General features: G+C 67.9%; 223 protein-coding genes, 2 tRNA genes and 2 pseudogenes (2 of these 227 running past the window's edge). 115 read left to right on the plus strand and 112 right to left on the minus strand.

The window, feature by feature from the left end:
- On the minus strand, positions 1-200 hold the 5' portion of the coding sequence (locus tag ACIQC9_RS10785; RefSeq protein WP_400615600.1) for a peptidase S1. The gene continues 271 nt to the left of window position 1, outside the view; the window shows 200 of its 471 coding nt (coding positions 1-200); its start codon is at positions 198-200; its stop codon lies off the left edge, out of view.
- A 260-nt stretch (positions 201-460) separates the two neighbouring features.
- On the opposite strand from ACIQC9_RS10785, the gene ACIQC9_RS10790 reads away from it, so the two are divergent.
- The 7 genes from ACIQC9_RS10790 to ACIQC9_RS10820 all read left to right on the plus strand — a co-directional run bounded on the left by ACIQC9_RS10790 (position 461) and on the right by ACIQC9_RS10820 (position 6,769).
- Positions 461-2,260, plus strand: a complete 1,800-nt coding sequence (locus ACIQC9_RS10790) for a long-chain-acyl-CoA synthetase (protein ID WP_400615602.1) — start codon at positions 461-463, stop codon at positions 2,258-2,260.
- A gap of 80 nt (positions 2,261-2,340) precedes the next feature.
- Entirely contained in the window at positions 2,341-3,210 is an 870-nt protein-coding gene (gene motA, locus ACIQC9_RS10795) for a flagellar motor stator protein MotA (RefSeq protein ID WP_400615605.1), read from the plus strand.
- Positions 3,211-3,284: 74 nt separating this feature from the next.
- Complete coding sequence (locus ACIQC9_RS10800; protein ID WP_400615607.1) at positions 3,285-3,695, plus strand: hypothetical protein; 411 nt, start codon at positions 3,285-3,287, stop codon at positions 3,693-3,695.
- A 139-nt stretch (positions 3,696-3,834) separates the two neighbouring features.
- A complete protein-coding gene (locus ACIQC9_RS10805) occupies positions 3,835-4,107 on the plus strand; it encodes a hypothetical protein (protein ID WP_400615609.1) in 273 nt (90 codons plus the stop codon).
- A 140-nt stretch (positions 4,108-4,247) separates the two neighbouring features.
- Entirely contained in the window at positions 4,248-4,538 is a 291-nt protein-coding gene (locus ACIQC9_RS10810) for a hypothetical protein (RefSeq protein WP_400615611.1), read from the plus strand.
- 20 nt (positions 4,539-4,558) lie between these two features.
- Positions 4,559-6,325: a tRNA (5-methylaminomethyl-2-thiouridine)(34)-methyltransferase MnmD gene (gene mnmD / locus ACIQC9_RS10815; RefSeq protein WP_400617331.1), complete on the plus strand. Its 1,767-nt coding sequence runs from the start codon at positions 4,559-4,561 to the stop codon at positions 6,323-6,325.
- Positions 6,326-6,358: 33 nt separating this feature from the next.
- Positions 6,359-6,769, plus strand: a complete 411-nt coding sequence (locus ACIQC9_RS10820) for a DUF6491 family protein (protein ID WP_400615613.1) — start codon at positions 6,359-6,361, stop codon at positions 6,767-6,769.
- On the opposite strand, the gene scpA is transcribed toward ACIQC9_RS10820, so the two are convergent.
- Complete coding sequence (scpA, locus tag ACIQC9_RS10825) at positions 6,766-8,910, minus strand: methylmalonyl-CoA mutase (RefSeq protein ID WP_400615615.1); 2,145 nt, start codon at positions 8,908-8,910, stop codon at positions 6,766-6,768. The two genes, ACIQC9_RS10820 and scpA, sit on opposite strands and share 4 nt — an antisense overlap.
- A complete protein-coding gene (locus ACIQC9_RS10830) occupies positions 8,907-10,295 on the minus strand; it encodes a methylmalonyl-CoA mutase family protein (protein WP_400615618.1) in 1,389 nt (462 codons plus the stop codon). The genes scpA and ACIQC9_RS10830 overlap by 4 nt, the downstream gene beginning before the upstream one ends.
- 121 nt (positions 10,296-10,416) lie before the next feature.
- Here ACIQC9_RS10830 and ACIQC9_RS10835 point away from each other — a divergent pair, with 121 nt between their 5' ends.
- Positions 10,417-11,130 carry a glutathione S-transferase N-terminal domain-containing protein gene (locus ACIQC9_RS10835; RefSeq protein WP_400615621.1) on the plus strand — a complete coding sequence of 238 codons (714 nt, stop codon included), beginning with the start codon at positions 10,417-10,419 and terminating at the stop codon, positions 11,128-11,130.
- 16 nt (positions 11,131-11,146) lie between these two features.
- Here the strand turns inward: ACIQC9_RS10835 and ACIQC9_RS10840 are convergent, their stop codons facing one another.
- The 8 genes from ACIQC9_RS10840 to cpdR form a co-directional block, all read right to left on the minus strand.
- Positions 11,147-11,947 carry a LytR/AlgR family response regulator transcription factor gene (locus ACIQC9_RS10840; protein WP_400615623.1) on the minus strand — a complete coding sequence of 267 codons (801 nt, stop codon included), beginning with the start codon at positions 11,945-11,947 and terminating at the stop codon, positions 11,147-11,149.
- Complete coding sequence (locus ACIQC9_RS10845) at positions 11,944-13,029, minus strand: sensor histidine kinase (protein WP_400615625.1); 1,086 nt, start codon at positions 13,027-13,029, stop codon at positions 11,944-11,946. The genes ACIQC9_RS10840 and ACIQC9_RS10845 overlap by 4 nt, the downstream gene beginning before the upstream one ends.
- Before the next feature lie 160 nt (positions 13,030-13,189).
- The gene (locus tag ACIQC9_RS10850; RefSeq protein WP_400615627.1) at positions 13,190-13,960 is read right to left on the minus strand and encodes a response regulator transcription factor; all 771 of its coding nucleotides are present in this window, start codon (positions 13,958-13,960) and stop codon (positions 13,190-13,192) included.
- Positions 13,961-14,170: 210 nt separating this feature from the next.
- A complete protein-coding gene (locus ACIQC9_RS10855) occupies positions 14,171-14,713 on the minus strand; it encodes a hypothetical protein (protein WP_400615629.1) in 543 nt (180 codons plus the stop codon).
- 66 nt (positions 14,714-14,779) lie between these two features.
- Positions 14,780-15,223, minus strand: a complete 444-nt coding sequence (locus tag ACIQC9_RS10860) for an NUDIX hydrolase (RefSeq protein WP_400615632.1) — start codon at positions 15,221-15,223, stop codon at positions 14,780-14,782.
- A gap of 1 nt (position 15,224) precedes the next feature.
- The gene (locus ACIQC9_RS10865; RefSeq protein ID WP_400615633.1) at positions 15,225-15,359 is read right to left on the minus strand and encodes a hypothetical protein; all 135 of its coding nucleotides are present in this window, start codon (positions 15,357-15,359) and stop codon (positions 15,225-15,227) included.
- A 225-nt stretch (positions 15,360-15,584) separates the two neighbouring features.
- Positions 15,585-15,659 (minus strand) — tRNA-Val (locus ACIQC9_RS10870).
- Positions 15,660-15,826: 167 nt separating this feature from the next.
- On the minus strand, positions 15,827-16,183 hold the full coding sequence (cpdR, locus tag ACIQC9_RS10875; RefSeq protein WP_400615635.1) for a cell cycle two-component system response regulator CpdR: 357 nt from the start codon (positions 16,181-16,183) through the stop codon (positions 15,827-15,829).
- Between the two features lie 142 nt (positions 16,184-16,325).
- Between cpdR and ACIQC9_RS10880 the strand changes: the two genes are divergently transcribed.
- A complete protein-coding gene (locus tag ACIQC9_RS10880; protein ID WP_400615637.1) occupies positions 16,326-17,162 on the plus strand; it encodes an N-formylglutamate amidohydrolase in 837 nt (278 codons plus the stop codon).
- Positions 17,163-17,427: 265 nt separating this feature from the next.
- Here ACIQC9_RS10880 and ACIQC9_RS10885 read toward each other — a convergent pair whose 3' ends face one another.
- Positions 17,428-18,111, minus strand: a complete 684-nt coding sequence (locus ACIQC9_RS10885; RefSeq protein WP_400615639.1) for a DUF599 domain-containing protein — start codon at positions 18,109-18,111, stop codon at positions 17,428-17,430.
- A gap of 132 nt (positions 18,112-18,243) precedes the next feature.
- Between ACIQC9_RS10885 and ppa the strand changes: the two genes are divergently transcribed.
- The 3 genes from ppa to ACIQC9_RS10900 are packed head-to-tail and all read left to right on the plus strand — an operon-like array spanning position 18,244 to position 20,696.
- Positions 18,244-18,807 (plus strand): inorganic diphosphatase, encoded by a 564-nt coding sequence (ppa, locus tag ACIQC9_RS10890; RefSeq protein WP_400615641.1) that lies wholly within the window; start codon positions 18,244-18,246, stop codon positions 18,805-18,807.
- Positions 18,808-18,858: 51 nt separating this feature from the next.
- Positions 18,859-19,860 carry a UbiA family prenyltransferase gene (locus ACIQC9_RS10895; protein ID WP_400615643.1) on the plus strand — a complete coding sequence of 334 codons (1,002 nt, stop codon included), beginning with the start codon at positions 18,859-18,861 and terminating at the stop codon, positions 19,858-19,860.
- Between the two features lie 11 nt (positions 19,861-19,871).
- On the plus strand, positions 19,872-20,696 hold the full coding sequence (locus ACIQC9_RS10900; protein ID WP_400615646.1) for a DUF3298 domain-containing protein: 825 nt from the start codon (positions 19,872-19,874) through the stop codon (positions 20,694-20,696).
- A gap of 2 nt (positions 20,697-20,698) precedes the next feature.
- Here the strand turns inward: ACIQC9_RS10900 and ACIQC9_RS10905 are convergent, their stop codons facing one another.
- The 3 genes from ACIQC9_RS10905 to ACIQC9_RS10915 are packed head-to-tail and all read right to left on the minus strand — an operon-like array spanning position 20,699 to position 22,273.
- Complete coding sequence (locus ACIQC9_RS10905) at positions 20,699-21,637, minus strand: alpha/beta fold hydrolase (protein ID WP_400615649.1); 939 nt, start codon at positions 21,635-21,637, stop codon at positions 20,699-20,701.
- A gap of 34 nt (positions 21,638-21,671) precedes the next feature.
- Positions 21,672-21,869, minus strand: coding sequence for a helix-turn-helix transcriptional regulator (locus tag ACIQC9_RS10910; protein WP_400615652.1), 198 nt, complete (start codon positions 21,867-21,869; stop codon positions 21,672-21,674).
- Entirely contained in the window at positions 21,866-22,273 is a 408-nt protein-coding gene (locus ACIQC9_RS10915) for a hypothetical protein (protein WP_400615654.1), read from the minus strand. Before ACIQC9_RS10915 ends, ACIQC9_RS10910 begins: the two co-directional genes overlap by 4 nt.
- A gap of 221 nt (positions 22,274-22,494) precedes the next feature.
- Between ACIQC9_RS10915 and ACIQC9_RS10920 the strand changes: the two genes are divergently transcribed.
- From ACIQC9_RS10920 to ACIQC9_RS10945, 6 genes are all read left to right on the plus strand, one after another.
- Complete coding sequence (locus ACIQC9_RS10920; RefSeq protein ID WP_400615656.1) at positions 22,495-23,352, plus strand: fatty acid desaturase family protein; 858 nt, start codon at positions 22,495-22,497, stop codon at positions 23,350-23,352.
- Positions 23,352-23,993 carry a class I SAM-dependent methyltransferase gene (locus ACIQC9_RS10925; protein WP_400617333.1) on the plus strand — a complete coding sequence of 214 codons (642 nt, stop codon included), beginning with the start codon at positions 23,352-23,354 and terminating at the stop codon, positions 23,991-23,993. Before ACIQC9_RS10920 ends, ACIQC9_RS10925 begins: the two co-directional genes overlap by 1 nt.
- Before the next feature lie 67 nt (positions 23,994-24,060).
- Positions 24,061-24,447 carry a hypothetical protein gene (locus tag ACIQC9_RS10930; protein WP_400615658.1) on the plus strand — a complete coding sequence of 129 codons (387 nt, stop codon included), beginning with the start codon at positions 24,061-24,063 and terminating at the stop codon, positions 24,445-24,447.
- 71 nt (positions 24,448-24,518) lie between these two features.
- Positions 24,519-25,367, plus strand: a complete 849-nt coding sequence (locus ACIQC9_RS10935) for a neutral zinc metallopeptidase (protein ID WP_400615661.1) — start codon at positions 24,519-24,521, stop codon at positions 25,365-25,367.
- A 52-nt stretch (positions 25,368-25,419) separates the two neighbouring features.
- Positions 25,420-26,553 carry a glutamate 5-kinase gene (proB, locus tag ACIQC9_RS10940; protein ID WP_400615664.1) on the plus strand — a complete coding sequence of 378 codons (1,134 nt, stop codon included), beginning with the start codon at positions 25,420-25,422 and terminating at the stop codon, positions 26,551-26,553.
- Positions 26,550-27,812, plus strand: coding sequence for a glutamate-5-semialdehyde dehydrogenase (locus ACIQC9_RS10945; protein WP_400615667.1), 1,263 nt, complete (start codon positions 26,550-26,552; stop codon positions 27,810-27,812). The genes proB and ACIQC9_RS10945 overlap by 4 nt, the downstream gene beginning before the upstream one ends.
- Here the strand turns inward: ACIQC9_RS10945 and ACIQC9_RS10950 are convergent.
- Together ACIQC9_RS10950 and ACIQC9_RS10955 are read right to left on the minus strand one after the other, a co-directional pair.
- The gene (locus ACIQC9_RS10950) at positions 27,809-28,771 is read right to left on the minus strand and encodes an aspartyl protease family protein (protein ID WP_400615670.1); all 963 of its coding nucleotides are present in this window, start codon (positions 28,769-28,771) and stop codon (positions 27,809-27,811) included. The two genes, ACIQC9_RS10945 and ACIQC9_RS10950, sit on opposite strands and share 4 nt — an antisense overlap.
- A gap of 52 nt (positions 28,772-28,823) precedes the next feature.
- On the minus strand, positions 28,824-29,675 hold the full coding sequence (locus tag ACIQC9_RS10955) for an LD-carboxypeptidase (protein WP_400615672.1): 852 nt from the start codon (positions 29,673-29,675) through the stop codon (positions 28,824-28,826).
- A 64-nt stretch (positions 29,676-29,739) separates the two neighbouring features.
- On the opposite strand from ACIQC9_RS10955, the gene murC reads away from it, so the two are divergent.
- From murC to ACIQC9_RS10990, 7 genes are all read left to right on the plus strand, one after another.
- A complete protein-coding gene (murC, locus tag ACIQC9_RS10960) occupies positions 29,740-31,263 on the plus strand; it encodes a UDP-N-acetylmuramate--L-alanine ligase (RefSeq protein ID WP_400615674.1) in 1,524 nt (507 codons plus the stop codon).
- Positions 31,264-31,368: 105 nt separating this feature from the next.
- Positions 31,369-32,973, plus strand: a complete 1,605-nt coding sequence (locus ACIQC9_RS10965; protein ID WP_400615676.1) for an ATP-binding protein — start codon at positions 31,369-31,371, stop codon at positions 32,971-32,973.
- A gap of 35 nt (positions 32,974-33,008) precedes the next feature.
- Positions 33,009-35,033: a TonB-dependent receptor gene (locus ACIQC9_RS10970; RefSeq protein ID WP_400615678.1), complete on the plus strand. Its 2,025-nt coding sequence runs from the start codon at positions 33,009-33,011 to the stop codon at positions 35,031-35,033.
- 52 nt (positions 35,034-35,085) lie between these two features.
- Entirely contained in the window at positions 35,086-35,745 is a 660-nt protein-coding gene (locus tag ACIQC9_RS10975; RefSeq protein WP_400615680.1) for a PepSY-associated TM helix domain-containing protein, read from the plus strand.
- 17 nt (positions 35,746-35,762) lie between these two features.
- Positions 35,763-36,275 (plus strand): DUF2271 domain-containing protein, encoded by a 513-nt coding sequence (locus ACIQC9_RS10980; protein ID WP_400615682.1) that lies wholly within the window; start codon positions 35,763-35,765, stop codon positions 36,273-36,275.
- Between the two features lie 10 nt (positions 36,276-36,285).
- Positions 36,286-37,098 (plus strand): DUF4198 domain-containing protein, encoded by an 813-nt coding sequence (locus tag ACIQC9_RS10985; protein WP_400615685.1) that lies wholly within the window; start codon positions 36,286-36,288, stop codon positions 37,096-37,098.
- 161 nt (positions 37,099-37,259) lie between these two features.
- Entirely contained in the window at positions 37,260-38,198 is a 939-nt protein-coding gene (locus tag ACIQC9_RS10990) for an FAD:protein FMN transferase (RefSeq protein ID WP_400615687.1), read from the plus strand.
- On the opposite strand, the gene ACIQC9_RS10995 is transcribed toward ACIQC9_RS10990, so the two are convergent.
- The 3 genes from ACIQC9_RS10995 to ACIQC9_RS11005 form a co-directional block, all read right to left on the minus strand.
- Complete coding sequence (locus tag ACIQC9_RS10995) at positions 38,195-38,872, minus strand: Fe2+-dependent dioxygenase (RefSeq protein ID WP_400615689.1); 678 nt, start codon at positions 38,870-38,872, stop codon at positions 38,195-38,197. The genes ACIQC9_RS10990 and ACIQC9_RS10995 overlap by 4 nt on opposite strands.
- Positions 38,873-38,981: 109 nt before the next feature.
- Complete coding sequence (locus ACIQC9_RS11000) at positions 38,982-41,294, minus strand: TonB-dependent receptor (RefSeq protein WP_400615692.1); 2,313 nt, start codon at positions 41,292-41,294, stop codon at positions 38,982-38,984.
- 108 nt (positions 41,295-41,402) lie between these two features.
- Complete coding sequence (locus ACIQC9_RS11005) at positions 41,403-42,608, minus strand: NAD(P)/FAD-dependent oxidoreductase (protein ID WP_400615695.1); 1,206 nt, start codon at positions 42,606-42,608, stop codon at positions 41,403-41,405.
- Positions 42,609-42,689: 81 nt separating this feature from the next.
- Between ACIQC9_RS11005 and ACIQC9_RS11010 the strand changes: the two genes are divergently transcribed.
- From ACIQC9_RS11010 to ACIQC9_RS11070, 13 genes are all read left to right on the plus strand, one after another.
- Positions 42,690-42,974: a YerC/YecD family TrpR-related protein gene (locus ACIQC9_RS11010; RefSeq protein WP_400615696.1), complete on the plus strand. Its 285-nt coding sequence runs from the start codon at positions 42,690-42,692 to the stop codon at positions 42,972-42,974.
- Between the two features lie 11 nt (positions 42,975-42,985).
- Entirely contained in the window at positions 42,986-43,867 is an 882-nt protein-coding gene (gene hisG / locus ACIQC9_RS11015; RefSeq protein ID WP_400615698.1) for an ATP phosphoribosyltransferase, read from the plus strand.
- Complete coding sequence (gene hisD / locus ACIQC9_RS11020) at positions 43,867-45,174, plus strand: histidinol dehydrogenase (protein WP_400615700.1); 1,308 nt, start codon at positions 43,867-43,869, stop codon at positions 45,172-45,174. Before hisG ends, hisD begins: the two co-directional genes overlap by 1 nt.
- On the plus strand, positions 45,171-46,607 hold the full coding sequence (gene hisB, locus ACIQC9_RS11025) for an imidazoleglycerol-phosphate dehydratase HisB (RefSeq protein WP_400615702.1): 1,437 nt from the start codon (positions 45,171-45,173) through the stop codon (positions 46,605-46,607). Before hisD ends, hisB begins: the two co-directional genes overlap by 4 nt.
- Positions 46,608-46,638: 31 nt before the next feature.
- The gene (gene hisH / locus ACIQC9_RS11030; RefSeq protein WP_400615704.1) at positions 46,639-47,235 is read left to right on the plus strand and encodes an imidazole glycerol phosphate synthase subunit HisH; all 597 of its coding nucleotides are present in this window, start codon (positions 46,639-46,641) and stop codon (positions 47,233-47,235) included.
- Positions 47,232-47,966, plus strand: a complete 735-nt coding sequence (locus ACIQC9_RS11035; protein WP_400615707.1) for a 1-(5-phosphoribosyl)-5-[(5-phosphoribosylamino)methylideneamino] imidazole-4-carboxamide isomerase — start codon at positions 47,232-47,234, stop codon at positions 47,964-47,966. Before hisH ends, ACIQC9_RS11035 begins: the two co-directional genes overlap by 4 nt.
- Positions 47,963-48,730, plus strand: coding sequence for an imidazole glycerol phosphate synthase subunit HisF (hisF, locus tag ACIQC9_RS11040; RefSeq protein ID WP_400615709.1), 768 nt, complete (start codon positions 47,963-47,965; stop codon positions 48,728-48,730). Before ACIQC9_RS11035 ends, hisF begins: the two co-directional genes overlap by 4 nt.
- Positions 48,727-49,389, plus strand: coding sequence for a bifunctional phosphoribosyl-AMP cyclohydrolase/phosphoribosyl-ATP diphosphatase HisIE (gene hisIE, locus ACIQC9_RS11045; protein ID WP_400615711.1), 663 nt, complete (start codon positions 48,727-48,729; stop codon positions 49,387-49,389). The genes hisF and hisIE overlap by 4 nt, the downstream gene beginning before the upstream one ends.
- A 23-nt stretch (positions 49,390-49,412) precedes the next feature.
- On the plus strand, positions 49,413-50,870 hold the full coding sequence (gene zwf / locus ACIQC9_RS11050; protein ID WP_400615713.1) for a glucose-6-phosphate dehydrogenase: 1,458 nt from the start codon (positions 49,413-49,415) through the stop codon (positions 50,868-50,870).
- On the plus strand, positions 50,863-51,579 hold the full coding sequence (gene pgl, locus ACIQC9_RS11055; protein WP_400615715.1) for a 6-phosphogluconolactonase: 717 nt from the start codon (positions 50,863-50,865) through the stop codon (positions 51,577-51,579). The genes zwf and pgl overlap by 8 nt, the downstream gene beginning before the upstream one ends.
- On the plus strand, positions 51,579-53,471 hold the full coding sequence (gene edd / locus ACIQC9_RS11060; protein WP_400615717.1) for a phosphogluconate dehydratase: 1,893 nt from the start codon (positions 51,579-51,581) through the stop codon (positions 53,469-53,471). Before pgl ends, edd begins: the two co-directional genes overlap by 1 nt.
- A 64-nt stretch (positions 53,472-53,535) precedes the next feature.
- Complete coding sequence (gene glk, locus ACIQC9_RS11065) at positions 53,536-54,513, plus strand: glucokinase (protein WP_400615719.1); 978 nt, start codon at positions 53,536-53,538, stop codon at positions 54,511-54,513.
- 85 nt (positions 54,514-54,598) lie between these two features.
- Positions 54,599-54,883, plus strand: coding sequence for a hypothetical protein (locus tag ACIQC9_RS11070; protein WP_400615721.1), 285 nt, complete (start codon positions 54,599-54,601; stop codon positions 54,881-54,883).
- A 19-nt stretch (positions 54,884-54,902) separates the two neighbouring features.
- Here ACIQC9_RS11070 and ACIQC9_RS11075 read toward each other — a convergent pair whose 3' ends face one another.
- From ACIQC9_RS11075 to ACIQC9_RS11090, 4 genes are all read right to left on the minus strand, one after another.
- Positions 54,903-55,877, minus strand: coding sequence for a DUF1295 domain-containing protein (locus ACIQC9_RS11075; RefSeq protein ID WP_400615724.1), 975 nt, complete (start codon positions 55,875-55,877; stop codon positions 54,903-54,905).
- A 41-nt stretch (positions 55,878-55,918) separates the two neighbouring features.
- Positions 55,919-56,302 (minus strand): hypothetical protein, encoded by a 384-nt coding sequence (locus tag ACIQC9_RS11080; protein WP_400615727.1) that lies wholly within the window; start codon positions 56,300-56,302, stop codon positions 55,919-55,921.
- Positions 56,299-57,594, minus strand: a complete 1,296-nt coding sequence (gene hmgA / locus ACIQC9_RS11085; protein WP_400615730.1) for a homogentisate 1,2-dioxygenase — start codon at positions 57,592-57,594, stop codon at positions 56,299-56,301. The genes ACIQC9_RS11080 and hmgA overlap by 4 nt, the downstream gene beginning before the upstream one ends.
- A gap of 64 nt (positions 57,595-57,658) precedes the next feature.
- Positions 57,659-58,573, minus strand: coding sequence for a hypothetical protein (locus ACIQC9_RS11090; RefSeq protein ID WP_400615732.1), 915 nt, complete (start codon positions 58,571-58,573; stop codon positions 57,659-57,661).
- Between the two features lie 365 nt (positions 58,574-58,938).
- Between ACIQC9_RS11090 and ACIQC9_RS11095 the strand changes: the two genes are divergently transcribed.
- The 3 genes from ACIQC9_RS11095 (at position 58,939) to ACIQC9_RS11105 (ending at position 62,565) form a co-directional block, all read left to right on the plus strand.
- On the plus strand, positions 58,939-60,954 hold the full coding sequence (locus tag ACIQC9_RS11095) for an AAA family ATPase (protein ID WP_400615734.1): 2,016 nt from the start codon (positions 58,939-58,941) through the stop codon (positions 60,952-60,954).
- Between the two features lie 84 nt (positions 60,955-61,038).
- Positions 61,039-61,884, plus strand: coding sequence for a TIR domain-containing protein (locus tag ACIQC9_RS11100; RefSeq protein ID WP_400615737.1), 846 nt, complete (start codon positions 61,039-61,041; stop codon positions 61,882-61,884).
- A gap of 159 nt (positions 61,885-62,043) precedes the next feature.
- Entirely contained in the window at positions 62,044-62,565 is a 522-nt protein-coding gene (locus ACIQC9_RS11105) for a hypothetical protein (protein WP_400615739.1), read from the plus strand.
- Between the two features lie 6 nt (positions 62,566-62,571).
- Here ACIQC9_RS11105 and ACIQC9_RS11110 read toward each other — a convergent pair.
- Positions 62,572-62,738 (minus strand): annotated as a pseudogene (locus ACIQC9_RS11110) (DNA polymerase); the annotation flags it as partial.
- 59 nt (positions 62,739-62,797) lie between these two features.
- Here ACIQC9_RS11110 and ACIQC9_RS11115 point away from each other — a divergent pair.
- The gene (locus ACIQC9_RS11115; RefSeq protein ID WP_400615740.1) at positions 62,798-63,151 is read left to right on the plus strand and encodes an AraC family ligand binding domain-containing protein; all 354 of its coding nucleotides are present in this window, start codon (positions 62,798-62,800) and stop codon (positions 63,149-63,151) included.
- A 110-nt stretch (positions 63,152-63,261) separates the two neighbouring features.
- On the opposite strand, the gene polA is transcribed toward ACIQC9_RS11115, so the two are convergent.
- Genes polA through ACIQC9_RS11130 form a run of 3 tightly spaced genes read right to left on the minus strand, consistent with a single transcriptional unit; the run spans position 63,262 to position 68,345 of the window.
- Positions 63,262-66,168 (minus strand): DNA polymerase I, encoded by a 2,907-nt coding sequence (polA, locus tag ACIQC9_RS11120; RefSeq protein WP_400615742.1) that lies wholly within the window; start codon positions 66,166-66,168, stop codon positions 63,262-63,264.
- A 45-nt stretch (positions 66,169-66,213) separates the two neighbouring features.
- Positions 66,214-66,666, minus strand: a complete 453-nt coding sequence (locus ACIQC9_RS11125; protein WP_400615743.1) for a hypothetical protein — start codon at positions 66,664-66,666, stop codon at positions 66,214-66,216.
- Between the two features lie 8 nt (positions 66,667-66,674).
- Positions 66,675-68,345, minus strand: coding sequence for a thiamine pyrophosphate-binding protein (locus tag ACIQC9_RS11130; protein WP_400615746.1), 1,671 nt, complete (start codon positions 68,343-68,345; stop codon positions 66,675-66,677).
- 100 nt (positions 68,346-68,445) lie between these two features.
- Here ACIQC9_RS11130 and ACIQC9_RS11135 point away from each other — a divergent pair, with 100 nt between their 5' ends.
- A complete protein-coding gene (locus ACIQC9_RS11135; RefSeq protein ID WP_400615748.1) occupies positions 68,446-68,583 on the plus strand; it encodes an entericidin A/B family lipoprotein in 138 nt (45 codons plus the stop codon).
- A 124-nt stretch (positions 68,584-68,707) separates the two neighbouring features.
- Entirely contained in the window at positions 68,708-69,100 is a 393-nt protein-coding gene (locus tag ACIQC9_RS11140) for a YidB family protein (protein ID WP_400615750.1), read from the plus strand.
- On the opposite strand, the gene truA is transcribed toward ACIQC9_RS11140, so the two are convergent.
- From truA to ACIQC9_RS11170, 6 genes are read right to left on the minus strand one after another with little or no spacing between them, the layout of a single operon-like run.
- Positions 69,097-69,834 carry a tRNA pseudouridine(38-40) synthase TruA gene (gene truA, locus ACIQC9_RS11145; protein ID WP_400615753.1) on the minus strand — a complete coding sequence of 246 codons (738 nt, stop codon included), beginning with the start codon at positions 69,832-69,834 and terminating at the stop codon, positions 69,097-69,099. The two genes, ACIQC9_RS11140 and truA, sit on opposite strands and share 4 nt — an antisense overlap.
- The gene (gene fmt / locus ACIQC9_RS11150) at positions 69,834-70,760 is read right to left on the minus strand and encodes a methionyl-tRNA formyltransferase (protein WP_400615755.1); all 927 of its coding nucleotides are present in this window, start codon (positions 70,758-70,760) and stop codon (positions 69,834-69,836) included. The genes truA and fmt overlap by 1 nt, the downstream gene beginning before the upstream one ends.
- 26 nt (positions 70,761-70,786) lie before the next feature.
- Positions 70,787-71,014 carry a hypothetical protein gene (locus ACIQC9_RS11155; RefSeq protein WP_400615756.1) on the minus strand — a complete coding sequence of 76 codons (228 nt, stop codon included), beginning with the start codon at positions 71,012-71,014 and terminating at the stop codon, positions 70,787-70,789.
- Positions 71,014-71,604: a peptide deformylase gene (locus tag ACIQC9_RS11160; RefSeq protein WP_400615758.1), complete on the minus strand. Its 591-nt coding sequence runs from the start codon at positions 71,602-71,604 to the stop codon at positions 71,014-71,016. Before ACIQC9_RS11160 ends, ACIQC9_RS11155 begins: the two co-directional genes overlap by 1 nt.
- Positions 71,605-71,661: 57 nt before the next feature.
- Entirely contained in the window at positions 71,662-72,051 is a 390-nt protein-coding gene (locus ACIQC9_RS11165) for an acyl-CoA thioesterase (protein ID WP_400615761.1), read from the minus strand.
- Positions 72,051-73,241, minus strand: a complete 1,191-nt coding sequence (locus ACIQC9_RS11170) for an acyl-CoA dehydrogenase (RefSeq protein WP_400615763.1) — start codon at positions 73,239-73,241, stop codon at positions 72,051-72,053. Before ACIQC9_RS11170 ends, ACIQC9_RS11165 begins: the two co-directional genes overlap by 1 nt.
- A gap of 141 nt (positions 73,242-73,382) precedes the next feature.
- Here ACIQC9_RS11170 and ACIQC9_RS11175 point away from each other — a divergent pair, with 141 nt between their 5' ends.
- Positions 73,383-73,649, plus strand: coding sequence for a DUF6356 family protein (locus ACIQC9_RS11175; protein WP_400615765.1), 267 nt, complete (start codon positions 73,383-73,385; stop codon positions 73,647-73,649).
- A gap of 3 nt (positions 73,650-73,652) precedes the next feature.
- On the opposite strand, the gene ACIQC9_RS11180 is transcribed toward ACIQC9_RS11175, so the two are convergent.
- Entirely contained in the window at positions 73,653-74,207 is a 555-nt protein-coding gene (locus ACIQC9_RS11180; RefSeq protein ID WP_400615768.1) for an ActR/PrrA/RegA family redox response regulator transcription factor, read from the minus strand.
- Positions 74,208-74,291: 84 nt separating this feature from the next.
- Positions 74,292-75,782 (minus strand): ActS/PrrB/RegB family redox-sensitive histidine kinase, encoded by a 1,491-nt coding sequence (locus ACIQC9_RS11185; protein ID WP_400615770.1) that lies wholly within the window; start codon positions 75,780-75,782, stop codon positions 74,292-74,294.
- A gap of 53 nt (positions 75,783-75,835) precedes the next feature.
- Here ACIQC9_RS11185 and ACIQC9_RS11190 point away from each other — a divergent pair, with 53 nt between their 5' ends.
- From ACIQC9_RS11190 to ACIQC9_RS11200, 3 genes are all read left to right on the plus strand, one after another.
- Complete coding sequence (locus ACIQC9_RS11190; protein ID WP_400615773.1) at positions 75,836-76,459, plus strand: SCO family protein; 624 nt, start codon at positions 75,836-75,838, stop codon at positions 76,457-76,459.
- 109 nt (positions 76,460-76,568) lie between these two features.
- Positions 76,569-77,849 (plus strand): polyhydroxyalkanoate depolymerase, encoded by a 1,281-nt coding sequence (locus tag ACIQC9_RS11195; protein ID WP_400615776.1) that lies wholly within the window; start codon positions 76,569-76,571, stop codon positions 77,847-77,849.
- Positions 77,815-78,525, plus strand: coding sequence for a M48 family metallopeptidase (locus tag ACIQC9_RS11200; RefSeq protein ID WP_400615778.1), 711 nt, complete (start codon positions 77,815-77,817; stop codon positions 78,523-78,525). The genes ACIQC9_RS11195 and ACIQC9_RS11200 overlap by 35 nt, the downstream gene beginning before the upstream one ends.
- Here ACIQC9_RS11200 and ACIQC9_RS11205 read toward each other — a convergent pair.
- Both ACIQC9_RS11205 and ACIQC9_RS11210 read right to left on the minus strand, forming a co-directional pair.
- Positions 78,522-80,636: a PBP1A family penicillin-binding protein gene (locus ACIQC9_RS11205; protein ID WP_400615781.1), complete on the minus strand. Its 2,115-nt coding sequence runs from the start codon at positions 80,634-80,636 to the stop codon at positions 78,522-78,524. The genes ACIQC9_RS11200 and ACIQC9_RS11205 overlap by 4 nt on opposite strands.
- Before the next feature lie 115 nt (positions 80,637-80,751).
- On the minus strand, positions 80,752-81,693 hold the full coding sequence (locus ACIQC9_RS11210; RefSeq protein ID WP_400615783.1) for an alpha/beta fold hydrolase: 942 nt from the start codon (positions 81,691-81,693) through the stop codon (positions 80,752-80,754).
- 111 nt (positions 81,694-81,804) lie between these two features.
- On the opposite strand from ACIQC9_RS11210, the gene ACIQC9_RS11215 reads away from it, so the two are divergent.
- Positions 81,805-82,926, plus strand: coding sequence for a Rieske 2Fe-2S domain-containing protein (locus ACIQC9_RS11215; protein WP_400615785.1), 1,122 nt, complete (start codon positions 81,805-81,807; stop codon positions 82,924-82,926).
- Positions 82,927-82,962: 36 nt separating this feature from the next.
- Here the strand turns inward: ACIQC9_RS11215 and ACIQC9_RS11220 are convergent, their stop codons facing one another.
- Together ACIQC9_RS11220 and ACIQC9_RS11225 are read right to left on the minus strand one after the other, a co-directional pair.
- Positions 82,963-83,619 carry a TetR/AcrR family transcriptional regulator gene (locus ACIQC9_RS11220; RefSeq protein WP_400615787.1) on the minus strand — a complete coding sequence of 219 codons (657 nt, stop codon included), beginning with the start codon at positions 83,617-83,619 and terminating at the stop codon, positions 82,963-82,965.
- A gap of 192 nt (positions 83,620-83,811) precedes the next feature.
- Positions 83,812-85,647: a cation:proton antiporter gene (locus ACIQC9_RS11225; protein WP_400615789.1), complete on the minus strand. Its 1,836-nt coding sequence runs from the start codon at positions 85,645-85,647 to the stop codon at positions 83,812-83,814.
- A gap of 173 nt (positions 85,648-85,820) precedes the next feature.
- Between ACIQC9_RS11225 and ACIQC9_RS11230 the strand changes: the two genes are divergently transcribed.
- A complete protein-coding gene (locus ACIQC9_RS11230; RefSeq protein ID WP_400615792.1) occupies positions 85,821-87,194 on the plus strand; it encodes a serine hydrolase domain-containing protein in 1,374 nt (457 codons plus the stop codon).
- A 147-nt stretch (positions 87,195-87,341) separates the two neighbouring features.
- Positions 87,342-89,480 (plus strand): M13 family metallopeptidase, encoded by a 2,139-nt coding sequence (locus ACIQC9_RS11235; RefSeq protein WP_400615794.1) that lies wholly within the window; start codon positions 87,342-87,344, stop codon positions 89,478-89,480.
- A 54-nt stretch (positions 89,481-89,534) separates the two neighbouring features.
- Here the strand turns inward: ACIQC9_RS11235 and recF are convergent, their stop codons facing one another.
- The 9 genes from recF to mutM all read right to left on the minus strand — a co-directional run bounded on the left by recF (position 89,535) and on the right by mutM (position 97,270).
- Complete coding sequence (recF, locus tag ACIQC9_RS11240; RefSeq protein WP_400615796.1) at positions 89,535-90,665, minus strand: DNA replication/repair protein RecF; 1,131 nt, start codon at positions 90,663-90,665, stop codon at positions 89,535-89,537.
- 32 nt (positions 90,666-90,697) lie between these two features.
- Positions 90,698-91,816, minus strand: a complete 1,119-nt coding sequence (gene dnaN, locus ACIQC9_RS11245; RefSeq protein ID WP_400615798.1) for a DNA polymerase III subunit beta — start codon at positions 91,814-91,816, stop codon at positions 90,698-90,700.
- Between the two features lie 126 nt (positions 91,817-91,942).
- Positions 91,943-93,346 carry a chromosomal replication initiator protein DnaA gene (gene dnaA, locus ACIQC9_RS11250; protein WP_400615800.1) on the minus strand — a complete coding sequence of 468 codons (1,404 nt, stop codon included), beginning with the start codon at positions 93,344-93,346 and terminating at the stop codon, positions 91,943-91,945.
- A 528-nt stretch (positions 93,347-93,874) separates the two neighbouring features.
- Complete coding sequence (gene rpsT / locus ACIQC9_RS11255; protein ID WP_400615802.1) at positions 93,875-94,144, minus strand: 30S ribosomal protein S20; 270 nt, start codon at positions 94,142-94,144, stop codon at positions 93,875-93,877.
- Positions 94,145-94,241: 97 nt separating this feature from the next.
- Entirely contained in the window at positions 94,242-94,409 is a 168-nt protein-coding gene (locus ACIQC9_RS11260) for a hypothetical protein (protein WP_400615804.1), read from the minus strand.
- Between the two features lie 27 nt (positions 94,410-94,436).
- Positions 94,437-95,225: an enoyl-CoA hydratase-related protein gene (locus ACIQC9_RS11265; protein ID WP_400615806.1), complete on the minus strand. Its 789-nt coding sequence runs from the start codon at positions 95,223-95,225 to the stop codon at positions 94,437-94,439.
- A 181-nt stretch (positions 95,226-95,406) separates the two neighbouring features.
- The gene (locus ACIQC9_RS11270; protein ID WP_400615808.1) at positions 95,407-95,850 is read right to left on the minus strand and encodes a hypothetical protein; all 444 of its coding nucleotides are present in this window, start codon (positions 95,848-95,850) and stop codon (positions 95,407-95,409) included.
- On the minus strand, positions 95,850-96,389 hold the full coding sequence (locus ACIQC9_RS11275; RefSeq protein ID WP_400615809.1) for a DUF1697 domain-containing protein: 540 nt from the start codon (positions 96,387-96,389) through the stop codon (positions 95,850-95,852). The genes ACIQC9_RS11270 and ACIQC9_RS11275 overlap by 1 nt, the downstream gene beginning before the upstream one ends.
- 2 nt (positions 96,390-96,391) lie before the next feature.
- Complete coding sequence (mutM, locus tag ACIQC9_RS11280) at positions 96,392-97,270, minus strand: bifunctional DNA-formamidopyrimidine glycosylase/DNA-(apurinic or apyrimidinic site) lyase (RefSeq protein WP_400615811.1); 879 nt, start codon at positions 97,268-97,270, stop codon at positions 96,392-96,394.
- Between the two features lie 96 nt (positions 97,271-97,366).
- On the opposite strand from mutM, the gene ACIQC9_RS11285 reads away from it, so the two are divergent.
- Both ACIQC9_RS11285 and typA read left to right on the plus strand, forming a co-directional pair.
- Positions 97,367-99,424, plus strand: coding sequence for an OPT family oligopeptide transporter (locus tag ACIQC9_RS11285; protein WP_400615813.1), 2,058 nt, complete (start codon positions 97,367-97,369; stop codon positions 99,422-99,424).
- A 172-nt stretch (positions 99,425-99,596) separates the two neighbouring features.
- Complete coding sequence (gene typA, locus ACIQC9_RS11290; RefSeq protein WP_400615815.1) at positions 99,597-101,429, plus strand: translational GTPase TypA; 1,833 nt, start codon at positions 99,597-99,599, stop codon at positions 101,427-101,429.
- 163 nt (positions 101,430-101,592) lie between these two features.
- On the opposite strand, the gene ACIQC9_RS11295 is transcribed toward typA, so the two are convergent.
- Entirely contained in the window at positions 101,593-103,245 is a 1,653-nt protein-coding gene (locus tag ACIQC9_RS11295; RefSeq protein WP_400615818.1) for a GNAT family N-acetyltransferase, read from the minus strand.
- 132 nt (positions 103,246-103,377) lie between these two features.
- On the opposite strand from ACIQC9_RS11295, the gene ACIQC9_RS11300 reads away from it, so the two are divergent.
- Complete coding sequence (locus tag ACIQC9_RS11300; protein WP_400615821.1) at positions 103,378-103,881, plus strand: superoxide dismutase; 504 nt, start codon at positions 103,378-103,380, stop codon at positions 103,879-103,881.
- A 69-nt stretch (positions 103,882-103,950) separates the two neighbouring features.
- Here ACIQC9_RS11300 and ACIQC9_RS11305 read toward each other — a convergent pair whose 3' ends face one another.
- The gene (locus ACIQC9_RS11305; RefSeq protein ID WP_400615824.1) at positions 103,951-104,205 is read right to left on the minus strand and encodes a GlsB/YeaQ/YmgE family stress response membrane protein; all 255 of its coding nucleotides are present in this window, start codon (positions 104,203-104,205) and stop codon (positions 103,951-103,953) included.
- A 168-nt stretch (positions 104,206-104,373) separates the two neighbouring features.
- Here ACIQC9_RS11305 and ACIQC9_RS11310 point away from each other — a divergent pair, with 168 nt between their 5' ends.
- Complete coding sequence (locus ACIQC9_RS11310) at positions 104,374-104,751, plus strand: helix-turn-helix domain-containing protein (protein ID WP_400615825.1); 378 nt, start codon at positions 104,374-104,376, stop codon at positions 104,749-104,751.
- Positions 104,752-104,761: 10 nt separating this feature from the next.
- Positions 104,762-105,571, plus strand: coding sequence for a histidinol-phosphatase (hisN, locus tag ACIQC9_RS11315; protein ID WP_400615827.1), 810 nt, complete (start codon positions 104,762-104,764; stop codon positions 105,569-105,571).
- Here hisN and ACIQC9_RS11320 read toward each other — a convergent pair.
- The 3 genes from ACIQC9_RS11320 to ACIQC9_RS11330 all read right to left on the minus strand — a co-directional run bounded on the left by ACIQC9_RS11320 (position 105,568) and on the right by ACIQC9_RS11330 (position 108,380).
- Positions 105,568-106,563: an alpha/beta fold hydrolase gene (locus ACIQC9_RS11320; protein ID WP_400615829.1), complete on the minus strand. Its 996-nt coding sequence runs from the start codon at positions 106,561-106,563 to the stop codon at positions 105,568-105,570. The two genes, hisN and ACIQC9_RS11320, sit on opposite strands and share 4 nt — an antisense overlap.
- Positions 106,560-107,474: a class I SAM-dependent methyltransferase gene (locus ACIQC9_RS11325; RefSeq protein ID WP_400615831.1), complete on the minus strand. Its 915-nt coding sequence runs from the start codon at positions 107,472-107,474 to the stop codon at positions 106,560-106,562. The genes ACIQC9_RS11320 and ACIQC9_RS11325 overlap by 4 nt, the downstream gene beginning before the upstream one ends.
- 81 nt (positions 107,475-107,555) lie before the next feature.
- On the minus strand, positions 107,556-108,380 hold the full coding sequence (locus ACIQC9_RS11330) for a class I SAM-dependent methyltransferase (RefSeq protein ID WP_400615833.1): 825 nt from the start codon (positions 108,378-108,380) through the stop codon (positions 107,556-107,558).
- A gap of 287 nt (positions 108,381-108,667) precedes the next feature.
- Between ACIQC9_RS11330 and ACIQC9_RS11335 the strand changes: the two genes are divergently transcribed.
- Positions 108,668-109,135 (plus strand): Hsp20 family protein, encoded by a 468-nt coding sequence (locus ACIQC9_RS11335; RefSeq protein ID WP_400615835.1) that lies wholly within the window; start codon positions 108,668-108,670, stop codon positions 109,133-109,135.
- A 51-nt stretch (positions 109,136-109,186) separates the two neighbouring features.
- Here the strand turns inward: ACIQC9_RS11335 and ACIQC9_RS11340 are convergent, their stop codons facing one another.
- The 4 genes from ACIQC9_RS11340 to gpmA all read right to left on the minus strand — a co-directional run bounded on the left by ACIQC9_RS11340 (position 109,187) and on the right by gpmA (position 113,096).
- Positions 109,187-110,422, minus strand: a complete 1,236-nt coding sequence (locus ACIQC9_RS11340; RefSeq protein WP_400615838.1) for a pentapeptide repeat-containing protein — start codon at positions 110,420-110,422, stop codon at positions 109,187-109,189.
- A complete protein-coding gene (locus tag ACIQC9_RS11345; protein ID WP_400615840.1) occupies positions 110,419-111,693 on the minus strand; it encodes a pentapeptide repeat-containing protein in 1,275 nt (424 codons plus the stop codon). The genes ACIQC9_RS11340 and ACIQC9_RS11345 overlap by 4 nt, the downstream gene beginning before the upstream one ends.
- Positions 111,694-111,756: 63 nt before the next feature.
- On the minus strand, positions 111,757-112,383 hold the full coding sequence (gene ribD / locus ACIQC9_RS11350) for a bifunctional diaminohydroxyphosphoribosylaminopyrimidine deaminase/5-amino-6-(5-phosphoribosylamino)uracil reductase RibD (RefSeq protein ID WP_400615842.1): 627 nt from the start codon (positions 112,381-112,383) through the stop codon (positions 111,757-111,759).
- On the minus strand, positions 112,380-113,096 hold the full coding sequence (gene gpmA / locus ACIQC9_RS11355) for a 2,3-diphosphoglycerate-dependent phosphoglycerate mutase (protein WP_400615843.1): 717 nt from the start codon (positions 113,094-113,096) through the stop codon (positions 112,380-112,382). Before gpmA ends, ribD begins: the two co-directional genes overlap by 4 nt.
- A 149-nt stretch (positions 113,097-113,245) precedes the next feature.
- Between gpmA and ACIQC9_RS11360 the strand changes: the two genes are divergently transcribed.
- From ACIQC9_RS11360 to ACIQC9_RS11375, 4 genes are read left to right on the plus strand one after another with little or no spacing between them, the layout of a single operon-like run.
- The gene (locus tag ACIQC9_RS11360; protein ID WP_400615846.1) at positions 113,246-114,745 is read left to right on the plus strand and encodes a phosphomannomutase/phosphoglucomutase; all 1,500 of its coding nucleotides are present in this window, start codon (positions 113,246-113,248) and stop codon (positions 114,743-114,745) included.
- Positions 114,746-114,772: 27 nt separating this feature from the next.
- The gene (locus ACIQC9_RS11365) at positions 114,773-116,086 is read left to right on the plus strand and encodes an FAD/NAD(P)-binding protein (protein ID WP_400615848.1); all 1,314 of its coding nucleotides are present in this window, start codon (positions 114,773-114,775) and stop codon (positions 116,084-116,086) included.
- Positions 116,086-116,838, plus strand: a complete 753-nt coding sequence (locus tag ACIQC9_RS11370) for a ribonuclease T (protein WP_400615850.1) — start codon at positions 116,086-116,088, stop codon at positions 116,836-116,838. The genes ACIQC9_RS11365 and ACIQC9_RS11370 overlap by 1 nt, the downstream gene beginning before the upstream one ends.
- On the plus strand, positions 116,838-117,428 hold the full coding sequence (locus ACIQC9_RS11375; RefSeq protein ID WP_400615851.1) for a DUF805 domain-containing protein: 591 nt from the start codon (positions 116,838-116,840) through the stop codon (positions 117,426-117,428). Before ACIQC9_RS11370 ends, ACIQC9_RS11375 begins: the two co-directional genes overlap by 1 nt.
- On the opposite strand, the gene glmM is transcribed toward ACIQC9_RS11375, so the two are convergent.
- The gene (gene glmM, locus ACIQC9_RS11380) at positions 117,425-118,774 is read right to left on the minus strand and encodes a phosphoglucosamine mutase (protein ID WP_400615853.1); all 1,350 of its coding nucleotides are present in this window, start codon (positions 118,772-118,774) and stop codon (positions 117,425-117,427) included. The two genes, ACIQC9_RS11375 and glmM, sit on opposite strands and share 4 nt — an antisense overlap.
- Before the next feature lie 163 nt (positions 118,775-118,937).
- Between glmM and glmS the strand changes: the two genes are divergently transcribed.
- Together glmS and galU are read left to right on the plus strand one after the other, a co-directional pair.
- Positions 118,938-120,752, plus strand: a complete 1,815-nt coding sequence (glmS, locus tag ACIQC9_RS11385) for a glutamine--fructose-6-phosphate transaminase (isomerizing) (RefSeq protein WP_400615855.1) — start codon at positions 118,938-118,940, stop codon at positions 120,750-120,752.
- A gap of 55 nt (positions 120,753-120,807) precedes the next feature.
- The gene (gene galU / locus ACIQC9_RS11390) at positions 120,808-121,686 is read left to right on the plus strand and encodes a UTP--glucose-1-phosphate uridylyltransferase GalU (RefSeq protein ID WP_400615857.1); all 879 of its coding nucleotides are present in this window, start codon (positions 120,808-120,810) and stop codon (positions 121,684-121,686) included.
- Positions 121,687-121,690: 4 nt separating this feature from the next.
- Here the strand turns inward: galU and ACIQC9_RS11395 are convergent, their stop codons facing one another.
- Complete coding sequence (locus ACIQC9_RS11395; RefSeq protein WP_400615860.1) at positions 121,691-121,912, minus strand: hypothetical protein; 222 nt, start codon at positions 121,910-121,912, stop codon at positions 121,691-121,693.
- A 25-nt stretch (positions 121,913-121,937) separates the two neighbouring features.
- Entirely contained in the window at positions 121,938-122,687 is a 750-nt protein-coding gene (locus ACIQC9_RS11400; protein WP_400615862.1) for an alpha/beta fold hydrolase, read from the minus strand.
- Positions 122,688-122,753: 66 nt separating this feature from the next.
- On the opposite strand from ACIQC9_RS11400, the gene ACIQC9_RS11405 reads away from it, so the two are divergent.
- From ACIQC9_RS11405 to ACIQC9_RS11415, 3 genes are all read left to right on the plus strand, one after another.
- Positions 122,754-123,716, plus strand: coding sequence for a glycosyltransferase family 9 protein (locus ACIQC9_RS11405; protein WP_400615865.1), 963 nt, complete (start codon positions 122,754-122,756; stop codon positions 123,714-123,716).
- Between the two features lie 125 nt (positions 123,717-123,841).
- Positions 123,842-124,363, plus strand: coding sequence for a translation initiation factor IF-3 (infC, locus tag ACIQC9_RS11410; RefSeq protein WP_400615868.1), 522 nt, complete (start codon positions 123,842-123,844; stop codon positions 124,361-124,363).
- 85 nt (positions 124,364-124,448) lie between these two features.
- Positions 124,449-125,726 carry an MFS transporter gene (locus ACIQC9_RS11415; RefSeq protein ID WP_400615871.1) on the plus strand — a complete coding sequence of 426 codons (1,278 nt, stop codon included), beginning with the start codon at positions 124,449-124,451 and terminating at the stop codon, positions 125,724-125,726.
- On the opposite strand, the gene prfA is transcribed toward ACIQC9_RS11415, so the two are convergent.
- Positions 125,723-126,790, minus strand: coding sequence for a peptide chain release factor 1 (gene prfA, locus ACIQC9_RS11420; protein WP_400615873.1), 1,068 nt, complete (start codon positions 126,788-126,790; stop codon positions 125,723-125,725). The genes ACIQC9_RS11415 and prfA overlap by 4 nt on opposite strands.
- 173 nt (positions 126,791-126,963) lie before the next feature.
- Here prfA and ACIQC9_RS11425 point away from each other — a divergent pair, with 173 nt between their 5' ends.
- The gene (locus ACIQC9_RS11425; protein ID WP_400615875.1) at positions 126,964-127,545 is read left to right on the plus strand and encodes a response regulator; all 582 of its coding nucleotides are present in this window, start codon (positions 126,964-126,966) and stop codon (positions 127,543-127,545) included.
- A 75-nt stretch (positions 127,546-127,620) separates the two neighbouring features.
- Positions 127,621-128,403, plus strand: coding sequence for a sulfite exporter TauE/SafE family protein (locus ACIQC9_RS11430; protein WP_400615877.1), 783 nt, complete (start codon positions 127,621-127,623; stop codon positions 128,401-128,403).
- Here ACIQC9_RS11430 and ACIQC9_RS11435 read toward each other — a convergent pair.
- The 5 genes from ACIQC9_RS11435 to ACIQC9_RS11455 all read right to left on the minus strand — a co-directional run bounded on the left by ACIQC9_RS11435 (position 128,400) and on the right by ACIQC9_RS11455 (position 134,943).
- The gene (locus ACIQC9_RS11435; protein WP_400615879.1) at positions 128,400-128,984 is read right to left on the minus strand and encodes a glutathione S-transferase N-terminal domain-containing protein; all 585 of its coding nucleotides are present in this window, start codon (positions 128,982-128,984) and stop codon (positions 128,400-128,402) included. The genes ACIQC9_RS11430 and ACIQC9_RS11435 overlap by 4 nt on opposite strands.
- 8 nt (positions 128,985-128,992) lie before the next feature.
- Complete coding sequence (gene ispG, locus ACIQC9_RS11440; protein WP_400615881.1) at positions 128,993-130,132, minus strand: flavodoxin-dependent (E)-4-hydroxy-3-methylbut-2-enyl-diphosphate synthase; 1,140 nt, start codon at positions 130,130-130,132, stop codon at positions 128,993-128,995.
- A gap of 49 nt (positions 130,133-130,181) precedes the next feature.
- Positions 130,182-131,252, minus strand: a complete 1,071-nt coding sequence (locus tag ACIQC9_RS11445; protein WP_400615884.1) for a helix-turn-helix domain-containing protein — start codon at positions 131,250-131,252, stop codon at positions 130,182-130,184.
- A gap of 99 nt (positions 131,253-131,351) precedes the next feature.
- On the minus strand, positions 131,352-133,556 hold the full coding sequence (gene ptsP, locus ACIQC9_RS11450) for a phosphoenolpyruvate--protein phosphotransferase (protein WP_400615886.1): 2,205 nt from the start codon (positions 133,554-133,556) through the stop codon (positions 131,352-131,354).
- Between the two features lie 112 nt (positions 133,557-133,668).
- On the minus strand, positions 133,669-134,943 hold the full coding sequence (locus tag ACIQC9_RS11455; protein ID WP_400615888.1) for an aspartate kinase: 1,275 nt from the start codon (positions 134,941-134,943) through the stop codon (positions 133,669-133,671).
- A gap of 57 nt (positions 134,944-135,000) precedes the next feature.
- Between ACIQC9_RS11455 and ubiG the strand changes: the two genes are divergently transcribed.
- The gene (gene ubiG / locus ACIQC9_RS11460) at positions 135,001-135,804 is read left to right on the plus strand and encodes a bifunctional 2-polyprenyl-6-hydroxyphenol methylase/3-demethylubiquinol 3-O-methyltransferase UbiG (protein WP_400615890.1); all 804 of its coding nucleotides are present in this window, start codon (positions 135,001-135,003) and stop codon (positions 135,802-135,804) included.
- Between the two features lie 96 nt (positions 135,805-135,900).
- A complete protein-coding gene (locus ACIQC9_RS11465) occupies positions 135,901-136,125 on the plus strand; it encodes a hypothetical protein (RefSeq protein ID WP_400615893.1) in 225 nt (74 codons plus the stop codon).
- Here ACIQC9_RS11465 and ACIQC9_RS11470 read toward each other — a convergent pair.
- The 7 genes from ACIQC9_RS11470 to ACIQC9_RS11500 are packed head-to-tail and all read right to left on the minus strand — an operon-like array spanning position 136,122 to position 140,253.
- On the minus strand, positions 136,122-136,652 hold the full coding sequence (locus ACIQC9_RS11470; protein ID WP_400615895.1) for a GNAT family N-acetyltransferase: 531 nt from the start codon (positions 136,650-136,652) through the stop codon (positions 136,122-136,124). The two genes, ACIQC9_RS11465 and ACIQC9_RS11470, sit on opposite strands and share 4 nt — an antisense overlap.
- A complete protein-coding gene (locus ACIQC9_RS11475) occupies positions 136,607-137,053 on the minus strand; it encodes a DUF6265 family protein (RefSeq protein WP_400615897.1) in 447 nt (148 codons plus the stop codon). The genes ACIQC9_RS11470 and ACIQC9_RS11475 overlap by 46 nt, the downstream gene beginning before the upstream one ends.
- Before the next feature lie 32 nt (positions 137,054-137,085).
- Entirely contained in the window at positions 137,086-137,913 is an 828-nt protein-coding gene (locus ACIQC9_RS11480) for a DUF6597 domain-containing transcriptional factor (protein WP_400615899.1), read from the minus strand.
- Positions 137,914-137,915: 2 nt separating this feature from the next.
- The gene (locus ACIQC9_RS11485) at positions 137,916-138,347 is read right to left on the minus strand and encodes a DUF1178 family protein (RefSeq protein WP_400615901.1); all 432 of its coding nucleotides are present in this window, start codon (positions 138,345-138,347) and stop codon (positions 137,916-137,918) included.
- Complete coding sequence (locus ACIQC9_RS11490; protein WP_400615904.1) at positions 138,344-139,180, minus strand: carbon-nitrogen hydrolase family protein; 837 nt, start codon at positions 139,178-139,180, stop codon at positions 138,344-138,346. The genes ACIQC9_RS11485 and ACIQC9_RS11490 overlap by 4 nt, the downstream gene beginning before the upstream one ends.
- The gene (grxC, locus tag ACIQC9_RS11495; protein WP_400615906.1) at positions 139,177-139,437 is read right to left on the minus strand and encodes a glutaredoxin 3; all 261 of its coding nucleotides are present in this window, start codon (positions 139,435-139,437) and stop codon (positions 139,177-139,179) included. The genes ACIQC9_RS11490 and grxC overlap by 4 nt, the downstream gene beginning before the upstream one ends.
- A gap of 24 nt (positions 139,438-139,461) precedes the next feature.
- Entirely contained in the window at positions 139,462-140,253 is a 792-nt protein-coding gene (locus ACIQC9_RS11500; RefSeq protein WP_400615908.1) for a ComF family protein, read from the minus strand.
- On the opposite strand from ACIQC9_RS11500, the gene ACIQC9_RS11505 reads away from it, so the two are divergent.
- A complete protein-coding gene (locus ACIQC9_RS11505; RefSeq protein ID WP_400615911.1) occupies positions 140,252-141,133 on the plus strand; it encodes a methyltransferase domain-containing protein in 882 nt (293 codons plus the stop codon). The two genes, ACIQC9_RS11500 and ACIQC9_RS11505, sit on opposite strands and share 2 nt — an antisense overlap.
- Here the strand turns inward: ACIQC9_RS11505 and ACIQC9_RS11510 are convergent.
- The 4 genes from ACIQC9_RS11510 to ACIQC9_RS11525 are packed head-to-tail and all read right to left on the minus strand — an operon-like array spanning position 141,130 to position 144,006.
- The gene (locus tag ACIQC9_RS11510; protein ID WP_400615914.1) at positions 141,130-141,312 is read right to left on the minus strand and encodes a Flp family type IVb pilin; all 183 of its coding nucleotides are present in this window, start codon (positions 141,310-141,312) and stop codon (positions 141,130-141,132) included. The two genes, ACIQC9_RS11505 and ACIQC9_RS11510, sit on opposite strands and share 4 nt — an antisense overlap.
- 14 nt (positions 141,313-141,326) lie before the next feature.
- The gene (gene mutT, locus ACIQC9_RS11515) at positions 141,327-141,725 is read right to left on the minus strand and encodes an 8-oxo-dGTP diphosphatase MutT (RefSeq protein ID WP_400617335.1); all 399 of its coding nucleotides are present in this window, start codon (positions 141,723-141,725) and stop codon (positions 141,327-141,329) included.
- Between the two features lie 8 nt (positions 141,726-141,733).
- Positions 141,734-143,116, minus strand: coding sequence for a bifunctional glutamate N-acetyltransferase/amino-acid acetyltransferase ArgJ (gene argJ, locus ACIQC9_RS11520; protein ID WP_400615916.1), 1,383 nt, complete (start codon positions 143,114-143,116; stop codon positions 141,734-141,736).
- Positions 143,113-144,006 (minus strand): peptidyl-prolyl cis-trans isomerase, encoded by an 894-nt coding sequence (locus ACIQC9_RS11525; protein WP_400615918.1) that lies wholly within the window; start codon positions 144,004-144,006, stop codon positions 143,113-143,115. The genes argJ and ACIQC9_RS11525 overlap by 4 nt, the downstream gene beginning before the upstream one ends.
- A gap of 235 nt (positions 144,007-144,241) precedes the next feature.
- On the opposite strand from ACIQC9_RS11525, the gene secA reads away from it, so the two are divergent.
- Both secA and ACIQC9_RS11535 read left to right on the plus strand, forming a co-directional pair.
- A complete protein-coding gene (gene secA, locus ACIQC9_RS11530) occupies positions 144,242-147,136 on the plus strand; it encodes a preprotein translocase subunit SecA (protein WP_400615920.1) in 2,895 nt (964 codons plus the stop codon).
- Between the two features lie 68 nt (positions 147,137-147,204).
- Entirely contained in the window at positions 147,205-148,368 is a 1,164-nt protein-coding gene (locus ACIQC9_RS11535) for a class V aminotransferase (protein ID WP_400615922.1), read from the plus strand.
- Positions 148,369-148,371: 3 nt separating this feature from the next.
- Here ACIQC9_RS11535 and ACIQC9_RS11540 read toward each other — a convergent pair whose 3' ends face one another.
- The 4 genes from ACIQC9_RS11540 to ACIQC9_RS11555 form a co-directional block, all read right to left on the minus strand.
- The gene (locus ACIQC9_RS11540; protein WP_400615924.1) at positions 148,372-149,361 is read right to left on the minus strand and encodes a hypothetical protein; all 990 of its coding nucleotides are present in this window, start codon (positions 149,359-149,361) and stop codon (positions 148,372-148,374) included.
- Positions 149,362-149,448: 87 nt separating this feature from the next.
- Positions 149,449-150,951: a CoA-acylating methylmalonate-semialdehyde dehydrogenase gene (locus tag ACIQC9_RS11545; RefSeq protein ID WP_400615927.1), complete on the minus strand. Its 1,503-nt coding sequence runs from the start codon at positions 150,949-150,951 to the stop codon at positions 149,449-149,451.
- 88 nt (positions 150,952-151,039) lie between these two features.
- Positions 151,040-151,930 (minus strand): alpha/beta fold hydrolase, encoded by an 891-nt coding sequence (locus ACIQC9_RS11550; RefSeq protein WP_400615929.1) that lies wholly within the window; start codon positions 151,928-151,930, stop codon positions 151,040-151,042.
- 45 nt (positions 151,931-151,975) lie between these two features.
- Entirely contained in the window at positions 151,976-152,452 is a 477-nt protein-coding gene (locus ACIQC9_RS11555) for a Fur family transcriptional regulator (RefSeq protein WP_400615931.1), read from the minus strand.
- A 103-nt stretch (positions 152,453-152,555) separates the two neighbouring features.
- Here ACIQC9_RS11555 and ACIQC9_RS11560 point away from each other — a divergent pair, with 103 nt between their 5' ends.
- Positions 152,556-154,586, plus strand: a complete 2,031-nt coding sequence (locus tag ACIQC9_RS11560; RefSeq protein ID WP_400615934.1) for a TonB-dependent receptor — start codon at positions 152,556-152,558, stop codon at positions 154,584-154,586.
- Positions 154,587-154,674: 88 nt separating this feature from the next.
- On the plus strand, positions 154,675-155,463 hold the full coding sequence (locus ACIQC9_RS11565) for a SapC family protein (RefSeq protein ID WP_400615936.1): 789 nt from the start codon (positions 154,675-154,677) through the stop codon (positions 155,461-155,463).
- Positions 155,464-155,518: 55 nt separating this feature from the next.
- On the opposite strand, the gene ACIQC9_RS11570 is transcribed toward ACIQC9_RS11565, so the two are convergent.
- Together ACIQC9_RS11570 and ACIQC9_RS11575 are read right to left on the minus strand one after the other, a co-directional pair.
- On the minus strand, positions 155,519-155,926 hold the full coding sequence (locus tag ACIQC9_RS11570) for an acyl dehydratase (RefSeq protein WP_400615938.1): 408 nt from the start codon (positions 155,924-155,926) through the stop codon (positions 155,519-155,521).
- 11 nt (positions 155,927-155,937) lie between these two features.
- Positions 155,938-156,960, minus strand: a complete 1,023-nt coding sequence (locus ACIQC9_RS11575; protein WP_400615940.1) for an NADP-dependent oxidoreductase — start codon at positions 156,958-156,960, stop codon at positions 155,938-155,940.
- Positions 156,961-157,187: 227 nt separating this feature from the next.
- Between ACIQC9_RS11575 and ACIQC9_RS11580 the strand changes: the two genes are divergently transcribed.
- Both ACIQC9_RS11580 and ACIQC9_RS11585 read left to right on the plus strand, forming a co-directional pair.
- Positions 157,188-157,541 (plus strand): hypothetical protein, encoded by a 354-nt coding sequence (locus ACIQC9_RS11580; protein ID WP_400615942.1) that lies wholly within the window; start codon positions 157,188-157,190, stop codon positions 157,539-157,541.
- Positions 157,542-157,804: 263 nt separating this feature from the next.
- Positions 157,805-158,149 (plus strand): hypothetical protein, encoded by a 345-nt coding sequence (locus ACIQC9_RS11585; protein WP_400615945.1) that lies wholly within the window; start codon positions 157,805-157,807, stop codon positions 158,147-158,149.
- 64 nt (positions 158,150-158,213) lie between these two features.
- Here ACIQC9_RS11585 and ACIQC9_RS11590 read toward each other — a convergent pair whose 3' ends face one another.
- Complete coding sequence (locus ACIQC9_RS11590) at positions 158,214-159,008, minus strand: response regulator (protein ID WP_400615948.1); 795 nt, start codon at positions 159,006-159,008, stop codon at positions 158,214-158,216.
- Between the two features lie 185 nt (positions 159,009-159,193).
- On the opposite strand from ACIQC9_RS11590, the gene ACIQC9_RS11595 reads away from it, so the two are divergent.
- The 6 genes from ACIQC9_RS11595 (at position 159,194) to ACIQC9_RS11620 (ending at position 165,274) form a co-directional block, all read left to right on the plus strand.
- The gene (locus tag ACIQC9_RS11595; RefSeq protein ID WP_400615950.1) at positions 159,194-159,388 is read left to right on the plus strand and encodes a NepR family anti-sigma factor; all 195 of its coding nucleotides are present in this window, start codon (positions 159,194-159,196) and stop codon (positions 159,386-159,388) included.
- Positions 159,385-159,990 (plus strand): sigma-70 family RNA polymerase sigma factor, encoded by a 606-nt coding sequence (locus tag ACIQC9_RS11600; RefSeq protein ID WP_400615953.1) that lies wholly within the window; start codon positions 159,385-159,387, stop codon positions 159,988-159,990. Before ACIQC9_RS11595 ends, ACIQC9_RS11600 begins: the two co-directional genes overlap by 4 nt.
- A 4-nt stretch (positions 159,991-159,994) precedes the next feature.
- Positions 159,995-161,761 carry a sensor histidine kinase gene (locus tag ACIQC9_RS11605; protein ID WP_400615956.1) on the plus strand — a complete coding sequence of 589 codons (1,767 nt, stop codon included), beginning with the start codon at positions 159,995-159,997 and terminating at the stop codon, positions 161,759-161,761.
- A 46-nt stretch (positions 161,762-161,807) separates the two neighbouring features.
- The gene (locus tag ACIQC9_RS11610) at positions 161,808-161,945 is read left to right on the plus strand and encodes an entericidin A/B family lipoprotein (protein ID WP_400615959.1); all 138 of its coding nucleotides are present in this window, start codon (positions 161,808-161,810) and stop codon (positions 161,943-161,945) included.
- Between the two features lie 169 nt (positions 161,946-162,114).
- Positions 162,115-163,782: an MFS transporter gene (locus ACIQC9_RS11615; protein WP_400615961.1), complete on the plus strand. Its 1,668-nt coding sequence runs from the start codon at positions 162,115-162,117 to the stop codon at positions 163,780-163,782.
- A gap of 37 nt (positions 163,783-163,819) precedes the next feature.
- Positions 163,820-165,274 carry an NAD-dependent succinate-semialdehyde dehydrogenase gene (locus ACIQC9_RS11620; RefSeq protein WP_400615963.1) on the plus strand — a complete coding sequence of 485 codons (1,455 nt, stop codon included), beginning with the start codon at positions 163,820-163,822 and terminating at the stop codon, positions 165,272-165,274.
- A 3-nt stretch (positions 165,275-165,277) separates the two neighbouring features.
- On the opposite strand, the gene ACIQC9_RS11625 is transcribed toward ACIQC9_RS11620, so the two are convergent.
- Positions 165,278-165,607 (minus strand): ArsR/SmtB family transcription factor, encoded by a 330-nt coding sequence (locus ACIQC9_RS11625; protein ID WP_400615965.1) that lies wholly within the window; start codon positions 165,605-165,607, stop codon positions 165,278-165,280.
- Positions 165,608-165,653: 46 nt separating this feature from the next.
- Here ACIQC9_RS11625 and ACIQC9_RS11630 point away from each other — a divergent pair, with 46 nt between their 5' ends.
- A complete protein-coding gene (locus ACIQC9_RS11630) occupies positions 165,654-166,130 on the plus strand; it encodes an SRPBCC family protein (RefSeq protein ID WP_400615967.1) in 477 nt (158 codons plus the stop codon).
- A 3-nt stretch (positions 166,131-166,133) separates the two neighbouring features.
- Here ACIQC9_RS11630 and ACIQC9_RS11635 read toward each other — a convergent pair whose 3' ends face one another.
- Together ACIQC9_RS11635 and ACIQC9_RS11640 are read right to left on the minus strand one after the other, a co-directional pair.
- Entirely contained in the window at positions 166,134-166,538 is a 405-nt protein-coding gene (locus tag ACIQC9_RS11635; RefSeq protein WP_400615970.1) for a hypothetical protein, read from the minus strand.
- Positions 166,539-166,679: 141 nt separating this feature from the next.
- Positions 166,680-167,147 (minus strand): Lrp/AsnC family transcriptional regulator, encoded by a 468-nt coding sequence (locus ACIQC9_RS11640; protein WP_400617337.1) that lies wholly within the window; start codon positions 167,145-167,147, stop codon positions 166,680-166,682.
- A gap of 157 nt (positions 167,148-167,304) precedes the next feature.
- Here ACIQC9_RS11640 and ald point away from each other — a divergent pair, with 157 nt between their 5' ends.
- From ald to ACIQC9_RS11685, 9 genes are all read left to right on the plus strand, one after another.
- A complete protein-coding gene (gene ald, locus ACIQC9_RS11645) occupies positions 167,305-168,423 on the plus strand; it encodes an alanine dehydrogenase (protein WP_400615972.1) in 1,119 nt (372 codons plus the stop codon).
- 122 nt (positions 168,424-168,545) lie between these two features.
- Complete coding sequence (gene obgE, locus ACIQC9_RS11650; RefSeq protein WP_400615974.1) at positions 168,546-169,604, plus strand: GTPase ObgE; 1,059 nt, start codon at positions 168,546-168,548, stop codon at positions 169,602-169,604.
- Positions 169,605-169,730: 126 nt separating this feature from the next.
- On the plus strand, positions 169,731-170,321 hold the full coding sequence (locus ACIQC9_RS11655; RefSeq protein ID WP_400617344.1) for a nicotinate-nucleotide adenylyltransferase: 591 nt from the start codon (positions 169,731-169,733) through the stop codon (positions 170,319-170,321).
- Positions 170,322-170,438: 117 nt separating this feature from the next.
- Positions 170,439-170,840 carry a ribosome silencing factor gene (gene rsfS, locus ACIQC9_RS11660; protein ID WP_400615977.1) on the plus strand — a complete coding sequence of 134 codons (402 nt, stop codon included), beginning with the start codon at positions 170,439-170,441 and terminating at the stop codon, positions 170,838-170,840.
- Between the two features lie 9 nt (positions 170,841-170,849).
- The gene (rlmH, locus tag ACIQC9_RS11665) at positions 170,850-171,314 is read left to right on the plus strand and encodes a 23S rRNA (pseudouridine(1915)-N(3))-methyltransferase RlmH (protein ID WP_400615979.1); all 465 of its coding nucleotides are present in this window, start codon (positions 170,850-170,852) and stop codon (positions 171,312-171,314) included.
- Positions 171,314-172,390 (plus strand): murein hydrolase activator EnvC family protein, encoded by a 1,077-nt coding sequence (locus ACIQC9_RS11670; RefSeq protein ID WP_400615981.1) that lies wholly within the window; start codon positions 171,314-171,316, stop codon positions 172,388-172,390. Before rlmH ends, ACIQC9_RS11670 begins: the two co-directional genes overlap by 1 nt.
- Positions 172,391-172,519: 129 nt before the next feature.
- Positions 172,520-173,890 (plus strand): S41 family peptidase, encoded by a 1,371-nt coding sequence (locus ACIQC9_RS11675; protein ID WP_400615983.1) that lies wholly within the window; start codon positions 172,520-172,522, stop codon positions 173,888-173,890.
- 105 nt (positions 173,891-173,995) lie between these two features.
- Complete coding sequence (locus ACIQC9_RS11680; RefSeq protein WP_400615986.1) at positions 173,996-175,177, plus strand: divergent polysaccharide deacetylase family protein; 1,182 nt, start codon at positions 173,996-173,998, stop codon at positions 175,175-175,177.
- A gap of 176 nt (positions 175,178-175,353) precedes the next feature.
- Positions 175,354-175,830 carry an RNA pyrophosphohydrolase gene (locus ACIQC9_RS11685; RefSeq protein ID WP_400615988.1) on the plus strand — a complete coding sequence of 159 codons (477 nt, stop codon included), beginning with the start codon at positions 175,354-175,356 and terminating at the stop codon, positions 175,828-175,830.
- Here the strand turns inward: ACIQC9_RS11685 and ACIQC9_RS11690 are convergent.
- From ACIQC9_RS11690 to ACIQC9_RS11720, 7 genes are all read right to left on the minus strand, one after another.
- Complete coding sequence (locus ACIQC9_RS11690) at positions 175,827-176,276, minus strand: hypothetical protein (protein WP_400615990.1); 450 nt, start codon at positions 176,274-176,276, stop codon at positions 175,827-175,829. The two genes, ACIQC9_RS11685 and ACIQC9_RS11690, sit on opposite strands and share 4 nt — an antisense overlap.
- Positions 176,277-176,424: 148 nt before the next feature.
- The gene (locus ACIQC9_RS11695) at positions 176,425-176,751 is read right to left on the minus strand and encodes a DMT family transporter (RefSeq protein WP_400615993.1); all 327 of its coding nucleotides are present in this window, start codon (positions 176,749-176,751) and stop codon (positions 176,425-176,427) included.
- 189 nt (positions 176,752-176,940) lie between these two features.
- Positions 176,941-177,210, minus strand: a complete 270-nt coding sequence (locus ACIQC9_RS11700; RefSeq protein ID WP_400615995.1) for an ATP synthase F1 subunit epsilon — start codon at positions 177,208-177,210, stop codon at positions 176,941-176,943.
- A gap of 2 nt (positions 177,211-177,212) precedes the next feature.
- A complete protein-coding gene (atpD, locus tag ACIQC9_RS11705) occupies positions 177,213-178,769 on the minus strand; it encodes a F0F1 ATP synthase subunit beta (protein WP_400615998.1) in 1,557 nt (518 codons plus the stop codon).
- Positions 178,770-178,812: 43 nt separating this feature from the next.
- On the minus strand, positions 178,813-179,691 hold the full coding sequence (locus ACIQC9_RS11710) for a F0F1 ATP synthase subunit gamma (protein ID WP_400616001.1): 879 nt from the start codon (positions 179,689-179,691) through the stop codon (positions 178,813-178,815).
- A gap of 33 nt (positions 179,692-179,724) precedes the next feature.
- Positions 179,725-181,257, minus strand: a complete 1,533-nt coding sequence (gene atpA / locus ACIQC9_RS11715; RefSeq protein ID WP_400616007.1) for a F0F1 ATP synthase subunit alpha — start codon at positions 181,255-181,257, stop codon at positions 179,725-179,727.
- A gap of 68 nt (positions 181,258-181,325) precedes the next feature.
- A complete protein-coding gene (locus ACIQC9_RS11720) occupies positions 181,326-181,880 on the minus strand; it encodes a F0F1 ATP synthase subunit delta (protein ID WP_400616009.1) in 555 nt (184 codons plus the stop codon).
- 253 nt (positions 181,881-182,133) lie between these two features.
- On the opposite strand from ACIQC9_RS11720, the gene ACIQC9_RS11725 reads away from it, so the two are divergent.
- Positions 182,134-182,970, plus strand: a complete 837-nt coding sequence (locus tag ACIQC9_RS11725; RefSeq protein WP_400616011.1) for an endonuclease/exonuclease/phosphatase family protein — start codon at positions 182,134-182,136, stop codon at positions 182,968-182,970.
- Here ACIQC9_RS11725 and ACIQC9_RS11730 read toward each other — a convergent pair.
- The gene (locus tag ACIQC9_RS11730; RefSeq protein ID WP_400616013.1) at positions 182,967-183,692 is read right to left on the minus strand and encodes a TerC family protein; all 726 of its coding nucleotides are present in this window, start codon (positions 183,690-183,692) and stop codon (positions 182,967-182,969) included. The genes ACIQC9_RS11725 and ACIQC9_RS11730 overlap by 4 nt on opposite strands.
- A gap of 141 nt (positions 183,693-183,833) precedes the next feature.
- On the opposite strand from ACIQC9_RS11730, the gene ACIQC9_RS11735 reads away from it, so the two are divergent.
- Positions 183,834-184,661 carry a TerC family protein gene (locus ACIQC9_RS11735; RefSeq protein WP_400616015.1) on the plus strand — a complete coding sequence of 276 codons (828 nt, stop codon included), beginning with the start codon at positions 183,834-183,836 and terminating at the stop codon, positions 184,659-184,661.
- Here ACIQC9_RS11735 and ACIQC9_RS11740 read toward each other — a convergent pair.
- From ACIQC9_RS11740 to fsa, 4 genes are all read right to left on the minus strand, one after another.
- Positions 184,658-185,614, minus strand: coding sequence for a hypothetical protein (locus ACIQC9_RS11740; protein WP_400616017.1), 957 nt, complete (start codon positions 185,612-185,614; stop codon positions 184,658-184,660). The two genes, ACIQC9_RS11735 and ACIQC9_RS11740, sit on opposite strands and share 4 nt — an antisense overlap.
- 90 nt (positions 185,615-185,704) lie before the next feature.
- Complete coding sequence (locus ACIQC9_RS11745; RefSeq protein ID WP_400616019.1) at positions 185,705-186,649, minus strand: tyrosine recombinase XerC; 945 nt, start codon at positions 186,647-186,649, stop codon at positions 185,705-185,707.
- The gene (locus tag ACIQC9_RS11750; protein WP_400616021.1) at positions 186,631-187,332 is read right to left on the minus strand and encodes a DUF484 family protein; all 702 of its coding nucleotides are present in this window, start codon (positions 187,330-187,332) and stop codon (positions 186,631-186,633) included. Before ACIQC9_RS11750 ends, ACIQC9_RS11745 begins: the two co-directional genes overlap by 19 nt.
- A gap of 43 nt (positions 187,333-187,375) precedes the next feature.
- On the minus strand, positions 187,376-188,029 hold the full coding sequence (gene fsa / locus ACIQC9_RS11755) for a fructose-6-phosphate aldolase (RefSeq protein ID WP_400617346.1): 654 nt from the start codon (positions 188,027-188,029) through the stop codon (positions 187,376-187,378).
- A 27-nt stretch (positions 188,030-188,056) separates the two neighbouring features.
- On the opposite strand from fsa, the pseudogene ACIQC9_RS11760 reads away from it, so the two are divergent.
- Positions 188,057-190,222, plus strand: a pseudogene (locus ACIQC9_RS11760) (primosomal protein N'); the annotation flags it as partial.
- On the opposite strand, the gene ACIQC9_RS11765 reads toward ACIQC9_RS11760, so the two are convergent.
- The 3 genes from ACIQC9_RS11765 to tsaD are packed head-to-tail and all read right to left on the minus strand — an operon-like array spanning position 190,219 to position 192,714.
- Entirely contained in the window at positions 190,219-190,596 is a 378-nt protein-coding gene (locus tag ACIQC9_RS11765) for a Rieske (2Fe-2S) protein (RefSeq protein ID WP_400616023.1), read from the minus strand. The pseudogene ACIQC9_RS11760 and the gene ACIQC9_RS11765 overlap by 4 nt on opposite strands.
- Positions 190,589-191,590 (minus strand): NAD(P)H-dependent glycerol-3-phosphate dehydrogenase, encoded by a 1,002-nt coding sequence (locus tag ACIQC9_RS11770; RefSeq protein ID WP_400616025.1) that lies wholly within the window; start codon positions 191,588-191,590, stop codon positions 190,589-190,591. Before ACIQC9_RS11770 ends, ACIQC9_RS11765 begins: the two co-directional genes overlap by 8 nt.
- Complete coding sequence (gene tsaD / locus ACIQC9_RS11775; RefSeq protein WP_400616027.1) at positions 191,590-192,714, minus strand: tRNA (adenosine(37)-N6)-threonylcarbamoyltransferase complex transferase subunit TsaD; 1,125 nt, start codon at positions 192,712-192,714, stop codon at positions 191,590-191,592. Before tsaD ends, ACIQC9_RS11770 begins: the two co-directional genes overlap by 1 nt.
- Positions 192,715-192,755: 41 nt before the next feature.
- Here tsaD and hemC point away from each other — a divergent pair, with 41 nt between their 5' ends.
- From hemC to trmB, 5 genes are all read left to right on the plus strand, one after another.
- Positions 192,756-193,706 carry a hydroxymethylbilane synthase gene (gene hemC, locus ACIQC9_RS11780; RefSeq protein WP_400616029.1) on the plus strand — a complete coding sequence of 317 codons (951 nt, stop codon included), beginning with the start codon at positions 192,756-192,758 and terminating at the stop codon, positions 193,704-193,706.
- Positions 193,703-194,377, plus strand: coding sequence for a uroporphyrinogen-III synthase (locus ACIQC9_RS11785; protein WP_400617348.1), 675 nt, complete (start codon positions 193,703-193,705; stop codon positions 194,375-194,377). The genes hemC and ACIQC9_RS11785 overlap by 4 nt, the downstream gene beginning before the upstream one ends.
- Positions 194,378-194,416: 39 nt before the next feature.
- Positions 194,417-194,492: transfer RNA gene (locus ACIQC9_RS11790), tRNA-Thr, on the plus strand.
- Between the two features lie 132 nt (positions 194,493-194,624).
- Positions 194,625-195,818 carry a methionine adenosyltransferase gene (metK, locus tag ACIQC9_RS11795; RefSeq protein ID WP_400616031.1) on the plus strand — a complete coding sequence of 398 codons (1,194 nt, stop codon included), beginning with the start codon at positions 194,625-194,627 and terminating at the stop codon, positions 195,816-195,818.
- A 41-nt stretch (positions 195,819-195,859) separates the two neighbouring features.
- Positions 195,860-196,558: a tRNA (guanosine(46)-N7)-methyltransferase TrmB gene (gene trmB / locus ACIQC9_RS11800; protein ID WP_400616033.1), complete on the plus strand. Its 699-nt coding sequence runs from the start codon at positions 195,860-195,862 to the stop codon at positions 196,556-196,558.
- A 501-nt stretch (positions 196,559-197,059) separates the two neighbouring features.
- Here the strand turns inward: trmB and ACIQC9_RS11805 are convergent.
- Complete coding sequence (locus tag ACIQC9_RS11805) at positions 197,060-197,575, minus strand: biotin transporter BioY (protein WP_400616035.1); 516 nt, start codon at positions 197,573-197,575, stop codon at positions 197,060-197,062.
- Between the two features lie 173 nt (positions 197,576-197,748).
- Between ACIQC9_RS11805 and rimP the strand changes: the two genes are divergently transcribed.
- The 8 genes from rimP to rbfA all read left to right on the plus strand — a co-directional run bounded on the left by rimP (position 197,749) and on the right by rbfA (position 206,270).
- On the plus strand, positions 197,749-198,291 hold the full coding sequence (gene rimP, locus ACIQC9_RS11810; RefSeq protein WP_400616037.1) for a ribosome maturation factor RimP: 543 nt from the start codon (positions 197,749-197,751) through the stop codon (positions 198,289-198,291).
- Positions 198,292-198,293: 2 nt separating this feature from the next.
- The gene (gene nusA, locus ACIQC9_RS11815) at positions 198,294-200,036 is read left to right on the plus strand and encodes a transcription termination factor NusA (protein WP_400616038.1); all 1,743 of its coding nucleotides are present in this window, start codon (positions 198,294-198,296) and stop codon (positions 200,034-200,036) included.
- A gap of 18 nt (positions 200,037-200,054) precedes the next feature.
- The gene (locus tag ACIQC9_RS11820; protein WP_400616039.1) at positions 200,055-200,723 is read left to right on the plus strand and encodes an RNA-binding protein; all 669 of its coding nucleotides are present in this window, start codon (positions 200,055-200,057) and stop codon (positions 200,721-200,723) included.
- A 73-nt stretch (positions 200,724-200,796) separates the two neighbouring features.
- Positions 200,797-203,802, plus strand: a complete 3,006-nt coding sequence (infB, locus tag ACIQC9_RS11825) for a translation initiation factor IF-2 (RefSeq protein WP_400616041.1) — start codon at positions 200,797-200,799, stop codon at positions 203,800-203,802.
- A gap of 67 nt (positions 203,803-203,869) precedes the next feature.
- Complete coding sequence (locus ACIQC9_RS11830) at positions 203,870-204,370, plus strand: hypothetical protein (protein WP_400616044.1); 501 nt, start codon at positions 203,870-203,872, stop codon at positions 204,368-204,370.
- A gap of 41 nt (positions 204,371-204,411) precedes the next feature.
- Positions 204,412-205,017, plus strand: a complete 606-nt coding sequence (locus ACIQC9_RS11835; RefSeq protein WP_400616046.1) for a hypothetical protein — start codon at positions 204,412-204,414, stop codon at positions 205,015-205,017.
- Positions 205,014-205,718 (plus strand): DUF2459 domain-containing protein, encoded by a 705-nt coding sequence (locus ACIQC9_RS11840; RefSeq protein WP_400616049.1) that lies wholly within the window; start codon positions 205,014-205,016, stop codon positions 205,716-205,718. The genes ACIQC9_RS11835 and ACIQC9_RS11840 overlap by 4 nt, the downstream gene beginning before the upstream one ends.
- 102 nt (positions 205,719-205,820) lie before the next feature.
- The gene (rbfA, locus tag ACIQC9_RS11845) at positions 205,821-206,270 is read left to right on the plus strand and encodes a 30S ribosome-binding factor RbfA (RefSeq protein WP_400616051.1); all 450 of its coding nucleotides are present in this window, start codon (positions 205,821-205,823) and stop codon (positions 206,268-206,270) included.
- A 5-nt stretch (positions 206,271-206,275) separates the two neighbouring features.
- On the opposite strand, the gene ACIQC9_RS11850 is transcribed toward rbfA, so the two are convergent.
- Positions 206,276-206,863, minus strand: coding sequence for a hypothetical protein (locus tag ACIQC9_RS11850; protein WP_400616053.1), 588 nt, complete (start codon positions 206,861-206,863; stop codon positions 206,276-206,278).
- 53 nt (positions 206,864-206,916) lie between these two features.
- On the opposite strand from ACIQC9_RS11850, the gene truB reads away from it, so the two are divergent.
- The 6 genes from truB to ACIQC9_RS11880 all read left to right on the plus strand — a co-directional run bounded on the left by truB (position 206,917) and on the right by ACIQC9_RS11880 (position 215,850).
- Positions 206,917-207,849: a tRNA pseudouridine(55) synthase TruB gene (gene truB, locus ACIQC9_RS11855; RefSeq protein ID WP_400616055.1), complete on the plus strand. Its 933-nt coding sequence runs from the start codon at positions 206,917-206,919 to the stop codon at positions 207,847-207,849.
- A 32-nt stretch (positions 207,850-207,881) separates the two neighbouring features.
- On the plus strand, positions 207,882-208,151 hold the full coding sequence (gene rpsO / locus ACIQC9_RS11860; protein ID WP_400616057.1) for a 30S ribosomal protein S15: 270 nt from the start codon (positions 207,882-207,884) through the stop codon (positions 208,149-208,151).
- A gap of 239 nt (positions 208,152-208,390) precedes the next feature.
- Entirely contained in the window at positions 208,391-210,634 is a 2,244-nt protein-coding gene (gene pnp, locus ACIQC9_RS11865; protein WP_400616059.1) for a polyribonucleotide nucleotidyltransferase, read from the plus strand.
- A gap of 196 nt (positions 210,635-210,830) precedes the next feature.
- Positions 210,831-213,854, plus strand: a complete 3,024-nt coding sequence (locus ACIQC9_RS11870; RefSeq protein WP_400616061.1) for a 2-oxoglutarate dehydrogenase E1 component — start codon at positions 210,831-210,833, stop codon at positions 213,852-213,854.
- 48 nt (positions 213,855-213,902) lie between these two features.
- Positions 213,903-215,435 carry a 2-oxoglutarate dehydrogenase complex dihydrolipoyllysine-residue succinyltransferase gene (gene odhB, locus ACIQC9_RS11875; RefSeq protein WP_400616063.1) on the plus strand — a complete coding sequence of 511 codons (1,533 nt, stop codon included), beginning with the start codon at positions 213,903-213,905 and terminating at the stop codon, positions 215,433-215,435.
- 13 nt (positions 215,436-215,448) lie between these two features.
- Positions 215,449-215,850, plus strand: coding sequence for a hypothetical protein (locus tag ACIQC9_RS11880; protein ID WP_400616065.1), 402 nt, complete (start codon positions 215,449-215,451; stop codon positions 215,848-215,850).
- Here the strand turns inward: ACIQC9_RS11880 and ACIQC9_RS11885 are convergent.
- The 7 genes from ACIQC9_RS11885 to ACIQC9_RS11915 form a co-directional block, all read right to left on the minus strand.
- On the minus strand, positions 215,831-217,030 hold the full coding sequence (locus ACIQC9_RS11885) for a CaiB/BaiF CoA transferase family protein (protein ID WP_400616068.1): 1,200 nt from the start codon (positions 217,028-217,030) through the stop codon (positions 215,831-215,833). The two genes, ACIQC9_RS11880 and ACIQC9_RS11885, sit on opposite strands and share 20 nt — an antisense overlap.
- A gap of 46 nt (positions 217,031-217,076) precedes the next feature.
- Positions 217,077-217,979 (minus strand): succinate--CoA ligase subunit alpha, encoded by a 903-nt coding sequence (gene sucD / locus ACIQC9_RS11890; RefSeq protein ID WP_400616070.1) that lies wholly within the window; start codon positions 217,977-217,979, stop codon positions 217,077-217,079.
- A 42-nt stretch (positions 217,980-218,021) separates the two neighbouring features.
- Positions 218,022-218,609 carry a hypothetical protein gene (locus tag ACIQC9_RS11895; protein WP_400616072.1) on the minus strand — a complete coding sequence of 196 codons (588 nt, stop codon included), beginning with the start codon at positions 218,607-218,609 and terminating at the stop codon, positions 218,022-218,024.
- 5 nt (positions 218,610-218,614) lie between these two features.
- A complete protein-coding gene (gene sucC / locus ACIQC9_RS11900) occupies positions 218,615-219,805 on the minus strand; it encodes an ADP-forming succinate--CoA ligase subunit beta (protein WP_400616074.1) in 1,191 nt (396 codons plus the stop codon).
- An 88-nt stretch (positions 219,806-219,893) separates the two neighbouring features.
- Positions 219,894-220,352, minus strand: a complete 459-nt coding sequence (locus ACIQC9_RS11905; protein ID WP_400616077.1) for a hypothetical protein — start codon at positions 220,350-220,352, stop codon at positions 219,894-219,896.
- Between the two features lie 137 nt (positions 220,353-220,489).
- Positions 220,490-221,857, minus strand: coding sequence for a spinster family MFS transporter (locus ACIQC9_RS11910; RefSeq protein WP_400616079.1), 1,368 nt, complete (start codon positions 221,855-221,857; stop codon positions 220,490-220,492).
- 117 nt (positions 221,858-221,974) lie between these two features.
- Positions 221,975-222,243: the 3' end of a TonB-dependent receptor gene (locus tag ACIQC9_RS11915; RefSeq protein WP_400616082.1), read on the minus strand. 1,999 nt of this gene lie beyond the right edge of the window; 269 of the gene's 2,268 nt are visible here — the last part of the coding sequence; its start codon lies beyond the right edge, outside the window — the gene reads right to left on this strand; its stop codon occupies positions 221,975-221,977.

Raw genomic sequence — 222,243 nt, forward strand, 5'->3', positions numbered from 1 at the left:
CCCGAGCAGCTGGCCCCGCTGATGTTCGAGGCGTTGATGTCGCCGCCGGCTCGCAGGCTGACCAGATGCGGATCAGGCTGAAAACCCGGCGACAGGTCGATCGAGCCGTAGTTCGGCTCGGCGCTGATGTCCTGGGCCGCGGCGGGCGCGGCGATGGCGGCGAGCGCCAGCGCGCTGGCGACGGCGAGAATGGTCTTCATGGTTTGGCCCCTTCGGCGTCAGCGAACCCCACGTCGCCAACCACCGTTCGGGAATAAAGCGCGCCTGCCCGTCTGACCGCAAGAGCCGTCTGGCCTGATGGAAAGTGACGTCGCGTCACCGCCGCTTCGGCGCCACGCCTCCACGCAAACGCCGAACGGGCCCCTAAAAATCGTCCCGGGTCTTTACGTCCGGTTGACCCGGCGCAGGGCCTTGTTCATCACCGAACTCTTGGGAGGCGGCAAACGGAGACGAGACGATCATGGGCCTGATCGCCAACATCCGACGGGACCTGCGGTTCGCCGGCAGCCTGCGTCGCCTGCTCAAGCGCATCAAGCCGATCGACATGGACAGCCCCGTGCTGGTCTGTGACGACTGGGAAGAGGCCGCCGACCGCTTCGCCGATCACATCGCCATCGAGGACGACCGGCGCCCGCTGACCTATCGCGAGCTCGACGCCATGGCCAACCGGTTCGGCCACTGGGCCCAGAGCCGTCGGCTGAAACGCGGCGACACCGTCGCCTTGGTCATGCTGAACCGCGCCGAATATCTCGCCGCCTGGCTGGGCTTCTCCAAGGTCGGCGTGGCTGCGGCCCTGATCAACACCAACCTGACCGGCCACGCGCTGGCCCACTCCCTGACCATCTCGAACGCCTCGCAGGTCGTGGTGGACGAGGACTGCTGGCGCAAGGTCGAGGACGCCCGGCCGCTGGTGACGCGCAATCTGATGCTGTGGGTTCTGGGGCTGGCCGACGCCGACGAGGCCGACGACCGGCGGGGATTGGACAAGCCGATGCGCAGCGGGTCTTCGGTTCGTCCCGCGCGATCCGCCCGCATGGGCCTGACCAACCGCGACACCGCCCTCTACATCTACACCTCGGGCACCACCGGCCTTCCCAAGGCGGCGAAGATCACCCACGCCCGGGCCCGCACCTATATGCGCGCTTTCGCCGGCATGACGGCGGCGACTGACAAGGATGTGACCTTCAACGTCCTGCCGCTCTACCACTCGACCGGCGGCCTCGTCGGCATCGGTCCGGCGCTGCTGAACGGCGGCAAGCTGGTGCTGAGAAAGCGCTTCTCGGCCTCGACCTTCTGGGGCGACGTGAAGAGTTCGGGCGCGACCCTGTTTGTCTACATCGGCGAGCTGTGCCGCTATCTGGTCAACTGCCCCGAGCATGCCGACGAGCGCGCGCACAAGCTGCGTCTCGCCTTTGGCAACGGCTTGCGGCCCGACGTCTGGACCGACTTCCAGCAGCGCTTCCGCATCCCCAACATCCTTGAGTTCTACGGCTCCACCGAGGGCAACGTCTCGGTCTTCAACTTCGACGGCAAACCGGGCGCCATCGGCCGCGTGCCGGCCTTCCTGAAGAAGCAGGTCAACTTCCGCCTAGTGCGCTTCGACATCGACACGGAACTGCCGGTGCGCGGCTCCGACGGACTGTGCCAGCCGGCCAAGGCAGGCGAGGTCGGGGAGGCCATCGGGCAGATCGGCGACGACACCCGACACGCCTTCTCGGGCTACGCCGACAAGGCCGCATCGGAGAAGAAAATCCTTCGTGACGTCTTCGTACGCGGCGACCGCTGGTTCCGGACCGGTGATCTGATGAAGCAGGACAGCGAGGGCTATATCTATTTCATCGACCGGATCGGCGACACCTACCGCTGGAAGGGCGAGAACGTCTCCACCGCCGAGGTCGAACAACGGCTGGCCGATGCGCCGGGCGTGAAGGAAGTCATCGCCTATGGCGTCCCAGTGCCGGGACACGAGGGCAAGGCCGGCATGGTCGCCCTGGTGATCGACGGCCGGTTCTCGGCAAAGGCCTTCGCCGAATGGGTCGAGCAGGAGCTGCCCTCCTACGCCCGCCCCGCCTTCGTCCGTCTGATCAAATCCGCTGAAACCACCGGGACGTTCAAATACCGCAAGGTCGATCTGGTCGCCGACGGCTTCGATCCCGACAAGGTCGACGGTCCGCTGTACGTTCGGGGCGGCAAGAGCGGCTACACCAAGCTCAGCGAAGCGGCGCGCGAAGCCATTCTCAGCGGTGAAACGCGGCTCTGAGAGCGGCGATTTCGCAACCGCCCCTTAATGATTAACGGCGATAACCGGCGTCTCATCCCGACGCAGGCGAACCGCATTCCATGTTCCAGATCATCGGCATCGTCCTGCTGTTCGGCATGGTGTTCGGCAGCTATCTGCTGGCGGGCGGCAAGATGGCGGTCATCCTGCACTCCTTGCCGTTCGAGCTGATGGGCATCGGCGGCTCGGGTATTGCAGCCTTCATCATCGCCAACTCTATGGGAACCATAAAGGCCACCCTGGGCGGGTTCGGCCGCATCTTCGGCGGCAACAAGTGGAAGAAGCAAGACTACAAGGACCTGCTGTCGCTGCTGTTCCTGCTGACCAAGACGATGAAATCCAAGGGCGTGATCGCGCTGGAAAGCCACATCGAGAAGCCGGCCGAGAGCACCATCTTCCAGAAGTACCCGAAGGTGCTGAAGGACCACTTCGCCGTCGATTTCATCTGCGACACCCTGCGCATGATGACCATGAACCTCGAGGATCCTCACCAGATCGAGGACGCCATGGAAAAGCAGCTGGAGAAGCACCACCACGAGGCCCAGGCCGGCGCCCATGCGCTGCAGAACCTCGCCGACGCCCTTCCCGCGCTCGGCATCGTCATCGCCGTGCTGGGCGTGATCAAGACCATGGGCTCGATCACAGAGCCGCCGGAAGTTCTGGGCGGCATGATCGGCGGGGCCCTCGTCGGCACCTTCCTCGGCGTGTTCCTCGCCTATGGCATGATCGGCCCGTTCGCCACGCGCCTGAAGGACATCATCGAAAGCGACGGCGCCTATTACAAGATCATCCAGTCGGTGCTGGTCGCCCACCTGCACGGCAACGCAGCCCAGATCTCGGTCGAGATCGGACGCGGCGACATCCCCACCAGCGCCCAGCCGTCCTTTACCGAGATGGAAGAAGCCCTGTCGGCTGCGCCGACCGAGGCCTGACTCCCGGAACGTTGATCTTTATCAGGGGTTAGCCCTCCACCGACCGCCCCGCGGTCACGCTATGGAGGACTGAAGTGACCCCACGCATTCTGGCTATTGCGACAGCAAGCGTCGCCGCCTTGACCCTCGCCGCCTGCAACCGTCCGGCTGAAGAGCCAACGACTCCGATGTCGGAAGACGCGGTCGACGCCGCATCCTCGGCTGAGCCGACGACAGGCTCTGCGCCTGCCGCTTCCGGCGCAATGGCCGCAGGCGAAAGCAGCAACTCCGGTTCGACAGCCTCAGGCGAATCCATGTCCGGCGCCGGCTCGGCGTCCGCCGGTTCGTCGATGAGCAGCGCGCCGACGGTCAACAGCGACATTCCCGCCGACGCGCCCTCGCGCAACACGCGTGAAACCGCCGCTGCGGCGGGCTCCGCCAACCCGGGGCAGCCCGCGCCCTACGCCTATTCGCCGACCAACCCGGCCGTGCAGGCCAAGAAATAGGGGTCACGGACGCGGCATGAGGCTGCACACATGGCTTCACGAACGCGTGAGGAATTCACTTGCGCTTCCTTTCACGCGGGCGTTACCTCCCCGTGTGGGGCGTAAGACCCCGCAACATATCCTTGGGAAGGAAATACTCATGCGCATCGTTGCTCTGATCGCCGCCTCGGCCGCCGCTCTGGCCCTCGCCGCCTGCCAACCCGCTGCTGAAGACAAGGCTGCTGAAGCCGCCGGTGAAGCCACCGCCGCCGCCGACACCGCCCAGGACGCCGCCGCTACGGCCGCGACCGCCGCTGGCGACGCGACCGCCGCTGCCGGCGACGCCACGGCCGCCGCCGCCGCGACCCCGGCTCCGGCCGAAGGCGCCGCCATGGCTCCGGCTCCGGCCGCCGAAGAGAAGGCCGCTCACTAAGCGATCTCGACATCGAACGGTCCCTGACCGTTCCGGAAAGGGCCGTCCGAAAGGGCGGCCCTTTTTTCGTATCCCGATTTCACTTGCCGGTCCGCCTGTCCGGCCGGTACTCGAACCGAAGTCACATCACGGAGATACCCATGCGCCGTCTCGCCCTCGTGCTGTCCACCACCGCCGTTCTGGCGCTCATCGGCTGCAACAAGCCCGCTGAACACGCCGAGGAGCCGCATGGCGAGGAAGTCGCCGCCAGCGCCGTCGCTGATCCCAACGAAGCCACGGTGACCATGGATCAAGCCGCCGCCGACGCGGCCGCAGCGGCCGCAGCGGTCCAGTCCACGGAAGCCCAGCCGGAAGCGCCGGTTGCTGAGGCTGCCGATGCGCAGGCCGTGCCCTCTGCGCCTGCCGCTCCGCCTGCGGCGCCCGCCCACTGACCGACGACAGATCCCCCCGGCTGCTCTGGGCCGACGACGGCGCGCCTCGCTCGGGCCGCTTCGATGACGTCTATTTCTCCAGGGAGGACGGGCTGGCGGAAACGCGAGCCGTCTTTCTCGAGGGTTGCGGTCTCCCGGAAGCATGGGCCGGCCGCTCCCGCTTCGTCGTCGCAGAGCTGGGGTTCGGCACCGGCCTGAACATCGCCGCCCTGCTGGACCTCTGGCGACGCACCCGACCGCGCGGCGGACGTCTGCATGTTTTCTCGATCGAGGGCTTTCCGCTGTCCCGCGAGGACGCCGCCCGCGCCCTGTCCGCCTGGCCAGAGCTGGCTGACGCGGCCAAGGCCCTGCTCGACGCATGGCCGCCCGCCGCCCCGGGCTTCCATCGGCTCGACCTACCCGGCTTCGACGCGACGCTCGATCTCGCCATCGGGGACGTCGAGTGGGCGCTGGGCCAGTGGTCCGGACGCGCCGACGCCTGGTTCCTCGACGGCTTCGCCCCGTCGACCAACCCCGGCATGTGGTCGGAGACGGTCTTCCAGCGGATCGCGGCCCTCAGCGCACCCGGAGCACGGGTCGCCACCTTCACCGTCGCGGGCGCTGTCCGGCGCGGTCTGGCCGCCCAAGGGTTCAACATCGAGAAACGCCCGGGCCACGGCCGCAAGCGCGAGCGGCTCGAGGCCCGGCTGCCGACCGAGCCCGCGCCCGAAGTCCGACCCTTGGTCGCTGTCATCGGCGCGGGCATAGCCGGCGCCGCTCTCGCCCGGGCCTTCACCCGGCTCGGCGTGGGTGTGACGGTGATTGAGGCCGATGGCCCGGGTGCGGGCGCGTCCGGCTTTCCCGCCGCCCTCGTCACACCGCGGTTCGATCTCGGCGATGCGGATATCGCCGGCCTGTTCGCCGCCGCGCTCGAACGCGCCGGATCGCTCTACGCGGCCACGCCCGACGCGGTTGTTCATCAGGGCGTTCTCCAGCTCGAACACTCAGCGCGTGACGGCGCCCGCTTCCCCCGTCTCGCCGAACAGGATCTCTGGCCCGAAAGTGCGATGACGGCCGTTTCCGCTGGAGAAGCCTCCGCCCGGCTCGGTGAGCCGGTCCGTCGCGCGGGCCTGATGATGAACACCGCGCTGGCGATCCGCCCGGAGGCCGTTCTCAACGTCTGGCTCGACGGCAGCGCACGCCTCCGCGCTCACGTGGCCAGGATCGACCGGGTTGATGACCGCTTCCGGCTCGTCGACCCGAGCGGCGAGATGATCCTTGAGGCCGACGCCGTTATCCTCGCCGCCGGCCACGGTTCGACGGCGTTGTGTGACGCGCAGCTCGGCGCTGTCCGCGGGCAGGCGGACTGGGTGGAAGGTGCAACCGTCGCTCCCGTCGCCTGGGGCGGCTATGCGGTTCCTACCGGGGAGGGCTTCCTGTTCGGCGCCACCCACGACCGGGATGATGTCTCGACCGAGGCCCGCGCTGACGACACCGCCCGCAATCGCGCGACGCTGGCCGCCGCCCTGCCGGCCCTCGCCGAGACGATCGCGGACCTGCCCGTCCAGTCCCGCGCAGCCGTCCGCGCCACGACCCGCGACCGTCTTCCGCTCGCCGGGGCAATCCCCGGCCATCCGGGCCTGTTCATCCTTGGCGGTCTGGGCTCGCGGGGCTTCTGCGCCGCCCCCTTGCTGGCCGAGCATGTGGCCGCGCTCGTGGCGGTTGCGCCGTCGCCCATCACCGCTGCACAGGCCGCGCTAGTCGATCCTGCTCGTTTCCAGTCTTGCGCCGAACCGGAAGTTGGCTGAAGCTGTGCAGGACGGGGGCGTCAGGAGACCACCATGCGCACCATGACTCTCGCCACAGCCGCCATCGCCAGCCTCGCCGCCGGCTGTGCGCCGACCGCCGACACTCCCGCCGTCCAGACCGCCGCGTCGGAGCGTCAGTGCTTCAACGTCGACTTCATCCGCAACTTCCGCCAGTCGCCGCCGAGCATCGTCTACGTCCGCGCAGGCCGGGACGACGTGTTTCAGCTGAACGCCAGCGGCGGCTGCTTCGATCTGGATTACGCCAACAGCCTGGCCATCACGCCAGACATCGGCGCTGTGGGCGGCAGCCGCCTGTGCACCGGCGACTGGGCGCGGATCGCTGTGCCGGGCCGCCCGGACGTGCCCAACGTCTGCCGCGCCCGCATCGAGAAGAAGCTGACGGCCGAGGAAATCGCGGCCCTGCCGTCTCGCGAGAGACCCTAACCCTTCTGGGCGTAGCCGAGCCGCTGGTTCAGCTTCTCGATCATGTCCACGGCCGTGTCGGCGATCGTCGAACCGGGCGGATAGACCGCGGCCGCGCCCATTTCGAGCAGCGGCTGGATGTCTGACGGCGGGATCACCCCGCCGACGACGATCATGATATCCGGCCGTCCCAGCCGCTCCAGCTCGGCCTTCAATTCGGGGACGAGCGTCAGATGGCCCGCCGCAAGAGATGAGGCTCCGACCACGTGCATGCCCTTGTCGACCGCATCCCGCGCCGCCTCGGCCGGCGTCTGGAACAGGCTGCCCGCCGTGACGTCGAACCCCAGATCGCCATAGCCGGTGGCCACGACCTTCTGGCCCCGGTCGTGCCCGTCCTGACCCAGTTTGGCGATCAGCACGCGCGGCGGCCCGCCGTCGTTCTCGATGAAGGTCGCCACCATGTCGCGGGCGCGGGCGAAACGGGCGTCCTTGCCGGCCTCCTTCGCATAGACGCCGGACACGGTCTTGACCGTGGCCACGTGTCGGCCGAACGCCGCTTCCAGCGCGTCCGAGATCTCGCCCACGGTCGCCTTGGCCCGCGCGGCCTGCACCGCCAGCTCCAGCAGGTTGGCGTTCCCGCGCGCGCCGTTGGTCAGGGCCTCCAGCGCCGCATCGGTCGCCGCCTGATCCCGCTCGGCCCGCAGCCGCTGCAACTTCTCGATCTGCCGGGCGCGAACCTCGGCGTTGTCGACCTTCAGCATCGGAATGTCGTCGACGACGGGATTGGGATAGCTGTTCACGCCGACTACAGTCTGCTGGCCGGTGTCGATCCGCGCCTGGGTCTTCGCCGCCGACTCCTCGATTCTCAGCTTGGGAATGCCGGCCTCGATGGCCTTCGCCATCCCGCCGAGTGTCTCCACTTCCACCATGTGGGCGCGTGCGCGTTCGGCCAGTTCGTGGGTAAGTCGCTCGACGTAGTAGCTGCCGCCCCACGGATCGATGACCCGGGTCAGGCCGGTCTCCTGCTGCAGCAGGATCTGGGTGTTGCGCGCGATCCGGGCCGAGAAGTCGGTCGGCAGGGCCAGCGCCTCATCCAGGGCATTGGTGTGCAGGCTCTGCGTCTGCCCGCCCGCCGCCGCCATGGCCTCGACCATCGTCCGCGACACGTTGTTGAACACATCCTGCGCCGCCAGCGACCAGCCCGAGGTCTGACAGTGCGCCCGCAGGCTCAGCGACTTGGGATCGACGCCACCCTCACGTCGCACGGCCTCGGCCCACAGCAGGCGGCCGGCGCGCATCTTGGCCACCTCCATGAAGTAGTTCATGCCGATGGCCCAGAAGAAGCTCAGGCGCGGCGCGAACCGGTCGATCGACATCCCCGCCGCCTTGCCCGCACGCAGGTATTCGATCCCGTCCGCCAGCGTGTAGGCCAGCTCGATGTCCGCCGACGCCCCCGCCTCCTGCATGTGATAGCCGGAGATGGAGATGGAGTTGAACTTCGGCGCCTCCTGCGCTGTCCAGGCGAAGATGTCCGCGATGATCCGCATCGAGGGCCCGGGCGGATAGATGTAGGTGTTGCGGACCATGAACTCCTTGAGGATGTCGTTCTGGATGGTCCCGGTCAGGGCTGCGTGCGGGACGCCCTGCTCCTCGGCTGCGACGACGTAGAGCGCCAGGATCGGCAGCACCGCGCCATTCATCGTCATCGACACCGACATCTGGTTCAGCGGAATGCCGTCGAACAGGGTCCGCATGTCGTAGATGCTGTCGATGGCCACGCCGGCCATACCGACGTCGCCCTTCACCCGCGGGTGGTCGCTGTCGTACCCCCGGTGCGTCGCCAGATCGAAGGCGATCGACAGGCCCTTCTGACCCGCCGCTAGATTTCGCCGATAGAAGGCGTTGGACTCTTCGGCCGTAGAGAAGCCCGCGTACTGGCGGATCGTCCACGGATTGCCGGCGTACATCGTCGGATAGGGGCCGCGGTGGAACGGCGCGATGCCCGGCAGGCCGTTGATGAAGTCCAACCCGTCCAGCGCCGAGGCGTCATAGGCGGTCTGCACCGTCAGACCTTCGGGCGTCAGCCACGGCTCGCGCATCGGCCCTGTGCCGGTCGAGCCGAAGTCGGGGGCGATCTTCGAGAAGTCGGGAAAGCCCATCATGCCTCTCCCGCTTCAAAATCCGCGGCCCAGCGAATGGGCGTCAGCGGCTCGCAGACGTCTCCGCCCCCGGCGGTCACCGTCTCCACCTCCACGTCGGTGTGGGTAGATCGGGGTTCGGGATCGACGAATTTGGTCACCCCGACCAGATGTACAGTCCCCGCCGCCAGCGCATGCTCGCGCGCCTGACGCGCCCGGCCGATGCGGGGCTGGATCAGGCCGCCGCGCAGGGCGTCCAGTATCCCGCCCTCGGCCTCGATGATGCGAAACTCCTCCCAGCCGGCCTCGGCCAGTTCGCGCGTCCGCTGATCCAGATACCAGCTGCCCGCCGCCGGATCGTCGACCCGGCCCAGACTGGCCTCTTCCATCAGCACCAGCTGGGTGTTGCGCGCCTGCCGTCGGGCGAAGGCGTCCGGCGTGCCCTCGGCCCGGGTAAAGCCCTCCAGCACCACCGCGTCCGCGCCCCCGACGGCGCCTGCGAACCCGGCCGCCGTCAGCCTCAGCAGGTTCGGCCACGGGTCGCGCGCCGCCAGCATCCGCCGCGACGATCGGGCCTCGATCACCGCCGGGACCCCGACCCCGAACGCCCGCGAGATCGATCGCCACATCAGCCGCAGCGCCCGGACCTTGGCCAGCCCGTCGAAATATTCCTGATCCACCGCCACGCCCAACACCGTGCCGCGCAGGGCCTGCTCGACGCTCATCCCGGCCCCCACGGCCGCCTTGATCAGGGCGACGGCGTTGGCCGCCGCGAAGGCCAGCTCCTGTCCGATCGACCCGCCGGCTTCGTGCGCGACCCGGCCCGAGGCGAGAAAGAATCTTGCGTCCGGATAGGCTCCCGCATGCCGCGCCGCCGTGTTGGCCGCCAGCATCAGGTGCTCTTCCATCGACCGGGGCGCCGCGCCTGACGCTGCGAAGGCCGACACGGGGTCCATGTGGAACAGCAGCTTCGCGCGCGGCGACCCTTTCGCCGCCACCGCCAGCGCATTGGCCGCGTCCGGTCCCTCCAGCCCGGCGTCCAGCGCCACGGCCGCCAGTTCCAGCGCCACGCCTTCCAGAGCTTGGGCCAGCGGTTCGCTGTCCTTCAGGATCGCGCCCCTCAGGACAACCGAAGCCGCGCCGCCTTCCAGTTCGGTCAGGACCTCCGCATTGACGACCGCCGGGCTGTCGCCCTCGATAGTCGCCCGCAAATCCCACGCCCGGCCTTCCGCCTCCGAAGGCCGCGGCGCGAACAGGGGCTCGACGCCTGTGGCGGCGGCGTACAGTGGCCGCACCGCCAGACCGTCCGCATCCAGATGGACCAGACTCTCCAGCGGACGGTCTTTCAGCGCCTTCTCGGCGAGCGCTCGCCAGTCTGCGGGCGAAGGCGTGGGAAAGGTCTCGGACATGCGCTTCCCATGCCCCGCCCGCGTGCATCGGTCCAGAGGTCGGTGGTTTCGTCACCGTCGGGGTTGCGAATGGCGAAGCCGCTTCCGACATCCGCTCCATCGCAAGCTCAGGAGCCCTCCGATGGCCGACCTCTCCGCCTTCCCGATCACCCGCCGCTGGCCTGCGCAGCATCCGGACCGGCTGCAGCTCTACTCCCTGCCGACTCCCAACGGCGTGAAGGTGTCGATCATGCTGGAGGAACTGGGCCTGCCCTATGAGCCTCACCTGATCGACATCACGAAGAACGAGACCTGGGGACCGGAATATCTGTCACTGAATCCGAACGGAAAAATCCCCGCCATCATCGATCCCGATGGTCCCGGCGGCCAGCCTCTGGCCCTGTGGGAATCCGGCGCCATTCTCGTCTATCTCGCCGACAAGACCGGCCGTTTCCTGTCGACCGATCCGGCCCTGCGGTACGAGACCCTGCAGTGGGTCTTCTTCCAGATGGCGGCGATCGGCCCGATGTTCGGCCAGCTGGGCTTCTTCCATAAATTCGCGGGCCGGGAATACGAGGACAAGCGTCCGCGCGACCGATATGCGGCCGAGTCCCGCCGCCTGCTGGGCGTGCTGAACGACCGCTTGGCCGAGCGCGACTGGCTGGTTGGGCCGGGCCGGGGCGACTATTCGATCGCTGACATCGCCAGCCTCGGCTGGGTGCGGAATCTGGTCGGCTTCTACGAGGCCGGGGACATCGTCGGCTTCAAGGACTTTCCGCACGTCGCGGCCTGGCTTGAACGCGGTCTCGCCCGCCCTGCGGTCCAGCGTGGTCTCGACAGTCCGAAGCGCGACTAACCAGCCGCCGACTGCTTCAGGACAGCTCCGGATCGCCCTTCAGCGCCGCCAGCACCCGCCGGGTGTAGTTCGGCCCCACCGCGATCATGTGCCCGTTCTGAAGCAGCACGGCGATCAGACCCTTGCCCAGCCTCTGGATCTCGGTCACCGCCGCCGGATTGACGAAGGCCGACCGGTGCACGCGGATCGCATGCCGGGGATCCAGTCGCGCCTCCAGCCGCCCCATCGTCTCGCGCAGGATCAGGCTGCGCGCGGCGGTATGCAGCATGACGTAGTCACGCGCGGCCTCGACCCAGATCAGCGACGCTACCGGCACCCGCGTCGCGCCCCGCGCGCCCGGCACCCACAGCTCGCTCTCGTACCGTTTGGGCGTCTCCGGGTCCGGACGGCCGTCGTTCCTCAGGGCATGGACGACGGTCTCCAGCTCCTCGATCCGCGCGCCGGCCTCGCGCGCCTCGCGCCGCTTGCGCGCTCGATCCACGGCCAGCCGCAAGCGATCGAACCGGATCGGCTTGAGCAGATAGTCCGCCGCATCGATGTCGAAAGCACTGGGCGCATATTTGTCGTAGGCGGTGACGAAGACGACCTCGGGCGCGCCCTCGTCGGTCAGGCTGCGCGCCACCTCGATGCCGTCCCGCGCCGGCATCTTGACGTCGAGGATGACCAGATCCGGCCGTAGCTCCGCGATCCTTTCGACGGCTTCATCACCGTCCTGCGCGGTGCCGACGATGATCGTGTCAGGGATTTCGCGAAACCCGACCTCAAGGCGCGTCAGCGCCAGCGGTTCGTCGTCCACCAGAAGAACTCGCAATGTCATTCCCCGCGCCTCCCTTCCGCCCCAGGCGGTCGGCTGAGCGGCAGACGGGCCGCCGCGCCATATTCGTTCCGGTTCGATGTGTTCTGTACGGCCGCCGCCTCGCCATAGACCGCCTTGAGCCTTGACCGCGCCTGCGACAGCTCGGGGCGCGGCGGACCGGCGGGCTCTTCGCCTTCCGAGCGGGTCTCGACCGACAGCTTGATCATATCGTCTTTCTCGGCGACCACGCTAATGCGCACCACGACAGGGCGGACAGGCGGCGACATCGCATGTTCCACGGCCTGTTCCGCGAGCGGCTGAAGCAGGAAGGTCGGCACGATCGCTTCCCGAAGGGTGTCGGCGCACACGATCTCGGCTTTTAGCCTCCCGTCAAACCGCTGACTCTCGATGTCCAGATAGGCCCCGACCGCCCGAAGTTCCTCGGTCAGCGTGACCCGCTCTTCCTGACTAGCGCCCAAGGATGCGCGCAGGAAATCGGACAGCCGGTTCACCATCCGCTCGGCTTCCGCATTCCGGTTGGTCAGCACAAGGCTGGAAATGGCGTTCAGGCTATTGAACAGAAAGTGCGGGCTCAGCTGCAGGCGGATGGTTTCCAGCCGCGCCTGCTTGGCCGCCGCAAGCGCCTCGGACTTGTTCAGCTCCAAACGCCGCATACGCCAGTTGAGCCGGTTCATCGTCACCAGCGCCATGACGCCAGCATGAATCCAGATCAGGTACACGAGCGCGTGCATCAACAAGTAGATATACGGCGGTCGGATCAGCTCCCCGTTGTCGCCCATGAACATAATGCCCGGGGCTTCCGGATCGAATGTCACGCGGATTTTTTCGTACAGAGCGACGTCGAAGGCAGCGTTGAGCAGGCCCACCAGCAGGACCGCAGCGCACAGCAAAAGCACACGCAAAGCGCGGTTGCCGATCTTCTCGCTTAGCCGCGAGGCCACCACGGAAATCGGCGTCAGAAGGAAGCCCGCGAGCGCCACCAGGACGACCCCGGCATAGTCCCACCACGGCAACGGCTCAGGCGCACCGATTGCCGGAGCGAGCGCCACGGGGGTCGTCAGCGCCCACACTGCGGCGGCCATCAGGCAGGTCTGACGTGTGTCAGGCTCACAAAGAGCCTTGAAAAGCCGCATCGGCAGTCACCAGGGTCGCGCGTTGAGAACCTGTCATAAGGCTCATCAGACCGCCACGCGTCCTTGTTCGTCGACGAACTGACGACATTGGTCGCAGAACCGGGGTTGCTCAGCCCTCGGTGACCGGCGTGTCCATGATATAGCCGACCGACCGCACCGTCCGGATAATGTCGAACCCCGCGCCGTCCGAGCCCAGCTTTCGTCGCAGACGGAAGACGCTGACCAGCACGCTGCGCTCGTTCCGCGCCCGGTTGTGCGACGAGGACGACAGGATCTCGTCCCGGGTGAGCACCCGCCCGAGATTGCGCATGAACAGGTTCAGCAGGTCGAACTCCGCCGTCGACAGGACCGTGCGAACGCCGTCCTCGCGCCGCAGCTCCCGCGTGATGCGATCGAGCTGCCAGTTCGCGAACCGGACGGTGTTGGGGTTCGGGGCCGTGCGGGAGACCCGAGCCCGCCGCCGGGTCAGGGCCCGCACCTTGGCCAACAGCTCGCGCTCGCCGCAGACCGGCGAGGCCCAGTCGTCCGCCCCCAGTTCCAGGGCGAGGATACGGTCCGTCTCGTCGTCCCGCTCGGCCATCACGAGGATCGGGGCCATGCGAAGCGCCGCCAGTTGATGACAGGCGGTGAAATCCACATGGCCGCCCGGCAGGGTTTCCATGATGATCAGATCGATGTCGTCGCGATCAGGGTTCAGATCGGCCTCGGCCAGACTGACCGCCCGCCGGACATCGAAACCGGCGGTCCGGACCACGGCTTCCAGACGACGGTCGCCCGCGCCCGCGCCGATGAAAAGCGTGGTTCCGGCGACCTCGCCGACGTCCCGGCCGGAGGCTTTCACGGCCGGCGAACAGGTCTTCGTCTGAAAGGTATCGAACATGATCCTCATCCCCGCGGGACGTTTCGAACCCGACGAAAACCGGTCGAAATCATTTCCCCTGGATTTCAGAAGAGCATCACCCGCGTACGACATCAGCCGCCCTGAGACGGAGAGGTTTGTCCCTGCGACAAGCTCTCCCGGCGCCGGCGAAACCAGCCATTTGCGCGACGAAGACGCCAGCGGCGCAATGTACTGCCCGGCATCAGGGTTTCAGAGAACGAATTCCGCCGTCACGAGATAGTCGAAGCCATACACCCCGCTGGAGGCATTGGCGGCCATCAGCACATCCATTCCAAGATGAAAGGTTGCGGTTCCAAACAGGCCAAGCGGCTGGAGGTCGAAGCTGATGGACGACGCATCCGCCGGCGCCGAACCGCTGCGGTAACTCGCGCCCGATAGCGTCCCCATCCGGAACCGCGTGATGCTGGCTGGCCCCGCCCCGGTAACCGGCGTGATGGTTATCCTGACGTGCCGCAGGGCGCAGAGTCCCGAAATATTCAGCAGGCCACAGCTCACTGTCACCGTCGGCGTGGTGACCCCGGCGTTCGACAACCGGATTGCGTTTCCGGACACACGCGTCACCGCCCCGGCTGTCGAGATGGAAAAGGTCGTCGCGCTGGAGCCCCGGATCGTGGTCCCCAGCGTGGGCGCTGTGGCGGGCGACCGGCTGACCTGCAACTGCGCCCGTGCGGCGCCCGGCGCGGCGGTTACGGCCAGCAGTACGGCGGCGAGAAAGGCGAGCAGCAGCCTCATGCCCGCAGCCTACACCCCTATGGTTGTCGCTCTGTGAACTTTGTTCGACCTTCGACCGTGGTCCATTCAATCGCCGACCGGCGACCGTCCGAACGCCCGGATCAGATCGGCGAGATCCTGTTCATCCACCGACCGGGCCGCCTCTTCCGGCGTCATCCAGCGGCGCTCGCGCTGGTTCATCTCTCGCCAGGCGCCCAGCTGGACGAACACCAGCAGCGGATACACCGCCACTACACAGAGCTGATCGACCTTGTCGACGAACCGTTTGGCGTAACGGAAGGAGCCTATCGGCCGCTGTGAGATGGCGCCCTGAACCCCGGCCTCCTCCACCGCCTCTTCGGCCGCCGCTTCAGGATCGGTGCGACCCGCCATCCGGCCGCCCTTGGGAATCACCCAGCGACGAGTCTCGCGCGAGGTAATCAGAAGAATGCGACGCTCGCCGTCCTGCAGTCGCCACGGCAGGGCGGCGACCTGACGATTGGCCGAGCGACCGGAACGTTTGACGGTCATGTCAGGCGCAAAAGCCGACGACCGGCAGCGACCGCCTCCGTGTCCGGTTGATCAGGATGGCGGCGTGCGGATCGAACAGCTTGAAGACGCCATCGTCCTTGGGCAGCAGCGACTGAAACCCGTTCAGCATCGTCATCCGTCCGATCGTAACAATCGTTCAGCGCACTGACGGTTTAAGGGGTTCCGGTCAAGGTGCTCCGGCTCACACGGGCGTGTTTGACGGTGCGGTCATACGACGAGAGCAGAGAGCTTTTATGCGCGATCGCATCCAAGGCGGCGATTTGGATTCCGTCTTCGCAGGATCGCGCCCGTGGTCGAGTCCGCCCGGGCGACCGATAAACACTGGATATGTCAGGGAAGATGGTGGACGCGACAGGGATTGAACCTGTGACCCCTACGATGTCAACGTAGTGCTCTCCCGCTGAGCTACGCGTCCGCCTTGACGGCCCGGAAACGAAAGCCCCCGGGCGGGAAGGCGCGGTCTATAACCCTGTAGGGTCCGCCGCCGCAAGAGGGAATACGCTCAGGTCGCTGGTGAAGACGGCTCACCCGCTGCGCTCAAGCAGCGAGCGACCGCGTCGCGTGCGTTGGCGCCCAAAGCGATCAAGCCGCCACCATCCGCTCCACCTCGCCGACGAGGTCGCGCAGGTGGATGGGCTTGGCCAGCACCTTGGCCTGCGGGCTGGCCTGCGCGGCGGACAGCGCGACTGCGGCGAAACCGGTAATGAACATGATGCGGATGCCCGGCTGACGGGCGGCGGCGACGCGGGCCACCTCGATCCCGTCGGCGCCCGGCATGACGATGTCGGTCAGCAGCAGATCCCACGGGCCGAGATCCAGGGCGTCGATCGCGTCGTCGCCATTCTCGCACTCGACCACCGAGTGGCCGGCCCGCTCCAGCGCCCGTGTCAGGAAGCCGCGCAGGGAGTGATCGTCTTCGGCAAGAAGGATACGCGCCATGAGTCTCTTTGGAATCCGCCCCGGTGTCGCAGGGAATCTAGGCGTCCAATGGTGAATTCGCGATGAAAACGCGTCGGCTCCCTGACCTTCTGACCCAAGGACCTGTGGACGGAAGGCGGAAACCCGCTATGCGGGGCTGATGATGGCCGGGGACGAAACGGAAAACGACGAGGCGACCTTTGCGGTCGTGCCGGCGAGCACGCCCGGTCCCTTTGTTTTCGCCTCGCCTCACTCGGGCGACCTTTACCCCGCGGACATGGACGCCGACCCCGACCTGCCCACTGCCAGCCTGCGCAGCGCCGAGGATGCGCTGGTCGACCGGCTGATCGCGTCCGGACCCGACCTTGGCGCGCCGCTGGTGATTGGCCGGGTCGGCCGCGCCTATCTGGATCTCAACCGCGGCCCCGCAGACCTCGACCCCTCCCTGATAGGGGGGCTGGACACGCCAGCGAGCGCCCGGGCCCAGGCCGGCTATGGCGTCATTCCACGGCTGTCCGGCGACGGCCGCGCCCTCTACGCCCGCCGGATGGATCAGGCCGAGGCTCGGCGAAGGATCGAGACCGTGCATGCGCCGTATCACGCGGCGCTGGCCGAACGCCTGCAGGACGCTCGCCGGCTCCATGGCCGGGCCGTGCTGGTCGACTGGCATTCCATGCCATCGCAAGCCGCCGGCGGGGCGCGGGGCGTCGATGTGGTTCTGGGCGACAGGCATGGCGGTGCGTGCGACGCCCGGATCGTCAGGCGACTGCGAACACTGTTTGAATTTCTGGGCTGGCGGGTCGCGCTGAACCAGCCCTACGCCGGCGGCTGGACGACCGAGCGCTGGGGCCGACCGGACGAGGGCTTTCACGCCATCCAGATTGAACTGAGCCGGGCGCTCTATTTCGATGAGTCCGCCCGCGTTCCGGGTCCGGGCTGGTCCCGCTGCCTCAGGGGCGTCGAGCGCGTCATCGCCGACCTGCTCGCCGCCCCGGCCTGAGGCAAAAAAAAAGCCGCGCCCGAAGGCGCGGCATGAAAAGTCTATAGGGAGGAAACGCCCAGGAAGGGCATGACGCCGCGAGGCGTCGAAAATCAAGCTAGTGTGCGGTGCACAAACCGTCAACCGGTTATTTCGCACCTGCGTTCACGCAATGTAACCGAATACAGGCCGCTTTGAGGCACGTAGACACCGGTTACCGTAGAATAATTTTTCCCCAACCGTGCGCATATGCGAACAAGCGAGGCCTTAAGGCGGCCCCATGGGTTCAGGATTCCAGCAAACGCCGCGCGGACCGCAAGGCGCGCGCCGCCGGCGAGCCCGCCTGACGCCAGACCAGCAGACAGAATGACAGGGTCACCCCGATCGCCAGCCACAAAGGTCCGAACAGCCAGGCCGCCGACGCCAGCGCGAAATAGTATCCCCGCACCCCTTGGCTGAAGGCGTTCAGCGCCGGGTTCAGCAGATTGGTCGCCGCGTCGCCCAAGGCAACCCGGTCCGACTCCGTATGGATCTCCGGCGCCGCCCCGATCAACGCCAGCGAATAGTTGAGCTGACGGATCGACCAGATGAAATCCAGAAACCCGCGGGCCAGACACAGGACCACGAGCGCCAGCTTGGCCTCCAGCAACGGTGTCGGCTCCGCCTCGGCGCCGAGTGCAGCCACGCCTCTCAGCGCGTCGCCCCCACCAAACAGCACCCCCGCCACCGCCGCGATCAACAGCAGGTTGGTCGAGGCGAAGAAACTGGCGGAGTTGATCGAATGGCCCAGAAGCTGGCTGTCGACCAGCCGGATTTCCCGATGCGTCATCGCCGTCATCCAGACCCGTCGGATCACCGCCATGTCGTCGTTCAGCGTTCCGCTCTTCTTAGCCAGCACGCCAAGCAGCGGCCCGTAGCCCAGCCAGCACACCAGAAACAGGCCGAGGGCCAGATAGTCGAACAGGGTCATTTCCGCCTCGTCTGGAGCCGTGTGAAGTGGTGACGCGTTCGGTCCCGTGGGGCAAGCCCGCCTTGCTTCGGCCCCGTCACGGGACTATGACGCCCGACCTCTCCGTATTGCATCGCACAATAGAGCTTGGCCATGAACCTCGACGCCATCCCCGTCGGCCCGAACCCGCCCTGGGACGTCAACGTCGTCATCGAGATCCCGCAAGGCGGTCTGCCGGTGAAGTACGAGATGGACAAGGCCTCCGGCGCCCTGTTCGTCGACCGCTTCCTGCACACGGCCATGTACTATCCGGGCAACTACGGCTTTATCCCGCACACCCTGTCGGATGACGGCGACCCCTGCGACGTGATCGTGCTGAACCCGACCCCGGTCGTGCCCGGCTGCATCATCCGCTCGCGCCCGATCGGCGTGCTGAAGATGGTCGATGAGGCCGGCGGCGACGAAAAGATCCTCGCCGTCCCGGTCGACAAGCTGAATCCCTACTACACCGACATCGCCAGCTACCGTCAGCTGCCGGCCATTCTGGTCGAGCAGATCGAGCACTTCTTCACCCGCTACAAGGATCTGGAAAAGGGCAAGTCGGTCACGGTCAAGGGCTGGGGCGACGCCGGCGAGGCCGCCGAGCTCATCGCCAACGGCATGCGCGCCCATCAGGAAAAGCTGAAAGCCTCCGGCAAGGCCGCCAACGCGGCGTGATCCGGGCGTCGCCGCCCTCGCCCTTTCGCCGGAACGCGCTAGAAGAGCCCCATGAGCTCCGCCCCGCTTCCCGACGCCGGATCGAACTGGGTGGACCGGCATGCGCCGGAGGGGCTGAAGCCATGGCTGAAGCTCGGGCGGTTCGACCGGCCGATCGGCATCTGGCTGCTGCTGCTTCCCGGCTGGCAGGGGATCGCGCTGGCGCTGGGCCAGTTCCGGCGCGCGCCCGGCCTCTATGAGCTCTGGCTGGTCATCGGGTTCGCGCTCGGCGCCTGTCTGATGCGCGCCGCCGGTTGCGCCTTCAACGACATCGTCGACCGCGATTTCGACGCCCGCGTCGCCCGCACCGCGATGCGGCCCATCCCGTCCGGCCGGATCAGCGTCAAACAGGCGTGGGCCTTTGTAGTTTTGTGCAGCCTGCTTAGCCTGCTGATCCTGCTGACCCTGAACCTGACCGCCATCCTGCTCGGCGTCGGCTCGCTCGCGCTCGTGGCCGCCTATCCCTTCATGAAGCGCATCACCTGGTGGCCGCAGGCGTGGTTGGGCCTGACCTTCAACTGGGGCGCGCTGATGGGCTTTGTCGCGGCGCTCGGCGCTCCACGCCTCTTCGAGATCGCCAGCGGCAGCGTGCCGCCGGACTTGATCATTGGAGCGTTTCTCGTCGGCTGGCCCGATATCAGCGCCTTCCTGCTCTACCTCGGCGGGGTTTTCTGGACGCTCGGCTACGACACGATTTACGCCCTGCAGGACATCGAGGATGACGCCATGATCGGGGTGAAGTCGTCCGCCCGTCGGCTGGGCGCGGGCGTCCGTCGCGGCGTCGCGGTCTTTTACGGGGTCGCCGTCATTTTCGCCGCACTCGCAGGCCTGACCGCCAGCCTCGGACTCCTGTTCTGGGTCGGCCTCGCCGCCTGCGCCGCCCATCTGGTCTGGCAGGTCGTCCGCCTGCGTACCGACGACGGCGCGGCCGCCCTCACCCTGTTCAAGTCCAACCGCGAAGCCGGACTAATCCTGCTTTCCGCCATCATCCTCGGCTCGGTTCCGTTCGTCTGAAGGAGTTCCGCATGACCACCGCCCGCCTGCTGACCGTCGCCGTCGCCGCGACCGCCCTGCTCGCCGCCTGCAACCGCGATCGCGAGCCCGCGGCTCCAAAAGCCGGGACGCCCGCGCCCGCCGCGCAACCAGCATCGACGACGCCCACAGCCTATGAGTCCAAGACCCCGTGGGCCGAGGTCAAGCTGGCCATGCCGGCTGTGCTGAAAACCCAGCCGGATCTGCACTCCCAGCTTTACGCCGAAGAGATGCGCACCCTTCGCCAGTTCATGGAGGGCGCCCAGGGCGAGCGCACCGAGGCCGGCGGGCCCGAGGACATGCCGCCCTACGCCAAGGAGATCACCCTGACCGGCGCGGCCGAGACCGGGACCCTGCTCAGCCTCAAGCGCGTCGACTTCGACTATTCCGGCGGCGCCCACCCCAACACGCTGACCTCGGGCATCCTCTGGGACAAGACAACCAAACGCCGCCTGACCGGCGCCGACCTGTTCGCCAAAGGCGCTGATCTGACGGTGCTGGATCAGGCGCTCTGCAGCGCGCTGAACACCGCCAAGAAGGTGCGCTCGCCCGATTCCGCCTCCGTCACCCTGACGGGGTCCGACTGGTCCTGCCCGCGCGTCACCGACACGCCGTTCGTGCTGACGCCGGGCAACACGCCGGGCAAGGCGGGGGGGCTGACCTTCCTCGTCGGGCCTTACCAGATCGGCCCCTACGCCGAGGGCGCCTATGAGATCGCCATCCCCCTCAGCATCTTCCGCCAGTTGCTGGCCCCCGCCTATGCGCCGGAGTTCGCGGGCCTGCCGGTCAAGACGGGCGACATCACGCCGACCCGCTGACCTCAATCGGCCAGAAAGGCGTCCATGATCCCGGCGAACTTCGCCGGCTGATCGCTCATGATGAAGTGGCGGCTGCCGTCGACACGGATCAGGCGGACGTTCGGCAGGGCGGCGTACTCGCGGGTCCACAGGGCGTCGGCCATCGCCGCGGGCGCACCGCCGTCGGCGTCAGAGGCGTAGGGCGCCCAGACTGGCGTGGTCATGGCCGTCAGCCCCGGCCGGGCGTCGGTGGTCATCACGTCCCGGATCGCCGCCGCCAACGCGTGACGATCGCCCGCCGTGGTCCATTCGACCATGGCCGCCTGCGTCGTCGTATCGCGCGAAAGCCCGACCGCCGTCGCCACCTGCCCGGCGCGGAAGTCGGCGTCGCTGGCGTTCAGGATTCCCGCCGCCGCCTGATCGGCGAACGGCCTGGCGCTCTCCACCGTCGCGGTCGGCCCGAACATGGCGCTGAAGAAGGGCAGGCTGTCGACCGTCATCGCGCGCCCGACCAGCTCCGGATGCTGCTGCGCCAGAAGAACGGCGCTTAGCCCACCCATCGAATGGCCGACCACCGCCGGCCGCTCCAGCCCTTGCTCGCGAACATATCTCGCCAACTCATCGACCACCGGCTGCAAGAACGGCCCATCGCCATGCGTCCACGGCTCACCCGCAAAGCCCGCCAGCTGAACCAGATGCACCCGATGCGTCGCCATCAGCCGCTCCGCCTCGGCCCGCCAGACCTCGCGGGAACAGCCGAAGCCGGGGATCAGGATCAGGTCGGGCCCCTGCCCGACAATCTCGACCGACAGACGATCGGATACGAAGGGCGCGGCGGCCTCCGCGACCGGCTGCGCGAACGCCCGGCCGGCCATCAGGCCGCAGCCCATCGTCAGGCCGATCGCGGAGGCGAACATCAGGGCGCGCAGGGGCGAGCGCCGGGAAAGGCGGGAGTGCATCATCTCGGTTTTCCTTGTCAGCTTATCCTGACATCGGTCAGGCGTGAGGGTTCTCGAACACGTCTTCGACAGGTCGCGCGAACAACGCGGCGATACGGTAGGCCAGATCCAGCGACGGATCGTGTTTCTCGGTCTCGAGCGCATTCACCGCCTGTCGCGAGACGCCCAGCGCCTGACCCAGCTGTTCCTGCGTCCAGCCGCGCTCGACGCGCAGCAGCTTCAGCCGGTTCTTCATTTCGTACTCCGGACAAAGGGCGCCACCACGCCGAAACAGGCCCAGAACAGCGGATAAATGACCCAGAGCGGAATGTGCGGCGCACCGGCGAAGCTCTCGCCGAAGCCCCACAGGGTGGCGATCGCCATGGTGAAGAAGGTGGCCAGGATGAACTGTTTGGCGGTCAGTGCGCGCATGAACTCGTCGGAGTCGTTCATCAGCGCCAGCGTCGCCCACAGTTGGCCAATCACCGGTGCTGTCACGACCGCCGCGAGCACCCACGCGGTCGGCGTCCCCTGAATGCCGTCGAACGCGCGGGTGATGGTGGCGATCTGCACCGCCACATAGCCGCCCATGAACGCCATGGTGCGGACGACATAGCGTTTGTGGGCGGACGCCGGACTCTTGCCCCAGATCGAAAGCATGGCGGAAGCTCCTCTTGGTGTAAGGCCTACCTTACATCGCCCTCATGTCATGTCAACCTGACTTTTTGTCAGGCGCGCACGACTTCACCTCTGCGCTTTGCCCGGGCACGGCGTCAGCCTATTCTGCCCTCATGCCCGTCGCGCCGCGTGTCAGACCTTCAGAGCTGTTCACGCCCGACGAATGGGCGCCTTTCCAGACGCGCTCTCGCTGGATCGGCCCGATGCTGGTCGGTCATTGCTGGGTGGTCATCGCGCTGGCGGTCGCCGCCGGCGTCCTCTGGCCCATCCTTATCCCGGTCTGCGTGGCCATCATCGGCACGCGCCAGCTTGGTCTCGCCATCCTGATGCATGAGGCGGCGCACGGCGGCCTGTCGCCGAACGGGCGGGCGAACGACGCCCTCGGCCACTGGTTATGCGCCGTGCCGATCGGCGCGTCGCTGAACGCCTACCGTCCCTATCACCTGTCCCATCACAAGTTCGCCCAGCAGGCCGAGGACCCCGACCTGGTTCTGTCCGCGCCCTTCCCGGTCAGCCGCGCCTCCCTGCGCCGCAAGATCGTGCGCGACCTGACCGGCCAGACCTTTTTCAAGCAGCGCATCCTGCTGCCGCTCGCCGCCCTGCGCGGCCGGACGGCGGCCCGCCCGACCGAGGACCACGACTACGAGGCCATCGTCACCGGCCGGTCTGTCCTGCCGTTCGTGCTGGTCAATCTGGCCTTGCTCGCCGGCTTCACGGTCGCGGGCGTCTGGTGGGCCTTCTTCGCCCTCTGGCTTCTGCCGATGGCGACGTGGTTCGCGATGGTGACCCGCCTGCGCAACATCGCCGAACACGCCTGCGTCGAGGGGTCGGCCGCCGACCCGTTTCGCGCCGCCCGGACTACACGCGCGAGCTGGTGGGAGCGCGCCTTCATCGCCCCCTACTGGGTCAACTTCCACGCCGAGCATCATCTGTTCATGCACGTGCCCTGCTGGAAGCTGCCGGGCCTGCACAGGGCGGTCCATGCCCGGCCGCAGGGCGAGCGGATGGAAGTCGCCGGCGGCTATGTCGAGGTGCTCAGGACGGCATCGTCGCGCGCGTGATCCCGGACGCCCCCGCCTTCATCCGGGACAACACCCGTCTCCAGCCCGTGCCGCACGCGCCGGAAATTTCGCTATGGCTGGCCGACGAGATCACCCCGATCTGGCGGCTGACCGAGGAGGAGCTGGGCGAGCTTGGCCTTCCGCCGCCGTTCTGGGCTTTCGCCTGGGCGGGCGGACAGGCGCTGGCGCGGTGGCTGCTGGACAACCCGGGCGAGGTCGCCGGTCAGCGCGTGCTCGACTTCGCCACCGGCTCGGGTCTGGTCGGGGTGGCGGCGATGAAGGCGGGCGCAGCGTCGGCCCTGTGCGCGGACATCGATCCATTCTGTGAGGCGGCGGTGACCCTGAACGCAGGGGCCAACGCCGTCGACCTGACCTTCACCGGCCTGAACCTGCTCGACACGCCGCCGCCGGACGTGGACGTCATCTGCGCCGGTGACGTCTGTTACGAAAAGCCCATGACCGAGCGTGTCCTTGCCTGGCTTCAGGCGGCGAAGGCGCACGGGACAAGAGTTTTGATCGGCGATCCCGGACGAACCTACTTTCCGCGCGAGGGCCTGACGTTTCTCGCGGAGTATCGCGTGCCGACAACACGCGAGCTGGAGGATCAGGAGATCAAGCGCGCGGCGGTGTGGGCGCTGTAGTCGCGCTAAAGGTCTTCGGGGCGCGGCTACGCTTGGGAAACGGACGGATCGGGACCATGTTCCGGACATGCGCAAGGTTCTGTCCCTCGCCCTGATCCTCTCCACCCTGCCAACTGTTGCGGGTGCGCAGGCATGGACGCCCGCCCCCGGACAGTCGGTGGATCCGCATCGCTACCAGGCCGACCAGCACCGTCAGGCCATGCAGCAGCTTCGCAATCAGGCCGACCAGCGGGAGGCCATGGCGCGTCAACTCGACACCGAAACCCGCCTCAACCGGCTGAAGATCGAGGCCGCCCGCCAGCCCGCGCCCTTCGTCTCCGCGCCCCGCACCCTGGACACGCCCGAGCAGGAGCGCATTCGCCGTGAGGCGGCCACCGCCCGACGGCAATCGACAGCGGCCGGGGTGGGGGAGATCGACGGCTGGCTGGATCGCCGCCCGAACCCTGTTCCCTGATTTCCCTGCATCCCTTACCGTGCCACGGCGTTACGGCCTGGCTTGGGGCGATCCGGACGGAGGGACGTGCGATGGAATGGCGTGGCGGACGGCGGGGCGGCAATATCGAGGACCGGCGCGGAATGGGCCCGGTGGGCATGGCCGGCGGCGGCATCGGCGCGTTGGTCGTAGGCGCGGTCCTCTATTTCGTCTTCGGCATCGATCCCCAGACGACGCAGCAGATCACCAGCCAGCTCGGCGGCGTCGGCGGCGAACAGCAGGCCGGGCAGGTCGGCTCTCCACAGGATGACGCCGGCCAGTTCGTCGATGTGATCGGCGCCAATATCGACGACGTCTGGAAGACCAAGCTCTCCGGCTACACCCCGCCCCGCGTGGTCCTGTACGAACAGGGCACCGGCACCGGCTGCGGCATGGGTCAGGCGGCCATGGGGCCGTTCTACTGTCCCAGCGACCAGCGCGTGTACCTCGACCTCAGCTTCTGGGACCAGATGCGCCAGCTGGGAGGATCGGACGCCGACTTCGCCAAGGCCTATGTCATCGCCCACGAGTTCGGCCATCACGTCCAGACCCTGACCGGCGCCTCGCAGCAGGTGCGTCAGGCCCAGCAGCGCGCCGCCGGCGAGGCTGAAGCCAACCGCTATTCGGTGGCGCTGGAGCTGCAGGCCGACTGCTACGCCGGCGTCTGGGCCGCCAATGCGGCGGGCGTCTCCAACGGCGCGGTCAGTCTGCAGTCCGGCGATCTGGAGCAGGGCATGCAGACCGCCAACGCCATCGGCGACGACACCCTGCAACGCCGCTCGCAAGGCCGCGTCGTGCCCGAGGGCTTCACCCACGGCACCTCGGCACAGCGCATGGAGTGGCTCAAGCGCGGATACCAGAGCGGCGATCCCGCCGTCTGCGACACCTTCCAGTCGCTCTGAGTCCCCGCCGCGACGGCTTGTTGCACCGCAAACCGGCTGGCAGGGTGACGACGTGACCCAGTCCGCCGCCACAGCCCTCGCCGCCGCCCGCCGGGTGGTCGTCAAGATCGGCTCCGCCCTGATCGTTCGGGACGGCCGGCCGAACGCCGCCTGGCTGTCGGCGCTCGCCGTTGATATCGCCGAGATGAAGGCGCGGGGCGTCGAGGTGATCGTCGTCTCCTCCGGCGCTGTCGCGCTGGGCCGCGGCCGGCTCGGCCTGCCGAAGTCGGTCCGACTGGATGAAACCCAGGCCGCCGCCGCCGCTGGCCAGTCCTCCCTGATGCAGGCGTGGGAGGGCGCGCTCGAACCGCACGGCCTGCATCCGGCCCAGGTGCTGCTGACCCGCGAGGACACCGAACGCCGCCGCCGCTGGCTGAACGCCCGCTCAACGCTGGAGGCTCTGTTGCGGTTCGGCGCGGTGCCGGTGGTCAACGAGAACGACACCGTCGCCACGGAAGAGATCCGCTACGGCGACAACGACCGGCTGGCTGCCCGCACGGCGCAACTGGCCCGGGCGGATCTGCTGATCCTGCTGTCGGATGTCGATGGCCTTTACGACGCCGACCCCCGACAGGTCGCCAACGCCCGGCACATCCCGGTCGTGGACAGCCTGACGCCACAGATCGTGGCCATGGCCGGAGACGCCAACGCCGAGACTGCTTTGGGCACCGGCGGCATGCGCACCAAGCTGGAGGCCGCCCGCATCGCCCGCTCGGCCGGCTGCGTCACCGTCATCGCCTCCGGCCTCGTCGAGCGACCGCTCAGCGCCGTGGCCGAAGGGGCGCGGGCGACGGTGATCACCGCGCCGGGCGGACCAATAGCCGCGTGGAAGGCGTGGATCGCCGGCAGCGTCGAACCCGCCGGCCGTCTGATCATCGATGAGGGCGCGGTCGCCGCGCTCAGGGCCGGCAAGAGCCTGCTGCCATCCGGCGTGCGCGCCGTAGAGGGTCGTTTCGACAAGGGCGACAGCGTGATCGTCTCCACGCCCGACGGCCGCCGCGCCGCCATCGGTCTGGCCGCCTACGCCGCCGACGAGATGACACGGATACAGGGTCGGCAGACCTCCGAGATCGAGGGGCTGGTAGGCTATCGGGGACCGCAGGCCGCCGTTCACCGCGACGACCTCGTGCTCGAGGACGACCGATGACCGGGCTGGACGCCCGCATGCTGGAGATGGGCCGCCGCGCCCGCGTCGCCGCCGAAGGCCTGCGCACCGCCGTGCCCGAAACCCGCACCGCTGCGCTGGACGCCTGCGCCCTTTCGCTGCGGACCCATGCCGGCGCCATCCTCGCCGCCAATGCCGAGGACATCGCCCGGGCCCGCGCCAACGGCCTGTCCGAGGCCCTGATCGACCGCCTGTCCCTGACCCCCGCGCGCGTCGAGGCCATCGCCGCCGCCGTGGCCGAGGTGGCCGCTTTGCCCGATCCGCTCGACCGGGAGCTGGCGCGCTCGTCGCGACCTAACGGTCTGGACATCGCCCGTGTCTCCACCCCCATCGGCGTACTGGCCATCATCTACGAGAGCCGGCCGAACGTGACGGCCGACGCCGCCGCCCTGTGCCTGCGATCCGGCAATGTCGCAGTGCTGAGATGCGGCTCGGACTGCCTGTCCTCCTCGCTGGCGATCCACGCCGCCATGATGGAGGGCCTGACCGAGGCGGGCCTTTCCGCCGACGCGGTCCAGCTGGTCGACACGCCGGATCGGGCCGCCGTGGGCGCGCTGCTCACCGGACTGAACGGAACCATCGATCTGCTGGTGCCGCGCGGCGGCAAGAGTCTGGTGGCGCGGGTGCAGGCGGAGGCGAGGGTCCCGGTTCTGGGACATCTTGAAGGCCTCTGCCACACCTACCTCCACGCCTCGGCCGATCCGGGCATGGCGGAAGCGATCGTTCTGAACGCCAAGATGCGCCGCGTCTCCGTCTGTGGGGCGACAGAAACCCTTCTGGTCGACCGCTCCATCGCCCCGACGCTGCTGCCCCGTGTCGCCGACGCGCTTCAGGCCGCCGGCTGCACCCTGCGTGGAGACGCCGCCAGCCGGGCCCTCGTCCCGTCGATCGAGGCCGCCGACGACGCCGACTGGACCACCGAATATCTGGCCCCCATCCTCGCCGTCCGGATCGTCGACGGCGTTGACGAGGCCGTCGATCACATCCGCCGCTACGGCTCCGGCCACACCGAGGCGATCGTCACCGAAGACGCCAAGGCGGCCGCGGCCTTCCTCAACGCCGTCGACAGCGCCATCGTCATGTGGAACGCCTCGACCCAGTTCGCCGACGGCGGCGAGTTCGGTTTCGGCGGAGAGATCGGCATCTCGACCTCCCGCCTGCACGCGCGCGGGCCCGTCGGGGCCGAGCAGCTGACGAGCTACAAATACGTCGTACGCGGCACGGGCCAGACCCGCCCCTAGGGCTCCGCCGGCCCGCCGATCGTCAGATCCAGTCGGCGCGAGACGTGCAGCGCGCCCTGGCCGATGTCGAAGGCGACCCGACGTCCGACGAACGCCTCCATGCCGATCAGGGCGGCCGGAAAGGTCGGCAGCGACGACTGGTCGAAAACCCCCACCCGGACCCGCTCGTACAGTTGTTCGGCGAAGGTGACGGTCCGCGCCGTCACGACCTCCGCATCCATGGCTCCGCCCAGCACCAGACTCGATCCGGTCACGCTCGGGCGACCGTCCATCAGGCCGGCGGCCCGGGCCGAAGCCATATCCAGCGCCAGCATGGACGAGGCGCCGGTGTCGATCACCGCCTCCAGCACGGCGCCCTCGACCGAGATTTCCGCGACCAGCGCGCTGCCGTCCCGACGCACCGCCGTCGTCGCCAGATCCGGCGGCGGAACGAAGGACGCCCGTTCGATCAGCCGCACATGCTTCCGGCCCGGATCGATCGCCAGCACCGCCTGCCCCAGCACATCGCGGCCTATGATCAGCGGCGCATCCAGCCCCTCCGCCGTGGCCAGAGGGCCGAGATCCAGAATGGCGGCGCGCAGGCCCGAGATCGCCAGACCGGCCAGTTCGATCACCAGCGTCGTGCCCCGGCCCATCTGCGTCCCGCCGCCCACGCCGTAGGCGACCAGCGGCATCTCGAACATCTTGCGGTCGTTCGCGGGCAGGGCGGCCACAAGCCGGCGGTCGATGACGGAATACTGCGCGCCCGTGTCGACCAGCGCGACAACGTCCCGACCTCCGATGCGGGCCCTGATCGTCGGCACATTGGCGCGGCGGGCGTAGGGCATCCACGCCGACGCCTTGCCGTCCGCGAACGCCAGCTTCGGATCGGGCCACAGAAGATGCTCGCGCGCCCACCACGCGCCGCCCACGACGGCGACAAGGGTTCCGGCCCGGATCAGGAGGTTGCGACGGTTCACGCCTCGAACATGGCCGCTGCCGGTCCCGTGCGCCAGCGCCATGCCGTCGCGGTCAGCGCGGACCGAACGGCACCACCTTGTTGTCCCGGTCGTGTCCGATGTCGGCCGCGCCCAGATAGGGAATGCCCGACCGCGCGCACCAGTTGCGGACGATCTCCTCCGGCGTCTGGCCGAAGTCCGGATCGTTCTCGACGATCTCCGACACTCGCCCCAGCCGCAGCCCTGCGATGCGCTTCATGCCGGGCTGGGCGGTCAGGTGAAACATCATCCGATCGAAGCGGTACAGCGGCTCCGACACTTCCTCGATCATCACCACATGGCCGGTCAGGTCCGGCTCCAGATGCGTCCCCATCAGGGCGTCGAGGATGGCCAGATTGAACGCGACCGCAGGACGCGGATCATCGCGTAGCGAGGGCTCGAGCGAAGCGGCGTCTCCGGACTTCAGCCAGTTGATCGCCCGCCACGCCGTCTCGTCATGCCGCACTGCGTCCGACGCCATCGGCCCGTGCGCCACATGCGGAAAGCCGGCCTTGTAAAGCATGGCCAGCAGGCTGCCCGCGTCCGAATAGCCCAGATACCGCTTCTTGCGCGCCGTCGCGTTCAGCCGCGGCAGGATCGCATCCGCCACCCGACACGCGCCGTAGCCGCCACGCGCGAACCAGATCGCGTCCAGCCGCGGATCGTTGGCGAACTCGACGAAAGCGTTGGCGCGGCTGGCGTCATCGCCGCCGAAGTGGCCGTGCTTTCCGTAGGTCGCCGGGTGGAAGACGATCTTGACCTCGCCGCCCGGGATGTTGGCCGCGAACCAGGCCTCCACCGCCTCGCCCCGCTCGGGGCTGAAGCGCGAACTGGCGTTGACGATGCCGATCTTCACAGGCGTTCCCCGAACTTCACCCGCCTTCATAGTCTGCGCCGCCCGCGTGAACCAAGCCTTCCCCTCGGCGTCGGCTGCCTCTACTCAGCCGGTCATGGCGAAAGACTACTTCTTCTGCGGCGTCGGCGGCTCGGGCATGCTGCCGCTGGCGATGATCGTGCAGGCGCGAGGCAACCGCATCCAGGGCTCGGACCGGTCCCGCGATCAGGGCCGAACGCCCGAGAAGTTCGCCTGGCTCGAAGCGCATGACGTGACCCTGCATCCCCAGGATGGATCGGGCGTCACCTCGCCCGACCAGATCGTCGTCGCCACCGGCGCCGTCGAGGACACGGTCCCGGACATCGGCGCGGCCAAGGCTGTCGGCGCCCGCATCGTCACCCGCCCCGAATTGCTCAGCCAGATCTTCAACGCCGCCCCGACCTCGATCGGCGTGGCCGGCACCTCGGGCAAGTCGACCATCACCGGTATGATCGCCTGGATCCTTCACCAGACCGGCCGCGCCCCCACCGTCATGAATGGCGCGGTGATGAAGAATTTCGTCGACGCCGACCATCCCTTCGCCAGCGCCCTGATCGGGGGCCCTGACCTGTTCGTGTCCGAGGTCGACGAGAGCGACGGCTCCATCGCCCGCTACGAGCCAACCGTGGCGGTCGTTTCCAACATCTCGCTGGACCACAAGTCGATGGAAGAACTCCGCGACCTGTTCGGCGGCTTCACCGGCCGGGCGCGGACGGCGGTCCTGAACCTCGACAACCCCGAGACGGCGGCGCTGGCGCAAACCCTCCCGGCGGACCGCGTGGTCAGCTTCGGCCTCGGCGAGGAGGCCGCGACCCTTTCGGCTCATGACCTCGAGCCGCTGCCGACGGGCATCAAGTTCCGTCTAATCAACAACCCTTCCCCCACCTCGGGGGAAGGTGGCTCGCGGAGCGAGACGGATGGGGGCTCGTTCCGCATCTCATCGTTTGAAAGCGATACCCCCTTAGACAGCCCCCATCCGAGCGGCTCCGCCGCCCACCTTCCCCCGAAACGGGGGAGGGATCATTCAGTCACGCTAAGCGTACCGGGCGCCCATAATGTCGCGAACGCCCTTGCCGCTCTTGGCGCGGTACATGCGATCGGCGTCCCTCTCGATCAGGCCGTCGAAGCCCTCGAAACCTTCTCCGGCATCCGTCGCCGGATGGAGGTCGTCGGCACGGCCAACGGCGTCACCGTCATCGACGACTTCGCCCACAACCCGGACAAGATCGCCGCCACGCTCAAGACCCTGCACGCCTTCGACGGTCGTCTGCTGATCCTGTTCCAGCCGCACGGGTTCGGCCCGCTGAAGCTGATGCGTGACGAGTTCATAGACGGCTTCGCCGGCCTGATGCGTGAGGACGACGTCCTGCTGATGCCGGAGCCCGTCTATTACGGTGGCACCACCGACCGCTCGGTGGGTTCGGAAGACATCGCCTCGGGCATCCGCGCCGCCGGTCGCAGGGCCGAGGCCTTGCCGACGCGCGAGGCTTGCGGCGCCCGCCTGATCGAACTGGCCCGCCCCGGCGACCGCATAATCATCATGGGCGCCCGCGACGACACCCTGTCCACCTTCGCCGCCGGACTGCTCAGCGAACTCTAGTCCGCCAACGGAGCAAGTTTCGGAAACTGCTCGCAAAAATTTCACAAACGGCAAAGCTGGCGTTAAGCGCCGGAGACTAACAGGCCTGCGTTCCGTGGAGCGCGTATGGCCAGAATCGGCGACTTCGTAAGCTTGATCACCCCCGTGTCGCCCGACACCCCGGGCGCCGTGATTGTCGACCGCTTTCAGGTGGAGCCGGACACTCTGGCGATCGCGGTCATCGACTCCGGGCGGCGCCCCATCGGCGTCATCGAGCGCAACGCCTTCACCCTGAAGATGGCGGCCGAGTTCGGGCGCGCCCTCTACGCCCGCCGCCCCGCGTCCAGCTTCATGGACGCCGCACCCCGCGTGCTGGACGCGGACACGGACGCCGAGAGCCTGTTTCAGGATCTGGACGCCACGAACCTCAGCGGCCTGCTGAACGGCTTCGTCGTCACCTCGGGCGGGCGCTATGCGGGCGTGGGGGCCGGGGTGAACGTCCTTCAGGCGGGCAGCGCCATCCACCGCCGTCGCGCCGAGGCGATGAGCACCCTCGCCCGCGAACTGGCCCGCGCCGAGCAGGAGGCCCGAGCCTCCAGCCGCGCCAAGTCCGAGTTCCTCGCGGTGATGAGCCACGAGATCCGCACCCCTCTCAACGGAGTACTGGGCGTTGCCGCCTTGATGGAACGCGAGCTGACGCAGGACGGCATGCGTCCCTATGTCCGCGCCATCCTCGACAGCGGCCAGAGCCTGCTCCGCCTGCTGACCGACGCGCTGGACATGTCGCGCGCCGAGGCCGGGCTGATGAGCTTCGAGACCGCGCCCGTTGATCTGACCGCCCTCGCCGCCGACCTGAACGCCCTGTGGGGGCCGCGCGCGCAGGAGAAGTCCCTGTCGCTGCGCATTGATTGCGAGACCTCGGACGAGGCCGACTGGGTGATGGGCGACGAGATGCGCCTGAAACAGCTGCTCAACAATCTGATCGGCAACGCGCTGAAGTTCACTCGCGCCGGCGAGGTCGTGGTGCACGTAGCCGCCGGACGTCGGGACGGCGCCATCGCCCTGGTCGGCACCGTCGACGACAGCGGCCCCGGCGTCAGCGACGAAGCGGCCCGCACCATCTTCGATCCCTTCAACACCGGTCAGGCCGGCCGCGAGGGCGCCGGCGCCGGTCTGGGCCTGTCGATCTGCCGCCAGATCGTCGAACGCATGGATGGCCGCATTCAGGTCGGCCGCTCGCCACAGGGCGGCGCACGCTTCCGCTTCGCTCTCGCCCTGCCGGAGGCGCCGGCGGACCAGCGCGCACCCGCCCCCGCCATCGCGGAGCCGACGTCCCATGACACCCTTCACGTGCTGGTGGTCGACGACAACGCGACCAACCGCTTCGTCGCCACACAGGTCCTGACCCTGTTCGGCTGCACCTCCGAAACGGCCGAGAACGGACAGGAGGCGGTCGAGCGGGTTCAGGCGGGCGGCTTCGATCTGGTGCTGATGGACATCAAGATGCCGGTCATGGACGGCGTGACCGCCGCCCGCGCCATCCGCGCCCTGCCGACGCCGGTCGCGGCGGTCCCGATTCTCGCGCTCACCGCCAATGCCGATCCGCGCGATGAGGTGGAATATCTCGCCGCCGGCATGGACGGCGTCGCCCAGAAGCCGATCCAGCCCGACGCCCTGCTGAACGCCATCCGCCTTGTCATGGCCCGCGACGGTCTGTCCGAGGCCGCATAGGCAACCGCCCCGGGGCCTGCGTATTGTAGCGCTCGATGTTCCAGACGCCTCCGCCGCCCGAACCCGTCCAGTTGTCAGAGGTGGTGGTCACGGGCGCACGCCTGCCCCCCGCCGCCGGCGAGGCGGCCTTCTCCGTCATCCGGCTGGATCGCGACGATCTGGGTCCACAGCAGCGACTCGACGAGGCGCTGGCCACCGTGCCCGCCGTCTCCCTGTTCCGGCGCACCTCCAGCCTGTCGGCCAATCCGACAACGCAGGGCATATCCCTGCGCGCCATCGCGCCGTCGGGTGCGGGCCGGACGCTTGTCACTCTGGACGGCGTGCCCCTGAACGATCCGTTCGGCGGCTGGGTGATCTGGTCGCAGGTCCCTACCGAAAGCCTCGACGGCCTCGACATCGTTCGCGGCTCGGGCGCCGGGCCCTACGGCGCGGGCGCGCTGACCGGCGTGATCCAGCTACGCGAGCGGGATACGGGTTACGCCGTCGACGCCTCGATCGCCGAACGCGGCGGCGCCCGCGCCTCGGCCTCCGGCGGGTTCGATCTCGGCCCGGCGCGGCTGGTCGGCTCGGCGCTCTATGAAACCAGCGACGGCTACGTCCCCGTCCGCGGCGCGGCGCAGGGCGCGGCCGACACGCCGCTCGACCTCGAGGTCCGCAGCGCCGCCCTTCGTGCGGATATCCCGGTTTCGACCGCCGTCGTCTCTCTCCGCGCTTCAGCCTTCGAGGAAGAGCGGGGCTCCGGCCTGTCCGGCGCCCGGGTGACCGCCAGCGGCAACGCCCTGTCCGCCACCGTGGCCGCCCGTCCTGTAAACGAGAGCCCCGGCTGGCGGCTACAGGTCTGGCGGCGCGAAAGCGATCTGGCCAACACCTCGGTCGCCGTCGCCGCTGACCGCGCCACGACCACCCCCGCCAACGACCAGTTCGAGACCCCCGCCGTCGGCTGGGGCGTCAACGCCGCTCTGCGAGCCAGCCGCCCGCTGGGCGACGGCCGCATCGAGGGCGAGGTCGGCGCCGACGCCCGCTTCAATGAAGGAGAGACGCGCGAGCTGTTCCGCTACATGGCCGGCGCCTTCACCCGTGACCGTGTGGCGGGCGGCGAGACGTCCGTTGCGGGACTTTATGCCGAGGGCTCATGGACCGGCGGCCCATGGCTGATCGCCGGCGGCCTGCGTCTTGACCAGTGGCGCAACGAGAACGGCCGTCGCCTTGAACGCGATCTGGCGACCGGTCTGCCGACGCTGGACGAGACCGACCCTGACCGGTCCGGCGAGGTCGTCAGCGCCCGTGTCGCCGCCCGTCGCGACATCGGCGCCGGCCAGTCCTTGCGCGCCGGCGCCTACACCGGCTTTCGCCCCGCCACCCTGAACGAGCTCCACCGTCCCTTCCGCGTCGGCAACGATCTGACCGAGGCCAACGCCGCGCTGGAGCCGGAAGTCCTGTCAGGCCTCGAAGCCGGCTGGGCGTGGACCGGCGCCCGGGGCAGCCTGACAGCCACCGCATTCCGGACCCGCATCGAGGACGCCATCGTCAACGTCACGATCGGCGAAGGCCCCGCGAACTTCCCCCGCGCCGGCTTCGTCCCCGCGGGCGGCGTGCTGCGCCAGCGCCAGAACGCCGGGACCATCGAGGCGACGGGGCTGGAGATCGACGGCCGCCTCGACCTGACCGACGCCCTGTCCCTGCGCGCCGCCCTGTCCGGCACCGACGCCCGCGTAGACGGCGGATCGTCCGCGGCCCAGCTGACCGGCCTGCGCCCCGCCCAGGCTCCGATCTGGAGCGCCACTGCGGGCGTGGAGTGGCGCACGACCGACCGCCTTTCGCTCGCGACCGACCTCCGCTGGGAAAGCCGTCGCTTCGAGGATGATCTGAACAGGCGCGTGCTCGACGCCGGCCTGACCGTCGATCTTCGCGCCGACTGGCGGCTGACCGACACCGCCGCCGTCTGGGTCGCCGCGGACAATCTGCTCGACGAGGACATCGAGGTTTCGGAGACCGGAACCGGCGTCACCGGCTTCGGTCCGCCGCGAACCGTCAGCGTCGGCGTCAGACTGTCGCGCTGATCTTCTCAGACTCACTATTGAAAATCGTTCGCAAGTTCGGCACAAGCCGACCGTGACCGATGCCGCCGCTCCCGCCAAACCCAAGCCGAAGAAGAAGCCCCCCGTTCCGGCCAAGGCCTTCTGGCTGCGCCAGATGCAGACCTGGCACTGGATCTCGGCCGCCGTCAGCCTGATCGGCCTGATGCTGTTCGCCATCACCGGCATCACCCTGAACCACGCCTCGCAGATCCCGGCCGAGCCGGTTGTGCGCGAACAGACGGCGCAACTGCCCGCGCCATTGCTGGAACGCCTGTCGGCCTTCCCGGACGAGACGACCGATCCCGCGCCCGACGCCATCGCCCGCTGGGCTTCGGAGTCGCTCAAGATCAGGATCGCCGGCCGGCCCACCGAGACCACAGCTGACGAACTCTACGTCTCCCTGCCCGAACCGGGCGGCGACGGCTGGCTGACCATCGACCGCGCCACGGGCGAGGCGGTGCACGAGCGCACGACGCGCGGCTGGGTCGCCTATCTCAACGACCTGCACAAGGGCCGCAACACCGGTCCGGTCTGGTACTGGTTCATCGACATCTTCGCCCTGGCCTGCGTCGTCTTCGCGGTCACCGGTTTCGCTCTCACCTGGCTGCACGCGTGGCGGCGCCCCCTGACCTGGCCGATGCTGGGTCTGGGCGTGCTGATCCCGGTCGTCATCGCCCTGTTCTTCATCCACTGACCTCAACCGGAACGCCCATGCGCAAGTCCCACATCGCCCTCGCCAGCGCCGGCCTCGTCGCCGTCGCCACGCCCGCGCTGGCGGCCGATCTGACGGTTTCTGTGACGGTGCCCCGCCTGAACACAGCGAGCTATCACCGTCCCTATGTCGCCGTCTGGATCGAGCGGCCCGACAACGTCGCCGTACGGACCCTTGCCGTCTGGTATCAGCAGACCGCCAACAATGAGGGCGACGGCAAGGACTGGCTCAAGGACATGCGCACCTGGTGGCGGCGCGGGGGCCGGGGCATGACCCTGCCGGCCGATGGCGTCTCCAGCGCCACCAAGGCGCCCGGCGCCCATCAGGTCCGCGTCTCCGGGGCCCGTCTGTCCGGCCTCGCCGCCGGCGACTATGTGATGGTCGTCGAGGCGGCCCGCGAGCTGGGCGGTCGTGAGGTCGTTCGCGTTCCCTTCCGTTGGGGAGCGCCCAACACCGCCCGCGCCACGGGCTCCACCGAACTGGGCGCCGTCAGCGTCGCCGTCACCCGCTAAGGAACCACAGATGAAAAAGTCGATCGCCCGCACTTTCGCTCTTGGAGTCGCCGTCGCCACTCTCGCCCTGCCGATGTCGGCCCAGGCCCACCGCGCCTGGCTGGCCCCCACCGCGACCGTACTGAGCGGGACCGACGCCTGGGTCGGCTTCGACGCCGGCATGTCGAACGGCGTCTTCATCCCGGACCACGCCGCCATGCGTCTGGACGGCCTGACCATCACCGCACCCGACGGCTCGACCGTCGAGGCCGAGAACCGCAATCAGGCCCGCTACCGCTCGTCCTTCGACCTGCACCTGACGCAGCAGGGGACGTACCGCGTCGCCAACGTCATGAGCGGCGTCATGGTCAGCTACAAGCAGGCCGGCGAACAGAAGCGCTGGCGCGGCGCCGAGGCCGACATGGCCGCCAACATTCCGGCCGACGCGACCGACGTTTCCGCCACCCGCTCGAACAGCCGCATCGAAACCTTCGTCACCCTCGGCGAGCCCTCGACCACCGCGCTGGCCCCGACCGGTCAGGGCATCGAGCTGGTCCCGGTGACCCACCCGAACGATCTAGTCGCCGGTGAGGCCGCGACCTTCAAGCTGGTCCGTGACGGCCAGCCGGCCGCGAACCTCGACGTCACCATCGCCCGCGGCGGCACCCGCTACCGCGACAATCCGGAAGAGATGACGGTCAAGACCGGCGCCGACGGCGCCTTCACCGTCACCTGGCCGGAACCGGGCATGTACTGGGTCAACGCCTCGGTCCGAACCCCGGCCGAGGGTACCCAGTTGGCCTCCAGCGCCCAGTACAACGGCGCTGTGGAAGTCCTGCCCTGACCACGGGCGGATCCCGCGCCAGCCGCGCCGCGCCGCCCCCCGTTGTGGTGGGCGGCGAGCCGCCCGGGCCGGCTGAGCGCAACCGCGTCCTGATCCCGACTCACGGCCGCACACCCGAGCGGCCGCCGTCGTCCCATGTTTGGGACTTCGCCGGCGAGACTATGGGCACGACATGGTCCGTGCGCCTCGTCCCGGTTCCGGGACAGGAGCGGGACCTCTATCAGGCCGCCATTGAGGACGAACTCGCCGGCCTGATCACCCTGTTCAGCCACTGGGACCCTACATCCGAGCTCAGCCGCTTCAACGCCGCCGAACCGGGTTTCCGTCCGGTGTCCGAAGAGTTCTGGACCGTGCTCAACGCGGCCATGGACATCGCCGACGACACCAACGGCGCCGTCGATCCGACGCTGGGCGCGCTGGTCGACCTGTGGGGTTTCGGCCCGCCGGGCGCGCGTCCCCTGAACAGCTTCGGGAACGGTCCCACCGAGCCCTTCGCCGAAGAGATTGCGGCCGCCCGCGCCATCAGCGGATGGAGCCGTCTGCGCCTCGACCGCGCCAACCGGTCGGTCCTGCAACTGGGCGGGCTGAAGCTGGACCTGTCGGGCATCGCCAAGGGCCATGCCGTCGACTGCGTCTCCGACCGCCTCTTCGAACTTGGCGCGACCAGCCATCTGGTCGAGATCGGCGGCGAGCTGCGCGGCCGGGGCGTCAAACCCGACGCCCGCCCGTGGTGGACCGAGCTGCAGCAGGCGCCCGGTTCGCCTGCCCCCCGGACGCTGGCGGCACTGTTCGAAATGGCCGTCGCCACCTCCGGCGACTGGGTCCGCAACTATGCGGTCTATGACCGGACCTACAGCCACACGATCGACGGCCGCACCGGCGCGCCCATCGACAACGGCGTCGCCTGCGTCACGGTGCTGGCCGATACGGCCCTGCAGGCCGATGCGCTGGCCACTGCCCTGACCGTCATGGGCCCGGAAGAGGGTCTGGAATTCGCGACCGCGACCCACCTCGCCGCCGCCATCGTCGTCCGCAGGCAGGACGGACTGGTGGAAACAGTCTCGCCCGCCTTCGCAGCCATGCTGGACGAGGGTAGCTAGGCCTCCGCCCAGCGTCGCAGAAGGTTATGATAGACGGCGGTCAGTTCCAGCACCGCCTGATCCTTCGGCCCCTTGTCCGCGCTGACCCTCTGGATCGCGACGTCGAGCCGGAACAGGGTTTCGCGGTCCGCGTCGTCGCGGATAAGGCTCTGGATCCAGAAGAAGCTGGCCGTCCGTACGCCCCGCGTCACCGGCGTCACCCGGTGCAGGCTCTTGGACGGATAGAGGACCAGATCGCCCGCCGGCAGCTTGACCGACTGCGGACCGTACATCTCTTCCACGATCAGTTCGCCGCCGTCGTAGTCTTCGGGCTCCGCCAGAAACAGGGTCGCGGACAGGTCGCTGCGTATACGCACCGCGCCCCGCTGGCGGATGGCGTTGTCCACGTGCACCCCGAAATGTTCGCCGCCCTCATAGCGGTTGAACAGCGGTGGAAAGATCGTGTGGGGCAGGGCCGCCGATACGAACATCGGATTGGCGTTCAGCGCCTGCAGCACCAGCCCGCCGATCTCGCGCGCCTCGACGGACTCCTCGGGAAGCTGGCGGTTGACCTTGGCCGTCGCAGACTGGTGGCCGGACGTCGCATTGCCGTCGGCCCACGGCCCGGCGTCCAGCCGCGCCCTCAGGCTCGCGACCTCGTCCCTGGTGAACACGCCGGGTATGTGCAGCAGCATGGCGTCATCCTTGGCCGCTTATGCGCCGGTCGCCAAGTCCGGACGATCGTCCGGGCCCAGAGCAGATCTGGACCCCGGACAGCCGTCGCTACCGGTCCGGGGATGGAACCTAGTAGCGCAGGTTCAGGGTCAGGATGGCCTGGGCTCCCGGCGCGACGTCGGCGTGGTGCACGCCGTTGGTCCGCATGATGTACTCTTCGTCCGTAGCGTTCTTGACGTTCAGCTGCAGGCTGGACCGCTCGTTGACGTCGTAGGAGGCGAACAGGTCCAGACGCGTCCACTCCGGCATGTAGATCCGGTTGCCGCCGCCGCCCGCGCCGCCCTGATTCCCGCCGAATGTCTCGCCGACGTAGTAGACGCCGCCGCCGAGTGCGAGACGCGGCGTGACCCGGTAGGTTGTGAACAGGCTGGCCGAATGCTCGGGCGTATTGGCCAGCGGATCGCCTTCGAACAGGCTGGGGACGCAGACGGGCGGCGTGCCGGTCACCGTGCAGGCCCCGCGGACCAGTTCGGAATCCGTCCAGCTGTAGCCGCCGAAGACGGTCCAGTTCGGGGTGATGTTGCCGGACACGCCCAGCTCGACGCCCTTCACCTCGACCTCGCCGGCCTGCTGGAAGTCGTTGGCGCCGGTGCCGGTGCGGATGACCGCGTTCTTGCGGCTCAGCTGGTAGGCCGCCGCCGACAGGGCCAGGCGGTCGCCGAACAGATTGACCTTGGCGCCGACCTCGAAGCTTTCAGTGTCCTCGGGGTCCAGCACGACATTGGTCGCGCCGTTCACAGTGCCTGTGCCGCCGGCGGCGTTCTGGTCGCCTGCCGCCAACGTCGGCGGCGTCGAGGAGGTGGCGTACGAGGCATAGATGCTGGAGCTGGCCGTCGGCTTGAACACCAGACCCGCCTGATAGTTGGTGAACTCCCACTCGCGGCGAGGAATGACGCGGTCCGCCGGAACAGCGGCGGCGGGGTTCAGACCGTCGACGGCGTAGATGTCGTGCCGGACGCCCAGATTGATGATGAAGCGCTCGCCCAGCGAGATCGAGTCCAGCGCATACAGGCCGACGGTTTCGGTCACGTTCGACGATGCGACTCCGCGAACGATCGTTCCGGTCCACGGGTCCTCCGGGTTGGGATCGTAGACGGGCGTGCAGTCAAAGCCGGTCAGCGGCGCGGGGCAGGCTGAACCGGACAGTGTCGTGACGGTGTAGGAGGCGTTGCGGTTCCGCTCGCGTCCCAGTTCCAGCCCGACGTTGAAGTCGTGCCGCATGCCCGCGCCGGCGAAGCTGCCGGTCAGGTCCGTGACGTTCGCCCAGGTCTCCGCCGGGTTCCAGCGGTTCTTCAGACCCCGCTTCATCCACCAGACGCCCCCGATGTTGACCGCGCTGCCGCCATCGCCCGGGTTCGTCACCACATAGTCGTTCAGGGTGACGGCGTAGCGGCTGACGTTGCGGATGCGCAGATTGTCGTTGAAGGCGTGACGGAAATCGAAGGTGAAGGCGTCGACCTCATTCGTCAGATAGTCGCGCGCCTCAAGGCCGTAGAAGCTGTCGTACGGCACATCCAGAATGCCGCTCGGGTCCGGCCGCGGCGCGGTCGCGCCACCCAGCTTGGTGTACAGCGGGATGCCGTAGTCGGGCATCTGGTCGGACGTCAGATGATAGTAGCTGAACGTCCCGGACGTATCCTGACCGAGGCCCGCGCCGATCGACAGGCCCAGACCCCATTTGCTGTAGTCGACGCTGTCGCGGCCGGGCACATCGCCCTGCGCGCCCATCAGATTCAGACGCAGGCCGGCGTTGTCGCCCAGCGCCCAGTTCTGGTCGACCACGCCGCGCAGGTAGCCGTCCGTGCCGACGCCCAGACCGAAGTTGGTGAAGTCCTGCAGGCGTGGCGACTTGGAGGCCAGATTGATCGACCCCCCGCCCGAACCGCGGCCCGAGTAGACCGAGTCCGGCCCCTTCACGACCTCTACCTGTTCGAGGTTGAAGACCTCGCGCTGCTGGCCGCCCGTGTCGCGCACGCCGTCCAGAAAGATGTTGTTGCCCGACGACTGCCCGCGGATGAACGGGCGGTCCGCCAGCGGCTGTCCCCCCTCACCGGCGCCGAAGCTGATGCCCGGCGAGTTCTGCAGGATGTCCTGCAGCGACATGGCGTTGGTCTGTTCGATGATCTGCTGCGGGATGATCGTCACGGCGCGAGGCGTGTTGACGAGCGGCGCCGTGAACTCCGGCGATTGCGGCTTCCGCTCGGCGCGCTTGCCGTCGACGTTGACGGTGCCGAGGTCTGTCGGGTCCTGCGCATCGGCGCCGCCGCCCTGCGGCTCCGCAACGACGGCCGGGTCCCCGGCCAGCGCCGGTTGGGCCATCAACATGCCGGCGGCGCTGGAGGCGAACAGCAGGGCGCGGAGGGTGTCGGCGCGGGTTGTCATGATCTGAAAATCCGGAGGAGGTGACTTGCGAGCGGCTCGCATTAGCACCTCTGCCGTGGGCCGCAAATGTTTTTGCGACACATTCTCAGAATTATTCTGGCGGTGTCGTCAGGCCGTGACAGCCTTCATCGGCACCGCCGGGTCAACCAGTCTTTCCGGATCGACCGCCGCCTTCTTCCCGATCAGCAATCGCCCGCCCATGAACTCGGCCGGTGCATTCACCGCCTCGACGCACACAATGCGATCCCCGGCCAGATGGAAGACCGCGAAACTCGCCGCTTCGACATCTCCCCGCACCACCTGACGGTCGGCGCCGTCGGGCAGGCCGGCGATCTGGAGCTTGAGGTCGTACTGATCCGACCAGAACCACGGCACCTCCGGCGTCGGCGCGGCCCGGCCGACGATAGCCGCCGCCGCCTGCCTGGCCTGTTCCAGCGCATTGGGCACGCTCTCCAGCCGGTGCATGCGCCCGTCGTGAACCGGGATCGGCCGATGGGTCATGTCCCCGATCGCATAGATCGCCGGGTCGGATGTCCGCGCGGACTCGTCCACCACCACGCCGTTGTCGCAGGACAAACCCGCCGCCCGGGCCAGCGCATCGCAGGCCAGAGCCCCAACGCCGACCAGCACCGCGTCCGCCTCGACCAGCCGCCCGCCCGCCAGACGCACGCCGTCGTCCTCGAACCCGGTGACTTCCGCCGAGGTCAGGATCTCGACCCCGTGCTTGCGGTGATACGCGGTGAAGAAGTCCGACAGGGTCTTCGACGCCACCCGCGCCAGCACCCGGTCCGTCCGCTCGATCACCACAGCGTCCGCGCCGAGCGCCCGCGCCGAGGCCGCGGCCTCCAGCCCCACATAGCCGCCGCCGACGATGGCCAGCCGCCGGCCCGGCCCAAGCGCCGCCTTCAGCGCCTCGGCGTGCGCCAGCGTGCGCAGCTCCAGCAGGTCCGGCCTGTCCGCGCCCGGTATCGTCAACCTCCGGGCCGTCGATCCCGTCGCCAGGATCAGCGCGTCATAGCTCTCAACCGTCCCGTCCGCGAACGTGACCGTCTTCGCCTCCCGGTCGATCGCCGTCGCGGTCACCCCGGTACGCAACTCGATATTCTGCTCGCCATAGAAGCTCTCGGGCCGCAGCAGCAGATCCTCCAGCCCGGCCTCGCCCTTCAGCCACGCCTTGGACAGCGGCGGCCGCTGATACGGCGCCGCCGGTTCCTCGCCCGCCAGCACGATCGGGCCTTCATGCCCGTACTGCCTCAGGAACGCCGCCGCCGATCCGCCCGCATGGCCCGCGCCGATGATGAGAACCTTTGTCATGTCGCCGCAGATAGAGCGAAGCGGGCCCGGGCGCCATATCCGCGCTTGACCGTTCCAATGTTACAGCATAGTGGAACACGCATGACGAAGCCGCCCGCCCGCGACGCCCTCTACGACGCCCTGCTGTCCCTCAAGACGCGGGCTGAGGTCGACGCCTTTCTGACCGACCTGTGCACGCCGTCCGAACTGCGCGCCTTCGCCGAGCGTTGGGAGGTCGCGCGCCTGCTCGATGGGGGCGGAAAGTCCTATCGCGAGATCGCCGCCGAGGCGCACGCCAGCCCGACCACGGTCGTGCGGGTCGCCCGCTTCCTCAAGGAAATGCCGCATCAGGGCTACCGCCTGGTGCTGGACAGATTGAAAGTCTGAGTACCCCCGTCATGAGCACCGTCCAGGGCCGGCTTCGCATCGCCGTCCAGAAATCCGGCCGTCTGTCCGAACGCAGTCTCGACCTCGTTCGCGATGCGGGTCTGCGCGTGGTCAAGGGGACCAACGACCTTCTGTATCGGGTCGAGAACTACCCCATCGATCTGCTGCGCGTCCGGGACGACGACATCCCCACCTTCGTCGCCGACGGCGTCTGCGACCTCGGCATCGTCGGCGAGAATGTGCTGGAGGAAGGCCGTAATGGAGGCCCCGTCGCCGAGGTGGTCATGCCGCTCGGCTTCGGCCGCTGCACGCTCAAGATCGCCGTGCCCCCGACTCTCGACTACGCTGGCCCGCAGTCGCTTCAGGGCCTGCGGGTCGCCACCAGCTACCCCCGCGTGCTGCGCCGCTGGCTCGACGCAGAGGGCGTGGACGCCGACATCGTCACCATGCGCGGCGCGGTCGAGGTCTCCCCCCGGCTAAAGCTGGCCCACGCCATCTGCGACCTCGTCTCCACCGGTGCGACGCTGGAGGCCAACGGCCTTGAAGCGCGCGAGACCGTGCTGGAATCCCAGGCCGTCCTGATCCGCTCGCCGCTGGCGCCCGAGCCCGCGCTGGCCGAACTGCTGGAAAGCATCGTCGAGCGCATGTCCGGCGTCGTCGCCTCGCAGGGGGCGAAATACGTAATGCTGAACGCCCCGCGCTCGCACCTCGACCGGATCACCGCCCTGCTCCCCGGCGCCGGCGCGCCCACCGTCATGCCCCTGTCCGGCCGCGACGACGCCGTCGCCGTTCACGCCGTCTGTCAGGAGGCGGTGTTCTGGGAGACGCTGGAGAAGCTGAAGGCCGAGGGCGCCTCCGCCATTCTGGTTCTCCCCATCGAGAAGATGATGTGATGCGCCGCCTCGACTGGACCACCCTCGACGCCGACGGCCGCCGCGACGCGCTGGCCCGCCCCGCGCGTCGCACAGAAAGCGCGGTCACCGACGGCGTGCGCGCCATCCTCGACGACGTCCGCGCGCGCGGCGGGGTCGCCGTCGCCGACTGGAGCCGCAAGCTCGACGGCGCCCCGCCCCGCCGCATCGCCATCACGCCCGAGGCGGAAGCCGCCGCCCGCGCCGCCCTGCCTCCCGCCGCCGCCCGCGCCCTGCGCATCGCCGCCGACAACGTCCGCGTCTTCCATCAGGCGACGAAGCCGGAAGACACGAAATGGATCGAGACCACCCCCGGCGTCCGCTCGCGCATCGGGTGGCGGCCCCTCGCCTCGGCCGGCCTCTACGTTCCCGGCGGCACGGCGCCGCTGTTCTCGTCCCTGCTGATGCTGGCCATTCCTGCGCAGGTCGCCGGCGTCGGTCGCCGCGTCGCGGTGACCCCGCCCTCCAGGGACGGCGAGCCGCATCCCGCCATGATCCTCGCCGCCGCAGAGGCCGGGCTGGACGCCCTGTGGCTGATCGGCGGGGCGCAGGCCATCGCCGCCCTGACCTTCGGCGCGGTGCTGGACGACGGCGAGATCGAGCCGGTCGCCAAGCTGTTCGGCCCCGGCAACGCCTGGGTCGCCGAGGCCAAGAAGCAGGCCTCCGCCCTGCCCGGCGGTCCAGCCGTCGACATGCCCGCGGGCCCGTCCGAACTGCTGATCATCGCCGACCGCGACGCGGACCCTGAAATCGTCGCCGCCGATCTGCTCAGCCAGGCCGAGCACGACCCGGACGCCCAGGTGATGCTGGTCTCCGACAGCCGGGGTCTGATCGACGCCGCCCTCGCCGAGGTCGAAAAGCAACTGCAGACCCTGCCCCGCGCCGACATCGCGCGCGCCGCCCTGTCCGAAGGCCGCGCCATCCGCGTCCCCGATCTTGCCGAGGCCTGCGCGGTCGCCAACGCCTACGCCCCCGAACACCTCGCGATCCAGACCAACGACCCCGACGCCCTCGTCGCCCGCATCTCCGCAGCCGGAGCCGTCTTCGTAGGCGCCTTCGCGGCCGAGACGCTGGGCGACTACGCCGCCGGCCCGAGCCACGTCCTGCCCACGGACGGCGCCGCCCGGGTCATGGGCGGCGTCGCCACGGCCGGCTTCATGACCTCGATGTCGATCCAGTCCGTCACCGCCGCCGGCGCCGCCGAACTCGCCCCCGTCGCCGCCCGTCTTGCCCGGCTGGAGGGTCTTGAGGCCCACGCCCGGGCGGCCGACCTGCGGGGCGGCCGATGAAGAATCTCCCTGCCCCGTTCGCTCCCCTCGTCTCCGGCGGCGACGGCCTCGACCGCTATCCGGCCGAGCCCCGCGCGCTGGCCGTCCGCATGGGCGAGATCTACGGCGTCACGGCCGATCGCGCGCTTCCGGTGCGCGGTCTGACCCACGGGCTCGAGCTGGTCTTCCGCCTCTGCGCTCGCGAAGGCCTGACCGTCGAGGCGCCGGACGCCGAGCCGTACCGCGCACTCGCCGCCCTCTACCCGCCGGCCCTTGCAACGGCCGCGCGCGGCGCCGTCATCCTGCGCGCTCTCGGTTCGCCCGAGGCCGTGGCGGACATGGCCGCCCGCGTCGCCCCGGCCCTGATGGTCGTCGACGAGGGCATGGCCGAATACGCCGACGCGCCCTCCGCCCTGACCGTTCTCGACGACGCCCCCAATCTCGTCGTCCTGCGCAGCCTGTCGCTCGCATACGGCCTCGCCGGCGCCCGCGTCGGCGCCGCGCTGGCCCGACCCGAAACGCTCGCCCGACTCGCCTCGGTCATCGAGCCCTACGCCCTGCCGGAAGTCTCCGTCCGCCTCGCCCTGCAGGCGCTCGACCCGTCCCGCCTGATCGAGACTCGCGAGCGCATCGCCGTCGTCCGCCGCGAGCGTGAGCGCCTGTCGAAAGCCCTGTCGCGCGAAATGGTGGTCGAACCCGGCGTCGGGCCCGTCCTGATGGCGCGCCCGTCCGATCCGGACGCCGTCCTCGCTGACCTCGCCCGCTATGGCGTCGTCGGCGAGCGCGCCGGGGACCGTCTGCGCCTGCCCGTCTCGGCCCGCACAGAGGCCAACGATCGCCTGCTCGCCGCCCTCGATCTCGCCCCGGCCCGAACCCGCCCGAACCGGACCGGCCAGAGCGTCCGCGACACGAAGGAGACCCGCATCGTCTGCGCCGTCGATCTCGACGCGACCGGCCCGACCTCGATCTCCACCGGCGTCGGCTTCTTCGATCATATGCTGGAGCAGATCTCCGCTCACGGCGGCTTCGCCCTGCGCCTGTCGTGCGAGGGCGACCTGCACACGGACCCGCACCACACCATCGAAGACTCGGCCATCGCCCTGGGTCAGGCCCTCAAGCAGGCGCTGGGCGAGCGCCGCGGCATCGCCCGCTACGGCTTCGTCCTGCCGATGGATGAAGCCGAGGCGCAGGTCTCCATCGATCTGTCCGGCCGGCCCTATCCGGTCTTTGAGGGGACGTTCGACACGCCTTTCATCGGCGACTACCGCACGGACCTGACCGCCCACGTCTTCCGGTCGCTGGCCGAACACCTCGGCGCGGCGATTCACGTCTCGGTCAAGGGTGACGACGACCACCACAAGACCGAGGCCGCCTACAAGGCCTTCGGCCGCGCCCTCCGTCAGGCGATCCGCGTGGAGGGTGAAGCGGTCCCCTCGACGAAGGGGGTGCTGTGACGATCCTCCCTCGCTGGTCACAGAGACGGTCATGACCGTCTCCATCCTCTCTTACGGCGCCGGCAACGTCGCCTCCGTCCGGTTCGCGCTGGAGCGGCTGGGCGCAACGGTGCAGATCGTCGACACGCCGGACGCCGTCGCCGACGCCGACCGCCTGATCCTGCCCGGCGTCGGCGCCGCGGGCTATGCCATGTCCCGGCTACGGGACCTCAACCTGACCGACGCCATCCGCGCCTTCCCCCGCCCGCTCCTCGGCGTCTGCCTTGGTCAACAGCTGCTCTTCACCGACAGCGATGAAGACGCTGCGCCGCTGCTCGGCCTCATTCCCGGCCGCGTCCGCCGGATCGAGCCGGCCCTCGACCGCCCGGTCCCGCACATGGGCTGGTCGCGCCTGTCCCGCGACCGGGATGATCCCCTGCTCGAGGGGGTAACCGACGGCGAGTACGCCTACTTCGTCCACGGCTACGCCTGCCCCGATGGACCGGCGACCCTGGCCCACGCCGACTACGGCGACCGCATCCCCGCCGTCGTTCGCGCCGCGAATCGCTGGGGTTGCCAGTTCCACCCCGAGCGCTCGGCCGCGACCGGCGCCCGCATCCTCCGCAACTTTCTGGAGCTTCCCGCGTGATCGTCTATCCCGCCATCGATCTGCGGAAGGGCGTCTGCGTGCGTCTGCTGCACGGCCGCTTCGACGCCGAAACCCGCTACGACGACCAGCCCGCCGCCCGGCTGGCGACCTTTGCTGCGGCCGGCGCGACCTGGGCCCACATCGTCGACCTCGACGGCGCCGAGGCCGGCCGCGCCATGCAGCACGAACTCATCGGCGCCCTGGCCGCCGCCATCGACATTCACATCCAGTCCGGCGGCGGAGTCCGCTCGGCCGATGATGTCGAGCGGCTTCTGGAGGCCGGCGTTTCCCGCGTCGTCGTCGGCTCGCTCGCCGTCACCGATCCCGACGCGGTCCTCGGCTGGCTCGATCGCTTCGGCCCCGACCGGCTGACCCTCGCGCTCGACGTCCGCGCCGAGGGCGACCGCTACGTCCCCGCGCTGAAGGGCTGGACCCAGGCCGCCGATGTCGACCTGTGGGCCGCGCTGGACCGCTATCCCGCCGGAACCGCGAAACATCTGCTGGTCACCGACGTCGGTCGCGACGGCGCCCTGACCGGGCCCAACCTCGACCTGCTGGCTGAACTGCACCTGCGTCGGCCCGACCTCTGGCTTCAGGCCTCGGGCGGCGTCGCCGCACTGGAGGACCTGATCGGGGCCCGGTCCGTCGGCGCATCCGGGGCCATCATCGGCCGCGCCCTCTACGAAGGCCGCTTCACCCTCGAAGACGCCCTGAAGACCGCCCACGCATGACCGCCCGCCGGATCATTCCCTGTCTCGACGTCCGCGACGGCCGGGTGGTCAAGGGCGTGCGGTTCGAGGGCCACGTCGACATGGGCGACGCCGCCGAACTCGCCGCCCGCTACCGCGACGCGGGCGCCGACGAACTGGTCTTCTACGACATCACCGCCAGCCCGGAGGGCCGCACCCTCGACTACGGCTGGGTCGCTGACATCGCCCGCCTGCTGGACATCCCGTTCTGCGTCGCGGGCGGTATCCGCTCGGTCGATCAGGCCGCCCGCTGTCTCGACCACGGCGCGGACAAGGTCTCCATCAACTCCCCCGCTCTCGAACGCCCGGAGCTGATCGGCGAGATGGCGCAACGTCTCGGCTCCCAATGCGTGGTGGTCGGCGTCGATTCCCGTCGCGCCGGCGACGACTGGGTCGTCCACCAGTACACCGGCGACCCCGACGCCAGCCGCGCCTCCGGCCGCCGCACCCTCGACTGGCTGGACGAGGCCCAGACCCTCGGCGCTGGCGAGATCGTCCTCAACTGCATGGACGAGGACGGCGTCCGTCGCGGCTATGACATCACCCAGCTGCAGGCCGCCCGCGCCCGCCTGACCATCCCGCTGGTCGCCTCCGGCGGCGCCGGCTCGGCGGACCATTTCCGGCAGGTGTTCGAGGAGGCGAAGGTGTCGGGCGCGCTCGCGGCGAGCGTGTTCCACACGGGGACGGTGGAGATTCCGGCGCTGAAAGCCGAGCTGGCTCAAAACGGCATCGAGGTAAGACAATGAGTGAAGACGAGCGTTCCTCGCCGATAGGGGAGGAACTGGACCCGGCAAGCCTCGACTTCGCCAAGGGCGACGGCCTCATCCCGGTCGTCGTTCAGGACGCCGCCACCTTGCAGGTGCTGACGGTCGCCTACATGGACCCGGCCGCCCTCGACGAAACGATCCGGTCCGGCGAGGCGACCTTCTTCTCCCGTTCGCGCGGCGGCCGCTGGCGCAAGGGTGAAACCTCAGGCGACCGGCTGCATGTCGTCTCCATCACCCCCGATTGCGACAACGACGCCATCGTTCTCAAGGTCCGCCCTGTCGGCAACGCCTGCCACCTGAACCGCATCAGCTGCTTCGGCGACGAGGACGCGCCCGGCGTCGGCCGTCTGGCCCGGCTGGAGCAGACCATCGCCGCCCGCGCCGCGGCCGACCCTGCCGAAAGCTGGACCGCCCGCCTGCTCGCCGAAGGTCCCAAACGCGTCGCCCAGAAGGTTGGGGAGGAGGGTGTTGAGACCGCTCTCGCCGGCGTTGCGGGAGATGATGCGGAACTCGCCGCCGAGGCCGCGGATTTGGTCTATCATCTGATGGTCCTGCTCCGGGCGCGTCACATGGTGTTTCAGGACGTGCTGGACGTGTTGGCGGAACGGGCGGGAGCGGCCAAACCACCGTCGAGCTAGGCGGTAGAAATGAAGGAGCACTGATGGCGGCCCTGGTGCTGTTCGGCGGCGGCGGCGACCTCGCCATGCGGATGCTTCTGCCCTCGCTCTATTTTCTCGAGCATGACGGCCTGCTGGCCGACGACCTGAAGATCATCGGCGCCGCCCGCTCGGAAGAGAGCCGCGCCGAATACGTCGCCAAGGTCCGCCAATCCGTCGAGAGCAAGGCCAAGGCCGATGACGCATGGTCCGACGAGGCCTGGGCGAAACTGGAAGCCCGGCTCGACTATATCGCCGTCGACGCCACCTCGGCCGAGTCCCTCAAGCCACTGAAGGACAAGGTCGGCTCCGGCGAGTGCACCAGCTTCCTCGCCGTCTCGCCCTCCCTCTACGCCCGCATCGTCACCGCAATGCGCGCCGCCGGCCTGGCAGAAGCCGACGACCGGGTCGTGCTGGAGAAGCCGGTCGGGCGCGACCTCGAGAGCTTCCGCGAGATCGACGACGCCGTCTCCGACGCGTTCGCCGAGCATCAGGTGTTCCGCATCGACCACTACCTCGGAAAGGAGACGGTTCAGAACCTGATCGCGCTCCGCTTCGGAAACACCATCTTCGAGCCGCTCTGGAACAATCTGTCGATCGACCACGTCCAGATCACCGTCGGCGAAACCGTCGGCGTCGGCGACCGCTGGCCCTATTACGACGAGTACGGCGCCCTGCGGGACATGCTGCAGAACCACATGCTCCAGCTGCTCTGCCTCGTGGCGATGGAGCCGCCCTCCGATCTCGATCCGGACTCGGTCCGCAACGAGAAGGTCAAGGTGCTGCGGTCCCTGCGCCGCATAAGCCACGACGAGGCCGACCGCGTCACCGTTCGCGGCCAGTACGTCGCCGGCGAGAGCGAGGGCGAAACGGTCAAGGGCTATGACGACGAGCGGGGCGCGGACTCCGACACCGAGACCTTCGTCGCCATCCGCGCCGACATCGACAACTGGCGCTGGGCCGGCGTCCCCTTCTTCATGCGCACCGGCAAGCGCCTGCCCGAGAAGCGGACCGAGATCGTCATCCAGTTCAAGGCCCTGCCCCACTCGATCTTCGACAACGACCGCGGACAGGTCGAGGCGAACCGACTGATCATCGAGCTGCAGCCGCAGGAAGATATTTCGCTGACGGTAATGAACAAGCGGCCCGGCCTCGATCAGCGCATGCAGCTTCAGCCGATCCGCATGTCCCTGTCGTGGGGACAGAACGACAAGTCCGCCAAGCCGCCTCGCCGCCGTATCGCCTACGAGCGTCTTCTGCTCGACGCCCTGCACGGCGACTCCACCCTGTTCGTCCGCCGCGACGAGGCCGAACAGGCGTGGAAATGGGTCGACGAGGTCTCCGAAGCCTGGACCGACGGCCATGTGAAGCCGATCGAATACAAGGCCGGAACCTGGGGCCCGCAGGAAGCCGACTATCTGCTCGAACGCACCGGCCGCGCGTGGAACACGACACATGGGTGAGGTTCCCGCCATCAAGGAATACGCCGACGGCGACGCATGGGCCGACGCCTGCGCGAACCTTCTGATCGACGCCCTGTCCGCCGCCGTCGTCGAAACCGGGCTGGCCATCTTCGCCGGCTCGGGCGGCTCCACTCCCGCCCCCATCTACCGCGAGATGGCCTCCGCCGACCTCGACTGGTCCAGGGTCGCCGTCACCCTGATCGACGAGCGCTACGTTCCGGAGTCCTCGCCCGACTCCAACGCCGCCCTGCTGAAGACGACCCTGCTGACCGGCAAGGCATCCGCCGCGAGCTTCGTCCCCCTCTATCACCCGTCGGTCACGGTCGACCGGGCGGCCGCCATCGCCAGTCACGATCTGGCTTCAAAAGGCGATCGCCTCGACGCCGTCCTTCTCGGCATGGGGGAGGATGGCCATATCTGTTCCATGTTCCCTGAAAGTCCGACCCTGAAGACCCTGCTCACCCCGACCTTGAAGCCCGCCGTCTATGGCGTGCCCCAGGGCCGCGACGGCATGGCGCCCTCCATGGAGCGCCTGACCATCAACCTGCCCTGGCTGATGACCGCCCGCCGCGTCGTCCTCGCCATCACCGGCAAGCAGAAGCGCGCCGTCTTCGAGCGCGAGGCCGCCGCCGACCCGCGCGTCCACCCTATCGCCGCCCTGGTCGCCGCCGACGTCGCACTGGACGTTCTGTGGACGGAGAAAGCCTGATGGCTCGCCTGAACCCCGTCGTCGCCGAGGTCACAGACCGCATCCGCGAGAAGAGCCGCAGGACCCGCGCCGACTACCTGCGCCGCATGGACGCCGCGAACGAGGGCGGCGTGGGCCGCGCCAAGCTGAGCTGCGCCAACTGGGCCCACGCCTTCGCCGGCTCGCCGATCCGCGACAAGCTCACAGCCATGGGCGGCAAACAGCCGAACATCGGCATCGTCACCGCCTATAACGACATGCTCTCGGCCCACCAGCCGTTCGAGCGCTTCCCCGACATCGTCCGTCAGGCCGCCCGCGAGATGGACGCTACCGCACAGGTCGCCGGTGGCACGCCCGCCATGTGCGACGGCGTCACCCAGGGCCGCCCCGGGATGGAGCTGTCGCTGTTCAGCCGCGACGTCATCGCCATGTCCACCGGCGTCGCCCTGACCCACGACGCCTTCGACGCCGGCCTGATGCTGGGCGTCTGCGACAAGATCGTCCCCGGACTGTTCATGGGCGCCCTGGCCTTCGGCCACCTGCCCGTCGTCTTCGCCCCCGCCGGCCCCATGCCCTCGGGCATCCCGAACGCCGAGAAGGCCCGCGTCCGCGCCCTCTACGCCCAGAACCAGGTCGATCGTCAGACCCTGCTGGAGAGCGAGATCGGCAGCTACCACTCGCCCGGCACCTGCACCTTCTACGGCACCGCCAACTCCAACCAGATGATGATGGAGCTGGGCGGCCTGCACATGCCCTCGACCGCCTTCGTCCATCCGGAGACCGGCCTGCGCGACGCCCTGACCGCCGCCGCCGCCAAGCGTGCGGTGGAACTGGCCCGTACAGGCGAAAGCCGCATGGCCGACGTCATCTCCGAGAAGTCGATCGTCAACATGATCGTGGCCTTGCTGGCCACCGGCGGGTCTACCAACCACGCCATCCATCTGGTCGCCATGGCCCGCTCGGCGGGCGTGCTGATCGACTGGACCGACATGGACCAGCTGTCGTCCGTCACCCCGCTGCTGGCCCGCGTCTATCCCAACGGCTCAGCCGACGTGAACGCCTTCCAGGCCGCCGGCGGCGTCGCGTTCGTGGCCCGCGAGCTGGCGCAGGCCGGCAATATCCACTCCGACGTCACGACCATCATGGGTCAGGGCATCGAGGCCTATTTCCAGGAGCCGTCCATGGTCGACGGCGAGCTGGTCTGGCGCGACGGCGTGTCGGAAAGTCTGGACACGGACATCCTCCGCCCCGCGTCGAATCCGTTTGACCGCGAAGGCGGGCTGCGCCTCGTGCAGGGCGACCTCGGCCGCGCCGTCATCAAGGTCTCGGCGGTCAAGCCCGAGAACCGCATCGTCGAGGCCCCCGCCGCCGTCTTCGAGACGCAGGAAGACGCGCTTCAGGCTTTCAAGGACGGACATCTGAACCGCGACGTGGTCGTCGTCCTGCGCTTTCAGGGCCCTAGGGCCAACGGAATGCCCGAACTCCACAGCCTGTCGCCGGCTCTATCTGTCCTGCAGGACAAGGGCTTCAAGGTCGCCTTCGTCACCGACGGCCGCATGTCCGGCGCCTCGGGCAAGACCCCCGCCGCCATCCACGTCAGCCCCGAGGCGCTGGCCGGCGGTCCCATCGCCCACGTCCGTGACGGCGACATCATCCGACTCGACGCCGAGGCCGGAACCCTGACCACCGTCGGCATCGCCGACCTGACCGGCCGCCCGGCCGCCGTGCGCTCCGACGCCCACGCCGAGGGGTCGTCATGGGGCTATGGCCGCGAGCTGTTCGGCGCCTTCCGCCACGTCGTCTCGACCGCCGAGGAGGGCGCCTCCGTCTGCTTCCAGCCGACGCCGGGCGCAATCGATCACAAGGACACCCCGCCAGACCCGAACGTGGTCGACCGAGCGGTGGACGCATAGAAACAGGAAGGGAGCGCCCTCAAGCAGCGAGCGACCGCGTCGCGAGCGATAGGGCGAAAACAACATGACTGTTCAGTGGGACAAGACCCTCCTCGTCGGCGACGTCGGGGGCACCAACGCCCGCTTCGCCATCGCCCATATGGTCGAGGGCAGGCCCGTGCTCGAACACCATGAGAGCTTCCCGGCCGAGACCTATCCGACCTTCCTCGAGGGCGTGAAGGCCTTCGTCGACGGCTGCGACGTCAAGCCGACCTCCGGCGTCATCGCCGTGGCCGGTCCCGTCACCGACGGCGAGATCGACCTGACCAACTCCCCGTGGCGCGTGTCCGAAGCCGAGCTCCAGACCCTTGGCCTCAACCCCGTCCGCCTGATCAACGATTTCGAGGCCCTCGCCTGGGGCGCCCCCGTCGTCCCGAGGGATCAGCTGGCCTCGCTGGGCGGCCCCGAGGACGGCGAGGAACACACCGCCATCGCCGTGCTCGGACCGGGCACCGGCTTCGGCGTCTCCGCCCTCGCCCGCGACATCCACGGCCATGAGATCGCCATGCCGTCCGAGGGCGGCCACGCCTGCTTCGCCCCCGGCGATCCGGTAGAGGACGAAATCCTGCGCATCCTGCGCCGTCGCTACGACCGCGTCTCGATCGAGCGCCTGATCTGCGGCCCCGGCCTGCTCAACATGCACCGCGCGCTGGCCGAGATCGACGGCCGCGAGACCCATATCGACGATCCCGCCCAGATCACGAAAGAGGCGCTGGAGGACCCGCGCAGCCACTGCGGCGCCACCCTCGCCCGCTTCTGCGCCATCCTCGGCGCCGTGGCCGGCGACATCGCCTTGACCACCGGCGCCCGGTCCGGCGTCTATATCGCCGGCGGCATCGCGCCCCGCATCCTGCCGTTCCTGCAGGCCAGCCCGTTCCGCGAGCGGTTCGAGCGCAAGGGCCGGTTCCAGGACTATATGGCCGCCATTCCGACCAACGTGATCCTGCACAAGCACGCCGCCCTGCTGGGCGCCGCGCGAGTGGCGTTCGCCGACGCGGAATAGGCCTGCGTCACGAGACTCTCACGGTGGCGTGAACCTTCCTTGAGCCAGAGCATTCTCTGGTCTCCCACAGGGAAGGAAAACCAACATGCGTAAACTCATCATCGCCTCGGTCGCCACTCTCGCCCTCGCCGGCGTCGCCGCCTGCGGCGAAAGCAGCGCCGACAAGGCCGCGGAAACCCAGGCTGACGCCCTCGAGGCCCAAGCCGCCGCGACCCCGAACGAGGCCGAAGAAAAGGCCCTGAACGAAAAGGCCGACATGATCGAGCAACAAGCCGGCAATGCCGACGGTGGCATGACCACCTCGAACACGCCGAACACCTCGCCCTCGACCGAAGGCGCCATGGCTCCGGCCCCGGCTCCTGCCCAGTAAATCGGGTTCGGACTGAAGATCAGCCCCCGCCGTTTCGACGGCGGGGCTTTTTCTTTGGCGGATTCGCTCCGGATTTCGTGGCGGGCCGTTTGCGTGGAGCCGTCCTGGCGGCGGTGTCGGGTGCAGCTTTTGGGGTCGCGGACCGCGCCTTCGCGGGCTTGGGCGCGTCCTCCGCAACCGCCCGGGCGGGTTCAGCCGGTTTCGGCGGCCAGGGCACGAAGGCGCTGGTCCGCCGCACATACTCCGCATACCCCGGCCGGCTCTTGTGCGTCGCCTTCTCGGTCAGTCCGATCCCCGACCACTTCGTCAGGGTGAAGGTCAGGAACGCCGGCCCGACGATCGCCCAGACGCCCGGCCCCGTCTCGGCCGCGATAAGATACAGACCCCACCACACGCAGGCGTCGCCGAAATAGTTGGGGTGACGGGTGTAGCGCCACAGCCCCGTGTCCAGCACCTTGCCCTTGTTGGCCGGGTCCTTCTTGAACGCCGAAAGCTGGGCGTCGCCGATGCTTTCGAAGCCGATTCCGACCACCGCCAGCACCGCCCCGGTCCAGCCCAGCCAACCGACCGTCGGGGCAAAGGCGACCTGCCCCAGCTGCACGGGCAGGCAGGTCAGCCACAGGAACGCCGCCTGAGGGAGGAAGACGAACAGCAGCGCCGTCTTTCCGAAGCTCCAGCCCTTTTCGCGCTCCTGCCGCTCCACCAGCTCAACGTAGCGGCCGTCGGCGCCCGATGCGCGCCAGCGGCGGAAGAGGTGCCATCCCAGCCGCAAGGCCCAGACCGCGCAGAGCCACACCAGCAACCCTCTGCGTATCGGGTCGCCATCGGTGCGCGGCAGCGTCGCCAGCGCGAGCAGAAGCATGCCCAGCGGCCAGACCGCATCGATGAAGCTGACGTCCTTCAGGCGCAACGCCAGCGCCCACAGCGCCAGCATTACCCCAAGTATCAGGGCCAGGTTCAACCCCAGCAGGACGGCGATCTCGGTCAGGCTCATATCGCAGGAACGCTACCGCTCCGCTTTCGGATGCGCCAGCGTCAGTCGATGCAGATCGCGGGCGTCGCCTTGCCGTTCTCGACCCGGGCGTGACAACCGAAAGGCTGGCTGTCCGCCTGACACTGTCCAACTGCGCTAGCCCCCGCGTTCGGGAACGGCGTGCTCTCGATGCGGCAATCGCCCTGACAGTCCGAGCCGGTAGTGCAACGCTTGCCCGCGTCGGCATAGGCGACGACGCACTGCATCGTCTGCGCCCGGCCGACCGGCTTCATCGTCCCGCCCCGCGCGGCGCATTCCTGCGGCGTCGCATTTTCCGGAACCTGAACCGCCGGGGTCGGCATGTCCGGATGATCCACGATCACCTCCTGCGGGGCCGCCTGACAGGCGGCTGTGAACAGGAAGGCGGCGATGATCAGGCGCTTCATGTGAGGTTACCCTTGTCGAATCCGGTCCAGACGTCGTCGTAGTCCAGTTGCATCGTGGGGCTGGTTTGCGCCCATTCCGTGGTGCGGATCGGCATCCGCGTCTCGAACATGAAGGCCAGGGTGTCGGCGATCTTCACCGGCTTCAGGTCCGCCTTCACCGCCTTGTCGTAGCTGGCCTGATCGGGCCCATGCCCGCTCATGCAGTTGTGCAGCGACGCACCGCCCGGAGCGAAGCCGCCTTCCTTGGCGTCATATTCGCCGAGCACCAGCCCCATGAACTCGCTCATCACATTCCGATGGAACCACGGCGGCCGGAACGTGTCCTCGGCCACCATCCAGCGCGGCGGGAAGATCACGAAGTCACAGTTGGCCGTCCCCGGCGTGTCGCTGGGCGAGGTCAGGACGGTGAAGATCGACGGGTCCGGGTGATCGAAGCTGATCGTCCCGATCGTGTTGAACCGGGCCGTGTCGTACTTGTACGGCGCGTTGTTGCCATGCCACGCGACGACGTCCAGCGGGCTGTGGTCGAAGGTCGTGACGTACAGCCGCCCGCCGAACTTCTGCACGCACTCGGTGGGCCGATCCACGTCCTCGAACGCTGCGACCGGCGTCTGGAAATCTCGCGGATTGGCCAGACCGTTCGATCCGATCGGTCCCAGATCCGGCAGGCGGAACGCCGCGCCGTAGTTCTCGCAGACATAGCCCCGGATCGGTCCCGCACACTCGACCCGGAACCGCACGCCGCGCGGAATGACCACGATCTCACCGGGCTTCGCGTCAATGCGGCCCATCTCCGTGACGAAGACCTGATCGCCCGTTTGCGGCACGATCAGCAGTTCGCCGTCGGCGTCATAGAAGACCCGGTCGATCATCGACCGGTTTGCGGCGTACAGATGGATGCCCGTGCCTGTTCCGGCCTCGGCGTCGCCGTTCCCGCCATAGGTGACGAGACCCTCGACCCAGTCGGTGGCCTCATCCGGCATCGGCAGCGGATCCCACCGCATCCGGTTTGGCGACGGCGGCGCCTCATGGAACGGCCCGGAACGGACCTTGCCCTGCGGGAAGGCCCGATAGGCGGGATGCTGGGCCGAGGGCCTCAGACGATACAGCCACGAACGTCGGTTCTCCGTCCGCGGCGCGGTGAAGGCCGTCCCTGACAGCTGTTCGGCGTACAGCCCCATCGGCGTTCGCTGCGGCGAGTTCCGACCCTCGGGCAGGGCTCCCGCCGCCGCCTCGGTCGAGAAATGGTTGCCGAAACCCGGCATGTACTGAGGCGCGTTGGCTCGCGTCATCACGTGTCTCCCTTGCCTTCGATCTAGGCCAGCGCGGCGCTGCTGGCTACCGCCACGTCCGCCATCAGCCCCCCGACGCCCCCTCGATCATCACCTCGCGCACGTCGTGCAGCGTCGGCCCGATCAGCGCCAGTCGCCCGCCCGGCCCCAGCGCCTCGGCCTGATCGCTCAGCCACATCGCCCCCGCCAGCGTCTTGCCCGCCCCGCGCCCGCCCAGAAACAGCCACGTCGTCCAGTCCCCCTCCGGCGGCGTCTGCGAGCCCCGCAACACCGGATCGGCCCAATCCGCCGGCTCTCCCTCCCCGCCCCGGGGAGGGTGGTCGTCCCCGACCTGATCGGGGGCGACCGGGTGGGGACGGCTCGACGCAACACCTCCGCCCTCCCCGAACATCGCTCTTCGCACCGACAGCTTCGCCCGACACGCCGTCGTCACCGTCACATAGTCCGCCCGCCTCCCCGCCTCGGCGATCGCCCCGTCGAACGCGGCCATCGTCCGCCCCGGATCGCCCATCACGATCTCGACCCCCGACAGCGGAACCGCCGCCGTCTCCACCGCCGGCGCCGCAGGCGATTCCGCCCGCTTCACGACCTCGCGGATATCCTCCCGCCTGATCCCCCTCACCTTGGCCTGCGAACAGATCGTCGCCGCCGCCACCCCGAACCGCGCGCACAGCGCCGTATCCGGAACCCCCTCGGCCCTCAGGGCGAACAGCGCCCGCCATTCCCCCTCATTCAACAGACTTTTGGGATGCTTCCAGTCGTCCGCCCGCTCGGCATGCGGCGGCGCCCCCCGCTTCGCCGGATGCCCGTCCGGCAGGTCCCGGATCCGCATCCCCAGCCGCTTCGCATTCGCCTGCCAGGTGTCCCCCGACACCCCCGCCTCGCGCCTCAGCGCGCGCGCGTCCTCCCCCGCATGCCAACGCCCGAACAGCGCCCGCCACGTCCCGTCCTCATGTTTCGAGTTGAAGTGCTTCCCCATGCGCGGAGTCTATCCCCGCCGCCACGTATGGGGCGCTGGGACGCTCGCACGGGGCGCAAAGGCCCGCAGCGTCTGGAAAGGTCATGACGCCTGAGGGGGCTCAGGGATCGAGGGGACGCTGCGCTGCGCACTCCTCCATTCCTCCCCCTTTGGGGGTGGAGGAGGCGCGCATCGCGCGACGACGACGGGACCACGAAGTGGTGGAGGGGACAGCAGCATCCGCCGAGTCTCAATGGATGGACCTACGGCGTCCGGGTCGGAACAACCGAGAGGCTCCGTTCCAACCACGTTACTTACGGTTGACTCTTGCGACGTCCACCGGTGTTCTCCACGCAAGCAGACGGTAGGTTTGCAGGGGGAATGCTATGCGCCTCGAGAAAGCTAGGGTTCAAAATTACCGGAGCATCCGCGACACTGGAGAGTTCGCGGTTGAGAAGCTGAAAACCATCATGGTCGGCCCGAACGAGGCTGGAAAATCGGCAATCCTGCAAGCTCTTCAACAGCTCTGCCCACCGAAAGGCGTGAAAAAATTCGACGCGCTTCGGGACTATCCAAGGGCGCTATACAATGACATCACAACCAAACGCGTCCTGCCCGGCAATGTCCCAGTGGTCACAGGAACATTCGTTCTCGATGAAGATGACTTGGATGTAATTCCAGAGAAGTGGCGAAGCAGCGACTGCCGCTACATTATCACGCGCCGGTTAGACAACACTCACACCCATCTGATCACGGGCGCGCCAGTCATTCCGAACTACGGCGATCTGCAAGCTGATCTTATGCGGCTCGCGGCGCACCTTGACCGAGGCGACACTGAAGCCAGAAAATATGCGACCGAGCTAGAGGCGCTGGTGAAGGACTGGGTTGTCGGGAAGCCCATGCACGGGGCAGATACCGAGCAGCTTCGAGCTTGGCTTCTCAAAAACCTAGCCGTTGTCGACGAAGAGAATGAGAAGGAGATTGAGCGCCACAAGAACCTGTCGACGCGTCTAAATGACGTCGTCGAGTACACTGCAGCCGCGAACAAGTTGTATGATTGGCTTCCGGTTTTCGTGCTCTTCAGTAACTACTTCCGGGTCAGGCCCAATCTTCATTTAGGCCACTTGGCCGATCGGCTAGAAACGGGCGTGCTGGACGACGACCAGTATGACTACGGAAACTCGTGCCTGTTGAAGCTGCTTGGCTTTAAAGCACGCGAACTTTCCAAGCTTGGTAGCACCGCCGAGCCAAGTGCGGGAAAAACAGCGGAATGGGAAGCTTATCGAGCCCAGCTCGATAAGCGAGGCTACCAACTCGACGCCGCAAGTTTGGCGCTTAGCCGGGAGATCACGAAAGTCTGGAATCCCGATGAAGGTAAGGGGGAAGCGAGTCGGCTGAAGGTCACCGCCAATGGGCAGTATCTGAAAGTCGTCGTCGAGGATGGCATCGGGGTCAGCATCGAGCTGGATCAACGGTCCGAAGGGTTCCAATGGTTAGTATCGTTTTTCGTTGTCTTTTTCGCAGAGCGCGGGGACCAACATCACAACACAATATTGCTGCTCGATGAGCCCGGCGTGAGCCTTCACGCCCTCAAACAGCGTGAGTTCCGTCTGACTCTCTCGCGGCTAGCTGATGATAACCAGACCATCTTCACCACACACTCGCCGTTCATGGTCGGTCCGGACGAACTCGATCTTGTTCGGGTGGTTGAGCTCACCGATCGGAACGTAGGGACCAAAGTCCACACGAGCATTACGTCGAGCGATCCAGCCGCCTTACTGCCCCTTCAAGAGGCGCTGGGATATGACATGGCCCAAAGCCTATTCATGCAGCAACGCAACCTCATACTTGAGGGTCTGACCGATCTTTTCTACCTCGAGGCCTCGGCTGACCTACTCACCGCCGCGGGCCTATCTGAGTTGGACGCTCGCATTGCTCTTATTCCTTCGAATACAGCCAGCAAGGTGGTCTATTTTGCGACGATTCTTCACGCTCAAGGCCTGAAGGTCGCGGCCCTTCTTGACTCCGATTCCGCCGGTGATCGCGCGGCGACCCAAGAGGTTCTTGTCCATCGCTTGGGCAACAAGCGCATCCTTCGAACGAAGGATTTTATGCAGCCTAGCGTGCCTAAGGCGGAGATTGAAGATTTGCTCCGTGGCACCCTCGTCGCAATCGCCAAGGCGGAGTTTAGCTGGGATATTTCGGCCGAACTGGCAAAGGACCCAACCCAGCCGGTCGTCGACGTATTCAACCGCGTTGTCGGTAAGGAAAATTTCTCTAAGTACAAGTTGGCGAAGGCGTTCATCCGATGGACTCGCAGTCACACAGCGGATGATCTGTCGTCGGAAGAGCGGGACAATCTCGCTCGATTAGTCACCGCGATAAATGTGTCTCTGAAGTAAGGGGCTTCTGGTGACCAAGTGGCCGACGTCGACAAAGCCCAGTTTGGGTTGGGTGACTGAGATATACGTTCTCGGGAGTGCAGTATGCCAAAGAGCGGGTTCATTAGCTGGTCCGGCGACGAGTCTCGGACCATCGCGGAAAACTTAAAACAGCTATTCGGCTTCGTTTTGGCATCGCCACAGCTGTTCGTCGCGAGCAAAGATCTGAAAGCTGGCGATGTCTGGTTTACGGAAATTGCCGCTCAGCTAGACGCTTGTGACGTCGGAGTTATCGTCGTTACGCCGCAAAATCTGACTCGGCCGTGGCTTCACTTTGAAGCGGGCGCGATTGCGAAACGTGTCGGACGATCAGCTGCGATACCGTTGCTGTGCGGTGTTTCGACGGGTGAACTGGCCAACACCCCTCTAGCTCAGCTTCAGGCGCTTAGCACGTCGCATGTGGATATTCAGGCATTGTGCCACCGCCTCAACGAGTTGCTTGAGCTGGGCCTGCAGGAGTCACACATCGACACCGCTTTCCCAGTTTGGTGGGAGAGATTCGAGGGTGGCATCAACAACCCCGACCTCTGGAAAGGCGTAAAAAAAGAACGATCCTCTCCGACCACCGCCGATCTATCGGTCCAGTTGACTCAGATTGCGTCCGCTCTCTCGGACATCTCTGACCGGCTGCCCGCCCGGGTGCCGCCGCCTTCGGCCGAAATGATCGCCCGAGTGTTGCAGCAGTTAGAAGCTGACCAGCTCGCGACGCCCAATGCATTGCGAACTTATCAACGACCGTTCGGGGTCGGACTCCTCGGCGGTCTCGACACGCTACCTGCACCGCCGCCTCCGCCTCCCCCGCCTTCCAAGATGCCACCACCGCCGAGAGGACTGGCGTCCGCACCATCGGCTCCTCCGCCACCAACGGTTGGGAAGAGATCTACCTTCTGAATCACCCTGCAGCGTCAGAGGGAACACTTCGAAATGGTTGTACCGCCATCTCAGGAAGCCATAGTTCCGTTCATCGCGAATGCCGGCGCGATCCTCACCGCACTAGCACCAATGCTCACGTTAGTCGGAGCGTTGGGGGGAGTTTGGCTCGGTGGCCGGATGCAGACCCAACAAGCGGAAAGAATATACGAAAAACAACGGCAAGATCGCCTTGACGACGATGCTCGGACCGAGGCGGCAAGACTATTGGAAGCCACCGAGCGCAAAGCCTTTGTAGCCCACAGGTTCTCCAGAGTGCTCGAGCGTTACGCCAAAGAGTGCGCAATGGTGGGGTCTAATCACGACGACCCATCAGCGGGTGTCACTCAGATCCCAGACCTCAAATTCCCCAATGACATCGACTGGCAGGCCGTTGGCGCACTCCGAGCGGCGGAGTTGCGAGATTTTCAAAACACCATCCCTCTAGTCAAAGGTTTCGCGGTCGGGCGGGCGGGTGATTACGATCCAGCGACGGAAAATCCTTCTCGGGAACAGGCCAAAAAGGTGTTTGGCGACACCGCAGCCCGCTTGGGAAGAACAGCGTGGCGACTAGCCGAGGCGCTCAGAAAGGAGGCGGGAATTCCGCCCTTTGCATTCGTTGAAGATGGCTGGGACTACGCCGCATTCCTCCGAGATGACTGACTTACGTCAGTGCGCCTCGTCCCAGTTCCCCGCCGCCCGCGCATCCACCACCAGCGGCACCGTCAGCGCCCCAGCCGTTCCGCCGCGCCCTCCATCACCCGTTTGATCACGGCGATGGCGACGTCGGCCTCGGCTTCGGGAGCCTCGAAGACCAGCTCGTCGTGGACCTGCAGCTTCCCACGGAACCACCCATCCCTTCCCCGCCTTCCCTCCGCACAGACGGAGCCCGCCCATGAAGATGCGCAAACTCACCATCGACGACGCCGTGATGGAGCGGTCGCCCGGGCAGGCGGCTGACATCTTCACCGGCAATCTCGTGGACGAGCGGCACGGCGGACCGGTGACGATCGGCTATGGCTGCTGGGGCCCCGACCAGAGCCTGACCGAGACCATGGCCGTCGATGACGTGATGATCGTGCTGGAGGGTCGGCTGTCGGTCTCGACCGACAACAGCGAGGTCACGGCGGGGCCGGGCGAGATCGTCTACATGCCGAGAGGCGAGACGGTGACCATCCGCGCCCATCCCGAGGGCGCGACCACCGCCTATGTCACCTACCCCCACTGGCGCACGGCAGGCGATGCATAGCCCGCATCCTCTCTGACGCGTCCGCGCGCCCGGCGCGCCGCGCTCAAGTAGCGAGCGACCGCGTCGCGAGCGCTAGCGCCAAAAAGAATCTGAAGACGCCCCTAGCGTCTTCAGTGCGCCTCGTCCCAGTTCCCCGCCGCCCGCGCGTCCACCACCAGCGGCACGGTCAGCGCCACGGCCGGTTCCGCCGCGCCCTCCATCACCCGCTTGATCACGGCGATGGCGGCGTCGGCCTCGGCTTCGGGGGCTTCGAAGACCAGTTCGTCGTGGACCTGCAGCAGCATGCGGGTTTCCAGACCCGCGTCGGTCAGGGCCGCGGGCATGCGCATCATGGCCCTGCGGATGATGTCGGCGGCGGCGCCCTGGATGGGGGCGTTGATGGCGGCGCGTTCGCCGAACTGGCGCTCGGCGCCCGACTTTGAGTGGATGGCCGGGATGTGGATCTTGCGCCCGAAGACGGTCGAGACGTATCCGCGCTCGCGCACCTCGGCCCGGGTGGCGTCCATATAGGTGCGGATGCCGGGGAAGCGCTCGAAATAGGTCTTGATGTAGGCGCCGGCCTCGCCCTGGTCGATGTTCAGCTGGGCGGCCAGACCGAAGGCCGAGATGCCGTAGACGATGCCGAAGTTGATGGCCTTTGCGCGTCTGCGGGTCTCGGGGTCCATCTGGTCGACGGGGACGCCGAACATCTCGCTGGCCGTGGCGGTGTGGATGTCGATGCCCGCCTTGAAGGCGCGTTTCAGCTCGGGGATGTCGCCGATGTGGGCCAGCAGGCGCAGCTCGATCTGGCTGTAGTCGGCGCTGATCAGGACGTTGCCCGGGCCGGCGATGAAGGCCTGACGGATCTGGCGGCCGGTCTCGGTGCGGATCGGGATGTTCTGCAGGTTGGGGTCCGAGCTGGCGAGGCGGCCGGTGGTGGCGGCGGCCAGCTGGTAGCTGGTGTGGACGCGGTCGGTGGTCTTGTCGGCGGCCTCGATCAGGGCGTCGGTGTAGGTGCCCTTGAGCTTGGACAGCTGTCGCCAGTCCAGCAGGACGCGGGGCAGTTCGTGGGTTTCGGCCAAGGTTTCCAGGGTGGCGGCGCCGGTCTCGAACTGGCCGGACGCGGTCTTCTTGGCGCCGGGCAGGTTCAGCTCGCCGAACAGGATGTCGCCGATCTGGCGGGGGGAGCCGACGTTGAACGGGCGGCCGGCCAGTTCGTGCGCGCGGGCCTCGAGCTCGGCCATGCGCATGCCGAACTCGCTGGACAGGGATTTCAGGCGGGTCGGGTCGACGCGGATGCCGGCACGCTCCATCCCCGACAGCACCGCGGGCATGCCGCGTTCCAGCGTCTCATAGACGGTGACCAGCCCCTGCTCCGCCAGCCGGGGCTTGAGGATACGCCACAGGCGCAGGGTCACGTCCGCATCCTCGGCCGCGTAGCAGGTGGCCGGCTTCAGCTCGACATGCTTGAACGATTTCTGCGCCTTGCCGGTCCCGGCCACCTGTTTGAACGGGATCGGGTCGTGGCCCAGATGCAGCCGCGCCAGCTCATCCATCCCGTGCCCGTGCAGCCCGCCCTCAAGCACATAGCTGATCAGCATGGTGTCGTCGTACGGCGCGACGGTGATCCCCCTCTGCGCCATCACCGCGATGTCGTACTTTCCGTTCTGCATGACCTTCAGCACCGCCGGATTCTCCAGCAGCGCCTTCAGCCTTTGCAGCACCGTGGGCTTGTCCAGCTGGTTCAGCGGCTCCCGCTGATCCCCCTCCCCCCCGAAATCCAGCCCCCCCGCACCCTCCAGCGGCGGATGCTCATGCTTCACCGGCACATAGCAGGCGTCGTTCGGCCCGATCGCCAGCGACACGCCGCACAGCCCCGCGTGGGTCGCCGACAGCGCATCCGTCTCGGTGTCGAACCCGACCATGCCCGCCTCGGTCGCGCGCGCGATGAAGGCGTCCAGCGCCTCCAGATCGCGGATGCAGTGGTAGGCGTCGTGATCGAAGCCCTGCCCCTCGACGGGCGCCGTCGGCGCGGTCGGAGCATAGCGAGGCGTTATCACCGGCGCGGTCATGGGCTTGGGCCGGGCGACGAAGGCTGTGCCGTCGCGGGCGGGGGCCTTGCCGTCGCCGACGCGGTTGCGCAGCGAGCGGAATTCCATCTCGTCGAGGAAGGCGGCGAGGATTTCGGGGTCGGGATCCTTGACGATGAAGTCGTCGATCGGCTCGGGCGCCGGGGCGTCGCAGGTCAGCTTCACCAGCTCGCGGCTGAGGCGGATCTGATCGGCGAAGTTGATCAGGGTCTCGCGGCGCTTGGGCTGTTTGATCTCGCCCGCCCGGGCCAGCAGTGTGTCGAGGTCGCCGTATTCATCCAACAACTGGGCCGCGGTCTTGGGGCCGATGCCGGGGGCGCCGGGAACGTTGTCGACGCTGTCCCCGATCAGGGCCTGCAGGTCGATCATCTTTTCCGGCCCGACCCCGAACTTCTCGAACACCTCGGGCTCGGCCAGACGGCGATCCTTCATCGGATCCCACATGACCACGCCGCCGCCGATCAGTTGCATCAGGTCCTTGTCGGATGAGACGATGACGGCTTCGCCGCCCGCATCCCGCGCCCGGCAGGCATAGGTCGCAATCAGGTCGTCAGCCTCATAGCCGGGTAGCTCGACACAGTGCACGCCAAACGCCCGCGTCGCCTCTCGCACCAGCGGAAACTGCGGGATCAGGTCCTCGGGTGGGGCCGAGCGGTTGGCCTTGTACTGGTCGTACAGATCGTTGCGAAACGTCTTCTCGGAATGGTCGAAAATGGCCAAGAGGTGGGTCGGCCCGTCCGCGCCCTTCATGTCGCGGATCAGCTTCCACAGCATGTTGCAGTAGCCCTGCACCGCGCCCACCGGCAGGCCGTCGGACTTGCGCGTCAGAGGCGGCAGGGCGTGATAGGCGCGGAAGATGTAGGCCGAGGCGTCGATCATCCACAGCCGCAGCGCGGGGCCGTCCTGCGTCAGAGGGCGGTCGGCGGTGTCTTTGGGCGCTTCGGTCATGGCCGGAACATAGGCGGGCGACGCGCGCCCGTCACCGGGCCGTTGTCAGGATATCCAGTTGCTCCGGCACTGGCCGTTCAGCGTCCAGCCCGCGATGCCTGAGACCACGCGGCACTCCACGCCCATGCCCGCCAGCGGACCGTGCAGAATACCCGCCTCGATCGTCGCGCCATTGCCGTCATAGCGGGGGCGTTTGAACGAAACCCACTGAATGCGGGCGCCCGGCTGATGGCTGGCGTTGGGATCGTAGGTCGAGGGGAAGTTCAGGCCGTAACGAGCCCAGTCGCAGTCCGGCTTCCAGCCCGAACCCTCGCCATCCAGCCAGAGCGGCGGCGGAACGTTGTTCGGGCCGAACTGGTAGTGTTCCTTCGCCACCGCCGCGATCACCGCACAGTCGTTGCCGTCCGCGGTCTGTGTCGGCTCGTCCCCGACCCCCGGAGCGGCGGTCGTGCCGCAAGCGGCCAGCGAGAGGGCGGAAGCGACGATCAGGGCGCGCATGGGAACTCCTACTGGGAGCGCAGACCGGTGATGGTGCGACCGGGGGCGATGTCCTCGGCCGAGGTGATCAGATGAACGAGCGCCGGGCGGCCGTCGTTCCCCTGCGTCGCAGCGCGGGCGGCAGCCAGGGCAACCGGGAAATCTTCCGTGCGGTCGCAACGTATGGCGAAGGCGCCGAAGGCCTCGGCGTATTTGACGAAGTCCGGGTTTTTCAGGTCCGTGCCGACGATCCGGCGCGGATAGTCCCGTTCCTGATGCATGCGGATGGTGCCAAGCGTGCCGTTGTCGACGACGATGACGAGCGCGTTGATGCCGTACTGAACCGCGGTGGCCAATTCCTGACCCGTCATCATGTAGTCGCCGTCGCCCGCGACGCAGACCGCCTCGCGATCCGGATGCACGACCTTGGCCGTCAGCGCGGCCGGATAGCCGTAGCCCATGGCGCCCGAGGTCGGCGCGATCTGGGTCCGGCGCGCCCGGTGGCGATAGAAGCGGTGCAGCCAGGCGGCGAAGTTGCCTGCGCCGTTGGTGATCGCTGTGTCCGCCGGCAGCACGTCGGCGAGGTGCGCCATGCACTCGCTCATGTTTACGGCGCCGCCGACGGTGATCGGCGTCGTGAAGGCTTCGTAATCCGCATGCGTCGCTTCGGCTTGATCGTACCAGTTTCGTCCGGGGTCGATCGTCGACAGGGCGAGCGCGGCCAGCGAACTATCAGCAGCAGCGGCCAGCGACGGAGTCCACACGCGCCCCAGTTCCTCCGGGCCGGGGTGGATGTGGATCAGGCTGTCCGCCGTCTTTGTCCGGTCCAGCAGGGTGTAGCCCTGGGTCGGGTTCTCGCCCATCCGTGCGCCGACGACCAGCAACAGGTCCGCCGCCTTGACCCGCTCGACCAGCTTCGGATTGGGCCCGAGACCCAGATCGCCGGCATAGTTCGACCGGTTGTTGGAGATTAGATCCTTGCGCCGGAACGACAGGGCGACGGGCAGGCCCAGCCGCTCGGCCCAGTCGCCGATGGCGGTCGTCGCGTCATCGCTCCAGCCGGATCCACCGAGGATCAGCATGGGCCGCTCGGCCTTGCCCAGCCGGTCACGGACCTGAGCGAGGAAGGCTGGGTCAAGTGCAGCCCGGGCGGGGACCACCGGGCGCACCGGAGCCGGACCGCCGTCGGCATGCAGAATGTCCTCGGGCAGAGCGATGACGACCGGCCCCTGCCGGCCCTGCAGGGCCGTGGCGAAGGCGCGCTCGACGACCTCGACCGTGCGCTCGGGGGTTTCCAGCTCGGTCGCCCATTTGGCCAGCCCGCCGAAGACCTCTCGGTAGTCGACCTCCTGAAAGGCGCCGCGGCCGCGGTCGGTCAGGGCGATCTGGCCGACGAACAGGATCATCGGGGTGGAGTCCTGATGCGCCGTATGCACGCCGATCGCCGCATGGGTCGCGCCCGGCCCACGAGTGACCATGCAGACGCCCGGCTTGCCGGTCAGCTTGCCGTAGGCCTCGGCCATGTTGGCGGCTCCGGCCTCATGCCGGCAGGTAATGACGCGGATCTTGTCCTCGACGTCCGCCAGCGCATCCAGCACGGCCAGATAGCTCTCGCCCGGCACGCAGAAGACGGTGTCGATGCCGTTGACGATCAGGGTTTCGACAAGGCGGCGGGCGGCGGTATGTGGCGGCTGGGACATACCGGCGCGGTTAGCAGACGGGTCCGGTTTTGGCCATGCAACCGTATGGTCGAGCTTGCGTTTACGGCCAAGGTTCAACGCCAACAAAGGGGATAGACCCATGAAGAAACTGATCACCCTGTCGCTGGTCGCCGCCGCGCTCGCCGTGTCGGCCTGCAACACCATTTCGGGCGTCGGCCGCGACGTCTCGGCCGCCGGCGACGCCGTCACTGGCGCCTCGAACGAAGCCCGCCGCTAAGGGTCGGCTCCGGTTCGACAGATCAACCCCGCCGGTCCGCCGGCGGGGCTTTTCGTTGTCTGCACGTTACATCCGTGGCCTAGCTTGAGCCGATCGCGGTTCTGCGACCTCAGGGAGAGTGACCATGGGCATTCTGGATGACGTGATGGGCCGCCTCGGCAAGGACGCGGGCGGCGGCATAGCCGACCTGCTCAAGGGTCAGGGCGGCGTCGGCGGTCTGGTTGAGAAGCTGGGCTCCAGCGGCATGGGCGATGTCGCAGCCTCGTGGCTCGGCAAGGGCCAGAACCTCAACATTTCGCCCGAGCAGATCAATCAGGTTCTCGGCCACGGCCCGATCGCCGACTTCGCCGCCAAACTGGGCATCTCTCCGGAACAGGCCAGCGAAACGCTGGCGGGTCTCCTGCCCGAGGCCGTCGATCGCCTGACGCCGGGCGGAGAAGCCACTGGCGCCGATGATCTGCTGGACAAGCTGCCCGGCGGTCTCGGCGACATGATCGGCGGCTTCCTGAACCGCTAGTAGACCACCCCGGTCAGATAGAGACCGTCCGAAGGCGCGACCGGCCCGCAGCGGCTGCGATCGCGCGCCGCCAACGCATCGGCGACGTCGTCAATGTTCCAGCGCCCCTGCCCGACCTCGGCGAGGGTGCCGGTCATCGATCGCACCTGCCGATGCAGGAAGCTGCGCGCCTCGAACACCAGATGCACTTCTTCGCCAACGCGGCTGACGCGCGCGACATCCAGCGTCTTTTCCGGCGATTTCGACTGGCAATTCACGTCCCGGAAGGTGGTGAAGTCGTGCAGGCCGACCAGCGTCTGCGCCGCCGCCTGCATCGCCTCGGCGTCCAGCGGCTTCTTCACGTGCCAGACCCGGCCGAGATCCAGCGCCGGCCGTCCGGGGCGGTTCAGGATGCGATAGAGATAGCGTCGGCCAGTCGCCGAGAACCGCGCATGCCAGTCCGGATCGACCTCGGCGCAGTCGAGCACCGCCACCTCCTCCTCGACCATATGGGCGTTCAGCGCATTCATCACCGTCCGCTCGGGCCAGGCCTTCTCGAGGTCGAAGCTGACCACCTGACCGGTGGCGTGCACGCCGGTATCCGTCCGGCCGGCGGCGGCGATACGGATGCTCTCGCCGCAGAAGGCCTTGAGGGCGGTCTCGATCGCGCCCTGCACCGTCGGCTGGCCGGCCTGCGCCTGAAAGCCGTTGTAGCCGGAGCCATCGTATTCGATCGTCAGCCGATAGCGCGGCATCAGGCCAGCACCGTCCCGGGCGGCAACGGAAAGCCGCGCAGCATCTCGTCCGGCGTCTGTACCGCCTTGCCCGCGCGCTGAACGCGCAGCAGGCGTACAGCGCCTTCGCCACAGGCAATGCGCAGATCGCCGTCCAGCACTTCGCCGGGCGCGCCCGTTCCCTTCAGCGACGGCCGCGACAGCAGCGCCTTGATCCGCACGGGCCCATCCTCTCCCGCGACCTCGAACCATGCGCCCGGGAAGGGCGAAAGGCCTCGGATATGGACGTCCACCTCGGCCGCGGGACGGCTCCAGTCGATGCGCGCCTCAGCGGCGGTGATCTTCTTCGCATAGGTCGGTTCGCCGACCTGTTCGGTCCCTTCGACCCCGCCGCGCTCGATCGCCGCCAGCGCCCTGGGCCACAGGCTGGCGCCCGTGTGCGACATGCGCTCGCCAAGAGTCGCAGACGTATCGTCGGAACGGATGTCCATGACTTCGCTCAGCAGGATCGCGCCTTCGTCGAGACCTTCGGACATGCGCATGATCTGGACGCCGGTCTGGCGGTCGCCCGCCATGATCGCGCGCTGGATCGGCGCGGCGCCCCGCCAGCGGGGCAGCAGCGAGCCATGCAGGTTGAAGCAGCCCAACGTCGGCGCCTCCAGCACCTCGCGTTTCAGAATTTGGCCGTAGGCGACGACACAGGCGGCATCGACCTCCAGACTGCGGAAGGTCTCGATGGCCTCGGCGGACTTCATCGATTCCGGGGTGAACACCGGAAGGCCCATGGTCTCCGCGAAGGCGTGCACCGGCGACGGCGTCAGTTTCTGCCCCCGCCCCTTCGGCCGGGGCGGCTGCGAATAGACAGCGACGATCTCATGGCCGGAGGCGATGAGTTCGGCCAGCGACGGCACGGCGAAGTCAGGAGTACCCATGAAGGCGAGGCGCATGGGACGCCTTTAGCGACCGGCGGCGCTTACTGCCAGCGCGTGGAGACGCCGCCGCCCTCGTCCCACTCGCCCCCGGCGTCCAGCGCGTCGTCGAAATCGAGAAGGCGATCCAGCACCACGCCGGCGATGACGCCCAGAGCGGCCACGCCGATCAGGGTCGCCAGCGAGGCCACGCCGACCTTTTCGTTGCGGGTCAGCCGACGGCGGCCCGACGGGTCGACGATGCGGTCGCGGTTGCGCTTGAGGCGGGCCATCAGGCGGCCAGCCTTGCGTTCTTCTTGACCTTGGCGACGGCCCGTTCGCGCTTCAGGCGCGACAGATGGTCGATGAACAGCACGCCGTTCAGGTGATCCATCTCATGCTGGATGCAGACGGCGTAGAGGCCGTCGCATTCTTCCTCGACCGTCTTGCCCGTGTAGTCGATGTAGCGGATGCGGGCCCGCGCCGGGCGTTCGACCGAGTCGAAATATTCCGGGATCGACAGACAGCCTTCCTCGTAGGGGACCGTCTCGTCCGAGGTCCAGAGAATCTCCGGATTGACGAAGAAGCGCGGGTTCTTGCGATCCGCTTCCCACTTCGCCCGATCCTCGTCGCTCATCTCGGCGGGATCGACGTCGCAGGCCGCGCCGTCCTTATCGCCGAGATCCATGACGATGACCCGACGCGTGTCGCCGATCTGCACGGCGGCCAGACCGATGCCCGGGGCGTCGTACATCGTCTCCAGCATGTCATCCATCAGACCGCGCAGTTCGTCGGTCACCGGCCCTTCGACCGGGGTCGAGACCTGCTTCAGGATCGCCAGATCGGCGGCGTTGTCGATGGTCAGGATGCGTCGGATAGCCATGCCCGCGAGGTAGTCTTCGGGCGTCCAAAGGTCAAGATTTCCGAGCGGCGGGCTGGGTTATGCCGGCTGTTCGGGCAGTGGCCTCGGCGTCTTGTCCGGACCGATCGCGACATAGGTGAAGACGCCTTCGGTCACCCGCACCGCCTCGGCGTGCGCCTCGTTTCGCGATCGCTTCCACGCCTCGACCAGAACCCGGATCGAAGTCCGGCCCGTCTTCAGCACCGTGGCGTGCAGCGACACCTCATCGCCGACCGAGACCGGCTGGTGAAACACCATGGCGTCCAGTGCGATGGTCACGCAGCGGCCTTGAGCGATCTCGAACGCGGGGGTCGCCCCGGCGAGGTCCATGTGCGCCAGCAACCAGCCGCCGAAGATGTCGCCCTCGGGGTTGGTGTCCGCCGGCATGGCGATGACGCGGCCGACCAGCCGGCCTTGCGGCTCACTCATCAGAAGGCGCTTTCGCCGGTGATGGCGCGGCCAAGGATCAGGGCGTGCACGTCATGCGCGCCTTCGTAGGTGTTGACGGTCTCGAGGTTCATGGCGTGGCGCATGACGTGCATCTCGCCGGTGATGCCCGCGCCGCCGTGCATGTCACGGGCCTCGCGGGCGATGGCCAGCGCCTTGCCGCAGTTGTTGCGCTTCATCATCGAGATGGCTTCCGGAACCCAGTCGCCGGCGTCCAGACGACGACCCAGCGCGAGCGCCCCTTCAAAGCCGAGGAAGATCTCGGTCTGCATGTCCGCCAGCTTCTTCTGCACCAGCTGGCGCGACGACAGCGGGCGGCCGAACAGCATGCGCTCGCCGACATAGTCGCGGGTCAGGTGGAAACAGGCCTCGGCCGCGCCCATCGCGCCCCAAGAGATTCCGTAGCGCGCCTTGTTCAGACAGGAGAACGGGCCGCGCAGGCCCTTCACGCCCGGCAGGATGTTCTCCTCCGGCACGAAGACGTCATTCAGGCCGATGTCGCCGGTGATCGAGGCGCGCAGGCTCAGTTTGTCGCCGATCTTGTCGGTGGTGAAGCCCTCCATGCCGCGCTCGACGATGAAGCCGCGGATCGTGTCGTCCAGCTTGGCCCAGACCACCGCCAGATCAGAGATCGGCGAGTTGGTGATCCAGTATTTGGCGCCGTTCAGGCGATAGCCGCCCTCGACCGCGACCGCCCTGGTCTTCATCGACGCAGGATCGGAGCCGCCGTCCGCCTCGGTCAGGCCGAAACAGCCGACCAGTTCGCCCGCCGCCATGCGCGGCAGGAACCGCATTCGCTGCTCCTCCGAGCCGAAGGCGTAGATCGGATACATGGCCAGTGACGACTGCACCGACATGGCCGAGCGATAGCCGCTGTCGACCGCCTCGATTTCACGCGCGATCAGCCCGTAGGCGACGTGGCTGACGCCCGCGCCGCCGTACTGTTCGGGCAGGGTTGCGCCGAGAAAGCCCATCTCGCCCATCTCGGTCATGATGGCGCGGTCGAAGGTCTCATCCCGGAAGGCGGCCACGATGCGGGGCAGCAGCTTTTCGCGGGCGTAGGCGCGCGCGGCCTCCTGAATGGCGCGCTCGTCCTCGGTCAGCCGGCCGTCCAGATCCAGAGGATCGTCCCAACGGAAGGTCTTTTGCGGAGCGGAGGCGCCGTCGGCCATGGTCGTCTGTCCCAAGCGTTGCGGGGGTCTCATGCGATCGTGAGCAAGCGTGACGATCGGCCCCCTGTTCTGCCGCGCGGTTTAGGACAGAATGACGACCGCGGGTAGAGGCAGGGCCCGCGTCGCGATATGCAGGGGCTCATGATCCGCACGTTCAAGCACCTGTTCGCCGATCACCCCCGCGAGGTCGGCGAAGGCTATTTCCAGCACATGGCCCACGCGATGGGCTTCGGCTTCAAGCTCGCACGCCTGTCGGCGACGGCGATGCTCCACGGCGTCGTGCCGGGCGTCTGCAAGACGACGGTCTCGGACGAGATCAAATCCATGGCCAGGGACATGGGCGGCCGGGCCGAGGAAGCCCGCGAATGCCGCATGCGCGACGCCGGCGTCTGGGATCCGGGGCTCTAGGGCCTAGCGGGGCGCCCGCTTGGCGAGGATGCGCTGTAGCGTGCGGCGGTGCATGCCCAGACGGCGCGCCGTCTCCGAGACATTGTGGTCGCACAGCTCATAGACCCGCTGGATATGCTCCCAGCGAACCCGGTCGGCGCTCATCGGATTGACCGGCGGCTCCGGCGCTTCGCCGGTGGCCAGAAGCGCTTTCACCACATCGTCCGCATCGGCGGGCTTCTGCAGATAGTCGACCGCGCCGGCCTTCACCGCCGCAACGGCGGTGGCGATGGCGCCGTAGCCGGTCAGCATGACGATGCGGCTGTCCTCGCGGCGCTCTCGGATCGCCTCGACGACCTTCAGGCCGTTGCCGTCCTCCAGCCGCATGTCCAGCACAGCGAAGGCAGGCAGAGACGTTTTCAGAGCTTCCGAGGCCTCGGCGATTGAGGCGGCCGTGGTCACTTCGAACCCACGGCTTTCGAGTGCGCGGCCCAGCCGGGTGCGCAGGGCGTTGTCGTCGTCCAGCAGCAGAAGGGTCTTGTCCTGAAGCGCGGCCACGCGGTCTTCGAGGTCGGTCATGTCAAATCTCCTGCGCGCTCAAGTCGGTAACGGCGAAGCTGAGGTCAAGGTTCAGACACAGGGGTGCGACAACGCATCCAGTGGTCACGACGCCACCTCCAGCGCCGGGCGGGGCCAGCGAACGGCGACGCGCGCACCTCTCGGCTGACCCTTGCCGCCCTCGCCCACCCCAACGCTGACCTTGCCGCCGGTGCGCTCCAGCAGGGTTCGCGCGATGAAGAAGCCCAGACCCATTCCGCCCTGACTGGGGGCGATCGGCTCGGGCGGGGGCGGAGCGGCCTTGCGACCCTTGCGGCGGGGTGTGGTGGCCGCCGCGGCGGTGGCGGCGGCGGCCGAGGCGGCGGCTTCGGCGATCTGGGCGGCAAGCGCCCGTCGCGCCTTGCCCTGCGGTCGGCTAGTCACATAGGGCTCACCCAGCCGGGGCAGGATGTCGGCCGGGAAACCGGGACCATCATCGACGATCTCGATCTCGATAAAGCCGGCGTCGACCAGAGCCCGTACGCGCACATGGCCGTTGGCGAAATCGGCGGCGTTCTCGACCAGCGTCGACAGACCATGGATCACCTCCGGCAGGCGACGCACGCGAGGCTCGGGTTCTCCCGACGCCGTACGCACCCCGACGTCGAAGGCCAGATCGAAGCCCCGATGCGGATCCGCAACCTCCTCCAGCAGCGCCTTCAGCCCTACCTCGGCGAAAGTGCCGTCCTCTTCCGGCTGCTGGGAGAGGCGTTTCAGGATCTCGCGGCACCGTTCGGCCTGGCTCAGGATCAGCGCTGCGTCTTCCGCAGCGGCCCCATCGTTGGGCGAGGCGCGCAGCAGCTCCTTGGCCACCACCTGAATGGTCGCCAATGGCGTGCCCAGTTCATGCGCCGCTGCCGCCGCCAGACCGCCCAGCGCCGCCAGCCTCTGTTCGCGCTGCAGCACATCCTGCGTCGTCGCCAGCGCCAGCTCCAGCTTCTCGGCGTCCGCCGCCACCCTCCACGCATAGGCGGCCGTGAAGACCACCCCGGTGATCAGGGCCATGCCGATTCCCACCTTGTAGAGCGCCGGCACCACCAGATGGGTCCCCGCCTGCCAAGGCAGCGGCAGGGAGTAGAAGAACAGGGCGATGGTGGCGCACAGCACCAACAGCCCCATCAGGACCGCCTGCCGTCCCGGCAGCGACGCCGCCGCCACGGTCACCGGTGCGACCAGCAGCAGGCAGAAAGGGTTCTGCAGCCCGCCGGTCAGACCCAGCAGGATCGACAGTTGCAGGATGTCGAAACCCAGATGCGCCGCCGTCATCACGCCGTCCGGCTGCGATCCGTCGGTCCGCTTCAGCCGCGCCATGGCGTTCAGGTTCATGGCCACGCTGGCCAGAATGGCGGTCAGGCATCCCCACAGCGGCAGGTCGAAGTGAAAATACAGGGTGGCGGTGGCGACCGTGACGCTCTGCCCGAAGATCGCCATCCAGCGCAGGATGACCAGCGTGCGCAGGCTCAGCCCCCGGCTGCGGCGCGGCAGGTTGCGCCAGCCGGCGAACCGGCTTTCGGGCGGATCGAATTGCGGCGATGATGGGTCTTGGGCCGTGGTCACGGGCCTTCTATAGACCGGCTGCGCTTCCTTGGCGCGTTTTCGAGCGAGACCCCATGCCGCGTCGTTCCATTCTGCTGTTGGCCGGAGCCTGCATCGTCATCGCGGCGGCTGTCGGCCTCTTCACCTTCATGATGGTCAGCCGCCCCTCGAATGCGCCCGCGCAGGGCGAGGTGGTCTCGATCGGCGAGGCGCAGATTGGCGGGCCGTTCGAACTGGTCGATCAGGACGGCCGCGCGGTCGACCAGTCCATTCTCGATGGCAAGTGGAGCCTCGTCTTCTTCGGCTTCACCTACTGCCCTGACTACTGCCCCACCACGCTGAACGGTCTGGCAGCGACGCAGGCGCGACTGGGCGACGAGGCGAAGGATCTGCAGATCCTGTTCGTGTCCATCGATCCCGAGCGCGACACGCCGGCGGCGATGAAGACCTATCTGTCGCTTGACGGCTATCCGAAGGGGGTAATCGGCCTGACGGGCACGCCGGCGCAGGTGAAGACCGCAGCGGACGCCTATCGGGTGATCTACCAGAAGGTCGGCGACGGCGACGACTACACGATGAACCATTCGACGCTCGTTTATCTGATGGGCCCGGACGGCAAGTTCCGCAGTGCGCTGCAGCATGATCTGGGGCCGGATCGGACCGCCGAAATTATCCGCCGAACCATCGCACGGGGTTGAGATCGCGCCGTCCGGTCACGATTTGAGTGATCGCCGCTAATCTTTTTGCAGTCCGGCGCATTCTATGTTGCCCTCCCGTCTCTTCGGCGGGGGCCGTATCAGGACACGCATGCTCTATTCGCTTCACGAGCTCGCCTACGCGTCGGCGGCTCCTTTCCGGGTCGGCGCCCAGATGGCGCGTCAGTTCTGGAGCTCTCCATTCAATCCCGCGGCGGACACGGCGATCGGCCGTACGGCTTTCGCGTCGGCGGAATTGTTCGAGAGCGTCACACGCCGGTACGGCAAGCCTGACTGGGGTCTGGACGTCGTCACCATCGCCGGCAAGCCTGTCCGCACGACCGAGCAGGTCGTCTGGTCCTCGCCGTGGTGCCGGCTTGTCCGGTTCGCGCGTCACATCGGCGACCTGAAGCGGGCGGGCAAACCGGCGGCCGCGCCATCCGTGCTTATCGTCGCGCCGCTCTCCGGCCACTACGCCAGCCTGCTGCGCGGCACCGTCGAGGGTTTCCTGCAGGACCACGACGTCTACGTGACCGACTGGGTGAACGCCCGTCAGGTGCCGATGCTGGAAGGCCGTTTCGACTTCTTCGACTACATCGACCACGTTCGCACCATGCTGGCCCAGATCGGTCCGCGCGCCCACGTCGTCGGCGTCTGTCAGCCCGGTCCGCCCGTGCTCGCCGCGTGTGCGCTGATGGCCGAGGACGAGGATCCGAACCGCCCCGCCTCCATGACCTTCATGGGCTCGCCCATCGACGCGCGCCTGTCGCCGACGGTCACCAACGAGCTGGCCGAGGAAAAGCCGTTCACCTGGTTCCAGTCGAACATGATCCACACCGTGCCCTGGCCCTATCCGGGCTTCGGACGGCGGGTCTATCCGGGCTTCGTGCAGCTCTACAGCTTCATGTCGATGAACGAGGAGAAGCACACCGACGCCCACTGGAAGTATTTCCAGGATCTGGTTTCGGGAGACGGCGACGGGGCCCAGAAGCACGAGGAATTCTATGACGAATACCTGTCGGTGCTGGACCTGACCGAAGAGTTCTATCTTCAGACGATCGACATCGTCTTCCAGCAGCACCTGTTGCCCCGCGGCCTTCTTGAGCATCGGGGACGCAAGGTCGATCTGACGAAGATTACGGACATCGGCCTGATGACCGTCGAGGGCGAGAAGGACGACATTTCGGGTGTCGGCCAGACGCAGGCGGCGCATGACCTGTGCACCAACATCCCGAAGAAGCGCCGCGTGCTCTACGTCCAGCCGGACGTCGGCCACTATGGCGTCTTCAACGGCCGGCGGTTCCGCGACGAAATCTATCCGCGCGTCCGCGATTTCATCGCCAAAAACGAGTCCCTGAGTGCAGTACCGGAACGGCCAGCGGCTGCCGCCTGAGGCCCTCGGGGTCGCCGCGAGACTGTCGGTCAATCCGCGCGCCCGGCGGCTGTCGATCCGCATCGACGGTCGTGCGGGTGAGGCCGTTCTGGTCGCCCCGTCCGAGCGCAAGCTGGCCGACGTCGTCGCCTTCGCCCGCACCAAGGCCGACTGGATGCGCGAGCGGCTGGAAGCGCGCGTCGAGGGCACGCCTCTGGAGCCCGGCGGAACGGTCTCCCTGTTCGGCAAACCGGTCGCCCTTGTCGGGACCGGAGGCGCAGGCGCGGCGCGACTGAGCGATGATGGACGGAGCATCACCTCCGGCGGCGAGGGCGAGGCCTTCGCCCGGCGGGTGGAGAACCTGTTCAAACGGGTTGCGAGAGAAACACTGCAGGCGCGGACCGATTTCCATCTTCGTACGCTCGGCCAGCGGCCGGTGAAGATGTCCATCGCCGATCCGAAATCGCGCTGGGGTTCCTGCAGCCCGCACAACCGGACCATCCGCTACAGCTGGCGTGTCGTCATGGCTCCGCCAGAGGTGATCGACTACCTCGCGGCCCACGAGGTGGCGCATCTGGTCCATGCGGATCACAGCCCGGCCTACTGGTCCGTGGTCCAGCGACTGGTCGGCGACCACCGGCCGTTCCGCAAATGGCTGCGGGACCACGGCCCTGCCCTGCACGCTGTCGGGCGTTAGAAGAACTGCGACTCCGGCCGGCGCTCCGGCTGCGGGGCCATGCCCGGCTTTTCCGGCTGACGCTGGCCGGGCTGGGGCGCGGTCGGGCGGACCACGGCTGGGCCGCCTGAGGAATAGGTCCGCGACTGCGACTCCGCAGGCGGATAGCCGCCCTGACCGTCGTCCTCGACATAGGGCTGTGCCGTCGGGCTTTCGGCGTAGGGGTCCTCGACCTCGCCCATCAGATCTTGAATGGGGCTCGGCGGCTGCCAGCCCTCGGGCATGGGCGGGCCGTCAGGGATGGCCGGAGCGTCGAGACGCGGCAGGGCCGCCTCCATGAAGCCGCGCCAGATGGCGGCCGGCGACGACCCGCCGGTGACGCCGCGCATGGCCGTGTTGTCGTCCTTGCCCACCCAGACGGCAGTGACGAAGCCGCCCGTGTAGCCGACGAACCAGGCGTCCTTGTAGTCCGAGGTCGTGCCCGTCTTGCCTGCCAGATCACGCCCGGCGATCGCCGCCGACCGCCCCGAGCCCGAGGTGATGACGCCCCGCAGAAGCTGGTTCTGGTAGTAGAGGAAGGGGTTCGAGATCGTCTGGATCGGCCCCTCATCCCGGGCCGCATGCTGATAGACGACCCGACCCTGCGGCGTGCGGATGCGGCTGATGCCATAGGCGCGGACCCGCTTTCCGCCGTTGGCGAAGGCGTCATAGGCCTGGGCCATTTCCAGGGGGCTGACCTCGACCGCGCCCAGCGCCATTGAAGGCTGCAGGCCGATCTCGCTGGTGATGCCCAGACGGCGGGCGGTGCGGGCGACGTTGTCGCGACCGATCTGGTCGGCGATGCCTGCAGCGACTGTATTGGTCGACTGGGCGACCGCGTTAGCCAGCGTCGTCTCGCCGATGAAGGTCCCTGAGTAGTTGCGGGGCGACCAGTTGCCGATCGTAATCGGCTGGTCGACCACCCGGGTCTCGGGCGTGTAACCGCTCTCCAGCGCCGTCAGATAGACGAACGGCTTGAAGGCAGAGCCCGCCTGACGCCGCGCGTCGACGGCGCGGTTGAACTGGCTGTCGGCATAGCTGGCGCCGCCGATCATGGCGCGCACCCGGCCCTCGCCGTCCAGCGCGACCAGCGCGGCCTGCTGCACGCCCTTGCCCTCGTCGCGGTCAAGGATGCGGCGGACGGCGCGTTCGGCCGAGGTCTGCAGGGTCAGGTCCAGCGTGGTCTCGACCACCAGATCCGAGGTCGTGTCGCCGGCCATCTCCCGGACCTGCTTGTCCAGCCAGTCGATGAAATACTGGGCGTGCTGGCTGGCGAGGGTGCGCGACACCCGCACCGGCGTCGCCGCCGCCTGATCGCGCTGGGCCGCCGTGATCACGCCGGACTCGACCATTTCGTTCAGCACCACAGTCGCTCGCGCGCCTGCGCGTTCGCCCTCGGACAGGGGCGAGTAGCGCGACGGGGCCTTCAGCAAGCCGGCCAGAAGCGCGGCTTCGCCGATGGTCAGCTGGCTGGCGGGTTTGTCGAAATAGCGCTGCGACGCCGCCTCGATGCCATAGGCCCCGGCGCCGAAATAAACCCGGTTCAGATACAGGGCGAGGATCTCGTCCTTCGAGAACTTCATCTCCAGCCACACGGCCAGCATCAGCTCCTGGACCTTGCGCTTCATGTTCTGGTCGGGGCTCAGGAACAGGTTCTTGGCCAGTTGCTGGGTCAGGGTCGAACCGCCCTGCACGACGCGGCCCGCGCGCACGTTCGAGACCATGGCCCGGCTCATGCCGACCGGGTCGAAGCCGGGGTGGTGATAGAAGCGCCGGTCCTCGATGGCGATGAAGGCCGCGGGCACATAGTCCGGTAGAGCCTTCAGATCGACGGGCGGGGCCTGTTGGGAGCCGCGCGTGGCGATCATGGCGCCGCTGCGATCCAGATAGGTGATCGTGGGCTGGCGATCGACGTTGTAGAGCGCCGAGGTATCCGGCAGGTCACGGGCGAAGAAGGCGAACAGGGCGACCAGGAAGATCAGCCCCCAGACGCCCAGTACGGTCAGCCAGTAGAAGAACCGCTTCCAGCCCGACCGCGGCGGCTTTGCACCACCGCGCCCCGTTTCGCGCCCGTAATCCTGGGTGTTCGCCATCGAAACCTCATCCGACCGATCGGTCCTGACCGATCCGCCTCAACGCGGACACGCCCTCGTATCGCTCACGCCAGCGTGATCACGCAATCCGCCCAAACCATGACGGTTTCGACGCCTATTCTAAAAACGCGTTCACCTCGGCGAGGAAACGGTCGGGCTGGTCGTACATGATGAAGTGGGCGCTGTCGTCGATCCGCTTCAGCCCGGCGGACGGCAGGGTCGCGAACGAGGCGCGGTAGATGGCGTCAGTGATCTCGTTGGTCATGCGCGCGTCGTTGAACTTCACATACAGCACCGTCGTCGGGGCGGTGATCTTCGGCAGTTCTGGACGCAGGTCGGTGACGATCAGTTCGCGAAAGGCGTGGGCCGCCACCTGCTGATCCGTCGCACGCATATCGGCCAACGCAGGCTCGCGCTTCCCGACCGTATTGATCATGCCGTTGATCGAAGCTGTCGCCTGGGCGACGTAAGCCTCGCGCGGGCTGCCGGCCATGCCGGCGGAGATCTGGTCGGCGACGGGCGTGACCGATTCCGCTGTCGGGTTCGTGCCGGGCGCAGCGAACATCGCGCCCATGAAAGGCACCATGTCGATGACCATCAGCTTGCCGACGCTGTCAGGATGACGCGCCGCCAGCATCATGGCGATCGTACCGCCCATCGAGTGACCGATGACGGCCGGCTTGTTCAAACCCTTCTCGGAGATGTAGCGGGCGAGGTCTTCCGCCACGGGCGCGGCGACCGGACCCTCCGCGTTGTCCTCGGCGGGCGCGCCGGCGAAGCCCTGAACGTGCAGGGCGTGGATCCGATAGCGGTCGCCCAACTGCTGGGTCAGCTGGTCGAACACGTGCGGCGACGAGCTGAGGCCCGGGATCAGGATCAGGTCCGGCGCACCCTCGCGGCCCGAGAGGCGGACGTGGAAGCGCCCCGACTCAAACTCGGCGTGATGATCGGCATGCGCGGCGCCGGCGTGATGCTCGTGCTCCTGCGCCATGGCCGGGGCCGCGGCGGCGAAGGACAGCGCAGCCAGAACGGCGGCGGCGGCGGTGATCGTCTTCATGGTCGTTTCCCGGTTTGCGAGGCCAGCCCGCTTCGTGGTTTGTCAGCGCAGAGGGCGCGATCCGATGCGGCCGGTCAAGACTTCATCGAAAGGCGAGGCTAGACTGCGCCAATGACGCCCGCTGACAGCGCTTCTCCGCCCCCCGCTTCACCTGAAGCGAAGGCCCCGCCCGCCGCCTTCGGCAAGGGCTTCGTGCTGGACGCCTGGTACTTCGTCGCGCTCGCCCGCGACGTGAAGCCCGGCTCGCTCAAGCGACATGAGCTGCTGAACGATCCCGTCCTGATCGGCCGGACGCAAGGCGGTCAGGTCTTCGCCATGCGCGACATCTGCCCCCACCGCGCTGCGCCGCTTTCGGCAGGACGCATCGTCAACAAGGACGGCGAAAGCGAGACGGTGGAATGCCCGTATCACGGCTGGCGCTTCCGGACGGACGGAGTGTGCGCCGCCATCCCGTCCTTGGTCGAGGAGCAGGACTTCGAGACCGACCGCATCCGCGTGCGGTCCTATCCCGTCCGCGAAAGTCAGGGCCTGATCTTCGTCTGGATGAGCTCTGACCCCCGCGGCGCCGGCGAGCCCGACCATGAGCCGCCGCAGTTCCCCGGCGTCGTCGGCGGAGAGGCCAGGCTGGTCGAGTGGATGGATTTCGACAGCCACATCGATCACGCCGTCGTCGGCCTGATGGACCCGGCCCATGGCCCCTATGTTCACCAGCAGTGGTGGTGGCGGTCGGAGCATTCGATGCATGAGAAGGCCAAGGCTTTCGAACCCCGCGAGCACGGCTTTGCCATGGTGCGTCACGCGCCGTCGTCCAACAGCCGTGCATACAGGATCCTTGGCGGCGCGCCGGCGACCGAGATCACCTTCCGCCTGCCCGGCTATCGCTGGGAGCATATTCAGGTGGGCGAGAAGCAGGTGCTGGCCCTGACCTGTCTGACGCCGATCACCGACACGAAGACGCGCATCACTCAGATCTTCTGGTCCGACCATTGGGTGTTCGGTCTCGCCAAGCCCTTCCTGCGCATGGGCGTCGTCGCCTTCCTCAAGCAGGACGGCGGCATGGTGAACCTGCAGAACGAGGGCCTGCGCTACGACCCCGCGCTGATCTGGATCGACGACGCCGACAAACAGGCCAAGTGGTACCAGCAGCTGAAGCGCGAATGGACGAAAAGCCGCGTCGAGGGACGCGGCTTCTCAAACCCGGTCAAACCGGCTGTCCTGAAGTGGAAGAGCTAGAGCGGGCCGCCACGCGACCCGCCTGGGCCCTGACCCTTATTGACGGGCCAGCTGGCTCGACAGGATCAGGTCGATCTGCTTGCGCACGTGCGGAGTCATTTCCTCGATACCCCAGCCGTCATAGGCGGCGTAGCGGTAGTTCGAGATGTAGACGTCCCAGATCATGCGGCCCAGCAGCGGCGTGTCGACGTCCTGCTTGACCTCGCCGGCGCGGATGCCGTCCTGCAGCACGGCGACCAGAACCTCGACCAGCGGACGGATCAGCTGGCGCTGACGTTGGTCGTCGGCCTCGGGCTGGAACCACGAGCGAGCGATCACCGCCTGCATCAGCGGCAGGATGTCCAGCGCGCGGTGGTAGCCGGCGGTCAGGGCGCTGGCGAGGCGTTCGCGCACACCGCCGTCCTTGCCGGCGCCGTTCTGGAAGTCGGTCAGCATCGCGCCGAGGTCCTGCGACAGCACGGCCTCGAACAGCTCGGCCTTGTCCTGGAAGTTGGCGAAGACGGCGCCGGTCGACATGCCGGCGGCCTTGGCGATGTCGCGGATGGTGGCGGCCTCATAGCCGCGCTCGGCGAACAGACCGCGGGCGGCGTCCAGAACCTTCTGGCGGGTGCGGACCTTGGCGGCCTGGCGGCGGTTGAGACGAGGAGCCTCGCCGTCATGAGCGACGGGGGCGAGCTGGGCGTTGTCTTGCATGGAAAAGGTGCACTCGTACTGCGGCGGGTACTATCCGCCAATCAATGAGAAGCCGAAGCTTGGTGATGGCCCAGACACGCTTGGGTTCGGCATACTGCCGTTGGGCGAGCCGTGGCCAGTCAACATGCAACGATGACCAAAATGGGGTGTGCGGATTACACGGGTATTGCGAAGTTTAAAGCAGATCCGTGCTTAATTCCGTCGCGTCGATCGCAGCGCGCGTGCTGGTCGCGCATCGTTTTCGGCCATAGCCGCCTGAAAGACCTTGCGGAATTGATCCCGACGCTCGTGGATCGACGCGAGCACCAGTCCCATCGGCACCCCGAGATCGACCAGGGTATTTTCCGCGAGCTGAAGACTGGCCTCTGTCGTCTCCGGCACCGCGTCCGTGACGCCCAGCCTGTACAGCCGCTCAGCGTGTCGGGCGTCGCGAGCCCGGGCGATCAGGATCAGATCGGGCCGCAGCGACCGGGCGGCGGTCACCACCTCGTCCACCTTGGTGGGCGCATCCATGGTCACCACGACGGCGCGAGCGGTCTCGATACCGCAGCGCGCCAGCATTTCGGGACGACCCGCGTCGCCATAGAAGACGTTTGATCCCTCCGCCCGCCCCTTGGCGACAGTTGAAGCGTTGGCGTCCACCGCCATGAACGCCTGCCCGTGCTCGGTCAGCAGCTCGCCGACCAGCCTGCCCACGCGGCCGAAACCGACGATCAGAACCTGGTTCTCTGCAACCTCTGGCGCCATCGCCTCGGGCTCGAGCTCGGGCTGGGCCGGCTCCACCTTGCGGATCAGACGGTCTGCGAGCAACGCCATAAGCGGCACGGTGAACATGCTGATCGTGGCCGCAAGGATGATGGTCCGGGTGAACTCCGGCGAGGCGATGCCCTCGACCAAACCCGCACCCAGAATGACGAAAGCGAACTCCCCCGCGGGGCCCAGCACCATCGCGGTCTCGATCGCGTTGCGGTTCTTCACGCCCCAAAGGCGACAGGCGCCGTAGATCAGCACGGCCTTGAACAAGGTCAGACCTATCGCAAGACCGAAGACGGTGAAGGGCGCGGCCGCTACGGCGTTGAGGTCCAGTCCGATGCCGACGCCGACGAAAAAGACTCCGAGCAGCAGGCCCTTGAACGGCTCGATCGAAATCTCGACCTCGCGCCGGAACTCCGTCTCAGCCAGCAGCAGGCCGGCGACGAGCGCGCCAAGGCTCATCGACAGACCCGCCGCCTGCGCAGCCAGACCCGAGGCCACGACGACCAGCAGGCTCGCCGCCAGAAACAGCTCCTGCCCCTGTCCCTTCGAACGTGCGCGCGCGACCGAGCGGAACATCGGCCGCAGCACCAGTCGGCCCAGCACGACGATCAGCGCCAGTCCGATGGCGGCCGGCACAAGGGTGAAAAGGGCGGGGCCCAGCACCGACGGATCAAACTCTCCCGCCGGGGTGGCCCCGTCGGTAGCCATGGCGGCCATGACAGTGACCGTAGTGAGGATAGGCGCTACGGCCAGATCCTGCGCCAGGAGAGTCGCAAAAGTCGCTCGCCCGGTCGCCCCGCCCATTCGTCCGCGCTCGGCCATCACCGGCATGACGACGGCGGTCGATGACAGCGCCAGACCCATGCCCAGCACCGCCGCCGACACCAGCGACTGACCCATCAGCATGAAGACGGCGGCGAGGCCGACGGCGCAGGCCGCGACCTGCGTCAGGCCAAGGCCGAAGACCAGCCTGCGCATGGACTTCAGCCGCTCCCACGACAGCTCCAGCCCGATCATGAAAAGGAGGAAGGCGACGCCCAGCTCCGACAGCGAGCGGATCTGACTGGCGTCCGAGATCGTCAACCAGGCGAGCCACGGCGCCGTCTCGGAGAACCGCGCAAGACCGGAAGGCCCCAGTAGCACACCGGCCGTCAGGAAGCCGAGTACAGGGCTGATCTTCAACCGGTTGAACAGGGGTACAACCACCCCCGCCGCGGCCAGAAAGACCACAAGATCCTTGTACTCGCCGCCTGCCCCGCCGTGCCCTGTCATTCGCCCTCCGCGCTGTCAGCCTACAGGCTGAACCGGTTCTGTCAGATATTTCCTTCGCGGCTGCGACGCCTTCAGGAGCACTTCGTCGCAAGCTGGTCGCAGGCCGCCGCCATGCACTGGCGGTCTTGTCGGGATACGACCAAGCTGGCGACGTCAACAAGCAGAGACGATCCATGCTCGCCCGCGCCCTGTCCACCAGCCTGATCCTGCTTACCACAACGCCGGCCGCCGCGGATCCGGTCGATGAGCTGATCCGCCAGTACATGGAGGTCAGCCACATCCCGGGGGCTGCGGTCGCCATCGTCGATGACGGCGTGGTGGAGAAGATGAAGGGCTACGGGTTTGCCAATCTGGAGTGGCGGGGGGAAGTCACACCCGACACGCCGTTCCAACTGGCTTCGGCAACGAAGATCTTCACCGGCGTTATCCTGATGCGGCTGTCGGAGCAGGGCGTGGTCGGGCTCGACGATCCACTGACCCGCTATTTCCCGGAGGCGCCGGAGACGTGGAAACAGGTGACCCTGCGACAGCTGGCCAGCCACATGTCGGGCATGCCTGAACGTCTGGGCCTTCCGGATACGGCCAGCCCGCAGGACTTCGCCGCCGCCGCCATGACCCGCCCGCTGGCTTACACGCCGGGCAGCGAGAGCCGCTATGGCTTCACCGACTATATCGTCCTTACCGCCGCGCTTGAGAAGGCGACGAGGTTGAGCTTCGCAGACATCGTCCAGCGCGAGATCACGACGCCGCTGGGCCTGACAAACACCGGCTTCAGTTTCGAGACCCGCGGCGCACCGCTCGCGCCGTCGCAGGTGCAGCGTCGGGCCTCGCTCTACAGCTGGAACGGCGCGGAGCAGGACGACGACACGTTCGTCTATATGCCGTACGGCTATTCGGCCGGCGGGCTGTACAGCTCCGTCCGGGACCTCGCGACGCTGTTCACGGCGATCGACGGCGGACAGTATCTGTCAGCCGAAAGCTTCAGGGCCCTGACCACAGCCGCGCCGCTGAGTGACGGACGGCCCGGTGGGTTCGCCATCGGCTGGACAGCGGACCAGTATCGCGGCCAACAGGTGTATGGGCACAGCGGAGGACCGGCTCTGGCGGACATACTGCATGTCCCGTCCGAGCGGCTCACGATCATCGCACTGGCGAACCAGAGGCAGTTCTTCCCCCTGCTGGCCCAGTCGATCGCGGATACCGAACTGGCTCCCATTGAACCGCGCCCAACCCTGATTGACGAACGGCCGGCGTTAACGGCGTCGGTCGCAAAGGCACTCGCCACCGCCGGAGATGGTCGCCTCGACAAGGCCGCGTTCACGACCACGGGCGGCGGGTCGCACGATTTCCTGTCCAACTTCGGGCGCGCGCTGCTGACAGCCGTCGGTCCCCTTCAGGGTCTGGATCTGTTGTCGGAAGCCACGGACGGGGATGGGTTCCGCAGAAGCTACCGCGCCCGGTTCGAGCGCCGGGATGTCGTCTGGATCGTCCGCACGGATGCGCAGGGACTGTTCAATGAACTTCGCCCCGGCGGCGAAACCGACTGACCGCGGCAGAACAGCCTGAAAGGCTGAACGGTCGGTCGCATCAGCTCCGTCGCTTCATGACAAAAAATTCAGGCGACAGTCGAAGAGCGGTGTTTAGGGTCGCCGCCGACCCCTCCGTCAGGTAAAGAAAAGTCCGGAAACGCCTCAATGAAGAAGCTTCTGATCGGCGCCGCTGCTGCGGCCCTTATCCTGCCCGCAACCGCCCAGGCCCAGTCCTGGACCGACGCCGACGACCACGCCTGTATTGACGAGGCCTGTACGGTCGTCGAGCTGTTCCAGACGCCGGCGCCGGGCGGCGACGTGGTCCTTGGCTATCAGGGCACCGCCGCGCCGAAGTACGGGACGTGGGGCTTTGATTTGAACGGCCGCGATACCTCGGTGAACCCGGGCGACAACTTCTTCCGCTACGCAAACGGGGCGGCGCTGGACCGGCTGCAGATCCCGTCCGACCGGACCAGCTACGGCTCGTTCAACCTGCTGCGGGAGCTGTCCGACAACCGGGTCAAGGAAATGATCGACGGGCTGGTGGCGCGCACCGATCTGACCCAAGGCTCGGACGAACAGAAGATCGCGGACGCCTACCGGGCCTATATGGACGAGGCCCGGATCGAACAGCTGGACGCCCAGCCGATCCAGCCGTACCTGACCGCGATCCGCGCGGCGGACACCCATGAGAAGATGGCCGTCTACATGGGCCAGACGGTGGGTCGCGTCGGCGGCTCGATATTCGGCACGGGCATCACCACCGATCAGAAGGCGCCGACCCGCTACGTCGTCTCGACCGGTCAGTCGGGCCTCGGCCTGCCGAACCGCGACTACTATCTGGAGCAGCGCTGGGCGGACAAGAAGGTGCTATACCGCGCCTATGTCGAGCGCATGCTGACCATGATCGGCTGGGACAATCCGTCCGCCAGCGCCGACGCCATCCTCGCCTTCGAGGACAAGATCGCCGAGGCCCACTGGACCCCGATCCAGAACCGCAACCGCGACGAGACCTACAACGAATACACCATCGCCCAGCTCGCTTCAGAAGCCCCCGGCTTCGCGTGGCAGGACTACTACACCGCGGTGGGCGTGGGCGACGTGCCTCGCCTGATCGTGCGTCAGGATACCGCCATGCCCAAGCTGGCGGCCATCTACGCCGAGACCCCTATCGCCACGATCCAGGCGTGGCAGGCGTTCCAGACGGTGGACCAATCCGCCAGCCGCCTGTCCAAGCGCTTTTCGGACGCGCAGTGGGAGTTCCGCTCGCGCGACCTGCAGGGCCAGCCGATGCAGCGGTCGCGCGACAAGCGCGGCATCAGCTTCGCGGAAGGCATGCTGGGCGAAGCCGTCGGCCGTCAGTACGTGGCCGAATACTTCCCGCCCGAGTCCAAGGCGCAGATGGAGCAGCTGGTCGCCAACCTGCGCACGGCGCTGGGCAACCGCATCCGCACCTACGACTGGATGAGCCCGGAAACGCAGGCGCAGGCCGAGGACAAGCTGAACAAGTTCACGGTCAAGATCGGTTACCCGAACAAGTGGCGCGACTATTCCGGTCTGGAAGTGCGCCCGGACGACCTGTTCGGCAATGGCGAGCGTGCGGGACTGTTCCGCTGGAACTATCAACTCAGCCGCCTGAACGAGCCTGTCGACAAGGATGAATGGGGCATGACCCCGCAGACCGTGAACGCCTACTACAACTCGACCAACAACGAGATCGTCTTCCCGGCCGCCATCCTGCAGCCGCCCTTCTTCGATCCGAACGGCGATCCGGCGGTCAATTACGGTGGTATCGGCGGCGTAATCGGCCACGAGATCGGTCACGGCTTCGACGATCAGGGCTCCAAGTCCGACGGCGACGGCGTGCTGCGCAGCTGGTGGACCGCCGAGGACCGCGCCAACTTCGACGGCCTGACCAGGCGTCTGGGCGAGCAGTACGACCAGTTCGAGCCAATCCCGGGCTTCCACGTCCAGGGCGGCCTGACCATGGGCGAGAACATCGGCGACGCCGCCGGCAATGCCGTGGGTCTCGAGGCCTATCATCTGTCGCTGAACGGCCAGCCCGCGCCGGTGATCGACGGCACGACCGGCGATCAGCGCTTCTTCTACGGCTGGGCGCAGGTCTGGCAGTCGAAGTACCGCGAAGACGCCCTGAAGCAGCAGATCGCCACCGATCCGCACAGCCCCGCCGAGTTCCGCGTCATCGGCCCGGTGCGCAACGTCGACGCTTGGTACGATGCCTTCGACGTCCAGCCGGGCTCGAAATACTACCTCGCGCCGGCGGACCGGGTTCGCATCTGGTAGGTCGCGACAAGTGACGACAGCGAGGGCCGGAGCAGGAATGCTCCGGCCTTTCGTCTATTCGGAATCCAGCATCCCGCCCTCGACCCGCACGAACTGGGCGCGGCCACGTAATGGGGCGAAGAGCTCGGCCTCGGTGCCCGTCATGAAGGCCTGCAGGCCCAAGGCCTCGATCTCGTCGAACAGAGCGGCGCGGCGGGCCGTGTCGAGATGGGCGGGGGCTTCGTCCAGCAGCAGGATCGGCGACGCGGGCTGATCGGACAGACGGCTCAGCTGGGCGAGGATCAGGTTCAGGACCAGCGCCTTCTGCTCACCGGACGAGCCTTCGGCGGCGGGGCGGTTCTTCTCGCGATGGAGCGCCGTCAGATCCGACCGATGGGGGCCGTATAGAGAGCGGCCGGCGGCGGCGTCGCGAGCGCGGGAGGCCTTCAGACCTTCGCGAATACGACCGGCAATGGCTTCCGCGTCCGCCGCATCGCCCGCTAGGGTCTCGGCCTCGCCCGACAGGCCGAGATCGGCCTGCGGAAAGGGGCGATCAGCGCGGGCGTCGATGGCGGCCTGAAGCGTCTCCAGCGCAGAGGCGCGGGCCATCGCCGCGGCGGCTCCGGCCGCTCCAAGACGAACCTCCAGCGCATCCAGCCACAGTGGATCCGCCGGCTGCCCCTCGGCGCCATCGACCAGCAGACGCAGCCGCTCGCGCAAGGATTTCTCATAGGCGGAGACCGAGGCGGCATGGCCGGGGTCAGCCGCGAAGACCAGACGGTCGAAGAAGCGCAGCCGGTCGGCGCGGGCGTCGGAAAAGAGGCGGTCCTGCTCGGGCGTGGCCCACACGGGGCGCAGGTGGTCGAGCAGACGGCCGGGTTGGGCGGTCTCGCCATCGATGCGCACGATGCGGCGGGCGGCGCCGGCGTTCTGTACGCCCGTGCCCAGCTTCGTCTCATCCTCGCCGTCAGCCATCACAGCCGCCACGGCCCACGCCCGGCCGGTCGCCTCCCCCGGCTCGCGACGGCCCATCTCGGGCGCGGTCGCTCCGCGCAAGCCCTTGCCCGGCGTGAAAAGGCTCAGCGCCTCCAGCAGATTGGTCTTGCCCGCGCCATTCGGCCCATGCAGCACCACCGACCCCGCCGATACGGGCAAGGTCGCGCTCGCATACGAGCGGAAGTCGGTGAGGGTGAGTGAACGGATCATCCGATCCGCTCTCTAGGCCAATGCGCGGACGATCACACCCGCAGCGGCATCAGCACATACTGCACGCCCGGATCGCCCGGATCGAGCACCAGCGTCGGGCTGGCCGGGTCGGCGAACTTGAAGTGGGCGGTTTCGCCGGTGATCTGGCCGGCGACGTCCAGCAGATAGCGGGCGTTGAAGCCGATCTCGAAGGGCTCTTCGGAATAGCCGATCTCGACCTCCTCGACGCCCTGTCCGGCTTCCATGTTGCGGACGGTCAGGGTGACGCGATCCAGTTCGAAGGCCAGCTTCACCGAACGGCTCTTCTCGGCCGAAATGGTGGCGACGCGGTCGACGGCCGAGGCGAAGACGGCGTTGTCGATGTCGGCCTGCTTGTCATTCCCCTTGGGGATGACGCGCATGTAGTCGGGGAAGGCGCCGTCGATGACCTTGGACGTCAGGGACGCCTGGCCGAACTCGAAGCGAATCTTCTGCGGGCTGACCATGACCTCGACCGGGCCCGAGCCGTCGTCGAGGAGACGGCGGACCTGATCGATCGTCTTGCGGGGCACGATGACGCCGGGACCGCCGGCGGCGCCCTCGGGCGCCGGGGTCTCGGCGAGAGCCAGACGGTGACCGTCTGTGGCGACGGCGCGCAGGAGAGGCACGCCGGCCTCGGCCACGGTGTGGAGGTAAAGGCCGTTCAGATAGTAGCGGGTCTCCTCCGTCGAGACGGCGAAGCGGGTCTTGTCGATCAGCCGGGCCAGATCCTCCTTGGCCATGGCGAAGCGGGCGCCCGAGGTGTCGGTGGACATGACCGGGAAGTCGCCCGCCGGCAGGACCGGCAGGTTGAACTTGGAGCGGCCGGCCTGAACCACCAGACGGGGGTCGTCGCCGCTGTAGCTGAGCGAGACCTCGGCGCCGTCGGGCAGCTTGCGCACGATTTCATAGAGGGTGTGAGCCGGGGCGGTGATCTGGCCCTCGACGTTCACCGTCGCCTCGGCCTCATCCACCATCTCCATGTCCAGATCGGTGGCGGCGAAGCTGAGCTTGTCGCGGCCCGCCGACAGCAGGACGTTGGACAGGATCGGAATGGTGTTGCGCCGTTCGACCACGCTCTGGACGTGCCCGAGGGCCTTCAGAAGCGCGGATCGTTCGATGGTCAGCTGCATGTCGTCTCGCCCCGGGACTCGCCTTTTGGCGACTCAGCGGTCGCCTGCACTACTTGGGTCAAGGACACTAGCGGATTGGCGCGATGGGGCAACGGGGGCCTTGCGAACGGCCCCCGATGTCCACAGTCAGCCCCGGAGCTTGCGGGTCAGGGTCTCGACGTCCCGGGCGATCTGGTCGTCCTGGGGCATCAGTTCCTCGATCTTGCGTACGCCGTGCAGGACCGTGGTGTGGTCGCGACCGCCGAAACGTCGACCGATATCCGGGTAGGACCGCGTCGTATGCTGCTTGCACAGCCACATGGCGATCTGTCGGGGACGGGCGACAGCGCGGGTGCGGCGCTCGCTGAGCAGGTCGGCCTGCTTCAGGCTGAAGTGCTCGGCGACGGTCTTCTGGATCTCGTCGACGGTGATGCGGCGCTCCGGGCCGCCGCGCAGGGCAGAGCCGAGCAGGCCTTGCGTTTCGTCAACGGTCAGGGCCGACAGGCGGCTGGCGGCGACGGCGGCTAGCGTGTTCACGGCGCCTTCCAGCTCGCGCATCGAGCCGGGGGTGCGATCCACCAGATGCTCGAGCACCTCGGGCTGGGCCTCGCCGGAGACGACGCCGAGTTTGGCGAGGGCCTCGATGCGGTTGCGGGCCACAGCCAGCTTCAGCGCACGATCCGCGGGCTCGACCGGGCAGGTCAGGCCGGAGGCCAGATGGCTGCGCAGGCGCGGTTCGATCTCGGTCAGGGCCATCGGCGGACGATCGGCCGACAGGACGATCTTCTTGCCGTCCTCGATCAGGGCGGTTAGCGTCGACAGCAGCTCTTCCTGGGTCGAGGCCTTGCCGCCCACGAACTGGACGTCGTCGATCAGCAGCATGTCGGCGGTGCGCAGGCTGTCCTTGAAGGCGGCGGTGGAGCGGTCCTGCATGGCGCGCACGAAGGTCGACAGGAAGCGCTCTGCGGTCAGGTAAACCACCTTGGCGTCCGGACGCAGGCGCTGGGCCTCCCAGGCGATGGCGTTCAGCAGGTGGGTCTTGCCGTAACCGTAGGGGCCGCAGAAGAAAATCGGGTTGAAGTGGCCGTCGGCCCAGGCGGCGGCCTGTTTGGCGATGGCGAGGGCGAAGGCGTTGCCCTGCCCCTCGACGAAGCTGGAGAAGGTCAGCCGCTCCTGCAGGCCCGCGGCGCGGACCGCGCGGGCGCCGTCGGCGACCGGAGCCACGGTGGCCATCGGCATCGGAACGACATTGGCCTCTCCGCGCCCGGCGGCCATGGCCGAGGCCGGGGGCACCGAGCCCATCTCGGCGCGGCAGCGGACGTCGAGGCGACGGCTCAGGCCGTCGAGACCCAGCCAGAGCTCGTTCATGCGGCGGAGCGCGTTCTTGCGCACCCAGTCGCGGGCATAGGCGGTCGGGGTCACCAGAACCAGTTGGCCGGAGCCGTCCAGACGCACGGCCGACGGCGCGATGTAGGAGCTGAACGCCCCCTCGCCGATCTCCGTACGCAGGCGTCCCGCCGCCTCGGTCCAGATGTGATCCGGATCCGTCATACCCGCAGTCATCCTCACGCCCCCCATCATCGGTCAGCCACCCGCCGCTAGAAGTCCATCACCCCCGCTGCGCCCTTCCGGACTGCCTGGAGCCAGGGACGACTTCTCCTGACCGGTGCGACAAGGGTCGCCCGGGACGGGGTCGTTCTCTCACTCAGACATTCCGCGTCGACGGGGATTTTCAGGCCCCGCGCCGTCTTCATCCGTGATGGGATGGAAGTGCGTAACGGCTTCAAACTTACGCCCGGCGGGGTCACCGTCAACGCAGATTCGAATCACTTTCGGCACTTAAATTGTTTGACTCCGCCAAGTGCTGTTGCGGGCTTGAGAAATAGTCGTTTCAGGTCTGCGGAAGGGCCTAATTCCGCTGGTCAAGCTTAGGCCCGAACGTGCAAACGGCGAGGTAGCCGAAGCCGCCTCGCCGTTGAATTCATTCGACTATTGGATGACCGTATAACGAAGGTCGATCCGTACGCCTCTCAGGCGAACCCGCACAAATGAGTGTCCGAAGCCGGACACAAGGCCGTGTCAGGCGGCCGACAGCTTCTTCAGCTGGGCGGCCAGGCGCGAGACCTTGCGCGAGCCGGTGTTCTTGTGAACCACGCCCTTGGACACGGCGCGCATCAGCTCGGACTGGGCTTCTACGAAGGCGGTCTTCGCGGCAGTGGCGTCACCACCGGTCACGGCTTCCTGAAACTTGCGCAGGAAGGTGCGAACGCGCGTACGGCGCGCCTTGTTCACTTCGGTGCGGGCGGCGATCTTGCGGATCGCCTTCTTGGCGCCGGCGTTATTGGCCATCAGTCAAAAACCTATCGAACGGAAAACGCCGCGGAACACCGTCCCACGGCGCGGAAATCTCAAGAGCGCGCGGCTATAGCGGAAAGCCCCCGGAGGGTCAACGCGGAGTCGCTGACATCGAAACCGCGCCCGCGCAGATGCCGCGGTTGGTGTCCAGCACGCCCCCGGCGGCCCGGCAATCCGAGGCGTTCTTGTAGCTACGGCCGATCCAGCCGGCGCCGAAGCCGATCGCCAGGATCAGGATGAAAGCGATGATCTTGCCCATGTGCGGTCCTCCAGACCGACGCAACGCCTACCGGCCGGTGAAGTTCGGCGTCCGCTTCTCGACGAAGGCGCTCATTCCCTCCTTCTGATCCTCGAACGCGAACAGTGAGTGGAACAGGCGGCGTTCGAACTGGACGCCCTGGGTCAGGGTCGTTTCGAGGGCGGCGTTGACCATTTCCTTGTTGGCCATGACGGCGAGCGGGCTTTGCGAGGCGATCTTCGCGGCGATCTTGCGGGTCTCGTCCAGCAGCTGGTCGTGCGGGAAGACGCGCGAAGCCAGCCCGGCGCGTTCGGCCTCGGCGGCGTCCATCATGCGGGCGGTCAGGACCATGTCCATGGCCTTGGACTTGCCGACCAGACGGGTCAGGCGCTGGGAGCCGCCGATGCCGGGGGCAACGCCGAGATTGATCTCGGGCTGACCGAACCGGGCCTTCTCGGACGCGACGATGAAGTCGCACAGCATGGCCAGCTCGCAGCCGCCGCCCAGCGCAAAGCCGTTGACCGCGGCGATGATCGGCTTGCGGAAGCGGGTGATCCGGTCGTGGCCGAGGGCGAAGTAGTTGCCGGTGTACATCTGGGCGTAGGTCTGGTCGGCCATCTCCTTGATGTCGGCCCCGGCGGCGAAGGCCTTCTCGCCCGAGCCGGTCAGGATCAGGCAGCGCACGGTGTCGTCATGCTCGACCGCGTCAAGGAAGTCGGCCAGATCCCTGAACAGGGCCGAGTTCAGCGCATTCAGCGCCTCGGGCCGGTTCAGGGTCACCACCGCATAGCCGTCGGCGTGGCGCTCGATCAGAAGGTTGGCGTAGCTGTCGGCCATGGAGTTCTCCTCGTATCGCGCGGGCTTACCAAGACCGGGCGGGCGGCGGAAGCGGGCGGCTCGGTCGAAAAACACAGTCCGAAGCGTCCGATGCGTCCGGATCGTCCGTCTGCAAGGCGCCTCCTCCATACCCACAGGATGAAGCCTACACCCGGCCTGCGTCAGAAACGGTCGTGGACGTTCAGCGTCGGGGAAGAAGCGCCAGTGTCAGGGCCGCGCGGGACAGTTCGGCGACGACGACCATGGCCAGCAGGGCGTTGGCGGCCAGGACCTGGGCGCGCGGGGCGGACAGGCCGAGGGACCAGCCGAAGAGGCTGGCGACCGCGAGCCCGGCTGCGACGGCCAAGGCCAGAACGATCAGGATCATCAGGGCCACATGGCTGGCCTTGAGCGCGGCCTGAAGGGTCGGCCCCTCGTCGAGTTCGCGCGTGCGGCGTCGGAACAGCCAGGCGATCAGACTGGTGGCGATCGTCTCGGCGACGATGATCAGGGCGAGGGCGGCGAGGAACCAGAGCGCCAGATTGCCTGCGTCGCCGCGCCGGAAGGTCTGGACCACATGGCCGAAATAGACGCTCCAGACGAGGACGCCGACGATCAGGCTGATCCAGAGATGGACCTTGCGCATCAAACCTCCGCTCCGGCCATGTCGGCCAGTTTCAACACCGTGTTCCAGTTACGGCCCGTGCCCATGCCCAGCATGCGCGGCGTGGCCTTTTTGAAGATGCCGGACTCGCCCTGCCCGTTCGGGAACCAGAAATAGAGGACATCGTCCACGGCCTCGACCGCCTCGCCGCCCGCGGCCAATTCGCGACAGGCCTCCAGCGCGCCCGGCTTGATCCCGTCCTTCATCACCATGGCGACGACCTTGGCCGGGTGGGCGGCCGCTTCCTTCGGAAAGGGATTGGCGGCGATCAGCTTCGACCACTGGTCCGGCGTGCGGACCATGGCGGCGACCTTCAGGCCGAAGGTCTTCTCCATCGCGGCCTCGATGTCGGCTTCCAGCGCGGCCGTGGCCTTTCCGCTTTCGACAACAAGATTCCCGCTGGCCTGAAGCGTACGCGGGTTCTTCAGCCCCATGGACTCGGCCATGACCCGCTGCTCGCGGACAGGGGCGCGAACCCCGCCGGTGTTCATGCCGCGGAACAGGATGATGCGATGGGTCATCGTCAGCGCTTCTGGCAGGACGGGCAGTAAAAGGTGGAGCGGCCGCCCTGCACGATGCGCCTGACCACGCCGGTGCATCCCCCCTCTTTGGAGTCTGGGCCGAGGCAGGGCTCGCCCTCGCGGCCGTAGACGTCGAACCGGTGCTGGAAATAGCCCTGCCCGCCATCGGCGTTGGCGAAGTCGCGCAGGGTGGAGCCGCCGGCGGCGATGGCGTCATTAAGGACGTCGCGCACGACCGAGGCCAGCGTCTCCAGCCGGGATTTCGACACCTTGCCGGCGGCGACCAGCGGCGAGATGCGGGCGCGATACAGGGCCTCGCAGACATAGATGTTGCCCAGACCCGCGACGATGCGCTGGTCCAGCAGGCTGACCTTGATGTTCTGTTTCTTCCCGGCGAACGCCTCGGCGAGGTGCGCGCCGGAGAAGCCGTTGCCGAGCGGCTCGGGGCCCAGATCCCTGAACCATGCATGAGCCTCGACCGTGTCGGTCGGAATCAGACCCATGAAGCCGAAGCGGCGGGCGTCCGCGAAACCGATGCGATGGGTCGCCTTTCCCTTCGTGGCGCAGAAGCTGACGTGCTCATGCTTGCCGGCGATGGGCGCGGGCTCCTCGAACTCGCCCAGCTGACGGCCGTCGAGGGTGAAGCGGCCGGTCATGCCGAGGTGGGTGACCCAGGTCTCGCCCGTCGACAGCGGCATCAGCAGATATTTGGCGCGCCGATCGATGCGCTGGACTGTCGCGCCATTCAGACGGGCGGGAAAGTCGTCGGGAAAGGGGAAGCGCAGGTCGGGCCGGTTCTGACGGACGCGGGACAGGGTCGCGCCGCCGAGAACGGGCTCAAGGCCACGCCGGACGGTCTCGACCTCGGGAAGCTCGGGCATGGATAACGGATAGCCCGTCTCCCCCCGTGGGAGAAGGATTCTTGCTCCGTCCCCGGTCTTCGGCTTAGGTCCACCGATCGGGAGAGGATCCTTAACATGACTGACACACCCGCGAGCGCGCCCGTATCGGGCGGCAAGCGTATCGAGCTGACGCTCCGCGCCCTTGTGCTGGGCTGCCTTCTGGCCGTCGTCTTCACGGCCGCGAACACCTACCTGGGCCTGAAGGTCGGGCTGACCTTCGCGTCCGCCATTCCGGCGGCGGTCATCTCGATGGCCATCCTTCGCATGTTCAAGACCTCGACCATCTGGGAGAATATGACGGTGCAGACCGTCGCTTCGGTCGGCGGGGCGATGAGCTCGATCATCTTCGTGCTGCCCGGTCTGGTGATGGTCGGCTGGTGGCTGGAGTTCCCGTTCTGGGAATCGGTGCTGATCTGCGTGTTCGGCGGCGTTCTGGGCGTGACCTTCTCGATCCCGCTGCGTCGGGCGCTCGTGGTCGAGGCCAATCTGCCCTATCCCGAAGGCGTGGCGGCGGCGGAAGTGCTGACCGTCGGGTCGCGCGGCGCCGAGCAGACCGACAGCGCCGTGCGCGAGAACGCCGCCGGCCTCTGGGTCGTGATCACCGGCGCGATCGTTTCGGCGGGCTACGCCCTGCTGGTCGCAGGCCGTGTCTTCGCCGGCGAGGCCGCCAAGTTCATCAAGCTGCCCGCGTCGCTGGGCGGCGGAGCCACGGGCATGGGCTTCGGCATGCAGTTCGCCCTGCTGGGCGCCGGCCACCTGATCGGGTTGAGCGTCGGTCTGGCTCAGCTGTTCGGCCTGATCCTGGCCTGGGGCATCGCGGTGCCGATCCTGACCAGCCCGGACACCATCGCGTGGCTGACGGCCCACAACATTCCGTCGATCGCGACGACCCTGCCCGCTGGCGCAGGCGCCGAGGAGCTGGCCGGAACGGTGTGGAGCCGTGAAGTCCGCTTCATGGGCGCCGGCGTCATCGGCGTCGCCGCCATCTGGACCCTGATCAAGCTGGCCGGTCCGCTGATCGGCGGGCTGACCTCGGCGCTGGCCGCCAACCGTCGTCGTGCCGGTGGGGAGGTTCTGGACCGGACCGAGCAGGACATTCCGATCAACATCGTCGCCGGCCTGTCGGTCGCCTGCCTGATCGGCATTGGCTTCCTGCTGGCCATGTTCGCCCAGAGCAATCCGACCCTGGCCGGATCGACGGCCGTGCTGGTGGTCGGCGGGCTGGTCTATGTCGTCCTGATCGGCTTCGCCGTGGCCGCGATCTGCGGTTACATGGCCGGCCTGATCGGATCGTCGAACAGCCCGGTCTCCGGCGTCGGCATCCTCGCGATCGTCATCGCCTCGGTGCTGATGCTGGGCGTGCTCGCGCTGGCCGGCCTGCCCGCCGACCCGTCGGTGGTGGCCTTCGCCCTGATCGTGACGGCGGTGGTGTTCGCCGTGGCCGTCATCGCCAACGACAACCTTCAGGACCTGAAGACCGGTCAGCTTGTCGCGGCGACGCCGTGGCGTCAGCAGACCGCCCTGATCGTGGGCGTAGGCGCGGGCGCGATCGTGATCCCGCTGATCCTCAACCTGCTGAACAAGGCGTTCGGTTTCGAAGGCGGGCCTACCGGCATCGCCGATGAGCCACTGGCGGCCCCGCAAGCGACCCTGATCTCGGCGCTCGCCCGGGGCGTCATCGGCGGCGACCTGCGCTGGGACCTGATCGGCCTCGGCGCCGTGATCGGCGTGATCATCATCGTGCTGGACATGGTCCTGAGCGGCGCGACCAAGGGCAAAATGAAACTGCCGCCGTTGGCTGTCGGCATCGGCTTCTACCTGCCGGCCGCGGTGACCACGATGCTGGTCATCGGCGCGGTCTGCGGCTGGTTCTACGATAAGGCGATCAAGACCACCCGGTTCGCCGATGTCGGCCGCCGCATGGGCGTGCTTCTGGCGTCAGGCCTGATCGTCGGCGAGAGCCTGTTCCTGGTGATGACCGCCGGCGTGATCGTGGCCACCGGCAACGATGCGCCGTTCGCCATGCTGCCCGAGGGCTCGACCTTCCCGTCCATGCTGGCGGGGATCGTGGCCTTCATCGTCCTGACCGTGATGCTGTACGGCTGGGTCCGCAGCCGCTCGGCCAAGGTCTGATCCTGCCCTCACCCCGCCGTTTTCGTCGGGGATAGAGGCCGCCGTTACGCCAGTGCGTGTTCGCCGCGCACTGGCGTTTCCGCGTTCGCCCCTGTATGAGGCGCGCGCCTTCCCGCAATTACGCCCCTGTCCAGCGGCCCGACCCTTCCGGCCGCCTATTCGCGATACTCAAATGAACCTGCGCAACGTCGCCATCATCGCCCACGTCGACCACGGCAAGACCACGCTGGTCGACCAGCTTCTGGCCCAGTCCGGCGTCTTCCGAGCGAACGAGGCGACGACCGAGCGCGCCATGGACTCCAACGACCAGGAAAAAGAGCGCGGGATCACCATTCTGGCCAAGGCCACCTCGGTCCTGTGGAACGGCAAGGCGGGCGAGACCCGCATCAACATCATCGACACCCCCGGCCACGCCGACTTCGGCGGCGAGGTCGAGCGCATCCTGGGCATGGTGGACGGCTGCGTCATTCTGGTGGACGCGGAAGAGGGCGTCATGCCGCAGACCAAATTCGTGCTGACCAAGGCGCTGAAGATGGGCCTGCGTCCCATCCTCTGCATCAACAAGGTCGACCGCGCGCACGCTGACCCGGATCGCGTGCACCTTGAGACCATCGAACTGTTCGAGGCCATCGGCGCGACGCCGGAGCAGCTGGACTTCCCGCACATCTACGCCTCGGGCCGGAACGGCTGGGCGACGCTGGACCTGAACGAGAAGTCGGACACCCTGGCCCCACTGTTTGACCTGATCGTCGAGCACGTGCCGGCGCCGGCCGTTCAGGCCAACCGGGACAAGCCGTTCCAGATCCTCAACGTGCTGATCGAGTCCGATCCGTTCCTGGGCCGCATCCTCACCGGGCGTATCGAGAGCGGCAAGGCCGTTCCCGGCATGGCCATCAAGGCGCTGGACCGCGACGGCAAGACGATCGAACAGGGCCGCATCACCAAGGTGCTGGCCTTCCGCGGCCTGAAGCGTCAGGCGCTGGACGAAGGCTCGGAAGCCGGCGACATCGTCGCCATCGCGGGCATGTCGAAGGCCACCGTGGCCGACACCCTCTGCGCGCTGGACGTCACTGAAGCCCTGCCGGCCCAGCCGATCGATCCGCCCACCATCTCGATGACCGTCTCGGTCAACGACAGCCCGCTGGCCGGCCGCGAAGGCGACAAGGTCCAGTCGCGCGTCATCCGTGACCGCCTGCTGAAGGAAGCCGAAGCCAACGTCGCCATCCGCATCACCCAGACCCCGGGCGCCGACGCCTATGAAGTCGCCGGTCGCGGCGAACTGCAGCTGGGCGTGCTGATCGAGAACATGCGCCGCGAGGGCTTCGAGGTCTCGATCTCGCGTCCGCGCGTGGTCTATCAGACCGGCGAGAACGGCGAACGGCTGGAGCCGATCGAGGACGTCATGATCGACGTCGACGACGAATACACCGGCGTGGTCATCGAGAAGCTGGCGACCCGCAAGGCCGAGCTGAAGGACATGGGTCCGTCGGGCGCGGGCAAGACCCGCATCCAGCTGATGTGCCCGTCGCGCTCGCTGATCGGCTATCAGGGCGAGTTCCTGACCGACACGCGCGGTTCGGGCGTGCTGAACCGGGTGTTCAGCCACTACGAGCCGCACAAGGGCGCGATCGAGGGCCGTCTGAAGGGCGTGCTGGTCTCGAACTCGGACGGCGACACGGCGGCCTTCGCCCTGTGGAACCTCGAGGATCGCGGCGTGATGTTCGTCGGCGCCGGCGAGAAGACCTATCAGGGCATGATCATCGGCGAGAACTCGCGGTCGGACGACCTCGACGTCAACCCGATCAAGGGCAAGCAACTGACCAACGTCCGCGCCTCGGGCAAGGATGAGGCCGTGCGCCTGACCCCGCCGCGCCGGCCGTCGCTGGAACAGGCCATCGCCTATATCGAGAGCGACGAACTGGTCGAGGTGACGCCGAAGTCGATCCGCCTGCGCAAGGCGGTGCTGAACCCCTCGTTCCGCAAGAAGCGCGTCCGCGAGGACTAGGAGTGACTCTCCCTCCCCTTCAGGGGAGGGCGGCTGAGCCCGCAGGGCGAAGTCGGGTGGGGGCGGCGCGGCGATTGGCCCGCCGCCTTTTGCTTGTGTGGCGAAGGCCGTCCCCACCCGGTCGCTCTGCGACCACCCTCCCCGTCCCGGGGAGGGAGAACCGCTACCGCTTCAGACCCAGCATCCCGAGCCAGCCCCCGCTGGTCAGCAGGGCGACGTCCAGCAGGGCCAGCGGCAGAGGCGTCGACGCCGGGGCGGCGATAAAGAGCGGGCGCCAGTCCGGGTCGAACTTGGACTTGTAGGCGCGCAGGCCCTGAAAGCCGTAGAGGGCGCCGCCTTCCTCGAAGACGAGCGCGCCGACGCGGGCGAAGACCGGGGCGAGGCGGCGGTTCTCGAGCCCGGCCAGCGGCGCCATGCCGAGGCTGAAATCCGTCAGGCCCTCGATGCGGGCCCACTGGATGGCGCGGACGAAGAGATAGTCCATCACGCCGGTCGGGGCGTCTGGCAGGTGCCGCATGAGGTCGACCGCCACGCCGTCGGAGCCGGGCATCAGGTTGGCGAAAGCGACCACGCGGCCATCGATGCGAACAACAGCAAGTGGTGTCTGCGACAGGTAGTCCGGGTTGAAGCGGCCGAGCGAGAAGCGCTTCTCCGTGCCCTTGTGGTGCGTCAGCCAGGCGTCCGACAAAGCCCGCAGCTCCGCCATGTCCAGTCCCGGCTCGCCGGGGCGAATGACCTCGACGGCCGCGCCCTCGCGTTCCAGCCTGTTCACCGCGGTGCGCAGGTTCTGCTTCGACTTGCCTTCCAACGAGAAGGCGTCCGTGCGCACCACCGCTGTCTCGCCCACCTTGCGCAGCGCCATGCCGAGGGTGGCCAGATCCGACAGCAGATCCTCGCCGACCGCATAGAAGACCGGCGCGCCGCCATAGCTGTCGGCCAGTTCCGCGAAGGCCCAGAGCAGGGGCAGCCGGTCTCCGGACGGGCCGGCGGGTTCGCCTATGGCGATCCAGCGACGGCCGCGCACGGCGTAGGCGAGAAAGGCCCTTCCGGAGGGGCTGAACAGAAGCGCCTTGTCGCCGAGGCTCGCCAGCCAGGCGTCCGGCGTCACGCCCTCGCCGGCCTGCAGAATGGCCAGGGCGCGGGCGGCCTCTTCCGGCGTCGGCGCGCGGTGACTTTTGGCTCCGGGCGCCGAAAGGAGAGCGCGACCGGCGAGAACCACAGCCATCAGGGCGATCACGGCTGCGGCGCGCAGGAAGCCCGACACCTCCTGATCCGTCACCAGCGTCCACCACAGATCGTCGGTATAGGCGACGTCCCGATAGGTGAAGAAGCCCAGCCAGAGCATGCCGGCGACCGTCGCCAGCAGGAGCAAGAGCCAGGACGGCGAGAGCGCTTCGAACAGACGCGACCGCCGGTCGAACGCCCGTCGGCAGGGCCAAAGAACGGCGGCCAGAAGCAGGAGCTCGGCCGCCTCCTCCCAGTCCAGCCCCTTCAGCAGCGACAGTCCGGCGCCGACGATCAGCAGAACGATCGCGGCGAGCCATGCGCCCTGTCGCCGACGCCACAGGCCCGCGGCCAGCAGCAGCATCAGGAAGCCGACGACGCTCGCCGCGAAATGGGACAGGTCGATGAAGACCGGTGGCAGCGCCTCGCTTACCCACGCCAGCCGCCCCGGAAAAGCCGGCGTCACTGACGAGGCGATCATCACGCCGCCAGCGAGAAAGCCCAGCGCCGCGAAGATCTGGGGCGAAACCTCATAGACCAGCGCGGCGAGGCGGCCCCAACGTCCCAACTTGTGTCCGGCAGCGCGGTTCATGGCGCAGATAGACCCGGAATCGGCCAAACGAGGCAAGCCGAAGGTCATTTCGGGGCGGGTGAAACAATCCGCAATGCGCCGTGTTTCGACCTTGTGGCGAGCCATATCGCTCGCGTCATCAAGGCCAATATCATGCGCAAGACCGCGATCCTGACTTCCGTCGCCGGCCTGTTCCTCATGACCGCTCCGGCGGCCCTCGCACAGGACACGGCCACGCAAACTCCGCCTACAGCGACCCCCGCCCCGGCACAGTCCGCCACGGTCTCGCTCCAGCCCGGTGCGACCGTAAAGGGCTCCGATGGCTCGACCCTCGGCACGCTCGAAGGCGCCCGCCAAGGCCCGTCAGGCCAAGAAATCACCGTGCGCGGGTCGGACGGCCAGCTGCGCGGCGTGCCTGTCGCCGGCCTGACCCAGAGCGGCGCGGATATCGCCGTCGCCTGGTCCAGCTCTCAGTATCAGTCCGCCCCGGCGATCGGCGCGACCCCTGCTGCGGCGTCGCCGAGCATGACCGCGCCCTCGGCAGAGCCGACCACCCAGCCCGAGCCGACCGACCCGGCCTCTCCGCCCGCGGGCGAACAGCCTTCGACCCCGGGTGAAGAAACGCCGACGACGACCCCGGACCAACCGGGCGCCTGATCCCGACTTCAGGCAAAGAGAAAGGGCGGCTCCTCGCGGAGCCGCCCCTTTTCATACGCAACGCAGATATCAGGCGCGGCGCTTCACCAGTCCAACCAGGAACAGCAGCAGACAGGCGCCGAGGAAGGCGACCAGCAGGGTGATGAGGTTGAACCCTCCCACCGGGATTCCCAGAAGATTGCCGGCGATGAAACCGCCCAGCAGGGCGCCGACGACGCCAACGATCAGATTGGTCAGCAGGCCGTGATTACGACCCATGACCTGTTCAGCCAGCCAGCCGGCGATAATGCCGATGACAATCCAGCCAATGATACCCAAGCCCATGATGTATGCCCTTCCATTAAAGCCAAGCTCGGCGGGTAAATGCGTTGCCGGGCTAACGGTTGCGTATGTCCGGAACGAACAGTCGCCTTCCGGGCGAGCGCGGCACGCCCCTTGCCGCTTCCGAGGCGAACCGTCCCGCTTCGGGACAGCGTCAGAAGGGGTTTCTCCATGGCCACCGACATCGACCTTCATCTGGGCCGTCGCCTTCGCCGTCGCCGCCGCCTGCTGGGCCTGACCCAGCAGCAGCTGGCCAATCAGGTCGGCATCCGCTTCCAGCAGATCCAGAAGTACGAATGCGGCGCCAATCGCATCTCGGCCGCCCGCCTGTGGCAGCTGGCTGAAGCTCTGGAATCGCCGGTCAGCTATTTCTACGACGGTCTGGCCGAGGCGCTGGAGAGCAAGAGCTCGCCTCCGTCGACCGGCGGCGAGATGTTCTCGCGCAAGGAAACGATCGACCTGATCCAGGCCTACTATCAGCTGGACGAAAAGCCCCGGCGGCGCCTGCTGGATCTGGCCAAGTCGCTGCACGCGGACGAAGCGGCCTGATGACTTGATCATGCCGGGCGGCTATGCCGCCCGCATGACCGAACTCGAGTCCTTCGTCGTCGATCTGGCGCGCGCCGCCGCCGATGTGACCCTGCCCTTCTTCCGGGGCCAGTATGACGAGGCGGACAAGGGCGGCCCCGGGGCGTTCGACCCCGTAACCCAGGCCGACAAGGAGGCCGAGGCCGCCATCCGCAAGCTGATCGCCGAACGCTGGCCCGACCACGGCGTGATCGGCGAGGAATACGGCGAGGACCGACCGGACGCCGAGTTCGTCTGGGTGCTGGACCCCATCGACGGCACCCGCGCCTTCATCGCCGGCCTGCCGTTGTGGACAACGCTGATCGGGCTGAGACACGCCGGCAAGCCGGTCATCGGCGCGATCTCACAGCCCTATGTCGGCGAGCTGTTTCTGGGCGGACCGTCCGGCGCCGTGATGAGGGCGCGAGGCGGGACGACGCCGATCCGCACACGCCCCATCGCCTCCCTGAACGACGCCGTCATCGCCACCACCGATCCCGACATCTTCACCGGGGCCGAGCTGGGCGCGTGGACGCAGGTGCGCGCGGCGGCGCGGCTGGCCCGGCTGGGCTGCGACGCCTACGCCTACGCCATGCTGGCGGCCGGGCGGATCGATCTGGTCGCCGAAAGCGCGCTGAAGCCCTGGGACTGGACCGCGCTGGTTCCGGTGATCGACGCGGCCGGCGGCGAGGTCACCAACTGGCGAGGCGAGGCGCCGGACGACACGGGCCAGATTCTGGCCGTGGGCGACGCCCGCATCCGCGAACAGGCGCTGGTGACCCTGAGACGCGCGGCGCTTTAGGCGGACGCTGGCGCGTCCGTCGCCAGAGCGGCCATCACGTCGAACTCCTCCAGGAACAGGGCGCGCAGTTCGTCCCGCTCCATGATGATCTCGTGCTTCGACTCCGGCGACTCGACGTAGCGGCCGCGCGGGAGGCGTTGGGCGGCCCATTTGCCGGTCTGTTTCCAGACGATGCGGTCGTCCCCCGCCTCGACGATGACGACCGGGGTCTTCACCGACTTGAGCGCCCGAGGCTTCAGCGCCCGCTCGCCGACGTCCAGCGCGAAGGACAGCCAGCCCCAGGTCGGGCCGCCGATGGCCAGATGCGGGCAGGCGTAGAGCTGTTGACGCCACTGCTCGTAACGCGGCTGATCCGAGGTCAGGGCGTCTTCCTCGAAGGTGTGGTCGAACGGATCGTCCGGATCGCCGAGAATGTATTCTCCGCCGTGGCCGTTGCGCAGGTTCCAGCGCACCGCCAGCTTGACCGACCACATCGAGCGCTTGCCGGTCTTGATGCGCAGCATGGGGCTGGACAGGACCGCGCCGGAGAAGCGCTTCTCGCCGCTTTCCAGCGTCATCAGGTTCAGCGCGGCGCCCATTGAATGGCCGACCATGAGCCAGGGTTTGGGCGCGCGGGCCTCGAAGGCGTCTAGCAGGCGGGCGTAGTCGTCGAGGAATTCCTCGGCCGCCCGGGCATGGCCCTTCAGGCGGTCGGGGAGCAGTCGGGCCGACAGGCCCTGACCGCGCCAGTCGTGGGCCAGCACGGACCATCCGCGGGCGAGAAAGTTGCCGATCAGCTCGTAGTATTTTTCGATCGGCTCGGTCCGGCCGGGGCTGAGCACCACAGTACCAAGCGGCTGGGCGACCACGCCGGTCGAGGGGGTCCACAGGGCGGCGCGCAGGCGCAGGCCGCCCGCGCCGCGGAACCATTCGCCCACGCCGCCCGGAGGAGGCGTGGCGCCCGGAACCCCCATCAGGGGCGCCTGTGCGGTATCTGCGTCGACTCTGGTCACTCGGGCTTCCTGAACTTCAGGGTCATGCGGTCGCTCTCGCCGATGGCGTCATACGCGCTGCGGTCGAAAGAGGGATTGGCCGGCTCGCCGCGCGGCGCCGTCAGGCGCATGGGCGGCAGGGTGTCGACGCCGAAGGGATGGTCCTTGGTGTCCTCGGCGTTGGCGTTGATCTCGGACGCCGCGACGAAGGCGAAGCCGGCCTCGGCGGCCAGCTGCCGGACGAAGGCCTCCTGCACATAGCCGTTGGCGGCGGCAGGATCCTGATCCTCATCCGGGGCGAGACGGTGCTGCTCTACGCCGAGGATGCCGCCGGGACGAAGGGCGGCCCAAGCGTCGGCGAACGCCTTCTCGGCGATGCCTGCGGCCATCCAGGCGTGGATATTGCGCATGAACATGACCAGATCGGCCGTGCCCGCCTCGGTCACCGGACCCGAGGTGGGACCGAAGGCTGAGAACTCGATCTCGCCGTACAGTTTGCGATCGGTCCCGAAACGCTGCTGGAAGTTGGCCATCAGCTGGGTCTGGGCCGGATCCGTTCCGGGGCCCGTCTGGAAGCCTGCGGCGACGTACTTGCCCTGTCCTTCCGCGAGGTAAGGGGCGACGATCTCGGTGTACCAGCCGCTGCCGGGCCAGAATTCGACCACGGTCATGCGCGGCTGAAGACCGAAGAAGCGCAGGGTCTCGGCCGGATGCCGGAAGGCGTCGCGCGCGCGGTCCGCCACAGGGCGCCACGGTCCCTCGATCGCCCATTGCAGCGAGCCTTGCGCGGGACCGTTCGGCTGGGGCGGAGGCTCTGCGGTCTTTTCCTTGCGCCCGCAGCCTGCAAGCGTGACGAGACCCGCGCAGGCCGCGCCGGAGAGCAGCACCCGGCGCGATGGCGTGCCGGACTTGCCGTCTTCCGTCTCAGCCATGCTTACCCCTGTCGGCCCTGATCCGTCGGGCTTAACGCTGTTCCCCGGCCCGGTCAAAACGCTTCGCGACATTGTCGCCGATCAGGCGGGCTTGCGGAAACGCAGGGTCATACGATCGCTCTCGCCGATGGCGTCGAAGGCGGCGCGTTCGGCCTCGGTCAGGGGCGTCGGGCGGTCGGTCGCGACGCCGTCGCGCGGTGCGCTGACCCGCACCGGAGGCAGGGTCCAGACGCCATAGGGATGGTCGTGATCGTCCTTGGGATTGGCGTTCAATTCGCTGCGGGCGTCCAGCACGAAGCCGGCGGCCTGGGCGGCGTGAATGACATAGCTCTCGGAGACATAGCCGGTCGGCGCGGTGGCGTCGGCATTCAGGCCCTCGGCGCCGCGATGCTGTTCCACAGCCAGAATTCCACCGGGCTTCAGCGCCTTGAAGAAGGCCTGCATATAGGGAGCGGTGCGGCCGGCGCGGTGCCAGTTGTGGAAGGCGCGGGCGACCACGATCAGGTCCGCAGAGCCGTCCTCGACGCCCATGCCCTCGAGCGGGCGGTTGACCGGCACGTAGCGGCCGCCGGTGGCGCCGGCGTAGGGCTCCAGAATATTGCGCCACCAGCCTGCGCGACCGGGCTCGATCTCGACGACGGTCGAGCCGGGGGTCAGGCCCCAGAAGGTCAGGGTTTCGAACGGATGGCGGAAGGCGTCGCGGGCGGTGTCGGCGGCGGGGCGCGTATCCGAGCCAATGGCGGCCTGAAGCGCCGTATCCTCCTGCAGCTCCGGCGGCGTCATTGCGGCGCGGCGGGCGGTGCGCTGGGCCGGGGTCTCGTCGAGCGTCGGCAGGGTTGGCAAGGTCTGGGCGGCGGCCGCGGTCGGCAGGACGAAGGCGGCGAGGACAAGGGCGCTCAGGCGCATGGACAGTCTCCGGGGTTCGGGATTTGCGGGCGACCCTGACCGCATGCGTCGCGCCGGGCAAGCGCGGCGTGAACGGCGCGGCGCTTTCACGCGGGAAACGCCCTCCCCTTGAAGCCCTCCCCTTGACGCCTGGACAGGCCTTCCCATCTCACCGGTCGAGGCCGCCGATCCCGGGGCCTCCGGAGCGCGCGGGGCCGATCACGGGCCGCACGAGCCGAACTCCCATCGCCGGTCCGGGCACAAACCGCGGGACCGGCCAACCTTGCTGATCCTCAGGAGGATGCCCCATGCGTACCTATGATTTCTCGCCGCTTTACCGTTCCGCCGTCGGTTTCGACCGTCTGGCCAATCTGCTGGAAAGCGCCGCGCGCACCAGCCAGGAAAACGGCTGGCCGCCCTACAATATCGAGACCACGGGCGAGAACGCCTATCGCATCGAGATCGCCGTCGCCGGCTTCAAGCCCGACGAGCTGAACATCGAGGTGAAGGAAAACCTGCTCACCGTCACCGGCCGCAAGACCGCCAACGATGACGCCTCAGCCGAGCGAAACTTCCTGCATCGCGGATTGGCCGAGCGCGATTTCGAGCGCCGCTTCCAGCTGGCCGACTATGTGGTCGTTAAGACGGCGGACCTGAACAACGGCCTGCTGTCGATCGAACTCCAGCGCGAGCTGCCGGAGGCGTTGAAGCCGCGTCGTATCGAGATCGGCGGTTCGAAGCTGATCGAAGGCAAGAAGGGCAAGGCGGCGGCGTAAGCCTCGTCGAACCTGACCTTGAAAGGGCGGTGCGAAAGCGCCGCCCTTTTTCTATGCGGCGCGGGAGCCCGACGGAGCCAGAGAAGCGCGCTGCTCGTCGCTGAGCGCATTGGCGTCCAGCCGTGCGCCGGTCAGATCCGCCCCGCCGAGATGGGCGCCCTCCAGTTGGGCGCGCTCAAGCCGGGCGTAGCGCAGACCGGCGTCGGTCAGGACCGTCGGCAGGGTGCGCTGCTTGCCCAGTGGCAGGCCAGAGATCAGGGCCCCTCGCAAATCGGCCTTGTGCAGCAAGGCGCGGCTCAGCCGGGCGCCGCGCAGGTCGGCGTCGCGGAGGTCACAGCCGCGCAGGTCGGCGTCGTCCAGACAGGCCCCCTGCAGGCCGATCTTGCGGAGATCCATGCCGACCAGACAGGCGCCCTTCGCCGTCAGCCCCGGCATCTTGAGATTCTGGAGGCGACCCGCGAGGGGCCGCAGGTCCTCGTTGTCGAACACGGCGGGATCGCCGAACACGCCGCCGCTTTCAGCCCAGGCGTTGGCGTCCAGCGCTTTTTCCAGAAGCTTTTCAGCCTTGGCCGCCGCATCGGCCGAGGGCGCCCGCAGCACGCCGGTGAGGTCGGCCCGGTCCATGGTCGCCCTGTCGGTGGCGACGCCCGTCAGCACCGCGCCGCGTAGCTGGGCCCCGGACAGGTTGGTCCCCTCGACCGCCGCGTCTTCCAGCAGGGCGCCGGACAGGTTGGCGTCCCGCATGTTCGCGCCGTTCAGGCAAGCCCCGCGCATCGAGCAGTCGGTAAAGTCCGCCTTGACCGCCGTGACGCCGTCGAAGCGGGAGTGGTCCAGCACCGCGCCGGAGAAGACGGCCCCGTCGGCGACGCCGCGACGTAGCTCTTCACGCGCCTCGGCCAGCCCCCGGGTGGCGTGCGGCACGGCGATGACGCCTTCGCGGAAGTCCGCCTTTGTCAGATCGGCGTCGATCAGGGTCGCGCCGCGCAGACAGGCGCCGCGCAGGTCGGCGCGTGTCAGGTCCGCGCCGGTGAAATCCGCACCGATCAGGTCCGCGCAGAAAAAAACCGCGTCCTTCAGCCGGGCTCCGACGACGCGGGCGCGCTCCAGCGAAGCGCCGGTGAAGTCCGCTTCCGACAGATTACGGCCGACGAGATCGAGCCCGTTCAGATCCGCGAACTTTAGCATCAGGCGGCGACCGCCGGGGCGGCCTTCGAGCAGGCGCTCGTGCGCCGCCATCATGACGTCGAGCTCGCCCTGGCTGAGGGCGCGGCGTTGCAGGGCGCTCACGCGACCGCGACCGCCGTATCCATGCCGCGCGCCCCGACGGTGACGGCATTGGTGAGTTCCGCCTGACGCAAACAGGCGCCGTGCAGATTTGTACGGGTCAGGTCGGCGTCGGTGAGGATGGCGCGTTTCAGGTCCGCGCCAGTCAGGTCGGCGCCGCGCAGGCAGGCCCCGGTCAGATCGGCGGGCAGCAGGCGATCCGCCGCGATCATCAACGGCCCGAGTTGAGCCTCGCGCAGGTCCGCACCGTTCAGCCGGGCGCCCAGCAATCGGGCGCCGCGCAAGTCAGCCCCCTTGAGGTTCACCGAGCGCAGGTCAGCGCCTTCAAGGTGCGCGCCCTGAAGCTGAACGCCTTCCATGTCGAGACCGTAGAAGACGGCGTCCTTGGCGGACAGGGCGGTCAGATTATAGCCCTTGATCGAACGCAGGGCGCGCAGGTCGACGCCGTTGAACACGGAGGGCTGCCCCTCCGCGCCGCCCGTTTCACACCAGAGGGCGTGCTCGGACAACATGCTCGCGGCGGGCATGCGATCGACGGGCTCGCCAGCCGGACGGTTGTCGGTCAGCGCGCCGGACATGTCCGCGCCGTCCGTGCGCCACATGGCCGATTTCACCCCTACGAGGATGGCGTCGCGCAGGTCAGCGCCGGAAAGGTCCGCGCCCGAAAGATCGGCCCCGGCCAGATCGGCGCCCTTGAAGCTGGCCTGCTTCAGATTGGCGCGAACCAGCTTGCAATCCTTCATGATGGCGTCGGAGAAGTCGGCCGCCACGGCAACGATGCCGGTCAGCTTGGACCGTTCCAGATTGGCCCCGACCAGACAGGCGCCCTGGGCCTCGGTGTCGTTGCGCGACTTGGCCTCGACGATCTTGAACCCCAGCTTGGCGTCGGCGGCGGCGATCGCCCCTTCGCGCAGGTCGGCCTCGAACAGATCGGCCCCGGTCAGGTCGGCGCCGCGCAGGCAGGCGCCGCGCAGGTCAGCCCGGCGCATACTGGCGTCGATCAGGATCACGTCCTGCATGTCGGCGCCGAAGAAGGTGGCGTTGTCCAGACGCGCGCCGGACAGGTCGCACCCGATCATGCTGGCGGCGGCGAAATCCGCATCGGCGAGATTGCGGCCCTTAAGGCTAAGACCCGACAGATCCATCCAGGCGAAAACGGCGCGGGCGCCCCCGGGGCGCGCCTGCCAGAGGCGGTCGTGCCGGGCGCAGATGGCGTCCAGTTCGTGCTGGTCGATGCGCCTTCTGGCGACGGGCTGGGCGGTATTGGCCGACATAGTCCCATTCTGGCACGTCGGCTGTTAAGGAAGCGTGTTCACCATCCTGCCGCTGCGTCGACGTCAGACGGTCAAGAGCCCCTGCTCGGCCAATGCGTCCGCAAGCTCTCCCGGGCCGACCCAGACGCGGGTGTAGCCGGCCTCGCCGAGACGGTTCAGCTCGGTGGTCAGGTCGGCCTTGGCCGAGGCGGCGAAGCGGGCGTCGAAACCCTCGCCGGTCTCGCTGATGCGGACCATGGGGCGGCCGGTCTCGACGCGATGAAGATAGCCTTCGTACAGGACCGCCGCCTCGTCCGAGAGCAGGCCGGTCTCGACCTCAAGCCCCGCCTTGCGCAAGCGCTCCACGCCACGTCCGGCGGCGAAAGGCGACGGATCAACCGCGGCCACGACCACGCGCGCTACACCGGCCTCGGTCAGGAAGTGCGAGCAGGATTTACGGCCGGAGGACCGGGCGCCGCAGGGCTCCAGCGTCACATAGGCGGTTGCGCCCTGCGCCCTGTCGCCCGCTTCAGGCACGGCCTGTTCTTCGGCGTGGGGGCGGCCGCCGGGCGCGGTGGCCTCCTCGGCGACGACCTCGCCGTCCTTAACGATCACGCAGCCGACCGACGGATTGGGCCAGGTCTCGCCCATGCGCGCCTTGGCCAGATCGATGGCCCGCTGCATCCAGCGCGCGTCGTCGGCGGCGCTCACCCCGGAATTCCCGGCAGGGGGGTCGCGCGATCCGCGTCCAGATAGCGGGCGGCGGTCGGCTTCAGTCCGGCGTCCAGTTCGATCTCAAGCGGATTGCCGGTCGGGATCTCGACGCCGACGATCTGATCGTCAGGCACGGAGAACAGGTGTTTGACGATGGCGCGCAGCGAGTTGCCGTGGGCCGCGATCAGCACATCCTCACCGGCCTTCAGGCGCGGGGCGATGGCGTCATTCCAGTAGGGCAGGACCCGGTCCAGTGTGGTCTTCAGGCTTTCGGTATCCGGAATAGCCTTGCCGGCGTAGCGAGGGTCCGCGTTGAAGTCCCACTCCCCACCCGGCGCCAGCGGCGGCGGGGGGATGTCGTAGCTGCGCCGCCAGATCTTCACCTGATCCTCGCCATGCTTCGCCGCCGTCTCGGCCTTGTCGAGCCCCGTCAGGCCGCCGTAGTGGCGCTCGTTCAGCCGCCAGTCTTCGACCACGGGCACGGCCTTCAGGCCTGCGGCGTCCAGCGCCAGCGCGCCCGTCCGCTTCGCCCGGGTCAGGACCGAGGTGAACATGACCGCTGGCCTGAACCCGGCCTCGGCGATCAGTTCTCCACCCCGCCGCGCCTGCGCCTCGCCCTCGGCGGTCAGGTCGACGTCGACCCAGCCGGTGAAGCGGTTCTCAAGGTTCCACTGGCTCTGGCCGTGGCGCAGCAGGATCAGGCGGGGCATGGGCGTCTCCGATAGAGTTGTCGGGGTAGGACCGGGCGCGGCGTCGGTCAAGGCGACGGAATGCAGCCGGAACGCACGACCGGCGTTGTTGTCCCCACCCGGTCCGCTGGCCTATAGCCACGGTCGATCCGGATTCCGAAAGGCCCCCCATGCTGAAGCCCCGCCAGGACCTCCGTCCCAACACGGCCGACTATGAGACCACGCCGCTGGTCAAGCCGACGGGGTTTCGCGAGTACGACGCGCGCTGGGTGCTGGAGAAGGAGATCAACCTGCTGGGCATTCAGGCGCTGGGTCTGGGCCTCGCGACCTATGTCCACGAGATCGGCCAGCGGCCGAAGATCGTTGTGGGCCACGACTTCCGTTCCTATTCGCTGAGCGTGAAACAGGCCCTGACGCTGGGTCTTCTGGAAGGCGGCATGGAGGTGCTGGACATCGGTCTGGCCCTGTCGCCGATGGCCTATTTCGCCCAGTTCGAACTCGGCGCCCCCTGCGTGGCCATGGTCACCGCCAGCCACAACGAGAACGGCTGGACGGGCGTGAAGATGGGCGCCAATCCGCCGCTGACCTTCGGCCCCGACGAGATCGGACGCCTGAAAGACATCGTGCTCGAAAATCAGGGCGTCGGCCGCGCCGGCGGGACCCTGACCCGCATCGACGGCTTCCGCGAGAAATACATCGCTGACATTGTTTCCAAGGTGAAGCTGACCCGGCCGATCAAGGTCGTAGCCGCCTGCGGCAACGGCACCGCCGGCGCTTTCGCTCCCGAGGCCCTGCGCCGGATGGGGGCCGAGGTGATCGAGATGGATACCGAGCTCGACTACACCTTCCCGAAATACAATCCGAACCCGGAAGATCACGCCATGCTGATGCAGATGGCGCAGCGGGTGCGCGAGACCGGCGCCGATCTGGCGCTCGGTTTCGACGGCGACGGCGACCGCTGCGGGGTGGTGGACGACACGGGCGAGGAGATATTCGCCGACAAGATCGGTTTGATGCTGGGGCGCGACCTCAGCGCCCTGCACCCCAACGCCACCTTCGTCGTCGATGTGAAATCGACAGGTCTCTACAAGACCGACGAGGTGCTGAAGGCGAACGGGGCGAATACCGTCTACTGGAAGACGGGCCACAGCTACATCAAGCGCAAGACCGCGGAGCTGGGCGCGCTGGCGGGCTTCGAAAAGTCGGGCCACTTCTTCTTGAACGCCCCGCTGGGCCATGGCTATGACGACGGCATCGTCGCGGCCGGCGCCGTCCTGGCCATGTTGGATCGAAATCCGGGGAAGAAGCTCAGCGAACTGAAGGCCGCCCTGCCCGACGCCTGGACCAGCCTGACCATGTCGCCTCACTGCGACGACGAGCTGAAGTACGAGGTGCTGGAGCGGATCGTGGCCGAGTATCAGGCGCTGGCCGACAGCGGCGGTTCGATCCTTGGCCGGAAGATCGTCGAGGCGATCACCGTCAACGGGGTACGGGTGCATCTGGAGGACGGCTCGTGGGTGCTGGTGCGCGCCTCGTCGAACAAGCCCGAGCTGGTGGTGGTGGTCGAGAGCATGCGGTCGGAAGACGACATGCGCGCCCTGTTCCACGACGAGGTAAAGCCCCGACTGGCGAACTATCCCGAGATCGGCGCCTACAATCAGGAAATCTGAGCCGGACTTGCGGCGCGGGGAGGCGGCGTGACCCAGACCAGACGCATCGCGATCATCGGCGGAGGCTTCTCCGGAGCGATGCTGGCTGCGCGGCTGGCGGAAAAGGGCGTCGCCTCGACGCTGATCGACAGGGGCCGCGCGTTCGGGCTGGGCGTCGCCTATTCGACGCCGTTCGACGGGCACCTGCTGAACGTCCGCTCCAACCGGATGAGCGCCGTCGAGGGGCGCCCGAATGATTTCGTGGATTGGCTGACGGCGAACCATCCCGACCGGGCCGACCCCGAAGGATTCGCGCCGCGCCGGCTGTATGGGCTGTACGTGAAGGATCGCCTCGCGGGGGTAGAGGAAGCGTACCCGGGGCTGATCGAACGGGTCACGGGCGAAGCGACGTCAGTTGACGAAACGGGCGTCAGCCTTTCCGACGGGCGAAAGGTCGAAGCTCAAGCCGTCGTGCTGGCCACGGGGAATCCGGCGCCGAAGACCGCCTTGCCGGGCGAGGGCGGAGGATGGGTCATTGGTGATCCGTGGGCGACGGGGGCGCTGGATCGGGTCGGGGCAGAGGACGACGTCATCGTCGTCGGCACCGGCCTCACCATGGTGGACATGGTGCTGTGGCTTGAGGCCCGTGGCTGGCGCGGGCGGGCGAAGGCTCTGTCGCGACGCGGGCTGCTGCCGCGCGGGCATGAGGCGCAGCCGGATGCAGCTGTTCCGCCCACGGACGATCTGCTGCACGCGGCGCCGTCGGCGCGACTGCATGAGGCGCGGCGGCTGGCGGGCGATGCCGGCTGGCGGGGCGTGATGGAAGGCTTGCGGCCGATCACGGCCCGGCTGTGGCAGGAGGCGGACGCGCCAACGCGGGCGCGGCTGGTGCGACATCTGCGGCCGTGGTGGGACGTGCACCGGCACCGGATCGCCGACAGCATCGCCGCCGCCATCGCCGCGCTGCAGGCCGCCGGGCGTCTGACGGTTACCGCCGGACGGGTGCGGACGATCAAGGAAACCGAGGATGGCGTCGCGCTGACCTTCCGGCCGCGCACCGGGCCGGAGGCGCCGCCGCTGACCGCCCGCTGGCTGATCGACTGCACCGGGCCGGGGCACGATCCGGCGAAGGACGCTCTGACCGGGCCGCTCATCGCCTCGGGCCGGGCGCGGCTGGATGCGCTGAGACTGGGACTGGATCTGGATCCGCAGGGACGGGTGTTGAGCGCGGACGGCGTGGCCGATTCGAAACTGTTCGTCCTGGGCCCTCCGGCGCGAGCGGCCTTCTGGGAAACCATCGCCGTGCCAGACATCCGCAAGCGGATCGAGGATGTGGCGGGCGCGCTGACGGAGACGACATGATGCGGCGATGGGCTCTGATCGGCCTGCTGGCCCTGACCGGCTGCGATGTGAGGGTGGCCTTTCCACCGGCCGCGGCCCCTGTGGCGGTCGCTCAAACCTGCACCCTGCCCGACCGCATTCCGGCGCCGGAAATGGAGCATGTGCGGCCGGACGAGGTGGTCGCCGACCGGCCGATCCTGTTCCATATGCTGGCCGTCACCTGGATGCCGGAGACCTGCAGGGCCGGAGGCGACGGTCAGGGTGATCTGGCCTGCGGAGGCGAGAACCGCTTTGGCTGGACCTTGCATGGCCTGTGGCCGAACTCGGACGGCCGCCCCTACCCACGCTACTGCCGCCCCGCCGAACAGGTCCGGGCCGAGACCATCCGCTCCGAGCTGTGCCGGACGCCGTCGGTCGATCTGGTTCAGCACGAGTGGGCAGCACACGGCACATGCGGTTGGGACACGCCGGAGGCCTATTTCGAACAGTCAGCCGCGCTCTACGACGCTCTCATCCGACCGGATCCGACAACACTCGCGCCCGGCGAGCGTGGTCCGACTGCGGGTCAACTGCGCGACGCCTTTGCTCGAGCCAATCCGGGCCTGCCGCGCGAGGGCGTCTATATCGCCGTCAGTTCCGGCAACCGGCTGCGCGAGGTGCGCATCTGTCACGACCTGCAGTTCAAGGCGCGGGCCTGTCCGGGCGGGGACGTGGGAACGCCGGATCCGGTGGTGCTGACGGTGGAGCCGGTGCGGCAAGCAGGGAGGGCGTGATGAGCAACCCCTTGACCCATGGCTTCCGGAATCTGACGCGCTTTTCCGGTCGAGACCGTCGCGGCCTCTTCTGGCCCCACGCCGCGATCGTCTTCATTCTTGTCTTTGCGGTCATCAGCATCGGAATGACGTTCGTCATAACGCGGATGTTCGGCGACACGCAGAGTTTTGCCGTCGCCAATCCCGATGCAGTGACGATTCAATCGTCATCGCGAGAGTATTCGATGCAGGTCGACCCGGGGTACGCGGGCGCGCCCGGCATTCCGGAGTTTAAGCTGCTGTTCGCCGTTGTCACCGGCGGTGTAGTGCTGGCGATCATACTGCTCGCGGCCGCAGTGTCCCGCCGTCTGCACGACACCGGACGGGCTGCGTGGTGGGGTCTGGTCCCCGCAGCCTTTCTGGGCGTTTGCATATGCCTGTACCCGATGGCGATGCAGGACATGATAACAAGCCCGACGCCGAACTTCGCCCTGTTCGGGGCCGGCCTCGTCAGCGGCATGATCTACAATGTCACGCTCGTGATCCTGATCGTCATGCTCGCACTGCCTGGAAGGCTGGGGCCGAACCGATATGGCCCGATGACGGTCTAACCCGCCGCCTTAACCGCCGCGACGACGTCGCCGACCACTGTCTTCACCAGCGCCTCATCGTCGCCCTCGGCCATGACGCGGATGAGTTTTTCGGTGCCGGACTTACGGACCAGAAGACGGCCCTGACCGCTGAGGCGGGCCTCGGCGTCGGCGATGGCGGCCTTGACCGAGGCGGCTTCCATCGGTTTGCCGGCGGCGTAGCGGACGTTTTCGAGCAGCTGGGGCACCGGCTCGAACTGGCGGGCCAGTTCGCTCATCGGGCGGCCGCTCTCGACCATGACGGCCAGCACCTGAAGGGCGCTCATCAGGCCGTCGCCGGTGGTGGCGTAGTCGTGCAGGATGATGTGACCGGACTGTTCGCCGCCGACATTGAAGCCGCCCGAGCGCATCTTCTCCATCACATAACGGTCGCCGACATTCGTGCGCTCCAGCGTCAGGCCCTCGGCCAGCAGCGCGCGTTCCAGACCAAGGTTGGACATGACCGTGGCGACGAGGCCGCCACCCGTCAGCAGCCCACGCCGCGACCAGTCGAGCGCCACCAGAGCCATGATCTGGTCGCCGTCGACGATCTGGCCCTTCTCGTCGCAGATGATGACCCGGTCGGCGTCGCCGTCCAGGGCGATGCCGATATGGGCGCCGTGACGGTGGACCGCTTCCACCAGCGTCTGCGGATGGGTCGAGCCGCAGTTGTCGTTGATGTTGAGCCCGTTGGGCTCGACGCCCACGCAAAACACCTCGGCGCCCAGTTCGTACAGGGTGGTCGGGGCCACCTTGTAGCCGGCGCCGTTGGCGCAATCGATGGCGATGCGCAGGCCTTGAAGGCTCAGGCCCTTGGGGAAGCTGGCCTTGGCGATCTCGATATAGCGGGCCTGACTGTCATCGATCCGTTTGACCCGGCCCAGCTTGTCAGCAGGGGCGAGGCCGGCGCCGAGATCCTCGTCCATCATGGATTCGATGGTGAGCTCGACCTGGTCTGACAGCTTGTAGCCATCCGGGCCGAACAGCTTGATGCCGTTGTCCAGATAGGCGTTGTGCGAGGCCGAGATCATCACGCCGATGTCCGCCCGCATCGACCGGGTCATCATGGCCACGCCCGGCGTCGGCAGCGGGCCGAAGGTCAGCACATCCATTCCGGCCGAGGCGAAGCCCGCGACCAGCGCCGGTTCGATCATGTAGCCCGACAGCCGGGTGTCCTTGCCGATCACGACCAGATGTCGCCGGTCGTCCGATGACATGAACATGCGGCCGGCGGCCAGACCCACGCGCAGCGCCACTTCCGGCGTCATCGGGTGAGTATTGGCCTGGCCCCGGATGCCGTCGGTGCCGAAATAGCGTCTGTCAGCCAAGCGTCGTCTTCCTCCGCGGCCGCACGTAACCTTGCGAAACCGCTTTTCAGGTGCAATTGCCGACGGCTGTCGCCTAAACCGGCGCCAGATCGTCACGGTCGCCTTAGACCGTCCGGAGCTCGCGTGCAAAGCGAACCGGGGACCAGTTCGAGGACCTTTCTGCATGTGCGGCATCATTGGCGTGACCGGGACCGGCCCGGCCGTTCCCCGTCTGATCGACAGCCTGAAGCGGCTGGAATACCGGGGCTATGACTCCGCCGGCGTCGCCGCGCTGGTCGACGGGCGCATCGAACGCCGCAGGGCCAAGGGCAAGATCCGCGAGCTGGAAGGCGTGCTGGCGGCCGAGCCGCTGGAATCGACCGTCGGCATCGGCCACACCCGCTGGGCCACCCACGGCGCCCCGACCACAGCCAACGCCCACCCGCACAAGGCAGGCCGGGTCACGCTGGTCCACAACGGCATCATCGAAAATTTCGCCGAGCTGAAGGCCGAGCTGATCGCGCAGGGCCATACGTTCGAGAGCCAGACTGATACCGAAGTCGTCGCCCATGCGATCGACAGCGAACTCTCGAAGGTCAACGACCCGCTGGTGGCCTTCAAGCGCGTGCTGGACCGGCTGACCGGCGCCTATGCGCTGGCCGTTTTGATCGAGGGCGAGGATGACCTGATCCTCGGCGCCCGGCGCGGAAGCCCGCTGGTCGTCGGCTGGGGCGAAGGCGAGATGTATCTGGGCTCTGACGCGCTGGCGGTCGGGCCGTTCACCCAGAAGATCAGCTATCTGGAAGAGGGCGACTATGTCGCCGTGACCCGGGCCGGCGCCCGGATGTTCAATGTCGCCGGCGAGCCGGTCGAGCATCCGATCGTGCAGGTCTCGGCGTCTTCCGCCCTCGTCGAGAAGGGCGAGTATCGGCACTTCATGGAGAAGGAAATCCATGAGCAGCCCGACAGCGTCCAGCACACCCTGAGCCACTACCTCGACTTCGTGAACGGTCGCGCCAATCCGAACGAGGCGGACTTCGCCAACGTCGAGCGCATCCAGATCGTCGCCTGCGGCACCGCCTTCTACGCCGGCCAGATCGGCCGTTATGCGTTCGAGAAGCTCGCCGGCTTGCCGTGCGACGTCGAGATCGCGTCCGAGTTCCGCTATCGCAACCCGGCCCTGACCAAGGGCACACTGGCGGTCGCCGTCAGTCAGTCGGGCGAAACCGCCGACACTCTGGCCAGCCTGACCTGGTGCAAGGCGCAGGGCCTCAAGACGGCCGCGCTGGTGAACGTGCATTCGTCGTCGATGGCGCGCGAGGCCGGCGTTCTGTGGCCGACCCATGCGGGTCCCGAAATCGGCGTCGCCTCGACCAAGGCCTTCACCGCGCAGGTCGCCGCCCTGCTGGCTCTGGCCGTGTCGGCCGGCGTGCAGCGCGGCCGCATCGATCCGGCGACCGAAGCCGAACTGGTCAAAGCGCTGTTCGAGGCCCCGCGCCTGATCGCCGAGGCGATGAAGATGGACGGAGCCCTGCGCGAGGTCGCCCACGATCTGGCCAAGGCGACGGACGTCCTGTTCCTCGGCCGGGGCGCCATGTTCCCGCTGGCCATGGAAGGCGCGCTGAAGCTGAAGGAGATCAGCTATATCCACGCCGAGGGTTACGCCGCCGGCGAACTGAAGCACGGACCGATCGCGCTGATCGACGAGGACACGCCGACCGTCGCGCTGGCGCCGCTCGACGACGTCTACGAAAAGACCGCCTCGAACCTGCAGGAGGTCGCCGCGCGCGGCGGGCCGGTCATCATGATCGCTCCGAAGAGCGCGCCTGACCCCCACGGCGCCGGCATCCGTCGCGTGGATGCGCCCGAGTGTCATCCGCTGATCGCGCCGCTCGTCTACGCCGTGCCGGTGCAGCTGCTGGCCTACTATACCGCCGTGCAGAAGGGCACCGACGTCGACCAGCCCCGCAATCTGGCCAAGTCCGTCACCGTCGAGTGATCGCTTTCGGGCGCCGATGCGTTAGGGTGCGCGCCCTCGCTGTTCAGGATTTCGCATGACCGCTTCTCCCCGCCGCCTTCGCAAGGCCGTCCTGCCCGTGGCTGGCCTCGGCACCCGCGTGCTGCCCGGCACCAAGACGACGCCGAAGGAACTGCTGAACGTCGTCGACCGGCCTATCCTGAGCTACATCGTCGAGGAAGCGCGCGAGGCGGGTATCGAGCACATCGTCTTCGTCACCGGCCGGTCGAAGGGCGCGATCGAGGACTATTTCGACCACCAGATCGAGCTCGAGGCCCAGTTGCTGGCCAAGGGCAAGACCGAAATCCTCGAGATGATGAACGGCGAACTGGCGCAGGCCGGCGAGATGAGCTTCACGCGGCAGATGCAGCCGAAGGGTCTGGGTCACGCCGTCTGGTGCGCGCGCGACATCATCGGCGATGAGCCCTTCGCGGTGATCCTGCCGGATGTGATCGTGGACGGTCAGCCGGGTGCGCTGAAGCAACTGGCCGAGGTCTACGCCGAGGTCGGCGGCAACGTGATCGGCGTCGAACAGGTGCCCGAAAGCGAGACCCATAAGTACGGCATTGTCGAGCCCGAAGGCCGCGACGGTCGCCATATCCGCATGAAGGGGATGGTGGAGAAGCCGCCCCGGGGCGAGGCGCCGTCGAACCTCTCGATCTCCGGCCGCTACATCCTGCAGCCCGAAATCTTCGCCATTCTAGAAAACCAGCCGCGCGGTGCGGGCGGAGAAATCCAGCTGACCGACGGAATGGCACGCCTGATGACGACCCAGTCGTTCACGGCGGTCGAATATGAAGGCGTCACTCACGACTGCGGGGACAAGATCGGCCTGCTGAAGGCCAACGTCGCGCTGGCGCTGAAACGGGCCGATCTCGGAGACGCCGCCCGGGCGGCGATCTCAAGCCTGCTCTGACCCCCTACTCGCGGCGGATGTTCGAGGCGCCGTCCGGAATATTGCAGGCGGATTCAATTTCCGGGCGCCCCGTCGGCTGACGGATGGGCAGCAGGATGCCGCCCCGCGCCTTGCAGTCGGCGGCGAGACGCTCGGTGGCGTCGTCGGTCGAGGGTCCGTTCATCGAGGCGCACGCGCCCAGACAGCCCAGAAGCGTCACGGCGGCGATGGATGTGATGGCCCGCATGGTCGGTATCCTTTTGTATGTACGCTTAAACGCCCCTGTGCCGCATTAGATCAACGGTCCGGACCAGCCTGTCCAGATCGCCGGTCGATGAAAGGCGATGATCCCCGCCCTCGAGCCGCTCCAGCAGCACGTCGCCGCCCGTCAGCCGGTCGACCAGCGCCATCGCGTGTCGCCATGGGACGACGTCGTCCGCCTGCCCCTGAAGGATATGGATCGGCGCCGAGATCGACACGGCGCCGTCCAGCAGCAACCACTGCCGGGCCTCCTCGAACATCCGGGCGGTCAGGACATAGCTGCCCAGCCCCTCCTCGACGACCAGTGTCTCGCCCTCGCGCAGGATGGCCTGACGCTCGTGGTCGGCCAGACCGGGCCACATCAATCGCTCGGTGAAGTCCTGCGCAGGATTGACCAGCACGAGTCCCGCCATCTGCTCAGGGCGGGCCAGTGCGAGCAGCAGCGCCACCCAGCCGCCCATTGAAGAACCGACCGGAAGGATGGGCCCTTCGAGACTGTCGACCAGGGCTATCGCGTCTTCCCGCCAACGTCCGATCGTGGCCCGCCGCCAGTCGCCAGAGCTTTGGCCGTGGGCGAAGTGATCGTAGCGGACGTAGCTCCAGCCACGCTCCCGTGCTGCTGCGTCCAGCGCCAGCGCCTTGGTCCCGTCCATGTCGGAGCGGAAGCCCCCGACCCACAGCACGGTCGGACCGGCGCCCTGTACGCGGCGGAAGGCCAGGGTCTCGCCGTCCGGGCGGGTCAGGCGTTCGATATCGTCCATGGCTTTCTCTCGCGCATTCGGGCGGACACTGATAGCCAGCGGAAGCAATCGAAGCGAAGGGCCAAAGTGTCGACCCCGAAAGTCCTTTTCGTCAGCTCCAACCGGATCGGCGACTGCGTCATCTCCTCGGGCGTCATCCGCGAGATCGGACGTCAGTTGCCCGGCGCGCGGATCACAGTCGCCTGCGGCCGCCCACCCGCGCCCTTCTTCCGCTCTGCGCCCGGCGTCGACCGCATCATCATTCTCGACAAGAAGAAGCTGGCCGGACACTGGTTCGGGCTGTGGGGCCAGACAGTCGGCACGCGCTGGGATCTGGTGATCGATATCCGGGGGTCAGCGTTGGCCTGGCTGCTGCCGGCGCGCCGACGGGTCGTCTACAGCCGCAAGTGGGAGACCGGCCTGCGCAAGGTCGAGATGGTGTCGCGGCTTATGGGCGCCGACCGGCCGCTGGATCCGGAAATCTTCGTCGACGACCGGGCGCGCGCCGAGGCGGCGGCGGTGATCGACCCCCAGTTGGCTGGCGGCGCAGGCCGCGGCCCTATTCTTGCGCTGGCCCCGATCGCCCACCAGCCGGGCAAGAGCTGGCCCGCGGATCGCTGGGGGGCGCTGGTCGAGCGGTTGAAGGCCGAGCCCCGCTTTGACGGATGGCGTTTCATGCCGGTGGGCGGACCCGGCGACCGGCCGCCCGCGACGCCCGCGCTGGAAGCGGCCGGTCCGCGCGGCATGGACTTCGTCGGCAAGGGCGACATTCTGGCCTCGGCGGCCGCGATTGACCGGGCGGCCCTGTTCGTCGGCAACGATTCTGGACTGATGCACGTCTCGGCCGCGCTTGGGCGGCCGACGCTGGGCCTGTTCGGGCCGACGGAGTGGTGGCTGTACGGACCGTGGGGGCCGCGCACCCGGACAGCGGCCTCCAACGAGACCCGCGGCCAGTTCGCGCCGATCGAGGATTTGACGGTCGACCATGTGTTCGACGCGGTCGTGGCCCTGCACGACGCCTATGCCGCGCCGGGCGCCGGGAAACCTTGAAGAAACGGGCTTTCGGGCGCATATAGGGGCCCGAGAGGGGATGCCGCGATACGTCGCGCGCTTCGTCTCGTCAGAACACCAGACCGTTTCGTCCACATAAGGAACCGACGCCCATTCGCCGTCCGATGAACCAGCCGCCCGTCAAGGACGGGCCGCCCATGAACCACGATATCCGCGCGCCGCGCGTCCTGCTGATCGATCAGCATGGAGAGAAGCAGGGGGTCATGCCGACCTCCGCCGCGCTGGAAGCCGCCGAGGAGGCCGGGCTGGATCTGGTTCAGATCGTCGCGACGTCGGATCCGCCCGTCTGTAAAATTCTGGACTACGGCAAGCACCGCTTCCAGGAGCAGAAGAAGAAGGCCGAGGCCCGCAAGCGCCAGAAGGTGGTCGAGCTCAAGGAGATCAAGCTCCGCCCGAACATCGACACCCACGATTATGAGGTGAAGGCCAAGGCGATGCATCGCTTCTTCGACGAGGGCGACAAGGTGAAGATCACCCTGCGCTTCCGCGGACGCGAGATGGCCCACCCCGAGCTGGGCATGAAACTGCTGAACAAGGTTCAGGCCGACTTCGACGAGATCGCCAAGGTCGAATACGCCCCGCGTATGGAAGGCCGGCAGATGATCATGATCCTGGCGCCAAAATAGGCGGCGGATCGATCCCGAAACAGCGACGCCCCGGCCCCCGGCCGGGGCGTTTCTGTATCCGGACAGACTCGGCTAAGCCTGCCGGATGAGCCAGACTGTCGCACCCCCTCCCGCCGCCAAGGCTCCCGCATTGGCGGTGCTGTTCGCGACGGTCTTCATCAATCTGGTCGGGTTCGGGCTGGTGGTGCCGCTGCTGCCGTTCTTCGCCCAGAGCCTGAAGGCGGAGCCCTGGCAGATCACCCTGATGTTCTCGGCCTATTCGCTGGGCCAGTTCTTCGCCGAGCCGTTCTGGGGGCGGCTATCCGACCGGATAGGGCGCAAGCCTGTGCTGCTGATGACGCTGGTGGCCAATGCGCTCGGCTATCTGGCGCTGGCCTTCGTGCCCAATGTCTGGCTGGCGATCGCGGTCAGGCTGTTCACCGGTCTGGGCGCCGGCAACATCTCTACGGTTCAAGGCTATGTTGCGGACGTGACGCCGCCCGAGCAGCGCGCCGGGCGGATGGGGATGATCGGCGCGGCCTTCGGTCTCGGCTTCATCGTCGGGCCGGGACTGGGCGGCTTGCTGACCCAGCCTCAACTGGGGCGTCTCGGATATCAGCTGCCGATCTTCACGGCCGCAGGACTGGCGGCGCTGGCGGCCGTCGGGGTCGTGATCTTCCTGCGTGAAAGCCGCGCGAAAGCCGATCCGGCTGTTCCGCGTCCGGCCTTCCTGTCGGGCCTGCACGACGCCCGGGTCAATCCTGTGGTGTCGCGGGTTCTGCTGGTGACCCTGATCTACATGGCCGGCTTCTCGGCGATGGAGAGCGTGTTCGGCCTGTGGGCCGAGAGCCGCTATGCATGGGGCGCCCGCGAGGTGGGGCTCAGCTTCATGATCGTGGGGATCGTGTCTTCTCTCAATCAGGGCTTCTTCACCGGCCGGCTGGCGCGGCGGTTCGGCGAGACGCGCGTGCTGGCGACCGGCATGCTGTTGTTCGGCGCGTCGCTGGTGTTGCAGGTGTTGGCGCCGGTGCAGTGGTTTCCGGCGACCGAGTTGTCGCTGGGCGCCCTGACCCTGCCGATCGTTCAGGGCTGGATCATTCCGGTCATCATGGCCTTCGGGGCCTGCGGCATGTCGCTGGCCATGCCGAACATCTCCGCGATGATCAGTCGGGCCACGCCGCCGGATCGTCAGGGCGCGATGCTGGGCCTGAACATGGCCTCTGGCTCGATCGCGCGCATCTTTGGCCCGATCGCGGCCGGCGCCATGTTCTCCGCCTTCGGACACGACTGGCCGTTCCTGGTCGGAGCGGCGCTGACGGTCCCGGCTGCGATCATGGCGATCAATGCGGGGCGCGCGCTGAAGCGCGGTCAGGCGTCGGCCTAGCCGAACTCGGCCTCGAGGTCCGCTAGACGCGCGGCCTGATCCTCGGCGATCAGGGCGTTCAGCATCGGATCGAGGTCGCCCTCGAGGATTTGCGGCAAGCTGTGCAGGGTCAGGCCGATGCGGTGGTCGGTGACCCGGCCTTGCGGGAAGTTGTAAGTGCGGATGCGTTCCGAGCGGTCGCCCGAGCCGACCTGAGACTTCCGCGCGTCCGACCGGGCCTGATCCTTGGCGGTGCGCTGGAGGTCGTACAGGCGGACACGCAGGTTCTTCATCGCCTTGTCGCGGTTCACGTGCTGCGACTTCTCCGATGACGTCGCCACGATGCCGGTGGGCAGGTGGGTGATGCGTACAGCCGAGTCGGTCTTGTTGACGTGCTGGCCGCCTGATCCAGACGCCCTGAAGGTGTCGATGCGGATGTCCTTGTCGTGGATCTCGATCTCGACGTCCTCGACTTCCGGCAAGACAGCGACGGTGGCGGCGGAGGTGTGGATGCGGCCGCCCGCTTCGGTAGCCGGCACCCGCTGCACCCGGTGAACGCCGCTCTCGAACTTCAGCCGACCGAACACGCCGTCGCCGGTGACCGTGGCGACGACTTCCTTGTAGCCGCCGGCCTCGCCCTCAGAGAGGCTGTCGATCTCGACCCGCCACCCGCGCCCTTGGGCGTAGCGCGAGTACATGCGGAACAGGTCGCCGGCGAACAGGGCGGCTTCATCGCCGCCGGTCCCGGCGCGGACTTCCAGCACGGCCGAGGCGTTCTCATCGGCGTCGCGCGGGGCCAGCAGCAGGGCCACGTCGCGCTCGAGGTCCGGCATCCGGTCCTTCAGCGCCTGCAGTTCCTCGGCGGCCATCTCGGCCATCTCGGGGTCGGACGCCATAACCTCCAGATCGGCCATCTCGGCACGCGCCCGGGCCAGCCCCTGGACGGCGTCGGCGACCGGCTTGAGCTCGGCGTGCTCCTTCGACAGGCGGACGATCTCGGCGCCGTCACTGGCCGCGCCCATGCGCGCCTCCACCTGATGGAAGCGGTCGAGCACCTGATCAAGCCGGGCCTGCGGAAGTCTCAAAAGATCGGTCCTGTCTGGAGTGGGGCGGAGGCTTACCCGCCCCGTTCGCCCGTGTCGATGGAGCCCGTCACGCCGGGCTGGAGCGAATGTGATCCGCGATAACAAGCCCGTCACGCGGGTTTCGGCCGTCGGCGGCGGCGCCTAGCTGTCAGCTGAGCTGTTCAGGAGACCCTATGACCGATCCCACGCCCTCGCCCGTCGACAGCGTCGCCGACCTGTGCCGCCTGTATGATCCGTTGCTGGACGGCGGAGCGGTGCCGGCCGCAGCGCTGGAAGAACTGGGCGCGCTCGCGCGGATCTTCGATCTGGATGCGACCGGTGAGCCCGCCTTGGTCTGGAAGAATGTGCGCGCCGTGGTCACCCGCCAGCCGACGGCCGATCCCTCGGACGTCGAGCCATCGGAGGTGCTGACCTTGCTGATCGTCGAGGATGATGCGGACACCGCCGCCGATCTGATCGCCGTGCTGAGCGAGGCGGGGCATCGCGCCGTCGGTCCGTTCCAGAACGTGGCCGCCGCCGAGGTCGCCGCCGCCCTGCATCCGGTCGATGTGGCCTTGCTGGACATCAACCTCGCCGACGACTCGTCGGGTATCGATCTGGCCCGGTCGCTTAAGGATCGTTGGGGCGTGCCGTCGATCTTCCTGTCCGGCGACGTCACGGCGGCGGCGCGACATGCGGATCTGGCCGAGGCGCTGGTCAGCAAGCCCTACACCGGGCGCGAGGTGCTGGCGGCGCTGGGCCGGATCACGGCCTGACGCCGCAGCGGCGGTCGTATCTGCAACCTTGGCCGTCGCCGATCATTGCTGGAACGACAGGCGTGAAGGGGCTTCATGGAAACGTTTCTGCTGTTCTTCTTCGTGGGGGCGCTGGCCCAGTCGGTCGATGGCGCGCTGGGCATGGCCTATGGCGTGATCTCTTCGTCGGTCCTGCTGGCCTTTGGCGTGCCGCCGGCGACGGCGTCTGCTTCCGTTCACGGCGCCGAGGTCTTCACAACGGCCGCTTCGGCGACCAGCCACGTGATGCACAAGAACGTGGAGTGGCGGCTGTTCATTCCGCTGGCCATCGCCGGAGTGATCGGCGGCTGTCTGGGGGCCTATGTCCTCGCAGGGATCGACGGGAACATTATCAAGCCGTTCATCGTCGCCTATCTGGCCATCATCGGCTGCTACATTCTCTGGCGTGCAGGGCATGACATCAAGCCGCGCAAGATCCGCCCGGCGTGGATCGTCTCGCCGATCGGTCTGGTCGGCGGCTTCTTCGACGCCATCGGCGGGGGCGGCTGGGGTCCTACCGTATCGTCCACCATGGTCGCGGCGGGCGAGGAACCCCGGCGAGCGATCGGTACGGTCAATACGGCCGAGTTCTTTCTGACCGTGGCCATCAGCGCCACCTTCGTGTGGTCGCTGGTCACCGGACACTGGGAAGAGGCCGGCGCGCTGGAGAACCATGCATCGGCGGTCGCGGGCCTGATCGTGGGCGGCCTGATCGCCGCGCCCTTCGCCGGGCTGATCACCAAGAAGGTGCCCCGCCGCGCACTGACCTACGCGGTCGGTTGCCTGCTTCTGTTCCTCGCCGCCTTCCAGGGCCTGCAGCTGGCGGGCGTGCTGGCCTAGGCCGGAAAGGTCTCGACGAAGCTGGGTCGGGCTTCCAGACGGTCCCTCAGCGCAACGAGACGCGGTCTGCCCGTTCGCCAGTCGAAGTCCGGGTGACGGAAGCCGATCCATGTGGCGGCGACGCTCGCAGTGATGACGCCCATGTCGAGGTCGTCGCCTTCGGGCAGGGCGATCTCAAGCGCGTCCAGCGCCCGTGCCATGTTCTCCGTCCAGCGGCGGGTCCACGACGGCGACCGTTCCGCCTCGGGGCGGCGCTTCTCCAGCACCAGCTTCACGCCCATTTCGAGCGCCGCATTGGCGAGGGCGTCCAGCCGGCGAACACGCAGCCGATCCGTTGCATTGTCGGGAACGAGCCGCGCCCCCGACCCGATCTCGTCCAGATATTCGCAGATCAGCGGGCTGTTGATGATCGGCTCGCCGTCCTCGGCGATCAGACATGGCGCCTGCGCGATCGGGTTGGCGGCCACCAGTTCGGGCGTGTTGGCATAGGGGTCGACGAAGATTTCCTCGACTCGGTCGATCAGCCCCTTCTCACGCGCAATGATCCGGCATTTGCGCGCGAACGGCGATGGGGCGGTCACGTAAAGCTTCACTCGGCGGCGACCTTCTCGGCGGCGCGGGCGGCTTCCAGCTCCGCGGCCTTTTCTTCCACGCGGGCCACGATCTCCTCGATCATTCCCTCGTTGGCCTGTTTGTGAGCGATCTTGCCATTCAGATAGACCATGCCCGCGCCCTTGCCGCCGCCGGTGAAGCCGACATCGGTATAGAGGGCCTCACCCGGGCCGTTGACCACGCAGCCGATGATCGACAGCGACATCGGCGTGGTCACATGGGCCAGCCGCTCTTCCAGCAGGCCGACGGTCTCGATCACATTGAAGCCCTGACGCGCGCAGGACGGGCAAGCGATGATGTTGACGCCCCGGTGCCGCAGGCCGAGCGACTTCAGGATATCGAAGCCGACCTTGATCTCTTCCACCGGATCGGCGGCCAGCGACACGCGGATGGTGTCGCCGATCCCCGCCCAGAGCATGGAGCCCATGCCGATGGCCGACTTGATCGTGCCCGTGCGCAAGGGGCCGGCCTCGGTGACGCCGAGGTGCAGCGGACAGTCGATGGCTTCGGCCAGCTGCTGGTAGGCCGCGACGGTCAGGAAGGGGTCGGACGCCTTCACCGAGATCTTGAATTCGTGGAAGTCGTGGTCCTGCAGGATGCGGGCGTGGTTCAGCGCGCTCTCGACCATGGCGTCGGGGCAGGGCTCGCCGTACTTCTCAAGCAGCTCCCGCTCCAGCGAGCCGGCGTTGACGCCGATGCGCATGGAGCAGCCATGGTCCTTGGCGGCCTGAATGACCTCGCGCACACGATCAGGAGAGCCGATGTTGCCCGGATTGATACGCAGGCAGGCGGCCCCGGCCTGCGCGGCCTCGATGCCTCGGCGATAGTGGAAGTGGATGTCGGCGACCAGCGGCACCTTGGACGCGCGGGCGATCTCGCGGAAGGCGGCGGTCGACTCCTCGTCAGGGCAGGAGACGCGGACGATGTCGGCGCCGGCCTCTTCCAGCTGACGGATCTGGTCGATTGTGGCCCCGGCGTCGGACGTCGGGGTATTGGTCATCGACTGGACGCTGATCGGCGCATCGCCGCCCACGGCGACATTCCCCACCATGATCTGGCGGGATTTGCGGCGTTCGATGTGACGCCAGGGGCGGACGTGGGTGTGATCGGCGCTCATTGCGGCTGCAACATAGGCTCACGATTGCGGCATGGCCACGACAGGGGTGTCACACGGCCGGCGGAGCAGGTGTCGGGGCAGGCGCTGAAGCAGCTGCTGCGGCCGCGCCTCGGGCCTCTTCAGCGCGGCGGGCGATGTCCGCCTGTTCGGCGGCGGCGCGAGCCTGCGCGCCGGCGCGGGCGTTCAGGCTGGCCAGCGGCGTCAGCAGCCCCGCCAGATCGTCGGAGTGCTCGCCGTTCAGATAGACGTCGAAGGCCGTCGGATCGGATACGTCGATCGTCGCCGGCGCGTCCATGGGCGCGCGCCATGCGTCGCCCTCGGCCAGCTGGCGGGCGAACAACACCTGACCATTGCCCATACGGACGACCAGCGAGGCGGGCTTGCGGGCCTGTATCACGACCTGCGACGCGCTGGCGGGCGCGCCGTACAGGGCGCCGCGAGGATTGAAGGCGCGGCGCACCGGTCCTTCCGGCGCAATCTGCGCGCCGCCCATCGTCGCGGGATCGACACCGGTGAGAGCGGCCTCGAGGCCGGGGGTGACATAGAGTTTGGGCGTGGTCTGATCCGGCGGTGCGGGCTGGGCCGGGGTCAGGCGGATCGTCGTCTCGACCGGCTCCTTCGCCCAGGTCGCAGGCACCACGGTGATGTCGGACGGCTGAGGGGCCTTGGCCAGATTCACGCGCTGGAACACGTTCCAGCCGACCACCGCCAGCACGACGACCGCCAGCCCCGCCAGAATGCGGGGGGAGTTGCGCCGCACGTCCTCGAAGGCGATGCCCACCGGCGCCTGAAGCGGCACCGAGGGATCGGGGCTTTCGCGCTTGAAGGCCTCGACCGCCTCCTGCTCGTCCACGCCCAGCGCGGTCGCATAGGCGCGCACATAGCCGATGGAGAAGACCCGGTTCGGCAGGACCGAAAAGTCATTCTGCTCCAGCGCGGTCAGGTAGCGGACGGGCACCCGGGTGGCGGTCGACAGCTCGGCCAGCGACCGGCCCGAGGTCTCGCGCGCGGCGCGCAGACCCTCGCCCAGCGTCGCCGCCTCGGCGAAGGAACCGGCCGATCCCGGCGCCGCGCGGCGCGCTTCAAACTCATCAGGGACGGGTCCCCGCTCAGACGCCATACAGGCTCATCCACGCTCGTCGGCGGCGCGGCCCACGGTCGCCGCCTCGACTTCCCGCGTGTAGCACAGGGGCGCCTGCGTTCAACGCGGGATGCGCGGTCAGATGGCCACGTTCAGCTTTCTGGCCAACGACTCGAACTCGCCCCGCACGGACCCGGCCGAAGACCCAAGCAGGGTCGGCAGGGCGCGCCGTGCGGCGGCCAGATCGGTCGACAGGATCATACGCTTCACGGGTCCCACGCCGCCGGCCGGCGCTGACAGGCGGGTGTAGCCGAGGGTCAGCAGGGCGAAGGCTTCCAGCGGGCGGCCCGCCAGCTCGCCACACACCGAGACGGGCGTGCCGGTATCGGCGCATTTACGCTGGATCTCCGCCAGCGCCCGCAGCGCCGGGGGCGACAGCGGATCGTACCGCTCGGCCACCAGCGGATTGGTCCGGTCTGCGGCGAACATGTATTGCAGCAGGTCGTTGGTCCCCACCGAAACGAAGTCGGTCAGGGGCAGCAGGGCGTCGAGGTGCCACAGCAGCGACGGGCACTCGATCATGGCGCCCACGCGCAGCATGCGAGGCAGGGTCCGACCACGGCGGCGGGCCCAGTCGCACTCCTTGTCCATCAGCTCGCGCGCCTGACGGAATTCGTCCACCGTGGCGATCATCGGGAACATGACCCGCAACTCCCGCCCCGCAGCGGCTCCAAGCAGGGCGCGAAGCTGCATGCGCAGCAGGCTGGGGCGGTCCAGTCCGAGGCGAATGGCGCGGCGGCCGAGGGCCGGGTTCTCTTCCCGCTCGGTCTCCAGATAGGGCAGCACCTTGTCGCCGCCGATGTCGAGCGTGCGGAAGGTCACCGGCCGGTCGCCGGCGGTGTCCAGCACGAGCTTGTAGAGGGCCGTCTGGCTGTTCAGGCGCGGCAGCTCTTCCGAGACCATGAACTGGAACTCGGTGCGGAACAGGCCGATGCCCTCGGCGCCGGTGGCGTCCAGATTCTCCAGATCCACAGCGAGGCCGGCGTTGGTCAGCAGGGTGACGCGCTGGCCGTCGACCGTGACGGCGTCCACATCGCGCAGCTTGGCGAACTCGGCCTGCCGCTGGTGGCGGACCTCCATGCGCGACTGGACGGCGGACAGCATGTCCGGCCGGGGGCGCAGATAGGCCTCGCCAGTTTCCCCATCGACGATGACCAGATCGCCTTCGGACAGGCGGTCGCGCACGCCCATCAGGCGGCCAACGCACGGTATCTGCAGCGCCCGGGCCACGATGGCCGCATGGCTGGCGGCCGAACCCTCTTCCAGCAACAGGCCTTTCAGCTTGTGGCGGGGGTATTCCAGCAGATCGGCGGGGCCGAGGTTACGCGCGACCAGAATAGCGTCGTCCGGCAAATCGCGCTGGCCCGGCTGGTCGCCCGCCAGAACGCGCAGCAGGCGGTTGGCCAGATCCTCGAAGTCGTGCAGCCGTTCCTTGATGTAGGGATCGCGGGCCTTGGCGAAGCGGGCGCGGTGTTCGTTGCGGACGCGGTCGACCGCGGCTTCTGCGGTCAGACCGGTGCGCACCGCCTCCTCCAGCGACCGGTTCCAGCCCCGGTCGTCGGCGAACATGCGATAGGTTTCCAGCACCTCGAACGACTGGCCGGCCAGCTTGCCCTGCCCGCCCTCAAGGATGGAATCGATGTTGGCCTTGAGCCCGATCAGGGCTTCACGCAGGCGGATTTCCTCGACCTGCTGGTTCTCGGCCAACAGGTTTTCCGGCGGAACCGGCGCCTCGTGCAGGATGACATGGCCATAGGCCAGACCCTCGGCGAAGCGCTGACCCTTGAGGCGTTCGGGGCGGTGGGGCGCCACCTCGATGTCGCGTAGCTCGTCCTGCGCCAGCAGCTCGCCCGAGGCGACGGTTTCGGCCAGCACCATGGCGATGGTCTGGATGTCCTCGACCTCGTCCTCGTCGTAGCGGCGCTCGGACCGGTTCTGGACGACCAGCACGCCGATGGCCCGGCCGCCGCGCAGCAGGGGCGCGCCGAGGAAGGCGTGATACGGGTCCTCGCCCGTTTCCGGACGGTAGGAGAAGCTGGGATGCGAGGGCGCGTCCGACAGGCTGATCGGTTCGGCCGATCGGGCCACCTCGCCCACAAGGCCTTCACCGGGGCGCAGGCGGGTGCTGTGAACGGCTTCGGGCTTCAGGCCTTGGGTGGCGAACAGCTCCAGCTCGCCCGACGCGCGGCGCAGATAGATGGAGCAGACTTCGGCGACCATCGACTGGGCGATGATTTTGACAACGGTGTCGAGCCGCTCCTGCGCGGGCGCGGCCCCCGCCATAGCCTCGCGGATCTGGCGAAGGAGGTTTCTCGGCCCCCTCGTCGTCAATCCGCCAACCGGCATGGCCCCTCCTGTGATCGTCGCTCCAAGATGGGCGATGACCGGTGAAAATCTAGACGTTTTCCAGTCCGTAGGCCGAATGTAGCGCGCGAACGGCCAGTTCCGCATAGGCGGCGTCGATCAGAACGCTGATCTTGATCTCGGACGTCGAGATGGCCTGGAACTTCACGCCCTTGTCGGCCAGCGCCTTGAACATGGTTTGCGCGACGCCCGCATGACTGCGCATGCCGACGCCGACGACCGAGACCTTGGCCACGTCCTCGTCGACGCGGATTTCCTCGAAGCCGATCTCGCCCTGTGCGGCGCGCATCAGCTCGGCGGCGCGCTGGGCGTCGCGGCGGCCAGTGGTGAAGGTCAGATTGACCGTCCCGGCCGTGCGCGACTGGCTCTGGACGATCATGTCCACGTTCACGTTGGCGTCCGCCAGCCGTGTGAAGACATCGGCGGGGGCGTCGACCCGGTCGCCCAGCCCCAGAAGGGTGATGCGGGCCTCGTCGCGGCTCATGGTCACGCCGGACACGATGCGTTTCTCCACGATCTCCTCCTCGTCGCAGATCAGGGTTCCGCCCTTGTCGGGCATGACGCCATCGGCGTCCGGTTCAATGAAGCTGGACAGGACCCGCACGGGCACCTGTTTCGCCATGGCCAGTTCGACCGAGCGGGTCTGCAGCACCTTGGCGCCCAGCGAGGCCATTTCCAGCATCTCCTCGTAGGAGACCTTTTCGAGGCGGCGGGCGCGGGACTCGATGCGCGGGTCGGTCGTGTAGACGCCGTCGACGTCCGTATAGATATCGCAGGCGCACTCCAGCGCCGCGGCCACCGCCACCGCCGAGGTGTCCGAGCCGCCGCGCCCCAGCGTGGTGATGCGGCCGTCGCGGGTCACGCCCTGGAAGCCCGGCACCACGGCGATCTCGCCCCGGTCCATGGCGGCGCCCAGCACCTCGCCCGGCACATCCTCGATGCGCGCGCGGCCGTGGGCGTCGTCGGTCAGGATCGGGATCTGCCAGCCCATCCAGCTACGCGCGTTCAGGCCCATATTGCGCAAGGTCAGCGCCAGAAGGCCCGAGGTCACCTGCTCGCCCGAGGCCACGACCACATCGTATTCGTCGTCCGACAGCGCGACGCCGGCGCCGGGCCTGCCCGCGCCGTCGGTCCACGCCACCAGCTCATTGGTCTTGCCGGCCATGGCCGAGACCACGACAGCGACCTTCTTGCCCGAGGCGGCCTCGGCCGCGACGATGCGGGCGGCGCGGCGGATGCGCTCGAGGTCGCCCATCGAGGTGCCGCCGAACTTCATCACCAGTCGCTCAGAGGCAGGCCGCGTCATCGTGGGCGCATCGCTCCGTCTTGCGTGAAAGGGCCGGCCGGTCCATCGCTGTCGGCCATGACCGCTTCTAGCGACACCGTATCGGTGCGGGAACCCCGCGAGGCCAAGGAATTCAACGATCAGGCGGCCGGCCCGTCGATCGATCCGGCGGACGTCGCCCGCTTCTCGGTCCAGGCGGCCGAGTGGTGGGACGCGCGCGGGCCGTTCGCGCCCCTGCACCGGTTCAATCCGGCGCGGCTGGCCTTCGTGCGTGATCGCGCCGCCGAGCGGTTCGCCCGCGATCCAAAGACGCGCGAGCCCTTCGCCGGCCTGACCCTGCTGGACATCGGCTGCGGCGGCGGCCTGATCGCCGAGCCGATGCGGCGGATGGGCTTTCAGGTCACCGCCGTTGACGCCTCCAGCGAGAACATCGGGACCGCGCGCGCGCATGCGGAACAGTCGGGCCTCGACATCGCCTATCGCGCCGCGACAGTGGAGCAGCTCGAGGCCGAGGGCGCCGGACCGTTCGACGTGGTCCTGACCATGGAGGTGATCGAGCACGTCGCCGATCCCGAGGCCTTCATCCGCTGCTGCTCGCGGCTGGTGAAACCCGGCGGCATGATGATCGTCGCCACCCTGAACCGCACCCTGAAGTCGCTGGCGCTGGGCAAGGTCGCGGCAGAGTATGTGCTGCGCTGGGTGCCGGCCGGGACCCACGACTGGCGCCAGTTCCTGAAGCCCGACGAGATCCGTCTGATGCTGTCGCAGGAGCCGCTGGCGGTCAGCGGTCCCTATGGGCTGGTCTATGACCCGCTGGCCGATCGCTGGTCGGAAAGCAGCGACGCGGACATCAACTATATGATGATCGCCACCCGCGACTGACCGGCGTTACGGCGAATTCATCAACCTTTCCCGCTTGTAACGCGACAGGCTTGGCTGTTTCGGCGATCACGGTCATCCCCGAAACGGAGCCCTGACATGAAACGCCTTCTGACCCTCTCCGCCCTCGCCGCGGCCGCCCTGATGACCTCGGCCTGCGTCACCGTGATCGACGCCGGCGACAACGAGCACATCAACTGGACCGGCGAGAACGCCCAGCCGTTCGACGCGTCGCGCGACGCCTGCCGCGAGCACGCCGGCCGCAATCAGGCCAGCAAGGCGTTCGAAACCTGCATGGCCACGCGAGGCTGGACCCGCGGCTAGAGCGGGCGAACCATATAGCGGGCGTCCGGCCCATAGCTGGCCAGCCTGGCCGCAAGGGCCGGACTCTCGACCACCTCGAAACGATGCCGGGCCCAGAACGGGGCGGCGTCGTTGACCGCGACCAGACTGATCGCGGGCCAGCCATCCTTGCGGGCCTGACCGACCAGCCGTTCAATGGCCGTCGCGGCATGCCCCCCGCCCCGGATTGCCGGGTCCAGCGCCAGATCGTGCAGATAAAGCCGGTCGGCGTCGCTCGGCAGGGCCTCGATCCACGTGTTCAGCGGCGGGATTTCGCCGTCTCGCCACGGGTAGGCGATCAGATAGCCGACGACTCCGGCCTTTCCCGCCAGCACCGAGCAGCCGGACGGGTTGAGCGTCAGCCGGTTCTCGAAACAGGCGCGGTCCTCGAAATGGTCCGGAAAGCCGAGCGCGGCGACCCGGACCACGCCGTCCAGATCGGCCGACGTCATCGGCCGCCAGCTCAGGCCGGGCAGCGGGTGTTCAGCGGTTTCGCCTCGAAGGCCCATTCCATGCTCCGCGCCTGACCGTCGATCTCGCCCTCGATACGGGCGTTCAGCCGGTCGCCGGTGCGCTCATAGATCACCCGCGTCGGGAAGTCGTTCGCGGCGTTCGAAAAGACGGCCCGGTTCTGTCCGCTCTCGCTCAGCACGAAGACGGTCGGCGGCGCGCCGTCCGGCTGGGCGACATAGGCGAACCCTTCCGGCGTCTGGACGATATGCGAAACCTCAAACGACGGCCGACCGGATCGGACCGTCACGGCATGACCGACCATCAGGCCCGCGCGAGGATCACTCCACGTCTCGGAGGCCTCGCGCCCGTTTGAACAGTCGAGCCAGTAGCCGGCCATCCAGCCGGTGTCGGCGGTGGGCGCGGTCTGCAGCAGGGCGGCGGCGAAGACGGTCAGCATCGGTGAACTCCCCTCGGATCGAGAGACGGACCCTAATGCGGCGACAATGGCCCCGGCTTGTAAGTTTGCGACGCGATCCGGCGCGCCAGCTCCACCTGATCCCGCGCCCATTCCGTGGCGGTGCAGCCAAGGAAGCGGCGGAAGTCCCGCGCCATCTGCGGCTGATCGAAATAGCCGGCGCCCAGTCCCGCCTCAAGCCAGCCAACGGCTTCCGGGCCGCCCTCGGCGATGTGATCGAAGACGCGGCGGAAGCGGAAGACCGAGCGCAGCATGCGGGGCGAGACGCCGACCCGATCCAAAAAAAAGCGTTGCAGCGCGCGCTGTTCGGATGGCGTCCGCTCAGGCGGGGCGCGATCCGTCTGCAGGATATCGATCTCTGCGCGCACCACCGGATCGATTGTCCAGCGTCCGGCGCGACGTTGCCCCTCCAGCCAGTCGGTCATGGCCTGAACCTGTCCCTCGGGATCGCCAGCGGGCGCGCTGACGCCGCTCAGCCGGTCCACCACATCCAGTCGCCGATCGGTCGCCTCCGCCAAGGGCGCGCCCAGCCAATCGCGCGCGCCGTCCGGCTCGAAACGGATGGCCACCAGTTCCACAGGCCCGACCGGACGGATCGCCATGGGCCGGGTCATCTGGCCGGCGAAGATGCGCGGAGGCTGCAGGCGGAACACGCCGTCCTCGCCCCGCTCCTCATAGGGCTGGCCAATATCGAGGATCAGCTCGGGGCAACCGTCCGGCGCGATACGTTGCAGGACGCGGCTGGGATCGGGCGCGGCGTAGGTCCAGATCGTTCGGACCCACGGGCGGAGGGAAGCCGGCGGCGGATACTCCGCATACCACTCCTCCGCGCCCCCCGGCATTGTCAGTTAACCTTCGACGGATCGGGCGGAAGAGACGGCAGAGGCGCACACGGGACGCCGTCATCCCTGAGCTTCTTCACCTCGGCAGGCGTAGCCTCGCCGTAGATTTCGCGCTTCTCGGACCGGCCTTCGTGGATATCACGGGCCTCGCGGGCGAAGGCGTCGCCGACATAGTCGAAGTTCTGCTCGACGTGGGCGCGCACCTCGCGGGCGGCCTCCATCATCATGGTCTGCATCTTCGCCGTTGCGTCTGGCGCGGAGCTCTTCTTCGTACCCGCGACGGCGGGGGCCATGACCTGTTTGCTGATCGCACGGCTGGCGCAGAAGGGGCACTCGACCAGCCCGCGCGCGGCCTGATCGTCATAGTCGGACGATGAGCCGAACCAAGCCTCGAAGGCGTGGTCGTGGTCGCAGGCGAGGGCGTAGCGGATCATGCGGGCAGGGTGAAATCGCGGTCGTGGGTCAGCTGGGGCACGGCCTGACGGGCGCGCTCGACAGCCGACAGGTCCAGCTCGGCGAAAAGCACGCCGGGCTCGTCATTGTCCAGTCGGGCGATCACCTCGCCCCATGGATCGATCACCATCGACCGGCCCCAGGTTTCGCGTCCGTCCTTGTGCCGTCCGCCCTGCGCCGCGGCGAGGATAAAGCAGCCGGTCTCGATGGCCCGCGCCCGCAACAGCACTTCCCAGTGCGCCTGCCCCGTCGGGACGGTGAAGGCGGAGGGCACGGTGATGATCTGCGCTCCGGCCTTGGCCAGTGCGCGGAACAGCTGGGGAAAACGCAGGTCGTAGCAGACGGTCAGCCCGAGCCTGGCCCATGGCGCATCCACAAGCGTCGCCGCATCGCCCGGCCGGACCGCCGCGCTTTCGCGCCAGCGCTCGCCGGTCGGCAGGTCGACGTCATAGACGTGCAGCTTGTCGTAGGTCGCAGCGATCCGTCCGCCGTCGTCGATCAGGATGGACCGGTTGGCGGCGCGGTCGTCGCCTTCCTGGCCGGACCGGACGATGGCCGAGCCGACCAGCAACCAGACGCACAGCTCCTGCGCCCATCCGCGAGCGGCGGTGACCAGGCCATCGGCGTCCTGATCCGCGAGCCGGTCTTCACGAGCGGCGCGATCCTTCTGCAGAAAGTTGGACGCTTCCGGCGTGACGATGAATTTCGCCCCCCCGCTCGCCGCCTCGCGCACCAACGGCTCCAGATGGCCGACGGATGCCGCTTGCGTGGCGGGCGTCCGCGTCTGGATCAGGGCGACCGGCAGTGCGGTCATTCAGCGGCGAGCAGCGGGTCGAGGCCGCCCCGGGCGTCGAGCGCATGCAGATCGTCCGACCCGCCGATGTGCTTCCCGTCGACGAAGATCTGCGGGAAGGTCATCCGGCCGCCGGAGCGCTGGATCATCTCCTGCTTCTTCGCCGGATCGTTGGACGCGACGATGTCGGTGTATTCGACGCCCTTGCGGTCCAGCAGGTCCATGGCTGCATGGCAGTATGGGCAACCCGGTTTGGAATAGATGATGATCTCGGCCAAGGCGGTCTCCTGAAGTCTGAAGGTCTATGTAGTCAGTTCGCGCGCGGTGCGCACCCGTGCGACGACCGCCAGATCCACGGCGCGCGCTCCGGCTTCCAGCAGCACGCGCGCGCAGGCCTCGGCCGTCGCGCCCGTGGTCAACACGTCGTCGACCAGAAGGATGCGGCGACCCTTGACCCGGCGACGACCGGCCTCGGTCACCGCGAAGGCCGTCTTCACGTTCAGACGTCGCCCCCGCGCGGACTTGCCGCCCTGCGAGCCGGTATGCGTCTGGCGGGTCAGGGCGTCCGGCAGATAGTCGAGCCCGGCGTTGCGGGCGAGCGGCCGTGCGATCTCGGCCGCCTGATTGAAGCGGCGCGACAGAAGGCGGAGGGGGTGCAGGGGCGTGGGCAGGACCACATCCGCCTCGGCCAACAGCGGCGCGGCGGCCCGACTGATCCATCGGGCGAACAGGGGCGCGAACGGCTGATGGTCGCCGTGCTTGAATTTCAGGATCAGGCCCCGCGACGCTTCGTCATAGACGCACGCCGCCCGGGCGCGCTGAAAGGCGTAGGGCTGTCCGAGGCAGGCGGCGCAGCGTGTTTGGGCGAAGGCGCCGCCATCAGCCTCGAAGCCCGCTCCGCAGCCGTCGCACACCGGATCTTCCAGAAAGACGACCCGACTCCAGGCGTCCGGGGTCAGCCCCGCGGACGCCGTCGCTTCCGGGCTGTCATGAGCCAGAGGCGGCAGGATCAGGTCGGTCGCGCTCCGTGCGACGGCGCGCAAGGCCACAACGGCTTTCCAAGGCGCGCGCCAACCCCCATCCTGAAAGGCCATGAGTTCCTCCGGTCCCCCCGTCATCTTCGACAGTCGCCGCCGTACTGCAAGGCTTGCGCGCGCTGAAAGTCAGTTCGCAGGCGCGGACTTCCTGCATGCCCGCGCCGCCGAGAACGCCGTGCACAGCCTCGAGGCTTTGCTGCGCGAGTGGCCAGATGCGGCGGACCTGTCCCCCCTGCCCGGCCCGTTCGCCCGCGCGCTGGCCGACAGCCCGGCGCGGGAGCGGGTTGGTCCGGTGCGGACGTCGGGCGCTGCCGATACGCGATCCGATCCGGGCGCGACGGCGCTCAACCTCCCCGATCAATCGCAGGATCTGATCGTCAATCTCCTGGGCCTGCACTGGGCCAACGACCTGCCCGGCGCGCTCAGCCAGATCCGACGCGCGCTCAAGCCCGACGGGCTGTTCGTCGGCACGCTGTTCGGCGCGGGAACGCTGAAGGAACTCCGCGAGGTCCTGACGGCAGCCGAGCTGGAGGTGCGCGGCGGCGCGCAGGCCCGGGTGTCGCCGTTCGCAGATGGTTTCGACGGCGCGGCATTGCTCCAGCGCGCCGGCTTCGCCCTGCCGGTGTCCGACGTGGACCGGCTGACGGTGCGGTATGCGAACATGTTCGCCCTGATCCGGGATCTTCGAGCGATGGGCGAGACGAATGTGCTGGCCGGCCCCTTGCGCCCGCTGACGCGCGAGATCGCTGCGCGCGCGGCGGCGCTCTACACCGAACGACACTCGGATCCGGATGGCCGAATCCGCGCTACCTTCGAGATCGTCAATCTCGCCGGCTGGGCGCCACATGAGAGCCAGCAGAAGCCTCTGGCGCGGGGCTCGGCGAAGATGCGGCTAGCTGATGCGTTGGGCGTGACGGAGCACACAGGGGACGACTAGGACCCGTTTATCGCCGCATTGAGCTTGGCCATGGCTCCGTTGAACATTTCGTTGAACGCGGTCCCCATTGCCTGCATGGCGGCGAGGGACACAACAAACACTAGAGCCGCGATCAGCCCATACTCAATGGCCGTGGCGCCATTCTCATCCCTCAGGAAGCGGGCGAGGAAACGATCCATCACGCCCTCCCGGGCTAGAGCAGGTCGCGCAGCCAGGCGACCAGGGGTTCGTCGGCCGGGGGCATGGGATAGTCAGCCAACTGCGCCGGCCGCACCCATTTCAGGGCCGAATGTTCGCGCGCCTGAACCACCCCTGACCAGCGGCGGCACAGATACAGTGGCATCAACAGGTGAAAGCTTTCGTAAGCGTGACTGGTAAACACGAACGGCGCGAGACAGCTTTCGCTGACCTCGATCCCCAGTTCCTCACGCAGTTCGCGGATCAGCGCCGCCTCGGGGCGTTCGCCGGGCTCGACCTTGCCGCCCGGAAACTCCCACAGGCCCGCCAGCTGCTTGCCCTCGGGGCGCCGGGCGATCAGGACGCGGCCATCGGTGTCAATCAGGGCGACCGCGACGACAAGGACGGTCTTCAGAGGATCGCTCACGAACGATAGTCGCCGTTGATCTCGATGTACCGTTTGGTCAGATCGCAGGTCCAGACGGTCGCCGACGCCCGGCCCGCACCGACGTCGACCGTGATGTCGATCTCGGCGTTCTTCATATAGGCGCTCATCTTCGCCTCGTCGTAGTGCGGGGACGGTGCGCCCTCTATGGCCGCCTGATGCGGGCCGAATTTGATAGCGAGATGGTCGCGATCGACGGGCTCTTCTGTCTTGCCGACGGCCATCACGACCCGACCCCAATTGGCGTCCTCGCCAGCGATGGCGGTCTTGACCAGCGGACTGTCGGCGATCGACTTGGCCAGCTTGCGGGCCGAGGCCGGACTGGCGGCGCCGTCCACCGTCACCTTGACGAACTTGGTCGCGCCCTCGCCGTCGCGGACCAACTGGTGAGCGAGGTCAAGCATCACCTGATCGAGAGCCCGGCTGAAATCCTTCAGCCGGCGGTCCCCGACCCGACCGATACGCGGCGCGCCCGAGGCGCCCGTGGCGAACAGCAGGCAGGTGTCGTTGGTCGAGGTGTCGCCGTCCACGGTCACGCTGTTGAATGTCGTGCGGACGTGCAGGCCCAGCATCGCGCGCAGTACGTTCTGATGGATGTCGGCGTCGGTGACGATAAAGGCCAGCATCGTCGCCATGTCGGGGGCGATCATGCCCGAGCCCTTGGCGATCCCCGCGATGCGAACCTTGTGCCCCTCGATGTCGCACTCGGCGTATGAGCCCTTCGGGAAGGTGTCTGTCGTCATGATGCCCAGACCGGCCTTCGCCCAGTTGTCCGCGTCGAGCCCGGCCTCGACGTCCTGCATCCGGGCGGCGATCTTGCGATCGTCCAGCACCACGCCGATCACTCCGGTCGAGGCCAGCATGACATCGCGCTGACGACAGCTGAACCGTTTGGCGACTTCCGAGGCGGTGCGGCGGGCGGCGTCGGCTCCGGCCTTGCCGGTAAAGGCGTTGGCGCAACCGGCGTTGACGACCAGCGCGCGGACATCACCCCCTCCGCCCTCCGCGTCGAGGTGGCGTTTGCACCAGTCGACGGGGGCCGAACCCACCTTGTGCCGCGTGAACACCCCGGCGCAGGTCGTGCCGCGGGCGAAGCTGAACACCACCAGATCGTCGCGCTCGTGTTTATAGAACCCGGCACGGGCAGTCGCGATCTCGACGCCCCCGATCGGCGGGATCGTCGGGAAGGGCACGGCCAGCGGTGAAATCTGCAATCCCGGCTTGCCCGGCGACGCCGGTGCGGCCTTCGGCGCAGGCGCGGTCGCGCGCTTCAGGGCCGTGGCGAGCGGGTCGAGCGCCTTTTCCAGCGCCTGTTCGATCTTCTGGCCGGTTCCGCGCCGCCCGTTCGGTGTTTTCGTCATGGGGCCGTCTTGCTGGCGGGTTGGGCGGGTACAGGGGCGGCGGGCGCGCGAGGCTCTTCCAGGCGGATCTCGACGTCGGCCTTGCCGCGCAGCTGTTCAAGCAGCTGGCGCACGCCTTCATACGTCAGGTAGCGGACGATCTGCGGACGGGCCTGTTCCAGCGTGGGCGGCGTTTCCTTTCGCCGGTCCTCGATCCGCATGACGGCCCAGCCGCCCTCGGTCTGGAAGGGACCGACGGTCGACCCCGCCGGCTGGTCGCCCAGCGCCGTCGCATAGGCCTGCGGCAGGACATCCAGCGTCGCATAGCCCAGGTCGCCGCCCGAGAAACGCGTCGCCTCGTCGATCGACCGTTCCTTGGCCACGGCCTCGAAAGGCGCGCCCTGGGCCAGCAGGCCGACGACGGCGTCCGCCTCGGGCCGCGTGCGGGACAGGATCAGACGGCTGCGGATCTCGTCCTTGGTCTCGGCCTGCCGGACCTGTTCGCGATAGATGGTCTCGATCGCCTCGTCCGAGATGGTGCGATTGACCACGCTCTCGACCAGCATGTCGCCGAGAATGCGTTCCCGCGTGGCTTCCAGACGCCGCTGGGCCAGCGCCGAGTTGTCCAGTCCGCGCCGCTCGGCCTCGCCGGCCAGGAGTTTCTGGTCGATCACCTCGTCCAGCACCCGCCGGAACAGATCCGACGACACGTCCAGCGGTTCGCCTTCGCCCACCAGACCCTGCGCCACGGCCTCGCGCTTGACGTCGGAGGCCCAGATGGTCTGGTTCTTCACTTCAGCGACAGCCCGGTCTCCAGCCTCGGGCGGGCGTTCCGTATCGCCGCGACCGCAGGCGGACAGGCTCAGGGCGCAGGCGAACAGCAGGGCGGAGGTGGGGCTGAAAAGCCTCATGCGGGCGCGCTCCGTCACGGGCTGGAATAGCCCTCGCGTTGACAGGGGTAAGGGCGGTGCTTAAGTCCCGCCTGCGCCCAAGTCGAGGGGTTTTCGATCGTTCGCGCGGCCCCGCGCATGCCTGATTTCAGGCGCATGGGCCGCCTTCGCCGAGGCCCGTCCATCGGCGTGAGACCCGCCCCCGTTTTCAGGGCCATCGCACCAGAGCGCCCCCGCTCGACGCATTCGGATCACCATGCTCGGCTTCGCCAAGAAGATTTTCGGCTCTTCCAATGACCGCAAGGTCAAGGACTTCATGAGCCAGGTTCAGAAGATCAACGCGCTGGAGGCCAAATATCAGGCGCTCAGCGACGATGAGCTGCGGATGATGACCGATCACTTCCGTGACCGGATGGCGGGCGGCGAGACCAAGGACAAGATCCTGAACGAGGCCTTCGCCGTGGCGCGCGAGGCGTCCCGCCGGGTTCTGGGCCAGCGCCAGTATGATGTGCAGCTGGCCGGCGGCATGATCCTGAACGAAGGCGGCATCGCCGAGATGCGGACCGGCGAGGGCAAGACCCTTGTCGCCATCGCACCGGCCTATCTGAACGCCCTGTCCGGCAAGGGCGTGCACGTCATCACCGTCAACGACTACCTCGCCCGCCGCGACGCCGAATGGATGGGTCGCGTCTATCGCTTCCTCGGTCTTGAGGTCGGCGTGATCGTCAACGGCCTGTCGCAGGGCCAGCGCAAGCAGGCCTACAACGCCGACATCACCTACGGCACCAATAACGAGTTCGGCTTCGACTATCTGCGCGACAACCTCGTTTATGACCGCAACGAGATGGTGCAGCGTCCGCACCACTTCGCCATCGTCGACGAGGTGGACTCCATCCTGATCGACGAGGCCCGGACGCCCTTGATCATCTCGGGCCCGACCGAGGACCGGTCGGACCTGTATGTGACCATCGACGCCATCATCAAGGAACTGATCGTCGACAAGACGACCTTCGACCTCGACGAGAAGCAGCGGCAGGCCCTGCTGACCGAGGAAGGCTCGGAAAAGATCGAACAGATCATGGAAGAGCGCGGCCTGTTCGCCGACGACACCACAGGCCTGTACGACGCGGCCAACATCACGCTGGTCCACCACATCAATCAGGCGCTGCGCGCAAACACGCTTTACCAGCGCGACAAGGACTACATCATCAAGGCCGATGAGATCATGCTCATCGACGAGTTCACCGGGCGGATGATGCAGGGCCGCCGCCTCTCCGAGGGGCTCCACCAGGCCATCGAGGCCAAGGAAGGCGTCAAGATCCAGCCGGAGAACCAGACGCTGGCCTCGGTGACGATCCAGAATTACTTCCGCCTCTACGAAAAGCTGTCCGGCATGACCGGCACGGCCGCGACCGAGGCCCAGGAGTTCATGGACATCTACAAGATGGACGTGCTCGAGGTGCCGACGCACCGCCCGATCCAGCGCATCGACCATGACGACGAAATCTTCCGCACCGAGGCCGAGAAGAACGTCGCCATCGCCCAGCTGATCGCCGAATGCCACGTCAAGGGTCAGCCGATCCTCGTCGGCACGGTGTCGATCGAGAAGTCCGAGACCCTGTCCGAGCTGCTGAAGACCTTCAAATATGAGGTCAAGCTCAAGACCCTGAAGCCCCAGCACCAGCACCTGCTGGCCGAGGTCGCCAGCGACGACCAGAAGGTCCGCACCGCCGCCCGCAAGGCTTATCAGGCGCTGAAGGACGAGGATTTCGACATCGAGATCAAGTCCGGCAAGGGCATTCCGCACAGCGTGCTGAACGCCCGCCAGCACGAGCAGGAAGCCTATATCGTCGCCGACGCCGGCCTGCCCGGCGTGGTCACCATCGCCACCAACATGGCCGGCCGCGGAACCGACATCCAGCTGGGCGGCAATCTGGAAATGAAGCTGCAGAAGTGGCGTCAGGACCAGCGCAACCTCGCCATTCCGGTCACGCCTGAAGACGAAGCGGCCAAGGAAGCCGAGTTCAAGGCCGAGATCGAGGTCCAGAAGAAGATCTCGCTGGCCGCCGGCGGCCTGTTCGTTCTGGGCACCGAGCGGCACGAAAGCCGCCGTATCGACAACCAGTTGCGGGGTCGTACAGGCCGTCAGGGCGACCCGGGCGTGTCGAAATTCTTCCTGTCCTGCGAGGACGACCTGCTGCGCATCTTCGCCGGCGATCGTCTGGACGCGATCATGAAGACCTTCGGCGTTCAGGAAGGCGAGGCGATCAGCCACCCTTGGCTGAACAAGTCCGTCGAGACCGCCCAGAAGCGGGTCGAGGCGCGCAACTACGACATCCGCAAGAACCTGCTGAAATACGACGACGTCGTGAACGACCAGCGCAAGGCGGTGTTCGAACAGCGTCAGGAATTCATGGACGCCACCGACCTGTCGGAACTGGTCGGCGAGTTCCGCACCGACGTGATCACCGATCTGGTCGAACGCTACATGCCGCCCAAGGCCTACGCCGAGCAGTGGGACATGGACGGCCTGGACGCCGAGGTCCGCAACAAGCTGGGCCTCGAGCTGCCGCTCAAGGAGTGGGCCGCCGAGGAAGGCGTGTCCAACGAAGAGGTCGAGGAGCGCATTATCGAGGCCGCCAACGCCCGCGCCGCCGAACGCGAGACCCAGCTGGGTTCCGATCAGGCGCGCGGTCTGGAACGTCAATTCCTGCTGCAGATGGTCGACATGAACTGGCGCGAGCATCTGGTCCATCTGGACCACCTGCGCGGCGTCATCGGCCTGCGGGGCTACGGCCAGCGCGATCCGCTGAACGAGTACAAGACCGAGGCCTTCAACCTGTTCGAGACCCTGCTGCACGACCTGCGGCACAATGTGACGCGCTGGCTGATGACGGTGGAATACCGCTTCCAGGAGCCGCCGCCGATGGACATGCCGGAGTTCCAGGAAATCCACCTGAATCCGGGCACCGGCGAAAACGAGATGACCAATCCGTCGGCCCAGAATCCGGAGGGCCAGCTTCAGGGCGAGGACCGTTCACGCCTGCCGGTCGACCTGCTGCCGGTCGGCTGGGAGCGCACGCCGCGCAACTCCAACTGCCCCTGCGGCTCGGGCCGCAAGTTCAAGCACTGCCACGGGGCGCTGGTTTAAGTGCGACAACGCGAGGGACGCGGTCCCTCGCTGCTTGAGCGCGGAGGCGTTTCGCGGGAAGACGGGGGATGAGCTTCAAGCCCCTCTTCTCCCGCGCGCTGGGCCTCGCCCCCAAGCGACTGCATTTCGCCGCGCACAGCCACCATCTGTGGCCCGACGCCTCGTTCGATGCGCATGAGCGGGCGTGGCTGGAGGCGAACGAACACGCCGACCGCAAATGGGACCTGATCTTCGGTGAGGTCGTCCCGACTGCGCAGGCGGAGGTGGCGAAGGAGCTGAACCTCCCCTCGCCCGACAGCGTCGTCTTCTCTCCGAACACCCATGACTTCCTGATCCGGCTGCACTCGGGCGTCGAGCGGCGACCGGTCCGCATCCTGTCGACGGATGGCGAATTCCACTCGTTCCGCCGGCAGGGCGAGCGGTGGGAAGAGGCGGGTCAGGCGGTCATCCAGCGGATCGCTGCCAAGCCCTTCGGCGACTTCGCCGATCGCTTCATCGCGGCGGCCAAGGCCGGCGACCACGATATCATCCTGATCAGCCAGGTCTTCTTCCGCACCGGCCGCACCTTCGACCGGATGGCCGAACTGGCGGCGCTGGCGCGGCCCGAGGGTCCGTGGGTGGTGATCGACGGCTATCACGGCTTCATGGCCCAGCCGACCGACCTGTCCGACGTCGCGGACCGGGTCTTCTATCTCGCTGGCGGGTACAAGTACGCGATGTCGGGCGAGGGCGCAGGCTTCCTGCATGCGCCGCCCGGCTTCTGTCCGCGTCCGGTCGTCACCGGCTGGTTCGCCGAGTTCGGCGACCTGTCAGGACCGCCCGGAGGGGTTCAGTACCGCGCCGACGGCGGACGCTTCTGGGGCGCGACCTCGGACTTCACGGCCTTGTACCGGTTCAACGGCGTACGCCGCATGCTGGCTGAGGCGGAGCTGACGACGGCGGACGTCTCCGCTCACGCTCACGGACTGATGCAGACGTTCCAGCAGGCGGTGGGCGATGGCCTCGCAGGTCGATTGGCCGAAGCGGTGTTGCTGAACCCCTTCAACGGCGATCCGGCGCGCGCCCGTTTCCTCGCCTTCCGACACCCGGACGCCGCCGACTGGAAGGCGCGCCTGATGAAGGCCGACATCGTCACCGACGTACGCGACGACGTGGTCCGCTTCGGCTTTGGCCTTTATCAGGATGCGGACGACGTCGAGCGGCTCATCAAGGCCTGCGCGCAAGCCCTCTGACCGTCAGAAGAAGGTGCTGTCTTCCTGCCGCTGGGCCTCCGGGGGGCGGCGGTTGGCGGGCGGTCTGGCCGGTTGTTGGCGCGCAGGCGGTGTCGCGGCCGGTCTGGCGGGGGTCGGTCGCGTCGCAGGGCGATCGCTCTGCGGAGGCGACGCCGGTCCGGGAGCTGGCGGAAGAATGCGCTCGATAAGGTTCGGGGACCGCGTGGGTTCAGGGGCGGCCTCGATGGCCGGCGACGCAGGCCCCGTTTCCGGCGACCCCAGATCGGGATAGGGCAGAGGCTGCGGTCCGGACGGAACGACAACCCCCGGCTCCTCCTGCGGCGGCTCAACCGGGGCCGCCTCCGCGTGAACCGCGGCGCCCAGATCGTCGCCGATGACGCTCCATGACCGCGCCTCGGCGCAGGCGCAGGCTTTCAGGAAACCCTCACGGTCGCGCCAGAGGATCAGCGGGTAGTCCGGCTTGAGTCCCGAGCCGCGCAGCCGCCCGGTCAGCTCATCGACGAAATCCCGCGTCGCCTCGACCACCGCCCCGCGCGCCAGATCTCCGTCGGCCGAGGGCATGCCCGCCGCCGTCCAGTTGCGCGCCGGCGTCGCGGTCCAGCGCTGGTACAGGGGCCAGTTCCGTGTCAGCCAAAGCTCGGCCACCGTCGCGCGCTCGGCCGCCGTGGACTGCCTGAGGCCGTCCCGATCGCGACGCGCGAAGACGAGGTAGCGCAAGTCCGCCCCGGCGGCTTCCAGCCGGGGCGCCTGTTCCTTGCTCCAGCGCTGGAAGGCGGCGCTGTCGCGATAGCCGATCACATAGACCGGCGCGCCCGCATGACCCGCGGATACCCAGGACGACTCGTCCAGCAGCCTCTGGATCTCGGCCTGATCACGCGTGACCGTCACCGGCTGGTACCGCCCGAACAAGGTCCAGTAGGCCCACACGCCGGCGCCCGCCAGCATCAGGCCCACGAGGGCCGCGACGGCCGACCAGATCAGAAAACGACGCATGCGACAGGGACGGCTCCGGCGAGAATGTCACCGGAGCATAGCGTCAATCGTCAGCCTTGAGTCCAGCGGACCCGCCTGAGGCGAACCTCAGCCCATCGTCGGGATGACGAACGAGCTGTCGGCGTGTTCCAGATCGCTGTCCGGCCAGCGGGCGGTGATGGTCTTGACCTTGGTCCAGAACTTCACGCCTTCCATGCCGTGCTGGTTGGTGTCGCCGAAGGCCGAGCGCTTCCAGCCGCCGAAGGTGTGATAGGCGACCGGCACGGGGATCGGGACGTTGATGCCGACCATGCCGACGTTGACGCGGGCGGCGAAGTCGCGCGCTGCGCGGCCGTTCTGGGTGAAGATGGCGACGCCGTTGCCGTACTGGTGCTTCGACGGCAGCGACAACGCTTCCTCGAAGCTGGCGGCGCGGACGATCTGCAGCACGGGGCCGAAGATTTCTTCCTTGTACGACTCCATCTCCGGCGTGACGTGGTCGAACAGCGACGGGCCGACGAAATAGCCGTTCTCGTGCCCCTGCAGCTTAAAGCCGCGGCCGTCGACGACCAGTTCGGCGCCGTCCTTGACGCCCTGGTCGATCCAGCCTTCGACCCGCGCCTTGTGCTGGGCCGTGACGACGGGACCGTAGTGGGCGCCGGCGTCGGTCGAGACGCCGACGCGCATGGTCGGGATCTCGGCGACCATGCGCTCGCGCAGTTCATCGGCGGTCTTCTTGCCAACGGGGACAACGACCGGCAGGGCCATGCAGCGCTCGCCGGCCGAGCCGTAGGCGGCGCCCGACAGGTCCTTGATCACCTGATCCATGTCCGCGTCGGGCAGGACGATGCCGTGGTTCTTGGCCCCGCCCATGGCCTGCACCCGCTTATGGTTGGCGGCGCCGGTCTGGTAGACATAGTGGGCGATGTCGGACGAGCCGACGAAGCTGACGGCGTGGATCAGCGGATGGGTCAGGATGGCGTCGACCGCCGCCTTGTCGCCATGCACGACGTTCAGCACGCCGGCGGGGGCGCCCGCCTCCATCATCAGCTCGGCCAGACGCACCGGCACCGACGGGTCCCGCTCGGAGGGCTTGAGGATGAAGGTGTTGCCGACGGCGATGGCCACGCCGAACATCCACATCGGGATCATGGCCGGGAAGTTGAACGGGGTGATGCCCGAGACCACGCCCAGCGGCTGGCGCATCGAATAGACGTCGATGCCCGGACCCGCGCCCCAGGTGTATTCACCCTTCAGCGCATGCGGGATGCCGCAGGCGAACTCGATGACTTCCAGACCGCGCTGGATGTCGCCCTTGGAGTCCGCAATGACCTTGCCATGCTCCGAGCTGAGCAGCTCGGCCAGCTCGTTCATGTTCGCCTCGACCAGCCGCTTGAACTCGAACATCACTCGCGCGCGGCGCTGGGGATTGGTCGAGGACCAGCCGTCGAAGGCGTTCTGGGCGGCCTGCACCGCGCGATCCATCTCGGCGACCGAGGCCAGCTGCACGCGGGCCTGAACCTCGCCGGTATTCGGGTTGAACACGTCGGAGAAGCGGCCCGAGGCGCCAGTGAAGGACGCGCCGTCGATGAAATGGTTGATCTCGCGCATGGCGTAAGCGTTTCCCTGAACTCAAAGGCTTGTTCTTGTGGGCGGCGTCTTACGCGCTCGTCACGCGCAGGGCCAGACGCGGATTGCCTCAGACGGCGGCCTCGAACAGGGCGTCGCGGGCGATGTCGGGTTTATGCATCGGGAAGAAGTGGGTGCCGCCCGGCACGACCTCGACCTTCACGCCCGACAGGCGCGAGGACGGGGCCAAGCTGCAGGTCGAGGCGATCTCGGCCTTCAGGATATGCACCGGACGCCCGACCCGGCGCAGGGCCCGCCAGGGGTCATGGCTCTGGGCGGCGTAATTCGAGGCCTCCCACTGCGGATCGCAGGTCAGGCGGAAGCCGCCCTCGGCCGTCTCGACCAGACCGTCGGCGAGATAGTCGGACAGCATCATCTCGGGCCAGCCCTTGAAGGCGCCGCGTCCCTTGTAGGCCGCCAGAGCCTGTTCCCGACTGTCGAACCCGAACCGGCGCTTGCGGGCGTTCTTCACCAGCGGAATACGCTCGGCCATCCGGTCCAGCACCGGCAGCTGGAACGCCAGCACCGCCAGCCGCGTCCAGATCACCGGGTCCAGCAGAACCAGCCCCGCGACCCGACCCGGCCGCTCGGCGGCGGCCAGAAGGGACGCCGTCCCGCCCATGGAGTGGCCGGACAAGATAACCGGCGGCCCCTCGACCTGCTCCAGCAGGCTGATCAAATCGTCGCGGTGATCCGTCCACCCTCGTCGACCTGCCGGATTCGCCGGCAGGGTCGTGCGCCCATGTCCGCGCAGGTCAGGCGCCCAGATCCGCAAACTGCTGGACAACGGCGCCAGCAGGCTGCGGCAGGTCATGGCGTTGAAGCCGTTGGCGTGGACGAAGATCAGGTCCACGGGCCGGTCCGGATCGCCAAAATCCAGCACGCTCATCTCGCCCAATCCCCATCGATTTGAGATCGGCACGCTGAGGCGACGGGGTGGGGTCAGCCGAATGGCGTCCATGGACTGGAGATAGGCCCGTTCGAGAGGGTTTTCCAGAGAAACGGACTAGGCGCAGGCCGGGCAGCGGCCGTGGGCCTCGACAGTCGTCCGCTCGATCACATAGCCGGCGGTTTTCGCCGCCTGCTCCAGCCCCTCGGCGACGGGGGTCGAGACCTCGGCCGTGGCTCCGCAGCAATCGCAGATCAGGAAGGCGGCGGCGTGGTCGCGGTGGCCCGAGGCGCAGGCCACGTAGGCGCTGATCGAGGCGATGCGGTGCGCCAGTCCCTTGCGCTCCAGAAAGTCGAGCGCGCGATAGACGGTCGGCGGCTTGGCCGGCTGACCGTCCTCGCCGAAGCGGGCGATCAGGTCATAGGCCTTCACCGGCTCGCCGGCCGCCAGCAGGAGCTCGAGCACGCGGCTGCGCGCCGCCGTCATCCGCTCGCCCTCGGCCGTCACGCGGGCGTCCGCCTCTGCGACAGCGCGCGCGACCTCGCCCACCGTCAGCGGCGCGTCGTTATGATGATGATGGCAGGCGTCGCCCATGGCCCAACAGCTAGTCCCTGACCCCTCGCGTCGCAACCGCACTTGACGAGATGTGATGTTATCTCATAACACTTGATCCCTGTCTCGCTTTCCGGATCGCCTCATGTCCCGCCCGCTTATGTCGACCACCGCCCTGCTGACCGTCCTCGCCGCCGCCCTGTCGGGAACCGCCGTGGCGCAGACCGCGCCCCAATCGCGGCCCGAGCCGGTCACCGAGCTGGACGAGGTCATCGTGACCGGCGCGCCCTTCGGCATCAGCGCCCGCGCGACGACGATCGCCACCACAGTGGTGGACGAGGAGATGCTGTCCGTGGCGCCGGCCACCTCGCTGGGCGATCTGGTCAACGGCCTGCCCGGCGTGCGCTCGACCGACTTCGCGCCGGGCGCCAGCCGGCCGGTGATCCGGGGGCTGAGCGGGCCGCGCGTTCAGGTGCTGACCAACGGCATCGGCCTGATCGACGCCAGCTCCGTCTCGCCGGACCACCAGGTCGCGACCGATCCCGCCGAGGCCAACCGCATCGAGATCGTCCGCGGCCCCGCGACCCTCGCCTATGGCGGCGCGGCGATCGGCGGGGTGGTCAATGTGCTGGACGGCCGCATCCCGACCGAGCTGCCCGACGGAATCGACGGCCAGGTTTCAACCCAGGCCTCCAGCGTCGACGACGGCTGGTCCGTCGCCGGCCGCGCGACCGTCGCCTTCGGCCCCGTGGCCGTGAACATCGACGGCGTCAGCAAACAGTCGGACGACTACGACATCCCCTCGCCCGCCCTCTCGCGCCGTCTGGCCGAGGCGGAAGGGATCGACCGCGGCCCGGGCGGGAAGCAGGCGAACAGCTTCTCCGAACTGGACAGCAGGGGCATCGGGGCCTCGCTGATCGGCGACCGGGGCTTTATCGGCGCATCCTACAAGGATCTGTCGTCCACCTATGGCGTCGTCGCCGAGGATGAGGTCTTCATCCAGCTGGACCAGACGCGCGAGGACGTGCGCGGCGAGCTGCGGTTTGACGACGGTCCCTTCCAGAAACTCACCGGCGCCTACGGCCACGCCGATTACACTCACACCGAGTTCGAGGCCCCCGGCGAGCCCGGCACCGTCTTCACCTCCGACGGTCAGGAAGCCCGGTTCGACCTGGTCCAGCGCGCCCGCGACGGCTGGAACGGCGCGATCGGCGTGCAGGCCCTGTCCCGAGACTTCGAGGCCGTCGGCGACGAGGCCTATGTGCCGGCAAGCGTCGTCGATGAGTTCGGCGTCTATACCGTCCAGCGCCTCGACCGGCCGGGCTGGGGTCTGGAGGGCGGCCTGCGTTACGACCGCCGCTCGGTGACCGCGACGCCGCTGTCAGGAGGCGGCGAGGTCGATCGCGAATTCGACAATATCTCCGGCTCCGTCGGCGCCTTCCTGCGGCCGCGTCCCGACCTGTTCCTCGGCCTCAGCCTCGCTCACAACGAGCGCGCGCCCAGCGAGGTCGAGCTGTTCGCCGACGGCCTGCACGTCGCCACCGCCGCCTACGAGACCGGCGACCCGACGCTGGACAAGGAGAAGGTCACGACGCTGGAAGGCACCGTCCACTACGAGGGCGGCCGCTTCCACGGCGACGTTCACGTCTACGCCGCGCGCTACGATGGTTTCATCGACGAACGCCCGACCGGCGCGACCTTCGTCGACGACGGCGAGGAATTCCCGATCTTCCAGTTCCTGCAGACGAACGCCGACTTCGTCGGCTTCGAAACCGAGGGCGGCTACGAATTCTGGTCGGACGGCGACCGGTCGCTGGGGATCGAGGCGGCGGCCGACTATGTGCGGGCAGACACCGACCTCGGCCCCGCGGCGCGCATTCCGCCGTGGAGCGCCAGCGCCCGTCTGGTGTGGGGCTCGCGCCCCTTCGACGCCACGCTGGAAGTCCGCCATGTGGGCGAGCAGGACCGGCTGGCCGACTTCGAACTGGGCACTGACTCCTACACCCTGGTCAACCTGTCCGGAGCGTGGCGACCGTTCGCCGACAAGGGCGTCACAGTGTTCGCCGAAGCGCGCAACCTGACGGATGCAGAGGCCCGCGAACATGTCAGCTTCCTGAAGGACATCGCGCCCCTGCCCGGCCGGAACCTGCGGGTCGGGATCAGCTACCGGTTCTGATTCCGGCCCGGTCACGGCGCCGTTTGCCGCAGGGCCCTGTCTGGGCTAGAAGGCGCGCCTTCCCAGTTCCTCCAGAGCCTCTGCGTTCATGACCGACACCAACTCCTCGCCGCTGACCGGCAACGTTCTGTACTACACCCAGCCGGAGCCGCTGGCCCCGGAAGTGCATGGCAAGCTGGGCGTCGACCCGGTCGACAAGCCCTACGGCTTCGTGGCCAAGAGCCACATCGTGCCGCTGATGGTGACCGAGTTCGCTCCGGCGGCCCTGTCGTATCCGGTGATCTTCGTCGGCGACACCAAACAGCCCGTCGGCGTCATGGGCCTGCGCGCGGAAGAGAACCTGTTCGTCAGCGAGGCGGGCGAGTTCCGCCCCGACGCTTACATCCCCGCCTATGTCCGTCGCTATCCGTTCGTCTTCGCCAACGATGACCAGCAGCAGCGTCTGATCCTGTGCGTCGACCGCGCCGCGCCCTTCATCAAGGAAGGCGGCGCGACCCCGCTGTTCGTCGACGGCCAGCCCTCGCCCTACACCCAGCAGGCGATGGACTTCTGCAACAACTTCGAGACCGAGCGCCAGCGTACCGAGGCGTTCGTGAAGATGCTGACCGACCTCGACCTGTTCGAGACCCGCGACGCCAACTTCACGCCGCGCAATCCGGACGGCACCGCCGGCCCGACGCAGAAGATCGCGGACTTCTTCGCCATCTCCGAAGACAAGCTGAAGGCCCTGCCGATCGAGAAGCTGGCCGAGCTGCGCGACAACGGCGCCCTGGGCCAGATCTACGCCCATCTGGTGTCGCTGCTGGGCTGGGATCGCCTGATCGCCATGACCTTCGAGCGCAACGCCACATTGGTCGCGCCGGCCAACGTCAACTAGGACGCAGCGCCCTCAAGACATCAGGCCCCTTCGGTTCGCCGGAGGGGCCTTTTTCTTATCTGCGTACGAACACCGCGCGGGTCAGGCATGAGAAGATCAATCGGCCTGCCTCATCCAGCAGGTCGTGCTGGGCGATGACGATTCCCTTCTCGTCCCCGACCGGATCCTTGCCCATCACCGTCATCCGGCCCCGCATCAGTTCGCCCGCGGGCGGGTTGCGGGCGAAGCGCAGGCCGTCGACCGCCAGGACCTTGGACTGGGCCCAGCCGGCCGCCTTGTCGGAAAACAGCCGGCTCCACAGCGCGTAGACCATTGCGTCAGGAGCGCCATAGGCGACGTCCCAACCCGGCGAGAATCGTTCGACGAACAGGTCCAGAGCGGCGGCGTCCACAGCGCAGGCCCCCAGGGCGACGACCTCGCCAACGCCCAGATCCTCGAAATGGACGTGCAGCGGCTCGCTCATGGACAGGCTCCTCAGGCCGCGGGCTCTTCCGACACGCGCACCAGCAGCTTGCCGTCGTGATCGCCGGTGAACAAGCGATTCAACGATCCGATGGCGCCTTCCAGCCCGTCGTCGACGTGGACCTTCCATTTCACCCGGCCGTCAGCGAGCATCGGCCCGACCTCGGCGACCATCTCCCGGGCCCGGGCGGCGTAGTCGAGGACGAGGAAGCCCTGCACGTTCAGGCGATGGGTGATGATCCGGCCGAAGTTCGGCGCGGGCGGCATGCGCGTGGCGTTGTAGGACGAGATCAGGCCGCAGACCGCCATCCGGCCGTGAGTCTTCAGACGGTTGAAGACGGCGATCATGATGTCGCCGCCGACGTTCTCGAAATTCATCTCGAAACCGTCGGGGGCCAGCCGATCCAGAGCTTCGCCGACGTCCTCGCCCTTGTAGTCGATGGCGGCGTCGAACCCGAGGTCTTCGGTCAGCCAGCGGCATTTCTCCGGACCGCCTGCAATGCCGATCACGCGTGTTCCCCGCGCCCGGGCGATCTGGCCGGCGATGGACCCCACCGCGCCTGCGGCCGCCGAAATAACGAGCGTTTCGCCGGCTTGGGCCTTCAGCACATCCGTCACCCCGGCCCAGGCGGTCAGGCCCGTCATGCCGAGCACCGACATGTTGGCCGTCAGGGCCAGTCCCGGGAAACGATGCGCCCGCGACGCCTCGCGGTCGCCCACCACGGCATAGTCGGCCCAGCCCCCGGCGGCGGTCGTCACGATGTCGCCGGGTTTAAAGCGCTCGGAACGGCTCTCCTCAACCACACCCAGCGTCAGACCGCGCATCACACCGCCCAACGGCACCGGCGGGAGATAGCCCTCGACGTCGTTCATCCAGGTCCGGTTCGTCGGATCGAGCGACAGATAGATGGTGCGGACCAGCACCTGACCCTCCGCCAATTCGGGGACGGGAGCCTCGACCAGTTCCAGATCGCCGTCCTGAACATCTCCGCGCGGTCGCTGGCGCAGCACCCACTGACGATTGAGACGGGCCATAGGAAGATCTCCGGGTTTTCTTTCAAGACCCATAGTGGCGTCTGATCCGGCGCTGTCCAGTCGAACGCACCGTGGAAATGCGATCGCCTGGACCGACCCGCGATCGATTTTTGCGACAAAGCCCGCCTATTCGACGATCAGGGCCGACGCGGCCATCTGGCGGCGTTTCACCTGCGTGTTACCGAAGGTCGAGGACGCGGGGGCGTCATGGATACCGGAACACCTGAATGAAGACGATCACCACAGCCGCCATCATGGCGGCTCTGATACTGTCCGCCTGCGCGTCGTCGCCCGACCGGATCGAGGGCCAACTCATCTCTCCGATGGTCTATCGCGACTACAGCTGTGACCAAATTCACGCTGACCTCGTTCGCATCGGAAATCGCGTCGATGAGCTGTCCGGTCAGCAGCGCCAACGGGCATCAGAGGACAAATGGACCGTCGGTCTGGGCGTGGTGGTGTTCTGGCCGGCTCTGCTATTGCTCGCGCGCGGTGACAAGGCGTCGGAACTGTCGCGCCTCAAGGGAGAGTATGATGCGCTGAACCTCGCCGCCCTCCAGAAGCAGTGTCTCGGCGCCTGACTGTTAAGAAAAAGGCGGACCGCTGAGGTCCGCCTTAAGTGGCATCATCGAGAATGAGGCGCGGAGGCGACAAGCCGGCATGTGGCCGGCTCAAGTCGGGGGGGCGTCGTCGCCTCCGCAGACCGATAACGAGGCCCCTCAAGAGCGGTTCCACGGCTGTGCGCTTTTTTCACCTGAGCCGGGAATCCGCATACATCCGGAACGGCTCAGCTGGACGCGGCGTTTGACTGCCAGAACGTTTCACAGCTCACGGGAGCCGCGCCATGACCCATGAATCCCCCCACGACAAAGTCGCAGACGCTGTGCATGAGGGCCGGCCGATTGAGGCGCAGTACGTCCGTCAGGGCCGCGGAGGCGTGCGCATCCTGACCCTGCTGGGCATTTCGCTGGCGGCGGTGGCGATCCTGCTGCTGGGAATGTGGTTCCTCAGCAATGGCGGCTTCGCCTCGACCAACGACAACGTCACGGGTCAGGCCGAGGACGCGGCAGCCTTCTCCGAAGAGGCCGCGCCCGTTCCGGACGCCCCCACAACGGCGACCGGCCAGGCCACCGCGCCTTCAGCCGCTGACGCCAACGTCAACGCCGTTCAGACGCGACCCGCGCAGTAAGGCGACTCACAGAAAAAAGGCCCGGTCGCGAGACCGGGCCTTTTGCTTGTGCGGATGCCCGGGATCAGGCGGCTTCCTTCTGACGCGATGGATGGAAGAACAGCGCCTGGCTGATCGCCGCCTTCACCGTCTCCGGCTGGAAGGGCTTGGTGATCAGGAAGGTCGGCTCGGGCCGTTCGCCGGTCAGCAGACGTTCGGGGAAGGCGGTGATGAAGATCACCGGCACGTCGATCCGCTTCAGGATGTCCTTGACCGCGTCGATGCCCGACGAGCCGTCGGCCAGCTGGATGTCGGCCAGCACCAGACCCGGACGGTGGCGGGACACCGCGTCCACAGCTTCGTCGTGCGTGGTGGCGGTGCCGGTCACGCGGTGACCCAGTTCTTTCACCAGGCTCTCAATGTCGGCCGAGATGATGGCCTCGTCCTCGATGATCAGAACGTCGGTCGCCAGTTCGGCGTCGATGTCGGACTGGGCTTCAGCGATCAGGCGCTCGACGTCGAAAGCGTCGGCGTCAAGGATCTGGGCGGCTTCGGAGGGCGTGAAGCCTTCCAGCGCCGTCAGCAGGAATGCCTGCCGCGATTTGGGTGCGATGCGCATCAGGCGCTGCGAAGCGTCGTCGCGCGCGTCCAGTCCGCTCTTGTCTTCCAGCTGGGCGCCGGTCGAGGCCCAGATGGCGTGGAACACATGATACAGGGCGACGCGGGGCGTCATGTCCGCGGGCAGCTGGCGCTCTCCGGCGGCCAGCGCCTCTAGGGCGACACGAACGTAATTGTCTCCGGTAATCTGGTCGCCGGTCAGCGCACGGGCGTAACGACGGACGTAGGGCAGGTGCGGCGCAAGACGGGCCAGCAGGCTCATATGAAAAGTCCCCGACTTAGAACGGCCAAGCTGGGCCGCGACAATCTCCACAAACGTCTCGCCAGCATCCGGGTTCCCTCGGAGATCGGCAAGCTTGAGCATTAATCTGTTGTAATATGGGAACCGCGGCCAGACGCTGGCGTTTGGGGCGATCAGAGCAGCGTCAGGGTGGCGGCATTTTTTCGATGACAGACAATTCAAATCCCCCCGGGAAGCCGGTCCGGGGGGCCGGCCTCGAAGAGGCGAGACTGCGCCAGCAGGCCATCGGCGTGAAGCTGCGTCACATGTTCGATGAAGTCGTGAACGAGCCCGTTCCCGACGAGTTCCTGGACATCCTGCGCCGTGCCGACGAGCGTTCGTCGGGCGGGGAGGGCGCATGACCTCCAGCGCGCCCCCCAAGCCGCCCTCGGCCGACGACAAGGCCTTCAAGACAGAGCTGGTGACCCTGATCCCGCATCTGCGCGCTTTCGCGCGGACGCTGACCGGCGATCCGACCGCTGCTGACGATCTGGCCCAGGACGCCATGATGAAGGCGTGGGACGCCCGCGCCAGCTATCAGATGGGCACCAACATGAAGGCCTGGACCTTCATGATCCTGCGCAACCAGTTCTATTCGGAAAAGCGCCGCTCATGGCGTCAGTCGCAGCTTGACCAGGAAGCCGCCGAGCGGACGCTGGTCGCCGTCGACGATCCGGAGTCTCCGGTCGCCCTGGACGAGCTTCGCCTGGCGCTCGCCACCCTGCCCGAGGAGCAGCGCGAGGCGCTGATCCTCGTCGGCGCCGGAGGCTTCGCCTACGAGGAAGCGGCCGACATCTGCAACTGCGCCGTGGGCACGGTGAAAAGCCGCGTCTCCCGGGCGCGAAAGGCCTTGCAGGCCACGCTGGAACGCGGCGGGTACGCCCGTGACGGCAGGGCCGCTGGCGACGCCATGCGGTCGATTCTGGCCGCGGCGGATCGTCTGAGCGGCGTCCGGCAGGGCTGAGCGCGTGGTCCGGCTGGGACGCGTGCTCGGTCGGGGCCTCGCCCCGCCAAAGTTTCAGGGCATCCGCTTCCGGCTGGGCGTCGCACTGGCCATCGCCCTGCTGCCGATCCTCGCGATCGGGGCATGGCAGACCCAGTCCCGTTTCCATGTCCAGGACGCCGAACGGCGATCCGACCTGCAACTCGCCGCGGATCGCTCGGCCGCCAACGCCAAGGCGCGGCTCGACAGCACGACCATCATGCTTCAGGCGCTTCGACCTGAGGCGCTGGAGCTGTTCTGCGAGCCTCGCCTGACGGGTCTGGTGCAGCGCCTTGATGATCTGGACGGCCTGGCGAGGTTGACCACCACAGGCGCCACCGTCTGCGCCTCCCGCGGACTTGGCGCGAACCAGCCGCCGTGGCTCACCGGAGCCCGCAACAGCCCGTGGTTCCAGCGCCTGCGCGCAGGCGAGGACACCGTGCTGGCTCGCGCTCCGCCACAGAACGGCCAGCCCCCCAGCCTGATCGTCGCCATCCGTCTCGAACGTCCCCTCGGCGCCTTCGACGGCGTCATGCTGGCCCTGATCCCGCTGGCCAGTCTGCAGCCGGATGTCGACGACCCGGCCCTTCCGGTCGGCGCCGAGACCGCGCTGACCGACGCGGACGGTCGTATCCTGACCGCCACCGACCTGCACGCCTTCACCCTTGAGGACGGCAGGACGATCGAGGGGTGGGTCGGACGCGCCCGCGCCGACGCCTCGGCCATCTTCGAAGCCGACGACGCGCGCGGCCGGCACCGCGTCTATGCCGGCGCGGCGCTGGCGGGCCGCGACGTCTACGCCCTCCTGTCCGCCCCCGCGCCCGGCATTCTCTCATGGGCGCGGCTGAACCCGGTCAGCGCCCTGCTGATGCCGCTGCTCGCCTGGGTGCTGGCCTTCGTCGCGGTGATGTGGGTGTCGGAGCGGATCGTGGTCCGCTGGCTGCTGTATCTGGAACGCGTCGCCGCCATCTACGCCCGCGGCCGCTTCAATGTCCGTCCGGTGCAGGCCATGAACGCGCCGGCCGAGATCCGGACGCTGGCCCGTACGCTGGACGAACTGGCCGAAAACATCACCACCCGTGACGCCGCCCTGACCGCTTCGCTCAGCGACAAGGACGCGCTGATGCGCGAGATCCATCACCGGGTGAAGAACAACCTGCAGATCATCTCGTCCCTGCTGTCGATGCAGCAACGCAGCCTGACCGACGCCCCGGCCAAGGCCGCCGTGGGCGACACCCGCCAGCGGATCGCGGCGCTCGCGCTTATCTATCGCACCCTCTACCAGAGCGATGACCTGCGCTACGCCGACGCCCGCATCTTCCTGACCGAGCTGGTCGGTCAACTGGTAGCGGCGGAAGCGATGAAGGGGCCGCTGGTCACTTCGTCGGTGGAGGCGGACTCCCTGATCGTCGACCCCGACAAGCTGGCCCCGTTGGCCTTGTGGCTGGTCGAGGCGGTGACCAACGCCCAGAAGCACGCGTTCGCCGGACGGGGCGGCGCCCTGAAAGTCCGGTTCAAGGTCAACGGCGACACCAGCGTGCTGGAGGTCGAGGACGACGGACCGGGCGTTGCGGAGACCCTGCAGACGGGGGTCGGCAGCACCCTGATGGGCGCCTTCGCCAAACAGCTCCGAGGGTCGGCCGAGATGGTCCCCTCCCCTACCGGAGGCGCGATCGCACGCATGACATTCGCCACGCCGGAAGCCGTTGTGCCGACAGACCCGTCAGACCTTGGAACCACAGCTGCGCGGTGACGTTGTTCTGCCGAGGCCACCTCCCCGGCCAGCAGGAGATTGCGAAATGCGCAAGATATTCGTCCTTTTCGCCGCCGCAGCCGCTTTGACGACCGCCGCGTGCAACACCGTCGCCGGCGTGGGCCGTGACACGTCGGCCGCCGGCAGCGCCGTCACCGGCGCCGCGGAAGAAGCCAAGAACTAAGCGGTTCCCGGCCACGTTTTCCCCGAGACGTGGTGCGGTTGAAAAAGGCCCGCCGGCTCCCCCGCCGGCGGGCCTTCGCCTGTCCGGAACCTGACGATTGCGTCCCCCCGCCTGACGCCGCTAGCATCAGCGGGCAGGCGTCCGCCAGATGACGCCGCGGGGAGCGAACATGACCGATACGACCGAAGCCGCGCGTCCGGAAAAGGGCCCAGGACTCCGAACCGTGGTGACTGCGTCCGCCGCCGGCACGGCGTTCGAGTGGTATGACTTCTTCGTCTTCGGCTCGCTGACCACCATCATCGCCCGTCACTTCTTCGCCGATGCGGGCGAGACGGTCAGCTACATCATGGCCCTGCTGACCTTCGGGCTCGGGTTCGTGGTCCGGCCCCTGGGCGCGCTGGTCTTCGGCTGGTTCGGCGACAAGACCGGCCGCAAGACCACCTTCCTCGTGACCATCACAATGATGGGTCTGGCCACCGTCGCGATCGGCTTGCTTCCCGACTATGGCCAGATCGGTCTGGCTGCGCCGATCCTGCTGTTGCTGATGCGCGTGTTGCAGGGCTTCGCCCTTGGGGGCGAGTATGGCGGGGCGGCCATCTATGTAGCCGAGCACTCGCCGCGTGAACGCCGCGGCGGCCTGACCGGCTGGATCCAGACCACCGCCGCCATGGGCCTGATCGGCGCGCTGGCCGTCATCATCATCACGCGCGCGATCCTGGGCGTCGAGGCGTTCGATGAATGGGGCTGGCGCATTCCCTTCCTGCTGTCGGCCCTGCTGCTGATCGTGTCGCTCTGGATCCGGCTGAAGCTGAACGAAAGCCCGGCCTACAAGCGGATGGAGGAGGAAGGCGGCGCGCGGCGCACGCCTTATCGCGAGGCCTTCCTGACCTGGAAGAACGGTCGCTTCGTCCTGATCGCCCTGTTCGGGATCATGATCGCCCAGGGTGCAGTCTGGTACTGCGGATATTTCTACACGCGCTTCTTCATGGAGCGGGTGCTGAAGGTGGATACGAACACCGTCGACCAGCTGGTGCTGGCCGTCACCATCGCCTCCGCCGGGCTCTACGTCTTCTTCGGCTGGCTGTCAGACCGGCTGGGTCGCAAGCCGGTCATGCTGTTCGGCATGATCCTGGCGCTCGTCTCCTTCTTCCCCGGCTTCCACGCCCTGACGCGCGCCGCCAATCCCGCTCTGGCAGAGGCCCAGGCCGCGGCGCCGGTGACCGTTGTCGCCGACCCCGCCGCGTGCGCGCTTCAGTTCGACCCCATCGGCAAGGCCGCCTTCTCCAGCTCCTGCGATATCGCCAAGAGCGTGCTGTCCAACGCCGGCGTCTCGTACCGCAACGTCGCGGCCCCGGCCGGGTCGGTCGCGGCGGTCCGGGTGGGCGGCGCCGAGGTTGCGTCGGTCGAAGGCGGCGCGCTTGACCCCGCTGGCCTCAAGGAGGCCCGCTCGGACGTGGAAACCCGCATCAAGACGGCCCTGACCGAAGCCGGCTATCCAACGAAGGCGGACCCGGCGCGGCTGAACTGGCCGCTGACCTTCGCCATCCTGATGCTGTTCATGGTCGCCGCGACCGCTCTGTACGGCCCACAGGCGGCGGCGCTGGTCGAACTGTTCCCGACCCGGGTGCGCTATACGGCGATGAGCCTGCCCTACAACATCGGCACCGGCTGGGTCGGCGGCCTGCTGCCCGCTGCCAGCTTCGCGCTCGTCGCGGCGTCGGGGAACATCTACTTCGGGCTCTGGTACTCGGTGGCCTTCACCGTCATCGCCGTGCTGGTCACCCTGATCTGGCTGCCGGAAACGAAGGGACGTGATCTGGACACGATGGCCGACTGACGCGTTATCTGTCGGCAGCCTCCCACGGACGACAGACATGAACACCAAGGCCCGCGACGCCGGATTGAAGCTCCTGCGCGAACACGCCCTAATCGCCGGCGAAGCGATCGGGGTTTCCGGCGAGGGGATCGCCGTCGACGATCCTGCCACCGGCGAGATTATCGGCCGCATCCCCGACCTCGGCGTCGCGGAGACGGAGCGCGCCATTCAGGCCGCTCATGACGCCTTCCCCGGCTGGTCCCGGTCCGACCCGCACAAGCGCGCGGCCTTCCTGCGCGAATGGGCCCGGCTGATCGACGAAAACACCGAAGGCCTTGGCGCCCTGATGGCGCTAGAGAACGGCAAGCCGTTCGAGGAGGCCAAGGGCGAGGTCGCCTACGCCAACGGTTTCATCAAATGGTTCGCCGGAGAGGCCGAACGCATCCTCGGCGAAACGCAGGACAGCCCGCTGGGCCATGTCATCCTGACTTTCCGCGAGGCGGTCGGCCCCTGCGCCCTGATTACGCCGTGGAACTTCCCCGCCGCCATGCTGACCCGCAAGCTGGGCCCCGCCTTCGCCGCCGGCTGCACCGCCGTGGTCAAGCCCGCGAGCCAGACGCCATTCACCGCCATCGCCCTGGCCGAACTGGCCTATGCCGCCGGCCTGCCGAAGGGCGCGCTCAGCGTCGTCACCGGCGACGCCGCCACGATCGGCGGCGTGCTGACCGCCTCGCCTCTGATCCGCAAGCTCAGCTTCACCGGCTCGACCCCGGTTGGCCGCAAACTGGCCGAGCAATGCGCCCCGACGCTGAAACGGGTCTCGATGGAGCTTGGCGGCGCCGCACCCCTGATCGTCTTCGCTGACGCCGATCTGGATCAGGCCGTGGCCGAGACCATCAGGGGCAAGTTCCGCAACTCGGGCCAGACCTGCGTCTGCCCGAACCGCGTCTATGTCGAGGCCTCGGTCGCGGAAGCCTACGCTCACAAACTCGCGGCGGAGGTGGCGAAGATCCCGGTGGGCGCCGCCTTCGAGGACGGTGTGAAGGTCGGTCCGCTGATCGAGAACAAGGCGATCGCCAAGGTCGAGGATCACCTGAAACGGGTGCAGGCCTCGGGCGGCAAGGTCCTGACCGGGGGCGCTCGCCACGAGCTCGGCGGCCGCTTCTTCCAGCCCACCGTCACCCTCGGCGGCGACGACAAGCTGTTCCGCGAGGAAGAGACCTTCGGCCCCCTGATCCCCGTCTTTCCCTTCGACAGCGAGCAAGAGATTCTGGAGAAGGCCAACGACAGCGAGTTCGGCCTCGCCTCCTACCTGTTCACCCGCGACCTCGACCGCGCCATGCGCATCGGGCGCCGGATCGAGGCGGGCATGATCGGCATCAACACCGGCCTGATCTCCACCGCCGTCGCCCCCTTCGGCGGAGTCAAGCAGTCCGGCTACGGCCGCGAGGGCTCGACCCACGGCATCGAGGAATATGTGGACATCAAGCAGGTCACGCTGGCGCTGAAATAGGCGTCAGTCCGCCCGTTCCAGATCGGTCTTCAGGCGATCCAGCACGTCCACGGCGCGAGCGGCGTGCGGGCCGATCCAGCGATCGTGCACCTGCTTGATCGGCAGCGGGTTGAGGTGGTTCCACCGCTCCCGCCCCTTGCGCTGGACGATGATCAGATCTGCGCCCTCCAGCACCTTCAGATGCTGCATCACCGTGCAGCGGTCCAGCGGGCTGAAGCGCTCGCAAAGCGCCCCCGTCGTCTGCGGCGCGTCCTTCAGGGCATCCAGCATCGCCCGCCGCACGCCGGCCGACAGCGCCTTGAAAACCGCGTCCTGATTCGCCTCGCTTGACATGTTATAAGAATATAACATTATGCCGGCCGAACAAGGAGCGAGACCGATGGATCTGAAGTTCAAGGTGTCCGGCCGCATCGCCCGCCCCGTCGAGGAGGTCTTCGAGGCCGTCGCGGACCCGGCGAAGCTGTCGAACTATTTCACCACCGGCGGCGCCGTCGGACGGCTGGAAACCGGCAAGACCGTTCAGTGGGAGTTCGCCGACTTCCCCGGCGCCTTCCCGGTCGAGGTGATCGAGGTCGAGAAGAACCGCCGCATCGTCCTCAGCTGGGAAGCCAACGACGGCCCGCCCGACGACGGACAGCCGGTCGTCGGCGCCGCCTATATGACCACCGTCGTCTTCACCTTCGAACCGCTGGACGACGGCCGGACGCTGGTGACGATCGAAGAAGGCGGCTGGCGCGAGACCCCGACGGGCCTCAAGGCCGCCTTCGGCAACTGTCAGGGCTGGTCACAGATGCTTGCGGCCCTGAAGGTCTGGGTCGAGCACGGTATCAATCTGCGCGAAGGATTTTACGTCTGAGCCTCAGGTGAAGGCCCAACTTGGGCCCTCGCTGTCGGCTGGCGGCGGCGCCTTACGTCGGACCGTCAGACGAACCCGGGCCTGACGACCCGAAGCCAAAGGGCGCAGCCGCGAGACCACGGTCCCGACCCGCGCGCCGGTGGCCCTGACCAGCGGTCTGAGCCGGGTGTTGGCGGCGATCAGGCTGACGGCGGCGGCGGCTTCGACATAGGCGAGGATGTCTCCGGCCGCGAGCAGGGCCAGTTCCACAGGCAGCAACTGGATCATCAGCAGAGCCCCGGCGACAATGATCGCGCTGCGCAGGGCCGAGCCGGAGAAGGCATCAACGAACCAGCCGGTGATGCGATCAGCGACCCGGCGGTCCACCAGCGCCGCGCCCGCGAACACGACGACCACGACGGGCAGCAAGATCCCACCGCCTCTTGTGACCGCTACGACCAGCCAAAAGATCCCGAGCAGAAAAATCCCGCTCCAGCGCACCGTCCGCCCCATGGTCCGTCCCTGTGGTAGCTCCGCCATGGAAGTGGGGCTTTAAGGGTGGGATGCAAATCAGACGGGCAGCGCCCCGCGCTTGACCACTGTCCGCATCGCCACGCTGGACGACACCCGGGTCACGCCCGGTATGCGCGTCAATTCGCGCGAATGGACCCGTTCCAGATCGTCGACGTCGCGCACGACCAGCCGCAACAGATAGTCGGAGCCGCCGGTCATCAGATAACACTCGACCACCTCCGGCACCGTCGCGATCGCGGTCTCGAAGGCGGTCAGCGAGGCCTCGGCCTGCGAGGACAGGGTCACCGTCACGAAGACGCTGATCGGCAGGCCCACGGCCCGCTCGTTGATGATGGCGGCGTAGCGGCTGATGACGCCCTCGGCTTCCAGCGCCCGAAGGCGGCGAAGGCAGGCGCTCTCGGACAGGTTCACGGTCCGGGCCAGATCGGCATTGGTCATACGGCCGTCACCCTGCAGGGCGCGGATCATTCGACGATCGGTGTCATCCAGAGTAACGGCGGAAATCGTCTTCAATGGCGGCCTCGTTCGCAGATTCTGCGACTGTACGGCATTCACTCGCCGAAAAGAACAGGAACCTGCGCGCGCCTCATCGCTAGATTGCGCGCGAAACGCGGCCGCCGCAGAGTGAGCCCGTCACCCCATCGGCAGAGGAAACAGGCCCATGCGCGTCGGCGTCCCCAAGGAGATCAAGAAGAACGAACACCGCATCGGCCTGACGCCGACCGCGGTGCGCGAATACGTCGCCCATGGCCACACCGTCTCGATCGAGACCGGCGCCGGTCTGGGCGCGGGCTTCACCGACGCCGATTACACCAAGGCGGGCGCGAAGATCGTGGCCGATGCGAAGACGATCTTCGCCGACAACGACATGATCGTGAAGGTGAAGGAGCCCCAGAAGGTCGAGTGGGAAATGCTCCGCGAGGACCAGATCCTGTTCACCTACCTGCACCTCGCGCCCGATCCCGAGCAGACCAGGGGTCTGATCGCCTCGAAATGCGCGGCCGTGGCCTATGAGACCGTGACCAATGCCCAGGGCGGCCTGCCGCTGCTGGCGCCGATGTCGGAAGTCGCCGGCCGGATCGCCGTCTTCTCCGCCGCCGAGACCCTGCTGAAGCACAACGGCGGCATGGGCCTGCTGTTCTGCGGCGTCCCGGGCGTGGCCCCGGCTCGGGTGCTGGTTCTGGGCGGCGGCGTCGTCGGCCTGAACTCGGCGCGTATGGCCATGGGGCTGGGCGCCGAGGTGGTGGTGCTGGAACGCTCCATCCCGCGCATGGCCTATATCGACGAAGTCACCGGCGGCCGGGTCATCACCCGCTACTCCTCGATCGGCGCGATCGAGGAAGAGGCGCTGAAGGCCGACGTGGTCATCGGCGCCGTGCTGGTCCCGGGCGCCGAGGCGCCCAAGCTGATCAAGAAAGATATGCTCAAGAGGATGAAGCCCGGCTCGGTGCTGGTCGACGTCGCCATCGACCAGGGCGGCTGTTTCGAGACCAGCCACGCCACTACTCACGAGGACCCGACCTACACGGTCGACGGCGTCGTCCACTATTGCGTCGCCAACATGCCGGGCGCCGCCCCGCGCACCTCGTCGGAAGCCCTGAACAACGCCACCCTGCCCTTCGGTCTGGCGTTGGCGAACAAGGGTCTGGACGCGCTGAAGGACAACCCGCACCTCGCGCGTGGCCTGAACGTGCTGAAGGGCGAGATCACCTATCCCGCCGTCGCCGAGGCGATGGGCCTCGGCTGGAGCGATCCCTACGGCGTCTGGGCCAAGGCGTAAGCGTTCCGCAGGCGGTCTCCGCGGAGGCCGCCTGTAAATCGCCGTCCATCTGCGGCATAAGCGCGGCTCAAGCAGCGAGCGACCGCGTCGCGAGCGGTAGCCACACTCAGAATGCTCGCCGAATGAAGTTTCTCGACCAGGCCAAGATCTACATCCGTTCCGGCAACGGCGGCGGCGGAGCCGTGTCGTTCCGGCGCGAGAAATTCATCCCCAACGGCGGCCCCGACGGCGGCGACGGCGGCAAGGGCGGGGACGTCTGGATCGTCGCGACCGAGGGTCTGAACACCCTGATCGACTTCCGCTATCAGCAGCATTTCAAGGCCCAGACCGGCCACCACGGACAGGGTCGCCAGATGCATGGCGGCAAGGGCGAGGACGTGATCCTGAAGGTCCCGGTCGGCACCCAGGTGCTGGACGAGGACAAGGAGACGGTGCTGCTGGACATGGACCATGTCGGCAAGACCGAGATGCTGCTGCGCGGGGGCAACGGGGGCTGGGGCAACGTCCGCTTCAAGGGCCCGTCCAACCAGGCGCCGAAATACGCCAACCCCGGTCAGGAAGGTCAGGAGCGCTGGGTCTGGCTGCGCCTGAAGCTGATCGCCGACATCGGTCTGGCGGGTCTGCCCAACGCCGGCAAGTCGACCTTCCTCGCGGCCTCGTCGGCGGCGCGACCCAAGATCGCGGATTATCCCTTCACCACCTTGGCCCCAAACCTCGGGGTCGTCGACCTGAGCCCGTCGGAACGGTTCGTCATCGCCGACATCCCCGGTCTGATCGAGGGCGCTCATGAAGGCGCCGGGATCGGCACCCGCTTCCTCGGCCACGTCGAGCGCACCGCCAGCCTGATCCACCTGATCGATGGCACGCAGGAAGATGTCGGCAAGGCCTACCGCATCATCCGCCACGAACTGGAAGCCTATGGCGAAGGCCTCGCCGAAAAGACCGAGATTCTCGCCCTCAACAAGATCGACGCCATGACGCCCGAGATGCGTCAGGAGAAGGCCGCCGAGCTTGAGGCCGTCGCCGGTCGCCGCCCCCTGTTGGTCTCCGGCGTGTCGGGCGAGGGCGTCACCGACGTCCTGCGCGCCGCCTGGATCGAGGTCCGCAAGACCCGTGGGGACATCGCCGTCGTAGACGACGAGGAAGTCGAGATCGAAACCCCCGGCGGCTGGGCGCCGTAGCGACCGCGCGAACACCGTGTTAGGTCACTCCTGAGCATAAGTCCGCGCGAGCCCGCCTTGTCCTTCTTCCACGCCGGTCCCGCGCCGCGATCCTCAGGGCCCCGAAAGGGCGCGCTGCGTGACGGGCTGGATCTTCAACCCGGCATGGCGGTCGGGCTTTTCGGCGGCTCGTTCAATCCCGCCCACGACGGCCATGCCCACGTCGCCGAGACCGCCATGCGCCGCCTCGGCCTCGACCGCGTCGTTTGGCTCGTCTCGCCGCAGAACCCGCTGAAGAGCGCCGCCGACAGCGCGCCGCTGGCCGAGCGGATGGCGTCCGCCCGTCGAGCGGCCTCGATCGCCGGCCCGTCGATGATCGTCTCGGACGTCGAGACCCGCATGGGCACGCAGTGGACGATCGACACGCTGCGCGCGCTCGTCGCCCGCCATCCGGGCGTGAAGTTCGTCTGGCTGATGGGGTCCGACAACCTCGCCAGCTTCCACCGCTGGAGAGGCTGGACCGACATCATGCGGATGATGCCGGTCGCCGTCGTGGCCCGTCCCGGCTCGATGCTGGAAAGTCGCTCGGCGCCCGCTGCACGCCGTTTCGCATCGTCGCGGGTGTCGTCGCGCGAGGCCCGGTTGCTGCCCGATATGCTGGCTCCGGCATGGATCTATCTGCGCGCGCCGCTCAACCCGCGTTCGTCCACCGCGCTGCGCGCCGCCCGCAAGACATGACGCGCAGCCCCTTCTGTGCTAGAGAGCCGCTTTAGTAGTCGCACCTGGAGCCCTCCGCTGACCCCCTCGACCGCGTATGACGCGCAAGACGACGCCGTATCGAACACGGCGCACGAGATGGACGCGATCGATCCGATCCGCTCTGAAGACGGCCAGACTCCCCTTCCCGTCGGCTCCACCGAACTCGAAAACGCCATCCTTTCCAAGCTGGACGAGGACAAGGCCCAGGACATCGTCCTGATCGACCTGCGCGGCAAAAGCCCGATGTCCGACGCCATGATCGTGGCGTCCGGCCGGTCGCACCGTCACGTCGGCGCGCTGGCCGACCACCTGCAGCGGCTGCTGAAGGAACAGGGTCTGGGGCGGGTGAAGGTCTCCGGCCTGCCGCACTGCGACTGGGTCCTGCTCGACGCCGGGGATGTGATCATCCACCTGTTCCGGCCGGAAGTGCGCACCTTCTACAACATCGAGAAGATCTGGTCGGTCGACAGCGCTCACCGCGTCGACACCCGCGCCTGATCCGCATCCGTGAAGCTGGGCGTCATCGCCATTGGTAAGCCGGGCCGCGGCCCTGAAGCCTTACTCGCCGCAGACTACGCCGAGCGCGCGACGCTGGCCGGACGCGCGCTGGGTCTCGGTCCCCTCGAGCTTGTCGATCTGGAGCCGCGCAAACCGGGCAAGGCGCCTGAGGCCGAGCTGATCCTGAAAGCCGCCGAGGGCGCGCATCTGATCGCCTGCGACGAGCGCGGCAGGACCTTTTCCAGCCGCGCCTTCGCCGACCATATCGCCATGCTGCGGGACCGGGGCGAGCGGCGGCTGGTCTTCGCCATCGGCGGGGCGGACGGGCTGGACGAAAGCGTGCGGGCCGCCGCCGGTTCGACACTGGCCTTCGGGCCGCAGACCTGGCCGCACGCGCTGGCCCGCGCCATGCTGGCCGAACAGCTCTATCGCGCTGTGACCATTCTGGCCGGATCGCCCTATCATCGCGACTGATGAAGCCCGTCGCCGCCCTTTTGCTGTTCAGCCTCGTCGCCCTGCCCGTGGCCGCCGCCGCGCCGCAGGAGAGCGGCGATGTCTCGCGTCTGCAGGCCGAGTTCCGCGACGAGCAGACCCGCGCCCGCCGCCTGCGCGCCGAGGCCGCCGACGCAGCCGCCGAGATCGTCCGGCTGGAGCGCGAACTGGCGTCGCTGCGCACGGCGGTCACCGCCGACGACACCCTGATCCGGGCCCAGCGCTCGCGACTTAACGAACTGGGAGCCCGCGAGACCGTGCTGACCGCCCAGCTCGCCCGCACGCGCAGCCATCAGGCCCGGCTACTGTCGGCGCTGCAGATGATGAGCCGCCGCCCGCCGCCGCCTCTGCTGGTGCCGGCCGATGAGGCGGTGGGCACCGTGCGCGCCTCCATCCTGATGCGCGCCATCGGACCCGAGCTGCGGGCCCGGGCGAAGGGGCTGACCGATCGGCAGGCCGAACTCCAGCGCATCCGCCGCCTCGCCGCCCTGAACAGCGAGCGACTGTTCATCGTCGAAAGCGCGCAGGGCGACCGGCGCGCCGAGATCGAGTCCCTCACCGTCCGCAAGGCCGCGCTGCAGACCGTCCTGCGCGCCGAGGCCCAGTCCGCCGAGCGCGCCGCCGCGTCTCTGGAAGCCCGCCTTCGGGCCTTGGGCGCCGCGGTGCCCGCCGCGCTGGACGCCGAGACCGGCTCGGGCGTCGCGCGCCTGCCCGCGGGCCGCAGCCGCCTCAGCACGCCCGTCGACGGCGCGCCGTCGGTGCGGTTCGGCAAGGGCTCAAGCGGCTGGCGCTGGCGCGCCGATGGGGCCGAGGCGCTAGCTCCGGCGGCCGGGACGGTGGCCTATGTCGGGGACCTGTCGGGCTGGGGGAAGGTCGTCATCCTCGATCTGGGCCCCGGCTGGCGAGCGGTGGTGGCGGGGCTGGATGAAACCTCGGTTCAGACCGGCGCGCGGGTCGGCGACCGTCAGGCGCTCGGCCGCGCGGCGTCGGACGGCGAGATCTACTTCGAGCTTCGCCGCGACGAGCGCCCGATCGACCCCGGCCCCTTCCTGCGTTGACGCGAATTCACTTTCGCTGGCCCGATGACGCTGATTTTATCCCAAGGTTATCGCCCGGCCATGTTTTGAACGCCGCGCGACGCCTAAATCCGTGAGTTGGGGCCTCATTCCGCCCCGTGGACCGAGACCATGCGCAAGTTTCTGATGATCGGCGCCGCCGCCGTCACCCTCGTCGGCCTCGGGGCCGCGGCCACCGCAGCCCAGACCCCGCGCAACGAGGCCTTCCGCATGGTCGGCCTGTTCGGCGACGTGCTGGGCATCGTGGAGCAGGCGTACGTTGTTCCGGTCGATGACAAGAAGCTGATCGAAGCGGCGCTGCAGGGCATGATGACCGCGCTGGACCCCCACTCCAGCTATCTGGCTCCGGACGGCTACGGCCGCCTGCGCGAACGCACCGAGGGCCAGTATTCCGGCGTCGGCCTGACCATTTCGGCCGAGGGCGGCCTGATCAAGATCATCTCGCCCATGGACGGCGGCCCGGCCGCCCGCGCGGGCGTTCAGGCCGGCGACGTCATCTCCTCCATCGACGGCCTCAGCGCCTCGGGCCTGACCGTCAGTCAGGTGTCGGAGAAGCTGCGCGGCGCCATCGGCACCTCGGTCAAGGTCACCTTCCTGCGGGATGGCGAGGATCCGAACGACGTCGTCCTGACCCGCGAGACGATCAAGATCGACTCCGTCAGCGGCCGTCTGGAAGGCGACTTCGGCTATCTGCGCATCTCGATGTTCAACGAGAACACCGGGCGCGAGCTGACCGAGACCGTGACGCGGCTGAAGTCCGAGAACCCGAACATCAAGGGCTATGTGCTGGACCTGCGCAACAACGGCGGCGGTCTGCTCGACGCGGCCATCGCCGTGTCCGACACCTTCCTGGACCGTGGCGAGATCGTCAGCCAGCGCGGCCGCAAGGTCGATCAGATCCAGCGCTACTCGGCCCGCCCGGGCGATCTGAGCGGCGGCCTGCCGGTCGTCGTCCTGATCAACTACGGCTCGGCCTCGGCGTCCGAGATCGTGGCCGGCGCGCTGAAGGACCATCAGCGTGCGACGATCGTTGGCCTGACCAGCTTCGGCAAGGGATCGGTCCAGACCGTGATTCCGCTGCGCGGCGGTCAGGACGGCGCCCTGTCGATCACGACGGCGCGCTACTACACGCCGTCGGGCGCCTCGATCCAGAAGATCGGCATCGAGCCGGACCTCGAAGTGGCCCGCTCCGAGGCCGAGGCGCGCATCGTCTCGCGATCGAACTTCAACTACACCGAGGCCGCCTATGCGACGGCGCTGGACGCCTCCATCGGCTTCGAACGCAAGGGTCCGCACACGCCGCACGAGGCGCCGGGCGAGACCTACGACAAGGAGAAGGACTACCAGCTCCAGCGTGCGCTGGATGTCCTGCGCGCCGGCGGTCAGCTGGCCCAGCTGACGGCGGCCCCGGAAGGCGTCGTCGTCACCGAGCCGGGCCAGCAAATGGCCGCATCCGAACCCGCCGAGGATCCCGCCAACTAGACGCGGATCATGCCTAACGGGCGTTAGGCTTTCTTAACCGGCAGGCGGCAAGGTGAGCGTCGAAGGGGTCCGTCCGGACTCCGCCTTCGAACGCTCAGTCCGCCCATGTTCGCCAAGCGCCAGTCCGCCCTCGCCGCCGCCGCCGGAGCGCCTCCGGTCCGCAAGTCGTTCGCCGAAATGACGGCCCCGGCCGTGCGCGTGCTGAAGAAGCCGCCGGTCGCTGTGGCAGGAGCAGGCGTCCTGCTGCTCGGCGCCGCCCTGCTGTTCATCGCCGTTCTGGGCGACCCCCGCGCCGGCACGCCCTCCGCCCGCGTCGCGCTGAGCCGTCAGGCGCCGGTCGCGGCGCCTGCGCCCAGCGGCTTCGACGCCTTCTCCATGAGCGGCTACCAGGACCTGACCCAGTCGGGCGACCCGGCGCTGATGGGCGAGGCCGTGATCACCCTGCCCGACGGCGCGACGGTGTCCGGCTCAGGCGCGCCGATCACCGCGCCCCGCGTCGCCGCCAGCCCCCTGCCTGTCGCGCCGGTCGCCGGACTGACGCAGCCGGGTCCCGACGGCGCCCTGCCCCGCATCGCGACCGACGGCCGCGTCCCTGCCCAGGTTTACGCCCGTCCCTTCGTCTCGAACGGCAAGCCGCGCGTGTCGATCGTCGTCGGCGGCCTCGGCCTGAACGCCACCACGACCCGCGCCGCCATCGAACGCCTTCCCGCCGAGGTCACCCTCAGCTTCGTGCCCTATGCCGAAGGCCTGCAGGGCTGGATCGACCTCGCCCGCGCGCAGGGCCACGAGGTGATGATCGAGATCCCGATGGAGCCGACCGGCTATCCGCAGACCGATCCCGGCCCCTACACCCTGCTCCAGAACGCCAGCGCCGACGACGTAACGGCCAAGATGAACTGGCTGCTGGGCCGCGCGACCGGCTATTTCGCCGTCACCAACTACCTCGGCGACCGCTTCGCGACCTCCGATGTCGGCATGTCGACCTTCATGGGCGTGCTGCGCCAGCGCGGCGTGGCCTTCGTCGACGACGGCTCCATGAACCGCCGCCCCGGCGCCTGGGCTCGCGCCAGCGCCAACCGCGTGATCGACGAGGAACAGACGCCCGCCGCCATCGTCGGCCAGCTCAATGCGCTGGAAGCGCTCGCCAAGGCCCGGGGCGGCGCCCTCGGCTCGGGCTTCAGCTACCCGGTCACGGTCGAGGCGGTCGCCCGCTGGACCGCCGGCCTCGACGCCCGCGGCCTGCAGCTCGCCCCCGCCAGCGCCATGAGCCAACGACCGGGACGATAATCCCGGTCGCCGTCATCCTCGGGCTCGAGCCGAGGATCAGCCTTTCCGGTGCTCCGTAGGACTTCGGCCGCCATGTCCTTGAGGGCCATCCGGCCGCAACCAGACTGCTTCCACCTCTGATCCTCGGGTCAAGCCTGAGGATGACGGCATGGGGTGGGCGGGACTAAGAACAGCTCATGTCCTCCCCCGATCTCTCCCGCTACCGCCCCAATGTCGGCGTGGTCCTGTTCCATCCGGACGGCCGCGTCTGGTACGGCCGCCGCGCCGGCACGCCGGGGCCGTACAACTGGCAGTTCCCGCAAGGCGGCGTCGATGACGGCGAAGACCTCGAAACCGCCGCCCGACGCGAGCTGGCCGAAGAGACCGGCGTCACCTCCATCGAACTGCTGGCGCGGACCGAGGAATGGGTCGCCTACGCCTTCCCCGACAACTACGGGGGGTCAAAGCAGGCGCGCGGCTGGCTGGGCCAGAAGCAGCGGTGGTTCGCCTTCCGCTTCACCGGCGATGAGTCCGAGATCGATCTGGCCGCTCATGAGGTCGAGTTCGACGCCTGGCGCTGGGGCGCGCTGTCGGAAGCTCCGGACCTGATCGTTCCCTTCAAGCGCGCCGCCTATGAACAGGTCGTCGCGGCGTTCGCCGGACTGATTGTCTAGGCGCAGCCCGGCACGGGCGTCCGCGATTCCCTGATGATCACGCCCGAGCGGTCATCGGCGACGGCGCGCACCTGAACCGCAAGCACATGCGGTCCTGGTCGTCCGCACGCCACCGTCCTGACCGTGGGATGAGGTTCGGACGGGATCGGGACCAGCTCCGGTCTATGGGCGATCGCCGCGCGCACGGTGGCGACCAGCGTCTCCGGGTCCTGACGGGGCGTCCAGACGTAGCAGGACCGTACGGGATCCGGATACAGGGCGCCGTTCATCTGCCGCGCACCGCGACCGTCGTCGACGGTCAGGGTGACGCCGCCGCGCTTGAAATCGGTGCCCGGAACAGGGCTGAACGGATCCGGCCATTCCCGGCCCCACCAGCCGCCCAGCGTCTGGCCGACCTGATCGGTGGTTGCTCCGTCCATCACAAACGGCAGACAGGCGTCGCGCACGACACGCTCCAGCATGGCCTATGGATCGGAGCCTTCGCTGACATGGGCGCAGCCCGGCAGCGCCAGGACGGCGGCGAGAAGGACAGGAATGGGACGGGCCGTCATGGTTCGAGGGTGACCGGCGACGGCTGCGATCGCAAGCCGGGCCCTAGTGGGCGGCCCCGGGAGCGAGACGGAACAGGACAAGCCCCGACACAACCAGCACGGCGGCGAGGATGCGCATCGGGCTGAGGTGCTCGCCGAGAACGACCACGCCCACGACGAAGGCGCCGACAGCCCCGATGCCGGTCCACATGACGTAGGCCGTCCCCATCGGCAGGGTTTTCATCGAATAGGACAGCAGGGCGAAGCTGATGATCATGAAGCCGATCGTGGCGACGCTGGGCCAGAGACGGGTGAAGCCGTCCGACTGTTTCATGAAATAGGCCCAGACGATCTCGAACAGACCGGCGATGAGAAGTGCGATCCAGGCCATGGTCTACGGCCCTCCTTGCAAAGGGCCGGGCCGTCCCGGGCTTGTCCCGCGAACACGGGGCGAGGACGTGGCCTCGTCTTGCAGGCCTATCTAGGGCGCCCGGTCGGGGGGTCAAGGGTGAGAAGCGGGCATGAAAAATCCGGCGGAAGCCTGAGCCGCCGCCGGATATTCAGATCAGGTATCGGCCGATCAGGCCGCGGCCACTTCCGAGGCCTGCTCGGCCAGGATGGTCAGGCCGGCCGGGGTCACGTCGGCGAAACCGCCGTGGACCTCGAACTGGCGACGCGAACCGCCGTCGATGACCGTGACCACACCTTCGCGCAGGGCGGTCATGAAGGGCGCGTGGTCGGCCAGGACGCCGAAGTCGCCCTCGACGCCCGGCGCGTCAACCTGATCCACGAGGCCCGAGAAGACCTCGCGTTCAGGCGACACCAGCGAAAAGCTCAGCTTGCCGGCCATGATCAGGCAGCGTCCGCGGCCAGCTTCTGGGCCTTCTCGACGGCTTCCTCGATGGCGCCGACCATGTAGAAGGCCGCTTCCGGCAGGTGGTCGTATTCACCGGCGACGATGCCCTTGAACGAGCGGATCGTGTCTTCCAGCGAGACGAACTTGCCGGGCGAGTTGGTGAACTGCTCGGCCACGAAGAACGGCTGCGACAGGAAGCGGCTGATCTTGCGAGCGCGCGAGACGACCAGCTTGTCCTCTTCCGACAGCTCGTCCATGCCCAGAATGGCGATGATGTCCTTCAGGGCCTTGTACTGCTGCAGCACCTCCTGAACCGAACGGGCGACGCGGTAGTGCTCCTCGCCGATGACCAGCGGGTCCATGATCCGCGAGGTCGAGTCCAGCGGGTCCACGGCCGGGAAGATGGCCTGGGCGGCGATGTCGCGCGACAGAACGGTCTTGGCGTCCAGGTGGGCGAACGAGGCGGCGGGCGCCGGGTCGGTCAGGTCGTCGGCGGGAACGTAGATGGCCTGGATCGAGGTGATCGAGCCCTTCTTGGTCGACGTAATCCGCTCCTGCAGGTTGCCCATCTCGGTGGCCAGCGTCGGCTGATAGCCCACGGCCGACGGGATACGGCCCAGCAGGGCGGACATTTCCGAACCGGCCTGCGTGAAGCGGAAGATGTTGTCGACGAACAGCAGCACGTCCTTGCCTTCCTCGTCGCGGAAGTACTCGGCCTGCGCCAGACCCGTCAGGGCGACGCGGGCGCGGGCGCCGGGAGGCTCGTTCATCTGGCCGTACACGAGGGCGCACTTGGAGCCTTCGGTCGAGCCGTTGTTCTTGGTCGGGTCCACGTTCACGTTGGACTCGATCATCTCGTGGTACAGGTCGTTGCCTTCGCGGGTGCGTTCACCCACGCCGGCCAGAACCGAATAACCGCCGTAAGCCTTGGCGATGTTGTTGATCAGTTCCTGCATCGTCACGGTCTTGCCGACGCCGGCGCCGCCGAACAGGCCGGTCTTGCCGCCCTTGGTGTAGGGGCACATCAGGTCGATGACCTTGATGCCCGTGACCAGGATTTCCGACGAGGTCGACTGCTCTTCGAACGAAGGCGCCTCGCGGTGGATCGGGCGGAACATGGTGGTCTTGATCGGGCCCTGCTCGTCGATCGGCGCGCCGACGACGTTCATGATGCGGCCCAGCGTACCCGGGCCGACCGGCGCCAGGATCGAGGAGCCCGTGTCGGTCACCGGCTGACCGCGCGTCAGGCCTTCCGAGGTGTCCATGGCGATGGTGCGGACCATGTTCTCGCCGAGGTGCTGGGCGACTTCCAGAACCAGGGTGAAGGGCTCGCCCGTCTTCTGGTCGATGTTCTGGGTCTCGAGGGCGTTCAGGATCGCCGGCAGGTGGCCGTCGAACTCAACGTCGACGACGGCGCCGATGACCTGGGCGATACGGCCCGTGGCGACCGCGGCGGTCGGCTTGACGGTCGAAGTCGCAGCAGCGGCCTTGGGGGCCTTCGGAGCGGCGGGCTTCTTGGCGGCGGGTTTCTTGGGGGCGGCGGTGTCGGTCATCGGTTCGTTCCGTTCGGAAGGTCTTGTCTGTGCGGGTATCGGATCAGAGCGCTTCAGCGCCGGCGATGATCTCGATCAGTTCGGTGGTGATCTGGGCCTGACGCTTGCGGTTGTACTGCAGCGTCAAGGCATTGATGAGGTCGCCCGCGTTGCGGGTGGCGTTGTCCATGGCGCCCATCTGGGCCCCGAAGAAGCTGGCCTGGTTCTCGTACAGGGCGGCCAGCACCTGGGTGGTGATGTTGCGCGGCAAAACGACGTCGAGGATCTCTTCCTCGGACGGTTCGTACTCATAAACGGCGCCGTTCAGGTTGATTGGCTCGGCGTCGCCGTCGACGACCGCCGGGATCAGCTGTTTCGGCGTCGGCACCTGCGAGATGACCGACTGGAAGCGGCTGTAGAACAGGGTCACGACGTCGGCGTTGCCGGCCTCGAACTCTTCCGCGATCAGGGCGGCGATCGGGTCGGCCGCGGGCAGGCCCACGACCTTGTGGTCCGACATCTCGAAGGTGCGGATCAGCTTGTCGCCATACAGACGCGACAGGCCGTCGCGAACCTTGCGGCCCACAGCGACGATGCGGACGTCCTTGCCTTCGGCGATCAGGCTCTTGATGCGCTCGCGCGCGGCCCGGATGACGTTGGTGTTGAACCCGCCGGCCAGACCCTTGTCGCCGGTGGCGACGACGATCAGGTGCTTCTGGTCCTTGCCCGTACCGGCCAGCAACTTGGGCGCGCCGTCGCCGGACACGCCGGCGGCGAGGTTGGCGATGACCGCGGCCATCTTCTTCGCATAGGGACGGGCGCTCTCGGCCTGATCCTGGGCGCGCTTCAGCTTGGCCGCGGCGACCATGTTCAGGGCTTTCGTGATCTTCTGCGTGGACTTCACGCTGTCGATCCGATTGCGCATTTCCTTGAGGCTGGCCATCCGGCGCTACTCTCTCGCTATCCGGTCAGGGTCTCAGGCGAACGTCTTGGTGAAGGCTTCCAGCACCGACTTCAGCTCGGTTTCGAGCTCGGCGGTGAGGTCCTTCTTCGTGCGGATGCCGTCCAGCAGGCCCGGGTTCGACGACTTCACGCGGGCCAGAAGCTCGCTCTCGAAGCGGCCGATATCGCCGACAGCGATGCCATCGAGATAGCCGCGGGTGCCAGCGTAAACCGACACGACCTGCTCTTCCATGGTCAGCGGGCTGTACTGCGGCTGCTTCAGCAGCTCGGTCAGGCGGGCGCCGCGGGCCAGCAGCTTCTGGGTCGAGGCGTCGAGGTCCGAACCGAACTTCGCGAAGGCGGCCATTTCACGATACTGGGCCAGCTCGCCCTTGATGGTGCCGGCGACCTTCTTCATCGCCTTGGTCTGGGCCGAAGAGCCCACGCGCGACACCGAGATGCCGACGTTCACGGCCGGGCGGATGCCCTGGTAGAACAGGTCGGATTCGAGGAAGATCTGGCCGTCGGTGATCGAGATCACGTTGGTCGGGATATAGGCCGAAACGTCGTTGGCCTGGGTCTCGATCAGCGGCAGGGCGGTCAGCGAGCCCGAGCCGTAGTCGGCGTTCAGCTTGGCCGAACGCTCCAGCAGGCGGCTGTGCAGGTAGAAGACGTCGCCCGGATACGCTTCGCGGCCCGGCGGACGGCGCAGCAGCAGGGACATCTGGCGATAGGCGACGGCCTGTTTGGACAGGTCGTCATAGACGATCAGGCCGTGCATGCCATTGTCGCGGAAGAACTCGCCCATGGCGGTGCCGGCGAACGGCGCGAGGAACTGCAGCGGGGCCGGCTCCGAAGCGGTCGCGGCGACCACGATGGTGTAGTCCAGCGCGCCGGACTCCTCGAGGGTCTTCACGATCTGGGCGACGGTCGAGCGCTTCTGACCGATGGCGACATAGATGCAGTACAGCTTGGCGGACTCGTCGTCCGTGGCGTTGACCGACTTCTGGTTCAGGATGGTGTCGATGGCGACGGCGGTCTTGCCGACCTGACGGTCGCCAATGATCAGCTCGCGCTGGCCGCGGCCGACGGGGATCAGGGTGTCGATGGCCTTCAGGCCGGTCTGCATCGGCTCGTGCACCGACTTGCGCGGGATGATGCCCGGAGCCTTCACGTCCACGCGGCGACGCTCGGTGAACTGGATCGGGCCCTTGCCGTCGATCGGCTCGCCCAGCGGGTTCACGACGCGGCCCAGCAGGCCCTTGCCGACCGGTACGTCCACGATCTCGCCCAGACGGCGGACTTCATCGCCTTCAGCAATGGCGGTGTCCGCGCCGAAGATGACCGCGCCGACGTTGTCGCGCTCGAGGTTCAGGGCCATGCCCTTCACGCCGGCCTTCGGGAACTCGATCATCTCGCCAGCCTGGACGTTGTCCAGACCGTGGATGCGGGCGATGCCGTCGCCGACCGACAGCACCTGGCCGACGTCCGAAACGTCAGCTTCGACGCCGAAGTTGGCGATCTGCGACTTGAGGATGGCCGAAATCTCGGCGGCGCGGATGTCCATTTGGATCTCTCTGTCTTCGTCTTCAGGGCGGGCCCGCAGGCACGCTGCATTCTTGTTGTCGGTCGCGCTTACGCGCGCTTGAGGGCGAACTTCATCTGGTCGAGCTTGGTCTTCAGCGAGGCGTCGAACAGCTTCGAGCCGACCTTGACCTTCAGGCCGCCGAGGATCGCGGGATCCACGCGGGTGGTCAGTTCCGGGTCCTTGCCGAGCGAGGTGCGCAGCGTGGTCTGGATCGATTTCAGCTGGGCGGCGGTCAGCGTCTGGGCCGACACCACCTCGGCGGCGACGACGCCGGTCTTCTTCGCGTAGAGGACCTCAAAGCCGGCGATCACGCCCGGCAGGTCGCGGGCGCGGCCGTTCTGGCCCAGCAGGCCGAGGAAGTTCCGCGTCGTAGCGTGGAACTTCGCCTTGTCGGCGATGGCGACCAGACCCTTTTGCTGATCTTCCGAGGCGATGACCGGCGAGGTGGACAGTCGGCGCAGGTCAGCGCTCTCCAGCCACGCGGCGCGCAGGCTCTTTAGGTCGGCGCGAACCGCCGCCAGAGCACCCGTTTCATCGGCAAGGTCGAACAGCGCCTGGGCGTAGCGCTCACCGACTTCCGTCGTCCTGAATTCGTCAGCCACTCTAAAGTCCGCGCGGGTTAGCGTTCGGTTGAACGACCGGCGGCGACATCGCGCCAGTCAAAGGCCTGAAATGCTTGAAGAAAGCACACCGGGGACGCGCCATGCGACGCGCCCTCCGGCTCAGCCGGGCGCCTGATAGCACCCAAGCCCCCAAACCGCAACCGAAGCCGCAGGCCAGAAACGCCGCACCCGGCCTCGACCCGGCGTCCGGTCACGGCGCACAATGATCGGAGTTCTCGCCGGAGGCCTTTCCATGATCCGCGCCGTTTCCCTCGCCGCCGCCACCGTTCTCGCGCTTGCATCCACCACACGGGCCGCCGAGCCGGTTCGCGTGATGAGCTACAACATCCGGGTCGATGTGGCGTCGGATCAGCCGAACTGGACGCAGCGCCGACCGCATATGGCCGCCCAGATCATCTTCACCGACCCTGATCTCCTGGGCGTGCAGGAGGCCACGCCGGCCATGGTCGCGTGGCTGGGCGACCAGATGCCGGCATGGGACCGCTACGGTCTGGGGCGTGACGACGGGGCCGGGCAGGGCGAGAGCGCCACACTGTTCTGGCGACGCGACCGGTTCGAGCCGGTTAGTCGCCAGACTTTCTGGTGCTCGCCGACGCCGGACACGCCGTCGAAGGGCTGGGACGCCGATTATCCGCGCACCGTCACCCGGGTTGTCCTGCGCGACCGCGGCGATGGCCGCCTCTGGGACATCCGAAACACGCACTTCGACCACGTCGGCGTCGAGGCCAGAGCGCGCTGCGCGGACCTGATCGCCGCCCTGCCGCCCGTCGAGGGGGCCGAGGTCGTGCTGATGGGCGACTTCAACACCGGCCCGGGGACCGAGCCCTACCGTCGCCTCATCGCGTCCGGCCTTCGGGACGCCCGCAACGTCAGTCCCATCGTGTTCGGCCCCGAAGGCACCTTCAACGCCTTCGACATTGCAAAGGACAATGACGGCGTCGCCATCGATCACGTCTTCATCGGCGAAGGCCTGTCGGTCCAGCGGTTCGGCGTGCTGACCGACTCGTTCGGGGGGCAGGTCATCTCGGACCATTTCCCGGTCGTCGTGGATGTGACGCCGATCCCCTAGTGCTTCACCGCCTTAGCCCGGTTGCGGTGATAGGCCTGGTTCAGCAGCTCGACGCCCAGCGAGAAGGCGATGGCGAAGTAGAGATAGCCGCGCGGGATGTGGAAGCCGAAGCCGTCGGCGACCAGCGCCACGCCGACCAGCAGGATGAAGCTGAGCGCCAGGATCTTGGTCGTCGGGGCCTTCTCGATGAAATCGGCCACCGGCTTGGCGGCGAACAGCATGACGAAGGTCGACAGCACCACCGCCGCGATCATCACCCAGACGATCTGGGTCATGCCCACCGCCGTGATGACGCTGTCCAGCGAGAAGACGACGTTGATGACGGCGATCTGGGCCAGCACCGCGCCCATCGAGGTCGCCTTGCCGACGACCTGGTTCTCGTCGTGATCGCCCTCAACGGAGTGGTGAACCTCCATCGTTCCCTTGGCCAACAGGAACAGCCCCCCGGCGATCAGCACCAGACTTTCGATGGTGAAGTCATGGCCGAACGCCCGAAACAGCGAGGCTTCCATGTGGGTCAGCAGCGCCAGACCGAACAGCATGATGATCCGCATCACCATCGCCATCCACAGGCCGATCTGCCGGGCTCGCCCCTGCTGATCCGCGGGCAGACGCGCCACCGACACCGCCAGAAAGACGATGTTGTCGATGCCCAGCACGATCTCGAGGAAGGTCAGGGCCAGAAGGCTGGTCAGGGCCTCGGCGGTGAAAATCTCGAGCATCGGCGTCCTCCGGGACCCGGCCCCTGCGGCGCCCGGTCGCAGGCAACCTACAGGCCCCCGCGACGCTTCGTCCAGCGCCGCCGCCTTGTTGGCGCAGGGTGCGACCGCTACTGACCGGGGTTCGCCATTTCAGAGGATACGATGTTCGAAGGCATAGCCCCCCTGCTCACCGACCCCGCCGCCTGGGCGGCCCTGATCACGCTCGTGGTCATGGAGGTGGTGCTGGGCATCGACAATCTGATCTTCATCTCGATCCTGTCGAACAAGCTCCCGCCCGAGCATCGCCAGCGCACGCGCCGCATCGGCATCGGTCTGGCGCTGATCATGCGCCTCGGCCTGCTGGCCACCATCGGCTGGATCATCGGCCTGACCGTGCCGGTCTTCGACCTCGGCCTGTCCGGCGCCGGCTGGGAAACCTCGTTCAGCTGGCGCGACCTGATCCTCATCGCCGGCGGTCTGTTCCTGGTCTGGAAGGCGACGAAGGAAATCCACCACACTGTCGACACCACGCCGTCGACCGAGCTGCTGGAGAAGAACAAGAAGGACCTCGTCATCAACAACGTCGGCTCGGCGATCTTCCAGATCATCCTGCTGGACCTCGTCTTCTCGATCGACTCGATCCTGACCGCCGTCGGCATGACGGATCACGTGCCAATCATGATGGTCGCCGTCGTGTTCGCCGTGCTCTGCATGCTGCTTGCCGCCGATCCGCTGGCCAACTTCATCGAGAAGAACCCGACCGTCGTCATGCTGGCGCTGGGCTTCCTGCTGATGATCGGCACAGTGCTGATCGCGGACGGTTTCGGCGTCCACGTGCCCAAGGGCTACATCTACGCCGCCATGGCCTTCTCGGCCCTGATCGAGGGTCTGAACATGCTGGGGCGGTCGGCGGACAAACGACGCATCGCCGCCGCCGAGGCCCGTCAGGCCGAACTGAACAAGGCCGAGACGGCCGAGCCCGGGGTCTAGCCCCGGGCGAAAGCCCAGTTGATTCCGCGCTCGCCGGTCAGGCGGAAGCCGCCGCCGGAGCGGTCGATCGTGTAGGTCTCGTCCTTGACCTCCAGCGCCTCAGGCGCGCCGCCGCAGGTCTGGCGGGCGTCGGCGACGACGAAGGTCAGCTTGTCGCCCTCGATGCGGATGCGGCCGAACTTCTCCTGCCGGACCGATTTGCACTTGCCCTGCCGTCGCTCCTGCACGGCGGTCCAGTGAAAGGTTCCGTCCGGGCGGACGTCCAGCGACATGGTCCGCTTCACCTGAACGGGCTTGTAGGAATAGACGATGGTGGTGTTGGTCGGGGACCCCGCGCCGAACGTCCCGCCGAAATTGGTGCCGAACCCGGTCGTCGCGCTCGACGCCTGGAATTTGATCTCGGGTCCCCAGACCAGCTCGCTGCCGGAGGAACTCTGCGACCAGCTGCCGGCGATGCCCGCGGCCTGAACCATCTGCGCGGCCGCTGTCAGATCCGCCTGCGTGCCCATGGGATTGCCGCCGGGGTTTGCGGGCGCTTCCCCTTCCGGCCGGACAAATGCGGTCATGGGGCTCAGTCGCTGCCCGGCCGACACCGCCTCCATATTGTTGGCGAAGGCCAGCAGGTCGCCCGCGTCGGGCGTCTGGTTGCCGTTTACGTCCTTCCAGACCGTCAGATGATACTGGCCGGCGACCGGCACGGTCAGTGCATAGCCGCCCACGCCGTTCGAGACCGTGACCGGTCCGGACGCTTCCTGCGCGCAGGTCTCTCGCGGGGTCAGGCAGGCCATGACGATGGCGCCGTCGAGGCTTTGCCCCTCAGGCCCATCCACGACGCCGCTGATCACCATGGCGGGATCCACCTTCGGCTTCGCAGGAGCCTTGGCGGACGGATCGCCCTCGCTGCAGGCTGCCAGCAGGGCGAGGGTCGAAGCGGCGAGGGCGCGGCGGATCATGGGAAGCCTCGAACAGACGGGTTTCCCTTTGCATAGGACCGGGCGACGGCGTTCGATCGTCTCCTGCGACGAGGAATCGACCAGCAGGCCTCAGCCGCGGGGGTGCGCCGCCGCATAGGCGTCCATCAGGCGGGCGGCGTCGACGGCGGTGTATTTCTGGGTCGTCGACAGGCTGGCGTGGCCCAGCAGTTCCTGAATCGACCGCAGATCGGCGCCTGCGCCCAGCAGATGGGTCGCGAAGCTGTGGCGCAGGGCGTGGGGCGTAGCCGAGGCCGGCAACCCCAGCCGCCCGCGCAGACGCTGCACCGTGGCTTGCACATGACGCGGGCTCAGCGGACCGCCCCGACGGGCGCGGAACAGGGCGCCGCCCGGCTCCAGTGGAAACGGGACGAGTTCAAGATAGGCGTCCACCGCCTCGCGCACCCTCGGCACCACCGGCGCCAGTCGGGTCTTGCCGCCCTTCCCCGTGATCCGCAGCGCGTCCGGCAGCGGCGCATCCGCCCGCGTGAGCGAGAGCCCCTCCGATATCCGCAGGCCGCAACCGTAGAGCAGGGTCAGCACCGCCCGATCACGCGCGGCCTCCCATGGCCGGGCATCCGGGTCCGCCTCGGGCTCCTGCAGCAGTCCGCGCGCCTGATCCTCGCTGACCGGCCGGGGCAGGGACGCCCTGGCCTTGGGGCCGCGCACCAGCGCCAGTTGCGGCGTCGGCACGCCGCATCGTCGGTCCAGCCAGTCGTGGAAGCTACGGATCGCAGACAGGGTCTGGTTGACGGAGCGCGCGTTCAACGGCCGGTCGCCGCTCCGCCGCTCGGCCAGATGCGCCCGCACCTCGGCCGCCGAAATCGTACCGAGGTCGGCCGTGGACTGGGGCTCGCCGCGATGCCGTTCGATGAAGGCGAGATACAGCCGCCCGATGTGGCCATAGGCTTCCAGCGTGCGTGGCGACAGACGGCGCTCGTGCGTCAGATGCGCCAGCCAGTCGGTCAGGGCCTCGTGAGAGGTCAGGCCGCGGGGGTTCAGTTCAGGATCGGCCATCGTTCGGCCGTGCGTTCGACGACCCGGGCGATGAAGGCCACCAGTTCGCAGCCCATATTGGGGGTGAAACCCTCGTCCTCGGTCGATCCGAAGGCGCAGACGGCGTGTCGAACCGGCTCTTCGGCCCCCGGAAACTGAGGCGCCATCCGGATCAGGGCGACCGACTTCACCTCAGCCTCCAGCGCGCCGAACAGGTTCAGTCCTTCGAAGTTCGGACCCAGCCATGTCAGGCCGTGCTCGCCCAGCAGGCTGTCGACCCCGCCCGCCTCCAGCGATTTCCAGCCGAACGGCACCGAACCCGGCTTCTCCAGCGCGATGCTGGCGCCGGCCAGACCGAAGCGGCCCTGCGCGACGGCGTCGAGGCGGCGGGACAGGTCGGTCGAGCTGCGCGCCTCCATCAGATCAAGCGCGGCGACGTGGGTCGCGGTCTGGGCGGCGAAGTTGGCGCGGGCGATGCCCTCGATCCGCTTTCGCTCGTCGGCTTCCCGCTCCACGGCCTCTTCCAGCCGGGTCAGGGCGGCGCGGCCGAATTCGATGACGTTGCGGCCGTGCGGCTTCAGCCCGATCTCTTCCAGCAGGGCGCGGTCGTCCGCCAGCAGCTGCGGGTTGGCCTGCAGCCACGCGCGGATTTCCGGCCAGTGCGGCTCGGAGGACTTGGAGGACAGATCAGGCGATACGCTCACGAACCTCTCCCGAGGCGCAGATTCGATGGCGGTCGCCCGGGACCTACAGGATGGATTGGCCTGTCTTGCCCCAGTCCGCCAGGAAAGCATCAAGCCCCTTGTCGGTTAACGGGTGTTTGACCAGCGCCTTGAAAGTGTCGGCCGGCAGGGTCGCCGCATCGGCTCCGGCGATGGCCGCGGCCGAGACGTGGCCGGGGTTTCGCAGGGAGGCGGCGAGGATTTCCGTCTCGAATCCGTGGGTGTCGTAAAGCACCCGGATTTCTTCCAGCAGGGCGATTCCGTCCGCCCCGTGGTCTTCCAGACGCCCAACGAACGGCGAGATGAAGGTCGCGCCGGCCTTGGCCGCCAGCATGGCCTGCGCCGCCGAGAAGCAAAGTGTCACATTGGTCTTGATGCCCTTGTCCGAGAACGCCCGCGCCGCGCGCAGTCCGTCCCACGTCAGCGGCAGCTTCACGACAACGTTCGGGGCGATGGCGGCGAGCTTGTCGCCTTCCTTGACCATGGTCTCGAAATCGGTCGCCACGGCCTCGGCCGAGATCGGCCCCTCGACCAGGGCGCAGATTTCAGCGATGACCTCGGCGATGTTCCGACCCGACTTGGCGATCAGCGACGGATTGGTGGTGACGCCGTCCACCATCCCGGTGGGCAGCATGTCCTTGATGACGGCGACGTCGGCGGTGTCGAGGAAGAGTTTCATGGGCGGGCTTCTACCCGAGCGAGCCGCGCGGTGAAAGTCGCCAGCGTCCTCATTCCGCTACCGGTGCCCGAGGCCTTCGACTACGAGGTGCCCGAGGGGCTCGATGTCGCCCGGGGCGATCAGGTCGCCGTGCCACTGGGGCCCCGGCTCATGCGCGGCATCGTATCGGAGGCGCGCGAGACCACCGGTTCGAACCGGCGGCTGAAGGCGATCGACCATGTGCTGGACGACCCGCGCCTGCCCGAACGGACCGTGGACTTCGTCGAATGGGCCGCCCGATGGACGTTGAGCGCGCCCGGCGAGATGGCCGCGACCGCGCTGAAAGGCCTGCGCGCCCCGCGGCCCCGACCCGAGCGCCGGGTCCGTCGCGTCGGAGACAGCGCCCCCCAACGCCCGACGCCGGCGCGGACGGCGGTGCTGGAGGCCCTCGGCGACCGGTCCATGCCCGGGCCCGATCTCGCGCGCGCCGCCGGCGTATCTTCCGGCGTTGTGAAGGGCCTGCTGGATGAGGACGTGCTTGAGGTCATCGAGATTGAAGCCGTCGCCGCCTTCGACGCGCCCGATCCCGACCACGCCCCTGCGACCCTGAACCCGGATCAGGCGGCGGCGGCGAACGCCATCGCCGAGGCTGGCGACAAGGGCGGCTTTTCCGCCTTCCTGCTGGACGGGGTCACCGGCTCCGGCAAGACCGAAGCCTATCTGGAAGCCGTGGCGCGGGCCCTGCGCGCCGACCCATCCGCCCAGATCCTGATCCTTCTGCCCGAAATCGCCCTGACGCAGGCCGTGATCGAGCGCATCACCGCCCGGTTCGGTGCCGCCCCGGCCGAATGGCACTCGGGCGTCTCGCCGCCGCGCCGCCGTCAGGTCTGGGAGGCCGTGATCGCGGGCCGCTGCAACATCGTCGTCGGTGCCCGCTCTGCCCTGTTCCTGCCCTACCCCAACCTGCGCCTGATCGTCGTCGACGAGGAGCACGACGGCTCGTTCAAGCAGGAAGAGGGGTTGGTCTATCACGGCCGCGATCTCGCGGTGGCCCGGGCCCGGATCGAGGGGGCGACGGTGGTGCTGGCGTCCGCGACGCCCTCGCTCGAAACGCTGTGGAACGCCCACAACGGTCGCTACGGCTGGCTGAAGCTCGAAGCGCGGCACGGCGCGGCGGTGCTTCCTGACATCCAGCTGCTGGACCTGCGTCAGTCGCCGCCCGACCCCCAGACATGGCTGTCCCAGCCCCTGCGCGAGGCCGTCGGCGAGACGCTGGCGAAGGGCGAACAGAGCCTGCTGTTCCTGAACCGGCGCGGCTACGCCCCCGTCGTCCTGTGCCGGGTTTGCGGCCACCGGCTGACGGCGCCCGATACCGACAGCTGGCTGGTCGAGCATCGCTACACCGGCCGTCTGGTCTGCCACCTCACCGGCTTCTCCATGGTCCGTCCGCGCCTGTGTCCCTCGTGCGGAGCGGAGGACAGCCTCGTCTCCGTCGGCCCGGGCGTCGAACGGGTCGAGGAGGAGGTGCGCCAGCTGTTCCCCGACGCGCGCACGGCCGTGTTCAGCTCCGACACCGTCCCGGACGGCCAGTCCGCCCGCGCCCTCATCCAGCGGATGGCCGAGGGCGAGATCGACATCCTCGTCGCCACCCAGGCGGCGGCCAAGGGCCACAACTTCCCGCGCCTGACCCTCGTCGGCGTGGTCGACGCCGACCTCGGCCTGCGCGGCGGCGACCTGCGCGCGGCAGAGCGGACCTTCCAGCTTCTGACACAGGCGACGGGCCGGGCGGGCCGCGCCGATCGTCCGGGCCGCGCCTTGCTGCAGACTTGGACGCCGGAGCATCCGGTGCTCCAGGCGCTGGCCGCCGGAGACCGCGACGCCTTCGTCGAGGCGGAAATGGCCGAGCGCGAGGCCGCCTCCCTGCCCCCGCACGGCCGACTGGCGGCCCTGATCCTGTCCAGCGAGAACCCCGCCGCCGTCGAGAAGGTCGCCGCCGAACTGGCCGCCGCCATCCCCAATGCCGAACGGCTGGAGGTCTATGGTCCCGCCGACGCGCCTCTGGCGCTGGTCCGGGGTCGTCGTCGCAAGCGGCTGCTGGTCCGGGCAGATCGCGATGTGGACCTGCAGGGCTTCCTGCGCGCCTGGCTGTCGCGGGTGAAGATTCCGGGATCGGTCCGCCTGAGCGTTGACGTCGATCCCTATTCCTTCCTCTAGGCCGTCCGGACGATCCCATTGGTGGCCTGAACCGGCCACGGAGTGAGCCGCCCGCCTGCGCAGGGTCCCCCCACGCACTGGCCGGTCAGCGGCTCGAACACCGCGCCGTGCCATCCGCACAGGATCAGCGACCCGTCCGGCGTCAGATACTGATCCAGCTCCATGGCGAGCGGAAAGCCCTGATGCGGGCAGCGATCGACGAAGCCGGCGAACTGCCCGGCCTTGTGCACCACGAAGCCATGAAAGAAGGCCTCGCCGATCTGCAACACGAAGGCGCGCGAGCCCGGATCGGCGATATCGGTCTCGGCGCAGAGGGCGACGCCTGCGGGGGTGGACCAGACGCGCTTGCGCTCGGCCGGGGCCGCGTCAGTCACGCTCGACCTTCAGCGGGCGGGACAGCAGGCTGTCGATCATGCCCTGCACATCCATCCGCCCGTCAAGAACGGCGGCGACCGCCAGCGAGATCGGCATGTCGACGCCCATCCGCTCCGACAGCTCCCTTACGGCCGGCGCGCTCTCATAGCCCTCGGCGACCGAGCGTTTGCCCGCCAGCGCCTGTTCGATCGTCTGGCCCTGCCCCAGCGCAAGACCAAGGCTCATGTTGCGCGACTGGGGGCTGGAGCAGGTCAGGACCAGATCGCCCAAGCCGCAGAGGCCCGCCACCGTCTCAGCTTCACCGCCCAGCGCCACGCCCAGACGGGTCATCTCGGCGAAGCCGCGCGTGATCAGGGCGGCGTGGGCGCTACGACCCAGACCGCGGCCCTCGGAAATGCCGCAGGCGATGGCCAGCACATTCTTGATCGCCCCGCCGACCTCCGCCCCGATAAGGTCGGTGGCGAGATAGGGCCGGAACATCGGCGCGGACAACGCCTCCATCAAATCCTCGCCCAGCGCCGCGTCGGCACAGGCGAGCGTGACCGCGCAAGGCAGGCCGCGCGCGACCTCGCCCGCGAAGCTGGGCCCCGACAACACGGCGGCCGGCGCGTCCGGCAGGGTCTCGGCCAGCACGTCCGTCATCAGCTTCAGCGAGCCGCGCTCGACGCCCTTGGAGCACAGGATCACGGGAACGCCCGCCCGATGGAACGGCGCGAAGGCAATCAGGGTCGAGCGCATGTGCTGCGCCGGCGGCACCGCGAGGATGAGGTCGCAACCCGCCAGATCGGCCAGGTCGGGCGTGACCCGGATATGGTCGTCAAGCGTCACGCCCGGCAGGAAGGCCTCGTTGACGCGGTGGTCGCGGATGCTGTCGACGACGTCCGTCTCGCGCGCCTGAAGGCACACATCCAGCCCTGCCCAGCCGGCGACCTGCGCCAGCGCCGTGCCCCAGGCCCCCGCGCCGATGACGCCTGCGCTGCGGAATCGCGCCATCAGGCCTTGGCTCCCTTGCGGCCCGGCTTGTGCGCCGGATCGGACAGGGCGCGCGCCTCGTCCAGCGGCCAGCGCGGCCGGGCGGCGACGTCGATGTCGGAGGTCAGACCCTGTTGCAACCGTTCCGCTCCCGCCAGCGCGATCATCGCCGCATTATCCGTACAATAGGCCATGGGCGGAGCCAGAAAGGCAAAGCCGTTCTTTGACGCAACCGCCTCCAGCGTCGATCGCACCGTCCTGTTGGCCGCCACGCCGCCCGCCACCACGAACAGCCTGTGATCATGGTCTTCCGCATAGGCCTTCATCGCCCGGTCCGACCGCTCGCCCAGCTGGCGGGCGATGGCGGACTGCACCGCATCCGCCAGATCGGCCTTCTGCTGGTCGGTCTCGCAGGTCTGGGCCAGACGCGAGGCGGCGGTCTTGAGGCCAGAGAAGGAAAAGTCGCAGTCCTTGCGGCCCAGCAGGGCGCGCGGCAGATCGAAGCGCGATCCGTCGCCAGTCGCCGCCAACTTCTCCAGCGCCGGACCCCCCGGGTAGCCGAGCCCCAGCGCCTTGGCGATCTTGTCGAAGGCCTCGCCCGCCGCATCGTCGATGGTCGTGCCCAGCCGGCTCATATCGCCAATGCCGCGCACCTCCAGCAGCTGGCAGTGACCGCCCGAGACCAGCAGCAGAAGGAAAGGATAGTCGACCTTCTCGCCCAGCCGCGCCGAAACCGCATGGCCCTCCAGATGGTTGACCGCGATCAGGGGCAGGTCCCGCGCCAGCGCCACCGCCTTGCCGAAGCTCAGCCCCACCATCACCCCGCCGACAAGCCCCGGCCCGGCGGTGGCGGCGACGCCGTCCAGACCGTGATAGGCCAGACCGGCCTCGGCCATGGCGCGACGGGTCACCTCGCCGATCATCTCCACATGGCTACGGGCCGCGATCTCGGGCACGACGCCGCCATAGGCCGCATGGTCGTCGATCTGGCTGTGCACCACCGAGGACAGGACGGTCGCCTCGCCGTCCGGCGTGAGGCGCACCACCGACGCGGCGGTCTCGTCGCAGCTGGTCTCGAGGCCGAGCACGGTCAGGGGTCCGGTTGCCCGCTCCCCCTGCCTGCTATAGTCCGCGCCAATCGTCATCGGGTCGAGGTAGCGACCCCACTGGACCCGCGCAACGTCTCATGGCCCCTCTCGTCCGCATCGGCACCCGCCGTTCGAAACTGGCGCTGACCCAGTCGGGCATGATGCAGCGCGCCATCGGCCGGGCGCTGGGCGTCGCCGACGCCGACCTGGCCGAGGCCGTGCCTCTGGTCGAGATCGTCACCACCGGCGACCGGGTGCAGGACCGTCGCCTGCTGGAGATCGGCGGCAAGGCGCTGTTCACGAAAGAGATCGAGGAAGCCTTGCTGGAGGGCCGCGTCGACGTGGCCGTGCACTCGATGAAGGATGTCCCGGCCGAGCAGCCGCACGGCCTGTGCATCGCCGCCGTGCCCGAGCGCGAGGACGCCCGCGACGCCTTCTGCAGCGAGCAGTTCGCGACTTTCGACGACCTGCCGGTCGGGGCCCGGCTGGGCACCGCCTCCCTGCGCAGGCAGGCGCAGGCGCTGGCGTTGCGGCCGGACCTCCAGATCGAGATGCTTCGAGGCAACGTCGACACCCGCCTGCGCAAACTGGCCGACGGCGAGTTCGAAGCGATCCTGCTGGCGACGGCCGGCCTGAACAGGCTGGGCTTCGAGAGCGCGATCCGCGAGCGGCTGTCGCTGCACGACTTCCTGCCCGCGCCGGGTCAGGGCGCGCTGGCCCTGCAGACCCGTGCCGATGACCGCGAGGCGACATGGGTCGATGCGCTGAACGATCCGATGACCGCACTGGCCGTCGAGGCCGAGCGCGGCGCCATGACGGCTCTGGAAGGCTCCTGCCGCACGGCCATCGGCGCCCACGCCGCCATCGCCGAAGGCCATCTTCGCCTGACGGTCGAAATGCTGGCCCCCAACGGCTCCGCCCGCTGGCGGCGATCAGGCGAGATCGGCGACGTGCACGCCGCCGACGCGGCCGATCAGGCCCGCGCCCTCGGCCTTACCCTGGGAGCCGAGGTGCATGCGCAGGCCGGCGACCAGAGGATCGAGCTCTGAGCGTCCCCCGCCGGGTCTGGGTCACTCGCTCCGAGCCCGGGGCCGGACGCACCGCGGCGCGCCTGAAGACTCTGGGCTTCGAACCGGTCGTCCGCCCGCTCATCGCCATCACGACCCTCGACCAGCCCGCCCCGGACCTGTCGTCCGTCGCGGCTCTCGCCTTCACCAGCGTCAACGGCGTCGCCGCCTTCGCCGCCCTGACCCCCGACCGCGACCTCCCGGTCTTCACGGTCGGCGAAGTCACTGCAAGCGCGGCGCGAGATGCGGGGTTCGCCGAGGTCCGGTCCGCTGACGGCGACCTGACCGCCCTCGCCCGCCTGCTTGAAACGAGCGATATTGGCGGCACGGTTCTCGCTGCCGTGGCCAGAGAGCCTGCCGGCGATCTGGCGGGCATGGTTCCCACGGTCCACGTCCGGACGCTGACTGTCTACGCCGCCTCCGAAACCGGCGTCGACGCGCCGGACGACATCGACTCTGTCCTGCTGCACTCGGCCCGATCCGCCAGAGCGCTCGCCCGTCTCTGGCGTCGCGACCGGCCCACTCCCGCCGTCTTCGCCCTGTCGGACGCCGTCGCCTTTCCGATGCTGTCCCTGACCATCCCAAGGGTCGCTTCCCGTCCAACGGAAGCCGCCCTGCTGGAGGCGCTTGGCAAGCCGGGGCCCGACGTATAAAGAGCCGCTCTCGCGCGGGCCCCGGCCCGAGGCGCCAAGGCCGCTTTAGCTCAGCTGGTAGAGCATCGCATTCGTAATGCGGGGGTCAGGTGTTCGAGTCACCTAAGCGGCACCATTCTTTCAACCCGTCAGAATCAGCCTCGCGCCATCGGCGCGCGTCTTTTCCGCGCGCCTGACGCGCAGCTCCCTTGAACATATAAACATATCTTTATATGTCTGCGGCCGCTCGAAGCCGCAGGAGTCCACCTTGTCCCGTTCGTCGTTCTACTTCACCTCGGAAAGCGTCTCCGAGGGACACCCCGACAAGGTCGCGGACCGCATCTCCGACACCATCGTCGACCTGTTCCTCGCCAAGGACCCCGAAGCGCGGGTGGCCTGCGAGACGCTGACGACGACCGATCTGGTGGTCATCGCCGGCGAGATCCGCGGCAAGGGCATCATGGACACCAACGGCGAATGGGCGCCCGGCGTGAAGGATGAGATCGAGGCCGCAGTGCGCGCCGCGGTCAGGGACATCGGCTACGAACAGACCGGCTTCCACTGGAACACCTTCGCCTTCCAGAACCACCTGCACCCCCAATCGGCCGACATCGCCGTGGGCGTCGACGCCGCCGGGAACAAGGACGAGGGCGCGGGCGATCAGGGCATCATGTTCGGCTATGCCTCAAACGAGACGCCCGAGTTCATGCCGGCCACTCTCGCCTACAGCCACACCATCCTGAAGAAGCTCGCCGAGCTGCGTCATGCCGGCGAGAAGACGCTGGAGCCCGACGCCAAGAGCCAGGTTTCGCTCTTCTACGAGAACGGCCGCCCGGTGCGCGCCTCCTCGATCGTGGTCTCGACCCAGCACGGCAAGGGCCTGACCCAAGCCGACGTGCGCAAGGTCGTCGAGCCCGTTGTCCGCTCGGTTCTGCCCGAGAGCTTCATCACTGACGAGACCGTCTGGCACATCAACCCGACCGGCGTGTTCGAGATCGGCGGCCCGGACGGCGACACCGGCCTGACCGGCCGCAAGATCATCGTCGACACCTACGGCGGCGCGGCTCCGCACGGCGGCGGCGCCTTCTCGGGCAAGGATCCGACCAAGGTCGACCGCTCGGCCGCCTACGCCGCCCGCTATCTGGCCAAGAACGTGGTCGCCGCCGGCCTCGCCGATCGCTGCACCATCCAGCTGTCCTACGCCATCGGCGTGGCCCAGCCCCAGTCGGTCCACGTCGACCTGCACGGCACCGGCAAGATCGACGCCGAGGTTCTGGAACGCGAACTGCCCGCCCTGATCGGCGGCGCGACCCCCCGCTCGATCCGCGAACATCTGGGCCTCAACAAGCCGATCTACGCCCGCACCGCCGCCTACGGCCACTTCGGCCGCCAGCCGGACGCTGACGGCGGCTTCTCGTGGGAGAAGACCGATCTCGTCGACAAGCTGAAGGCGCTCGTCTGAATCGCCTTCACCCCCTGAGGGAGACGCGTTAGGACGCCGCCATGTCCGACGCCTCTCCTCCGCCCACCTGGGGTCCGCTCCGTTCGTTCGGCCGCATCAAGTCGCGCACGCTGAAGCCGCGGCAGGCCGCGTTGTTCGACACCCTGCTGCCGACCGTCGCCCTGCCCGACCCGCTGGCTGGCCCGCTTGACCCGCAGGCGCTCATGCCCGGCGCGAAAGAGGTCTGGCTCGAGATCGGCTTCGGCGGCGGCGAGCATCTGGCCGCACAGGCCGCACGGCATCCCGACGCCCTGATGATCGGCTGCGAGCCCTTCCTGAACGGCGTCGGCTCGGCCCTGCGCCACGTCGAGGAAGGCCGGCTGAAGAACGTACGGCTACACGCCGGCGATGCGCGCGATGTGATGAAGGCACTGCCCGACGGTGCGCTGGACCGGGTCATGATCCTGTTCCCCGACCCCTGGCCCAAGGCGCGCCACACCAAGCGCCGTCTGGTGCAGGATGAGACGGCGGCCGAGATCGTCCGCCTGCTGAAGCCGGCCGGCCGGGTTCGCTTCGTCACCGACTGGAAGGACTACGCCGACTGGGCGCTGGAGCGGTTCGAGCGCACTCCGGGTCTGGAATGGCTGGCCGAGGCCGCCGACGACTGGCGCACGGCGCCCGACGATCACGTCGTAACCCGCTATGAGGAAAAGAAGCTGGGCGACACCCCGCCGATATTCCTTGAGTTCCGGAAGGTTTGAGGCATGCGCGGGCGGGTCGGTCACATCGCATTGGGCCCGCTGATCGCAGCCTCGCTGGCCGCCCCCGCCGTGGCCGTCACCCTTTTCCATCTCGGCCTCGCCGGCGTTCTGATAGCGACCGCCCAGATCACGCCAGCGTCCGTGGCGATGGCGTTGCTGTCCTACGTCTACATGATCGCCCTGTGCACGGTCTGGGGCGCGATCCCGGCCTTCATGTGCGGCGGAGCGGTGCTGGCCGCGACCCGCAAGGCGTTCGAGCGACCCGATCCCTCGATGCGAGCCAATCTGTTTGGTGGGCTGGCGGCCGTCGCACTCTATATGGCGATCAGCTTCGGCCTGTGGGCTATCGACCGGGGCTTGCCGGTCTTCATTGCGCATTGGGTCAGCCTGTTGTTCGCCACGCCCACGGACAGCGAACTGAACCGGGGGACGCCCGGCAGCGTCTGGCTGATCGCGTCCCTGCTGCTGTCGGGACCGGCGGCGGCCCGGGTTTACGTCAGCCTAGGCGGGCCGCAAAAAAGGCCTGAGCGCCAAGGCCGCGCCCGCCGCCGCGAGGGACTTCGCGATCGCGCCGATCAGAAACGGTGCAAACCCGACCGCCAGCGCTTCCTCGACCCCGATACCGGTCGCCAACCATGTCGCGCCCAGCGCGAGGATCAGCAGGTGCGCCCCGATCGCCAGCCCGCTCATGCCGATGAAGCCTGACAGCGCCGGTCTGCGCGACAGGGTTCCCGCCAAACCGGCCGCCAGCGGAAACGCGACGAGATAGCCCGCCGTCTCTCCGGTCAGCGCGTCCACGCCTGACCCGCCGTCGGAAAACACCGGCAGACCGACCGCGCCCAGCAGCAAGTAGAGCCCCATGGCCGCCGCCCCGCCTCGCGCGCCCAGCACCAGTCCGGAGAGGACGACCGCAAAACTCTGCAGGGTCATCGGCACCGGCGTCATCGGCACACTGATCTGCGCGCACAGCGCCGTCAGCAGGGCGAACAGGGGAATGGAAATCCAGAGGCGCGCCATGCCCGCTCTATCCCCGCCTGGCCCGGTTCGCGCAACGGCCTTCCTCTTTGGGGCTGACAAAGGCTGTTCGGGGGTCTATATGCCGCCCCACATCGTTAGACCGGCGTCCGACGGCGCCGATTGAAGCGGCGGCCCGGATGGCCAGCCGCTTTTGTTTTGTCCGGGACCCGCCCTTGAAGGCCAAGACCGCCGAAGACCGCGCTCTGCTTGAGCTGATCGAACCCGTGGCCGAGAGCCTGGGCCTCGACATCGTGCGCGTGCGGCTGATGGGTGGAACCCTGCGTCGTCGCCTGCAGATCATGGCCGAACGCCCCGCCGACCATGACATCGCGGTCGAGGAATGCGCCCGCCTGAGCCGCGCGGTGTCCGAGGTGCTGGACGCCGCCGACCCCATCGCCGGCGAATACCTGCTTGAGGTCTCGTCCCCCGGCATCGACCGTCCCCTCACCCGTCTGACCGACTTCGACCTGTTCGAAGGCTATGAGGCGCGGCTGGAGACGGACCGGATGATCGAGGGCCGCAAACGTTTCAAGGGCGCGCTGGCCGGAACCGAGGGCGACAACATCGCCATCGATCTGGAAGGCGAGGACGACACCGCCCTGATCCCCTTCGCCTGGCTTTCCGACGCCAAGCTGGTGCTGACCGACGAACTGATGAAGGCGGGCGCCGAGAAGCGCGCCGCCCGTAATGACAACCTGACTGAGGCCGAGGACTGAATATGGCTGCCGGAGTTTCCGCTAACCGTCTCGAACTGCTGCAGATCGCCGATGCGGTTGCGCGTGAGAAGAACATCGACAAGGAAATCGTCGTCGAGGCGATCGAGGAGGCGATCCAGAAGGGCGCCAAGTCGCGCTACGGCGCCCATCACGACATCCGCGCCAAGATCGACATCAAGACCGGCGAACTGGCCCTGACCCGTCACGTCACCATCGTCGAGGACGACTGGCAGCCGGAAGACGAGCTGGAAGAGTTCAACGACAGCGCCATGGTGCGCCTGAAGGACGCCCTGAAGCGCGATCCGGAAGCCGTGGTCGGCAAGGAGTACATCGAGGAGCTGCCGCCGTTCGAGTTCGGCCGCGTGCAGACCCAGATGGCCCGTCAGGTCGTGACCGGAAAAGTCCGCGAGGCCGAACGCGCCAACCAGTACGAAGAGTTCAAGGACCGCGTCGGCGAGATCGTCAACGGCACCGTCAAGCGCGTCGAATACGGCAACACTGTCGTCGATCTGGGTCGCGGCGAGGGCATCATGCGCCGCAACGACTCGATCCCGCGCGAGGTGTTCAACATCGGCGACCGGATCCGCACCTACATCTACGACGTGCGCCCGGAAGCGAAGGGCCCGCAGGTCATGCTGTCGCGCTCGCACCCCGGCTTCATGGCCAAGCTGTTCGCGCAGGAAGTGCCAGAGGTGTATGACGGCGTTATCGAGATCCGCGCCGCCGCCCGCGACGCCGGCTCGCGCGCCAAGATGGCCGTGCTGTCGAACGATTCCTCCATCGACCCGGTCGGCGCCTGCGTCGGCATGCGCGGCTCGCGCGTTCAGGCGGTCGTCGCCGAACTGCAGGGCGAGAAGATCGACATCATCCAGTGGAACAACGACGAGCCGACGTTCATCGTGAACGCGCTGGCCCCCGCCGAAGTCTCCAAGGTGGTGCTCGACGAAGAAGCCGACCGCGTCGAAGTGGTGGTGCCGGACGAGCAGCTGTCGCTGGCCATCGGCCGCCGCGGCCAGAACGTCCGCCTCGCCTCGCAACTGACCGGCTGGCAGATCGACATCATCACCGAGTCGCAGGACTCCGAGCGTCGCCAGCGCGAGTTCACCGAGCGCACCGCCCTGTTCCAGGAAGCCCTGGACGTGGACGAGGTCATCGCCCAGCTGCTGGTCACCGAAGGCTTCGCCACGGTGGAAGACCTGGCCTATGTCGAGCCGTACGAAATCTCCGACATCGAAGGCTTCGACGAGGAAACCGCCGAGGAACTTCAGGCCCGCGCCCGCGACTTCCTCGACCGCAAGTCGGCCGAGCTGGACGCCAAACGCGTGGAACTGGGCGTCGAGGACGGCGTGATCGAGGTTCCGGGCGTGACCCTGGCCATGGCCGTTGCGCTGGGCGAGGGCGGCGTGAAGACCGTCGAGGACCTCGCCGACCTGGCCACCGACGAAATCCGCGGCGGCTACGAAGTCCGCAACGGCGAGCGCGTGAAGGTTCCGGGCGTTCTGGAGAGCTTCAACCTCGCCCAGGAAGACGCTGAGATGCTGATCCTGCAGGCCCGCGTGGCCGCCGGCTGGATCGACGCCTCGGAGCTGCCGCAGCCTGAGCCGGAATACGAGGAAGAGTACGCCGAGGGCGAATACGACCCCGGAGCCGTCTTTGCCGAACAGACCGGTGACGAGACCGACCAACCCGCCGAGGGCGACGCGGAGGCTTCGGAAGAAGCCGCCGACGAACCCCAGAACGCGTGATGGGAGACCTTGCCGTCCATGGGGTTGCGCGACGCGACGATTGACAGGGAACGCCGCGACCTGGTCACGCACCAGGTCATGGATGAATCTCGTCTGATCCGCTTCGTCGCCGCCCCGGACGGCACGGTCGCCCCCGATCTTGCGCGCAAGCTGCCCGGTCGCGGCCTGTGGGTCGCCGCCGACCGCGCCTCGGTGGAGACGGCGGTGAAGAAGAACCTGTTCAGTCGCGCGGCCAAGGCCCCGCTGAAGCCGTCGGCCGATCTGGCCGAAACGGTGGAAACCCTGCTGGTCCGGCGCGTTCTGGATCAGCTGGGACTTGCCCGGCGCGAGGGCGTTCTTATCTCTGGCTTCGAAAAATCGGCCGCCGCGATCCGATCCGGCAAGGCCGCCTGGCTGATCGAGGCGGCGGACGGGTCCGCTGACGGACGCGGCAAGCTTCTGGCCCTCGCGAAACACCAGTCCCCGGCGCCGAAAGTCTGCGCCGCCTTCACGGCGGACGATTTGAGTTTGGCCCTTGGGCTGGAAAATGCGATACACGCCGTCCTGCTTGAGGGCGGGCGGGCCGATCGCTGGACCTTCGAGGTCGAACGACTGGCGGGATTTCGACCGTTGACGCCCCCGGAGTGGGACCGCGATGCGGCTGAGGCCCCGGATGGAATTTCAGACGGGCGGGGTTCTGCTCCCTAACGGGGCGGAGCGCCGCACGGCTTTTTGTGTTTGACGACGGCCCGGACTGTCCGGGCCAGAATAAAGCGACCGGATGACTGACGAGAACGACAAGACCAACGACGGCAAGACGACCCCGGCTTCCCCCGCTTCGGGAACGGGGCCGCGCGCGCCGCTGAGCCTGAAGCCACGCCAAGCGGGAGCGGTTGCGGCCGGCACCGTCAAGCAGAGCTTCAGCCACGGCCGCTCCAAGACCGTGGTGGTCGAGACCAAGCGCCGCGTCGGCGCCGTGCCGGGCGGACACCAGCGTCCGCAGGGCTTCGATGTCGCGCGTCCGCGCACCGACGCGCCGGCCGCGCCGCAGGCTCCGCGCCCGGCGCCGTCTTCCGGCGACGGTGGTCTGTCGCAGTCCGAGCAGGAGGCCCGTCGTCGCGCCATCGAACTGGCCACCCGCCAGAACGCTGAACGTGAGGCCGCCGCCGCCCAGGAACGCGCCCGTCGCGACGCCGCCGCTCGCGAGCAGGCCGCCGCCGCCGAAAAGGCCGCCAGCGCCGCGCAGGCCGAAGCCGCCGCCGCCAGAGCCGCTGCTGAAGCCGCGCGCTCGGAAGCCGCCAAGCTGGCCGCCGCCGCCCCGGCTCCGGCGAAGCCCAGGCCGGCTCCGGCCACACCCGCCGCGCCCGTCGCGCCTCCGGTGGAAGCCGCCGCTCCCGCTCCGACGCCCGCTCCTGCGCCGCGTCCCGCGGCTCCGGCCCGTCCGACCGTCAACTTCGGCCAGCGCGCACCCAAGCCGCAGGCCCCCGGCCGCACGCCGGCTCCGGGCTTCGGCGCCCGCTCGGCGCGCGAACAGGCTATGGGCGGCGGTGAGCGCAGCTTCACCGACCGTCCCGGCGGCGACCGTCCGCAGGGCGACCGTCCGCAAGGCGCGCGCACTCCGGCCCGTCCGGCCGAGCCTGTCCGCTATTCCGCGCTGAACCCTCGCCCGGCCCCCGGCGCCGCCCGTCCGGGCGGACCGCGCACCGGCCCCGGCGGTCGCCCGACGCCCAACGCCCCGCCCGCCACGCCGGACGTGGCGCGCCCCGTCCGCGCCGGCTTCGGTCGTCCCGCCGGTTCCAAGGCCGAGGAGGATCGCGACAAGCGTTTCTCGGACGCCGGTCCGGGCAAGGCCGTCAGCCGTACTCGCGGCGAGCCCAAGCGTCGTGAAGGCCGTCTGACCATCCAGGCCGTCGCCGGTGGCGATGAGGACGCCGCCGAGCGGATGCGCTCGCTGGCCTCGGTGCGCCGGGCCCGTGAACGCGAGAAGGAAAAGCGTCGCGGCGGCTCGACCGACGCGCCGAACCGTCCGCGCGAGGTCGTCATCCCCGACGTCATCACCGTTCAGGAGCTGTCCAACCGGATGGCCGTGCGCGGCGTCGACATCATCAAGTTCCTGATGAAGCAGGGCCTGATGATGAAGATCAACGACGTGATCGACACCGACACGGCCGAACTGGTGGCTGACGAGTTCGGCATGACGGTTCGCCGCGTGTCGGAATCCGACATCGAGACGGGCTTCCTGTCCGACGCGATCGACGACGAGGCGGTCACGCCCCGCGCGCCGGTCGTGGCGATCATGGGCCACGTCGACCACGGCAAGACATCGCTGCTCGACGCCCTGCGCACCACGGACGTGGCGGCGGGCGAAGCCGGCGGCATCACCCAGCACATCGGCGCCTATCAGGTGCGTCTGGAAGACGGCCAGCGGGTCACCTTCCTCGACACCCCGGGCCACGCCGCCTTCTCGGCGATGCGGGCGCGCGGCGCCAACGTCACCGACATCGTGGTTCTGGTCGTGGCCGCCGACGACGGCGTCATGCCCCAGACGATCGAGGCCATCCAGCACGCCAAGGCGGCCAACGCCCCGATCATCGTGGCGGTCAACAAGATCGACAAGCCGGACGCCAACTCGCAGAAGGTCGTCAACGAGCTGCTTCAATACGAAGTCATCTCCGAGGCCCTGGGCGGCGACACCCAGATCGTCGAGGTCTCCGCCAAGGAGCGGATCAACCTTGACGGCCTGATCAGCGCCATCCTGCTGCAGGCCGAGGTCATGGACCTTAAGGCCGATCCGGAACGCTCGGCCGAAGGCGTCGTCGTCGAGGCCAAGCTGGACAAGGGCCGCGGCCCTGTCGCCACGGTTCTGGTCAAGCGCGGCACGCTGAAGCGCGGCGACATCGTCGTGGCCGGCTCCGCATGGGGCAAGGTTCGCGCGCTTCTGGACGAACGCAACGCCCAGCTGACCGAAGCCGGTCCGTCGGTCCCGGTCGAGATTCTCGGTCTGGACGAGGCGCCCAGCCCCGGTGAAGCGCTGGCCGTGGTGGAAAGCGAAGCCCGCGCCCGCGAGCTGACCGAATACCGCGCCCGCATGAAGCGCGAGAAGGCCACGGGCGGCATCAACCAGGTGTCGCTGGTCGACATGATGGCCAAGCTCGGCTCGAAAAAGATCTCGGAGCTGCCGGTCCTCATCAAGGCCGACGTTCAGGGGTCCGCCGAAGCCATCGTCGGCTCGCTCGACAAGATGGCGACCGACGAAGTCCGCACCCGCACCGTCTACTCGGGCGCTGGCGGGATCACCGAGAGCGACGTGCAACTGGCCAAGTCGGCCGGTGCGCCGATCCTCGGCTTCAACGTGCGTGCGTCCAAACAGGCCCGCGACCTCGCCGAGCGCGAGGGCGTGGAGATCCGCTACTATGCGATCATCTACGACCTGCTGGACGACATGAAGGGCGTGCTCTCGGGCATGCTGGCCCCGCTTCAGCGGGAAACCTTCATGGGCAACGCCCAGGTGCTGCAGGTCTTCGACATCTCCAAGATCGGCAAGATCGCCGGTTGCCGGGTCACCGAAGGCGTCGTCCGCAAGGGCGCCCGCGTCCGGGTCATCCGCGAGGATGTCGTGGTGCTGGAACTCGGCACCCTGCAGACGCTCAAGCGCTTCAAGGACGAGGTCAACGAGGTCCAGTCGGGTCAGGAGTGCGGCATGCACTTCCAGGGCTTCCAGGACATTCAGGCCGGCGACTACATCGAGTGCTTCACCGTCGAAGAGGTCAAGCGGACCCTCGACTAGGTCCTAGGGTTACGACGGCGGCGCGCAAGCGCCGCCGTTTCGCCATCTCCGTCAGGAATCAAACAGTATGCGTCGCCTCCTGATCCTCGCCCTCGCCGCCTCGACCCTGGCCGGACCCGCCGCGGCCGAGACGCGCTATCTTTCCTACAACGCCTCCGACCGCATCACCCAGGCCATGACCCGGGCGATCACGCTCGAGGCCGACCGCGGCCTGTTCGGCGCCATCAGCGTACGCCGCATCATCTCGACCTCGAACAGCGGCGAGGCCGAGATCCGTCGCGGCGGCCCCGACGGCGTTCGTCGCGCCCTGCCCGCCGGCAGCGAGGAAACCAACGTCTATTCCATCCAGCCGGAAGGCGCCGGCCGTCCGCTGACCCGCGCGCTCTGCCCCGGGGCCGATGAGGCCTGGCTGGTTTCGAACCGCGTCCGTCTGGGCCGTCCGCTGACCATGCAGGCGGTCGGCCGCTGGACCGACGGCACGTTCCGTCACTGTGTCGGCCTGTCCTACGAATGGCGCGGCGAGTGGGCCATGCCGCCCGCGCCGTCCTCAACCGCTCCCACAAGCTGAGCCGGACTCGCCTCGTCGCCCGTTCCGGCTAGAATGACGTCATGAGCGCCGTCGCCCCGACATCGCAGACCCGACGCCCTCGAGAGCCGTCCCGACGCGGCATGCGGCTTCTCGCGGCCGGACTGACGGTGGTGTGCATCATCGAACTTCTGTTCGCATTCGAGCAGACCCACGCGATGGCCGCCTGGCGCGCGGCGCGCGACATCCCCGCGCCTCAACTGGACCGGCTTTGGTCCAACGCCGCGAGTTCGCTGGGCATCGCACCGCCCTTGCGTGCCGACCACGCCGACATTCCCCTCGCCGGCGCCTTCTCCGCTGTCGACCCGGAGCAGGCCCTGAGCGGCGTCGCCTTCGACGGCGCCGTGATCCGCCCCGCCAGCGAGGAGCCTTGGCGCACAGAGCCCCTGCGCATCGCCTCCGGCTCGGAACCCTCCGGAGACGGCCAGACCTTCGCCCGCCGTCTCCGCGCCGCGCCGGACGCCCAGATCGAGCTGCGCCGGATCGTCGACGCTTCCGCCTCGCCCCTGTGCGGCGGGCAGTCTCCGATATCGGCCGCCCTCCTTCACCGCGGGTCGCGCGTCGACCTGATGCTGTTCCGCAGCGGCGCCAAATCGCTCTGCGGAACATGGACCTTCGAGGCCCGATGAGAAAACGACGCCGGATCAACCTCGGCGGCTTCGGCCCCTTTCTGCTCGTCAGCATTCTCGCTGTGGTCGCCGCCCTGTGGACATGGACCGCGCCGGGCGACGCCGCCCTCTGGCGCGCCCGCGAAGGCGCGCCCGGGGTCCAGCTGCACCTGCTCGACAACGGCTTCCACACCGACCTCGCCGTGCCTCGCGCCGCGCTGGAGGCCCGGCCCGGCCCGCTGGCGGACGCCGTCCGAAGCCTCGGCCCGGGCGACTGGATCCTGATCGGCTGGGGCGACGCCAAATTCTATGTCGACCAGAGCCCCATCTCCGACCGCCTGCCCGATGGCGGTCGCGCTTTCTTCCGGCCCGGGAACCCTTCTGTGGTCATGCTGGATCCGGCCCAACAGGATCCGACGCAGCTCTATGCCGAGGACGGACGCCGGGACTTTCGCCTGACCCCTGCGGGCTTCGAGGCGCTGGCCGCCCATGTCGAGGCGTCTCTGGCCCTGACCGACGGCCGCGCCCGCATCGCCACCGCCCGCCCCGGCGACGACGCCCGCTTCTTCGCCAGCCGCGAGCATTTCTGGATCGGCCATCTGTGCAATCACTGGACGGCCGGCGTGCTGAACGCCGGAGGCCTCGCCGTTCGCCCCCTCCGCTCCATCACCTCCGCCGAGGTGATCGGCGCCATCGATCGTCAGGCCGCCGACGCCCGCTGAGGGCCGGCAGGCTGGACTTGCACCGGGTGCGGGCCTAAGACCCCGCCCCTTCGCTTATCAGGCCGGGTCCGATCCCCGGCGGGCGACTGAAAGGAGCGCGCCATGGGCCGCAAGCAACACACCCGAAACAGCTCCGGGCCCCTGGGTCCCTCGCAACGCCAGCTCCGCGCCGGCGAGCTGATCCGTCACGCCCTCGTCGAGGTTCTGCGCGAGGAAGAAATCCACGACCCCGCCATGGAAGGCGTTTCGGTCACCATCACAGAGGTCCGCCTGTCGCCCGACCTGAAGCACGCCACATGCTTCGTCGAACCTCTCGGCGCCGGCGTCACCGCCGCGCCCACGGCCGGCCACGTGGGAGAGATCGTCAAGGCGCTGAACGCTCACGCCCGGTTCCTGCGCGGCGCGTTGGGCCGTCACATCGATATGAAATTCACGCCCGACCTGCGGTTCCGTCACGACGAGAGCTTCGAGGCCGCCGAGCGCCTGAACCGCCTGCTGGACGATCCCCGGGTGCGCGCCGATATCGAACACGCGGACGACGAAGGGGCATGATCGCCTCAGGCCTGCAGGCCGAACTCGCGAACCAGCCAGCCGTAATACTCCGGCATGGCCGCCCGCAGCCGCTCCCGGGTTCCCGGCGCGCGCGCCGCCTGGCCCCACAGGGCGACCGAGGCGGTCATGGCGAAAAACTCGTTGATGTTGCTGAGCATATAGGCCTGCGCGGGCCAGTCTCCGCTGGCCATGGCGGCGGCGTAAAACCGCCGGAGCTCGCCCGTGCGCGGCAATCGCTCGGCCATGTAAGCATGCAGCAGCTCGTGCAGCAGCACCGGATTGTCCGGGGGCGAGACGCTGTCGTCCAGCGTCAGCTGGCCTTCGCGGAAACGTCCGGGCATGTTCAGGGTCGGGTCGATGCCGATCCCGATCGTGCGGAACCAGACCTTGATATCCTCCCGGATCGCCAGACCTTCGACCAGATCGATCTGCTGACGGATGTAAGCCGCCAGCCCGGCCCGTTCCCCGCCGGGCACGGCCGACAGATCGACGGAGTGGCCACGATAGTCGAAGCGTTGGTCGTCAGCGGCCATGACCGGCGTCGCGCAGGCCAGCAGGCCGCAGATGACGAACTGACGGCGCGGCAGGATCATGGGGCGGACTTCTCGAAGCTCTGTGTCGCTGACGCTCTAACGGGGAAAGACTGATGGCCCGTCGCAAAAAGGGCCAGCCCGTCCACGGATGGGTCTGTCTCGACAAGCCGCTGGAGATGGGTTCGACCGAGGCCGTGTCGAAGGTGCGTCGCCTGTTCGATGCGCAAAAGGCCGGTCACGCCGGCACGCTGGACCCGTTGGCGTCCGGCATCCTGCCCATCGCACTGGGCGAGGCGACCAAGACCGTGCCCTTCATGATGGAGGCGCGGAAGGTCTATCGCTTCACCATCAACTGGGGCGTCTCGACCGACAGCGTGGACCGCGAGGGCCAGATCATCGGCCGCTCCGATGTGCGCCCGACCGCCGAACAGGTGAAGGCCGCGCTGCCGGCCTTCGTCGGCGAGATCGATCAGGTCCCGCCCGCCTTCTCGGCGATCAAGGTCGATGGCCAGCGCGCCTATGATCTGGCTCGCGAAGGCATCGCGGTCGAATTGGCCGCCCGCCGGGTGACCATTCATTCCGCCGAGGTGACGGCCGCCCCCGACGCCGACCACGTCGATATCCGCATCCTCACGGGCAAGGGCGTCTATGTCCGCTCGCTGGCGCGCGATCTCGCCATCGCGCTGGGCGCCGAAGGGCATGTTTCAGTGCTCAGACGCGAGCAGGTGGGGCCGTTCTCGACCGAAAACGCCGTGTCACTGGATTTCCTGACCGATCTGGTGCATAGGAGCGCCGCCTCGGAAGGCTTGCTTCCCGTCGCGACCGCCCTGGACGACATCCCGGAGCTGGCCGTGACGGATCAGGACGCCTTCTCGCTTCGGCAGGGACGACCGATCATTCTGCTCCCCCGACAGGTCGAAACGCTCAAGGGTCAGCTTCACGGCGACGCCCGGACCGTTTCGGTTTTTCAGGGACAGACTCTCGTCGCTCTCGGTCAGTTGCGGGCCGGACGGTTAGAACCCGACCGCGTTTTCAATCTCTCCTGACCCGTTCAGGGGACTCCACATGGAGAATACCGATGTCGATTACTGCTGAACGCAAGCAGGAAGTCATCAACGACAACGCCCGCGGCGCGGGCGATACCGGCTCGGCCGAGGTCCAGGTCGCGATCCTTTCGGAACGCATCGCCAACCTGACCGAGCACTTCAAGACTCACAAGAAAGACAACCACTCGCGTCGCGGCCTGCTCAAGATGGTCTCGCAGCGTCGTCGTCTTCTTGACCACCTGAACAAGGTCGATCGCGAGCGCTACACCGCTCTGATCACCAAGCTGAACCTGCGCCGCTAAGGCCGGGGATCGCGGAAGATTTCGAGGCGCGGGCCATGTCCGCGCCTCTTTCCGCATCGTAAGACCGGCGCGCCGCCGGATGTACTGGCGCACTGACGCGAGGGCTGGATACCGGTCCTCATTTCCCGGGTCTTTCGCGATGGCGCGGACGGCCCCCGGACCGAAGGACTGAACGCCCGACGCTCCACCCGATTATGGGACCCCGCGCGGAATCCGCCCGCGGGACATGAAAGACGAAAATGTTCGATATCAAACGCAAGACGATCGAGTGGGCCGGACGCCCGCTGACCCTCGAAACGGGCCGCATCGCCCGTCAGGCCGACGGCGCCGTGCTGGCGACCTACGGCGAGACCGTGGTTCTGGCCACCGTCGTCTACGGTCGCGCGCCCAAGCCGGGCCTGGATTTCTTCCCGCTGACCGTCAACTACCAGGAAAAGACCTTCGCCGCGGGCCGCATCCCGGGCGGCTACTTCAAGCGTGAAGGCCGTCCGACCGAGAAGGAGACGCTGGTCTCCCGCCTGATCGACCGTCCGATCCGCCCGCTGTTCGTCAAGGGCTTCAAGAACGAGACCCAGGTCGTCATCACCGTGCTGCAGCACGACCTCGAAAACGACCCGGACGTGGTCGGCATGGTCGCCGCCTCGGCCGCCCTGACCATCTCCGGCGTGCCCTTCATGGGTCCGATCGGCGCCGCCCGCGTCGGCTTCATCGACGGCGAGCTGGTGCTGAACCCGACCATCGACCAGCTGCCGGACTCGGCTCTGGATCTGGTCGTCGCCGGTACGCAGGACGCCCTGATGATGGTGGAATCGGAAGCGAAGGAGCTGTCGGAAGAGCAGTTCCTCGACGCCCTGATGTTCGCCCACCGCGGCATGCAGCCGGTCATCGATGCGATCATCGATCTGGCCGAGCACGCCGCCAAGGAGCCCTTCGACTTCAAGGCCGAAGACCACTCCGACGTCGTCACCTCGATCCAGTCGCTGGTCGGCGAGGACATCAAGGCCGCCTATACCCACGTCGCCAAGCATGACCGCCACGCCGCGGTCGGCGCCGCCAAGAAGAAGGCCGCCGAGGCCCTGCTGAAGACCGAGGAAAATCCGGACGGCGTCGATTCCGCCAAGTTCGGCACGGCCTTCAAGGAATGCGAAGCCCACGTCCTGCGTCGCGACATCATCGACAACGGCCACCGCGTCGACGGCCGTGCGCTGGACAAGGTCCGTTCGATCGTTTCGGAAGTCGGCGTCTTCCCGCGCACCCACGGCTCGGCCCTGTTCACCCGCGGTGAAACCCAGGCCATCGTCGTCGCCACGCTCGGCACCGGCGAGGACGAGCAGTACATCGACGCCCTGACCGGCACGTACAAAGAGAAGTTCCTGCTGCACTACAATTTCCCTCCCTACTCGGTCGGTGAAACCGGTCGGATGGGCGGCGCGGGTCGTCGTGAAATCGGTCACGGCAAGCTGGCGTGGCGGGCGATCCGTCCGATGCTGCCGACGTCGGAAGAGTTCCCCTACACCATCCGTCTGGTCTCCGAGATCACCGAGTCGAACGGCTCGTCCTCGATGGCCACGGTCTGCGGTTCGTCGCTGGCCCTGATGGACGCGGGCGTGCCCCTGAAGAAGCCCGTCTCGGGCATCGCCATGGGCCTGATCCTCGAGCCGTCGGGCGAGTTCGCCATCCTGTCGGACATCCTGGGTGACGAAGATCACCTCGGCGACATGGACTTCAAGGTCGCCGGCACCCGTGACGGCATCACCTCGCTGCAGATGGACATCAAGGTCGCCGGCATCACCGAGGAGATCATGAAGAAGGCCATCGCCCAGGCTTCGGCCGGCCGCCTTCACATCCTCGACGAGATGGACAAGGCCATCGACGGCGCCCGCACCGAGCTGGGCGAGTTCGCGCCCAAGATCGAGTCGATCAAGGTTCCGACCGACAAGATCCGCGACATCATCGGCACCGGCGGCAAGATCATCCGCGAGATCGTCGAAAAGACCGGCGCCAAGATCAACATCGAGGACGACGGCACGGTGAAGATCGCCGCCTCGGATCAGGAAAAGATCGACGCCGCCAAGAATTGGATCTCGTCGATCGTGTCCGAGCCCGAGCCCGGCACGATCTATACCGGCAAGGTCGTGAAGGTCGTCGACTTCGGCGCCTTCGTGAACTTCTTCGGCGCCAAGGACGGTCTGGTTCACGTGTCCCAGATCGCTCTGGAACGCGTCGCCAATCCGGCCGACGTCCTGACCGAAGGTCAGGAAGTGAAGGTCAAGTTCCTGGGCATGGACGATCGCGGCAAGACCAAGCTGTCGATGAAGGTCGTCGATCAGGAAACCGGCGAGGACCTGACCGACAAGATCAACGCCGAGCGCGCCGAACGCGGCGAGGCCCCGATGTCGGAAGACACCGGCGGTCGCCCGAAGCGTGACGGCGACGGCGGCGGTCGTGGGGGTGGTGATCGCGGTCGTCGTCGCCGGGACTAGAATCGTCCGGCTGAACTGAACGAGGCCCCGCTGGCGACAGCGGGGCCTTTTTCTTTGCGAAGGGCAGAATTCATCTCCCGCGAGGGGCGTTTTTTACCCCAACGGCCCCGTTTCGGTCATGACCTTCCGGCGAACAGCGCTTATATGAGCCCCAAGCCGGGCGCGAATTGGTCCCGGTTATGGGACATATGACGCGATGGCGGACGATGCCGGTCGGCTGAACCAGGTCTTTGCCGAGACCAGCTTCCTTTACGGCTCGAACGCCGCCTTCATCGAGAACCTGCACGAACAGTGGGCCAATGACCCCTCGTCGGTCTCGCCGGAGTGGCGCGGCTTCTTCGAGCAGATCCGCGACGCCGCCGATGTCGTGAAGGCCTCCGGCGCCGCCGGAAGCTGGGGTCGCCCGACCGTCGGAGAACCCACCGAGGAAACCGGCGTGTTCGACGGACGCTGGCCCGCGCCCAAGCCCGATCCGAAGGCGGCCAAACCCACCACCGTTCCGGCCGCCGCCACCGCTCCGGCCGCCGCGCCCGCTGTCTCGGCCGAGGCCATCCGCGCCGCCGCCCACGATTCCATCCGCGCCCTGATGCTGATCCGCAGCTATCGCGTGCGCGGACACCTGCAGGCGACGCTGGATCCGCTCGGCATCGAGCAGGCGACCAACAATCCCGAGCTGACGCCCGAGTTCTACGGCTTCACCGGCGCCGACCTCGACCGGCCGATCTATCTGGACGGCGTGCTGGGTCTTCAGACCGGCAGCATCCGCGAGGTGCTGGCGATCCTGAAGCGCACCTACTGCGGTAATATCGGCATACAGTTCATGCATATCGCCGAGCCGGAGGAGAAAACCTGGCTACAGGCCCGGTTCGAGGGGCCGGACAAGTTCGAGCAGAACGCCTTCACCCGGGAAGGCAAGCTGGCGATCCTGAACAAGCTGATCGAGGCCGAGGGCTTCGAGCGCTTCCTGCACAAGCGCTTCCCCGGGACCAAGCGGTTCGGTCTGGACGGCGGCGAGGCCATGGTCCCGGCGCTGGAGCAGATCATCAAGCGGGGCGGCGCCCTCGGCGTCGACGAAATCGTGCTGGGCATGGCTCACCGCGGTCGCCTGAACACGCTGGCGGCCGTGATGGGCAAACCCTATCGCGCCATCTTCCACGAGTTCCAGGGCGGCTCGACCGTGCCGTCGGACATCGAGGGCTCGGGCGACGTCAAATATCACATGGGCGCCTCGTCGGACCGCGAGTTTGACGGCAACACCGTCCACCTTTCGCTGACCGCCAACCCGTCCCACCTCGAGATCGTCAACCCGGTCGTGCTGGGCAAGGCGCGGGCGAAACAGGCCTTCGACATCCGGGAGGCCAACGCAGGCGTCCCTGAGGAGCAGTGGGCGCTGGACCGGTCCAAGGTCGTCCCGTTGCTGATCCATGGCGACGCGGCGTTCGCCGGTCAGGGCGTGGTCGCCGAATGCTTCGCCCTGATGGGGCTGAAGGGCTACCGCACCGGCGGGACGATCCACTTCGTCGTAAACAACCAGATCGGCTTCACCACCAGCCCGCGCAACTCGCGCAGCTCGCCCTATCCGTCTGATGTCGCCCTGATGGTCCAGGCGCCGATCTTCCACGTGAACGGGGACGATCCGGAAGCCGTGGTCTTCGCCGCCAAGGTGGCCACCGAGTTCCGCCAGAAATTCCACAAGGACGTGGTGGTGGACATGTTCTGCTACCGCCGCTTCGGCCACAACGAGGGCGACGATCCGACCTTCACCCAGCCGCTGATGTACTCGAAGATCCGCGCACTGGCCTCCACCCGCGAAATCTACGCCAAGCGTCTTGTCGCCGAGGGCGTGATCGATCAGGCGGCGGTCGACGCCGAGGTCGCACGGTTCGAGGCCTTCCTCGACGCCGAGTTCGACGCCGGCAAGAGCTTCGTGGCCAAAAAGGCCGACTGGCTGGACGGCCAGTGGCAGGGCATCGGTCTGGCCGAGGATGACGAGCGTCGTGGAAACACCGCCGTGCCGCGCGCCCGGCTGGATGAGATCGGCCACAAGCTGACGACCATCCCCAACTCGGTCGACATCCACAAGACGCTGAAGCGCGTCATCGACGGCCGCCGCGAGATGATCAGCAGCGGTGAGAACCTCGACTGGGCCACGGCCGAGAGCCTCGCCTTCGGTTCGCTGCTGGACGAAGGCTTCCCGGTCCGTCTGTCGGGCCAGGACTCGGTCCGCGGCACCTTCTCCCAGCGCCACTCGGGCATCGTCGACCAGACGACAGAGGCCCGCTACGTCCCGCTGAACAACCTGCGCGACGGTCAGGCCCAGTTCGAGGTGATCGACTCGGCCCTGTCGGAAGAGGCGGTGCTGGGCTTCGAATACGGCTACGCCCTGTCGGACCCCAACACGCTGGTCATGTGGGAAGCCCAGTTCGGCGACTTCGTGAACGGCGCCCAGGTGGTGATCGACCAGTTCATCAGCTCCGGCGAGCGGAAGTGGCTGCGCATGTGCGGCCTGACCATGCTGTTGCCCCACGGCTATGAGGGCCAGGGTCCGGAGCACTCGTCGGCGCGTCTGGAGCGTTTCCTGCAGGCCTGCGCCGAGGACAATATGCAGGTCGCCAACTGCACCACCCCGGCCAACTATTTCCACATCCTGCGCCGCCAGATGCACCGGCCCTTCCGCAAGCCGCTGATCATCATGACGCCGAAGTCGCTGCTGCGTCACAAGAAGGCCGTGTCCAGCATGGCCGAGCTGGCGGAGGGTTCGTCCTTCCACCGCGTGCTGCACGACGACGCCCAGACACGCCCCGACGTCGCGGGCGTGAAGATCAAGGCCGACAAGGACATCCGCCGCGTCGTCCTGTGCTCGGGCAAGGTTTATTACGACCTGCTGGAGCGCCGCGAGAAGGACTTCAAGGACGGCAAGCCGGTGGACGACGTCTATCTGATGCGTCTGGAGCAGTTCTATCCGTGGCCGATGAAGTCGCTGCTGACTGAACTGGGCCGCTTCCCCAACGCCGAACTTGTCTGGTGTCAGGAAGAGCCCAAGAACATGGGCGGCTGGACCTTCGTGGATCCGTGGCTGGAGCTGACGCTCGAGAAGCTGAAGGTGAAGGCCAAACGCGCCCGCTACGTCGGCCGCCCGGCCTCGGCCTCGACGGCTGCGGGCCTGATGAGCCGCCACCTGAAAGAACTCGACGCCTTCCTCACCGAGGCCTTCGCCTGATAAGCGAAGACCAAGATCGAACCTGAACGAAAAACCGGACCCTCTCCCATGGCCGACATCCTGACCCCTGCGCTCGGTGAATCCGTCACCGAAGCCACCATCGGCAAGTGGACGAAGAAGGCCGGCGATCCGGTGAAGAAGGACGAGGTCCTGGTCGAGCTGGAGACCGACAAGGTCTCGCTGGAGGTCGTCTCGCCCGCCGATGGCGTCCTGTCCGAGATCAAGGCGCCGGATGGCGAGACCGTGACCCCGGGCGCCGTTCTGGGCGTGGTGTCCGAAGGTGCGGGCGCCGCAGCGGCTCCCGCCGCCCCTGCCGCCGACGCGCCGAAGGCTGAGGCCGCACCGGCTCCCGCCGCAGCTCCAGCGCCAGCCCCGGCCGCCGCCTCTAGCGATGCGGTGAGCATCAATGTGCCGACCATGGGCGAGAGCGTCGCCGAAGGTTCGATGGGAACCTGGCTCAAGAAATCCGGCGACACGGTCGCCAAGGACGAACTGCTGGTCGAGATCGAGACCGACAAGGTGGCCGTCGAGGTCTCGGCCCCGGCCGCGGGCGTCCTGACCATCAGCGCCGACGCCGGCGCCACCGTCACCCCCGGCCAGCAGATCGGCAGCATCTCCGCCTCGGGCGCGCCCGCCGCTGCGGCCCCCGCCGCTGCTGCTCCGGCGCCGGCCGCCAACACCGGCTCGGCCCAGTTCACCTCTGGCGACGCGCCGCACCTGTCGCCGGCCGTGCAGCGTGTGGTGGCCGAGAACAATCTCGATCCCAAGGCCATTCCGGCCACGGGTCCGAAGGGCAACATCACCAAGGGCGACGCGCTGGCCGCCATCGGCTCCGCCGCGCCTGCGCCCGCCGCCGCTCCCGCCCTGCCCCGCGCCGACCAGCCTCGCGAGGAGCGGGTGAAGATGACGCGCCTGCGTCAGACCATCGCCCGCCGCCTGAAGGAATCCCAGAACACCGCCGCCCAGCTGACCACCTTCAATGAGGTGGACATGACCAACGTCATGGCCCTGCGCGCCCAGTACAAGGAAGTCTTCGAAAAGCGCCACGGCGTGAAACTGGGCTTCATGAGCTTCTTCACCAAGGCCATCGTTCAGGCCCTGCACGAGATCCCGGCCGTCAACGCCGAGATCGACGGCACGGACATCATCTACAAGAACCACTACGACATCGGCGTCGCCGTCGGCACGGACAAGGGTCTGGTCGTGCCGGTCCTGCGGGACGCCGATACGTTGTCGCTGGCGGGCATCGAGAAGGGTATCGCGGCGCTGGGCAAGGCCGCCCGCGACGGCGACCTGACGCTGGACCAGCTGCAGGGCGGCACCTTCACCATCACCAACGGCGGCACCTACGGCTCGCTGATGTCGACGCCGATCCTGAACGCGCCCCAGTCCGGCATCCTCGGCATGCATAATATCGTCCAGCGCCCGATGGCGGTGAACGGCGAAGTGAAGATCCGCCCGATGATGTACCTCGCCCTCAGCTACGATCACCGCATCGTCGACGGCAAGGAAGCGGTGACCTTCCTCGTCCGCGTCAAGGAACTGCTGGAAGACCCGGCGCGGGCGCTGCTGGATCTGTAGGACGGAGACGGCGGTGCGTCTTGAATACGAAGTCGCCCGCTTCTCCACTATCCCCGAAGGCGAGCTTGCCGTCGCTGTGCTGAACCGGCACGGCATCGCCGCGCGTCTGCCCGACCGGGACATGGCGACCATGAACCCTGACCTGCTGATCGCCATCGGCGGCGTTCGCGTAGTCGCGCCCTCGGAACAGATCGACGAGGCCCGCCGTCTGATCGCACGCGTCCGGGCCGGGGACCTCATTGACGAGAGCGAGGACTGGCGGGCTGATCACGTGCCGGGCCGCGTCGGCGAGCTCGACGAGACCGAGATTACTGGTGCTCTCGGCTGGGCGAAAAGGGCGGGAACGATCGTCATCGTCCTCGCCTTCGTGGTCTTTCCGCTGGCGGGATGTCTGCTCAGCTGGACCGGTCAGTAGCGGCGGCCAGCCTCTCCAGGACGTCCGCTGTATGCTCACCCAGCGCCGGCGGCGGCAGGTCGTAGGCGACCGGCGTCCGGGACATCCGGATCGGGTTGGCGACGGTGCGGACGGGGGCGGACAGATCGGCGCGCGCCTGCTCCACCTCCAGCCCGCGATGCTTCGCCTGGGGCTCCTCGAACACCTGATCGAGGGTGTTGACCGGGCCGCAGGGCACCCCGGCGGCTTCCAGCAGGGCCATCAGGGCCTTCATGGAGTGGCTGGCGGTCAGGGCGGAGAGCTCGCGGGTCAACTCCGCGCGGTGCTCGATCCGCAGGGCATTGGTGGCGAAGCGCCGATCGGTCCCCAACGGCTCGACGTCCAGAGCCACGCACAGGGAGCGGAACTGGGCGTCGTTGCCAACCGCGATCACCACCATGCCGTCGGTGCAGGGGAAGGGCTGGTAAGGCGCGAGGTTGGGATGGGCATTCCCCATCCGCGTCGGGGCCTTGCCGGAGACGAAGTAGTTGGTCGCCTGATTGGCCAGCATGGCGGCCTGAACATCGAACAGGGCGATGTCGATGTGCTGGCCTTCACCCGTCGCGCGGGCATGCAGCAGGGCGGCCATGATGGCGTTCGACGCGTACAGGCCGGTGAACAGGTCGACGACGGCGACCCCGACCTTCATCGGCTCGGCCCCGGGCGCGTCGTCCGGCTGTCCCGTCACGGACATCAGCCCGCCCATGGCCTGGATCATGTAGTCATAGCCGGCGCGGTGCGCGTCCGGGCCATCCTGACCGAAGCCGGTGATCGAGCAGTAGACCAGCCGGGGATTGATCTCCGACAGGCTGGGATGATCGAGGCCGTACTTGCGCAGGCCCCCGGTCTTGAAGTTCTCGACCAGCACGTCGCAGGTCTTCGCCAGCTCCCGTACCGCCGCAGCGCCCTCGGGGGTGGCGATGTCCAGCTCGACCGACTTCTTGCCCCGGTTGGCGCACAGGAAATAGGCCGCGTCGCCGCGCGAGCCGTCGGTGCGGGTCGTGAACGGCGGGCCCCACAGCCGGGTGTCGTCGCCCGTCCCCGGCCGCTCGATCTTGATCACCTCCGCGCCGAGGTCGGCCAGCGTCTGCGTCGCCCACGGTCCGGCGAGGACCCGGCTGAGATCGAGAACGCGAACGCCGGAGAGGGGACCGTGAGTCATCCCGCCTGAATATCCCGTCTCCTTCCGCGGGAGAAGGCGGCGATCCTCAGCCCTTGAGGACCTCGACTAGCGTCGAGCCCAGACGCGCCGGCGACGGCGACACGCGGATGCCCGCGGCCTCCATGGCCGCGATCTTGGATTCCGCATCGCCCTTGCCGCCCGAGACGACGGCGCCGGCGTGGCCCATGGTGCGGCCCTTGGGCGCCGTGCGGCCGGCGATGAAGCCGGCCATCGGCTTCTTGCGGCCCTTCTTCGCCTCGTCGATCAGGAACTGGGCGGCGTCTTCCTCGGCCGCGCCGCCGATCTCGCCGATCATGATGATCGACTGCGTCTCGGGGTCCGCGAGGAACAGCTCCAGCACGTCGATGAACTCGGTGCCCTTGACCGGGTCGCCGCCGATGCCGACGGCCGTGGTCTGGCCCAGACCTTCGTTGGTCGTCTGGAACACCGCCTCATAGGTCAGGGTGCCCGAGCGCGACACGATGCCGACGTTGCCCTTCTTGAAGATGGAGCCCGGCATGATGCCGATCTTGCACTCTTCCGGCGTCAGGATGCCCGGGCAGTTCGGGCCCAGCAGGCGCGAGTCCGAACGGTCCAGCCGCGCCTTCACCCGCACCATGTCCAGCACCGGAATGCCTTCGGTGATGCAGGTGATGAACGGCACTTCGGCGTCGATCGCCTCGATGATGGCGTCCGCGGCGCCGGCCGGCGGGACGTAGATCACCGACGCGTTGGCGCCCGTCTTTTCCATGCCCTCGGCGACCGAGGCGAAGATCGGCAGCGTCTCGCCGTTCTCGCCGGTCCAGTTCTGGCCGCCCTTCGCCGGATGGATTCCGCCCACCATCTGCGTGCCGTAGTAGGCCAGCGCCTGCTCGGTGTGGAAGGTGCCGGTCTTGCCGGTCAGGCCCTGAACCAGGACCTTGGTGTTCTTGTCGACGAGGATGGACATGGTGCGGATATCCCGGGAGCGGAAAAGGTTGGGACTGAAGGCTCAGTCAAATCTGGGAAGGAAGTAGATCAGGGTGGACCCTGTGCCGGAGCGGTCGAGGGCGACCATGCGCATCTGGCCGGTTTCGGCCATGGCGGCGAAATGCTGGTCCGTCAGGGCGCTGGCGGCCGAACGGCCCTCCGGCGTCTGAACCCAGGCGTAGGCGTCGAAGCCGCCGCCTTGCACGGGCGCGAAACCCATGACCTCACGCAGTCGCCGGTCCAGCGCACGATGGTCCGTCGGACGCGAGGACACGCCGCAGAACTCCATGGTCACGTCCCGACGCCCCAGACGACGGGTCAGGGTGCCCAGCATGACGAAGGCCATGTCGGCCTCGTTGCTGCGCATATAGCCCGCCGTGTTCGTCGCCCCGCGCATGAAGGGGATCATCTCGGCCGGGGTGGGCGAGAATCCCGCCGCGGTCGCCAGCTCGACGGCCTTCGCGCGATCGCCGGCCGCCGCGACGCAGATGGTCTCGAGCGAGGCGATCAGGTCCAGACGCGCAGGCGCCGCCGGGGCCTGCGACCATCCGGTCGCCGGCCAGGCCAGCGCCGCCATGGCGCCGATCAGCAGGGTTCTGGCGCGCCCCATCGGGGTCAGCCGACCGCCGCGACGATCTTCTGGGCGGCGTCGTCGAGATCGTCGGCCGCTGTGATGGCCAGACCCGACTCATTCAGGATCGTCTTGCCCAGCTCGACATTGGTGCCTTCCAGACGGACGACCAGCGGCACCTTCAGGCCCACTTCCTTCACCGCCGCGACCACGCCCTCGGCGATGACGTCGCACTTCATGATGCCGCCGAAGATGTTGACCAGAATGCCCTGCACCTTGGGGTCGGCGGTGATGATCTTGAACGCCGCCGCGACCTTTTCCTTAGAGGCGCCGCCGCCGACGTCGCAGAAGTTGGCCGGCTCCTTGCCGTACAGCTTGATGATGTCCATCGTCGCCATGGCCAGACCGGCGCCGTTGACCATGCAGCCGATGTTGCCGTCGAGCGCGACGTAGGCGAGGTCCCATTCGGACGCCTCGATCTCCTTGGCGTCTTCCTCGGTCTCGTCGCGCAGTGCCTTGATGTCCGGATGGCGGAACAGGGCGTTGCCGTCGAAGCTGACCTTGGCGTCCAGCACCCGCAGGCGGCCGTTCTCCATCACGATCAGCGGGTTGATCTCCAGCATCGACATGTCGGTGTCGAGGAAGGCCTTGTAGAGGATCGGGAACAGGGTCTCGCCGTCCTTCGCCGCATCGCCGTCCAGCTTCAGGGCGACGTTGATCTCGGCGATGTTGGCGGCGGTTACGCCGGCTTCCGGATCGATGTCGATGGTCTGGATCTTTTCGGGCGTGTCATGGGCGACGGCCTCGATGTCCATGCCGCCCTCGGTCGAGACGACATAGCTGATGCGACCCGTGCCGCGGTCGACCAGCAGCGAGCAGTACAGCTCACGATCGATGTCGGCGCCGTCCTCGATGTACAGGCGGTTCACCTGCTTGCCGGCCTCGCCCGTCTGGGCGGTGACCAGGGTATTGCCCAGCATCTCTTTCGCGTTCCTGACCACGTCCTCGATCGAGAAAGCCAGGCGTACGCCGCCCTTGGCGTCCGGGCCCAGTTCCTTGAACTTGCCCTTGCCGCGGCCGCCCGCGTGGATCTGGGACTTCACCACATAGAGCGGGCCGGGCAGCTGTTTCGCGGCCGCTTCAGCCTGATCCGCGCTGGTGATCGCCACGCCGTCGGCGACCGGCGCGCCGAAGCCCTTCAGAACCTGCTTGGCCTGATACTCGTGAATGTTCATGGACGCCGCCTTTGGGGGAGATTGGGCGGCTTATAGGCGGTGCGCCTTCGCAGGCGCAACCGCCATGTCCGCTGTCGCGGATCGCCGGTTATTTGCGGCGGATCGCGGTCAGGGTCGTGCTGTCAGCGTCGGAGGTCACGCCGATGAAGGTCACGTCGCCCGCACGATAGGCCTGCGCGCTGGTCGCGTGGGCGAACAGACCCGCATTCCCTTCGATCGGCTGGGTGACGCCGCCCAGCTGGGAGGCCAGCGATCCGACGAGATCAGCTTGCGCGGGCCGCGTGACGACCATGCAAGCCTGCCGGACCGCGTCCGCCGCGCCCTGCTCTCCTGCCGCCAGAATACGCTGGCCGCCGCCATCGGTTGGATGGCTCCAGGCGGTCATGCCGCTCTGCTGCCCCGGCTCGCCCCAGCCGCCCTGTGCGGCCGCAGCGGCCGTGACTGCGGCGGGTTCACCCTTGGTGGCGAGACACAGGGTCTTGAAATCGTCCATGACGGTGGTGGGCGCCGCCTGGATGGCGGCGACGAGGAACAGGTGTGCGAACATCGAAAGCGACCTCTCATCAGGCTGAAACCAGCCTGCGCCGCCCGGGCGGCGAGCCTCAGGAAAACCGCCTGGGAGCCCCCCGGAACGGCGCCTAATTATAAGATCGGGTTCGGAATATTGGCAATCAACGCACGGTGTTATTCGACCCAGTCCTTCTTCAACGTCCAGGATGCGCCGATCAGCAGGATCGACGACAGGACGTAGAAGCCGAGGCCGGTGTAGATGGCCCAGCGCAGGCTTTCCTCGCCGAAGCGCGGGGCCAGCAGATCGCTCATGAAGCCGAAGTAGTAGAAGCCGACCGCGATCCCCAGCAGGTTGTTGATCAGCAGGAACAGGGCCGAGGCCGTGGTCCGCATCGGCGCGGGAACCAGATGCTGGACCGCCGCGGTGATCGGCCCCAGCCAGGTCAGGTTCAGACCGGTCGGGATCAGGAAGATCAGGAAGGCCAGCGTCAGGGCCCCCACGCTGTTGCCCCCGCCGCCCGGCAGGACCTGCTCGATCAGCCAGCCTGAGTTCATGGCCAGCAGGAAACAGGGCGCGGAGATCAGGAAGGCGATCGCCGGGACCAGCGGATAGGCGCCCTTGGACGCCTTGCCCAGCCGGTCGGCCAGCACGCCGCCGCCCCAGATGCCCGCGATCCCGCCGATCAGGGCGATGCCGGAATAATACCAGCTGGTCTGGATCAGGGTCAGGTCGAAGCTGCGCATGAAGAAGCTGGGCAGCCAGCCCGCCACGCCGTATCCGCACACCGACGAGGCCGCCGCGCCCAGCGCCAGCAGCCAGAAGCTCGGCTTGGGCAGCACGGTCTTGCAGACCGAGCCGAACGACGGCGCCTTCACGTTCGCGGGCTGTGCGGGCGGCGGGGTCACGGCCGCCACCGTCGGCGCATCCAGCCCGCCGCGCTTCGGATCCCGGACCGTCAGACGCAGCAGCGGCGCCACCAGCACGCCCAGCAGGCCGACGGCGATGAAGGCGGTCTGCCAGCCGAACTTCGCCGCCAGCACGCCACCGACCAGCGTACCCGCTGCGGTGCCCAGCGGAATGCCGAACGCATAGGCCGCCAGCGCCCGCGCGCGTTGATGCCTGGGGAAATAGTCCGAGATCAGCGAATAGGCCGGGGCCACGCCGCCCGCCTCGCCCACGCCCACGCCCATGCGGAACAGGAACAGCTGACCGAAGCTGCCGGCCACACCACAGAGAGCCGTGAAACCGGACCAGACCGCCAGCGCCCCTGTCATGATCCACACACGGCTGAACCGGTCCGCCAGCCACGCCAGCGGAATGGCCAGCGTCGAATAGACCGAGGCGAAGGCCAGACCGCCCAGCAGACCGAACTGGGTATCGGAGAGATTGAAGTGGGCCTTCAGCGGCGTGGCCAGGATGCCGATGATCTGCCGGTCCAGAAAGTTCAGCATGTAGACGAGGATCAGAACCGCCAGAACATAGTAGCGGTAACCCGGCCGGTCAGGCGGACTGGCGGCGACGGCGGCGTCCGTGGCGGTCATGGCGTTTCCCTCGACTTGGTCTTGTTGTTACGGCGACGGTAGCGGGCTCTGCGGGTCCGGCAAAGAAAAAGGCGGCGGCCCGTCAGACCACCGCCCTCTTTTCCGTATGCCCGGCGATCAGTACCGCGCGGTCAGCTTCAGCATCCACGTCCGCGGGGCGCCGTAGTAGGCGGTGCGGATGTTGCCGATCGACGAGAATTCCTGGGCGTCGGTCTTGTAGACCTCGTCCGACAGGTTCTGGCCGTAGGCGCCGACCGAATAGCGGCCCGAGGCGTCGTTCCAGACGACGCGGGCGTCATACAGCCAGTAGCTGTTCTGATACATGCTCTCCAGCGGCACGAGCGAGTTGGTCAGGGTGTTGTCGATCGCCAGCGCCATGCGGCTGC

The organism is Brevundimonas sp. NPDC092305, assembly GCF_044755415.1.
Lineage (GTDB): Bacteria > Pseudomonadota > Alphaproteobacteria > Caulobacterales > Caulobacteraceae > Brevundimonas.

Bases quoted from the DNA above. Each gene is read 5' to 3' on its own strand.
- ACIQC9_RS10790 (WP_400615602.1), top strand. From the start codon at position 461: ATGGGCCTGATCGCCAACATCCGACGGGACCTGCGGTTCGCCGGCAGC.
- motA (WP_400615605.1), top strand. From the start codon at position 2,341: ATGTTCCAGATCATCGGCATCGTCCTGCTGTTCGGCATGGTGTTCGGC.
- ACIQC9_RS10805 (WP_400615609.1), top strand. From the start codon at position 3,835: ATGCGCATCGTTGCTCTGATCGCCGCCTCGGCCGCCGCTCTGGCCCTC.
- ACIQC9_RS10810 (WP_400615611.1), top strand. From the start codon at position 4,248: ATGCGCCGTCTCGCCCTCGTGCTGTCCACCACCGCCGTTCTGGCGCTC.
- ACIQC9_RS10820 (WP_400615613.1), top strand. From the start codon at position 6,359: ATGCGCACCATGACTCTCGCCACAGCCGCCATCGCCAGCCTCGCCGCC.
- scpA (WP_400615615.1), bottom strand. From the start codon at position 8,910: ATGATGGGCTTTCCCGACTTCTCGAAGATCGCCCCCGACTTCGGCTCG.
- ACIQC9_RS10830 (WP_400615618.1), bottom strand. From the start codon at position 10,295: ATGTCCGAGACCTTTCCCACGCCTTCGCCCGCAGACTGGCGAGCGCTC.
- ACIQC9_RS10835 (WP_400615621.1), top strand. From the start codon at position 10,417: ATGGCCGACCTCTCCGCCTTCCCGATCACCCGCCGCTGGCCTGCGCAG.
- ACIQC9_RS10840 (WP_400615623.1), bottom strand. From the start codon at position 11,947: ATGACATTGCGAGTTCTTCTGGTGGACGACGAACCGCTGGCGCTGACG.
- ACIQC9_RS10845 (WP_400615625.1), bottom strand. From the start codon at position 13,029: ATGGCCGCCGCAGTGTGGGCGCTGACGACCCCCGTGGCGCTCGCTCCG.
- ACIQC9_RS10850 (WP_400615627.1), bottom strand. From the start codon at position 13,960: ATGTTCGATACCTTTCAGACGAAGACCTGTTCGCCGGCCGTGAAAGCC.
- ACIQC9_RS10855 (WP_400615629.1), bottom strand. From the start codon at position 14,713: ATGAGGCTGCTGCTCGCCTTTCTCGCCGCCGTACTGCTGGCCGTAACC.
- ACIQC9_RS10860 (WP_400615632.1), bottom strand. From the start codon at position 15,223: ATGACCGTCAAACGTTCCGGTCGCTCGGCCAATCGTCAGGTCGCCGCC.
- ACIQC9_RS10865 (WP_400615633.1), bottom strand. From the start codon at position 15,359: ATGACGATGCTGAACGGGTTTCAGTCGCTGCTGCCCAAGGACGATGGC.
- cpdR (WP_400615635.1), bottom strand. From the start codon at position 16,183: ATGGCGCGTATCCTTCTTGCCGAAGACGATCACTCCCTGCGCGGCTTC.
- ACIQC9_RS10880 (WP_400615637.1), top strand. From the start codon at position 16,326: ATGGCCGGGGACGAAACGGAAAACGACGAGGCGACCTTTGCGGTCGTG.
- ACIQC9_RS10885 (WP_400615639.1), bottom strand. From the start codon at position 18,111: ATGACCCTGTTCGACTATCTGGCCCTCGGCCTGTTTCTGGTGTGCTGG.
- ppa (WP_400615641.1), top strand. From the start codon at position 18,244: ATGAACCTCGACGCCATCCCCGTCGGCCCGAACCCGCCCTGGGACGTC.
- ACIQC9_RS10895 (WP_400615643.1), top strand. From the start codon at position 18,859: ATGAGCTCCGCCCCGCTTCCCGACGCCGGATCGAACTGGGTGGACCGG.
- ACIQC9_RS10900 (WP_400615646.1), top strand. From the start codon at position 19,872: ATGACCACCGCCCGCCTGCTGACCGTCGCCGTCGCCGCGACCGCCCTG.
- ACIQC9_RS10905 (WP_400615649.1), bottom strand. From the start codon at position 21,637: ATGATGCACTCCCGCCTTTCCCGGCGCTCGCCCCTGCGCGCCCTGATG.
- ACIQC9_RS10910 (WP_400615652.1), bottom strand. From the start codon at position 21,869: ATGAAGAACCGGCTGAAGCTGCTGCGCGTCGAGCGCGGCTGGACGCAG.
- ACIQC9_RS10915 (WP_400615654.1), bottom strand. From the start codon at position 22,273: ATGCTTTCGATCTGGGGCAAGAGTCCGGCGTCCGCCCACAAACGCTAT.
- ACIQC9_RS10920 (WP_400615656.1), top strand. From the start codon at position 22,495: ATGCTGGTCGGTCATTGCTGGGTGGTCATCGCGCTGGCGGTCGCCGCC.
- ACIQC9_RS10930 (WP_400615658.1), top strand. From the start codon at position 24,061: ATGCGCAAGGTTCTGTCCCTCGCCCTGATCCTCTCCACCCTGCCAACT.
- ACIQC9_RS10935 (WP_400615661.1), top strand. From the start codon at position 24,519: ATGGAATGGCGTGGCGGACGGCGGGGCGGCAATATCGAGGACCGGCGC.
- ACIQC9_RS10945 (WP_400615667.1), top strand. From the start codon at position 26,550: ATGACCGGGCTGGACGCCCGCATGCTGGAGATGGGCCGCCGCGCCCGC.
- ACIQC9_RS10955 (WP_400615672.1), bottom strand. From the start codon at position 29,675: ATGAAGGCGGGTGAAGTTCGGGGAACGCCTGTGAAGATCGGCATCGTC.
- murC (WP_400615674.1), top strand. From the start codon at position 29,740: ATGGCGAAAGACTACTTCTTCTGCGGCGTCGGCGGCTCGGGCATGCTG.
- ACIQC9_RS10965 (WP_400615676.1), top strand. From the start codon at position 31,369: ATGGCCAGAATCGGCGACTTCGTAAGCTTGATCACCCCCGTGTCGCCC.
- ACIQC9_RS10970 (WP_400615678.1), top strand. From the start codon at position 33,009: ATGTTCCAGACGCCTCCGCCGCCCGAACCCGTCCAGTTGTCAGAGGTG.
- ACIQC9_RS10980 (WP_400615682.1), top strand. From the start codon at position 35,763: ATGCGCAAGTCCCACATCGCCCTCGCCAGCGCCGGCCTCGTCGCCGTC.
- ACIQC9_RS10985 (WP_400615685.1), top strand. From the start codon at position 36,286: ATGAAAAAGTCGATCGCCCGCACTTTCGCTCTTGGAGTCGCCGTCGCC.
- ACIQC9_RS10990 (WP_400615687.1), top strand. From the start codon at position 37,260: ATGGGCACGACATGGTCCGTGCGCCTCGTCCCGGTTCCGGGACAGGAG.
- ACIQC9_RS10995 (WP_400615689.1), bottom strand. From the start codon at position 38,872: ATGCTGCTGCACATACCCGGCGTGTTCACCAGGGACGAGGTCGCGAGC.
- ACIQC9_RS11000 (WP_400615692.1), bottom strand. From the start codon at position 41,294: ATGACAACCCGCGCCGACACCCTCCGCGCCCTGCTGTTCGCCTCCAGC.
- ACIQC9_RS11005 (WP_400615695.1), bottom strand. From the start codon at position 42,608: ATGACAAAGGTTCTCATCATCGGCGCGGGCCATGCGGGCGGATCGGCG.
- ACIQC9_RS11010 (WP_400615696.1), top strand. From the start codon at position 42,690: ATGACGAAGCCGCCCGCCCGCGACGCCCTCTACGACGCCCTGCTGTCC.
- hisG (WP_400615698.1), top strand. From the start codon at position 42,986: ATGAGCACCGTCCAGGGCCGGCTTCGCATCGCCGTCCAGAAATCCGGC.
- hisD (WP_400615700.1), top strand. From the start codon at position 43,867: ATGCGCCGCCTCGACTGGACCACCCTCGACGCCGACGGCCGCCGCGAC.
- hisB (WP_400615702.1), top strand. From the start codon at position 45,171: ATGAAGAATCTCCCTGCCCCGTTCGCTCCCCTCGTCTCCGGCGGCGAC.
- hisH (WP_400615704.1), top strand. From the start codon at position 46,639: ATGACCGTCTCCATCCTCTCTTACGGCGCCGGCAACGTCGCCTCCGTC.
- hisF (WP_400615709.1), top strand. From the start codon at position 47,963: ATGACCGCCCGCCGGATCATTCCCTGTCTCGACGTCCGCGACGGCCGG.
- hisIE (WP_400615711.1), top strand. From the start codon at position 48,727: ATGAGTGAAGACGAGCGTTCCTCGCCGATAGGGGAGGAACTGGACCCG.
- zwf (WP_400615713.1), top strand. From the start codon at position 49,413: ATGGCGGCCCTGGTGCTGTTCGGCGGCGGCGGCGACCTCGCCATGCGG.
- pgl (WP_400615715.1), top strand. From the start codon at position 50,863: ATGGGTGAGGTTCCCGCCATCAAGGAATACGCCGACGGCGACGCATGG.
- edd (WP_400615717.1), top strand. From the start codon at position 51,579: ATGGCTCGCCTGAACCCCGTCGTCGCCGAGGTCACAGACCGCATCCGC.
- glk (WP_400615719.1), top strand. From the start codon at position 53,536: ATGACTGTTCAGTGGGACAAGACCCTCCTCGTCGGCGACGTCGGGGGC.
- ACIQC9_RS11070 (WP_400615721.1), top strand. From the start codon at position 54,599: ATGCGTAAACTCATCATCGCCTCGGTCGCCACTCTCGCCCTCGCCGGC.
- ACIQC9_RS11075 (WP_400615724.1), bottom strand. From the start codon at position 55,877: ATGAGCCTGACCGAGATCGCCGTCCTGCTGGGGTTGAACCTGGCCCTG.
- ACIQC9_RS11080 (WP_400615727.1), bottom strand. From the start codon at position 56,302: ATGAAGCGCCTGATCATCGCCGCCTTCCTGTTCACAGCCGCCTGTCAG.
- hmgA (WP_400615730.1), bottom strand. From the start codon at position 57,594: ATGACGCGAGCCAACGCGCCTCAGTACATGCCGGGTTTCGGCAACCAT.
- ACIQC9_RS11090 (WP_400615732.1), bottom strand. From the start codon at position 58,573: ATGGGGAAGCACTTCAACTCGAAACATGAGGACGGGACGTGGCGGGCG.
- ACIQC9_RS11095 (WP_400615734.1), top strand. From the start codon at position 58,939: ATGCGCCTCGAGAAAGCTAGGGTTCAAAATTACCGGAGCATCCGCGAC.
- ACIQC9_RS11100 (WP_400615737.1), top strand. From the start codon at position 61,039: ATGCCAAAGAGCGGGTTCATTAGCTGGTCCGGCGACGAGTCTCGGACC.
- ACIQC9_RS11105 (WP_400615739.1), top strand. From the start codon at position 62,044: ATGCAGACCCAACAAGCGGAAAGAATATACGAAAAACAACGGCAAGAT.
- ACIQC9_RS11115 (WP_400615740.1), top strand. From the start codon at position 62,798: ATGAAGATGCGCAAACTCACCATCGACGACGCCGTGATGGAGCGGTCG.
- polA (WP_400615742.1), bottom strand. From the start codon at position 66,168: ATGACCGAAGCGCCCAAAGACACCGCCGACCGCCCTCTGACGCAGGAC.
- ACIQC9_RS11125 (WP_400615743.1), bottom strand. From the start codon at position 66,666: ATGCGCGCCCTGATCGTCGCTTCCGCCCTCTCGCTGGCCGCTTGCGGC.
- ACIQC9_RS11130 (WP_400615746.1), bottom strand. From the start codon at position 68,345: ATGTCCCAGCCGCCACATACCGCCGCCCGCCGCCTTGTCGAAACCCTG.
- ACIQC9_RS11135 (WP_400615748.1), top strand. From the start codon at position 68,446: ATGAAGAAACTGATCACCCTGTCGCTGGTCGCCGCCGCGCTCGCCGTG.
- ACIQC9_RS11140 (WP_400615750.1), top strand. From the start codon at position 68,708: ATGGGCATTCTGGATGACGTGATGGGCCGCCTCGGCAAGGACGCGGGC.
- truA (WP_400615753.1), bottom strand. From the start codon at position 69,834: ATGCCGCGCTATCGGCTGACGATCGAATACGATGGCTCCGGCTACAAC.
- fmt (WP_400615755.1), bottom strand. From the start codon at position 70,760: ATGCGCCTCGCCTTCATGGGTACTCCTGACTTCGCCGTGCCGTCGCTG.
- ACIQC9_RS11155 (WP_400615756.1), bottom strand. From the start codon at position 71,014: ATGGCCCGCCTCAAGCGCAACCGCGACCGCATCGTCGACCCGTCGGGC.
- ACIQC9_RS11160 (WP_400615758.1), bottom strand. From the start codon at position 71,604: ATGGCTATCCGACGCATCCTGACCATCGACAACGCCGCCGATCTGGCG.
- ACIQC9_RS11165 (WP_400615761.1), bottom strand. From the start codon at position 72,051: ATGAGTGAGCCGCAAGGCCGGCTGGTCGGCCGCGTCATCGCCATGCCG.
- ACIQC9_RS11170 (WP_400615763.1), bottom strand. From the start codon at position 73,241: ATGGCCGACGGCGCCTCCGCTCCGCAAAAGACCTTCCGTTGGGACGAT.
- ACIQC9_RS11175 (WP_400615765.1), top strand. From the start codon at position 73,383: ATGATCCGCACGTTCAAGCACCTGTTCGCCGATCACCCCCGCGAGGTC.
- ACIQC9_RS11180 (WP_400615768.1), bottom strand. From the start codon at position 74,207: ATGACCGACCTCGAAGACCGCGTGGCCGCGCTTCAGGACAAGACCCTT.
- ACIQC9_RS11190 (WP_400615773.1), top strand. From the start codon at position 75,836: ATGCCGCGTCGTTCCATTCTGCTGTTGGCCGGAGCCTGCATCGTCATC.
- ACIQC9_RS11195 (WP_400615776.1), top strand. From the start codon at position 76,569: ATGCTCTATTCGCTTCACGAGCTCGCCTACGCGTCGGCGGCTCCTTTC.
- ACIQC9_RS11205 (WP_400615781.1), bottom strand. From the start codon at position 80,636: ATGGCGAACACCCAGGATTACGGGCGCGAAACGGGGCGCGGTGGTGCA.
- ACIQC9_RS11210 (WP_400615783.1), bottom strand. From the start codon at position 81,693: ATGAAGACGATCACCGCCGCCGCCGCCGTTCTGGCTGCGCTGTCCTTC.
- ACIQC9_RS11215 (WP_400615785.1), top strand. From the start codon at position 81,805: ATGACGCCCGCTGACAGCGCTTCTCCGCCCCCCGCTTCACCTGAAGCG.
- ACIQC9_RS11220 (WP_400615787.1), bottom strand. From the start codon at position 83,619: ATGCAAGACAACGCCCAGCTCGCCCCCGTCGCTCATGACGGCGAGGCT.
- ACIQC9_RS11225 (WP_400615789.1), bottom strand. From the start codon at position 85,647: ATGACAGGGCACGGCGGGGCAGGCGGCGAGTACAAGGATCTTGTGGTC.
- ACIQC9_RS11230 (WP_400615792.1), top strand. From the start codon at position 85,821: ATGCTCGCCCGCGCCCTGTCCACCAGCCTGATCCTGCTTACCACAACG.
- ACIQC9_RS11235 (WP_400615794.1), top strand. From the start codon at position 87,342: ATGAAGAAGCTTCTGATCGGCGCCGCTGCTGCGGCCCTTATCCTGCCC.
- recF (WP_400615796.1), bottom strand. From the start codon at position 90,665: ATGATCCGTTCACTCACCCTCACCGACTTCCGCTCGTATGCGAGCGCG.
- dnaN (WP_400615798.1), bottom strand. From the start codon at position 91,816: ATGCAGCTGACCATCGAACGATCCGCGCTTCTGAAGGCCCTCGGGCAC.
- dnaA (WP_400615800.1), bottom strand. From the start codon at position 93,346: ATGACGGATCCGGATCACATCTGGACCGAGGCGGCGGGACGCCTGCGT.
- rpsT (WP_400615802.1), bottom strand. From the start codon at position 94,144: ATGGCCAATAACGCCGGCGCCAAGAAGGCGATCCGCAAGATCGCCGCC.
- ACIQC9_RS11260 (WP_400615804.1), bottom strand. From the start codon at position 94,409: ATGGGCAAGATCATCGCTTTCATCCTGATCCTGGCGATCGGCTTCGGC.
- ACIQC9_RS11265 (WP_400615806.1), bottom strand. From the start codon at position 95,225: ATGGCCGACAGCTACGCCAACCTTCTGATCGAGCGCCACGCCGACGGC.
- ACIQC9_RS11270 (WP_400615808.1), bottom strand. From the start codon at position 95,850: ATGCGCAAGGTCCATCTCTGGATCAGCCTGATCGTCGGCGTCCTCGTC.
- ACIQC9_RS11275 (WP_400615809.1), bottom strand. From the start codon at position 96,389: ATGACCCATCGCATCATCCTGTTCCGCGGCATGAACACCGGCGGGGTT.
- mutM (WP_400615811.1), bottom strand. From the start codon at position 97,270: ATGCCCGAGCTTCCCGAGGTCGAGACCGTCCGGCGTGGCCTTGAGCCC.
- ACIQC9_RS11285 (WP_400615813.1), top strand. From the start codon at position 97,367: ATGACTGACACACCCGCGAGCGCGCCCGTATCGGGCGGCAAGCGTATC.
- typA (WP_400615815.1), top strand. From the start codon at position 99,597: ATGAACCTGCGCAACGTCGCCATCATCGCCCACGTCGACCACGGCAAG.
- ACIQC9_RS11295 (WP_400615818.1), bottom strand. From the start codon at position 103,245: ATGAACCGCGCTGCCGGACACAAGTTGGGACGTTGGGGCCGCCTCGCC.
- ACIQC9_RS11300 (WP_400615821.1), top strand. From the start codon at position 103,378: ATGCGCAAGACCGCGATCCTGACTTCCGTCGCCGGCCTGTTCCTCATG.
- ACIQC9_RS11305 (WP_400615824.1), bottom strand. From the start codon at position 104,205: ATGGGCTTGGGTATCATTGGCTGGATTGTCATCGGCATTATCGCCGGC.
- ACIQC9_RS11310 (WP_400615825.1), top strand. From the start codon at position 104,374: ATGGCCACCGACATCGACCTTCATCTGGGCCGTCGCCTTCGCCGTCGC.
- hisN (WP_400615827.1), top strand. From the start codon at position 104,762: ATGCCGGGCGGCTATGCCGCCCGCATGACCGAACTCGAGTCCTTCGTC.
- ACIQC9_RS11325 (WP_400615831.1), bottom strand. From the start codon at position 107,474: ATGGCTGAGACGGAAGACGGCAAGTCCGGCACGCCATCGCGCCGGGTG.
- ACIQC9_RS11330 (WP_400615833.1), bottom strand. From the start codon at position 108,380: ATGCGCCTGAGCGCCCTTGTCCTCGCCGCCTTCGTCCTGCCGACCGCG.
- ACIQC9_RS11335 (WP_400615835.1), top strand. From the start codon at position 108,668: ATGCGTACCTATGATTTCTCGCCGCTTTACCGTTCCGCCGTCGGTTTC.
- ACIQC9_RS11345 (WP_400615840.1), bottom strand. From the start codon at position 111,693: ATGTCGGCCAATACCGCCCAGCCCGTCGCCAGAAGGCGCATCGACCAG.
- gpmA (WP_400615843.1), bottom strand. From the start codon at position 113,096: ATGCCCCGCCTGATCCTGCTGCGCCACGGCCAGAGCCAGTGGAACCTT.
- ACIQC9_RS11360 (WP_400615846.1), top strand. From the start codon at position 113,246: ATGCTGAAGCCCCGCCAGGACCTCCGTCCCAACACGGCCGACTATGAG.
- ACIQC9_RS11370 (WP_400615850.1), top strand. From the start codon at position 116,086: ATGCGGCGATGGGCTCTGATCGGCCTGCTGGCCCTGACCGGCTGCGAT.
- ACIQC9_RS11375 (WP_400615851.1), top strand. From the start codon at position 116,838: ATGAGCAACCCCTTGACCCATGGCTTCCGGAATCTGACGCGCTTTTCC.
- glmS (WP_400615855.1), top strand. From the start codon at position 118,938: ATGTGCGGCATCATTGGCGTGACCGGGACCGGCCCGGCCGTTCCCCGT.
- galU (WP_400615857.1), top strand. From the start codon at position 120,808: ATGACCGCTTCTCCCCGCCGCCTTCGCAAGGCCGTCCTGCCCGTGGCT.
- ACIQC9_RS11395 (WP_400615860.1), bottom strand. From the start codon at position 121,912: ATGCGGGCCATCACATCCATCGCCGCCGTGACGCTTCTGGGCTGTCTG.
- ACIQC9_RS11400 (WP_400615862.1), bottom strand. From the start codon at position 122,687: ATGGACGATATCGAACGCCTGACCCGCCCGGACGGCGAGACCCTGGCC.
- infC (WP_400615868.1), top strand. From the start codon at position 123,842: ATGAACCAGCCGCCCGTCAAGGACGGGCCGCCCATGAACCACGATATC.
- ACIQC9_RS11415 (WP_400615871.1), top strand. From the start codon at position 124,449: ATGAGCCAGACTGTCGCACCCCCTCCCGCCGCCAAGGCTCCCGCATTG.
- ACIQC9_RS11425 (WP_400615875.1), top strand. From the start codon at position 126,964: ATGACCGATCCCACGCCCTCGCCCGTCGACAGCGTCGCCGACCTGTGC.
- ACIQC9_RS11430 (WP_400615877.1), top strand. From the start codon at position 127,621: ATGGAAACGTTTCTGCTGTTCTTCTTCGTGGGGGCGCTGGCCCAGTCG.
- ispG (WP_400615881.1), bottom strand. From the start codon at position 130,132: ATGAGCGCCGATCACACCCACGTCCGCCCCTGGCGTCACATCGAACGC.
- ACIQC9_RS11445 (WP_400615884.1), bottom strand. From the start codon at position 131,252: ATGGCGTCTGAGCGGGGACCCGTCCCTGATGAGTTTGAAGCGCGCCGC.
- ptsP (WP_400615886.1), bottom strand. From the start codon at position 133,556: ATGGCGGGGGCCGCGCCCGCGCAGGAGCGGCTCGACACCGTTGTCAAA.
- ACIQC9_RS11455 (WP_400615888.1), bottom strand. From the start codon at position 134,943: ATGACGCGGCCTGCCTCTGAGCGACTGGTGATGAAGTTCGGCGGCACC.
- ubiG (WP_400615890.1), top strand. From the start codon at position 135,001: ATGACCGCTTCTAGCGACACCGTATCGGTGCGGGAACCCCGCGAGGCC.
- ACIQC9_RS11465 (WP_400615893.1), top strand. From the start codon at position 135,901: ATGAAACGCCTTCTGACCCTCTCCGCCCTCGCCGCGGCCGCCCTGATG.
- ACIQC9_RS11470 (WP_400615895.1), bottom strand. From the start codon at position 136,652: ATGGGCCTTCGAGGCGAAACCGCTGAACACCCGCTGCCCGGCCTGAGC.
- ACIQC9_RS11475 (WP_400615897.1), bottom strand. From the start codon at position 137,053: ATGCTGACCGTCTTCGCCGCCGCCCTGCTGCAGACCGCGCCCACCGCC.
- ACIQC9_RS11480 (WP_400615899.1), bottom strand. From the start codon at position 137,913: ATGCCGGGGGGCGCGGAGGAGTGGTATGCGGAGTATCCGCCGCCGGCT.
- ACIQC9_RS11485 (WP_400615901.1), bottom strand. From the start codon at position 138,347: ATGATCCGCTACGCCCTCGCCTGCGACCACGACCACGCCTTCGAGGCT.
- ACIQC9_RS11490 (WP_400615904.1), bottom strand. From the start codon at position 139,180: ATGACCGCACTGCCGGTCGCCCTGATCCAGACGCGGACGCCCGCCACG.
- ACIQC9_RS11505 (WP_400615911.1), top strand. From the start codon at position 140,252: ATGAGTTCCTCCGGTCCCCCCGTCATCTTCGACAGTCGCCGCCGTACT.
- ACIQC9_RS11500 (WP_400615908.1), bottom strand. From the start codon at position 140,253: ATGGCCTTTCAGGATGGGGGTTGGCGCGCGCCTTGGAAAGCCGTTGTG.
- ACIQC9_RS11510 (WP_400615914.1), bottom strand. From the start codon at position 141,312: ATGGATCGTTTCCTCGCCCGCTTCCTGAGGGATGAGAATGGCGCCACG.
- argJ (WP_400615916.1), bottom strand. From the start codon at position 143,116: ATGACGAAAACACCGAACGGGCGGCGCGGAACCGGCCAGAAGATCGAA.
- ACIQC9_RS11525 (WP_400615918.1), bottom strand. From the start codon at position 144,006: ATGAGGCTTTTCAGCCCCACCTCCGCCCTGCTGTTCGCCTGCGCCCTG.
- secA (WP_400615920.1), top strand. From the start codon at position 144,242: ATGCTCGGCTTCGCCAAGAAGATTTTCGGCTCTTCCAATGACCGCAAG.
- ACIQC9_RS11535 (WP_400615922.1), top strand. From the start codon at position 147,205: ATGAGCTTCAAGCCCCTCTTCTCCCGCGCGCTGGGCCTCGCCCCCAAG.
- ACIQC9_RS11540 (WP_400615924.1), bottom strand. From the start codon at position 149,361: ATGCGTCGTTTTCTGATCTGGTCGGCCGTCGCGGCCCTCGTGGGCCTG.
- ACIQC9_RS11545 (WP_400615927.1), bottom strand. From the start codon at position 150,951: ATGCGCGAGATCAACCATTTCATCGACGGCGCGTCCTTCACTGGCGCC.
- ACIQC9_RS11550 (WP_400615929.1), bottom strand. From the start codon at position 151,930: ATGGACGCCATTCGGCTGACCCCACCCCGTCGCCTCAGCGTGCCGATC.
- ACIQC9_RS11555 (WP_400615931.1), bottom strand. From the start codon at position 152,452: ATGGGCGACGCCTGCCATCATCATCATAACGACGCGCCGCTGACGGTG.
- ACIQC9_RS11560 (WP_400615934.1), top strand. From the start codon at position 152,556: ATGTCCCGCCCGCTTATGTCGACCACCGCCCTGCTGACCGTCCTCGCC.
- ACIQC9_RS11565 (WP_400615936.1), top strand. From the start codon at position 154,675: ATGACCGACACCAACTCCTCGCCGCTGACCGGCAACGTTCTGTACTAC.
- ACIQC9_RS11570 (WP_400615938.1), bottom strand. From the start codon at position 155,926: ATGAGCGAGCCGCTGCACGTCCATTTCGAGGATCTGGGCGTTGGCGAG.
- ACIQC9_RS11575 (WP_400615940.1), bottom strand. From the start codon at position 156,960: ATGGCCCGTCTCAATCGTCAGTGGGTGCTGCGCCAGCGACCGCGCGGA.
- ACIQC9_RS11580 (WP_400615942.1), top strand. From the start codon at position 157,188: ATGAAGACGATCACCACAGCCGCCATCATGGCGGCTCTGATACTGTCC.
- ACIQC9_RS11585 (WP_400615945.1), top strand. From the start codon at position 157,805: ATGACCCATGAATCCCCCCACGACAAAGTCGCAGACGCTGTGCATGAG.
- ACIQC9_RS11590 (WP_400615948.1), bottom strand. From the start codon at position 159,008: ATGAGCCTGCTGGCCCGTCTTGCGCCGCACCTGCCCTACGTCCGTCGT.
- ACIQC9_RS11595 (WP_400615950.1), top strand. From the start codon at position 159,194: ATGACAGACAATTCAAATCCCCCCGGGAAGCCGGTCCGGGGGGCCGGC.
- ACIQC9_RS11600 (WP_400615953.1), top strand. From the start codon at position 159,385: ATGACCTCCAGCGCGCCCCCCAAGCCGCCCTCGGCCGACGACAAGGCC.
- ACIQC9_RS11610 (WP_400615959.1), top strand. From the start codon at position 161,808: ATGCGCAAGATATTCGTCCTTTTCGCCGCCGCAGCCGCTTTGACGACC.
- ACIQC9_RS11615 (WP_400615961.1), top strand. From the start codon at position 162,115: ATGACCGATACGACCGAAGCCGCGCGTCCGGAAAAGGGCCCAGGACTC.
- ACIQC9_RS11620 (WP_400615963.1), top strand. From the start codon at position 163,820: ATGAACACCAAGGCCCGCGACGCCGGATTGAAGCTCCTGCGCGAACAC.
- ACIQC9_RS11625 (WP_400615965.1), bottom strand. From the start codon at position 165,607: ATGTCAAGCGAGGCGAATCAGGACGCGGTTTTCAAGGCGCTGTCGGCC.
- ACIQC9_RS11630 (WP_400615967.1), top strand. From the start codon at position 165,654: ATGGATCTGAAGTTCAAGGTGTCCGGCCGCATCGCCCGCCCCGTCGAG.
- ald (WP_400615972.1), top strand. From the start codon at position 167,305: ATGCGCGTCGGCGTCCCCAAGGAGATCAAGAAGAACGAACACCGCATC.
- obgE (WP_400615974.1), top strand. From the start codon at position 168,546: ATGAAGTTTCTCGACCAGGCCAAGATCTACATCCGTTCCGGCAACGGC.
- rsfS (WP_400615977.1), top strand. From the start codon at position 170,439: ATGGACGCGATCGATCCGATCCGCTCTGAAGACGGCCAGACTCCCCTT.
- ACIQC9_RS11670 (WP_400615981.1), top strand. From the start codon at position 171,314: ATGAAGCCCGTCGCCGCCCTTTTGCTGTTCAGCCTCGTCGCCCTGCCC.
- ACIQC9_RS11675 (WP_400615983.1), top strand. From the start codon at position 172,520: ATGCGCAAGTTTCTGATGATCGGCGCCGCCGCCGTCACCCTCGTCGGC.
- ACIQC9_RS11680 (WP_400615986.1), top strand. From the start codon at position 173,996: ATGTTCGCCAAGCGCCAGTCCGCCCTCGCCGCCGCCGCCGGAGCGCCT.
- ACIQC9_RS11685 (WP_400615988.1), top strand. From the start codon at position 175,354: ATGTCCTCCCCCGATCTCTCCCGCTACCGCCCCAATGTCGGCGTGGTC.
- ACIQC9_RS11695 (WP_400615993.1), bottom strand. From the start codon at position 176,751: ATGGCCTGGATCGCACTTCTCATCGCCGGTCTGTTCGAGATCGTCTGG.
- ACIQC9_RS11700 (WP_400615995.1), bottom strand. From the start codon at position 177,210: ATGGCCGGCAAGCTGAGCTTTTCGCTGGTGTCGCCTGAACGCGAGGTC.
- atpD (WP_400615998.1), bottom strand. From the start codon at position 178,769: ATGACCGACACCGCCGCCCCCAAGAAACCCGCCGCCAAGAAGCCCGCC.
- ACIQC9_RS11710 (WP_400616001.1), bottom strand. From the start codon at position 179,691: ATGGCCAGCCTCAAGGAAATGCGCAATCGGATCGACAGCGTGAAGTCC.
- atpA (WP_400616007.1), bottom strand. From the start codon at position 181,257: ATGGACATCCGCGCCGCCGAGATTTCGGCCATCCTCAAGTCGCAGATC.
- ACIQC9_RS11725 (WP_400616011.1), top strand. From the start codon at position 182,134: ATGATCCGCGCCGTTTCCCTCGCCGCCGCCACCGTTCTCGCGCTTGCA.
- ACIQC9_RS11730 (WP_400616013.1), bottom strand. From the start codon at position 183,692: ATGCTCGAGATTTTCACCGCCGAGGCCCTGACCAGCCTTCTGGCCCTG.
- ACIQC9_RS11735 (WP_400616015.1), top strand. From the start codon at position 183,834: ATGTTCGAAGGCATAGCCCCCCTGCTCACCGACCCCGCCGCCTGGGCG.
- ACIQC9_RS11740 (WP_400616017.1), bottom strand. From the start codon at position 185,614: ATGATCCGCCGCGCCCTCGCCGCTTCGACCCTCGCCCTGCTGGCAGCC.
- ACIQC9_RS11745 (WP_400616019.1), bottom strand. From the start codon at position 186,649: ATGGCCGATCCTGAACTGAACCCCCGCGGCCTGACCTCTCACGAGGCC.
- fsa (WP_400617346.1), bottom strand. From the start codon at position 188,029: ATGAAACTCTTCCTCGACACCGCCGACGTCGCCGTCATCAAGGACATG.
- ACIQC9_RS11770 (WP_400616025.1), bottom strand. From the start codon at position 191,590: ATGGCGCGATTCCGCAGCGCAGGCGTCATCGGCGCGGGGGCCTGGGGC.
- tsaD (WP_400616027.1), bottom strand. From the start codon at position 192,714: ATGACGATTGGCGCGGACTATAGCAGGCAGGGGGAGCGGGCAACCGGA.
- hemC (WP_400616029.1), top strand. From the start codon at position 192,756: ATGGCCCCTCTCGTCCGCATCGGCACCCGCCGTTCGAAACTGGCGCTG.
- trmB (WP_400616033.1), top strand. From the start codon at position 195,860: ATGTCCGACGCCTCTCCTCCGCCCACCTGGGGTCCGCTCCGTTCGTTC.
- ACIQC9_RS11805 (WP_400616035.1), bottom strand. From the start codon at position 197,575: ATGGCGCGCCTCTGGATTTCCATTCCCCTGTTCGCCCTGCTGACGGCG.
- nusA (WP_400616038.1), top strand. From the start codon at position 198,294: ATGGCTGCCGGAGTTTCCGCTAACCGTCTCGAACTGCTGCAGATCGCC.
- ACIQC9_RS11820 (WP_400616039.1), top strand. From the start codon at position 200,055: ATGGGGTTGCGCGACGCGACGATTGACAGGGAACGCCGCGACCTGGTC.
- infB (WP_400616041.1), top strand. From the start codon at position 200,797: ATGACTGACGAGAACGACAAGACCAACGACGGCAAGACGACCCCGGCT.
- ACIQC9_RS11830 (WP_400616044.1), top strand. From the start codon at position 203,870: ATGCGTCGCCTCCTGATCCTCGCCCTCGCCGCCTCGACCCTGGCCGGA.
- ACIQC9_RS11835 (WP_400616046.1), top strand. From the start codon at position 204,412: ATGAGCGCCGTCGCCCCGACATCGCAGACCCGACGCCCTCGAGAGCCG.
- ACIQC9_RS11840 (WP_400616049.1), top strand. From the start codon at position 205,014: ATGAGAAAACGACGCCGGATCAACCTCGGCGGCTTCGGCCCCTTTCTG.
- rbfA (WP_400616051.1), top strand. From the start codon at position 205,821: ATGGGCCGCAAGCAACACACCCGAAACAGCTCCGGGCCCCTGGGTCCC.
- ACIQC9_RS11850 (WP_400616053.1), bottom strand. From the start codon at position 206,863: ATGATCCTGCCGCGCCGTCAGTTCGTCATCTGCGGCCTGCTGGCCTGC.
- truB (WP_400616055.1), top strand. From the start codon at position 206,917: ATGGCCCGTCGCAAAAAGGGCCAGCCCGTCCACGGATGGGTCTGTCTC.
- rpsO (WP_400616057.1), top strand. From the start codon at position 207,882: ATGTCGATTACTGCTGAACGCAAGCAGGAAGTCATCAACGACAACGCC.
- pnp (WP_400616059.1), top strand. From the start codon at position 208,391: ATGTTCGATATCAAACGCAAGACGATCGAGTGGGCCGGACGCCCGCTG.
- ACIQC9_RS11870 (WP_400616061.1), top strand. From the start codon at position 210,831: ATGGCGGACGATGCCGGTCGGCTGAACCAGGTCTTTGCCGAGACCAGC.
- odhB (WP_400616063.1), top strand. From the start codon at position 213,903: ATGGCCGACATCCTGACCCCTGCGCTCGGTGAATCCGTCACCGAAGCC.
- ACIQC9_RS11885 (WP_400616068.1), bottom strand. From the start codon at position 217,030: ATGACTCACGGTCCCCTCTCCGGCGTTCGCGTTCTCGATCTCAGCCGG.
- sucD (WP_400616070.1), bottom strand. From the start codon at position 217,979: ATGTCCATCCTCGTCGACAAGAACACCAAGGTCCTGGTTCAGGGCCTG.
- ACIQC9_RS11895 (WP_400616072.1), bottom strand. From the start codon at position 218,609: ATGGGGCGCGCCAGAACCCTGCTGATCGGCGCCATGGCGGCGCTGGCC.
- sucC (WP_400616074.1), bottom strand. From the start codon at position 219,805: ATGAACATTCACGAGTATCAGGCCAAGCAGGTTCTGAAGGGCTTCGGC.
- ACIQC9_RS11905 (WP_400616077.1), bottom strand. From the start codon at position 220,352: ATGTTCGCACACCTGTTCCTCGTCGCCGCCATCCAGGCGGCGCCCACC.
- ACIQC9_RS11910 (WP_400616079.1), bottom strand. From the start codon at position 221,857: ATGACCGCCACGGACGCCGCCGTCGCCGCCAGTCCGCCTGACCGGCCG.